Annotated in this window: 202 protein-coding genes, 3 tRNA genes, 2 pseudogenes and 2 riboswitches (1 of these 209 cut by a window edge); of the genes and pseudogenes, 113 read left to right on the plus strand and 94 right to left on the minus strand. The window is 60.9% G+C overall.

What is annotated here, in order from left to right:
- From K3175_RS05355 to K3175_RS05365, 3 genes are all read left to right on the plus strand, one after another.
- Positions 1-184 (plus strand): hypothetical protein (locus K3175_RS05355; RefSeq protein ID WP_221542375.1); only part of this gene is annotated, 184 nt, incomplete at its 5' end.
- A gap of 73 nt (positions 185-257) precedes the next feature.
- A complete protein-coding gene (locus K3175_RS05360) occupies positions 258-1142 on the plus strand; it encodes an AraC family transcriptional regulator (RefSeq protein ID WP_221542376.1) in 885 nt (294 codons plus the stop codon).
- A gap of 48 nt (positions 1143-1190) precedes the next feature.
- Positions 1191-1655, plus strand: coding sequence for a DUF6265 family protein (locus tag K3175_RS05365; RefSeq protein ID WP_221542377.1), 465 nt, complete (start codon positions 1191-1193; stop codon positions 1653-1655).
- Here the strand turns inward: K3175_RS05365 and K3175_RS05370 are convergent.
- The 5 genes from K3175_RS05370 to hspQ all read right to left on the minus strand — a co-directional run bounded on the left by K3175_RS05370 (position 1637) and on the right by hspQ (position 8453).
- A complete protein-coding gene (locus tag K3175_RS05370) occupies positions 1637-2506 on the minus strand; it encodes a DUF5694 domain-containing protein (protein ID WP_221542378.1) in 870 nt (289 codons plus the stop codon). The two genes, K3175_RS05365 and K3175_RS05370, sit on opposite strands and share 19 nt — an antisense overlap.
- Positions 2507-2611: 105 nt before the next feature.
- Positions 2612-4561 (minus strand): acetate--CoA ligase, encoded by a 1950-nt coding sequence (gene acs / locus K3175_RS05375; RefSeq protein ID WP_221542379.1) that lies wholly within the window; start codon positions 4559-4561, stop codon positions 2612-2614.
- 67 nt (positions 4562-4628) lie between these two features.
- On the minus strand, positions 4629-7145 hold the full coding sequence (gene ligD / locus K3175_RS05380; RefSeq protein ID WP_221542380.1) for a DNA ligase D: 2517 nt from the start codon (positions 7143-7145) through the stop codon (positions 4629-4631).
- A 4-nt stretch (positions 7146-7149) separates the two neighbouring features.
- Positions 7150-7977 (minus strand): non-homologous end joining protein Ku, encoded by an 828-nt coding sequence (gene ku, locus K3175_RS05385; protein WP_221542381.1) that lies wholly within the window; start codon positions 7975-7977, stop codon positions 7150-7152.
- Between the two features lie 95 nt (positions 7978-8072).
- Positions 8073-8453, minus strand: coding sequence for a heat shock protein HspQ (gene hspQ / locus K3175_RS05390; protein ID WP_221542382.1), 381 nt, complete (start codon positions 8451-8453; stop codon positions 8073-8075).
- A 162-nt stretch (positions 8454-8615) separates the two neighbouring features.
- Between hspQ and K3175_RS05395 the strand changes: the two genes are divergently transcribed.
- Positions 8616-8705 (plus strand) — tRNA-Ser (locus K3175_RS05395).
- 197 nt (positions 8706-8902) lie between these two features.
- On the opposite strand, the gene K3175_RS05400 is transcribed toward K3175_RS05395, so the two are convergent.
- The 5 genes from K3175_RS05400 to K3175_RS05420 all read right to left on the minus strand — a co-directional run bounded on the left by K3175_RS05400 (position 8903) and on the right by K3175_RS05420 (position 17286).
- Positions 8903-9904, minus strand: a complete 1002-nt coding sequence (locus K3175_RS05400; protein WP_221542383.1) for a DUF2891 domain-containing protein — start codon at positions 9902-9904, stop codon at positions 8903-8905.
- Positions 9895-10845 (minus strand): DUF979 domain-containing protein, encoded by a 951-nt coding sequence (locus tag K3175_RS05405; RefSeq protein WP_221542384.1) that lies wholly within the window; start codon positions 10843-10845, stop codon positions 9895-9897. The genes K3175_RS05400 and K3175_RS05405 overlap by 10 nt, the downstream gene beginning before the upstream one ends.
- Positions 10842-11513 (minus strand): DUF969 domain-containing protein, encoded by a 672-nt coding sequence (locus K3175_RS05410; protein ID WP_221542385.1) that lies wholly within the window; start codon positions 11511-11513, stop codon positions 10842-10844. Before K3175_RS05410 ends, K3175_RS05405 begins: the two co-directional genes overlap by 4 nt.
- Before the next feature lie 2 nt (positions 11514-11515).
- On the minus strand, positions 11516-15073 hold the full coding sequence (locus K3175_RS05415) for a hydantoinase B/oxoprolinase family protein (RefSeq protein WP_221542386.1): 3558 nt from the start codon (positions 15071-15073) through the stop codon (positions 11516-11518).
- Positions 15074-15240: 167 nt separating this feature from the next.
- Positions 15241-17286 (minus strand): glycoside hydrolase family 3 C-terminal domain-containing protein, encoded by a 2046-nt coding sequence (locus tag K3175_RS05420; RefSeq protein WP_221542387.1) that lies wholly within the window; start codon positions 17284-17286, stop codon positions 15241-15243.
- A gap of 200 nt (positions 17287-17486) precedes the next feature.
- Between K3175_RS05420 and K3175_RS05425 the strand changes: the two genes are divergently transcribed.
- The 10 genes and pseudogenes from K3175_RS05425 (at position 17487) to K3175_RS05470 (ending at position 29750) form a co-directional block, all read left to right on the plus strand.
- A complete protein-coding gene (locus K3175_RS05425; RefSeq protein WP_221542388.1) occupies positions 17487-18458 on the plus strand; it encodes an ArsR/SmtB family transcription factor in 972 nt (323 codons plus the stop codon).
- Positions 18455-19384, plus strand: a complete 930-nt coding sequence (metF, locus tag K3175_RS05430) for a methylenetetrahydrofolate reductase (RefSeq protein ID WP_221542389.1) — start codon at positions 18455-18457, stop codon at positions 19382-19384. The genes K3175_RS05425 and metF overlap by 4 nt, the downstream gene beginning before the upstream one ends.
- Positions 19381-20430 carry a homocysteine S-methyltransferase family protein gene (locus K3175_RS05435; RefSeq protein ID WP_247710747.1) on the plus strand — a complete coding sequence of 350 codons (1050 nt, stop codon included), beginning with the start codon at positions 19381-19383 and terminating at the stop codon, positions 20428-20430. The genes metF and K3175_RS05435 overlap by 4 nt, the downstream gene beginning before the upstream one ends.
- Positions 20397-23147 (plus strand): annotated as a pseudogene (gene metH, locus K3175_RS05440) (methionine synthase); the annotation flags it as partial. The gene K3175_RS05435 and the pseudogene metH, both read left to right, overlap by 34 nt.
- Positions 23148-23224: 77 nt before the next feature.
- Entirely contained in the window at positions 23225-24064 is an 840-nt protein-coding gene (locus K3175_RS05445) for a sulfite exporter TauE/SafE family protein (protein ID WP_221542390.1), read from the plus strand.
- Positions 24065-24136: 72 nt separating this feature from the next.
- Positions 24137-24234: riboswitch (glycine riboswitch) on the plus strand.
- A riboswitch (glycine riboswitch) is annotated at positions 24235-24336 on the plus strand.
- A 52-nt stretch (positions 24337-24388) separates the two neighbouring features.
- On the plus strand, positions 24389-25561 hold the full coding sequence (gcvT, locus tag K3175_RS05450; RefSeq protein ID WP_247710749.1) for a glycine cleavage system aminomethyltransferase GcvT: 1173 nt from the start codon (positions 24389-24391) through the stop codon (positions 25559-25561).
- A gap of 5 nt (positions 25562-25566) precedes the next feature.
- A complete protein-coding gene (gcvH, locus tag K3175_RS05455) occupies positions 25567-25938 on the plus strand; it encodes a glycine cleavage system protein GcvH (protein WP_221542392.1) in 372 nt (123 codons plus the stop codon).
- 35 nt (positions 25939-25973) lie between these two features.
- Positions 25974-27341 carry an aminomethyl-transferring glycine dehydrogenase subunit GcvPA gene (gene gcvPA / locus K3175_RS05460; protein WP_221542393.1) on the plus strand — a complete coding sequence of 456 codons (1368 nt, stop codon included), beginning with the start codon at positions 25974-25976 and terminating at the stop codon, positions 27339-27341.
- Positions 27342-27397: 56 nt separating this feature from the next.
- Positions 27398-29008 (plus strand): aminomethyl-transferring glycine dehydrogenase subunit GcvPB, encoded by a 1611-nt coding sequence (gene gcvPB, locus K3175_RS05465; protein ID WP_425594831.1) that lies wholly within the window; start codon positions 27398-27400, stop codon positions 29006-29008.
- A 16-nt stretch (positions 29009-29024) separates the two neighbouring features.
- A complete protein-coding gene (locus K3175_RS05470) occupies positions 29025-29750 on the plus strand; it encodes an Nmad3 family putative nucleotide modification protein (protein ID WP_221542395.1) in 726 nt (241 codons plus the stop codon).
- Here the strand turns inward: K3175_RS05470 and mmsB are convergent.
- The 11 genes from mmsB to K3175_RS05525 all read right to left on the minus strand — a co-directional run bounded on the left by mmsB (position 29737) and on the right by K3175_RS05525 (position 39383).
- Positions 29737-30603: a 3-hydroxyisobutyrate dehydrogenase gene (gene mmsB, locus K3175_RS05475; RefSeq protein WP_221542396.1), complete on the minus strand. Its 867-nt coding sequence runs from the start codon at positions 30601-30603 to the stop codon at positions 29737-29739. The two genes, K3175_RS05470 and mmsB, sit on opposite strands and share 14 nt — an antisense overlap.
- Positions 30604-30736: 133 nt before the next feature.
- Positions 30737-31522, minus strand: a complete 786-nt coding sequence (locus tag K3175_RS05480) for an enoyl-CoA hydratase-related protein (RefSeq protein ID WP_221542397.1) — start codon at positions 31520-31522, stop codon at positions 30737-30739.
- Between the two features lie 115 nt (positions 31523-31637).
- Positions 31638-32687 carry an enoyl-CoA hydratase/isomerase family protein gene (locus K3175_RS05485; protein ID WP_221542398.1) on the minus strand — a complete coding sequence of 350 codons (1050 nt, stop codon included), beginning with the start codon at positions 32685-32687 and terminating at the stop codon, positions 31638-31640.
- A complete protein-coding gene (locus K3175_RS05490) occupies positions 32684-33073 on the minus strand; it encodes a VOC family protein (RefSeq protein ID WP_425594828.1) in 390 nt (129 codons plus the stop codon). Before K3175_RS05490 ends, K3175_RS05485 begins: the two co-directional genes overlap by 4 nt.
- The gene (locus K3175_RS05495; RefSeq protein ID WP_221542399.1) at positions 33070-34215 is read right to left on the minus strand and encodes an acyl-CoA dehydrogenase family protein; all 1146 of its coding nucleotides are present in this window, start codon (positions 34213-34215) and stop codon (positions 33070-33072) included. The genes K3175_RS05490 and K3175_RS05495 overlap by 4 nt, the downstream gene beginning before the upstream one ends.
- Before the next feature lie 48 nt (positions 34216-34263).
- Positions 34264-34653, minus strand: coding sequence for a RidA family protein (locus K3175_RS05500; RefSeq protein WP_221542400.1), 390 nt, complete (start codon positions 34651-34653; stop codon positions 34264-34266).
- Positions 34650-34943 carry an I78 family peptidase inhibitor gene (locus tag K3175_RS05505; protein ID WP_221542401.1) on the minus strand — a complete coding sequence of 98 codons (294 nt, stop codon included), beginning with the start codon at positions 34941-34943 and terminating at the stop codon, positions 34650-34652. The genes K3175_RS05500 and K3175_RS05505 overlap by 4 nt, the downstream gene beginning before the upstream one ends.
- A gap of 10 nt (positions 34944-34953) precedes the next feature.
- Positions 34954-35439, minus strand: a complete 486-nt coding sequence (locus tag K3175_RS05510) for a hypothetical protein (protein ID WP_221542402.1) — start codon at positions 35437-35439, stop codon at positions 34954-34956.
- Positions 35440-35467: 28 nt separating this feature from the next.
- Entirely contained in the window at positions 35468-36961 is a 1494-nt protein-coding gene (locus K3175_RS05515; RefSeq protein WP_221542403.1) for a CoA-acylating methylmalonate-semialdehyde dehydrogenase, read from the minus strand.
- A gap of 100 nt (positions 36962-37061) precedes the next feature.
- Positions 37062-38276 (minus strand): DUF819 family protein, encoded by a 1215-nt coding sequence (locus K3175_RS05520; protein ID WP_221542404.1) that lies wholly within the window; start codon positions 38274-38276, stop codon positions 37062-37064.
- A 33-nt stretch (positions 38277-38309) separates the two neighbouring features.
- Entirely contained in the window at positions 38310-39383 is a 1074-nt protein-coding gene (locus K3175_RS05525; protein ID WP_221542405.1) for a PLP-dependent cysteine synthase family protein, read from the minus strand.
- A gap of 117 nt (positions 39384-39500) precedes the next feature.
- Between K3175_RS05525 and K3175_RS05530 the strand changes: the two genes are divergently transcribed.
- A tRNA-Gly gene (locus tag K3175_RS05530) sits at positions 39501-39574 on the plus strand.
- A gap of 258 nt (positions 39575-39832) precedes the next feature.
- On the opposite strand, the gene K3175_RS05535 is transcribed toward K3175_RS05530, so the two are convergent.
- The 4 genes from K3175_RS05535 to K3175_RS05550 all read right to left on the minus strand — a co-directional run bounded on the left by K3175_RS05535 (position 39833) and on the right by K3175_RS05550 (position 46696).
- Entirely contained in the window at positions 39833-41269 is a 1437-nt protein-coding gene (locus K3175_RS05535) for an efflux transporter outer membrane subunit (protein ID WP_221542406.1), read from the minus strand.
- 11 nt (positions 41270-41280) lie between these two features.
- A complete protein-coding gene (locus tag K3175_RS05540; protein WP_221542407.1) occupies positions 41281-44469 on the minus strand; it encodes an efflux RND transporter permease subunit in 3189 nt (1062 codons plus the stop codon).
- A 70-nt stretch (positions 44470-44539) separates the two neighbouring features.
- A complete protein-coding gene (locus K3175_RS05545) occupies positions 44540-45871 on the minus strand; it encodes an efflux RND transporter periplasmic adaptor subunit (RefSeq protein WP_221542408.1) in 1332 nt (443 codons plus the stop codon).
- 225 nt (positions 45872-46096) lie between these two features.
- The gene (locus K3175_RS05550) at positions 46097-46696 is read right to left on the minus strand and encodes a TetR/AcrR family transcriptional regulator (protein WP_221542409.1); all 600 of its coding nucleotides are present in this window, start codon (positions 46694-46696) and stop codon (positions 46097-46099) included.
- A gap of 576 nt (positions 46697-47272) precedes the next feature.
- Here K3175_RS05550 and K3175_RS05555 point away from each other — a divergent pair.
- Together K3175_RS05555 and K3175_RS05560 are read left to right on the plus strand one after the other, a co-directional pair.
- Positions 47273-50500 carry a TonB-dependent receptor gene (locus K3175_RS05555; protein WP_221542410.1) on the plus strand — a complete coding sequence of 1076 codons (3228 nt, stop codon included), beginning with the start codon at positions 47273-47275 and terminating at the stop codon, positions 50498-50500.
- Between the two features lie 58 nt (positions 50501-50558).
- Positions 50559-52010 carry a sulfotransferase family protein gene (locus K3175_RS05560; RefSeq protein WP_221542411.1) on the plus strand — a complete coding sequence of 484 codons (1452 nt, stop codon included), beginning with the start codon at positions 50559-50561 and terminating at the stop codon, positions 52008-52010.
- 163 nt (positions 52011-52173) lie between these two features.
- On the opposite strand, the gene K3175_RS05565 is transcribed toward K3175_RS05560, so the two are convergent.
- The 4 genes from K3175_RS05565 to K3175_RS05580 are packed head-to-tail and all read right to left on the minus strand — an operon-like array spanning position 52174 to position 56687.
- Positions 52174-53076 (minus strand): alpha-L-glutamate ligase-like protein, encoded by a 903-nt coding sequence (locus K3175_RS05565; protein ID WP_221542412.1) that lies wholly within the window; start codon positions 53074-53076, stop codon positions 52174-52176.
- The gene (locus K3175_RS05570) at positions 53073-54605 is read right to left on the minus strand and encodes a UUP1 family membrane protein (RefSeq protein ID WP_221542413.1); all 1533 of its coding nucleotides are present in this window, start codon (positions 54603-54605) and stop codon (positions 53073-53075) included. Before K3175_RS05570 ends, K3175_RS05565 begins: the two co-directional genes overlap by 4 nt.
- Positions 54606-54636: 31 nt before the next feature.
- On the minus strand, positions 54637-55239 hold the full coding sequence (locus K3175_RS05575; protein ID WP_221542414.1) for an ATP-dependent zinc protease family protein: 603 nt from the start codon (positions 55237-55239) through the stop codon (positions 54637-54639).
- Positions 55240-55286: 47 nt separating this feature from the next.
- A complete protein-coding gene (locus K3175_RS05580; RefSeq protein ID WP_221542415.1) occupies positions 55287-56687 on the minus strand; it encodes a hypothetical protein in 1401 nt (466 codons plus the stop codon).
- Positions 56688-56994: 307 nt separating this feature from the next.
- Here K3175_RS05580 and K3175_RS14155 point away from each other — a divergent pair.
- Positions 56995-57539, plus strand: a pseudogene (locus K3175_RS14155) (tyrosine-type recombinase/integrase); the annotation flags it as partial.
- 145 nt (positions 57540-57684) lie between these two features.
- On the opposite strand, the gene K3175_RS05585 reads toward K3175_RS14155, so the two are convergent.
- On the minus strand, positions 57685-58233 hold the full coding sequence (locus tag K3175_RS05585; protein WP_221542416.1) for a 2'-5' RNA ligase family protein: 549 nt from the start codon (positions 58231-58233) through the stop codon (positions 57685-57687).
- A 360-nt stretch (positions 58234-58593) separates the two neighbouring features.
- Entirely contained in the window at positions 58594-60474 is a 1881-nt protein-coding gene (locus K3175_RS05590) for an acyltransferase family protein (protein ID WP_221542417.1), read from the minus strand.
- 674 nt (positions 60475-61148) lie between these two features.
- Here K3175_RS05590 and K3175_RS05595 point away from each other — a divergent pair.
- The 9 genes from K3175_RS05595 to K3175_RS05635 all read left to right on the plus strand — a co-directional run bounded on the left by K3175_RS05595 (position 61149) and on the right by K3175_RS05635 (position 73078).
- Positions 61149-61778 carry a TetR family transcriptional regulator gene (locus K3175_RS05595; RefSeq protein ID WP_221542418.1) on the plus strand — a complete coding sequence of 210 codons (630 nt, stop codon included), beginning with the start codon at positions 61149-61151 and terminating at the stop codon, positions 61776-61778.
- Complete coding sequence (locus K3175_RS05600; RefSeq protein ID WP_221542419.1) at positions 61775-63460, plus strand: MFS transporter; 1686 nt, start codon at positions 61775-61777, stop codon at positions 63458-63460. Before K3175_RS05595 ends, K3175_RS05600 begins: the two co-directional genes overlap by 4 nt.
- Positions 63457-64572, plus strand: coding sequence for an HlyD family secretion protein (locus K3175_RS05605; protein ID WP_221542420.1), 1116 nt, complete (start codon positions 63457-63459; stop codon positions 64570-64572). The genes K3175_RS05600 and K3175_RS05605 overlap by 4 nt, the downstream gene beginning before the upstream one ends.
- Positions 64572-65942 carry an efflux transporter outer membrane subunit gene (locus K3175_RS05610; RefSeq protein WP_345719324.1) on the plus strand — a complete coding sequence of 457 codons (1371 nt, stop codon included), beginning with the start codon at positions 64572-64574 and terminating at the stop codon, positions 65940-65942. The genes K3175_RS05605 and K3175_RS05610 overlap by 1 nt, the downstream gene beginning before the upstream one ends.
- A 203-nt stretch (positions 65943-66145) precedes the next feature.
- Positions 66146-67042: a hypothetical protein gene (locus tag K3175_RS05615; protein ID WP_221542421.1), complete on the plus strand. Its 897-nt coding sequence runs from the start codon at positions 66146-66148 to the stop codon at positions 67040-67042.
- Positions 67027-69057, plus strand: a complete 2031-nt coding sequence (locus K3175_RS05620; RefSeq protein WP_221542422.1) for a hypothetical protein — start codon at positions 67027-67029, stop codon at positions 69055-69057. Before K3175_RS05615 ends, K3175_RS05620 begins: the two co-directional genes overlap by 16 nt.
- Positions 69054-70238 carry a TniB family NTP-binding protein gene (locus tag K3175_RS05625; protein WP_221542423.1) on the plus strand — a complete coding sequence of 395 codons (1185 nt, stop codon included), beginning with the start codon at positions 69054-69056 and terminating at the stop codon, positions 70236-70238. Before K3175_RS05620 ends, K3175_RS05625 begins: the two co-directional genes overlap by 4 nt.
- Before the next feature lie 422 nt (positions 70239-70660).
- The gene (locus tag K3175_RS05630; protein WP_247710750.1) at positions 70661-72136 is read left to right on the plus strand and encodes a hypothetical protein; all 1476 of its coding nucleotides are present in this window, start codon (positions 70661-70663) and stop codon (positions 72134-72136) included.
- 618 nt (positions 72137-72754) lie between these two features.
- Entirely contained in the window at positions 72755-73078 is a 324-nt protein-coding gene (locus K3175_RS05635; RefSeq protein WP_221542425.1) for a hypothetical protein, read from the plus strand.
- A 13-nt stretch (positions 73079-73091) separates the two neighbouring features.
- On the opposite strand, the gene K3175_RS05640 is transcribed toward K3175_RS05635, so the two are convergent.
- Positions 73092-73391, minus strand: a complete 300-nt coding sequence (locus K3175_RS05640) for a hypothetical protein (RefSeq protein ID WP_221542426.1) — start codon at positions 73389-73391, stop codon at positions 73092-73094.
- Between the two features lie 20 nt (positions 73392-73411).
- Between K3175_RS05640 and K3175_RS05645 the strand changes: the two genes are divergently transcribed.
- The 3 genes from K3175_RS05645 to K3175_RS05655 all read left to right on the plus strand — a co-directional run bounded on the left by K3175_RS05645 (position 73412) and on the right by K3175_RS05655 (position 74442).
- Positions 73412-73810, plus strand: a complete 399-nt coding sequence (locus tag K3175_RS05645) for a DUF2384 domain-containing protein (protein ID WP_221542427.1) — start codon at positions 73412-73414, stop codon at positions 73808-73810.
- A gap of 108 nt (positions 73811-73918) precedes the next feature.
- The gene (locus K3175_RS05650; RefSeq protein ID WP_221542428.1) at positions 73919-74131 is read left to right on the plus strand and encodes a hypothetical protein; all 213 of its coding nucleotides are present in this window, start codon (positions 73919-73921) and stop codon (positions 74129-74131) included.
- A 68-nt stretch (positions 74132-74199) separates the two neighbouring features.
- Complete coding sequence (locus tag K3175_RS05655; protein ID WP_221542429.1) at positions 74200-74442, plus strand: helix-turn-helix transcriptional regulator; 243 nt, start codon at positions 74200-74202, stop codon at positions 74440-74442.
- Positions 74443-74797: 355 nt separating this feature from the next.
- Here the strand turns inward: K3175_RS05655 and K3175_RS05660 are convergent, their stop codons facing one another.
- Entirely contained in the window at positions 74798-75556 is a 759-nt protein-coding gene (locus K3175_RS05660; RefSeq protein ID WP_221542430.1) for a TorF family putative porin, read from the minus strand.
- A gap of 237 nt (positions 75557-75793) precedes the next feature.
- Between K3175_RS05660 and kdpF the strand changes: the two genes are divergently transcribed.
- From kdpF to K3175_RS05690, 6 genes are read left to right on the plus strand one after another with little or no spacing between them, the layout of a single operon-like run.
- Complete coding sequence (gene kdpF, locus K3175_RS05665; RefSeq protein WP_197635597.1) at positions 75794-75883, plus strand: K(+)-transporting ATPase subunit F; 90 nt, start codon at positions 75794-75796, stop codon at positions 75881-75883.
- Entirely contained in the window at positions 75883-77907 is a 2025-nt protein-coding gene (gene kdpB / locus K3175_RS05670) for a potassium-transporting ATPase subunit KdpB (protein WP_221542431.1), read from the plus strand. The genes kdpF and kdpB overlap by 1 nt, the downstream gene beginning before the upstream one ends.
- A 20-nt stretch (positions 77908-77927) precedes the next feature.
- The gene (gene kdpA / locus K3175_RS05675) at positions 77928-79586 is read left to right on the plus strand and encodes a potassium-transporting ATPase subunit KdpA (protein WP_221542432.1); all 1659 of its coding nucleotides are present in this window, start codon (positions 77928-77930) and stop codon (positions 79584-79586) included.
- 27 nt (positions 79587-79613) lie between these two features.
- Positions 79614-80168, plus strand: a complete 555-nt coding sequence (gene kdpC / locus K3175_RS05680) for a potassium-transporting ATPase subunit KdpC (RefSeq protein ID WP_221542433.1) — start codon at positions 79614-79616, stop codon at positions 80166-80168.
- A 12-nt stretch (positions 80169-80180) separates the two neighbouring features.
- Positions 80181-82826 carry a sensor histidine kinase gene (locus tag K3175_RS05685; protein ID WP_221542434.1) on the plus strand — a complete coding sequence of 882 codons (2646 nt, stop codon included), beginning with the start codon at positions 80181-80183 and terminating at the stop codon, positions 82824-82826.
- On the plus strand, positions 82819-83517 hold the full coding sequence (locus K3175_RS05690; protein WP_221542435.1) for a response regulator: 699 nt from the start codon (positions 82819-82821) through the stop codon (positions 83515-83517). The genes K3175_RS05685 and K3175_RS05690 overlap by 8 nt, the downstream gene beginning before the upstream one ends.
- 394 nt (positions 83518-83911) lie before the next feature.
- On the opposite strand, the gene K3175_RS05695 is transcribed toward K3175_RS05690, so the two are convergent.
- From K3175_RS05695 to K3175_RS05710, 4 genes are all read right to left on the minus strand, one after another.
- Positions 83912-84703, minus strand: coding sequence for a sulfite exporter TauE/SafE family protein (locus tag K3175_RS05695; RefSeq protein WP_221542436.1), 792 nt, complete (start codon positions 84701-84703; stop codon positions 83912-83914).
- A 27-nt stretch (positions 84704-84730) separates the two neighbouring features.
- A complete protein-coding gene (locus K3175_RS05700; protein WP_221542437.1) occupies positions 84731-87202 on the minus strand; it encodes a TonB-dependent receptor in 2472 nt (823 codons plus the stop codon).
- A 75-nt stretch (positions 87203-87277) separates the two neighbouring features.
- Positions 87278-87445, minus strand: a complete 168-nt coding sequence (locus K3175_RS05705; RefSeq protein ID WP_247710751.1) for a YezD family protein — start codon at positions 87443-87445, stop codon at positions 87278-87280.
- A 114-nt stretch (positions 87446-87559) separates the two neighbouring features.
- On the minus strand, positions 87560-88000 hold the full coding sequence (locus K3175_RS05710) for an RrF2 family transcriptional regulator (RefSeq protein WP_221542439.1): 441 nt from the start codon (positions 87998-88000) through the stop codon (positions 87560-87562).
- A gap of 607 nt (positions 88001-88607) precedes the next feature.
- Between K3175_RS05710 and K3175_RS14275 the strand changes: the two genes are divergently transcribed.
- From K3175_RS14275 to K3175_RS05720, 4 genes are all read left to right on the plus strand, one after another.
- On the plus strand, positions 88608-88742 hold the full coding sequence (locus K3175_RS14275; RefSeq protein WP_282098251.1) for a hypothetical protein: 135 nt from the start codon (positions 88608-88610) through the stop codon (positions 88740-88742).
- A gap of 47 nt (positions 88743-88789) precedes the next feature.
- The gene (locus K3175_RS14330) at positions 88790-89698 is read left to right on the plus strand and encodes a hypothetical protein (RefSeq protein ID WP_345719325.1); all 909 of its coding nucleotides are present in this window, start codon (positions 88790-88792) and stop codon (positions 89696-89698) included.
- Positions 89699-90077: 379 nt separating this feature from the next.
- On the plus strand, positions 90078-90575 hold the full coding sequence (locus tag K3175_RS14335; protein WP_345719347.1) for a site-2 protease family protein: 498 nt from the start codon (positions 90078-90080) through the stop codon (positions 90573-90575).
- Positions 90576-90634: 59 nt separating this feature from the next.
- Positions 90635-91516: a hypothetical protein gene (locus tag K3175_RS05720; RefSeq protein WP_221542441.1), complete on the plus strand. Its 882-nt coding sequence runs from the start codon at positions 90635-90637 to the stop codon at positions 91514-91516.
- A gap of 934 nt (positions 91517-92450) precedes the next feature.
- On the opposite strand, the gene K3175_RS14340 is transcribed toward K3175_RS05720, so the two are convergent.
- The 6 genes from K3175_RS14340 to K3175_RS05750 form a co-directional block, all read right to left on the minus strand.
- Positions 92451-94868 carry a S9 family peptidase gene (locus tag K3175_RS14340; protein WP_221542442.1) on the minus strand — a complete coding sequence of 806 codons (2418 nt, stop codon included), beginning with the start codon at positions 94866-94868 and terminating at the stop codon, positions 92451-92453.
- Between the two features lie 79 nt (positions 94869-94947).
- Positions 94948-97080 carry a peptidase domain-containing ABC transporter gene (locus tag K3175_RS05730; protein ID WP_221542443.1) on the minus strand — a complete coding sequence of 711 codons (2133 nt, stop codon included), beginning with the start codon at positions 97078-97080 and terminating at the stop codon, positions 94948-94950.
- 1 nt (position 97081) lies between these two features.
- Positions 97082-98305 (minus strand): HlyD family secretion protein, encoded by a 1224-nt coding sequence (locus K3175_RS05735; RefSeq protein WP_221542444.1) that lies wholly within the window; start codon positions 98303-98305, stop codon positions 97082-97084.
- 226 nt (positions 98306-98531) lie between these two features.
- Positions 98532-99983, minus strand: a complete 1452-nt coding sequence (locus K3175_RS05740) for a hypothetical protein (protein WP_221542445.1) — start codon at positions 99981-99983, stop codon at positions 98532-98534.
- A 128-nt stretch (positions 99984-100111) separates the two neighbouring features.
- The gene (locus K3175_RS05745; protein ID WP_221542446.1) at positions 100112-100294 is read right to left on the minus strand and encodes a hypothetical protein; all 183 of its coding nucleotides are present in this window, start codon (positions 100292-100294) and stop codon (positions 100112-100114) included.
- Positions 100295-101376: 1082 nt separating this feature from the next.
- Complete coding sequence (locus tag K3175_RS05750) at positions 101377-102195, minus strand: LysR family transcriptional regulator (RefSeq protein WP_221542447.1); 819 nt, start codon at positions 102193-102195, stop codon at positions 101377-101379.
- 136 nt (positions 102196-102331) lie between these two features.
- On the opposite strand from K3175_RS05750, the gene K3175_RS05755 reads away from it, so the two are divergent.
- Genes K3175_RS05755 through K3175_RS05765 form a run of 3 tightly spaced genes read left to right on the plus strand, consistent with a single transcriptional unit; the run spans position 102332 to position 105515 of the window.
- Positions 102332-103513 (plus strand): MFS transporter, encoded by a 1182-nt coding sequence (locus K3175_RS05755; RefSeq protein WP_221542448.1) that lies wholly within the window; start codon positions 102332-102334, stop codon positions 103511-103513.
- On the plus strand, positions 103510-104742 hold the full coding sequence (locus tag K3175_RS05760) for a GDSL-type esterase/lipase family protein (protein ID WP_221542449.1): 1233 nt from the start codon (positions 103510-103512) through the stop codon (positions 104740-104742). The genes K3175_RS05755 and K3175_RS05760 overlap by 4 nt, the downstream gene beginning before the upstream one ends.
- Complete coding sequence (locus tag K3175_RS05765) at positions 104739-105515, plus strand: SDR family NAD(P)-dependent oxidoreductase (protein WP_221542450.1); 777 nt, start codon at positions 104739-104741, stop codon at positions 105513-105515. Before K3175_RS05760 ends, K3175_RS05765 begins: the two co-directional genes overlap by 4 nt.
- Positions 105516-105527: 12 nt before the next feature.
- Here K3175_RS05765 and K3175_RS05770 read toward each other — a convergent pair whose 3' ends face one another.
- Both K3175_RS05770 and K3175_RS05775 read right to left on the minus strand, forming a co-directional pair.
- The gene (locus K3175_RS05770; RefSeq protein ID WP_221542451.1) at positions 105528-106682 is read right to left on the minus strand and encodes an alpha/beta hydrolase; all 1155 of its coding nucleotides are present in this window, start codon (positions 106680-106682) and stop codon (positions 105528-105530) included.
- The gene (locus K3175_RS05775; RefSeq protein ID WP_221542452.1) at positions 106679-107659 is read right to left on the minus strand and encodes an aldo/keto reductase; all 981 of its coding nucleotides are present in this window, start codon (positions 107657-107659) and stop codon (positions 106679-106681) included. The genes K3175_RS05770 and K3175_RS05775 overlap by 4 nt, the downstream gene beginning before the upstream one ends.
- A gap of 97 nt (positions 107660-107756) precedes the next feature.
- Here K3175_RS05775 and K3175_RS05780 point away from each other — a divergent pair, with 97 nt between their 5' ends.
- From K3175_RS05780 to K3175_RS05800, 5 genes are all read left to right on the plus strand, one after another.
- Entirely contained in the window at positions 107757-108602 is an 846-nt protein-coding gene (locus tag K3175_RS05780; RefSeq protein ID WP_247710752.1) for a LysR family transcriptional regulator, read from the plus strand.
- 160 nt (positions 108603-108762) lie between these two features.
- On the plus strand, positions 108763-109395 hold the full coding sequence (locus K3175_RS05785) for a tyrosine-type recombinase/integrase (protein ID WP_221542454.1): 633 nt from the start codon (positions 108763-108765) through the stop codon (positions 109393-109395).
- Positions 109396-109641: 246 nt separating this feature from the next.
- On the plus strand, positions 109642-110868 hold the full coding sequence (locus K3175_RS05790) for an aspartyl protease family protein (RefSeq protein ID WP_221542455.1): 1227 nt from the start codon (positions 109642-109644) through the stop codon (positions 110866-110868).
- Between the two features lie 436 nt (positions 110869-111304).
- Positions 111305-114442, plus strand: a complete 3138-nt coding sequence (locus K3175_RS05795) for a PAS domain S-box protein (protein WP_221542456.1) — start codon at positions 111305-111307, stop codon at positions 114440-114442.
- Positions 114443-114766: 324 nt separating this feature from the next.
- Complete coding sequence (locus K3175_RS05800) at positions 114767-115546, plus strand: alpha/beta fold hydrolase (protein WP_221542457.1); 780 nt, start codon at positions 114767-114769, stop codon at positions 115544-115546.
- A 504-nt stretch (positions 115547-116050) separates the two neighbouring features.
- Here the strand turns inward: K3175_RS05800 and K3175_RS05805 are convergent.
- Positions 116051-116710, minus strand: a complete 660-nt coding sequence (locus tag K3175_RS05805) for a TetR/AcrR family transcriptional regulator (RefSeq protein ID WP_247710753.1) — start codon at positions 116708-116710, stop codon at positions 116051-116053.
- 79 nt (positions 116711-116789) lie between these two features.
- Between K3175_RS05805 and K3175_RS05810 the strand changes: the two genes are divergently transcribed.
- The 3 genes from K3175_RS05810 to K3175_RS05820 all read left to right on the plus strand — a co-directional run bounded on the left by K3175_RS05810 (position 116790) and on the right by K3175_RS05820 (position 119423).
- The gene (locus K3175_RS05810) at positions 116790-117530 is read left to right on the plus strand and encodes an SDR family NAD(P)-dependent oxidoreductase (RefSeq protein ID WP_247710754.1); all 741 of its coding nucleotides are present in this window, start codon (positions 116790-116792) and stop codon (positions 117528-117530) included.
- A 90-nt stretch (positions 117531-117620) separates the two neighbouring features.
- On the plus strand, positions 117621-118184 hold the full coding sequence (locus tag K3175_RS05815; RefSeq protein ID WP_221542458.1) for a nuclear transport factor 2 family protein: 564 nt from the start codon (positions 117621-117623) through the stop codon (positions 118182-118184).
- Between the two features lie 102 nt (positions 118185-118286).
- Positions 118287-119423 carry a Gfo/Idh/MocA family protein gene (locus tag K3175_RS05820; RefSeq protein ID WP_221542459.1) on the plus strand — a complete coding sequence of 379 codons (1137 nt, stop codon included), beginning with the start codon at positions 118287-118289 and terminating at the stop codon, positions 119421-119423.
- Positions 119424-120034: 611 nt separating this feature from the next.
- Here K3175_RS05820 and K3175_RS05825 read toward each other — a convergent pair.
- Genes K3175_RS05825 through K3175_RS05840 form a run of 4 tightly spaced genes read right to left on the minus strand, consistent with a single transcriptional unit; the run spans position 120035 to position 122922 of the window.
- Complete coding sequence (locus tag K3175_RS05825; protein WP_221542460.1) at positions 120035-120478, minus strand: GFA family protein; 444 nt, start codon at positions 120476-120478, stop codon at positions 120035-120037.
- Positions 120479-120519: 41 nt separating this feature from the next.
- Positions 120520-121257: an SDR family oxidoreductase gene (locus tag K3175_RS05830; protein ID WP_221542461.1), complete on the minus strand. Its 738-nt coding sequence runs from the start codon at positions 121255-121257 to the stop codon at positions 120520-120522.
- 35 nt (positions 121258-121292) lie between these two features.
- The gene (locus tag K3175_RS05835; RefSeq protein ID WP_221542462.1) at positions 121293-122042 is read right to left on the minus strand and encodes an SDR family NAD(P)-dependent oxidoreductase; all 750 of its coding nucleotides are present in this window, start codon (positions 122040-122042) and stop codon (positions 121293-121295) included.
- Positions 122035-122922, minus strand: a complete 888-nt coding sequence (locus K3175_RS05840; protein ID WP_221542463.1) for an SDR family oxidoreductase — start codon at positions 122920-122922, stop codon at positions 122035-122037. Before K3175_RS05840 ends, K3175_RS05835 begins: the two co-directional genes overlap by 8 nt.
- A gap of 107 nt (positions 122923-123029) precedes the next feature.
- Here K3175_RS05840 and K3175_RS05845 point away from each other — a divergent pair, with 107 nt between their 5' ends.
- Positions 123030-123971: a LysR family transcriptional regulator gene (locus K3175_RS05845; RefSeq protein ID WP_221542464.1), complete on the plus strand. Its 942-nt coding sequence runs from the start codon at positions 123030-123032 to the stop codon at positions 123969-123971.
- Positions 123972-124234: 263 nt separating this feature from the next.
- Here the strand turns inward: K3175_RS05845 and K3175_RS05850 are convergent, their stop codons facing one another.
- The 5 genes from K3175_RS05850 to K3175_RS05870 all read right to left on the minus strand — a co-directional run bounded on the left by K3175_RS05850 (position 124235) and on the right by K3175_RS05870 (position 129693).
- Positions 124235-125572, minus strand: coding sequence for a helicase-related protein (locus K3175_RS05850; protein ID WP_345719348.1), 1338 nt, complete (start codon positions 125570-125572; stop codon positions 124235-124237).
- Complete coding sequence (locus K3175_RS05855) at positions 125490-127532, minus strand: DEAD/DEAH box helicase (RefSeq protein WP_221542466.1); 2043 nt, start codon at positions 127530-127532, stop codon at positions 125490-125492. Before K3175_RS05855 ends, K3175_RS05850 begins: the two co-directional genes overlap by 83 nt.
- Positions 127525-128322, minus strand: a complete 798-nt coding sequence (locus K3175_RS05860) for a hypothetical protein (protein ID WP_221542467.1) — start codon at positions 128320-128322, stop codon at positions 127525-127527. The genes K3175_RS05855 and K3175_RS05860 overlap by 8 nt, the downstream gene beginning before the upstream one ends.
- A gap of 131 nt (positions 128323-128453) precedes the next feature.
- Positions 128454-129398, minus strand: a complete 945-nt coding sequence (locus tag K3175_RS05865) for a hypothetical protein (RefSeq protein WP_221542468.1) — start codon at positions 129396-129398, stop codon at positions 128454-128456.
- Between the two features lie 49 nt (positions 129399-129447).
- Complete coding sequence (locus tag K3175_RS05870) at positions 129448-129693, minus strand: hypothetical protein (RefSeq protein ID WP_221542469.1); 246 nt, start codon at positions 129691-129693, stop codon at positions 129448-129450.
- Between the two features lie 341 nt (positions 129694-130034).
- Between K3175_RS05870 and K3175_RS05875 the strand changes: the two genes are divergently transcribed.
- The 3 genes from K3175_RS05875 to K3175_RS05885 are packed head-to-tail and all read left to right on the plus strand — an operon-like array spanning position 130035 to position 132760.
- Positions 130035-131213 carry a hypothetical protein gene (locus K3175_RS05875; RefSeq protein ID WP_221542470.1) on the plus strand — a complete coding sequence of 393 codons (1179 nt, stop codon included), beginning with the start codon at positions 130035-130037 and terminating at the stop codon, positions 131211-131213.
- Positions 131214-131239: 26 nt separating this feature from the next.
- Complete coding sequence (locus K3175_RS05880; RefSeq protein WP_221542471.1) at positions 131240-132496, plus strand: S8 family peptidase; 1257 nt, start codon at positions 131240-131242, stop codon at positions 132494-132496.
- A 45-nt stretch (positions 132497-132541) separates the two neighbouring features.
- Entirely contained in the window at positions 132542-132760 is a 219-nt protein-coding gene (locus K3175_RS05885; RefSeq protein WP_221542472.1) for a hypothetical protein, read from the plus strand.
- Positions 132761-133367: 607 nt separating this feature from the next.
- On the opposite strand, the gene gyrB is transcribed toward K3175_RS05885, so the two are convergent.
- Positions 133368-135917 (minus strand): DNA topoisomerase (ATP-hydrolyzing) subunit B, encoded by a 2550-nt coding sequence (gyrB, locus tag K3175_RS05890; protein ID WP_221543127.1) that lies wholly within the window; start codon positions 135915-135917, stop codon positions 133368-133370.
- A gap of 129 nt (positions 135918-136046) precedes the next feature.
- On the opposite strand from gyrB, the gene K3175_RS05895 reads away from it, so the two are divergent.
- A complete protein-coding gene (locus K3175_RS05895) occupies positions 136047-137432 on the plus strand; it encodes an L-serine ammonia-lyase (protein WP_221542473.1) in 1386 nt (461 codons plus the stop codon).
- Entirely contained in the window at positions 137426-138127 is a 702-nt protein-coding gene (locus K3175_RS05900) for a ZIP family metal transporter (RefSeq protein ID WP_221542474.1), read from the plus strand. The genes K3175_RS05895 and K3175_RS05900 overlap by 7 nt, the downstream gene beginning before the upstream one ends.
- Here the strand turns inward: K3175_RS05900 and K3175_RS05905 are convergent.
- The gene (locus tag K3175_RS05905; RefSeq protein ID WP_221542475.1) at positions 138124-139017 is read right to left on the minus strand and encodes a hypothetical protein; all 894 of its coding nucleotides are present in this window, start codon (positions 139015-139017) and stop codon (positions 138124-138126) included. The two genes, K3175_RS05900 and K3175_RS05905, sit on opposite strands and share 4 nt — an antisense overlap.
- A gap of 906 nt (positions 139018-139923) precedes the next feature.
- Between K3175_RS05905 and guaA the strand changes: the two genes are divergently transcribed.
- From guaA to K3175_RS05935, 6 genes are all read left to right on the plus strand, one after another.
- Complete coding sequence (guaA, locus tag K3175_RS05910; protein WP_221542476.1) at positions 139924-141498, plus strand: glutamine-hydrolyzing GMP synthase; 1575 nt, start codon at positions 139924-139926, stop codon at positions 141496-141498.
- An 83-nt stretch (positions 141499-141581) separates the two neighbouring features.
- The gene (locus tag K3175_RS05915; protein WP_221542477.1) at positions 141582-142589 is read left to right on the plus strand and encodes a zinc-dependent alcohol dehydrogenase family protein; all 1008 of its coding nucleotides are present in this window, start codon (positions 141582-141584) and stop codon (positions 142587-142589) included.
- 12 nt (positions 142590-142601) lie between these two features.
- Positions 142602-143312 carry an endonuclease III domain-containing protein gene (locus K3175_RS05920; RefSeq protein ID WP_345719326.1) on the plus strand — a complete coding sequence of 237 codons (711 nt, stop codon included), beginning with the start codon at positions 142602-142604 and terminating at the stop codon, positions 143310-143312.
- A 22-nt stretch (positions 143313-143334) separates the two neighbouring features.
- Positions 143335-143598, plus strand: coding sequence for a YrhK family protein (locus tag K3175_RS05925; RefSeq protein ID WP_247710755.1), 264 nt, complete (start codon positions 143335-143337; stop codon positions 143596-143598).
- Positions 143599-143700: 102 nt separating this feature from the next.
- Positions 143701-144852: an alkene reductase gene (locus tag K3175_RS05930; protein WP_221542478.1), complete on the plus strand. Its 1152-nt coding sequence runs from the start codon at positions 143701-143703 to the stop codon at positions 144850-144852.
- Positions 144853-144855: 3 nt separating this feature from the next.
- The gene (locus K3175_RS05935; protein ID WP_221542479.1) at positions 144856-145503 is read left to right on the plus strand and encodes an endonuclease III domain-containing protein; all 648 of its coding nucleotides are present in this window, start codon (positions 144856-144858) and stop codon (positions 145501-145503) included.
- Positions 145504-145563: 60 nt separating this feature from the next.
- Here K3175_RS05935 and K3175_RS05940 read toward each other — a convergent pair whose 3' ends face one another.
- The 3 genes from K3175_RS05940 to K3175_RS05950 form a co-directional block, all read right to left on the minus strand.
- Positions 145564-145977 carry a hypothetical protein gene (locus K3175_RS05940; protein WP_247710756.1) on the minus strand — a complete coding sequence of 138 codons (414 nt, stop codon included), beginning with the start codon at positions 145975-145977 and terminating at the stop codon, positions 145564-145566.
- An 83-nt stretch (positions 145978-146060) separates the two neighbouring features.
- On the minus strand, positions 146061-147488 hold the full coding sequence (tldD, locus tag K3175_RS05945) for a metalloprotease TldD (protein WP_221542480.1): 1428 nt from the start codon (positions 147486-147488) through the stop codon (positions 146061-146063).
- A gap of 112 nt (positions 147489-147600) precedes the next feature.
- Positions 147601-147861: a zinc-finger domain-containing protein gene (locus tag K3175_RS05950; RefSeq protein ID WP_221542481.1), complete on the minus strand. Its 261-nt coding sequence runs from the start codon at positions 147859-147861 to the stop codon at positions 147601-147603.
- A gap of 53 nt (positions 147862-147914) precedes the next feature.
- Between K3175_RS05950 and K3175_RS05955 the strand changes: the two genes are divergently transcribed.
- Positions 147915-148853 carry an ABC transporter ATP-binding protein gene (locus tag K3175_RS05955; RefSeq protein WP_221542482.1) on the plus strand — a complete coding sequence of 313 codons (939 nt, stop codon included), beginning with the start codon at positions 147915-147917 and terminating at the stop codon, positions 148851-148853.
- A 19-nt stretch (positions 148854-148872) separates the two neighbouring features.
- Here K3175_RS05955 and K3175_RS05960 read toward each other — a convergent pair whose 3' ends face one another.
- Positions 148873-149061 carry a hypothetical protein gene (locus K3175_RS05960; protein WP_221542483.1) on the minus strand — a complete coding sequence of 63 codons (189 nt, stop codon included), beginning with the start codon at positions 149059-149061 and terminating at the stop codon, positions 148873-148875.
- Between the two features lie 142 nt (positions 149062-149203).
- Here K3175_RS05960 and nadB point away from each other — a divergent pair, with 142 nt between their 5' ends.
- The 4 genes from nadB (at position 149204) to K3175_RS05980 (ending at position 155286) form a co-directional block, all read left to right on the plus strand.
- Positions 149204-150787, plus strand: coding sequence for an L-aspartate oxidase (gene nadB, locus K3175_RS05965; RefSeq protein WP_221542484.1), 1584 nt, complete (start codon positions 149204-149206; stop codon positions 150785-150787).
- A 69-nt stretch (positions 150788-150856) separates the two neighbouring features.
- A complete protein-coding gene (locus K3175_RS05970; protein ID WP_221542485.1) occupies positions 150857-151693 on the plus strand; it encodes a GGDEF domain-containing protein in 837 nt (278 codons plus the stop codon).
- A 109-nt stretch (positions 151694-151802) separates the two neighbouring features.
- Positions 151803-152696 (plus strand): alpha/beta fold hydrolase, encoded by an 894-nt coding sequence (locus K3175_RS05975; RefSeq protein WP_221542486.1) that lies wholly within the window; start codon positions 151803-151805, stop codon positions 152694-152696.
- Positions 152697-153243: 547 nt separating this feature from the next.
- Positions 153244-155286 carry a ribonucleoside-diphosphate reductase subunit alpha gene (locus K3175_RS05980; protein ID WP_221542487.1) on the plus strand — a complete coding sequence of 681 codons (2043 nt, stop codon included), beginning with the start codon at positions 153244-153246 and terminating at the stop codon, positions 155284-155286.
- 123 nt (positions 155287-155409) lie between these two features.
- Here the strand turns inward: K3175_RS05980 and K3175_RS05985 are convergent, their stop codons facing one another.
- Positions 155410-155721 carry a P-II family nitrogen regulator gene (locus tag K3175_RS05985; RefSeq protein ID WP_221542488.1) on the minus strand — a complete coding sequence of 104 codons (312 nt, stop codon included), beginning with the start codon at positions 155719-155721 and terminating at the stop codon, positions 155410-155412.
- On the minus strand, positions 155718-156680 hold the full coding sequence (locus tag K3175_RS05990) for a sodium-dependent bicarbonate transport family permease (protein WP_221542489.1): 963 nt from the start codon (positions 156678-156680) through the stop codon (positions 155718-155720). Before K3175_RS05990 ends, K3175_RS05985 begins: the two co-directional genes overlap by 4 nt.
- A 149-nt stretch (positions 156681-156829) precedes the next feature.
- On the opposite strand from K3175_RS05990, the gene K3175_RS05995 reads away from it, so the two are divergent.
- Positions 156830-157726, plus strand: a complete 897-nt coding sequence (locus K3175_RS05995) for a hydrogen peroxide-inducible genes activator (protein WP_221542490.1) — start codon at positions 156830-156832, stop codon at positions 157724-157726.
- Between the two features lie 90 nt (positions 157727-157816).
- Here the strand turns inward: K3175_RS05995 and K3175_RS06000 are convergent, their stop codons facing one another.
- Positions 157817-158056, minus strand: coding sequence for a DUF2171 domain-containing protein (locus K3175_RS06000; RefSeq protein ID WP_221542491.1), 240 nt, complete (start codon positions 158054-158056; stop codon positions 157817-157819).
- Between the two features lie 242 nt (positions 158057-158298).
- Entirely contained in the window at positions 158299-158748 is a 450-nt protein-coding gene (locus tag K3175_RS06005) for a hypothetical protein (RefSeq protein WP_221542492.1), read from the minus strand.
- A 203-nt stretch (positions 158749-158951) separates the two neighbouring features.
- On the opposite strand from K3175_RS06005, the gene K3175_RS06010 reads away from it, so the two are divergent.
- From K3175_RS06010 to K3175_RS06070, 13 genes are all read left to right on the plus strand, one after another.
- On the plus strand, positions 158952-160010 hold the full coding sequence (locus K3175_RS06010; RefSeq protein WP_221542493.1) for a ribonucleotide-diphosphate reductase subunit beta: 1059 nt from the start codon (positions 158952-158954) through the stop codon (positions 160008-160010).
- A 62-nt stretch (positions 160011-160072) separates the two neighbouring features.
- A complete protein-coding gene (locus tag K3175_RS06015) occupies positions 160073-161026 on the plus strand; it encodes a DNA cytosine methyltransferase (RefSeq protein ID WP_221542494.1) in 954 nt (317 codons plus the stop codon).
- Positions 161023-161883: an NgoMIV family type II restriction endonuclease gene (locus tag K3175_RS06020; RefSeq protein ID WP_221542495.1), complete on the plus strand. Its 861-nt coding sequence runs from the start codon at positions 161023-161025 to the stop codon at positions 161881-161883. The genes K3175_RS06015 and K3175_RS06020 overlap by 4 nt, the downstream gene beginning before the upstream one ends.
- 60 nt (positions 161884-161943) lie before the next feature.
- Entirely contained in the window at positions 161944-162384 is a 441-nt protein-coding gene (locus K3175_RS06025; RefSeq protein WP_221542496.1) for a hypothetical protein, read from the plus strand.
- A gap of 127 nt (positions 162385-162511) precedes the next feature.
- Positions 162512-163093, plus strand: a complete 582-nt coding sequence (locus tag K3175_RS06030; RefSeq protein ID WP_221542497.1) for a DUF4440 domain-containing protein — start codon at positions 162512-162514, stop codon at positions 163091-163093.
- Positions 163094-163337: 244 nt separating this feature from the next.
- Entirely contained in the window at positions 163338-163880 is a 543-nt protein-coding gene (locus tag K3175_RS06035; protein WP_221542498.1) for a hypothetical protein, read from the plus strand.
- 10 nt (positions 163881-163890) lie between these two features.
- Positions 163891-164184, plus strand: coding sequence for a PRC-barrel domain-containing protein (locus K3175_RS06040; RefSeq protein WP_221542499.1), 294 nt, complete (start codon positions 163891-163893; stop codon positions 164182-164184).
- 211 nt (positions 164185-164395) lie between these two features.
- Positions 164396-164539, plus strand: a complete 144-nt coding sequence (locus K3175_RS06045; RefSeq protein ID WP_221542500.1) for a hypothetical protein — start codon at positions 164396-164398, stop codon at positions 164537-164539.
- Positions 164540-164743: 204 nt separating this feature from the next.
- Complete coding sequence (argB, locus tag K3175_RS06050; RefSeq protein WP_221542501.1) at positions 164744-165634, plus strand: acetylglutamate kinase; 891 nt, start codon at positions 164744-164746, stop codon at positions 165632-165634.
- A gap of 77 nt (positions 165635-165711) precedes the next feature.
- Complete coding sequence (locus K3175_RS06055; protein ID WP_224812551.1) at positions 165712-165996, plus strand: YggT family protein; 285 nt, start codon at positions 165712-165714, stop codon at positions 165994-165996.
- Positions 165993-166886, plus strand: a complete 894-nt coding sequence (folD, locus tag K3175_RS06060; RefSeq protein ID WP_221542502.1) for a bifunctional methylenetetrahydrofolate dehydrogenase/methenyltetrahydrofolate cyclohydrolase FolD — start codon at positions 165993-165995, stop codon at positions 166884-166886. The genes K3175_RS06055 and folD overlap by 4 nt, the downstream gene beginning before the upstream one ends.
- Positions 166883-167548 carry a hypothetical protein gene (locus K3175_RS06065; protein ID WP_221542503.1) on the plus strand — a complete coding sequence of 222 codons (666 nt, stop codon included), beginning with the start codon at positions 166883-166885 and terminating at the stop codon, positions 167546-167548. The genes folD and K3175_RS06065 overlap by 4 nt, the downstream gene beginning before the upstream one ends.
- Complete coding sequence (locus tag K3175_RS06070; protein WP_221542504.1) at positions 167548-168174, plus strand: MarC family protein; 627 nt, start codon at positions 167548-167550, stop codon at positions 168172-168174. Before K3175_RS06065 ends, K3175_RS06070 begins: the two co-directional genes overlap by 1 nt.
- A 24-nt stretch (positions 168175-168198) precedes the next feature.
- On the opposite strand, the gene K3175_RS06075 is transcribed toward K3175_RS06070, so the two are convergent.
- Both K3175_RS06075 and K3175_RS06080 read right to left on the minus strand, forming a co-directional pair.
- Entirely contained in the window at positions 168199-168816 is a 618-nt protein-coding gene (locus K3175_RS06075; RefSeq protein WP_221542505.1) for an LON peptidase substrate-binding domain-containing protein, read from the minus strand.
- Entirely contained in the window at positions 168813-169739 is a 927-nt protein-coding gene (locus tag K3175_RS06080) for a tetratricopeptide repeat protein (protein WP_221542506.1), read from the minus strand. The genes K3175_RS06075 and K3175_RS06080 overlap by 4 nt, the downstream gene beginning before the upstream one ends.
- Positions 169740-169936: 197 nt before the next feature.
- On the opposite strand from K3175_RS06080, the gene K3175_RS06085 reads away from it, so the two are divergent.
- Together K3175_RS06085 and K3175_RS06090 are read left to right on the plus strand one after the other, a co-directional pair.
- Positions 169937-170011 (plus strand) — tRNA-Gly (locus K3175_RS06085).
- 81 nt (positions 170012-170092) lie between these two features.
- Complete coding sequence (locus K3175_RS06090; RefSeq protein WP_247710757.1) at positions 170093-172312, plus strand: TonB-dependent receptor; 2220 nt, start codon at positions 170093-170095, stop codon at positions 172310-172312.
- Positions 172313-172353: 41 nt separating this feature from the next.
- Here K3175_RS06090 and K3175_RS06095 read toward each other — a convergent pair whose 3' ends face one another.
- The 7 genes from K3175_RS06095 to K3175_RS06125 all read right to left on the minus strand — a co-directional run bounded on the left by K3175_RS06095 (position 172354) and on the right by K3175_RS06125 (position 178744).
- Positions 172354-173529, minus strand: a complete 1176-nt coding sequence (locus K3175_RS06095) for a saccharopine dehydrogenase family protein (protein ID WP_221542507.1) — start codon at positions 173527-173529, stop codon at positions 172354-172356.
- Positions 173530-173609: 80 nt separating this feature from the next.
- Positions 173610-174164: a dCTP deaminase gene (gene dcd / locus K3175_RS06100; protein WP_221542508.1), complete on the minus strand. Its 555-nt coding sequence runs from the start codon at positions 174162-174164 to the stop codon at positions 173610-173612.
- 79 nt (positions 174165-174243) lie between these two features.
- A complete protein-coding gene (locus tag K3175_RS06105; RefSeq protein ID WP_221542509.1) occupies positions 174244-174852 on the minus strand; it encodes a lysophospholipid acyltransferase family protein in 609 nt (202 codons plus the stop codon).
- A gap of 60 nt (positions 174853-174912) precedes the next feature.
- Positions 174913-175581 carry a hypothetical protein gene (locus tag K3175_RS06110; RefSeq protein WP_221542510.1) on the minus strand — a complete coding sequence of 223 codons (669 nt, stop codon included), beginning with the start codon at positions 175579-175581 and terminating at the stop codon, positions 174913-174915.
- Between the two features lie 73 nt (positions 175582-175654).
- Positions 175655-177265, minus strand: coding sequence for a carboxyl transferase domain-containing protein (locus K3175_RS06115; protein ID WP_221542511.1), 1611 nt, complete (start codon positions 177263-177265; stop codon positions 175655-175657).
- A 10-nt stretch (positions 177266-177275) separates the two neighbouring features.
- The gene (locus K3175_RS06120; RefSeq protein WP_221542512.1) at positions 177276-177581 is read right to left on the minus strand and encodes an alkylphosphonate utilization protein; all 306 of its coding nucleotides are present in this window, start codon (positions 177579-177581) and stop codon (positions 177276-177278) included.
- On the minus strand, positions 177578-178744 hold the full coding sequence (locus K3175_RS06125) for an isovaleryl-CoA dehydrogenase (protein WP_221542513.1): 1167 nt from the start codon (positions 178742-178744) through the stop codon (positions 177578-177580). Before K3175_RS06125 ends, K3175_RS06120 begins: the two co-directional genes overlap by 4 nt.
- Positions 178745-178895: 151 nt before the next feature.
- Here K3175_RS06125 and K3175_RS06130 point away from each other — a divergent pair, with 151 nt between their 5' ends.
- The 4 genes from K3175_RS06130 to K3175_RS06145 all read left to right on the plus strand — a co-directional run bounded on the left by K3175_RS06130 (position 178896) and on the right by K3175_RS06145 (position 183280).
- Positions 178896-180425: a PAS domain-containing protein gene (locus tag K3175_RS06130; protein ID WP_345719327.1), complete on the plus strand. Its 1530-nt coding sequence runs from the start codon at positions 178896-178898 to the stop codon at positions 180423-180425.
- Positions 180426-180489: 64 nt separating this feature from the next.
- The gene (locus K3175_RS06135) at positions 180490-180984 is read left to right on the plus strand and encodes a hypothetical protein (RefSeq protein WP_221542514.1); all 495 of its coding nucleotides are present in this window, start codon (positions 180490-180492) and stop codon (positions 180982-180984) included.
- Positions 180981-181748, plus strand: coding sequence for an ATP-binding cassette domain-containing protein (locus K3175_RS06140; protein WP_221542515.1), 768 nt, complete (start codon positions 180981-180983; stop codon positions 181746-181748). The genes K3175_RS06135 and K3175_RS06140 overlap by 4 nt, the downstream gene beginning before the upstream one ends.
- On the plus strand, positions 181745-183280 hold the full coding sequence (locus K3175_RS06145) for an ABC transporter permease/substrate-binding protein (RefSeq protein ID WP_221542516.1): 1536 nt from the start codon (positions 181745-181747) through the stop codon (positions 183278-183280). The genes K3175_RS06140 and K3175_RS06145 overlap by 4 nt, the downstream gene beginning before the upstream one ends.
- Positions 183281-183293: 13 nt before the next feature.
- On the opposite strand, the gene K3175_RS06150 is transcribed toward K3175_RS06145, so the two are convergent.
- The 3 genes from K3175_RS06150 to lgt are packed head-to-tail and all read right to left on the minus strand — an operon-like array spanning position 183294 to position 185693.
- Positions 183294-183704, minus strand: a complete 411-nt coding sequence (locus K3175_RS06150) for a DUF2147 domain-containing protein (protein ID WP_221542517.1) — start codon at positions 183702-183704, stop codon at positions 183294-183296.
- A 55-nt stretch (positions 183705-183759) separates the two neighbouring features.
- Positions 183760-184815 carry a class I SAM-dependent methyltransferase gene (locus K3175_RS06155; protein ID WP_221542518.1) on the minus strand — a complete coding sequence of 352 codons (1056 nt, stop codon included), beginning with the start codon at positions 184813-184815 and terminating at the stop codon, positions 183760-183762.
- Positions 184812-185693 (minus strand): prolipoprotein diacylglyceryl transferase, encoded by an 882-nt coding sequence (lgt, locus tag K3175_RS06160; RefSeq protein ID WP_221542519.1) that lies wholly within the window; start codon positions 185691-185693, stop codon positions 184812-184814. Before lgt ends, K3175_RS06155 begins: the two co-directional genes overlap by 4 nt.
- A gap of 175 nt (positions 185694-185868) precedes the next feature.
- Here lgt and K3175_RS06165 point away from each other — a divergent pair, with 175 nt between their 5' ends.
- The 3 genes from K3175_RS06165 (at position 185869) to K3175_RS06175 (ending at position 193157) form a co-directional block, all read left to right on the plus strand.
- Entirely contained in the window at positions 185869-187563 is a 1695-nt protein-coding gene (locus K3175_RS06165) for a class I adenylate-forming enzyme family protein (protein ID WP_221542520.1), read from the plus strand.
- Positions 187560-190319 carry a [protein-PII] uridylyltransferase gene (locus K3175_RS06170; protein ID WP_221542521.1) on the plus strand — a complete coding sequence of 920 codons (2760 nt, stop codon included), beginning with the start codon at positions 187560-187562 and terminating at the stop codon, positions 190317-190319. The genes K3175_RS06165 and K3175_RS06170 overlap by 4 nt, the downstream gene beginning before the upstream one ends.
- An 84-nt stretch (positions 190320-190403) precedes the next feature.
- On the plus strand, positions 190404-193157 hold the full coding sequence (locus K3175_RS06175) for a TonB-dependent receptor (RefSeq protein ID WP_221542522.1): 2754 nt from the start codon (positions 190404-190406) through the stop codon (positions 193155-193157).
- A gap of 79 nt (positions 193158-193236) precedes the next feature.
- Here K3175_RS06175 and K3175_RS06180 read toward each other — a convergent pair whose 3' ends face one another.
- Positions 193237-193899: a YggS family pyridoxal phosphate-dependent enzyme gene (locus K3175_RS06180; RefSeq protein ID WP_221542523.1), complete on the minus strand. Its 663-nt coding sequence runs from the start codon at positions 193897-193899 to the stop codon at positions 193237-193239.
- Between K3175_RS06180 and K3175_RS06185 the strand changes: the two genes are divergently transcribed.
- The 5 genes from K3175_RS06185 (at position 193898) to K3175_RS06205 (ending at position 201455) form a co-directional block, all read left to right on the plus strand.
- Positions 193898-194461 (plus strand): thiamine phosphate synthase, encoded by a 564-nt coding sequence (locus tag K3175_RS06185; protein ID WP_221542524.1) that lies wholly within the window; start codon positions 193898-193900, stop codon positions 194459-194461. The two genes, K3175_RS06180 and K3175_RS06185, sit on opposite strands and share 2 nt — an antisense overlap.
- Positions 194462-194516: 55 nt before the next feature.
- Complete coding sequence (locus tag K3175_RS06190; protein ID WP_221542525.1) at positions 194517-196862, plus strand: FtsK/SpoIIIE family DNA translocase; 2346 nt, start codon at positions 194517-194519, stop codon at positions 196860-196862.
- Positions 196863-196871: 9 nt separating this feature from the next.
- Positions 196872-198422, plus strand: coding sequence for a DUF389 domain-containing protein (locus K3175_RS06195; protein ID WP_221542526.1), 1551 nt, complete (start codon positions 196872-196874; stop codon positions 198420-198422).
- Between the two features lie 78 nt (positions 198423-198500).
- Positions 198501-199619 carry an alanine dehydrogenase gene (gene ald / locus K3175_RS06200; protein ID WP_221542527.1) on the plus strand — a complete coding sequence of 373 codons (1119 nt, stop codon included), beginning with the start codon at positions 198501-198503 and terminating at the stop codon, positions 199617-199619.
- Between the two features lie 144 nt (positions 199620-199763).
- The gene (locus tag K3175_RS06205; RefSeq protein WP_221542528.1) at positions 199764-201455 is read left to right on the plus strand and encodes a sensor domain-containing diguanylate cyclase; all 1692 of its coding nucleotides are present in this window, start codon (positions 199764-199766) and stop codon (positions 201453-201455) included.
- A gap of 19 nt (positions 201456-201474) precedes the next feature.
- Here the strand turns inward: K3175_RS06205 and K3175_RS06210 are convergent, their stop codons facing one another.
- Complete coding sequence (locus K3175_RS06210) at positions 201475-201867, minus strand: acyl-CoA thioesterase (protein WP_221542529.1); 393 nt, start codon at positions 201865-201867, stop codon at positions 201475-201477.
- A complete protein-coding gene (locus K3175_RS06215; RefSeq protein WP_425594832.1) occupies positions 201864-203966 on the minus strand; it encodes a S9 family peptidase in 2103 nt (700 codons plus the stop codon). The genes K3175_RS06210 and K3175_RS06215 overlap by 4 nt, the downstream gene beginning before the upstream one ends.
- A 203-nt stretch (positions 203967-204169) precedes the next feature.
- On the opposite strand from K3175_RS06215, the gene K3175_RS06220 reads away from it, so the two are divergent.
- The 4 genes from K3175_RS06220 (at position 204170) to K3175_RS06235 (ending at position 209152) form a co-directional block, all read left to right on the plus strand.
- Positions 204170-205975, plus strand: a complete 1806-nt coding sequence (locus K3175_RS06220; RefSeq protein ID WP_221542530.1) for an aminopeptidase P family protein — start codon at positions 204170-204172, stop codon at positions 205973-205975.
- A 265-nt stretch (positions 205976-206240) separates the two neighbouring features.
- On the plus strand, positions 206241-206912 hold the full coding sequence (locus K3175_RS06225) for an EF-hand domain-containing protein (RefSeq protein ID WP_221542531.1): 672 nt from the start codon (positions 206241-206243) through the stop codon (positions 206910-206912).
- A gap of 51 nt (positions 206913-206963) precedes the next feature.
- Complete coding sequence (locus K3175_RS06230) at positions 206964-207698, plus strand: response regulator (RefSeq protein ID WP_221542532.1); 735 nt, start codon at positions 206964-206966, stop codon at positions 207696-207698.
- A complete protein-coding gene (locus K3175_RS06235) occupies positions 207695-209152 on the plus strand; it encodes a sensor histidine kinase (RefSeq protein WP_221542533.1) in 1458 nt (485 codons plus the stop codon). Before K3175_RS06230 ends, K3175_RS06235 begins: the two co-directional genes overlap by 4 nt.
- Here the strand turns inward: K3175_RS06235 and K3175_RS06240 are convergent.
- The gene (locus K3175_RS06240; protein WP_221542534.1) at positions 209149-210675 is read right to left on the minus strand and encodes a helicase HerA-like domain-containing protein; all 1527 of its coding nucleotides are present in this window, start codon (positions 210673-210675) and stop codon (positions 209149-209151) included. The two genes, K3175_RS06235 and K3175_RS06240, sit on opposite strands and share 4 nt — an antisense overlap.
- A 110-nt stretch (positions 210676-210785) precedes the next feature.
- On the opposite strand from K3175_RS06240, the gene pabB reads away from it, so the two are divergent.
- From pabB to ribA, 7 genes are all read left to right on the plus strand, one after another.
- Entirely contained in the window at positions 210786-212597 is a 1812-nt protein-coding gene (gene pabB, locus K3175_RS06245) for an aminodeoxychorismate synthase component I (protein ID WP_221542535.1), read from the plus strand.
- On the plus strand, positions 212594-213250 hold the full coding sequence (locus tag K3175_RS06250; protein WP_221542536.1) for an RluA family pseudouridine synthase: 657 nt from the start codon (positions 212594-212596) through the stop codon (positions 213248-213250). Before pabB ends, K3175_RS06250 begins: the two co-directional genes overlap by 4 nt.
- A complete protein-coding gene (gene arfB / locus K3175_RS06255) occupies positions 213243-213647 on the plus strand; it encodes an alternative ribosome rescue aminoacyl-tRNA hydrolase ArfB (protein WP_221542537.1) in 405 nt (134 codons plus the stop codon). Before K3175_RS06250 ends, arfB begins: the two co-directional genes overlap by 8 nt.
- Before the next feature lie 145 nt (positions 213648-213792).
- Positions 213793-213960: a 50S ribosomal protein L33 gene (rpmG, locus tag K3175_RS06260; protein ID WP_006832561.1), complete on the plus strand. Its 168-nt coding sequence runs from the start codon at positions 213793-213795 to the stop codon at positions 213958-213960.
- An 88-nt stretch (positions 213961-214048) separates the two neighbouring features.
- Positions 214049-214711, plus strand: a complete 663-nt coding sequence (locus K3175_RS06265) for a LolA family protein (RefSeq protein WP_221542538.1) — start codon at positions 214049-214051, stop codon at positions 214709-214711.
- 263 nt (positions 214712-214974) lie between these two features.
- Positions 214975-215766 carry an exodeoxyribonuclease III gene (gene xth / locus K3175_RS06270; protein ID WP_221542539.1) on the plus strand — a complete coding sequence of 264 codons (792 nt, stop codon included), beginning with the start codon at positions 214975-214977 and terminating at the stop codon, positions 215764-215766.
- Positions 215767-215801: 35 nt separating this feature from the next.
- The gene (gene ribA / locus K3175_RS06275) at positions 215802-216824 is read left to right on the plus strand and encodes a GTP cyclohydrolase II (protein WP_345719328.1); all 1023 of its coding nucleotides are present in this window, start codon (positions 215802-215804) and stop codon (positions 216822-216824) included.
- On the opposite strand, the gene asd is transcribed toward ribA, so the two are convergent.
- The 7 genes from asd to recQ form a co-directional block, all read right to left on the minus strand.
- Positions 216816-217661 (minus strand): archaetidylserine decarboxylase, encoded by an 846-nt coding sequence (gene asd, locus K3175_RS06280; protein ID WP_221542540.1) that lies wholly within the window; start codon positions 217659-217661, stop codon positions 216816-216818. The genes ribA and asd overlap by 9 nt on opposite strands.
- A gap of 27 nt (positions 217662-217688) precedes the next feature.
- Positions 217689-217952, minus strand: a complete 264-nt coding sequence (locus K3175_RS06285) for a DksA/TraR family C4-type zinc finger protein (RefSeq protein ID WP_221542541.1) — start codon at positions 217950-217952, stop codon at positions 217689-217691.
- A gap of 75 nt (positions 217953-218027) precedes the next feature.
- The gene (locus K3175_RS06290) at positions 218028-218276 is read right to left on the minus strand and encodes a hypothetical protein (RefSeq protein WP_221542542.1); all 249 of its coding nucleotides are present in this window, start codon (positions 218274-218276) and stop codon (positions 218028-218030) included.
- The gene (locus K3175_RS06295; protein ID WP_221542543.1) at positions 218269-218472 is read right to left on the minus strand and encodes a type II toxin-antitoxin system antitoxin; all 204 of its coding nucleotides are present in this window, start codon (positions 218470-218472) and stop codon (positions 218269-218271) included. Before K3175_RS06295 ends, K3175_RS06290 begins: the two co-directional genes overlap by 8 nt.
- A 19-nt stretch (positions 218473-218491) precedes the next feature.
- Positions 218492-219403: an SPFH domain-containing protein gene (locus K3175_RS06300; protein ID WP_224812512.1), complete on the minus strand. Its 912-nt coding sequence runs from the start codon at positions 219401-219403 to the stop codon at positions 218492-218494.
- Between the two features lie 74 nt (positions 219404-219477).
- The gene (locus tag K3175_RS06305) at positions 219478-220188 is read right to left on the minus strand and encodes a CPBP family intramembrane glutamic endopeptidase (protein WP_221542544.1); all 711 of its coding nucleotides are present in this window, start codon (positions 220186-220188) and stop codon (positions 219478-219480) included.
- A gap of 94 nt (positions 220189-220282) precedes the next feature.
- Positions 220283-222070, minus strand: a complete 1788-nt coding sequence (gene recQ / locus K3175_RS06310) for a DNA helicase RecQ (RefSeq protein WP_221543137.1) — start codon at positions 222068-222070, stop codon at positions 220283-220285.
- A 116-nt stretch (positions 222071-222186) separates the two neighbouring features.
- Here recQ and K3175_RS06315 point away from each other — a divergent pair, with 116 nt between their 5' ends.
- The 5 genes from K3175_RS06315 to K3175_RS06335 all read left to right on the plus strand — a co-directional run bounded on the left by K3175_RS06315 (position 222187) and on the right by K3175_RS06335 (position 226613).
- Positions 222187-222486, plus strand: coding sequence for a hypothetical protein (locus K3175_RS06315; RefSeq protein WP_221542545.1), 300 nt, complete (start codon positions 222187-222189; stop codon positions 222484-222486).
- A gap of 95 nt (positions 222487-222581) precedes the next feature.
- Positions 222582-222788 (plus strand): hypothetical protein, encoded by a 207-nt coding sequence (locus K3175_RS06320; RefSeq protein WP_221542546.1) that lies wholly within the window; start codon positions 222582-222584, stop codon positions 222786-222788.
- On the plus strand, positions 222785-223969 hold the full coding sequence (locus tag K3175_RS06325; RefSeq protein WP_247710758.1) for an acyl-CoA dehydrogenase family protein: 1185 nt from the start codon (positions 222785-222787) through the stop codon (positions 223967-223969). The genes K3175_RS06320 and K3175_RS06325 overlap by 4 nt, the downstream gene beginning before the upstream one ends.
- A 3-nt stretch (positions 223970-223972) precedes the next feature.
- Positions 223973-225199, plus strand: coding sequence for a CoA transferase (locus K3175_RS06330; protein WP_221542547.1), 1227 nt, complete (start codon positions 223973-223975; stop codon positions 225197-225199).
- 175 nt (positions 225200-225374) lie between these two features.
- A complete protein-coding gene (locus K3175_RS06335) occupies positions 225375-226613 on the plus strand; it encodes an acetyl-CoA C-acetyltransferase (RefSeq protein WP_221542548.1) in 1239 nt (412 codons plus the stop codon).
- Here K3175_RS06335 and ppk2 read toward each other — a convergent pair.
- Positions 226610-227389 (minus strand): polyphosphate kinase 2, encoded by a 780-nt coding sequence (gene ppk2, locus K3175_RS06340; RefSeq protein ID WP_221543139.1) that lies wholly within the window; start codon positions 227387-227389, stop codon positions 226610-226612. The genes K3175_RS06335 and ppk2 overlap by 4 nt on opposite strands.
- 43 nt (positions 227390-227432) lie before the next feature.
- Between ppk2 and phhA the strand changes: the two genes are divergently transcribed.
- Positions 227433-228374, plus strand: coding sequence for a phenylalanine 4-monooxygenase (phhA, locus tag K3175_RS06345; RefSeq protein ID WP_247710759.1), 942 nt, complete (start codon positions 227433-227435; stop codon positions 228372-228374).
- Positions 228375-228452: 78 nt separating this feature from the next.
- Here phhA and K3175_RS06350 read toward each other — a convergent pair whose 3' ends face one another.
- The 5 genes from K3175_RS06350 to K3175_RS06370 form a co-directional block, all read right to left on the minus strand.
- Entirely contained in the window at positions 228453-228698 is a 246-nt protein-coding gene (locus tag K3175_RS06350; protein ID WP_221542549.1) for a hypothetical protein, read from the minus strand.
- Positions 228699-228857: 159 nt separating this feature from the next.
- Entirely contained in the window at positions 228858-229133 is a 276-nt protein-coding gene (locus K3175_RS06355) for a hypothetical protein (RefSeq protein WP_221542550.1), read from the minus strand.
- A gap of 69 nt (positions 229134-229202) precedes the next feature.
- Positions 229203-229457: a GlsB/YeaQ/YmgE family stress response membrane protein gene (locus K3175_RS06360; RefSeq protein ID WP_221542551.1), complete on the minus strand. Its 255-nt coding sequence runs from the start codon at positions 229455-229457 to the stop codon at positions 229203-229205.
- Between the two features lie 94 nt (positions 229458-229551).
- Positions 229552-230346 carry an undecaprenyl-diphosphate phosphatase gene (locus tag K3175_RS06365; protein ID WP_221542552.1) on the minus strand — a complete coding sequence of 265 codons (795 nt, stop codon included), beginning with the start codon at positions 230344-230346 and terminating at the stop codon, positions 229552-229554.
- Positions 230347-230426: 80 nt separating this feature from the next.
- Positions 230427-230686, minus strand: the end of a protein-coding gene (locus K3175_RS06370; RefSeq protein WP_221542553.1) for a M13 family metallopeptidase. 1885 nt of this gene lie beyond the right edge of the window; 260 of the gene's 2145 nt are visible here — the last part of the coding sequence; its start codon lies off the right edge, out of view; its stop codon occupies positions 230427-230429.

Below are 230686 nucleotides of genomic sequence, written 5' to 3' on the forward strand. Positions count from 1 at the left end.
TCCGGTAGCTCGTCAGGCTCATAACCTGAAGGTCGTTGGTTCAAATCCAACCCCCGCAACCAAACATTACACCAAAACTACAGCACTGCTCGGTGGCTCATACGCCGCAAATGGCATTCAGCCAGCGGTGTGTGCCACGGCGAAAGTGCCGCTGGTCTTCTATGCCCACGTCCCTGCAAAATGACTAATTCAGCAAGATCGGGAACGACAACCCAAGGTGCGATGCGGTATCAAAGCTTCCCATAGGAGGCCTTGGTATGCGGCATAATCAAAGAATGCTTTACGCTGAGCGGATCGAGCGGGCGGTTGAGCACATAGAACACAGCGTCACCCGGGGCGATGCGCCTACGTTGGAAGAGCTGGCTAACGTGGCGGCGATGTCGCCTTACCATTTTCATCGGATCTACCGGATCATGACCGGCGAGGCGGTCGGTGAAACTGTCCGGCGCATTCGCCTCGCACGCTCCGTTTCGGCCCTCGCCGAACGGCGGCCCGTTGGCGACGCAGCAGAGAATAGCGGTTACGCCACATCCCAGGCTTTCGCTCGAGCATTCAAGGCAGCGTCCGGCAGTTCAGCGTCGGAAGTCAGAGATCAGCCAGCACTTCTCGATGCTATCTTGAGTGACTTGCGAAAGCCACGGCGCGGGGCCGGTGGGGCTTCCAGCGCGCTCGACATCGAGGTCATTTCTCTCGAGCCCTTTCGCGTGCTAGCGATACGCAACGTTGGCGATTACGCGGAACTGAACGCAGGATACGAGCGGCTGTTCGGCCTCGTCCTTGAGCAAGTCGAAGAGTGCGAGCTGCAAGGCATCTATGGCATTCCCCTTGATGACCCGCGCTTTACGCCCGCTTCGGAATGCCGGTTCGATTGCGCGCTGGCTACCGGCGAGGCCGGTCGATCTGCCGGTGACCTGGACGACCGACAAATCGCTGGAGGGGATTACGTTCGTCTGCGGCGCGTGGGGAACTACGACGAACTTCATGAGGCTATCGATTTGGCATATGCGTACGCGGTGGATGTGCTTGACCGCGCGGTCGCAAATCAGCCGCTTGTCCTACACTATCTCGATGATCCCGAGGAGATCGAGGATGAGCAGCAGTTGCGCGCCGATATTCTCCTCCCTCTCGCGACGGGAGCCTGACCGTTGATAGCCAACTTATTCGCCCCTGTGCTGATTTCGTCAGTCGCAATGCCGGCTGCTGACGATCCCGAAATACATCAGGTCCTCCAGCAAACAGCCTCCCGTGCGGAGCTTGCCGATCTGCAATGGCTCGAAGGGGCATGGGAAGGGGAGGGAATCAACGGAGCCCTCGCAACCGAAGTCTACTCTGCGCCGGCAGACGGGCAAATGGTTGGCCATTTTCGCCAACTTGATACTGCCGGGTCCGCACTGTTTTACGAACTCATCACCATCTCTCAGGTCGGCGATACAATTGAGTACCGGCTGAAGCATTTCGACGCAGATCTCACGGGCTGGGAAACGCAGAAGCAGGTGCGCCGCTTCCCTCTTCTTTCCAAAAACAAAGACAGCTGGAATTTCGATGGCTTGATCATCAAGCGCGAGGCGGAGGACCGTATGAGCATTACTGTTCGCGTGAGACAGGATGACGGATCGAACGACAGCCTGCTATTCCGTTACCGCCGATTGCGCTGAGCGGCCTCGCTTTCGAGGTTGCGTGCGAGTTCCAGATAAGGGACCGGATCCACATAGCGGTGTCCTTCGATCGTGGTGGCGAAATGGCGCAGCCAAGGCGTGTGTCCTGCGCCATAAACCACAAGGATCCGATCTCCTGGTTTGGCGTTCCGCATCAGTTTTGCGTAAATCGCCACATTTCTGGCGTACCATCTCGCATTCAGATGAGCTCCAGCGAGTTCTTCGCCCGTGATTATGGGCAACATGGCATCGTAATAAGCCTGACCGCCGGCGAAATCGGTGGCGTTGATCTCCAGCAAGAGGTCGGCGATCGAACGGGTGCTTTGGCTTTCGCCGAAGCGTGCAACCGCACCCCCGACTTCCTCGTTCAATTCGTCCAGAATTGCCGTTTGGCCCGATTTCGCAGCTGCCGAGCGCACTTTGTCGATCGGGAAGTAATCTTCCTCTCCGGCAGCCGATTGCACATCGATCCCTAAAACATGCTCCAGCCCGAGCCTGTCTGCTATGCGGTAACCTATCTGCACGATTTCATTCGGATCTTGTTGCAGCATCTCGGAAGAGAATCGTTCGTATTCGGCGACGCGATAATCCGGCTCCGGTGCCAAAGTCTCGACCATGATCTGCGTCGGCGCGAAAGCCGCCAGAGCACGCGCTACGGTGTCCAGCTCTGCTTGTCTGGTGGGGGTGAGGACGGAATCTACCTCGACATTGTGCTCGTCCAAGCCGGGATTGGAGAAGTGATAGACACCCAGGACCATGACCTGAATGTCGTCGTTGTCAGTCTGCGCATGCACGCTGCCGGAAGACAAGCCAAATAGAGAGAGTGCCACCGAATAAAAGATACGCTTCATACAGGCTCCATTCGGTGAAGAATATTATGCTGTCTCCAAGAATATAATTCTGCGGACACTAATCAAGCGTCATCGCTCGTCGTCCTTCAAATAGCTATGCGTGTTTCACCCCTTCCGGCGGCCCGCGATCAGCGCTTCGACTACGGTCGGATCGGCCAGCGTAGAAGTATCGCCTAGCGAACCGTAATCGTTTTCGGCGATCTTGCGCAAAATGCGGCGCATGATCTTCCCGCTGCGTGTCTTGGGCAAGCTGGGGGTGAAATGAAGATGGTCGGGCGTGGCGATTGGTCCGATCTCCTTTCGCACCAGCTGGCGAAGGTCGTCGCTCAGTTCTTCGGACGGCTCTTCCCCTGCAACCAGCGTCACATAGCAGTAGATGCCCTGACCCTTGATATCATGAGGAAAGCCCACGACCGCCGCCTCGCTGACCAGCGGATGCAGCACGAGTGCGCTTTCGACCTCGGCCGTGCCCATGCGATGGCCTGCAACATTGATCACATCGTCCACACGGCCCGTGATCCAGTAATAGCCATCCTCATCGCGGCGACAGCCGTCACCGGTGAAATATTTGCCCGGATAGGTGCTGAAATAAGTCTGGATGAAGCGATCATGATCGCCGTAAACGGTGCGAGCCTGGCCGGGCCAGCTGTGCGTTATGCACAGATTGCCCTGTGCTGCTCCATCGAGGACCTTGCCATCATTGTCGACCAGCTGGGGGCGCACGCCGAAGAATGGCTTGCCCGCGCTCCCCGGCTTCATGTCATGGGCTCCGGGCAAGGTTGTTATCATGATCCCGCCTGTTTCGGTCTGCCACCACGTATCGACGATCGGCGCCTCGCTGCCGCCGACATGGTCATGGTACCAGCGCCATGCTTCGGGATTTATAGGTTCTCCGACGGTGCCGAGGATCCGCAGCGATGACAGGTCGTGTTTCGCGACATATTCGGCCCCCTCGCGCATGAGGGCACGAATAGCCGTGGGGGCGGTGTAGAAGATGTTGACCTTGTGCTTTGCGCACACCGCCCAGAAGCGATCATTGTCGGGATAATTTGGCACGCCTTCGAACATCAACGCGCTCGCACCGTTCAGGAGCGGCCCGTAAACGATATAGCTATGACCCGTAATCCATCCGATATCGGCCGTGCACCAATAGATTTCGCCCGGACGATAATCGAAGACATAGCGAAAGGTGGTTTCGGTCCAGACGGCGTACCCGCCAGTCGTGTGCACCACACCTTTGGGGCTTCCGGTCGATCCTGACGTGTAGAGAATGAACAGCGGATCTTCCGCGGCCATGGGCTCGCAGGGACAGGTGGCTTCGACGTCGGCTGACAATTCGTGATACCAGTAATCCCGTCCTTCGGTCATCGAAACACTCGTCCCGGTGTGACGCACCACCAGCACGGCCTTGGCCGGTGATTTGGTAAGTGCTTCGTCTACATTTGCCTTGAGCGGCACGTTTTTCGAGCCGCGGAGTCCTTCATCAGCGGTCACGACGTAATCGCTTCGGCAATCCTCGATCCGCCCCGCAATGGCATCAGGAGAGAAGCCGCCGAAGATGACGGAGTGAACCGCCCCGATGCGCGCACAGGCCAGCATGGCGAAGGCGCCTTCCGGGACCATGGGCATGTAAATCGTCACCCGGTCGCCCTTTTCGACGCCCATCTTTTTCAGCGCGTTGGCCATGCGGATCACTTCTTCCTGAAGCTCTGCATAGGTAATGTGGCGGCCTTCGCCTTCGGGATCGTCGGGCTCGAAGATCAGCGCAAGCCGGTCCCCATGGCCAGCTGCAACGTGGCGATCGACAGCATTGTGGCAGATGTTTAGCTTGCCATCCTCGAACCATTTGATGTCGACCGGATCATAGCTCCAGCCAGCGATCTTCGTTGGCTTTCGCAGCCATTCCAGGCGTTCTGCCTGCTCGGCCCAGAACTCGTCACTGTGTTCGATACTGCGGGTGTACAGGCGCTCGTAATCGTCTGCATTGCAGGAGGTCTCGGCAGAGGCGGTTTGCGGCCGGCGCACCCAGCTGTTGGTGGTTGCGGTATCGCTCATTTATCTCTCTCCTCCACGATAGCTGGTCGTTGTAGCGCCTCGATCTCGGCGGCAAAAGCCGCTCAATTCAAAGGTCCGGCAGATCCTGATCGGCAAGGCCCCAGCCCTTGAGCGATTTCGACTGTGCGCGGTCCAAGAGTTTCTGGGCTTCGTCGATTGAGAAGGGATGGGCAGTCTGCATGTGCTCAAGCTCGTTCCACCCCAGCGGCACGGCGACCGGTGCGCCGGACCGCGCGCGGGCGGAATAGGGCACAACGGCGGTCGAACCGCGCTGGTTGCGCATCCAGTCGATGAAGATCTTTCCCTTACGCTTGGCCTTGCTCATGGTGGCGGTAAATCTGTCGGGCTCCGCAAGGCTTAGAGCCTCGGCGAAGCGCCGTGAAAAATCCTTGTGCTGCGGCCAGCTGTGGCCCCGGTTCAGCGGGACGATGACGTGGACGCCCTTGCCGCCGGAGAGCATGGCGAAACTGGTGAGGCCGAGGTCTGCCAGACGGCCGCGAATATGCTGCGCGGCGCTTTTCACGGCGGCAAAGTCCAGCCCTTCGTCGGGGTCGAGATCGAAGATCATCCGGTCGGGTTTTTCGACGGCATCCGAGCGCGAGGCCCAGCCGTGAAATTCGATCGTGCCCATCTGTACGCATTGGAGGATGCCGCGGGTGTCATCGACAAAGAGATAATCCTCGTGTCCGCCGTCCTTCTCCTCGATCGCGACCGAATGCACCGCATCGCCCAGCCCGCCGCTGTCATGCTTCTGGAAAAAGCACTTTTTCGCGCGGCCTTGCGGGCAGCGCACGAGGCTGATGGGACGATTGGCGACGAAAGGCAGCATGACCGGGGCAATCGCGGCGTAATAGTCGGCCAGTTCCCCTTTGGTCTGTCCGCTTTCCGGGAAGACCACGCGATCGCGGCTCGAGATTGCGACATCGCCGGCACCCCGTGCGATAGGCTCCGATGCCTCGGGCGTGACTGAAGCCGCCTTCTTGTCGTCACGCAGGCCGAGGAAGCTGCCGTGGCGCACGTTTCCATCCGCCGTGAATTCCGAAAACGCGATTTCCGCGACCAGCTTGGGCGTCACCCAGGTCACACCCCGCGCGCTTGCCCTGTCTGTTTCGACCGGAGGCGTCTTGCGTTCGAGCCGGCGTAATTTCTTCGCCAGCTCATCGAGATCGTCGCTGGAAAAGCCGGTGCCCACATTGCCCTTGTAAATAAGCTCGTCGCCCTCGTGCTGCGCCAGCAGGAGCGATGCGAAGGGTCGTCCCCGGGCCGAGGATTCCTTCCAGCCCACGATGACGAACTCCTGCCGCCGCGTGCATTTGACCTTCACCCATGATTTGCTCCGGCGGGACGAATATCGGCCGTCCACTGTCTTCGAAATGATCCCTTCCTGACCGGCATCGCACATGGCGCGATAGAGCTTCTCGCCGGCGCCAAGGATATGTTCCGCGACATGGATCGGGGGCTCCGCCGCCTCCAGCAGCGCCTCCAGTCGCTCCTTGCGTTCGATATTGGGAAGGGCGGCGAGGTCTTCGCCCTCCAGTTCGAGGAGATCGAAAGCGTGCAGAGCCAGTCTGTCGCCGTCCCCTTGCGATCCCTTCCCGCGCTTGAGCACCTTCTGGAGCGTCGAGAAATCGGGATTGCCCTTCGCATCGCTAGCCACGATTTCGCCGTCGATCAGACAAGGCGGCAGGTCTAGCGCTGCGATCGCGTCGACCAATGGGCCGAACTTGTCGGTCCAGTCCTTCCCGTTGCGCGTGTAGATGGCCACGGAATCGCCTTTGGCGGCGACAAGCGCGCGATAGCCATCAAACTTTATCTCATGCATCCAGCCATTGCCTGCAGGCACGTCGTCGACGAGCGTGGCGAGCTGGGGCTTGCGGTATTTGGGACGCCGCGCACTGCCTTTGGCGCCGGTCCTGGCTTTAGATGTGCGCGGCTTCCCAGATTTTTCCATCTGCGCGAGAAACGACTTTTCCTTCTTTACCGCCGCGGGACCTTCGCCATCCCTATCCGCCGCGATCTCGGCCATTGATCGGCCGGTTGAAACGCTTGTCAGCTGGCGTTGAACCAGCGCATCGCCTTCTCCTGCGTAGTCGTCCTGCAATTTGCGCAAGAGCCAGTTCTCGCGTTTTTCTTTCGGCTTCGGCTTCAATCGGATCAGCAACCATTCGCCTTTCATTCGCTCGCCTTCGAGCACGAAATGGAGATGGCCTTTATCGAGGTCGCTGGCGCTCTTGCCCTCGATCGGCGACCACGTGCCCCGGTCCCACAGCATCACCGTGCCGCCGCCATATTCCTGCTTCGGAATGACGCCTTCGAAATCCGCATAGGACAAGGGATGATCTTCGGTGCGCACCGCCAGGCGTTTGATATCCGGATCGGGCGAGGGGCCCTTGGTTACCGCCCAGCTTTTCAGTATCCCGTCCACCTCCAGCCTGAGATCCCAATGGAGCCTGGTGGCGTCGTGCTTCTGGACGATGAACAGATTGCCGCCCGAACTGCTCTGCTTTTTGCCCGCCGGTTCGGGCGTCTGCGCAAAATCGCGCTTGGTGTTGTAAACGGCGAGGGGGTCGGTGCGCGCCGCCACCGGGTCAGGCCGACTTCTTACGCTTGGGCGCCTTTTTGGGCTTGTCCTCGCCAACCGATTTCTTGAGCGCAGCCATCAGGTCGATCACATTACCCCCGCCGCTTTCCGGCTCGTCGACATCCTCGACGATGGTCTTCTTGCTCTTCGACTTCGCTTTCTTGTCGATCAGTTTCTTGAGCGCATCGGCATAGCGATCCTCGAACTCGCCTGCATCGAACGGCGCAGTCTTCTGCTCGATCAGCGTATTGGCGAGATCCAGCAGTTCCTTTTTGGGTTTGGTTTCCTCGATATCATCGAAAAAGGACTGTCCGGCGCGAACCTCATCGGCATAACGGAGCGTCTCGAGCAGAAGGCCCTTTCCGCAAGGCTTGATCGCGACAAGCTTTTCACTCCCCCGGACCGACAATTGCCCTAGCGCGACCTTTTTCGCCTTGCGCAGGGCTTCGCGCAGCACGACGAAAGCCTCTTCCGCCAGCTCATCCTGCGGAGCGACGTAATAGGGCTTTTCAAAATAGAGGGGATCGATCTCGCAGGCATCCACGAACTGGACCAGTTCCAGCGTCCGCTTGCTTTCTATTTTGACCGCTTCGATCTCTTCGTCTTCGAGAAGGACATAATTGCCCTTCGAGACTTCGTAACCGCGAATGATGTCGTCGCGATCGACCGGGCCAACACCCTCGACCACTTTTTCATAGGAAATGCGTTTGCCGCTCGGCTCGTGGATCTGGTTGAACCGGATTTTCGCCCCGGACTTGGTTGCGGAGTATATTTCGACCGGAATCGAAACCAGCGCCAGCCTGATCTGTCCCTGCCAATATGCGCGTGCCGCCATGAACCATCCCTTCGGATAGGTAGCGTTCCGGCGCGCAATTGGTTTCCTGCAGCGTCCCGGGATCGCCTTATGTGGAGAGCGCCAGTTGGTAGAGCTTAATGGGTGAGCCGGTTGCGCATCCGGTATCGGCCATTTTCGAATTGCTCGAAATATTGGTGCACATCCGGGTGCGAAACGGGGCCGGCCAGCGAATCGCCAATCAGGTTCTGCTGGCTGACATAGGCGACGTAATCGCTCTCGTCGCTTTCCGCGAGCAGGTGGTAGAAGGGCTGATCGCGGTCGGGCCGGATCTCTTCCGGGATGGCCTGATACCATTCCTCGCTATTGGCGAAGACCGGATCGATATCGAAGATTACGCCGCGAAAATCGAACGCCTTGTGACGGACGACGTCACCGATCGCGAAGCGTGTGCGTAGACGGCTCGGCGCGTCCAGAGTGCGGCCTGCCTGTGCGGAGAAAAACGAAGATCTTTCCATGAGTTTGCAGAATATGGTCCCGGACGCGCTCAAGACAAGGCCTTGGCCGGGCTCGTCCCCCGAATTCGTAAGACAAAGGGCTTGGCAAGGCGATGGGACGGGGTTAAGGGGCGCGCTCGCTTCGACCCGGGTCGCATGACCCCGAAAGCGCACCCGATTTGCGGAGAGGTGGCAGAGTGGTCGAATGCGCCGCACTCGAAATGCGGTATACGGGCAACCGTATCGAGGGTTCGAATCCCTCCCTCTCCGCCATCAATCCTCTGAAATCACGCGCATTTAACCTATGGCATCGACCGCCCTCCAGCGCTGCGCATGCTTGGTAAGACGGCGTCTGAACCATGCCGCTGCTGCTCCCGATGTCGCAAATGACGGTGGCAGCCCAAGACGTGCCCAGCCAATCGCCGGTATGCTTTTGGCGCAAGCCTTCTCGGGGTAACTCGTTGCAGTTTTCAATCGTCGGGCGATTTGCGGGCGATGAGTGCGAGCAGCGCGAAGCTGGCAAGCCAGTGTTCTCCGGCGTAGTCGCCCGCTATGTGTTCGCTCCCACTGGCCAGGTGCAGATTGCCGCGTTGCATGACCTGCTCTCTCACGGGGTGCGGGCCCAGCGCTTCCGCTATGGAGTAGAGGCACCATGACCGGCTGAGGTTGAGCCCGTCGAGATGGGCGATTTTGCCGTCGCTGCGATCGCTGACGGTGACGGGCCAACATTCATTCCCGAGCCAGCCATTGTTTATCACGAGCGCCTCAAGCCAAGGTGCGAACTGGCTGTTCGGCATAACCCGGCTCATCAGAAGTGCAGCGCTCAGAACAGGCGACAGGAATTCATCGCCACCAGGCTCCCAGCCTGCGTAGTCCTTTTTCGCAGCAAAGGCGGCGAGCGACCATTCGTCGATTGTCGCCAGCAATTTGGGATCGTGCGTCTCGGCCCACTGGCGGGCAAGGACCAGTGCGAAGGCCGTATTGAAATGCGTGCCGACAGTGATCGGATAGGTAAGGATCCGCAGATAATCGCCCAGACGCTCGGCAAAAGCGCGGGCGAGCGGTTCCAGCCTCCTGGCCCAGTCGGCATCTTCATGCCGCTCCGCTTCCTCGTGGAGATAGAGCAGCCAGGCCCAGCCATAGGGCCGCTCGAACCCACGGGACTCCGGCCTTTCCAGATAAGCGAGCTCGGCGGAGAGCTTGGCTTCGGTAAACGTCGCATCTGCAAGCGCCGCTATATCGCGTGCTTCCGGGGTGTTGGGATAAAGCCGCTTCACCGTCAGCAGCGTCCACCACCCATGGACGCAGCTATGCCAATCGAAGCTGCCGACGAATACCGGATGCAGTTTGCGGGGAGGGAGCACATCTGCATCGCTCCCCATCACATGATCGAGCTTGTGCGGATATTCCTTCCCGACATGTCCAAGCGCGATTTTGGCGAAGGTCCGGGCGGTATCTTCGGTCAGTTCCATAGCAAGAAGCCCGCGATGTAGATGATGGCGATATTGCAGATGAGGAGCGGGACAGCCGTCCCGACCTGCTGACGGATCACGGCGTTCTGGTCTTTCAGTTCCAGCAGTGCGGCTGGGACAATATTGAAATTGGCGGCCATGGGGGTCAGCAAAGTACCGCAGAAACCGGCCAACATTCCCACCGCGCCGATTACAGCGGGATTGCCATCATAGGTCTCGATCAACAGTGGGATTCCGATCGCCGCCGCCATCACGGGAAAGGCCGCGAAGGCGTTGCCCATGATTATGGTGAAAAGCGCCATGCCCAACGCGAAGACTATGACGGTTAGAAGCACGTTTCCTTCCGGAATGACCTGGCCCGCCACACCGCCGATAATCTCGCCCACGCCAGCGAGGGCGAATACCGCGCCCAGCGCCGCAAGCATTTGCGGGAGTATAGCCGCCCAACCAATGGAATCGAGCAGGCGGCGTCCTTCCTCGGCAGGCGCCAGCAGCGGCGGCCGCAGCCACAGGATGGCAACGATCAGCGCCACGATCACGCCGACCCCGAAGAGGATCAGCGTTTCTCGCCGTGGTTCGAAAAGGCCCGTCTCGCTCAGAGGGGTGTAATTGTAGAGCAGCGTGCCCGCCACGGCCGTTAGCGGGACGATCAGCGCGGGTATGAAGAGTCTGTTGCCAAGCCGTCCGGCATATTCGGAGCGCTGCTCAACATTTGTTGTTTCAGGATCGCTCCGCCTGAGCCCTCCGACACCTGCAATTCCGACCAAGGCAAGGACAAGCACTCCATTGGCGAAATCGCTGAGATGGCTGCCGAAGAAGAAGCTGGCCGACAAGAGGCCCCAGAAAGCCGCATTGCCGTACTTCAGGTCGCGCAGGCTGAGTAGCGACCAGATCGCGAAGAATGCTCCTGCCAGAATGTAGAGCCATTCATAGGTGATCATGCCCGGCCCTTTCCAAGCTTGCGATCGAGTGAGCGAATACGCCACGAATGAATGATGAAAGCGCAAATCGCGGTCGGGATCGCCCAGACGGACAACTGCAGCGGAGTCAGCGGATAACCATAGCTCTCGAAGACCCCCTGGATCAGCAGGATCGAGGCGATGGCGAAGAATATGTCCTCGCCGAAGAACAGGCCGACATTGTCTGTGGCGGCGGACATCGCAAGCACCTTCTCGCGGTGTTCATCGGCCAGCGTGCCGTGCGACTTTTCCGCCGCAGCTTCGGCCATCGGGGCAACAAGCGGGCGCACGGCCTGCGGGTGCCCGCCGATATCCTTCATCCCCAGGGCCGCCGTCAATTGGCGGAACAGGAGGTAGATGGTCAGTAGCTTGCCCATGGTCGCCCCGCGTACGCTTTCGATCACGCCGCGCGCACGTTGCTGCAGCCCGTAGCGCTCGAGCAGGCCGATCACCGGCAGGATGATCCAGGTGACGGAGATGTAGCGATTGTCATTGAAGGCCTGTCCCAGCGCCTCGATCACTGCGACGAGGTCGAGCCCCGCCAGGAGTCCGGTCGCCAGGGCGGCGGCTACCACGACCAGCAGCGGGTTGAACCGCAGCGCGAAGCCAATGACGACCAGCGCGATGCCCAGCAGGGGCCAGTAGTTCATTCCTATTCCTCTCCGAAACCGCCGCCGCCGGGCGTCAGGATCACGAACGTGTCGCCCGGCTCCATGTCCCGGTGGCCGGTGGCGCCGAGGTCCTCCCGGCTGCCGTCTTTGCGTTCGACCCAGTTCGTGCCCGGCTGCGCATCGCCGCCGCCGCTGATCCCGCGCGGCGGAATTTCGCGGCGGTTCGCCAGCATGTTGGCGCGCATCGGCTCGAGGAAGGTCAGGCGCCGCTCCACCCCGTCACCACCTCTATGGCGTCCTGAGCCGCCCGAACCGCGTCTGATCGCGAATGCCTCCAGCCGCACGGGCAGGCGGGTTTCGAGTATCTCCGGATCCGTGAGGCGGCTGTTGGTCATGTGCGTCTGGACCGCGCTGGTCCCGTCGTTGTCCGGGCCCGCGCCTGACCCGCCGCAGATCGTTTCGTAATACTGGTGATCTTCATTGCCGAAGGTGAAGTTGTTCATCGTCCCCTGACTGGGCGCGAGGCGACCGGTCGCAGCGAACAGCGTGTCGGTGACGACCTGACTGGTCTCGACATTGCCGGCAACCACGGCCGCCCCCGGAAGGGGATTAAGCATGGACCCTTCGGGCACGACCAGCTCGACAGGGCGCAGGCACCCGTCGTTCATCGGGATCTGGTCGTCGATCAGGGTGCGCAGAACATAAAGAGCGGCGGCGCGGGTGATCGAGCGCGGCGCGTTGAAATTGTCGCCAAGCTGATCGCTCGTGCCGGTGAAATCGAACACCGCGGACCGGGATTCGGGGTCGACCCGGATGGCGACCTTCACAATCGCGCCATTGTCCATTTCATAGGCAAAGGATCCATCGTCCAGCCGGTCGAGCAGGCGGCGTACGCTTTCCTCTGCATTGGCCAGGACATGGGACATATAGGCCGCCACAACCTCCGGCCCCTGATCCCGTGCAGCGCCCTGCAAAAGTTCGGCGCCCCGGGTGCAGGCCGCCAGCTGGGCGCGAAGGTCCGAGAGATTGCGCGCCGGATTGCGCGCCGGATATCTGGCATCCGCCAGCGCGGCCAGCACGGCATCTTCGCGGAAGGTCCCTTCATCCACCATCAGGAGGTTGTCGATCATGACGCCCTCTTCCTCGATGGTCCTGCTTTCGGGCGGCATGGAGCCGGGGGCTATCCCGCCGATATCGGCATGATGGCCCCGCGCGGCGACGAAGGCCTGCGGCTCTGCGCTGCTCTCGTCATGGAATACTGGCACGATCACGGTGATGTCGGGCAGGTGGGTGCCACCGCGATAGGGATCGTTGAGCACATAGGCGTCGCCGCGCCTGAAACCGCGCCCGTCGCGCGCCTGCCCGCGCTGTTCGATCACGCGGGCGATGCTGTCCCCCATGCTTCCCAGATGCACGGGAATGTGGGGCGCATTGGCGATCAGGCTGCCCTCGGCATCGAAGAGCGCACAGGAAAAGTCGAGCCGTTCCTTGATGTTGACCGAAGTGGCGGTGGACTGGAGCACCACGCCCATCTCCTCCGCGATCGCCATGAACAGATTGTTGAAGATTTCCAGCCTTACCGGATCGACTTCGGTGCCTACGGCCCTGTCCCGTTCCAGCGCCTCCGCCCGGGTTAGCACCAGTGTGCCTTCTGCGGCGAGGCGCGCGGTCCAACCTTGCTCGACCACTGTGGTGGAGCCCGGATCGACGATCAGCGCTGGGCCAGGCACTTCCTGCTCTTGTGTCATGCTCGCACGCGTCATGGTGACCCAGCTGCCGGTCGCATCGCCGGCAGTGGGAACGGGCGTCGCCGTTGCTTCCGCAAGGCCGCCGGAGACACCGCTTGCTTCCACGCTGAGCGCTTCCAGCATGATCGGTGCATCGGCATCGGAATGGCCGAAGCGCTGCCGGTGTAGCAGGCGAAAGGCCGCGTCCATTTCGGCCCCATCGGCAATATCGATGGTCAGCATGGAATCGCTGCCCTGGAACCGAAGTCGGGCACGGCTGACAAGATTGATGGCGTCGCTACCGATCCCTTGCGCGGTCAGCGCTTCCTTCGCTTCCGCTTCCAGCGCGGCGAGCGCGTCGCTGAAATCATCGGTCAGCGGTTTGACAAGGCTGACTTCCCGGATTGCCTTTATCGGGGCAAGACCGATCCCGAATGCCGACAGGATGCCTGCCAGGGGATGGACCAGCACGGTCTCGATGCCCAGCTCATCGGCCACCTTGCCTGCATGCTGGCCGCCCGCTCCGCCAAAACAGGCGAGCGCATAGGTCGTCACGTCGTGCCCGCGGGCGACGCTGATCTTGCGGATTGCATTGGCCATGTTGTCGACCGCGATGGCGAGGAAGCCTTCGGCGATATCTTCAAGCGGCTTGGGCTCGGGGAGGGCAGCCGCGACTTCCTCCAGCCGTGCGCGGGCAGCAACGGGGTCCAGCGGCTCGTCTCCGTCAGGCCCGAAAACGGCAGGAAAGAATGCAGGATCGATGCGCCCGAGAAAGAGGTTGCAGTCGGTCACTGTCAGCGGCCCGCCCTTGCGGTAGCAGGCCGGTCCGGGATCGGCACCGGCGCTTTCCGGTCCGACGCGGAAGCGCGCGCCGTCGAAGCTGCAGATCGAACCGCCGCCCGCCGCCACCGTGTGGATCTGCATCATCGGTGCCGCCACGCGAACGCCGGCCACCACGCTCTCGCCGGTAAGTTCGTATTCCCCGGCATAATGGGCGACGTCGGTGCTGGTCCCGCCCATATCGAAACCGATCAGTTTGGAATGGCCGAGCGGCTGGGCCGCAGCGACCATCCCGACCACACCTCCTGCAGGGCCGGACAGGATGGCGTCCTTGCCGCGGAACGCACCCACTTCGGCAAGCCCGCCGTTCGACTGCATGAAGCGCAGCCGGTCCGCATCGGGCAGGGCGGCACGCAGATTGTCGGTGTAGCGATCGAGGACCGGTGAAAGATAGGCATCGACGACCGTCGTGTCCCCTCGCGGTATGAGTTTGATGAGCGGCGCAACCTCGTGGCTGACGCTGATCTGGGAAAAACCGGCTTCGCGCGCCAGACCGGCGAGCCTTTCCTCGTGCTCGCGATGTTTCCAGCCGTGCATCAGAACTATGGCGAGTGCGTCGTAGCCCGTTTCTCGCAGCTTTTGGAAGTCGGCGCGCGCGGCGCTCTCGTCGAGCGGCACGAGCACGTCGCCGTCGACCCCGATCCGTTCGGTGATTTCGACTACTGCCGACGGCAATTGCTCGGGCAGCACGATGTGGCGGGCGAAGATGTCCGGCCGCGCCTGGCTGCCGATCCTCAACGCATCGCCAAACCCTCTGGTGATCGCAAGAGCCAGCCGTTCTCCCTTGCGTTCGAGCAGCGCGTTCGTGGCCACCGTCGTGCCGATACGCAGTTCGGCGATGGGGCCTTCGCCATGCTCGGCCATCAGGCGCCGCACAGCCTCGCTTGCTGCGTCGGTGTAGTGGCCGGGATTTTCACTGAGAAGCTTGTCGGTAACAAGCCGGCCATCGGGCGTGGTGGCCACGACATCCGTAAATGTTCCCCCGCGATCGATAGCGAATTTCCATGCGGGTGCCTGACCGGTGCGTTTCATCGCTTGGACATTGCACGCAGGCAAAAGGAATTCAAATGCTTCGCGCCGTGGTCTCGGATGACGTGCAAATGGCACGCGGCGGAGCAAACGGATAATGCAATAGGGCCGGTCCTGCCGAATGGCAGCCTTTCAGGCTAGCGAACGCTCGCTCACAGCAGGACTGGCGGTCAAAGCAGGCTTGAGCTGCGGGACTGGCTTGCAATTGCCTGCGCAACTTCGTCCGAAAGCTGGACCAGCCTCGTCTTCCCGTTGAGGCTGTCGAAGCCCACGAATATTTCCCGCTGCCCCGGCATGACAGACAGTTTCCCGGACAATGCGCAATCGCCCAGTGCATTGGCTTCGATTACAATGTCCACTGTTGCACGGCCCTTGGGCGACAGCAGGACCCTCGTGAAGCCAGACAGGCGCCTCGGGCTTTCCCTCTCCATTTCTGACGGGGTCCGCACATAGAGTTGAACCAATTGCTCAGCCTCAGTTTCGCTGCGGTTTGAAACCTCCACGCTCACCGCGATACGCGCCCCGGAAATCTGAACCTTCACATCCTGCAAATCGAATTGCGCATAGGAAAGGCCATGGCCGAACGGCAGCCCACCTTGCGTTTCGGTAGCCGGAAGGGGGATTGGCAACCGTCCGACTGGAAAGGCTTCTCCAGTCAGCAGTTCGGCAATCGCGTGGCCGCTCATCGTGCCGAGCTGCCCGGCGTGCAATACGCACGGCAATGGGCTTCCATCGACGAGGGGATCGATCGGAACCGGGCAGATCGTCACCAGCACGAGCCGCGGATTTACAGTCAGCAGGTGCCTCAGCAATGCCTCGCTCGCTTCGCCCAGCGTTTGCTCGCCCGCGAGCGACGGTACGAAAATGACCGTCGATGCGCGGCGGGCGGCATCGCAAGCCATCGATATCGCCATGGTATCTGCCGCGATAAGGGCGTCGGGCCGTTCTTCGGAACCGCGCAGCGCCAGACCCGACACGAAGCGATGCGGCACGCCAAGCCGTTCGAAACCGTCGATCACGCTCGTCGCTATGCCCTCTCCGGCGACGGGGATTTTGCGATCTTGTGCCGCGCTTCCCACCACAAGGATGCCGCCCGGTTCCATGTCGAGCGGGAGCAGCCCAGCGCTGTTACGCAGGAGTATGGGGCAGCGTTTCGCGCATTCCAGGGCGGTCTCGCAATTGAGTGTCGGCGTCGCGCTGCTTCCACTGGTGCTGCTCGGCCGCGGTGCATGGATTACGCTGAGCAGTCCGAGCCTGAATTTCGCCCGCAGCAACCGGCGGGCTGCTTCATCGAGTCCCCGTTGCGGGAGATTGTTACTTTCGATCGCAGCGTACAGCATATCGAAACTGATGGTGTTCCAGCGAGCGGCGCTGTTGCCATGGGAGATAGTCCGGCTGAGAGCGTCTCCCAGCGGGAGGATCAGGCCATCATAGGCGCCAGGCCTCCGAAGAAATTCCACCAGGGGAGCGTAGTCGTCTCGCGCGAGCGTGTCCTCGCCATCGAAGGCTAAAGCGCCTACGCGCGCTTTTGAAAAGATTGCCGTGACGAGCCGCATCAGATCCTTGGCATCGCCGTCCGAGCCCAGCGACTGCCGGGACAGTTCGAGGCAGGCAAGGAGAGATGCGTCCCCCCTCCGATCGGGCGATTGAAGCCCGGCGATGCGGGCGATGGCGATTTCGGCAGCCAGGTACACATCCGAACCGCTGCTCGATCCAGGCTCCTCGTGCCCGGTTGCAAGTTCGATCGTGGGGCCGAGCGACCAATTGATCCCATAGCTCCTGGCTTCGGATGCCTTCACCTTCTCCGCATTCTCGATCGCTTTCAGATCCCAGCTCGCAGCCATGGTGAGGGGCGCGGGAAAGTCCGTATCGAGCCCGTGGTCGGTGCTTCCCGGAAAAAAGAGCGGAATGCCGAGGCGGCTTTCGTTCTGAGCCAGATCCTGGAGACGGCTCGCAGTGTCGAAATCCGAGATTCCGGTCACGGTGCCGACGCGGCCCTTGGTTATCTCGTATTCGAGTGCCTGGATCGCCGAGCGGTCATCGGCGGGCGGCATGGGCTGGACGACCAGCTGCCCCGCTTTCTCTCTCGGGGTCATCAAAGCGAGCAGGTCGGCGACCACGCGTTCGCATTCGACTTCAGTGCTTCGCCACGTCACGCTCGACTCTCCCGGGGCCGGTTCGAACCTGTCGGTGGATGCGAGCGTCGGGTGCCTCATGCCCCCCAAACCCGATCCTACCTCGTTTCATTCTTGTTTTTTTGATGTCCTGCACGCATCGGCGCCCGATCGGACGCACCATGCGGCCGGAAAAATGAAAATCAAGTAAGCAAATTCTTTTTTAGAGTGACCTAATCCCCGGAGGCCGATTTAAATCGACCGATTTACAGATATAAAAATATCTTTATATGTGCGCTGCGATGCGTACCGAAACGATCTTTCGTGCTCTGGCCGACCCCACGCGTTTGCGAATAATGCGCCTGCTTGGTTCGATGGAGCTTGCGGTTGGCGAAGTCGCGCAGGTGCTGGGGCAAAGTCAGCCTCGCGCCTCGCGTCATGTCGGTATCCTGTGCGATGCCGGCCTGGCAGAGCGCCGCCGTGAAGGGAGCTGGATATTCCTGCGCGCCGCCAGCGATTCGCGCGGCGATCCGGCGATCCGGTCGGAGATAGCGCGATTGCTCGCGCTGCTGGAAAGTACCGACACCGCCTTTGGCGAGCAATGCGAGGCGGATCGCCAGAAGCTTGCCGCCATTCGCGATGCCCGCCAGGCCGAGGCGCAGGAGTATTTCGCCGAGCACGCGCATGATTGGGACGAGGTCCGCCGCCTTCATTCGTCGGACGAGCAGATCGAACAGGCGCTGGCAAAGGCGCTGAAAGACATTTCGCTCGGACGGGTTCTCGATATCGGAACCGGAACCGGGCGAATGGCGGAATTGTTCGCCGAAAAGGCGGACCACATCGTGGCGCTGGACAAGAGCCTCGCGATGCTTCGGGTGGCCCGCGCCAAGCTGCAGCATCTGCCGACCGAGCGCGTGGAGCTGGTCCAGGGCGACTTCACCAGCCTGCCTTTCGCGGCGGCGCGGTTCGATACGGTCCTCTTCCACCAGGTCCTCCATTTTGCGGACAGCCCAGCGGCCGCGCTCGCCGAAGCCGCGCGCGTGACCCGCAGCGGCGGCCGCATCGCCATCGTCGATTTCGCCGCCCATCAGCGCGAGGAGCTGCGCGAAAAATACGCCCACGCTAGGCTCGGCTTCGCCGACGCCCATATGAATGACCTTCTTGAAGAATCGGACTTCGAACCCCGTCCTCCCGTCTCGCTCGATGATGGGGAGATCGGGATCAAGATTTGGGTCGCCGAGCGTCGGCCGCACGCTGAAAGGATGACGGGATGAGCCCCACACTGGATCAGATGCGCGAGGCACAGCGCGCGCTTGAAACCCCGCTTTTCTCCGGCTTGGCCGGAGACATCGAGGTCAGCTTCGAGTTCTTCCCTCCCAAGACTGAAAAGATGGGCGAGACGCTTTGGCAGAGCGTCAAGACGCTCGAGCCGCTCGATCCACGTTTCATCTCGGTAACCTATGGCGCAGGCGGATCCACGCGGGAACGCACTCACGAAGCGGTCCGCCGTATCGTAAGCGAAACGAAGGTCCCGGCGGCGGCACATCTTACCTGCGTAAGGGCAACGCGCGACGAAGTGGATCAGGTGGCCCGCGAGTATTGGGATGAGGGTGTGCGCCACATCGTCGCACTGCGCGGCGACGCGCCTGATGGCGCGGAGGGCTATTCACCCCATCCGAATGGCTACGAGAACGCCGCCGATCTCATCGCTGGCCTCAAGCGCATCGCCGATTTCGAAATCTCGGTGGCTGCCTATCCTGAGGTTCATCCCGACTCGACAGATCGCCAGGCAGATCTCGACAATCTCAAGCGCAAGTTCGACGCCGGAGCGACCCGCGCCATCACTCAGTTCTTCTTCGAACCGGAATGCTTCTTCGATTTTAGGGACAAGGCGGCCTCGGCAGGGATCGAGGGCGAAATCGTACCGGGGATCATGCCGGTCCTGAGCTTTGCCGCCGTGCAGCGCATGAGCGGATTGTGCGGGACAGCAATTCCCGAATGGATGGAAGGCCTCTTCGACGGCCTCGACGATCGGCCCGAAGCGCGCCAACTGGTTAGCGCAACTATCGCCGCGGAGATGTGCCGGCGGCTTTATGCTGGCGGAGTGCGGCAATTCCACTTCTACACGCTGAACCGCGCCGAGCTGAGCTACGCCATCTGCCATATGCTCGGTGTGCGCCCGCAAGGGGAAAAGGCATGACGTCGGTTCGCGAAGTCTTCCTTCAGGAGTCCTCCAAGCGCATCCTGATCGTAGACGGTGCATTCGGCACTGAAATCCAGAACTGGAAGCTGTCCGAAGAAGACTACGCCGGGTCCCTCGGTCTCGCGAAGGATCAGAAAGGCAATAACGACATTTTGGCTTTGACCAAGCCGGAAGTGCCTGAGTCCATCCACCGCGCTTATTTCGCTGCAGGAGCGGATATTGCCGAGACGAATACTTTCTCGGCGAACCGCATCAGTCAGGCGGACTATGCCGCTGAACATCTTGTCCGCGAGATCAATATCGAGAGCGCCGGCCTTGCGCGTCGGATTGCGGACGAATTTGTCGCGAAAGACGGCCGGCCAAGGTTCGTCGCCGGGGCGATTGGTCCCACGAACAAAACACTGTCACTTTCGCCCGACGTCAACGACCCTGGATTCCGTGAGGTTGATTGGGATGAATTGGTGGATGTCTACCGCGAGCAGGCCGAGGCGCTGGTCGAGGGTGGGGCCGACTTCATTCTGATCGAAACCATTTTCGATACGCTGAATGCCAAGGCTGGCATCATGGCAGTCCGGCAGGTGGAGCGTGACCTTGGTCGCGAAGTGCCAATCATGCTGTCGATGACGCTGACCGATCTATCGGGGCGCAACCTTTCCGGCCACACTGTCGAGGCGTTCTGGCATGCCGTCCGCCACGCGCGGCCGCTTACAGTAGGTCTGAATTGTTCTTTCGGCGCGACGCAGCTGCGCCCCCACGTGCGCACGCTGAGCGCGATCGCTGATTGCCCGATCATGGTCTATCCCAATGCCGGCCTTCCCAACGAACTCGGCGAATACGACGAAATGCCGCGGGAAACCGCCGCCTTCGTGCATGAATGGGCCGATCAAGGCCAAGTGAATGTACTGGGCGGGTGTTGCGGCTCGACGCCGGCTCATATTGCGGCAATTGTGGATGCTGTTGCAAAACTTCCGCCACGGCAAATTCCGTCGCCTCCCATCGTAACCCGTCTCGCCGGTCTCGAGCCGTTCGAGATGGCCGTCTGATTTGCTGGAACGACTTCGTGTCTGATGTTTCTTCTTCCCGCTTCGTCAACATTGGCGAACGCACCAATGTCACCGGATCTGCGCGCTTCAAGAAGCTGATCATGGCGGGAGACTATCCTGCTGCGGTCGAAGTAGCGCGACAACAGGTCGAAAACGGCGCTCAGGTGGTCGACGTCAACATGGACGAAGGCCTGCTGGAGGCGGTCGAAGCGATGACGACCTTTCTCAAGCTGATTGCCGCAGAGCCAGATATCGCCCGTGTCCCGATCATGATTGACAGCTCGAAATGGGAAGTCATCGAAGCGGGCTTGAAATGCGTCAGCGGCAAGCCGATCGTCAATTCCATCAGCATGAAGGAAGGGGAGCAGCAATTCCTCCACCACGCGCGCAAATGCGTGGATTACGGCGCTGCGGCGGTCGTCATGGCTTTCGACGAGAAGGGGCAGGCCGATACCAAGGAACGTAAGGTCGAAATCTGCAAGCGGGCTTATGATCTGCTGGTGGCCGATGGCTTCCCTCCCGAGGACATCATTTTCGATCCCAATATCTTCGCGGTAGCGACCGGAATAGAAGAGCATGATCGCTATGGCCTGGATTTTATCGAGGCGGTCGCCGAATTGCGCGAGCTGTGCCCGCACGCGCATTATTCGGGGGGGCTGTCGAACCTGTCGTTCAGTTTCCGTGGCAACGAGCCCGTGCGCCGGGCGATGCATTCCGTCTTCCTATATCACGCGATTCCGGTCGGGCTCGACATGGCTATCGTCAACGCCGGCCAGTTGGACGTTTATGACCAGATTGATCCCGAGCTTCGCGAGGCCTGCGAGGATGTGATCCTCAACCGGCCCGCCCGCACCGAAGGCCAAAGCCCAACCGAGCGTCTGATCGCCTTGGCGGAAACCTATCGCGGCACTGATGTCCGGGCCGAAAAGGAAGCCGCTGAATGGCGCGGCTGGGATGTGATCAAACGTCTCGAACATGCGTTGGTGAAGGGTATCGATGCGCATATCGTCGATGATACCGAAGAGGCGCGGCAAACCATTTTCGAGCGAGGCGGCCGTCCGATCGAGGTTATCGAGGGCCCGCTGATGGACGGGATGAATGTGGTTGGCGACTTGTTCGGGTCAGGGAAGATGTTCCTGCCGCAGGTGGTGAAATCCGCTCGCGTCATGAAAAAGGCCGTCGCGCATCTCATCCCCTTCATCGAAGCCGAAAAGGAAGAGGGGGCGAAAGCCAAGGGCAAGATCATCATGGCGACCGTCAAGGGCGACGTGCACGATATCGGCAAGAACATCGTTGGCGTCGTGCTTCAGTGCAACGGTTACGAGGTGATCGATCTTGGGGTCATGGTTCCGTGGTCGACCATTCTTGAAGCGGCGAATGAGAATGATGCCGACATGATCGGACTTTCGGGACTGATCACGCCTTCTCTGGATGAGATGGTGACTGTGGCCGAGGAGATGAGCCGCGCCCAGATGACCATGCCGCTCCTGATCGGCGGCGCGACGACAAGCAAGGTTCATACCGCCTTGCGCATCGATCCCGCTTATGGTGGCCCGGTAATCCATGTCCTAGACGCCAGTCGGGCTGTTGGCGTGGCGAGCAAGCTGCTCTCCGATACTCAGCGCGATAGCTATGTCGACGAAGTCGCCAACGATTACGAAAACGTGCGCGAGAAACGGGCGGGCCGAGGCCAGAGCAAGCTGCTTCCGTTGGGGGACGCGCGCGCCAATGGCGCGAAAATCGATTTCAGTGAAAAGCCTGCCGATCCGGCTAAGCCGGGGCTGCACGTCTTTGATGACTGGTCACTAGCCGAATTGCGGGAATATATCGATTGGACGCCCTTTTTCCGCGCTTGGGAATTGCATGGGAATTTCCCGGCAATCCTTGACGACGAAATAGTCGGCGAAAGCGCACGCAGCCTCTGGGAGGATGCCCAGGCTATGCTGGACCAGATTATCGACAAGAAATGGCTCACCGCCCGGGGCGTTGCCGGCCTGTGGCCGTGCTACCGCGACGGTGACGATATTTTGGTCCACCATCGTCACGTCCAGGATCGCGTCAGCAAGGATGGCGGGCATTTCCCCGACGCGCCGATACCCGATCTCGACCGGACCAACGAGGAAAGCACTCGGTTGCCGATGTTGAGGCAGCAGGTTCACAAAAGCCGGGATCGGGCCAATTTCTGTCTGACGGATTTCATCGATCCATCGGGCGACTGGATCGGCGGATTCGCGGTAGGAATTCATGGTATCGATGAACCTTCGGCGCGCTTCAAAGCCGCCAATGACGACTATTCGGACATCATGCTGAAAGCTTTGGCAGACCGCTTCGCCGAAGCCTTTGCCGAACGGTTGCATCAGCACGTCCGGATGGATCTGTGGGGTTACGCGCCGGACGAACAATTCACCAACGAAGCGCTCATCAAGGAAGAGTATCGGGGTATCCGTCCGGCCCCCGGATATCCCGCATGTCCGGACCACAGCCTCAAACCTCTCTTGTTCGAGATGCTCAATGCTGAGGAACACACGGGTCTGGTTCTGACCGAGAGCTTCGCCATGCTGCCTACCGCGGCGGTAAGCGGCTTTTATTTCGCTCATCCGGACAGTTCATATTTCGGGGTGGCGACTGTCGGGCGAGATCAGCTTGAAGACTATGCGCTCCGCCGCGGTGTCGATATGGCGACAGCCGAACGATGGCTGCGCCCGAACCTCGATTGAACGCTTGGCCGGCAGGGCGCTTAGTCCTGGTTGGCGGGAGCGTCCTTCTCCTCGCCTATGCTGCGCTGTGGTTGAGCGTGAGCTACAATTCCGAGCTTCTGTCCACGCTCTGGTTTCTGCCCGGCATCGGGGTGATCGGGGCAGTCATTGCCAATACCTCGGGTACCGGGGGTGGGGTTGTCTTCGTTCCCGTTTTCAACGCGCTCCGGGAGCTCGGCGAGCTTGATCTGCAGCCGCTGCAGATTGTCGGCATCTCGATGTGCATACAGAGTTTCGGCATGACCATGGGAGCCCTGCGATGGACCGACCGGCTGTATCATCAGCCGCTCCCGGATGAACTGCATGCCACGGTCAGGCCCCGCGATTTCTTTGCTGTATGCCTGGCAGTAATGGCGCTTTCGCTCCCGGCCATGCTCGTTACTCAACGATGGGCCCAGCTCGACCAGCATGCTGTTCTTACCGCCTACAAGCTCTTCTCGATCCTTCTCGGCTTGGCTCTCATCGCCTCGACCTGGACCTTCAATTTCAAACGCGGCGAAAAAGACCGGCTTGAGCGAGCTGATCTTGCAGTAGTCCTCTTGCTCGCCATTCCGGGGGGAATCCTTACTGCGCTGTTCTCGGTCGGTATCGGCGAACTCGTCGCTCATTACCTTTTCATCCGCCATTATCCCGTGCTCCTGTGCACGGGCGCGGCATGCGTGATCTCTGCCGTCAGCGTCATCGCCGGATCGCTGTGGCACGTTCAGGCCGGATCGGTTCCATGGGAAGTGGTGTTGCTCGCAGTACCCGGGGCCATACTCGGAGGTTTCCTCGCTCGCCCAATCGCCCTGTGGCTGGGCGCCCGCCGACTGAAAACACTGGATGGCGGCTGGATCGTCGCCTCGGCGCTCTATTTGCTGTGGTCGAACGCGAATTGAGCCAATTGGCCAATTGACCGGGCGTACAGTATCGCGCAGGGCGTAACTGTCGGCTGCAGGAGCGATTCTGAGCAGGCACGCACGGGAGAGTCCTTGCGGGTTTGCGCCCGTACGGCGCCGAAGGAGCAACCGCCCCGGAAACTCTCAGGCACACGGACCGTGCGCTGCCATCGACACTCTGGAAAGCGCCGCCACTTCTGTGTCGGCCACCGAAGGGGTAAGCGCACCCGATCGTGCGCCAGTCTCTCAGGTTTCCCGACAGAGGGGGCATGGGTTGGTTTGGCGGACCGGATGGTGCGCTCCCATGCTTGCGAAGGACGGGATTTGAGCGACGAAAACGAAATCATCGACGAGATGCAGACGCTGCCGCTGGATAGCTGGCATCGGCGCAAGGGCGCGCGCATGGTGCCCTTTGCAGGCTATGAGATGCCGATACAGTATGAAGGCATCGTGGTAGAGCACAACTGGACGAGGGACCAGGCGGGCCTGTTCGATGTGAGTCACATGGGCCAGTTGATGGTGACTGGCGAAAAAGCGGCAGAGGAGCTGGAGAAGTTGCTCCCCGGCGCCATCGCCTCACTCAAGCCCGGACGGACGCGCTACTCGCTGCTGATGGCTGAAAACGGCGGTATTCTGGATGATCTGATGGTCACCAATGCGACCCCGTGGATCGAGGGGGATGAAGAGGAGGGCACCGAAGGTCATTGGGGCCAGGTTGCCTATTATCTCGTCGTCAACGGGGCAATGAAGTGGGACGACATCGCGCACCTTCGTGAACATCTCGACGACGATGTTACTCTGACCCACATGGACGATCGCGCCTTGCTTGCGCTTCAGGGACCGAACGCTGCAACCGCACTCAACCGCGTCATGCGCAATGTCATCGACGACATGGTTTTCATGGACTCCGTCGTTCACGATTTCGGTGAATGGCCGCTGCGGATTACGCGATCTGGCTATACCGGTGAGGATGGCTTCGAAATTTCGGTGCCCGCAGAATTTGCGGAAAGCCTTGCCGATCGGCTCTGCGCCGAAATCGAAGTCCGTCCGATCGGACTCGGTGCGCGTGACAGCCTGCGCCTGGAAGCCGGTCTACCCCTCTACGGGCACGATATTACGGAAGACACCGACCCGGTTGCCGCCGATCTTGGGTTCGCATTGACCAAGAAGCGCCGCGAGGAAGGTGGCTGGATGGGCCACGAAGCGGTCGCCAAGGTTCTTGCCAATGGCCCTGCGCAAAAGCGCGTGGGCCTGCAAATCGAAGGCCGGATGCCAGCGCGTGAAGGTGCGTTGGTCTATCTCGGCGATAAGCAAGTTGGCCGTGTTACGAGCGGAGGGTTTTCGCCTACACTCGAACGACCGATCGCCATGGCTTACATCGATATCGCACTCGCCGAAGAGGGAGCCGACCTCGAGGTGGAAGTGCGCAAGAAGAGATTGCCCGCGAAGGTCGCGAAGATGCCCTTCGTTCCCCACCGCTATCACAGAGGAAAGTGAGAGAGATGGCCCGCTATTTTACTGACGAACATGAATGGATTGACCTCGAAGGCGAAACCGCGACGGTCGGTATTACCGATTTCGCGCAAGGCCAACTCGGCGATATCGTATTTGTCGAGTTGCCTGATGTCGGTGCCGTGGTCGAAAAGGGCAAGGACGCTGCTGTTGTCGAAAGCGTCAAGGCGGCGAGCGATGTCTACGCGCCGCTCTCGGGTGAAGTGGTCGAAGTGAACGAGGCTCTGGAAGACGATCCGGCTTTGGTGAATTCCTCCCCCGAGGATGACGGCTGGTTCTTCAAGATGACCGTTTCGGACAAGGCCGAACTTGAAGGTCTAATGGACGACAAGGCTTACAAGAGCTTTTGCGACGGACTTTAATTCCCATCCCGCTTTCGGGACATAAGAGGTAATCGATGCGCTACCTGCCGCTGAATGACGCCGACCGCTCGGCGATGCTTGATAAAATCGGTGCGCCCGATGTGGATGCGCTGTTTGTCGATGTGCCAGAAGAGGCGCGGCTTTCCGGCCCCATCGACGGGCTGCCGATGCACGCCTCCGAAATGGCGGTAGAGAAGCATATGCGCCGTCTGTCTAAGAAGAATCTCGCAGCGGCAGACGCTGCCTTCTTCCTCGGCGCGGGAGCTTATCGCCATCATGTCCCGGCGAGCGTCGACCACATCATTCAGCGCGGCGAATTTCTGACCGCATACACGCCGTATCAGCCCGAAATCGCGCAGGGCACGCTGCAGATGCTGTTCGAGTTTCAGAGCCAAGTAGCGCGGCTTTACGGTTGCGCCGTGGCCAATGCGAGCATGTATGACGGTTCGACTGCGTGCTGGGAAGCCGTCGCCATGGCGAGCCGCGTGGCGCGAGGCAAGAAGCGCAAGGTGGTCCTTTCCGGCGCATTGCATCCACATTACGCCGAAGTCGTCAGGACCATGGCGAAATTCACCGAGGATGAGATTGCCGGTGCTCCGCCGAGCCTGACGGCAAAGCCCGATGACGACGGTCTGATTGCCCGGATCGACGAGAGTACCAGTTGCGTCGTGGTGCAATATCCCGACATTTTCGGTCGCCTGCCGGACCTGGAAAAGATCGCCGAGGCTGCGCATGACAAGGGCGCCTTGTTGATCGCGGTAAACACGGAGCCGGTCGCTTTGGGAGCAATCAAATCGCCCGGTGAACTCGGTGCCGACATCGTCGTGGGCGAGGGGCAGTCGATCGGCGTAGGTTTGCAGTTTGGCGGGCCATATCTGGGGCTGTTCGCCGTCCGCGACCCCAAGCACGTCCGCATGATGCCGGGCCGGCTATGCGGGGAGACCGTAGATGCGGAGGGCAAGCGCGGCTTCGTCCTGACGCTGTCGACCCGCGAGCAGCATATCCGCCGCGAAAAGGCGACGAGCAACATCTGCACCAATTCGGGGCTCTGCGCGCTGGCCTTCAGCGTTCATATGACCTTGCTGGGTGAAAAAGGCCTGCGCAGCCTCGCCACGGAGAACCACCGCCTCGCCTGCATCGCTGCTGAACGGCTCGGCAAAGTTTCCGGTGCCAAGGTGCTCAACGAGAGCTTTTTCAACGAATTTACCCTGCTGATAGAAGGCGACGCGCGCAAGATCGTGCGCGATCTGACCAGCCAGGATGTCCTCGCCGGAGTGGCGCTGGGCCGCCTGTTTCCGGGCAATGACGCGCTGGGCAAGGGCTTGCTCGTCGCGGTCACCGAAACCACCACCGAGGAGGACATCGAGACGCTGGCTTCCGCACTTGAGGAGGTGCTGGCATGAGCACGCCTAATGCATCGGGCTGGAAGCCCGGCACACCGGTCGAAGGCCACAACGCAATGAGCGGTCCCGACACCGCCACCGGCAATCGCGCGCTGCTGCTCGAAGAGCCATTGCTGTTCGAGATTGGATCGACCGAAACCACCGGCGTGGATTTCGAGTTTGCTGCCAAGCTGGATCTCGCCGGCGTCGAGCAGCCATCGCCGCCAAAGTCCGCTCCGGCGAGCCGCCTTGGCGGGTTCGAGCGGACTGACGCTATTGGCCTGCCCGGTCTGACCGAGCCTGAAACGGTCAGGCATTATACGCGTCTGAGCCGTCAGAACTATGCGATCGACCTCGGTCTCTTTCCGCTCGGATCGTGCACGATGAAGCATAATCCGCGGCTGAACGAGAAGGTTGCACGCATGCCGGGCTTTGCCGACGTTCACCCGCTACAGCCGGTCGACACGGTCCGCGGTGCGCTGGAAGTCGCCAACGAATTGGCGCATTGGCTGATAAAGCTGACCGGCATGCATAGCGTCGCCATGAGCCCCAAGGCAGGCGCGCACGGTGAGCTATGCGGTATCCTGTGCATCCGCGCCGCGCTTGAAGCTCGCGGCGATGCGCGCAAGGTGATCCTTGTGCCCGAAAGCGCGCATGGCACCAATCCCGCCACCGCCGCCTTTGCCGGATACGAGATCGAGGACATTCCTGCCAATGCGGATGGCCGGGTGGACCTCGATGCGCTTAAGGGCCGTCTCGGTCCCGATGTTGCCGGTGTGATGATCACCAACCCTTCTACACTCGGCCTGTTCGAGCGCGACCTAAAGGCTATTTCCGATGCGGTCCATGATGCGGGCGGCTTCGTTTATTGCGACGGCGCGAACTTCAACGCCATCGTCGGCAAGGTCCGTCCGGGCGATCTCGGTGTCGATGCGATGCACATCAACCTCCACAAGACTTTCTCCACCCCGCATGGCGGCGGCGGCCCCGGATCGGGGCCGGTGGTGTTGTCCGAAGCGCTCGCACCTTTCATGCCGCTACCTTATACGGCGCGAACTGAGGACGGTGTCGTGCATCTCGTCGAGGAAGAAGACGCCGAGGCCTTCGCTCAAGAGCATTTCGGCCGTCAGCTTGCCCATTTCGGGCGCATGACCGCGTTCCACGGCCAGATGGGCATGTTCACCCGCGCGCTCGCCTACATCCTCAGTCATGGGGCTGACGGGCTGAAGCAGGTGGCGGAAGATGCGGTGCTCAATGCAAACTATGTGCTGCGCAGCCTGGAAGACGTTCTCGACGCGCCTTTCGGTCACAGCGGGCCGTGCATGCATGAGGCATTGTTCAGCGACAAGGGTTTCGCCGAGGGCGTTTCAACGCTCGATCTCGCCAAGGCGTTGATCGACGAAGGCTACCACCCGATGACCATGTATTTCCCGCTGGTGGTGCACGGCGCAATGCTCATCGAGCCGACCGAGACCGAAAGCAAGGCCGCGCTGGACCAGTTCATAATGGCGCTGCGCAGCGTGGCGGAACGGGCAAAGACAGGCGATGAAAGCCTGAAGACAGCGCCGTATTATGCGCCGCGTCGCCGGCTCGACGAAACTTTGGCGGCAAGAAAGCCGGTACTAGCTTGGGAAGAGCCGAACCCGCCTGCAGGCACACCGACGCTGAGCGAGCAGGGCGGGCGGTAATGCCTGTCCTGCGGCGATGAAGATCGTTTTCAGCCGCAAGGGGTTCGATAGCGCATCGGGCGGCGGGCCTTCGCCGATCGTGGCCGGGCGGCCATTGAGTCTGCCGATCCCGGCCAGTGGGGCATCGCGCACCCGGTATGGCGATATAGGGCTGGGAAAACATGCGGAGAAAGCCAGCAAGGGAAAGCTGTGCGCAGATGACCTTTGCCACTACGATCCGATGTTCCGTGAAGATGGCACCTGCCTATTCGGACAAGTCGGCGCGGCGCAGACCCATTTGCGGAATCAGGGCGTCGGGCTCGGAGATGTTTTCCTCTTCTTCGGCTTGTTTCGAGAAGAAGATACGGAAGAGCCGCATCATCGCATTTTTGGCTGGCTGGAAGTCGGTGAGGTAATCGATCTTTCGCTCGGTGTGCCGGACTGGCTCGTCGAGGCGGGACATCCGCATGCGCTGAAAATGCATGGACCGAACGACTGCGTCTATACAGGCTCCGGTGGTACCGCTCTCCGGGCCGCAGATGCGCTTCGTCTCACCGTGCCGGGCGGTCCGCCATCGCTCTGGCACCGCCCTCAATGGTTGAAGCGAGGCGGGCTTTCCTACCACGACCGCGCAGATCGCTGGCTGCGCGGCGGCAGGCTGAAGAGCGTCGCGCGGGGACAGGAATTCGTCGCCGATATCGGCCGGCGAAAAGCCCCGCGCGAATGGCTCGCGCGGGTCCTGGACGAACTTAAAGCGTCTTGATCACCGAGGAGAAGTCGAGTCCGCCGTTTTCCTCGGCAAGCTTCTCGTAGATCTCGGCGGCTTTCGCACCCAATACTGTGGTCGCGCCGACATCTTCCGACGCATCCATAGCGAGGCGCAGGTCCTTGAGCATCAGCGCCGTGGCAAAGCCGCCTTTGTAGTCATTATCCGCCGGGCTTTCGGCACCCACACCGGGCATCGGCGTGTAGGCATTTAATGACCAGCAATAACCAGAAGACTGACTCGAAATCTCGTAGAACTTCTGCGGATCAAGCCCGAGTTTCTCGGCCATCTTCATCGCTTCTGCCGTGCCGATCATCGAAATGGCGAGCAGCATGTTGTTGCAGATCTTTGCCGTCTGGCCCGCTCCTGCATCGCCTGCGTGAATAACGGCCTTGCCCATTGATTGTAGCACCTCTTCGGCGCGCGCGAACGCTTTCTCGGTTCCGCCTACCATGAAGGTGAGCGTGCCACCATTGGCTGCCGCGATGCCGCCCGAAACAGGTGCATCGACCATGTCGTATCCGGCAGCTTCGGCGCGGGCAGTGACTTCCTTGGCAGTGGCGACATCGATGGTTGAGCAGTCGAGTAACACTGCGCCATTAGGAGCCTTGCCGATCACGCTGCCTTCGTAGACCGCCCTCACGATCTCACCGTTGGGGAGCATGGTCACCACCCCGTCGACACCTTGCACAGCCTCGCCTGCATCGGTGAACGGCGCGCAGCCATTGTCCTTTGCTGCGGCAAGCGCTTCTTCCGACAAGTCAAAGGCATTCACCTCGTGTCCCGCTTTCACGAGGTTAGCGGCCATTCCGCCGCCCATATTGCCGAGGCCGATGAAGGCGATTCTCATAATTTATCCTCTCTCAATTATCGTGGCGAGCGGCGAAGCTCGGAAGCAATTCAATCCTGATGATTCATCAAGCGTGGCGACTAGCCTGCTTCCCTGTCAGGCTCCTCGCAGAGGCGAGAAGCCCAAATGGCGATTACCGCCCCTTCCACTTGCCTTCACGTTTTTCAACGAAGGCAGCCATACCTTCCTTCTTGTCCTCGCTCGCTGCGAGAATCTGGAAGATGCGCCGCTCGATGATGAGCCCTTGGTCGAGGCTGGTCTCGAAGGCGGCGTTGACCATTTCCTTGTTCGCGATGGCGGCCATCGGCGGCATGCTGGCAATCTGCTTAGCGGTCTTCATCGCCTCCTCCAGCAGGCTGTCATGTTGAACGACACGAGCGACAAGATTGCTGCGCTCCGCTTCCTCGGCATCCATCATTCGGCCAGTGAGGCACATTTGCATCGCCTTGGACTTGCCGATCGCCTTGGTCAGGCGCTGTGATCCACCCATCCCCGGAGCGACGCCAAGCTTGATTTCGGGCTGGCCGAATTTCGCGTTCTCCGACGCGATGATGAAGTCTGCCATCATGGCAAGCTCGCAGCCGCCGCCCAGCGCGAAGCCGTTGACCGCAGCGATCCATGGCTTGCGGGTCTTCTTCACGATTTCGCTGGTCCAGGGGCTGAAGAAATCGTCGAGATAGAAGTCGGCCGAAGCCTTTTCGCTCATTTCCTTGATGTCTGCGCCAGCGGCAAAGGCTTTGTCGCCGGATCCGGTGAGAACGGCGCAAAGCTGGCTCTCGTCGGCTTGATAGGCGGCGAAAGCGTCAATCAGTTCTTCGAGTACTTGGCTGTTGAGCGCATTCAGTGCCTTGGGCCGATCGAGCGTGATCAGTGTGACCGCGTCGCGGGTTTCGACGGTGATGGTTTCGTATTCGGCCATTCGGCTCCCTTTCAAGTCGTCACCCTGAACTCGTTTCAGGGTCCATGTTTTGATCCAGACCGTCCTCTCATCGGGCGAGATGGCTGCCGAACCAAGTTCAGCATGACGGTGCGGATTATCCCAGCGGCTGCCATTCCTCGCCTGCGGGCAGCGGCGCGAAGATGCTGTCGATCAGCTCATCGCTCACGCCTTCTGGCGTTGCCGGGGCCCATTTGGGATCGTTCGTCTTATCTACGATCACCGCGCGTACGCCCTCGGCGAAATCGGGGCGGGTCAGCACACGGCTGGCGATGCGATATTCCATCGCCATGTTGTCGGCGAAGCTGTCCAGATGTGCGCTGTCCGCCAACTGGCGGAGCGCGACCTTGCATGTCTGCGGGCTCTTGCTGCGCAGCGTGGCGAGTTCCTTCGCTGCCCAGTCACTGTCGTCCGCTTCAAGACTTGCAAGGATGTCCTCGAACCGGTCGGACGCGAAGTGCTTGTTTATCCGGTCACAGTTCGCCTCAATTCGGGCCTCGGGCGGAGTTACCGAGAGTTCCGACAGGATGCCGCCGATGCGCGCGGGGTTGTCGATGATCCGAGCCTTGGCCTCTTCCAGCTTTTCCGCCGGGAGATAATGCGTCGACAGGCCTGCAAACTGGCATTCAGCCCCGTCCAACCGTGCGCCGGTCAGTGCCAGGAACTGGCCCAGCCGTCCGCCGAGGCGGGAGAGATGCCATCCGCCGCCGACATCCGGGAAAAGGCCAATGCCGGTTTCAGGCATGGCGAAGCGCGTGTGTTCGGTCGCGACGCGGTATTTGCACGGCAGGGCAATGCCGACGCCGCCGCCCATCGTGATGCCGTCCATGAAGGCAACGATCGGCTTGCCATAGGAGAACATCTGGTGGTTCAGCTGATACTCGTCGTAGAAAAATTCGCGTCCGCTTCGGCCGTCATCGTTCAGCGCGGAGTGGCGCAGCAGATTGATATCGCCCCCGGCGCAGAAGCCGCGGCCTTCGGCGTGATCGAGGATCACCGCTTCGATCCCGTCGTCGTCGGCCCATTCGCGCAGCGCCTTGCTCATTGCGCGGCACATGTCGAGCGTCAGCGCGTGCAGCGCCTTGGGGCGGTTCAATGAGATGTGGCCGATGCGACCATGTGTGTGGATATGGACCTCGTCGGTCATGCTGCTTTCCTATGTTCTATGAGATCCCAACGATTGCCCCAGGGATCGGTAAAGACCGCCACCGTGCCATAGAGCTCTTCGCGTGGGCCATCGCTGAATTGCACGCCACATGCGGCGATGCGGGCATGATCGGCGGCGAAATCGTCGCTGGACAGAAACCAGCCGACGCGGCCGCCGGCCTGGTTGCCCATGGCAGCGCGTTGGCGTTCGTCCGTGGCGCGTGCGAGCAACAGCCTGCCGCCACTTGCGCCAGCCACCACGACCCAGCGCTTGCCCGCGCCCAGATCGCTGTCTTCCAGCAGGGTGAAGCCCAGCGCGTCGCGGAAGAAGGCGATGCCCTCATCGTAATCGGGGACGAGGAAGGTGGTCATGGCAAGGCCGCTCACTGGCGCAGCAAATCCCGGCCCACGATCATACGCATGACCTGATTGGTGCCTTCCAGGATCGAATGCACGCGCAGGTCGCGCCAGAAGCGTTCGATCGGATATTCCTTGAGATAGCCGTAGCCGCCGAACAGCTGCAGCGCGTCGTTGACGATCTTGCTGCCATTGTCGGTCGCGAGCCGCTTGGCCATGGCCGAGAAGCGCGACTTGTCGGGCGCATTTTCGGTCACCTTGGCGGCGGCGAGATAGAGCAGGGCCCGCGCCGCCTCCAGATCGGTCGCCATGTCGGCGAGCATGAACTGGGTGTTCTGGAAATCGGCGATCGGCGTGTCGAACTGCTTGCGGTCCTTGGTATAGGCCACCGCTTCGTCTAGGCAGCGCTGCGCCCCGCCCAGCGAACAGGCGCCGATGTTCAACCGCCCGCCGTCGAGCCCCATCATGGCGAAGCGGAAACCTTCACCTTCGTCGCCCACGCGGTTGGCCACGGGCACGCGGGCGTCCTCGAAGATCACCTGCGCGGTCGGGCTGGCGTTCCAGCCGAGCTTCTTCTCCGGCTTGCCGAAAGATACGCCGGGCGTGTCCTTGTCGATCACCAGGCAGGTGATGCCCTTTGTCTTGTGCTCGCCAGTGCGGACCATGGTGACATAGATGTCGTTGACGCCGCCGCCGGAGATGAACTGCTTGGTGCCATTCAGCACGTAATGGTCGCCATCCAGCACGGCATTGGTCTTCAATCCCGCCGCGTCCGAGCCGCTGCCCGGTTCGGTGAGGCAGTAGCTGGCCAGCTTTTTCATGCTGACGAGATCGGGCAGGTAGCGCTCCTTGACCTCTTCGCCGCCGAAGCTGTCGATCATCCAGCTGGCCATGTTGTGGATTGAGATGAAGGCGCTGGTGGTAGGGCAGCCATAGGCCATGGCTTCCATGATGAGAGCCGCTTCCAGCCGGCCCAAGCCGATGCCGCCGCTCTCCTCCGAGACATAGATCGCACCGAATCCGAGTTCGGCAGTGCGCTTGATCACATCGCGCGGGAAGTGCGATGTTTCGTCCCATTCGCCCGCATGAGGTGTGATATTGTCGGCGGTAAAGCGCTGGGCCATTTCCTGGATGGCGAGCTGCTCTTCGGTAAGCTGAAATTGTCCTGTCATGGGCAGCGCTCTAGCCCGCCCATCGGGGCAAGGGAAGGGGGCGGCAGGCTAGGCGGAAACGATTGCTTCGGCCTCGATTTCGACTTTCCACTCCTTGCGGCAAAGCCACGCGCAACCGACCATCGTTGCGGCTGGCGGCTTCGCTCCGAAAAATCGGGAATGTACCGCGCCGACCACTTCTTGATCACTGAAGTCGGTCAGAAACATGCGCGTTCGCACGACATCGCCGGCGCTGCCGCCAAGCTGTTCGATCGCGCGCAGGATCAAGGTGAAACAACGATCCGCCTGCGCGGCAGCGTCGCCTGGCGTGGTGCTGCCGTCGTCCTCTACCGGACCCGTGCCTGCAACCACGATCCGGTCGCCCACGCGCACTGCGCGGGCGAAACCGAACTTTGCTTCATAGGGCGAGCCTGTGAAAGCCCGCCCCCGATTACTCATCCGCATTTTACTTCGGTGATGATCATGGCGGCGTCATACCGCACATTCACGCGGTCTTCGCGATAATCCATCGTCCACATCGTGCCCGGTGCGCCCCAGCGAAGCGTCTTCGCACCGCTTTCGGCGAGGATTTTCGCACCGATGTCAGCGTCGGCCTTCTGACCGACATATGTCTGGAGAGCGTCTGCCTCACAAATGCCGCCCCCGGCAGAAGGCGATGTCATATCACCACCGGTGGTTGCGCAAGCAGCAAGGGGAAGGGCGGCAAGGGATAGAACATACGCTTTCATCAGTGTCTCCTCAGACGGGGCATTTGGTATAAGTCAGCGGGTCGGACATTGCATCCTCACCGTATTCTTCGCGTATTAGTCGGGTGCTGCTTTCATTTAGGTGAAGATTGATCTCCCGCTGCCAATTCTGACCTTCGCCCGCGAAGTCGAAGATGGCACGGATATTATCATCGCCTTTTTCTTTTATTTCGGCAATCGCGGCCTGCGATTCATAGAAACGCAGCTTTGTGGCCGAAATTTCGAGCGCTCCCTTGGCGTCGCCGTCTTCGTCGGTGCAATCGCCCGGGGCCAGACCCCACCTGCCATGAAGTGCGCGGGGGATAGTCTCCTGCTCGGTTTCGGGGAGCGGTTCTGCACCATCGCCAATCCCTCCGTCGGGCTCGACCGGAATCATTGTCTCATCGTCCTGCGAGGTGGTCTCATCAGCGGCGGTGCAGCCTGCGAGTGCCAGCAGGGCGACGGGCAGGGCGGAGCATAGCGGCAGGTTTTTCATCATACTGCCCCCAATGCTCCGCCCGGCCGATCTATCCCATGGTGGGGATGACGAAGGCGTTCGACCCGTCGCCGCCGCCATCGGGCCAGCGCTGGGTGACCTTCTTGGCCTTGGTCCAGAACTTCAGGCCTTCCATGCCGTATTGATCGATGTCACCGAAGCCGGAACGCTTCCATCCGCCAAAGCTGTGATAGCTGACTGGAACCGGGATCGGCACGTTGATACCGACCATGCCGACATTCACGCGGCTGGCGAATTCGCGCGCGGCGTGGCCGTTCCGGGTGAAGATGGCGACGCCATTGCCATACTGGTGTTCGCTCGGCAGGCGCACGGCTTCTTCGAAATCCTTCGCGCGCACGATCTGGAGAACCGGGCCGAAGATTTCTTCCTTGTAGCTTTCCATATCAGGCGTGACGCGGTCGAGCAGGGTCGGACCGACAAAGAAGCCGTTCTCATGCCCCTGGAGGGTGAAGCCGCGGCCGTCGATGACCACTTCGGCGCCTTCCTTCTCGGCCGTGTCGATCCATTGTTCGACACGCGCCTTGTGCTCGGGCGTGACCACCGGGCCGTAATGCGCTTCGGCATCGGTCGAAACGCCTACGCGCAGCGCATTGATCGCAGGGATCAGCTTCTCGCGCAGCCGTTCTGCGGTGTCCTCGCCCACCGGTACCACTACCGGCAGCGCCATGCAGCGCTCACCGGCCGAGCCGAAGGCGGCCCCAGCCAGGTCTCCGACCACCTGATCGAGATCGGCATCGGGCATGACGATGCCGTGGTTCTTCGCTCCGCCGAAGGCCTGAACGCGCTTCGCATTGGCCGTGCCGCGGGAATAGATATACTGCGCGATATCGGACGAGCCGACGAAGCTGATCGCTGGGATGTCGGGGTGGTCGAGGATGGCATCGACCATTTCCTTGTCGCCGTGGACGACCTGCAAAAGCCCTTCGGGTGCACCCGCTTCCAGGAACAGTTCGGCCAGTCGCACCGGCACGCTCGGATCGCGCTCGCTCGGCTTCAGAATAAAGGCGTTGCCTGCAGCGATTGCCATGCCGAACATCCACATCGGGATCATCGCGGGGAAGTTGAACGGGGTAATACCAGCCCCGATGCCGAGCGGCTGGCGCATCGAATAGACATCGATGCCGGGGCCTGCACCCTGCGTGTACTCACCCTTCAGAGCCTGCGGGATGCCGCAGGCATATTCGATCACTTCCAGCCCGCGCTGCACGTCGCCATGCGCATCTTCCACGACCTTGCCGTGTTCGCTGGCGAGCAGTTCGGCCAGTTCCTGCTTATGCGCTTCGACCAGTTCCTTGAACTTGAACATTACGCGGGCGCGGCGCTGCGGATTGGTGGCGGCCCATTCAGGCTGCACCTTCTTGGCTGCTGTCACAGCCTGATCAAGCAGTGCCGCACCTCCCAAAGGAACTTCGGCCTGGACCTCGCCGGTAGACGGGTTCCAGATCTTGTGCTTGCGGTTGGCGGCCGGACTGTCTCCGGCAATGAAATGGTCGACCTGACGCATGGAAAAATCCTCTCTTTTCTTGCCAACGGCCTTGGCAAGCGAGAGGTCCTAAATCAACCGGTTTCAGATGAAACCTCAGCTGGACGGGATAGTGAGAGAGCTAACCCACACCAGCCATAAGCTGCGCGCACAGTATGGCACCATAGGTGCCCAGCGCATAACCGAGCACAGCCAGCAACACGCCCACAGGGGCCAGCGCGGGGTGGAATGCCGCCGCCACAACCGGCGCGGAGGCTGCGCCCCCCACATTGGCCTTACTGCCGACGGCCACGAAAAAGAACGGGGCCTTGATGATCTTGGCCACGACCAGAAGCAGCAGGATGTGAAACAGCATCCAGATGGCCCCGATCGCCATGAATGCAGGGGCGTCCATGATCTTGGTGACATCCATTCGCGTGCCGATGATGGCGACCAGCAGGAAGATGAACAGTACGCCGAATTTGCTCGCGCCGACCCCTTCTAGTTCGCGGGCGCGGGTAAAGCTGGCAAGCAGGCCGGCGGTCGTGGCGATGACGACGACCCAGAAGAATTCGCTTGCCAGGGTTGCATCCTCGCCCTGAAGCTCGGCGAAGAAATTGCCGATCCACCCGCCAAGCAGATGCGAAAGGCCCACGACGGCGAAAGCGACGCCGAACAGCAGAACGTAATCATTGGCCTTGGCCACGCGTTCGATACTGTCGGAGTAGTTCGCCATGCTGTCGCGCAGCTTCTCGATGGATGAAGCATCAGCGCCGAGCCAGCGGTCCACGCGTTCGGTTGCACCTGCGCCATAGAGCAGGAAGATCATCCAGATTTCCGCCACGATGATGTCTACGGCCAGCAGGGCGGAGAAGTTCTCCAGCGGATAGCCATAGACTTCGAGCATTGCCGTCTGGTTAGCCCCGCCGCCAATCCAGCTGCCCGCGAGTGTCGCCAGACCCCTCCAGGCTGCGGTGTCGCCTGCGCCGATGACGCTCGGGTCGAATTGCGCCACGATCCACAGCGCTAGAGGCCCACCGATAATGATGCCGACAGTGGCGGTCAGGAACATGATGATGGCCTTGCTGCCAAGGCCGATGATCCCCTTGATGTCGATGCTGAGCGTCATCAGAAACAGCGCGGCGGGCAGGAAATAATCCTTGGCGATCGGCCAGAGCTGGCTGTCCGAAGTATCGATCAAGCCGGACGTCACGAAGAGCGAGGGAACCAGATAGCAAACCAGTATGATCGGAACGAAGACGTAGAACCGCTTCCAGCCGGGCCTGTCCCGCGTGGCGAACACGAAGGCGAGCAGGGCTGCCAAGAGGCCTAGAATGATGCGATCATCGCTGATCATGGGCGGATTGTCCTCTCCAGTATCGAGACAGGCCTAGCCGGCCGCGAAGGTCCCTGTCTCGAAGAAATGCGCTATCTTCTTCTGCTGCGGTACGATGTCGAGGCCGTTATCCGCAAGCCAGGCATTGTCGAAAATCGTGTCGGCGTAGCGGCTGCCATCGTCACACAGGATCGAGACGATCGATCCTGCCATGCCCCGTTCCGCCATGTCGGCTGCGATCTTGGCGCATGCCCACACATTCGTCCCGGTCGAGCCGCCGCATCTGCGCCCTAGCCTTTTGCTGACCTCATGGGCAGCAGCGATGGAGCAGACGTCCGGGACCACTTCCATCCGGTCGACCACATCGGGCAGGAAACTTGGCTCGACCCGTTGCCGGCCGATGCCCTCGATACAGCCGGACGAATGCTCGATACGATCGACCGACCGATCGGACCAATGGCGGTGGAAGACCGATCCTTCGGGGTCGGCGACGCACAAACGTGTGTCGTGCCGGTGGTAGCGGGCGTAGCGGCCGATGGTTGCCGACGTGCCGCCCGTACCGGCGCCGCAGACAATCCAGCGCGGAACGGCGTGAGGTTCCTGGGCCATCTGCGCGAAAATGGATTCGGCGATATTGTTGTTGCTGCGCCAGTCCGTGGCGCGCTCGGCATAGGTGAACTGGTCGATGTAGTGACCGTCCAATTTATCGGCGAGCGAATGTGCGGCCTCATAGATTTCCGAGGGACGGTCGACAAAGTGGCACTCGCCGCCCTGGAAGGTAATCGCGTCGATCTTGGCCTTGGCGGTCGAGCGCGGCACTACCGCAATGAAGCGCAGGCCCAGCATGCGGGCGAAATAGGCCTCCGAGACAGCTGTCGATCCGCTCGACGCTTCCACGATGGCCGTGTTCTTGCCGATCCAGCCATTGCACAGGCTGTAGAGGAACAACGAGCGGGCCAGCCGGTGCTTCAGGCTTCCGGTCGGGTGGCTGGACTCGTCTTTCAGATAGATCGCGATATCGGGCAGGGCCGGAACGGGTAGGGGAATGAGGTGGGTATCCGCCGAGCGGTTGAAATCCGCCTCGATCCTTCCGATCGCCCAGTTGAGCCATTCGCGTTTGTTTTCCATGCAGGGCCTTCTAGGCAGTCTGGGCGAGTTGGGAACCCGCGGGAAAGTGTTTTCCGCCAAACGCTCCGGATTGTATTGACCCACTCGCCCATCCCATGCCAACCGCAGCCGGGCTTCGCGGGTGTAGCTCAATGGTAGAGCAGCAGCTTCCCAAGCTGACGACGAGGGTTCGATTCCCTTCACCCGCTCCAGCTTTTATGGTTCGCCCTCCACCTTCGGACGTTTCGCACGCACTTTACGAAGGCGCGCATGCTGTAGTTCGGCCTGAAGACATTCATTCAACAAGCGGTTGCACTGCGAGCCGTGCAGCCACAGTAACAGCGCCGTATTAGCTCCCCAATGCTTAGGCGGCTCGCGCAAGAATCGGCCATAGCAAGATCGCAGAGGTGATCAAAAACCCCACGGTTGCAGAGGCGAAAGCGTCGCGGTGGGGGTGCCACCAGGGATCCTTATTCTTCGCCATTTTCGCCTCCGGTACCTTGCTCCCAGCCGCCGCCCAAGGCGCGAAACACGGCGATCTGATCTCGGGAGACGGCGGCGTCCTGCTCGGCGAGTTCGGCGCTCGCTTCAGCCAGCGTGCGCTCCGCGTCCAGCGTGTCGAGGGAATTGACCAGCCCCTCGCGGTTCTGCGCGCGAACGATCCGCGCGGCGCGTTCGGCGGATGCTACGGCCGCCACCAAAATACGCCGCCGTTCCAGCGCACGGGCGTAATTCGACAAGGCTGTCTCCGCCTCCTGGAGCGCCACGAGCACGGTCCCGTCGAAGGCAGCGAGCGATCCGGCGGCATTCGCCTCGGCTGCATCGATCCGGGCGTAAACCGGCTCGCGATTGGGAAACGCCCAATCGATCAGCGGGCCGAGCACGAAGCCCAGCGGCCCTCCGGCAAACAGATCGCCCAGCCTGGTCGCATCCGATCCGATAGACCCCCCGAGCGTGATGCGCGGATAAAGGTCTGCGCGGGCAATCCCGATCCACGCTCCGTCGGCCAGCGCGCGCTGTTCGGCTGCGCGAACATCCGGGCGGCGCGCGAGCATCTGCGTGCCGTCCCCCACCGGCAGCGGCGCGGCGATTTCGAGCGGAACCGTTCGTGCGCCGATATCCGCCGGCAGCTCCGCAGGCGCCCGGCCGGTCAGAGTGGCCAATGCGAACAGGGCAGCGCGGCGCTCTGCCTGGATCGCGGGAATGGTGGCCATACGCTGTTCCACCAGACTTTCGATCCGCGCCACTGCCAGGCCATCGGTATAGCCTGCATCATGCCGCAACCGGGTCAGGCGGAGGCTGTCTTCGAGCAGATCGACTATCGAGCGCGCCACGCGCAACCGGGCTGCCGCGCTGGCGGCATCGGCATAGGCGCGCGTGGTATCCGCCACCACCATCACCCTCACCGCTTCGGCATCGGCGCTGGCGGCGGTAACATCGCCGCGCGCGGCCTCGATACCGCTGCTCACCCGGCCGAACAGGTCGACTTCATAGGCGATATCGGCGCCGATCGAGAACTGACCACCGTCGCGGTCCTGCCCCGGCAGAGTCTGCGCTTCGGGCGCGCGTCCATAGCCAGCCGATGCGTCTAGCCCCACTTGCGGCAGCCGGTCCGCCCGCGCCCCCCGCAGCGCGGCACGGGCACGGTCGATGCGGGCGACGGCCTGCCGGATATCGGTGTTTGCGGCGAGTGCATCGGCCACCAATCCATCCAGAACGGGGTCGTCATACAGACGCCACCAATCCTGCGGGAGGGGCGCTGCGGATACGCTATCTGACTCGGCTGAGAGGAAGGGGCCGGTTTCCACATCGTGGATGGGAAGGGACGCGATGTGGTCCGGCCCCGCCGCGCAGCCCGCCAGGGCCAACGCGGAAACGGCGGGGAAGAGAAATGTGCGAAGATTCATGAGCAAGGCTCCTATTCGGCGGGCTGCATGGCGGGGCGCACATCTGAGCTGCCCCGGGGGCCGCGCAGCGATGCGAGCCGGTCGCCCAGAGCGCGGCAAACGACATAGAAAGTGGGGGTGAAGATCAGGCCGAAGCCGGTCACGCCAAGCATGCCGAAGCACACCGCCGTGCCCAGCGCCTGGCGCAGTTCCGCGCCCGCGCCGGTCGCGATCACCAGCGGGACCGAGCCGAGGATGAAGGCGAAGCTGGTCATCAGGATCGGGCGCAGACGGGTCCGCGCCGCTTCGATCGCGGCATTGATGGGCGACAGGCCGTGCAGCGCCTCGCCCTGCCGGGCGAATTCCACGATCAGGATCGCGTTCTTGGCCGACAGCGCGATCAGCACGACCAGGCCGATCTGGGTGAGGACGTTGTTGTCCATCCCCATCAGGTTCACCCCGATCATCGCCGCAAGCAGGCACATCGGCACGATCAGGATGATCGCCAGCGGCATGATCAGGCTCTCGTACTGCGCCGCCAGAACCAGGAAGACGAGCAGCACCGCGAGGCCGAAGACGTAGATCGCGGTATTGCCGGTGCTGGCCTGCTGGAAGGCGATGCCGGTCCATTCGGTCGAATAGCCCTGCGGCACGGTTTCCGCCGCGACCTTCTCCATCGTCACCAGCGACTGCCCCGTCGAACTTGTCGGCGCGGTGTCGCCGTCGATGGCGACGGCGGGGGCGAGATTGTAGCGGCTGACGCGGTACGGGCCGGTGGTGTCGGTCACGGTCGCAACCGATCCCAGCGGCACCATCGCCCCGTTGCCGGACCGGGCATACAGATTGCCGATATCGCTGACATCGTCGCGATAGCTCGCATCCGCCTGCGCGGTGACGCGATAGGTCCGGCCCAGCAGGTTAAAGTCGTTGATGAAGGCGCTGCCCAGATAAACCGACAGCGTGTCGAAGATGTCGCTCGGCGAAACGCCCAGCATCTGCGCCTTTTCGCGGTCGATATCGGTCTTCACCCGCGGCGTGCCGGTGTCGAAGAAGGTATAGACCCCGGCCAGCCCTTCCTGCTGGTTGGCCTGCGCGATCACCGCGTTTGCCACGTCCTGCATCTGGCGGTAGCCCTGCCCGGAATCATCCTTCAGCATCATGCGGAAGCCCCCGGCGGAGCCGATGCCCTGGATGACGGGCGGCTTTACGATCATCAGGCGCGCTTCGTTGATATCGGCGGTGGCGGCCTGCGCCTTGGCGATCAGCTCGTCGATCGACTGGCCGTTGCCCTCACGATGGTGGAAATCGTCGAGCACCCAGTAAGCGGCGGCGGAGCTGGCGGACTGGGTCTGCGTCGTACCGTCGAAACCGGACAGCATCACCGTGCCCGTGATTCCTTCGATGGGCAGCACGCGTTCGGCGACCTTCTTCATCACCGCATCGGTGCGCGTCGTCGACGACCCCGGGGGCAGCTGGATGACCGAGACGAAATAGCCCTGGTCCTGCTGCGGTACGAAGCCGGTGGGGGTCATAACCAATGCTAACCCGGTCAGGCCGATCAGCACGCCGTAGGCCAGCACCATGCGCCGGGGCATCGCCACCAGCCGCCCGGTCAGCCGCGCATAGCTGTCGCTGAAGCGCTCGAACCCGGCGTTAAACTTGTCGCCTGCCCGCTCGATCGCCTTGCGCCAACGCGGCGCGTCTTCGGGCAGGTGCTCGTGCGGCCGCAGAAGCAGCGCGGACAGCGCGGGCGAAAGCGTGAGCGAGACGAACAGCGAGATGATGGTCGCGGCGGAAATCGTGACCGCGAACTGCTTGTAGAACTCGCCCGACAGGCCGCCCATGAACAGCGTCGGCACGAACACCGCGCACAGCACCAGCACGATCGCGATCAGCGCGCTGCCGACCTCGTCCATCGATCGCCGCGCGGCTTCCAGCGGGCTGTAGCCTGCCTCCAGATTGCGCTCGACATTTTCGACCACCACGATCGCGTCATCGACCACGATCCCGATCGCGAGGACCAGCCCGAACAGCGAGAGGTTGTTGAGCGAATAGCCCAGCATCGCCAGCACCGCGAAGGTGCCGACCAGCGAGATCGGGATGGCGAGCACGGGGATGATTGAGGCGCGCGCCTTCTGCAGGAAGACGATGATCACCAGCACAACCAGCACCACCGCTTCGAGCAGGGTGTGCAGCACCGCGTCGATGCTTTCGGCGATAAATTCGGTCGGGTTGTAGACGATCCGGTATTCGAGGCCCTGCGGGAAATCGGCCGCCAGCTCGTCCATCGTCGCCTTGACGCCTTCCGCCGCGGCGAGCGCGTTGGAGCCGGGCTTCTGGAAAACCGGCAGGATCACCGAATCCGTGTCGTTGAGGTAGGCCGAGGTCGCGTAGTCCGCCGCGCCGATCTCGACCCGCGCCACGTCGCTGACGTGGATCTGGCGGCCCTGGTCGTCGGTGCGGATCACCACCTCGCCGAACTGGTCCGGGCTGGTGAAGCGCCCCTGCGTCTCGACATTGAGCTGGAAGGCGGAATCGGGGCTCGGCTGCTGGCCGAGCGTACCGGCGGCTACCTGCACGTTCTGCGCCCTCAGCGCACGCACGACATCGCTGCCCGTCAGGCCTAGCGCGGCGGCGCGGCCCGGATCGATCCACACGCGCATCGCCAGCTCGCGCTGGCCGAACATCTGGACGTCGCCGACGCCCTCAAGCCGCGCGATCCGGTCCTTGATCCGGGTCTGCGCGTAGTTCGAGATATATTCCCGGTCGAGCGAACCGTCGGGCGAGATCAGGTTGACCACCATCAGGAAGTCGGGCGTGGTTTTGCGGGTGACGATGCCGAGACGCTGGACCTCTTCGGGCAGCCGCGCCTCGGCAATCGCGACGCGGTTCTGGACCAGCACCTGCGCTTCGTCGAGGTCGGTGCCGGGCGCGAAGGTGACGGTGATCGTCATCCGCCCGTCGCCGGTGGATTCGCTCGACTGGTAGAGCATCCCGTCGACGCCGTTTATCTCCTGCTCGATCGGATTGGCGACGGTATCGGCCACCGTTTCGGCCGAGGCGCCTGGATAGACCGCATTCACGGTTACCGTCGGCGGGACGATGTCGGGATACTGGCTGACCGGCAGGAAGAAGTAGGAAATTGCACCGACCAGCGTCACCAGCACGGCGAGAACGCAGGCGAAGATCGGCCGATCGATGAAGAAGCGGGAAATGTTCATGGACGCACTCCGGGCGTGAAATGGGGGCGTTGGAGATGGGGCGGGGCGCGGAACGCGCCGCGTGCGGGGTCTAGCTGGCGAGGCTGGCCGAGGAGGCAGGGGTCGCCATGGGCGCTTCCCTGGCCTTGTCGCCCGCCGGGGCGGAGGCGACGATACGGCCATTCTGCGCAGTGACCTTCTGTCCCGGCATCGCCATCTGCGTACCCTTGATGATCACCCGGTCGTTTGGCTTGAGACCTTTCTCGATCACTCTGAGGCCGCCCACCAGCGGGCCCAGTTCAACCGGGCGGTTCGCCACCGTCCCGTCCTTCTGCACTACCAGGACCAGCTTGCGCGTCTGGTCCGTCACGATGGCCGTGTCGGGAACTAGCAGCGCCTGGTGCGTGCCGCTGGCAGCGAGGCGCATGCGGCCGAATAGTCCGGGCGCAAGAAAGCCCTCGCCGTTGCGAACCACGGCTCGCGCACGGATGGTACCCGACTGGCTGTCGAGGCCATTGTCGGTAAAATCGAGCGTGCCGAGCCAGCGATAATCGGTCTCGTCCTGCAGACGGATTTCGACCGGTGTGCCCTTGTCGAGCCCTTCGCGGCGCGCCTTGAGGAACAGCGCCTCGGAGCCGGTGAATTCGAAATAGACCGGGTCGACCGCATTGATTGTCGTCAAGAGCGTGGCCGCGCTTCCGCCCCCGCCGGATACGAGATTGCCCGCATCGATACGGCGGTCGGAAATCCGCCCTGAAATCGGCGCCCGCACCGTGGTGAAGCCAACATCGAGAGCGCGTGCGGATACTCTTGCCTTGGCGGCGGCGAGGATTGCGGCATCGTTTCTGACCTGGGCCTGGAGGCGGTCGATCTCGGTCCCGGCAATCGCATCATCGGAAATCAGCCGCTGCGCGCGCGCCAGATTATCGCGCGACAGGGCCAGCGCGCTGTCGGCGCGCGCGACTTCGGCTTTCGCTTCGGCGAGCGCAGCGCGGTAAGCGCGAGAATCGATGGTGAAGAGCGGCGCACCCTGCTGAACGAACTGGCCGTCGATAAAGTGAATACGCGTAATCTCGCCGGTAACCTGGGGGCGAACTTCGACGCTGCGACTGGCCTGGAACCGGCCAACGAATTCATCCCACTCGGTGATTTCCTTCTGCAGCGGATGCGCAGCTGTCACCGCTGGCGGACCCGCCGCGGCAGTGGCGACGGGCTCATTTCCCGTTAACCACCACGCCCCGCCCAATCCGGCTACGATGAGGGCGAAGGCGAGCCAGCGCCGCTTGGGCCGTGGCCGCGCAACCGGGCTGTCTGATCGATCCTCATCGTCCTGCTCAGGCTCGTCTAGAATTTCAGAAATGTGCTGAGCGCGGCGCTCTTCGGCGGCTTCATCTGCGCGGCGATCGAACGGTGTGTCGAACATGGAGTATACCTGACCTTATCGAGACGAGCGCTATCGCCTCCAAAAGCAGGGGCTTTCGGAGCAAAACGCTGTGAATTCGGATTAACCGGAGGCTTGCGGCAACCAGCCGCCGCACAGCGAAACATCGCTGTGCGACTATCTGTACCGATAAGTATTTAATCTGGTGTTCAGGTCAAGCGAAATTTATGTACCGCTAGGTATTTTTATTCTCAGATCGAGAAAGTCTCAGCGTGAGGGCCAGGAAAGAAGCGCTGATTCAGTCACTTGCAAAAGTTCGGCGCGACTGGCGCCCGACTGGGCCTGAACCGACATGCCCTGCATTAGAGCCAGTAGGTAACGCGTAATTGCCGTGGCATCGGTGGGGACGATGAACTCGCCGGCATCGATGGCGCGCTGCATCCGGTCGACGATCAACTGTTTCGCCGATTCCGCGCGCGCATTGACGTCGTCGCGGATGGAAGGCTCGATGCTCTGGCAACCGACGGACGCAATAACGCCCATGCAGCCGCGGCATTCGTCGCCCGTGGCCACGTCCACGGAACCGAGCAACAGCGTCTCGGCAACGGCGCGCGCAGTGGGCGCCTCGACCGCTTCTCCGATATAGGCGAGCTTGTCCTTCTCGTAGAGATCGAGCGCCAGGCTGAAGAGGTTTTCCTTGTTACCGAACGCTGCATAGAGGCTCGGACGGGTAATCCCCATGGCTTCGGTCAGATCGCTCAGCGATGTGCCTTCGTAGCCCTTCTGCCAGAACAGACGCAGCGCCTGGCCAAGCGCCTCGTCAGTATCAAATTCGCGCGGGCGACCTCGTGTTGCAACCTTTTCCATACCTTAAGGTATAGATCTTCGGCGAGAAAGATTCAACGCTTCGGTTGGTTGCTGAGGATGTGTGCCGGGGGGGGGCAGGCTGACGGCGGCCGTTATCGAAGCTTTTCGCGATTTCGTGGTCTGGTGAGCACATCACTTCCTTGACGCTCGTCAATCCATGACTTCTTCAGCAAGGCTTCCTCGATTTGGTAACGCCCGCTATTTTATGGGTAAGGATGACTTTAATAGTATCTAAAAGGTTTCAGCGGTTGGCCAAACAAAGTTTCGGATGAGTGAGACGAGCAACCCTTTTTGCCCTAAAGACACTCTAACATATCAGAGGTAGGCAAAATATCTCCGCTCTCACTATATTTTCAATGTTAACAACATAATTATAATAGAGAGAAATAAAAAATTCGATAAGTTGTATTGAGGTCACATAATTTCTTATTTTTCCAATAAGTGTCTAATTAATGTAAACAACGCTAGCGGTCTCTTGAAAGAATGTTAGCCCTGATCATGTCTGGGATTTTGGAAGTCGACCAAGCGGCGACTATTCGTTTTCTCGGAAAAAAGATATGATTAGGGGACATAACCATGACTAAGAAATTGCGTAAGACTCTTCTTAGTGCGAGCAGCGCATTGAGAGCTTTTTCTGTAGTTGGTGCAATTACGGTGGCTGGGGTGACGGCGGCACCTGTATGTGCGCAGGACTTTACCAATGTGACAGCAACCGGACGTGTCACCGATGCTGGGGGCAATCCGGTGTCTGGCGCTACAGTCTCCATTACTTCTGACGATCAGGGTTTCAACCGAACGGCAACGACAGACTCTGACGGTTCGTATCGCGTGCCAAACCTGCCTCAAGGCGAATACACGTTCGAGGTTTCCGCGCCTGCATTCGCGACCTATTCGGAAAACGGCATCGCCCTTCGGCAATCAGCGGGGGGTAACAGCTTCCGACTGGTGGCAGAAGATGCGGTGGCGAGCGGCGCGGGTGATGCCATCGTCGTTACCGGACAGCGCGTTCGCGTCTCGGATTTCGATCGCGCAACGGTTGGTGCCGTGGTGAATGTCGCCGATGTTGCCGGCCGCGTTCCTATCGCCCGGGACCTCACCTCCGTCATCCTGCTTGCGCCTGGCACGACACAGGGCGATACAGCGTTTGGAAATCTGCCCGCCCTTTCTGGTTCTTCTGTTTCTGAAAATACCTATTTTCTCAACGGCTTGAACGTCACGGATTTTCGGCAGGGCCTAGGCGCTGTTGAAGTACCCTTCGTATTCTACGACACCGTAGAGGTTAAGAATGGCGGCGTCCCGGCTGAGTTCGGTCGCTTCACGGGTGGCTTCGTCAACGCCATTTCAAAGTCCGGTTCGAACGATTTTCATGGCGGCGTCCTAGTAAACTATCAGCCGAGTTGGGGATTCGAGAAAAGGCCCAACACGCTCATCGACTACAACACTTCAGATTTCGACGAGACAGTTGAGGTTGTCGCAAATCTCTCCGGGCCAATCTGGAAGGACAGACTTTTCTTCTATGGGTTTTACCAGCACAATTACCATCGGTTCGATGATTTGGAGCTGACCGTCCAGCCTAACACCGTTCTCTTGCCGGCAACCGACACGCGCCCAGCCGACATCGATCCAACGACAGGACAGCCCGTTACGTCGGCGACGACCGTGGCTCCGTACAGCACGGGCTTTCGTTTCCTCCAGCAGACCGAGCGGGATCCTTATTTCGGCGGCAAACTGGATTTCATCCCGTTCGATGGCCATCGTTTGGAATTCACATATTTCGATTCCGGCCAGACCAACAATCAGCGGACCTATGCTGTAGTGGACGCCGATGGTGGCGCCTACGATAGTCGCGTTGATGATCGACCTTTTCAGGGTGGCGCAACGGCAACGACGGTCTCCTTGACGGGCGGTGAGAATTATATCGGGCGTTACACCGGCCAGTTCACCGACTGGTTGACGCTATCAGCGGCCTATGGCCGGTCAGAGCGGCGTGATACGGTGACATCTTCCAATCCGGATTACCCGTTCATTTCAGACACCGCGGGTCTCGGCATTACGGGAAATCCGACGAACCTGATTGAAGAAAACGACGACACGCGTAAGTTCTATCGTGCCGACGCGGATATCTACGTTAATCTGCTCGGCTCCCACCACTTCAAATTCGGATATGATCGCGAGGAACTGACTTCAAACCAGCTAACCTCCTATACCGGTGACCGTGCCATCACTTATGTCAACTCCGGCAGTACAGGCGACACGAACGTGCCGACGCCCGACACGCTTTACTTTTTTTCGCGCACCTTCAGGAATGGCGGTACTTTCGATTCTGTCAATGAAGCAGCCTATATCCAGGATAGCTGGTCGCTCTTCGAAGATCGGGTCACCTTGAACCTGGGTCTTCGCTGGGACAAATTCACCAACGACAATGTGGCTGGCGAGACTTACTTCGATTCCGGCGATCAGTTTGCTCCCAGAATAGCCTTTACTGCCGATCCTTTCGGCGACGGATTGACCAAATTTTATGGCTCGTTTGGACGTTACTATCTGCCGATACCGAGCAATACGAATATTCGTCTGGCTGGCGCCGAATTCGACTACGATCAATATTTCCTAGTCGATGGTATCAATCCCGACGGCACGCCAATCCCGGGCGCACCGGTTCTAACGGTTCAGAATGGAGTCGCCTGTCCCAACGATCCCAGCGCCATTTCGCCGGGTACGGTCAATTGCAACATCCGAAGCGATGGCACTCCCACCCCCACAGTTGCTACGGTAGCGCAAAACCTGACTCCGCAGTCGGTCGACGAGTATGTTCTCGGCCTGGAGCGGAACATCGGGAACGGCATGACGGTCGGCATCTTCGGTATTCACCGCAGTCTGAACGAGTCACTTGAAGACGCAGCGATCGACGCGGCCGTCATCGCCTATTGCGAAGACGAGGGCATTTCAGGTTGCAGCGATATCTGGTCCTCATTCCATCAGTACGTTTTGATCAATCCCGGCGCCGACCAGACAATCACCTTGTCGGATCCTTTGCCGGGCGAAACCGAATTGCGCACGGTGGACTTTACTGCAGCTCAGCTAGGCTATCCGCAGGCTCGGCGCACTTACTGGGCCGGCACGGTGACTTTCGACCGAGAATTCGACGGTCTGTGGAGCGCCAACGCATCCTACACTTATTCTGAACTGAAGGGTAACGTCGAAGGGGGTATCCGCTCCGATAACGGGCAAACGGATTCTGGTTTGACGACCGCCTTCGACCAGCCCGGACTTACCGATGGGACGTATGGTTTCCTTCCAGGACATGCCAAACACCAATTCAAATTCTTCGGATCATATCAGCCCTTCGATTTCCTGACCCTGGGGGCTCAGTTCCAGGCGATCAGCCCACGTAAATTCGGATGTATCGGACGCGTTCCGGCTAACCGTGACCCCTTTGCAGGCGCTTACGGAGCAGCCGGTTTCTACTGCAACGTCGACGAGCAGGGCAATGTCATCACGGATCCGAATTATTCAGATTTCGTGAACGACGGCACGGACACCTCTCTGTCGATCACCCCGCGAGGAAGCCAGCTGAAAAGTGATTGGAATATCTTCACCAACCTCTCGGCAATATTCCGCCTTCCGACGGATGCGTTCGAATCATCGTTGCGTGTAGATGTCTTCAATGTATTCAATCAGAAGGCTGTTACCGACATTCGCGAACTTGGTACGCAGGGAAGTGGTCGTCCTCGCGGAGATTATGGCACGCCGCTGAACTATCAGCAGCCCCGATATGTCCGCTTCCAATTCTCTGTCGATTTTTAGGGCACTGGGTAACTGAGTAGAAGGCTCGCGCCCTCGCGCGGGCCTTCTTTTCTATTCTATGCAAAAACTTTATGGTTCCGCGGTGGCGAGTAATCCGAAGAACACATTGGCTGATCTGCGTGAAGCCATCGAGCAACGCGACCGTGCCGCTATCAACAGCGCAACCGCTCGGCTTGTCGCGGACGCAGCGCCATTGGGTGAACGGTGGGTCCCTGTCATCAAATTGCTTTCGCGCAATGGCGAGTGGAGCTTAGCGGATGCAGCATCGCGCTTGCGAATTAATCAGGGTGGAGACTTTCGCGCCAAGTTCGATCACGCAGCACTCGCCGCAAATTTTGGCCGGGTTGCCGAAGCAATTCGGATGGCTGACGATCTTCCTGATGATTGTCCAAGTGTAGCAGAGGTCGAGTATCTACGCGGCACGCTAGCCATGACAAGCGGTGATTTCGGCAAGGCGCATAAGCATTTCATGGCGGTGCTTGAAGCTGCTCCAATGTCTGGCCAGACTATGCTGGCGCTTTCTTCTCTTCCTGAAGACCGGATCGGTCAAACGATCAAAGCACGTGAAGCGTCCATGGCGAATGCTCCAGCTTCCGAGCGATCCGCGTATTTCTTCGCGCTCGGAAACATCCTCCACAAAGAAGGCAACTTCGAGAAAGCCTATAAGGCGTTCTGCGCGGCCAATCGATTAGCGCAAGGCAGCGCTCCCTACGACCAAGTCGTGGATCGGGAAAGTGCTTCTCGATCAATGAATGGTTGGAGTGATCGTCCAATTTTCAATGGGGAGAGGGCGGGGGGCGCAAGCACGATATTTGTCACTGGCTTGCCACGGAGTGGCACGACTTTGGTCGAACAGATCCTGTGCGCAAATCGTCTTGTATCCGGCGCAGGAGAGGTTTCGCTGCTCAGATTGCTCGCGCAGGACATCGGCGGGTCAGATGCCGCTTCCTACGCGAGATTCGCAGAACATCGCGATGCAGGCAGCTTGGCTGCACTTTACCGGCATCTCGTTGAGCAGCGCGGGCTTCAATCGGATCGGAAGATAATTGACAAAAGTCTCGACAGTTCTCGCTTCATGGGCATCCTCCTGTCATCCCTTCCGGAAGCCAAAGTTGTCTGGATCCGCAGGAACGCGCGAAGCTGCGCTTGGTCCAACTTCAGAACCAACATCGTTACAGGCGCCGATTGGTCGCATTCTCCCACTGATATTGCACATCATTTCAAGATCGAAGATGCTCTCTTCGATTTCTGGATTGAGAAAGCTCCCCAGCGGATCCACCCCTTGCCATACGAGGCTCTCGTTGCTGAGCCGCGGCAAGCGCTTCTCGACCTTTGTGCGTTTCTTGGCCTTGAGTTTTCAGAAGCGATGTTACGGCCTGAGAACGTTCGCAGAGCGGTCACGACTGCCAGCGTCGCCCAGGTGCGCCAGCCTATTAAGTCATCTTCGCTCGGCCAAGATCAGGCGTACAAAGCATTTTCGGAAATTTTCTCGAAAGAATATCTTACGTGACAATATTTATGGCGGGTTTGACTTTAGGAGCGTCGCACTGCCGTCAGCTGGCGTTTCCCACCTGACGGGCTGGTGTGCCGAGACATTGATAGGTGTGCTCAGCTTTCCCCTCCCGCTACAACCGGAAGTAAGGTGAGAGGCGTTAGATGGGACCATTTGGGATCTACGCGTCGAACAGGCTTGGATCGATTTTGTTCAAAGCGTTGATAATCCCCTGCTGATTCGCCATTTGCACGCTGAGCCCCGGGCGGGCGTTGAGCTCCAGCAGCAGCGGGCCCTTGCGCGCATCGATGACGATGTCGACGCCCAGATAGCCCAGCGGTACCGCATCGTAGCATCGCGCCGCCATCTGGAGCATATCGTCCCAACCAGGGATCTGGATTCCGGCAAGCTCTTCAAACGTGTCGGGATGGCGCGTCACCGTGCGGTTTTTGTGCACCGCGGTCGTCGTCACGCCGGTCTCGATATCGACACCGATCCCCACGCCGCCCTTGTGCAGGTTGGCCTTGCCGTCGCTCTGCGTGGTCGGCAGCCGAACCATCGCCATGAACGGAACGCCCTTGTAGACGATGATGCGGATGTCCGGCACGCCGGATGCCGATACGTGGTCGAACACATCGGCGAAGATCACGCGCTCCTCGATCAGGGCACGGTCGGCAATCGCGTTCTTGCTGTACATGCCGCTGACGACATTGCGGATGAAGTAGAGCAGCTTGGCCGTGCTCATCGGCTTGCCGCTGGCCTTGCGCCAGCCGCCTTCGGGTGTTCGGCCGTTGATGACGAGGATGCCGTTGCCCTGCGCACCGCGCGCGGGTTTCACTACGAAATCCTCCCGATCCCCGATAATCTCCTCGATTCTGCGCGCATCGGAGGTGGTCTCGATCACCCCCAGCATTTCCGGAGTAGGCACGTCTACGCTGGCCGCCGCCGTCTTGGTCAGGATCTTCGAGTCCACGATCGGCAGCAGCCGCCGTTCGTTAAGCGGGTACACATAGTTGCAATTGCGCGCGTTAATCCCGACCAGCCCATCGGCGCTGAACTTTCGCAACCGATCGAGGCCGATCATGCCTGTTTCTCCGCCGTGCCGAAGTCGCGGAAGCGATGGAATTCGGTCAGGCGATAACCGGTATAGCGACCCAGCATCAGCAGGATCGCCAGCAGGATGAGCATCGTTTCGGGGAAGACGAAGAAGAGGTGCTTGAGCACGTCGATCTGCATCACGAACCAGGCGAGCAGCGCGACGAACAGGCTGCCGACGCCCTCCTGCAACGCCTCTGCCGGTCCGTTTTCCTCCCACGTGACCGACATGCGTTCGATCGTCATCGTCATGATGACCACCGGGAACAGCGAGATCGATAGGCCAAGGCCCAGCGACCAGCGGTCCGCGACGACCGAGAAGATTGCCAGTAGCGCGATCACGATCACCAGCATCGCAGCGAGGCGTGGGACGAGCATGAGGTCAAGCTGGGCCAGGTACAGCCGCGCTAGCAGGCCCAGCGCGACCAGGCTTACGAAAAACAGCATGCCGTAGACCGGGCCCGAAATGAGGAACACGAGCGCGATCAGAACCGGCATGAACGTGCCCAGTGTGGGGATGCCAATCATCTGGCGGCAGACGACCAGCACGATCACCCCGACCGGAATCATCACCAGCAGCTGGAAGACGAGCTGGGAATTGATCGTCATGTTGAAGAAGGAAAAAGCCGAGAAGAAGCTCGATCCGCGCGGCGCATCGCGCAAGGTGTCCACGCTGCCGACGGTCTGCTCGGCCACCGCGATGCGGATGCCGGCGTCACGCGCGTTGGTCGCCTGGTAAAGCGCATCGTCACCGCGCCACCAGACCAGCATGTTCCGTTCGATATCGCTGCTCAGCCGGTCGGCGTCGTAGGTAGTCCAGCGATCTCCGTCCCATACCTCCAGCCAAGCGGTGGGTGCCGCGCGCTCCAGCGTTTCGGTCAGCAGCAGGCCATGGGCGGTGCGCGCGGGAATACCGGAGAGGTTTAGGATACGGGCGGCGGCGCGCACCCGGCGGCCGACCGTGTTAGCCTCGCCCACTAGTGCGCGAGCCTGCGCATCGGGCGCTTCGCGCAGGCGATAGAGCAGAGCGAGCACGCGGTCCTCCTGCGGGCCGTCACCACTGCGCATCTCGCGGGCCAGCCCCTCGGCTGCCATTTCCCTCAGGCCTGGCAAGGGTGTGGACAACCCTTCCTGCGATGGCGGGGCGGCACTCGCCGGGGCGTCGGGCAGGCGCGGGCGACGCTCGTACAGGCCACGGTAGATCACCGTCGCGCGTTGGCCCGGTTCGCTGAGCGTCCAGATCGCCTGCCGGTTGCCGTTCAGCCGCTGCTGGAAGAGGACGGGGACGCCATTGGAAACCAGTTCTTCGGAGACCAGCCCATAGCGTTCGTCGGTGGTCGGGGCGAACATTGCCAGGCGTCCAATTTCGTCCCCGTTCTGCATTTCCAGCTGTACTTCGAGGCGCCACAGGGACGTTTCCTCGTCCGGCAGCAGAGGATAGTCGAGGCCCAGCCAGCGGAACAGGAACAGCCCGATTCCCATGGCGAGCAGGGCGATCACGATCACACGAAAATGCATGATGAGCCCCCCCGGCTTCCTGCGTTATCGATCACGCCTCGCGGTCGCACCGCGGCTCTGCCGAAAAGGCCTGCTTCACGTTGATCAGCAAGTTACCTTTCTCGAGCGCCTGCCGACCGACCAAAAAGCGATAGTTTAGCCCCGTGCGGTCGGCGAGGGTCACGCGTACCGTCTGCACGATTCCCGCAATGCACAGCGGCATCTCGACGACGGGCCGTTCCTGCCCCTCACTGCTCGCGCTCTTGATCCGGACCGTGTCGACCACCGGCCGCTCGAAGCTGAGGGCTTCGCCGCCGTTAGATTTCGTGTCGAAGCGCACCCATTCGTCGCCGTCGCGTTCGAAGCGTTCGATATTCTGCGCGTCGATCGAGGAACTCAGGGCGCCGGTGTCGATCTTCGCCTTCAGCTGCGGGCCGTTCGGGCCAAGGCGGACGTTCTCGACCCGTCCGACCACAGTCAAATAGCTCGATGGCTTCACGATGGCCCCGTCGCCATCGATATCCAGGGGCTCGCCGCTTTCCTCGGCCTCGCCCTCGGTCTCGTGTCCGATCTGCGATCCGTCGCCACATGCTACGAGACCGGCCGCCAGCAAAGGAAGCATCAGAAGCGAAAATTGCAATTGAGACATGCTCATAGGGCCGCCTTTGCGTATGATGTCGCAAGTCGAGGTATGGATTGCCTTCATGGCAGCACGGTGACGCGCGGCACGTCGTCGAGCTCGTCTGCCTGGGTTGCGAGGGCCTGCATGAAGGCGATGACTGCCAGCACTTCGCTCGACTGGTCCTGCGGGTCGTCCAGGCGATTGAGGACATGCCAGTCGCGACCGCGATAGGGCACCGCGTCGAAAGCCTCGCCTTCGCGCAGGTGGAAGACCGTGCGCGCCCCGCAGTCGGACGCGGTCTGCTGTGTCCAGCACCGCGCCGCATCGCCACGATAGGCGGTGTCGGGACGGGTCGCCCGGCGGTCCGCGACGCCACGCAGGGCCAGATCGGGACGCGAGAGGCCGGCAACGAAGTCCATCACTTCGATCGGGGAGCGCATGCTGATCGCGAAGGCACCGAAATTCTCCAACCGGCCCAGCTCCTGCTCCCCCACGCCATCGTCCTCGCCGCTTTCCGACTGTGCGATGAGGCCATCGAGTAGGTCGGTCAGCGACACTTCGTCTCCGACCACGCGCTCTGTCTCGTCGATCGCTTCGAGCAGGCGGCGGCCCTCCTCGATCTGTTCCGGGATGCTTTCCAGCAGGCGGCGCTTCTGCGGGCGGCTCAGCTTCTTGAGGTCGCGCCCGCCTAGGTTCGCGCGACCTAGCTGCGACACGACCCACGAGCGGCAGGTGAGGTCAATCACTCGGGCGCTCTGCTGTTCGTTAAGCCGCGCTATGTCCAGCACCGGCGGGCGGCGGAAGCACAGGCGAAAGCCGCCGGGTTCACCGATCACGTCGAAGCCGCCCGTCTGGCGGTCGGGCACGATCGAGAGGCGTGAGGAAGCGATGCCCTGTTCCTCAATCAGTTCGAGCACATCGTCCTGCTCCATGTCTTCGAACAGGGTGTTGTCGCCCAGCAGCGGCTCGGTACCCAAGCCAAGCGCGGCAAGCAGGCGGATACGCCGCCGCACGGCCGAGGGGCCTGCCAGATCGGGATCATTGACCAGCGGCTGCGTGCCCCAGCCGATTTCGCCGATCATGAGCGTCAGCAGCAGCTCCCGGTCGTAGCGGCGCGAAAGGAGTCGTTCGAAAACGCCCAGGTCCATCGGCCGAGACATAACGCGGGTGAAATTCGCGCTGTTGAGAGTGGAGAGCGTGTAACGCGGAGCACTGTCCTCGATGTTCAGGCCAGGTAGGAACGCCAGATCATCGGCGTCGAACGATACGGGCACTTCGCCCGCCAGCAGCAGGTCACCGCGGCTGCGACTATCGATATTCGAAAGGGATGCGAAAAATGCCGGCTCTCCTGCGGCCGCGCGCAGGATATTGAGAAGGATGAAACGCTTCTCCGTACTCGCGACGTCTTGGTTCAGCGAAACCGCGTCTCCTGCGATCCGCGTGGGTCCGGTGACACATGCGCCGAGGCTCAACACTGCCATCAAGGCGCCCAAGACGCGCAACATATACTCACCCCCGATTGTTTCGGTGCCGTTTGTAGACAGCGGCCAACTTAATATAACAGCTTAGTCGAATGACGGTTTAAGTATAACCTCACCCCCGATTGTTTCGGCTCCGTTTATAGGCAGCGTCCAACGTAATACAATATTTTATTCGAATGATGCTTTCAGTTGCAGTGCCTCTGATGACGGTCTGTCCGGATGGGATTCCTAGTGTTTACTCTTCGACCGATGGTGGCCGCAGAGAAATACAGTAGGGCAGTCGCGTTTTGATACAAATACGCGGCATCGTACGGCTTGGAACGCTGGCAAAAATGTTGGAACGAAGCGTCCGCTAACGCAGAAGCGAATTTAGGCGATCCGCTTCCATCTTGATCGCGCAGGGCGGTTGAAGGACAAACTCCTTTCAACCTAACTGGCGACAGCAAGCTGCGTGGATGCGATCCGCCTAAGATCGGTGACGTCGTTGCGGGCGCCGACATCCGCAACCGAGCAACCGTCATCCAGCAAAAGACAAATCGACCGGTGCAATTCGAACTCACCGCCGATGTTCGAGCCACTAAGCTAGCTTGGATTGACAAACGAGGCGGCTCGACGAGCGATTATCTTTTCCCGAGCCGTGTCGATCCCATGGGTAACGGAAATCAGACTGCTCAACGCAGAACACGGGACACATTCGTTGCGCCGGACGAAGGCGGCCATGATCTACCGGGCAACCGGCAATATCCGAGCTATCCAGATCTTGCTGGGGCACACAAAATAGACAACACGCGGCGCCACCCCGGCGTCGACGTTGAAGACGCGTTGCTCTTAGCGGAATCAACTGAAATCTAGCCGGTGAAGCGGTCGCTCGGCATCTCTGATCGACCGATATGGGGTGGTTCTGCGAGTGTCTGGTGTTGGGTTGGGATAGGCGAAAAGCGGCAATAATTTGCGGGACGCCTTTCCCAAAAAGAATCGATAATTGAGGAAAGGTTGTTCATTTGCGGACTAAGCCGCTCTGATCGGCACCATTCGCTAATGCCCGCTCTGCCAGTATCGTGATTGGTGGGGATGCCACTCCGTCCACCACGTCGAAGGTCAGCGTGAACGGCTTGAATTTGGATGCCAACAGGCGACGCGCATCACGATGACGATTATCGGCCACTCTCAGGGCGATTGAGCAATGAGGCGTCCAATGTCCCGGACGGTATGGTAGCTTGCATCGTGACGGATCGATGAAAGCGTGTGTGCAGGCGTGCAGCTCGAGCAACGCTTGCGTCGGCCTAGGTGCCGCCCAAAGGATCAGGAAGCCGGGATCGAACGATCCGAGCTTATCGAACGTGAGCGATAGGCTGGGAGTCTTTGCGAGCGCGTCCACAGCGGTTGTGATCTCGCCGGCATCCACATCATACTTTGCTAGGGTAATATGCGGTGCATAGGCGAGGGCACGGATGGTAGGCTGCACTTCCAAGGAGGCCGCCTGATCGACCAGCGCCCAAAAAGGGGCCGCATAACCACTGGCCCGTATGTTGATCCCAAAAGGCATGGAACGATCTGAAACCTACTCTGATGCCGTCCACAACGTCACGGTCCAGACGCTTTTCGGATTGAACCTAAAGCGGGACGAACGGTTGGCGATCGCGCCGACAGCGATCCGAGCTGCTCTTCTCCCGAAATGGCCTCTGAAGACAGAGAAACGAGAAAGATTGCGCCTAATTAACGGCAGGTTTTGGGGCGCCGTGCCGATCTGTTGAACGACCGCAATGGGTTCGCTTGCGGACTGGTAGGTTTGTGGCAGAGAGCTTCAGGAAAACGGTCCTTCAGGTGCTGCTTTTTAGGAGGGAAGGCCATCGGCTGTAGTGGCCTCAGGCGAACGGTGACGCTTCTCCCGCTTCGTCTCGCCCACTTACAGCCGATCGGCGAGATAATCACCAAACAGCGCTCGGCTGACACTGCGGGTCAAGTGGCCGCCGTCGCGATAGATCGACTGCCCCTCGAAGGTTTCGGCGCACTCCTCCCCCGAACACAGGGCGTCCTCCAGATCGATATACATCGCGCCCCGCTCCCGCGCGGCGAAGGCCTCGATCTTGCGGACGGCAGTGCGATCAGGCGTCAGGATCGGCGCCGGCAAGCCGAATGCTTGCGCCCGAGCGAGATCGAGGGGCAGATCGCTTCCCCGGCTCAGCTTGGGCAGACCGTACAGAACCACGACCGATTTGCTGGCCGAGCGGAACAGCGCGACAGTGCGCGCCAACAGGTCGAGGCTGCCATCGACCTCAAAGTCCCTCGAGACGAGATAGACCGTCTTGATCGCCGGATCCTGCGCTACTCGACGCAGGCCTTTCATGTTGCGATCAAGGCAGTTGCGAGCATCGATCCGTGATCCGTCGGCGATGCTGTATCCAGCCAGCGGCTTGCACGAATTCTGGTGGAAGGATGCCCCCGCGATCCCCTTCGCTTCCAGCGCTGCGTCGAAGGCGGGGGCCAAGGCCGCGGCGTAGGAATCGCCGATCACCACTGCGCTAGGCGCCTCTCCATCCGCACCCAGCCGGCAGTCGGGATCTCCCAGTAGGCAGCGATCGGGAATGTCCGGCCCGTCCGCCGCCGCCGCTGCCAGCCGGTTTACCGTTGCGGGAAAGCGCTGGGGCAATCCGGCGAAGACCAAAGCGACCGCGGCCGTTGCCAGCAACGCGGCGGTCCCGCCCGCGCTCACCCGGCATAGCGCGAGGAAGGAGAAGCTTTTCCGGCGGGTCGGTACTTCAATCAAGTAATAGCTGGCAAAAGCCAGCGCGACCGGGATGGCGATCGCTGGGACGATCGCGATCAATCCTTCTGCATCGGGCCAAAGATAGTTCTGAAAGACGATGACGGGCCAGTGCCAGAGATACAGGGAATAGGAGATTAGGCCGAGCATCAGCACGGGCGGCTGCGCCAGGACGCGCGAGATCCATGGGATCGCGTCCCTTCCTGACAAAATGACCAGCGCAGTGCCCAGGCAGGGCACGAAGGCGACCCAGCCTGGGAACGCCATGCCTTCGTCGATGGCGAACAGCGACCAGGTGATCGCGCCGAAGCCGATTACGGCCAGTGCCACAGCGGGCAACCGGTCGAGCATCCGTGGACGCTCGATTACCAGAACCGCAGTCAGCGTGCCGAACAGCAGCTCCCACACCCGGGTTGGCAAAAGGTAAAACGACGCGCCCGGCCGCAGGGGGCTTTGCCAGACAGACAGGCTGAACGAGAGCACGAAGGCCAGCAGCAGGCACAAATATAGGGCCTTCTTCCACCGCGCCAAGAAGAGGATCAGCACGGGGATGAAGAGGTAAAACTGTTCCTCGATCGAAAGGGACCATGTGTGTAGCAGCGGAATGCTGGAATCCTGCGCGGCGAAATACCCCGATTCCTGCCAGAAATAGATGTTCGAAAAGAAACCGAGCGAGGACAGCAGGCTGATCGCGAAGCTTTCCAGACTGGCGGGAAATAGCAGCAGGAACGCGAATATCGCCGTGACGAACAGAACCGTCAGCAGAACGGGCGCGATGCGGCGCAATCTGCGGCGGTAGAAATCCCGTATGTCCACTCGGCCTGTCGCCGCCGCCTCTTCGATAAGGTGCTTCGAAATAAGGTAACCCGATACGACAAAGAATATGTCCACGCCAACAAAGCCGCCGGCCACCACTTCGACACCCGCATGAAACAGCACCACAGATATGACCGCGATGGCGCGAAGGACGTCGATATCGGGACGATAGCGGTGGTTCTCTCTTATATGAGACGGTGCTTGCATGTATGTTGAACTTTGTCCCGAGATATAGATGGGTGTCGGCGGCCTTGCCGGGCAGCGGATCGCGACGCTTTAAGGCTCAATCGCAGTGCGCGCAGATAGCTGCAGACGGCAGTGAATAAAAGTGGCATGGTTCGAATTGTCATCGGTAGAAACGAACGGCCGCTTTCGGGCATCCACCGGATTAGCCGGAATGACCGACATTGGATGCGTAGCAAACTGACAAGATTTGGGCCGACGGCAGACTGTCCGCTTTTAGCAACCGAACCCGCTCGTGCGGACGTTCGACTGCGGTGCTCAGCTTTGGTCGTTGAAGACCGACATCTCGGCGCTCCGGGGACGGGTCAGTTGCGAGCGCTATCTTTTTCGACCTCGGCGGTTTGCGATATTCTGATCATTCTGCCGAGTGGTCAGCGTTCCGGGCCTCGCGCCGGTCGCCTAGCTCCTTGAGTATCGCTCCATGCCGTTGCGTATCAGTCGATAACGCAGGCAAGTCAGGGCGGCCAGCGTAAGGATAGCGGCGCCGGGGCCGTAAATAGCGCCGATCCACGCTACGATATGCGGCGACAAAATTACGGCTCGCCCCACGGCGTAAACGAGCGTCCAACCACCATTATTCAACGACTATTGAATATAAAATTACGATCGCTTATGTTGCATCGCACAAGGAACGGTACATGAATGAACGGCGCGGGCGTGGACGCCCCAACAATACGGATACGGATACCGGCAGCGCGATCGCTCGCGCGGCGACGGATCGGTTCGCCGCGCAGGGTTTCGACGCGACCTCCATGCGCGAGATTGCGGCGGATGCGGGGGTCGACGTGGCGCTCATCTCGTATCATTTCGGGGGCAAGCAAGGGTTGTGGAAGGCGATCGTCGCGCAGGCGGGGCGCGAACTGCGCGCGGCGCTGGAGGCGGTGCTGGCCGATGCCGAAGAGATGGATGCGCAGGCCCGGCTCGACCGGTCGGCGCGGGCCTTCCTCGCCCATCTTCTCCAGCGCCCCGAAGTCCCCCGGCTGCTGCTGCGCGATATCACGTTCGACAGCGACCGGTCGCAATGGCTGCTCGAGACGCTGTCGCTCCCTCTGCACCGCCACTTCAACGAGCTGGCGCAAGCAGCCGCACAGGACCGTGCCGATCCGCCCGCCTATCTCCAGTTCCGCGTGGCCAATTTCATTTACTGCGCCGCCAGCTCTGTCGTGCGGCGTGAGCGTCTCGGCAAGCTTGTCGACGGGATTGCCGGCGATGCGGAGTTTGCCGCCGCGCTCGAGGCCACGCTGGTCGAAGGGGCGCTGGCGCTATGAGCGAGCACCCTCACTTCGTCGACACCGTGGGCGGCTATCGCTTCAAGCCCCACGAGATGCCGATCCTCCCGGGTTCTCCCGCAAATCCCGATCATCCGCACGCGCGCCGCGCGATCTATTTTGCGATCGGGATCTTCATGGGGCTGCTCGGCGGCTCGCAGAACGGCTTCCTGCTTGCCAATGCGCCCGCGCTGCAGGCCGAATTCGCGCTCACCCCGGTCGAGGCGGGATGGCTGACCGTGGCCTTCTACTCGACCTATGCGACGATGAGCATGCTGCTGTTCCGCGTCCGGCAGGAATTCGGCATCCAGCCCTTCGTGCGTTGGGCCATGCTGAGCCTGGTCGCTGCCAATTTCGTGCAGATGGTCGGCCCCGGTTACTATCCGGAACTGGCCGCGCGGGCGGTCGCGGGTGTGACGGCGGCGGGGCTGTCGGCACTCGCCATCTATTACCTGATGCAGGGCCTGCCGTCCGCCGTCCGCGTGGCAGGGCTGGTGATATCACTCGGCCTGTCGCAGATTGCCTTCCCGCTTACGCGCGCGCTGTCGCCGGCGCTGATGGTCGACGGGAACATCACCCATGTGTTCCAGTTCCAGTTTGCGCTGTCGCTGGTCGGGCTCGCGCTGGTTTATGCGCTGCGCCTGCCGCCGGGTATCCGCAAGCCGACCTTCGAGAAGCTCGACATCCCGAGTATCGCGCTGTTCGTGATCGGGGTGGGCGCGCTGTGCACCTTCCTGATCCAGGGGCGCATCCAGTGGTGGGATACGCCGTGGCTCGGCTATGCGCTGGTGGTCGCGATCCTTGGGCTGGGCGGATGTTTCCTGATCGAAGCCCATCGGCAAAGCCCCATGCTCGATCTCAGCTGGCTGTCGAGCCGGTCGATCCTGGCGCTGGCGCTGATCGGGGCAACCGTGCGCGTCCTCGTTTCCGAACAGGGCTTCGGCGCGAGCGGACTGTTCTCGGCCCTCGGTTACGGCAGCCAGCAGCTGACGAGCTATTTCTGGATCCTGACCGGCGCGACGATGGCCGGAGTGGCGCTATCGGTGGTGCGGCTCGACCCGCGCGATCTCACGCGTCCGGTGCTGTTCGCGATACTGGTGATCGGCGTCGCCGCCTTTGCCGATACGCGCAGCGGCGTGCTCACCCGCCCGCAGGACATGTATTGGACGCAGGCCGCAATCGCCTTCGCCGCCGTCTTCGCGATGGGGCCGATCATGATGGAAGGCATGCTGCGCGCGCTGGCCGCGGGGCCAAGCTATGTCATCAGCTTCATCGCCGTATTCTCGCTGTCGCAATCGGTCGGCGGCCTTGCTGGGATCGGGCTGCTGTCCGCCTTCCACACGGTGCGCCTGAAAGCGCATCTCATCGATGCAGGCAGCACTTTGACGATGGCCAACCAGCAGCTCGCGCAGACGGTCGGCAATGCCGCGCGCAGGGTCGCATCGCTCCAGGGCGATCCCGCGCTGCAACAGCAGACCGCGATGGCGAATGTCTCGCGAGAGATCAGCCGCGAAGCCGCGGTGCTGGCCTTCAACGACGTGTTTTTCCTCATCGCCACGCTGTCGGCGGTGACCTTTGCCGCGCTGTTCGTGCCGTGGCTGATCAACAAGATTCGCGGGCGCAATCCGCTCGCCAAGGAACTGGCCTTCATGGAGGCCATGCGCGCAAGGACGAAACAATGACGCAAGCAACCCCGGCGCAGGCCGATCTCGAAACGGACGCCGAAACCACGGCCGCCCCCGAACGCACGACGGGCTGGTCGCCCGACCCCTCGCGCCGCCGCATCGCGGTTGCCGTGCTGCTGCTGCTGGTCGGCGTGCTCGCCGCGCTCTACGCCTGGGGCCTGCCGCCTTTCGCAGGCGGCGACCAGACCACCGATAATGCCTATGTCCGCGGCCGCACCACGGTGGTGAGCCCGCAGGTCGGCGGCTATCTGGTCGAGGTACCCGTGGTGGATTTCCAGCGGGTCGAGAAGGGCGATCTGCTGGCGCGGATCGACGATGCTCCGTTCCGCGAGAAGGTCCGGCAGGGCGCGGCCAATTCGGCGGCGCAGCGCGCCACGCTAGCCAACAGCGCGCAGAGCCAGCGTTCGGCGCAGGCGCAGCTCAAATTGCAGGATGCCGCGGTCGCTTCCGCGCGCGCCGGGCTGCAGAAGGCGCAGGCCGACATGAATCGCATCGCCGAACTGGTCGATGAAGGCTCGGTCTCGCTGCGCGAGCGCGACCAGGCGCGCGCGGCCTTGCAACAGGCGCAGGCCGGCGTGCAGCAGGCGCAGGCGCAGCGGGCCATTGCGGCGGAGAACCTGCGTTCGGTCAGCGTCGGCCGCGGCGCGCTCGAAGCGCAGGTCGCCGGGGCCGAGGCGTCAAGCGGACTGGCCGAGTTCGAACTTGCGCGCACCGAGATCCGTGCCCCGCGCGCGGGGCGGCTCAGTGAAGTGGCCGCGCGCGTCGGCCAGCTGGTCAACGCCGGCACGCAGCTCATGTTCATTGTGCCTGACGATCTGTGGGTGGTCGCCAATTTCAAGGAAACGCAGACCGCCGATATGGCGGTCGGCCAGCGGGCCACGCTAGAGGTGGATGCCCTCGGCGGAGTGGAGCTGACGGGCCGCGTCCAGAGCATCGCGCCTGCCGCCAGCAGCGAGTTCAGCTTGGTGAAGCCCGATACGGGTGCGGGCAATTTCGTGAAAGTGCCGCAGCGCATCGCGGTGCGCATCGTGCTCGACAAGGGGCAGGCCGCCGCAAAGCGCCTTGGCCCCGGCATGTCGGTGGTCGCCACCGTTCATACGGAGGACTGATGGTGATGCGCCGTTCTCTCGCTCTTATCGCCAGCTCCGCTTTCGCCCTGAGCGCCTGTGCGCCCACGTTGCAGGACGCCCCTCCCGAAGCGGCTGTGTCCGCCCCGGCGCAGTGGCGCACTCGGCTCGATGTCACCGCCCCGGTCGAACGCGACTGGTGGAATGCCTTCGGCGATCCGCAGCTCTCGCGCCTCGTCGAACAGGCGCAGCGCAACAATGCCGACGTGCAGATCGCGGCTGCCCGCGTGGAGGAAGCGCGCGCGACCGAGCTGGGCTCGCGCGGATACCTGCTCCCGACCCTCGGCGCGGGCGCGGAAGGTGCCTACCGCCGCGAAGTCTCGCCCTTCGGACAGCCGCGCACCGTCGAGGTCGCCCAGCCCACGTTCCGCGCCTCCTACGAGCTCGACCTGTTCGGCAAGAACGCCGCGCGCGTGGATGCCGCCGAGGCAGGCGTCGCGGCGAGCGCGGCGGCGCAGGAGGCAGCGCGCCTTTCGGTCACCGCTGCGACCGCCAGCGGCTACATCACCCTGCTGGCGCTCGATCGGCGGCTCGCCATTCTGGAAGAAACGCTACAGGCGCGGCAGGAGGCGGTGAAGTTCGCCCGCGACCGGGCTGAAGTGGGCTATACCTCGCAGCTGCCGCTGCGCCAGGCGGAGGCCGAATATCAGGCCGCCGTGCAACTGGTCCCGCAGCTGAAGAGTCAGATCGCGCGGCAGGAGAACGCGCTGTCAGTGCTGACCGGTGAGGTGCCGGGCGCCATCCTGCGTGGCGGGACTCTGGCGGACCTGCGTCAGCCTGCCGCCCCCGCGACTCTCCCTTCGGAACTGCTGCGCCGCCGCCCCGATGTCGCCGCCGCGGAGTACCGCATCGCTGCAGCCGACGCGAAGATGCGCGTCGCCCGCGCAGATTTCATGCCCTCGATCGACCTCGGGGCATCGGCCGGACTGGCATTGTCCGACCTGCTTGCAGACCCGATCGGCGTCTGGTCGCTGGGCGGCAGCATTCTCGCGCCGATCTTCCAGGGCGGGAAGCTTCAGGCGCAGCTCGATGGCGCCACGGCGCAGCGGGATCAGGCGGCATGGGCCTATCGCTCGGCCGTGCTCGACGCGTTCCGGGAAGTGGAGGACCGCAAGGCGGTGCTGGCCAATCTGAAGGCTCAGGAGGCCGCGCTGGTGGCCCAGCGGGAGGCGGTGGCCGATGCGCTGCGCCACGCGCGCAACCGTTATCGCGCCGGCTACACGCCCTATATCGAACAGGTCGACGCCCAGCGCGCCCTGCTGGGCGTGGAGCTGTCGCTGGTGCAGGCGAAAGCCGACGAACTGACGGCGCTGGTCGGCCTTTACCAGGCGGTAGGCGGAGCCCCGAAGTAACGAGGCCCGGCCCGAGGCCTGGCTGAAATTGTCGCATTTAGGGGGGCGCAGAAGTGGTCCGTTCTCCAATAATTTTGAATCCATACGGATAGGCTTACCAATCCCTTTTTGAATCCCCGCTCTTACAAATTTGAATCACTTTCACGTTTTCAGTTCGCTCCGAGGGAAGCATGTCGTAATATACCCATTGCCGACTCGGAGTGGTGTCCTATGACGTCATTATTCGAACAGTGGTAAGACACGACGCGCCCGCCGAGGATTCGCGGGGCGAAGCCTCACCAGATTTGCGGAAATATCTCGCCAATCTGCTGCAATTCGAGCCGGTTGTTGTCAGGCCGAGCATCATTCAGCGATCGACCATTCGACGCTGGCACCCGTCCGGAAAACCCAATATTTCGGCTCTCAATCTCAAAGATCGGCATCCACACTTCGAAACTGGAGAGGACCTGACGCCGGTACGCAAAGTGCCGCGGCTCGCGCAATCGCCAAAAATGGGTTGGAGAGGCTATTTCCAAAGCCACAAAATGGACCGATCGATGCAATTTTACAATCTATCGGAACTCTGGGCTTTGCAAGCGTGTGAAGCGGATCCCGTCGTCGCAGATTTTGTTGAGCATCCTATTTGCCTGTTGGTTGATCACGGAGGAAGACACAGGAGGGTTCGTCTTTCGACCTTCGTCACCCGAAAGTCCGAATGTTGGTTTCTCCTAGGGATGCGAGAGCAAACAGCCTCAAAGGAGCCACGAACCGAATTCTTAGAGAAGATCGGGCAAACATTGTCGACCCACGGATTTGGTTTTGAGGTCCTGACCGAATTGCATCGGCGTGAAGAGCCTTTGGCTAAAACGGTGTTCGACATTCTACGTGGTCGCGGAACCAAGCCTCTAGACCAAGCGCGTGTTGATTTCGCGGTGGCATTAGCGAATGCGGGTGCCACTGTCGGTGATATCGAAGATCGATCCGATCTAGATCGCAATGACATTTGTCGCCTGATTTTAAATCGGCAACTTTTCGTAAACATCAGAAAGCCTCTGGACCATAAGACCCTAATCTCACCTACTCCCTTCGCCGACCCCATTCCGCCATGGAGCGCCAGGTGAGGCGGTTCGCTTTCGAAGTGGGCACCTATGTCCAGATAGAGGAGCGAATACTCCTTATTACATTAGTGAATCCAAGTCATACCGCCCTTACTTTGCTCGATCAACATGATCGCTCAGTAGTTGAGTATTCCCAGGAGGAACTGGAGGCTCTATTTGAGGAGGGCACGCTCCGTTTTGTTTCTTTTGTGGGTGAGAGCCTCGACGTTCGCATTCGACCCCGCAGTTCGGAGCCGCTTTCGACTATGCCCGATAAAGAGAGGGTACGTGTCGAGCTTCGACTTTCAGTTATAAAAGCCGTCGATTCTTTGGGCCTTGGAACCCATTCCGAGCGAATAATTGTTACCGATCCAGCTACCGGAGAGAAGGTCTTCACATCGAGGATCCAGAACGCAATCAACGAGGCCTGTTACGCGGCCGGTCAAAAGCCCGTCACAGTTCAAACCTATTACAATTGGCGAAAACTTCTATCGGAAAACGAGGACGTTAGCGCACTCGCTGGCAATTTTGGCAATCGTGGTCGCAAGCCTTATCTCGATCCCGTCGTCGAAATAAAAGTTCAGCAGGCCTTAGCGACTGCAGTTGAAGTCTCTAGGGCGCAAACGCACCTTGGAGCACGGGGCCGGATTACTCCCAAGAAAATCATCAATTCTCTTCGGCAAGAGTTGCCCGAAGAGAAGTTGCCATCACCTAGCTACATTCATCAGAAGATCCAGCAGCTACCGGCATACGACCGAGCAGTGGCTCAGAAAGGAGCGCGCGCCGCCGACAATCAGTTCCGCATGGCGTCGCGCGCCGAAAAGCCCACGGCGTGCCTGGACTCGGTCGAATATGACGAGACCCGCCTGAAGCTTGTTCTGGTTGACGAAGAGTTCGGTATCCCGCTGGGGAGTCCGTATCTAAGCTGGTACGTTGATCGGTACTCAGATGCGCCCCCTGGATTTTACGTCGGCTATGAGCCGATGAGCGATGTATCGACGATGGCAGCACTCCGGCATGCCTGCCTCCCTAAAGGGTACATGCGGAAGCACTACCCCGACATTCGAGGATCAATGTGCGCTGGTATTCCCCGTTCTATCACGCTGGACAATGGCCTCTCGCAGCATGGGGACACTATCCAGTCTGCCGCAAAGGATCTCAGCATCGATATTCGCTACGCCCCGCCATATCGCGCGTGGTTCAAAGGTGCAGTCGAGGGGATGCACGAGACCCTGAATCGTTTGCTTCTGGAGGATCAAGCTGGCTACGTATTGAGGCCACAAGATCAACCAAGTGAGTACGATCCGACGACTCAAGCCTGCTTGGGAGTGAGACAATTCGTCCGGATACTGCATCATTGGATAGCCGATAGGTACATGCAGACGCCTACTGGCGTTTTCCGTCGCAGCCCGGCTGAAAAGTGGGCGGAGGGGATATCCAGCATTCCGCCCACGTTCCTGCCATCGGTAGAAGAAGCAGATCTCGTGTTTGGAATATTGCGGGAAGGAACCTTGGATCACAGGGGAGTTCGCTACGAAAATCTATTTTACCTCAGTGACGAGATGGTGGAGTACCGGCGACTTCATGGCGTCTCCATATCGGTCGATGTCAAAGTAGGTCCTCATATGGGGCGAATATATTGGCGCGGACCTGACGGGGCCTGGCGTTCCGCAGACGCGGATCTCTACGAGTATGCGTGGGGGCGGACGCTTCATAACCACAAATTGGTACGAAATAGAGCCCTCGAAGTGTTTCGTAGTGATAAGTTGGAGGCGCTTCTAGAATCCGATCGCCAACTCAAAGAGATCGCGCGCGCTGCCCTCCCAATGCAGCTTGGGTTGAAACGTCAAAAGCGGATCGCGCGGGCGTTCGGGATTGGTACCGAAACTCTTCTTTCTAATCACCAGACTGACGGAAAGCTTGAGTGCAGAAATCAGTCGCCTGCGCACTTTTCTGAAACTGCTGCGGAAGACGATGGATGCTTGCCGAGGCAGAAATTGAGGCTGACAACTTTCGATACAGAAAGGCGCGGAGAATGACGGAAGTTCAGAAGCCAAATCGAACGGCCAGACCGTTGCACAAATCCTGCGGCTCTTCAGATGCGAAGGCACTTTTTGACGGCGTTAATGACCTTATTGTACGGCACCCTCGCCTAATCGAAGCAAAGCGTTATGCCGACATGATGGTGAATCTCGGGCCTTATGCCGACGAAGCCCCCTGCTCGGAGATTTGTGGCCCGTCTGGAATAGGTAAATCTACACTCTGGGAGTGGCTTAGGGACGAGGGCACGTCGAAAGAAGAGTGGTGCGATTATAAAGTGCCGAAGCGACCTTCAGGGCAGATCAAGCGTAAGCCGTACCTTACAATAAAGCTGCAGCAGCAGCCCACAATTAGCAAGATATGCGACGAGTTTCTACAGGAGCTCGGAGATCCATTCTGGTGGCAGGGTAGCGCGACCGAAAAGACCATACGTGTCGATATCTTGCTGCACGCAGCGCAGGTTCACGCGGTTTTCATCGATGAATTTCAATACGTAGTAGATCGTTCCGGAGTAGTGGTTTCGGAGGCGATTGTCGATTGGCTGCGCGATCGGCACATGCCTGCTTCTCGTACGAGAATGAATCTGCCCAATGCACGGTCGATCGCTATTTGTTTGCTTGGGCTTGGGCGTCTAAGTGCGATCTTCTCCGACGATCCGCAGCGACTTAGGCGATGGGACGCTGGTTGGCGCATGGAGCCATACGCAAATCATGGATCTGATCTCGAGGATTTTGCGAGCATCATCGCGTCTTTTCTAAACTCCGTTCAATTGCCGATCGACGATGCAATCGATCCCACGGATCCGTCCGTTGTAAAGCGGTTTCATTATGCCTCGTGGGGTATTCCTGGCTACGTTAAGAAGCTCTTCTCCGGCACAATGCTGTTGGCCGGCCTGCACCCGCGGCGCCATACTCGCCTCGACATGGGGTTGCTGCGTTCGGCATTTGCTCATGTCACGCGCATGGAAGAATTCGAAGTGCCAACATTCGGCGTTGTCAGAGACGGTGTTACCGCACAATCGCTCATGCAGAACCCATTCGACGATGGTTTCAATCAAACTTTACCGTCCCCACGTCTCATGGATGATCGGCAAGCATTGCCATCACCTGAAAGTCGTCGAAAGTTGGCAACCACGCGCCGCCGCAGAGCCGCTGAGGTTGATCGCTCGTTTGCGAAATGACGAATTTTGCGATCAAATGCGCGCCAATCTTCGGAGAAGGGCCCGAGGGGTTCGTCATTCGTGTTTTCGAGACAAACGGATTTTATGGCCTCGGTCAGCTACGTAATTTTTGCGGGACGCACTCGATCTTGCAGGCGGCAAAGTCACTTGGCTGGATTTTCCAAAGGCCTCCGAGCGGGCTCTCGTGCTACCAAGATATGCCGCAGAATGAAACCTGGTGGCGTAAGAATCTACGGCGCTTGCAAGGATTGGACAAATCGCTGAGGCGAAAAGACGGATACCGATATTGTCCCGCTTGTTTGTGCAGCCAGGAGATAAGATTAGAGATTTGGAATGCCGAAGGTTTCTGGGCCTGTCCTACGCATCAGTGCTATCTCAGAAATTCTTGCCACGTTTGCGGAGCCCTTGAAAGGGGCGCTCGCGTGGCCTTGGCATCTTGTTATGCCTGCGGCGCAAAACATGCAGATGCTCCTTGCACAACTGCCGACGAATCCACGTTGGCAATCGCGCGCCTCATGGAAACGGGCGATGGGGAAGTTTTTCCGCCAGTTCTGTCGGATATCGGTGGTCTTACCATGGATGCAATCCGCTTGTTTGGAGCACCTAATCGGCCTGGCGTAGACTTACGTCGCGACGTACTCTCTAATGAATTTGAATTGTCCGAGAAGACCATTGCGCAATGGTCTGACCGATCCGCATCGGTTTTATGCAATTGGCCTGACGGATTTCATGGGTGGATTGAAGAGCGGGTCGATCCGGACAAGTCAAAAGTTGGCCCACAGCGCTTCGGTGGCTGGCTATCTCGAGTAAGAAACGAGTTGGGTCGCGTCCCTGCGGTACGCAAGGCCGTTTATGATTACATGTGGAGCAGGTGGGACCGAATACCGCTAGCTGGAGAAGGTAGTTATTTCTCTGGCGAAACTCCCCCAGATCACATCCTCATTCCTCGGCATGCCGCTAACCTTATCGGGGTTGCTGAGGGAAAGATCAAACTACTCATTGAAGAAGGAAAGTTGGAGGGGCGATCCGAGGTTCGCGGAAAAAATACATATTGCTACGTGAGCCGGACATCGGTGGAGAACTACATCACCCAGGAGCAGCAATTCTCTTCTGCCGACGATATTCAAGAACGCTTGGGGACCCGTAAAACGCTCTCCAGAGAACTGGTCGCCGCAGGGCTGCTCGAAATGTCTCCCGCGCGCAAGGCGTCCAGATATTTCACTGCGAGCGTCGATACTCTATTATCGCGACTGGATGACGTGAGCATCGCTAATGACGGGGTTTTGGACCTCGTCAGACTTTCTGATATTTCGACTGCAAGGCGGGTCAAGCTTGCGTCGTTGTGCCCCCACATTTTGGCGGGTGAGATCAGTTGTTTTCGGGTCAATGGGGTCGGTCTTGCCGGCTTCGCAATTCCGCTCGAGGCGATGCTGGGATACTATTACGAGGACGGGGTGATCTATTGCTCATCAGGCCGCGTTGCCGAGATCACTGGATTGCATAAGGGATCGATAGCGGGATGCGCGGAGGCAGGCTTGTTAGAGAGACATTTCTCGCCTCATTACAAATTCCGAAAGCTTTTCCATCTCGACTCTGCGACAACTTTTCACGACCGCTACATCGGGTCACGCGAACTCATGCGCAGGACCAATTTGAACTACCACGACGTCACGTCGAAGCTAATCAACTGCGGAATACATCCCGCGATAGAACACGACGTTTCCCGACATATCAGTACCTATTGGTGCCGTAAGAGCGTGGCCGATGCATTGTCTGCGAACCTCGCGGTCAACAAAAGGACCCCCTCGCCTGCGAGCAAAGGAAAAGTCCTGAAGCAGTATCTTAAGCGCGAAAAACGCCAGTTGTACGACATCATACCTGCCAAGCTAAGCGCATAGACTAGCGTGCGCAATTCGGACGCTACAGTCCGGGAATCCATTATTGCGGCGAAGACTACCGGAACCTTAGGTTGATGTGGGGAAGGTTGACACATGCAATCCCGCCGGAACAAAACAAATACGTCGATAATGTCCAGTAGGCACGATAATGGTCCTTATCGTGATATCTCTGACATCGGGTAATTAGCGCAAATTTGAGCGCGTTCCAAATGAGGTCGAGGTCGCGGCTCGATAGGGGGGTAGATCGATCGATTTGTAGGCCATTTTTGGCAAAATTTGACGGACGCCCTCACGCATTATCGTTTAGATGCAATTGTTTGACCAAATGTCACGAAATGGGACGAGAACGAGCGATCTTCGTCCATTTTTGCGCATATCAGGAAGATTCTGGAAGGCTCTTGCATCGCTCCAAATGTTCTGCGACGCATTGGAAATCGCTGGTGAGTCCCAGCGGTGGGGCCTGCTAACCCCTGACGCTGTCGGCCGGTCGCTTTTCAAGCGGCCGGGTGGCCGTCGCGTATGTCCAAGGCTCGCCTAAAGGCGACGGACCTGGCGCGACAGCCCAGGCTTAGCAGCACCCGGCTCCGCCGGTCCGCCCCAAACATTTGGAGGACTGGCATGCATTTTGGTTTCAATGGCCGTTTCCCGGTTACCGAACTCGACAACACCGCTCATGCGGTGTCTCTCTTGCTGCAAGATGAGAAGCTCGACGAAATCAGTGACCTCACTATCTCCTTTCTCGGTTGGAGAAAGGGCGAGCGCACGCAAATTGTCGACCAAAAAGGGTTTATTCAACTCTATAAATTGCAGTGGAACGATGTGATCGAGCACTTCGGCACGGGTCGTCTTAAGCTTAATCTCCCTACAGGATGGGTAATCAGAGATCGACCTCAGGACTTGGAGTGGAGTCCTCTGGCCGTCATGGCGGGCCGCGACGATTGAAGCCTCTCCGAACCTACAGCCTGATCAGCGAACCATTGTCGATCCAAGAGTAGGCCAAGACCTTCCCGAACGACCAAGTCCATCTTCCATCGAGGAGAGATCCATCAAGTAATGTCCCAATCTGGCGACGCTTCTTGACGTTGGTGACCGCGCCGAAGCCATTTCTCATCTTCGGGAGGGTGTTCCGCTTTTGGGAGCTGTTGACGACCGCTCCGACCGCGCTGCTTTGGAAGCTGCAACGCGCCTTTTCGCAGGCGATCTTTTGAGGACCGTCTTCTTTATGAATAAGATCCATCCGTGGCTCGATGGCCAAACACCTCTCGAACGCGCTTGATGAGCAAGCCCTCGATCGGTTCCGAAAGTGCGAACCGCGATAGCGTTTGTCTCCAGGTTTTCGGCAATATCGCAGCGCATTGGGACATGACCGTTTCAGAGCAATGCTTGCTACTCGGAGTCGACGACGAAGAAGTTCTGCAGGATTGGATGGAGCGTGCGCGAGCCGGCGAAGATGTTTCGCTACCTGAAGACGTTTTGGAAGGCATTGGCTGTGTCCTCTCGATCTACGCCTCGCTGGTAATCCTACTCAACCATGAGCGATCGAAAGGCTGGGTGCGAGCGCCCAATCGAGCTCCGTTATTTCAAGGCAAGTGCGCAATGTCCCTGATGGCGAGCGGAAATCGCAAGGCCTTGGAAGATGTCGCTCGGTACTTGCTGAGCGAACGCTACAGATGAGCGAGCCCTATGCCCGCTTGCCGCCTATCACCATCGGCACGTGGCGTGAGCGCGCGCGATTCACCCACCATTGCGAAAGCAGCATCAGGACAACGGTACGATCCCGTCTTGCATGATTGGATCATTCTACCGCTGGCTGCCTACCCAGGCACGTATCTTCTAATCGGGATCGTGACCAACGATCGCAATAACCGATTTGTCGATGGAAGGTGCATCCACACATCCGCAATCGTCACTCCGCTCGAGGCGATCGTCGAAGGTTCGGTCGCCGAAACCCTCAACACCCGGTACCTGCTCGGAGAAGAACGCGAACGCAACTGAATGAGCGCCAGACAGCGCGCGGTGAAACGGTTCAAGGGTCGCGGATCTAGATAGAAGGGTTTTTGTTCGTGGCGGTAGAATTGCACGAGAGCTTTGCAATCCATCCCGGGCCGTGGCTGCGCGATCAGGTGATCAAACCCTATGGTATGACGGTCACGGGTGCTGCCGATCACCTTCAGGTGACTCGGTCAGCCCTAAGCAAAGTGATAAAGGGCAATGCTCGCCTCACGCCTTTGATGGCAATGCACTTCGAGAAGGTATTGAAATATCGGCAGCGAAGTTGCTTCGAATGCAGTCGTGGCACGATCTAACGCGGGCGAAGCTAAAGGCATCGTCACTCAACATCAGCCGGGTCCCACCTCCAGCCAAATAGCACAAGGTTCGGAGGCCGCTGCCAGCTGTTTAGGGCCAGTTGATCAGACCCCGCAATTTGGCACCAGCGTGTCTCAAGACGTCCGCTCTGCGCCCCAATTCCAGACGTTCGAGCGCCGCAAGGCAAACCCCGGAAGCGGCCGTTCTTGCAACTCAACGATTAGGACAGGTCCGTCGCCGATGCCGAATTTGATCTGCCTTTAAAGTGCCGTGGCTCTCGAGAGATGACCGCGCTGCACAGGATAGGACGATCCGCTCTTCGCAGATCGCCGTCCTGCACAGTGCGGCTTGAGTTCAGAAGGCGGCCGTCAGCGAGACAACTAAGGCGGCGTCGACAATGTCCGGTGTCGCGCCAGCTGCAAGCGCGCTGAAATCGGAGATGTCAGTGTCGATATAGGCGACGCGCGCGGTGAGGGTGTTCCAGCTTGCGCTCGCGCCCAGCGACCAGTCGGTATAGCCCCCTCCGGGGGTGAGCGCGGTCTCGCCTTCCGATCGTCCGACATGCGCGTCCAACGCAAACGGAGTGCCCTCGATCGGCAGCGCGGCATCGGCGGAGACATAGAAATTGTCGTTGCCCCCGATCACATCCTGCGCGGGTGCGTACGCAACGCCGAGCGTAAAAGCGGCGGGACCTGCCGCCAGAGCGAGCTTGGCATAGGGCTCGAAGAACTCGAATTCCCCGCCCGTCGAGCCCGGATAGGCATAATAGATCACCCCGCCATCGAGCGTGACATCGTCGGCAACCTCGGTTTTGTAGCCGGCGTAAAGATCTAGCTCGACATTGGAGCCGCCGAGCTCGCCGAATCCGTCGACGCTCGAAGCCCAGGTGCCGGCATAAAGGCCGCTCTCGTGGGTGACGCTGACCCATCCTTGCACCGCCACTTTCTCGTCCGACAGGTCGATCCCGCGAAACCGGTAGGAGGATACCAGCGCCGTTCCGCCCGAGACAGTGACAGCATCGGCCTCGGTCTGGACCGTTTTCTCCTGCACATCCTGAGCGAAAGCGGGCGTAGCGAGCGAGGCCGCAAGGGCGGCGAGGCAGATCAAGCGCATCGGGGAATCTGTCCTTGATGAAAGGGCGGCGACCATCGCCGCACCGTGCACATGGTCTCTCCTCATTTCGCCCGTTAAATTGCCATGCGGATCGCCGGGGTGGCCCGTGAAATCCGCATGAAAGCCTAACGAAGCTGGCGTATTTTCACGCTCTTTTAATTCCACCGCACGCGATAGCCCCGCGAATTTTCATGCGCGCGAGGTCCAGAGCGGCTCCCGAATAAGGAGCTGTTTCGCATGACATTCGATCTTATCCTTGTGGGGCTCGTGGCGCTCGGGCTGCTGGCCTACCTCACTGCAGTCCTCCTGCGGCCAGAGCGCTTCTGATGGAGCGCGCAACCTCTGGCCAAACCGGGCTGTTCCAGCGCGAGCTGGTTGTCCCCGCGATGCGCGACTCCTTCGCCAAGCTCGACCCGCGCACGCTGGTGCGCAATCCGGTCATGTTCGTCACCGCGATCGTCGCCACAACTGCGACGGTGATCCTACTGCGAGGAATTGCCACCGGGGCCGAAGATATCGGCTTCCAAGCCCAGCTGGTCTTCTGGCTGTGGCTGACCGTGCTGTTCGGCAACTTCGCCGAAGCGCTCGCCGAAGGGCGCGGGAAGGCGCAGGCCAAAGCGCTGCGCGACACGAAAGAGAGCCTCGTCGCGCTCAGGATCGGCAAGACCGGCGATACCGAGAAGATCCCCGCGACCCAGCTGCGCTATGGCGACATCGTGCTGGTCTGCGAAGGACAGCAGATCCCCGCCGACGGCGAAGTGGTGGCCGGGGTGGCGTCCGTGAACGAAGCGGCGATCACCGGCGAAAGCGCGCCCGTGATCCGCGAGGCTGGCGGCGACCGCTCGGCGGTGACCGCGGGCACAACCGTGATCTCGGACGAAATCCGAGTGAAAGTGACCGCCGAACCGGGTAGCGGCTTCCTCGACCGGATGATCGCGCTGGTCGAAGGCGCTAGCCGGCAGAAGACGCCAAACGAGATCGCGCTGACGATCCTGCTGACGGGGCTGACGCTGATCTTCCTCGTCGCGGTGGGCACGCTGCCTGCTTTCGCCAGCTATGCCGGGGGAGCGATCGCGGTGCCGGTGCTTATCGCCCTGTTCGTGGCGCTGATCCCGACTACGATCTCCGCGCTGCTGTCCGCGATCGGGATCGCTGGAATGGACCGCCTGATCCGCTTCAACGTGCTCGCGAAGTCGGGCCGTGCCGTCGAGGCGGCGGGCGATGTCGGCACACTGTTGCTCGACAAGACAGGGACAATCACGATCGGCGACCGGCAGGCGAGCGAGTTCGTGACCCTGCCCGGTGTCGCCGAGACCGACCTGCTCGAGGCTGCGCGTCTTTCCAGCCTCGCCGACACGACACCCGAGGGTCGCTCGATCGTTGCGCTGGCGGGGGGCGAGGAAGCGCTGCCAAGCGATGCGGAACCGGTCGCCTTCACCGCGCAGACCCGCGTGAGCGGGGTCGACTTGCCTGGCCGCATCATCCGCAAGGGCGCGGTCGATGCGGTTCTCAAGCTGAGTGACTATCCCGAAGACACCGTGCTGGCGCTGAAGAAGATCACCGATCGGATCGCGCAGGCCGGTGGCACGCCGCTCGCCGTGGTCGAGAACGGCCGCTTGCTTGGTGCGATCCATCTGAAAGACATCATCAAGACCGGCATTCGCGAGCGGTTCGTCGAACTGCGCCGGATGGGCATCCGAACGGTGATGATCACCGGCGACAACCCGCTAACCGCCGCGGCCATCGCTGCCGAGGCTGGCGTCGATGATTTCCTCGCCGAGGCGACGCCCGAAGACAAGCTCGCCTACATCCGCAAGGAGCAGGCCGAGGGAAAGCTGGTCGCCATGTGCGGGGACGGAACCAACGATGCCCCCGCGCTCGCGCAGTCCGATGTCGGCGTGGCGATGAACACCGGCACGCAGGCCGCGCGCGAGGCGGGGAACATGGTCGATCTCGACAGCGACCCGACCAAGCTGATCGAGGTGGTCGGCATCGGCAAGCAGCTGCTGATGACGCGCGGCAGCCTCACCACCTTCTCGATCGCCAACGATGTGGCGAAGTATTTCGCGATCCTCCCGGCGATCTTCGTGGTGCTCTACCCCGCGCTGGGCACGCTCAACGTGATGGGGCTCGCCAGCCCGCAGAGTGCGATCCTTTCGGCGATCATCTTCAACGCGATCATCATCCCGTTGCTGGTGCCGCTGGCGCTCAAAGGCGTCGCGTATCGCCCGATGCCTGCCGCCAGCCAGCTGCTGCGCAATCTCGGCATCTACGGCGTGGGCGGCGTCATCGCCCCCTTCGTCGGCATCAAGCTCATCGATCTCGCCGTCGCCGGCCTCGGCCTCGCGTAGGCCCGCGAAAGGACACTCCCATGCTTTCCGCAATTCTCACCACCATCCTGATCGTCGGCGGCACCGCGCTGCTGGCATGGCCACTCGGCATATACATGGCCGGGCTTTTTTCCGGCCGCTTCGCAAGCGCTGACGGGCTTTTCGCCCGCACGGTCGGCGGCGCGCCAGAACAGGACTGGAAGCAGTATTCGATCGCTCTTTTCGCCTTCAACATCGTGATGTTCGGCTTCGTCTTCGCGCTGCTGGCGACACAGCACATGCTGCCGTTCAACCCGGATGGTCAGGGCGCGGCAAGCCTGGACCTCGTGTTCAACACCACGGCCAGCTTCACCACAAACACCAACTTGCAGCACTATTCTGCCGAGAGCACCTGGAGCTATCTGGCCCAGATCGGCGGGCTGATGTGGCTGCAGTTCGTGTCTGCGGCGACCGGTATCGCCGCTCTCGCTGCGCTGGCGCGGGGCATCGGGGGCAAGCCTACCATGGGCAACTTCTTCGTCGACGTGCAGCGCGCTTCATTCTGCGTGTTGCTGCCGCTGGCGATGATCGTCGCGGCGGTGATCGCGTTGAACGGCGTACCGATGACGCTGCAGGGCGCAGCGCAGGTCACCACACTGGAAGGCGTGGCGCAGACCATCGCGCGCGGGCCTGCTGCCGCCTTCGTCGCGATCAAGCAGCTGGGCACCAACGGGGGCGGCTTCTTCGGCCCCAACTCCACGCATCCGCTGGAAAACCCGACCTTCTGGTCGAACGCGTTCGAGATGGTCGCGATCATCCTGATCCCGATGGCCTGCGTGTGGATGTTCGGGCGGATCATCGGCCGGCCCAAACATGCGATGGTCGTGTTCGGCGTGATGGCGGCGCTTCTGCTGATCAAGCTCGTGGCGTCGGTCGGCTTCGAGACCGCTCCGACCCAAGCCTTCATGGACCTGCCGGTGACGCAAGACGTCGGCAATCTCGAAGGCAAGGAACTGCGGCTCGGTGCCACTACCGGCCCTCTATGGGCGGTGCTAACCACATCGACCAGCAATGGTTCGGTCGGTGCGATGCACGACAGCCTCAACCCCCTGACCGGGCTCGTCCCGATGGCAGGCATGTGGCTCAATGAGACCTTCGGCGGCGTCGGCGTCGGCATGATCAACATGTTCCTCTACATCGTCGTCGCGGTGTTCGTCGCGGGCATGATGGTGGGCCGCACGCCGGAATATCTCGGCCATCGGATCGAGGGGCGCGAAATGCGGCTCGCGGTGCTGGCGCTAATCAGCCACCCGGTGCTGATCCTCGGCGGCACGGCGCTGTTCGCGGCGACCGCCTGGGGGCAGGACACGCTCAACAACGCCGGTGCGCACGGCTTCTCCGAGATCCTCTACGAATTCAGCTCGGCAGCCGCCAATAACGGTTCCGGGTTCGAAGGGCTGGGCGACAACACCGTGCCATGGAACATCGCCACGGGCCTCGTGATGCTGATCGGCCGCTACCTGCCGATCATTGTCCCGCTCGCCATCGTCGGTTCGCTGATGGCCAAGCGCCGCAGTGCGGAAAGCGCGGGCACGCTGAGCGTGGAGAGCAGCACTTTCGGCGTGATGCTGTTCATCACCATTTTGATCTTCGGCGCGCTGACCTTCTTCCCCGCGGCCGCCCTCGGCCCCATCGCCGAACACCTCACGTCAATGCGCTGACGGCAGCCCAGACAAGGAACCGATACGATGAACTATGTCCTCCCTTCGCTCCGCCTGTGGCTGGCGACGATACTCATCTGCGTGGTTGGCTATACCGGACTGATGCTCGTCTTCGCTCAGACCATGGCCCCCTACCAAGCTAATGGCTCGATCATTGAAGTGGACGGCCAGGCCGTGGGCAGCGAACTGGTTGCGCAGGACTTTAGCAGCCCGCGCTATTTCTGGCCGCGACCCTCGGCCGCCAGTTACGACGGCATGGGCGCGGCAGGGAGCAACTTGTCGCCCACCAGCGCGGACCTCGCCGCGCGTGCCGCAGAGACGGTCGCCCGCTACGGCGCAACTGCCGGGAACCCAGTTCCGGCGGACTTGGTAGCCGCATCGGGCGGCGGGCTCGACCCGCACATCTCGCTCGACGGGGCACTATACCAAGCAGACCGGGTCGCAGCTGCGCGAGGGCTCGATCCAGCCTGGGTGCGCGATCTGATCGAGCAGCAGGCCGCCGCGCCGGGTGCGATCTTCGCGCCCGAGCGTATCGTGAACGTGCTGCAACTCAATCTGGCGCTCGACCGCCTAGAAGAATAGACGAGGCGAACAATGGCCGACCAGCAGCCCAACAACGATGCCGAACGGTTCCTTCGGTTGGTCCGCGCCGAGGAACGCGGTCGCCTGACGGTCTACCTCGGCGCGGCACCCGGCGTCGGCAAGACCTACCGCATGCTGCAAGACGCGGCACGGCGGCAGGCCGAGGGCGTCGACGTGGTCGTGGGAGTCGCCGAAACACATGGCCGCAGTGACACCGCGCTCCTGCTTGAGCCGCTGGAAGTAATGCCTCGCCGATATTACGACCATGAAGGCCACCGGCTGGAAGAATTCGATATCGATGCGGCGCTGTCACGGCGACCGGAGCTCATCCTGGTCGACGAACTGGCGCACACCAACGCCCCTGGCTGTCGCCATCCCAAACGCTGGCAAGACATCGCCGAACTGCTTGTTTCGGGCATCGACGTCGCAACCACCATCAATATCCAGCATCTGGAAAGCCTCAACGATATCGTGGCCGGGATCACCCACGTCCGCGTGCGCGAGACGGTGCCCGACAATATCCTCGAACACGCCGAGATCATCGCCGTCGATCTGCCGCCCGAGGCGCTGATCGAACGGCTGGTAGCGGGCAAGATCTACCTGCCAGAGACCGCCGGACGCGCGCTGTCCAACTTCTTTACCCCCACCAAGCTCGCCGCCTTGCGCGAGCTCGCGCTGCGCTACGCCGCGAGCAATGTCGATCGGCGGTTGAGCAATCAGCTCGAACTGAGCGGCGAAGGCGGCGGTTTTGTCTGCGGCGACCGGCTGACGGTGGCGGTTAGCCCTGGCAAGGGCGGTGCGCAGGTTGTGCGCGAGGCCAAACGTTTGGCCGACATGCTGCACGCCCCGTGGACCGCGGTGGTGATCGAAAGTGGCAGCGCGCGCGCGGTTTACGGTGCGCAACGAGAGCAATTGGCGGACAATCTCGCGCTCGCATCGTCGCTCGGCGCCTCGCTGATGACGGTCGCGGCGACCGATGTAGGCCAAGCGCTGGTCGATCAGGCGCGCGAATTGCGGGCGAGCCAGATCGTGATCGGCAAGAGCCGCCGCAGCCGCTGGTTCGAGTGGCGCCACGGCTCGATCGCGCACGAAGTGATCCGCAAAGCCAAAGACGTTTCGGTCCACGTCGTCCCCGTCGAAGAAGCGGACGAGAAGCCGGCGCGGCCCAAAGATCCTTACTCGCAGCGCAACAACATCTTCGCCTTTGGGTTGGTTGCCTTCACCATCCTCGGGCTGCATTTTGCCCAGCCGCTCATTTCGCGCAGCGCAATCGACTTGGTCCTGCTGCTGCCGGTGATAATCAGCGCAACCTTTCTCGGCATGCGACCGGGAATCTGGGCGTCGATATGGGCGGCGCTGGGCTACAATTTCTTCTTCACCCAGCCACTCTATACGCTCGACATCTACAGTACGGCAGACGTCGTGACCTTTATCGTCCTGTTCGCGGTGGCAGTGATCATCGGCGGGCTGGCTGGCAAGGTGCGCCGTCAGGCCGAAACCAGCGCGGGGGTTGCCCGGCTCAACGCCTCGCTGGCGCGCTTCGCAGGGCTGATGGGCGGGCTCTCCGACCGGGACGACACTGCGCGCGTCGCGTGCAGCGAGATCGGCGGCCTGCTCGATGTGGAGGCGATCATCGTTTCGATCGAGGATGACGGGCTGGTAGTGCGCGGCAACGAACACTATCGCCAACTCGACGTGGTCGATGAGGCTGCGGCGAAGTGGGCGCTCGAAAACGGCGTGCCAGCGGGCCGCGACACAGGCACACTGAACGCAGCCGACTGGCAATTCCACCCGCTCAAGACCGCGCTGGGGATGATGGGCGTGCTGGGGATCGCACGGCCGTCGCAGCAGCGCGTAATCCGCCCCGACGATGCCACGCTGCTCGCCTCGCTGGTCGACCAGACCGCGCTTGCGCACGAGCGGCTAGTGCTCGAAGCGCGAGCGCGCGAGGTCGACGCTCTGCAACAGCGAGATCAGCTTCGCGGAGCCCTGCTCGGCAGTATCGCCCATGATCTGCGCACGCCGTTAACGTCGGTGATCGCCGCAACAGACGCGATCCCGTCAGAAGGCTCATTTGCCAGCGAGGTGCTGATCGCACGTGAGGAATCGCGCCGGTTGCAGCGCTTCCTGAACGATCTGCTCGAAGCCTCGAGAATCGAGCATGGCGAGATCCAGCCCAACATGGAGAGCGTAGACATGACCGATGTGATCGCCGCGGTCCTGCGCGATCTGCGGCAGGCCGGCCCCGATACGAGGGTCGAGACCGCCATCGATGCCGATTGCCCCTTGATCCATACCGACGCTCTGCTGCTCCGCCATGTACTGATCAACCTGATCGACAATGCGCTCAAATTCTCGCCGCGGTCGAGCAAGATTTTGGTTGAGTTCGATTGCAGGGACGATGACTTGGCGTTGCGAGTGCTCGACCGGGGCCCTGGCCTGCCGCCGGACTCTGCTGCGCTGTTCGACCGGTTCGAGCGGCTCGAAGGAACCGATCGCGTTGGCGGCTCGGGCCTCGGCCTATGGATTGCGAAAAACTTCGTCGAGGCGGTGGGTGGTTCGATTGCGGCGGAAAATCGCGAAGGCGGCGGCGCAATGTTCGCGATCGCGCTGCCCCTGGCTAGGGGCGTGTCCGAGGAGACCGCCGACCATGCGTAGCGACGTACTGATCATCGACGACGAGCCCGCGATCCGGCGTTTGCTCGTCGGCGCGCTCGACCGCATCGGGATAAGCCATGCCGAGGCGACGAACGCAAGCGAGGCACTACGGCTCGCAAAGCTTCAGCCGTCACCAATTGTGGCGCTGCTCGACCTTGGCCTGCCCGACCGCGACGGGCTCGAGATCGTCCCGCAGCTTGCCGCGCTAGGCATCGCGGTAATTGTCCTGACCGCGCGCGAAGCGACCGAAGAAAAGGTCGCCGCACTCGATCTGGGAGCGGACGATTTCGTGACCAAGCCTTTCGACAGCGAAGAGCTGCTCGCCCGTGTCCGTTCCGCGCTGCGGCGCAGGGCGGGGCCGCTCGCTGACACCGCTTTGCGCGAATTCGCCGATGGCACAATCGACCGCGAGACGCATGCCGTCACTCTACGTGGCGAGAAAGTCGAACTGACGCCCCGCGAGTTCAATCTGTTATGGGCGTTAGCCGACCGCCCGGGACGCGTAGTCACGCATGAGAGCCTGCTGGAGACGGTCTGGGGGCCGGCGCACCGGCAGCATTTGGACTATCTGCGGGTTGCAATCCGCTCCATTCGCCGGAAGATCGAGCAAGATCCTAGCAATCCACGGCTGATCGTGAACGAACCAGGCGTGGGCTATCGTGTAGCTGTAAACCAAGGGCTGAGAGTCTGATTTGATCTAATTGCAAGAAAGAACCGACTGCCTGCTAACGGCCCCGCAATCGACCGGCAGCTCTTCGTCCTCGCCAGCTACCCCCCCGTTATATGCGGTCCAAACCAAGCTATACGGCTTCATTAGCGCGAAGTCCGGTAGCGTAATGCTGAGCCCACCATGCAACTCGCCGAATCTGCCTCATGCGATCCGTCCGACCCGGACGCAAAGCCCATGCGATCCCGGACCGGGCAGCACTTGCGTTACCGCGAGCAAGCAATTGAGCCCCTCGCGCGAACTCAAACGCTCGGTCCCGATCATCGCCAAAAATCTTCGCAAGCAGCGCGGGGAGGACGATAGCTGGAGGTACCTTATCGACTACATCCATGATCTAGGGACCGGCTGCGAATAGGTGTCAGACAAGCGCCTGGACGATCGAATAGAGGCTGGTCGTCAGAAGCACCAGGGCCACGGCACCCAGCAGCAGGCGCGGGGGGATGCGCTTGACCAGCACCGCTCCCAGCGGTGCGGCAATGACCCCGCCCACGATCAGCCCGACGGTTGCCAGCGTGAATGCCGCCACCCCAAGCGAGGTGATGAAAGCGATAGAGACTGACAGGGCGAGCAGGAACTCTGCCGTGTTCACCGTCCCGACGACGCGCCGCGGCTCGCCGCCTTGGATCAGCAGGTTGGAAGTGACCACCGGGCCCCAGCCTCCGCCCCCCGCTGCGTCTAGAAACCCGCCGACGAGTGCAAGCGGCCGCGTGGTCTTGGGGTCTTCGAAGCGGGACTTGGACATGCGGATTGCGCGGTACAGCAGCAGGCAACCGATGATTGCGAGATAGGCCATTACGAATGGCCGCGCGACCGACGCGTCGATATTCGACAGGAGGTACGCGCCGATCACGCCGCCGAGGACGCCGAAAGGTACAAGCCGCTTGAACAGACCCCAGTCAACATTCCTCTGGATTATGTGGCTGGCACCTGACGCGCCGGTTGTGAACACCTCGACCAGGTGAACGCTGGCCGATGCAGCGGCAGGTGGCACCCCGATGCTCATCAGCAGGGTTTGCGAAATGACGCCGAACGCCATGCCGAGCGCACCGTCGATCAACTGCGCGGCGAAGCCGATTAGGATAAACGGCAGGATATCGTAGAAGGATATATAGCCGATATCGAGGATCGGCAGCGAGGAGGTGTCTAACATGATAAGTTGCTCCACGTGCGCCTGTGATTAGAAGCGGAAGCCGGTGGTCAGGCCGAAGGTACGGGGATCGCCAGGATTGCCGACAATCAAGCCGGTGTTCCCGCTGGGAATTTGCAGCTGTTCGAAATACTTTTGGTCGAACGCGTTGCGCACCCAGGCGAACAGGTTGAGCCCGCTGTCGCTGCGGAAGCCGAGGCGGAAATTGCTCAGTAAGTATCCGTTGACCTGTGTGTAGCTCGATGGCGAGGGGTTGGACGAAAAGTCGGAGCGATAGGAGCCGTCGTAGCCGAAGTAGAGCCGGCCGCCGGCACCGAGCAACGTGACCGGATGGTTGTATTCGGCCCCATATGAAAACGCCCATTCGGAAATGCCTGGGAGACGCTGGCCGGATATGTCGCAGTTCGCAGGGCTGATCCCATTCGGCGTGCCGGGTGGGCTCGGGACCTGGCCCGGGGCAGCGGTGGTTCCGCCGGAGAGTTCGGGCGGGCACGGCGCATCGGTGAAGCGGCGATAGGTCGCGTCGGCATATGCGCCGTTGACATAGGCGTTGAACCGCTCGCTCGGTCGGAACGACAGATCGAGCTCGACACCTTGGCTGCGCACCTTTTCTGCGTTGGCAAGATAGCCGCGCAGCACGCCCAGCTGCCCATTGGTCAACAGTGCCTGGTAGTCCGAAATATCGGTCCGAAATGCTGCGATATTGGCTGTCAGGCGGCGGCCGAGAAACTGTGCCTTAACACCCACTTCGAAGTGATCGACGGCTTCGGGCGCGACGCTCGCCGCAGCGAGGATCGGATTGCCGTGCGAGTCGGAGGGCAAACCATTCAGGTTGATCCCGCCCGACTTGAAGCTCTTGGCGTAGGTCGCATAGGCAAGCACGTCGCCCGTCAGATCGTAGCTGGCGGTAAAATCGTAGCTCAGGTTCCAGTCGCTGAAGGTCGTCTCGAAACTCTGCGGAGCAAGCACCCCGCGCTGCGCGACGATCCGCGGATCGGTGCTGGCGAAAGTGATCAGTTGGCCGTCGCTGTTTGTCACGATCGACTGGTAGAACCCGTCCTTGCGATCATAGTTGAGGCGAATGCCTGGTTGCACGGTCAGTCGGTCCGTCACATGCCAGCTCAACTGGCCGAACAGCGCCGCGCTAAGATTATCGAGCCGGATGTCGTTCGTCGCGGTGAGGCCGTCGAGCACGTTCGGATCGTTGCTCAGCGGATTGCTCGGACTGATCAGCCAGCGGCTCGCCGCGGGTCCCTGTGCTTGCGAGCCCTCTGTGCGAATTTCCTGATAAAAGCCGAATGCGCCGAGCACTAAATCGACCGCACCGAGGTCCGCGCTGTAGCGCAGCTCCTGCGTGTACTGGTCCTGCCTTGAGGGGTTCTGCGAAAGCGTGGTGATCGGCAAACCGATGAAGTCGCGATCATTGGCGGGGAGCCAGTCCCAATATCGCCATGCTGTGATCGAGGTCAGCGTGCCCGGTCCAACTTGCCATTTCGCCTTAAGCGCCGCGCCGCCTAGTTCGTTCACCGCGCTGAGCGGCGCATCAAGATCGGCAATCCGGTCGAACGGAGCGGTGCTCGGCACCTGGTAGACCTGGGCTGCGGCAAGCGCCGCAAACTGGCGATCGAGTGGTCGCTGGGTCCTACCGGTGCCGACAAACACCGTGCCGCAGCACTCTGGGTTCTGGCGGCTCCAGTCGAGCGCCAGCGTGACATCCAGCGCGTCGCTCGCCTTCCACAACAACTGTCCGCGCACGCCGAAATTGTTCTGTTGGTTGATGTCGTCGCCGGTCGCGAAATTGACCAGAGTACCCTCGCGATCGCTGTATGACAGCGCGACCCGACCCGCGAGAGTGTCCCCCAGCGGGCCGGACAGCGCAGCCTTAACCTGCCGGAAGGCGAGATTGCCGACCGACGCTTCGAGGCTGCCTTCGGGTGTGAAGCTGGGCTGGCGGGTCCCAATATTGATGGCCCCGGCAGTGGTGTTCTTGCCATACAGCGTGCCCTGCGGCCCGCGCAGCACCTCGATCTGCGCCACATCGAGGAAGTCGAACGTCGCCGATGCGACGCGCGAATAGTAGACATCGTCGACATAGATGCCGACGCCCTGTTCGATCCCGTCATTAGTGAGGCCGAAAGGAACCCCGATGCCCCGGATGTTCACCGCCGAGTTGCGTGGGTTGGAACTGTAGAATTGCAACGTCGGGGTCAGCTGCTGCAGCCGGCCCACATTGAAACTGCCGGTCGCGTCGATGTGCTCGCCACCGACGACCGAGACGGCAATCGGCACGTCTTGCGACCGTTCCTGCCGCCGCCGTGCGGTGACCACGATTTCGCCTCTATCGACCGCCCCAGTCCCGACCGAGGACTGCGCTCTCGCTTCGTCTCGATCGGATTCAGCGGCCTCAGGTTCGGTGGGGTCAGCCACTTGCGCAAAGGCAGAGGTGAAGGGGATTGCGCACGACAGCAGCGCCGCGATGCGGATGAGCGTTCTCGGATGCATGGTCTCGCTTTCAGTAAATCGAGCCGCATCCGGTGGTCCGGTCTGCTTCTACAGGTTGGGTTGATCTGGGGGTGCTCAGGTGAAGCGGCGCTTCTCCGTAATGTCGAGCTGGATAAGCTTGCCCTCGTGGACGGTCAGCTGGATCATGCCGAAGCGCAACTGCCCGAGTGCCTGCACAACCTGCGCAAGCGGATCGGACAGCTGGGGCACAAGTTCCGTAACTTTCTCATTCAATCCAGCCATTCGCATGTCCCCATGTTGTCGAATCACCTTGATCTGAACAATGAAATAATCTCAACCAATTCAGTTGACAATAATCATGCGGCGAAACGTTCTGCGTCAGTGCATAGGTGGAGGTCACGTGGATGCGTCGTCGAAATGAGGAACCGGCGCGATAGGGTCGGACAAGCGGATCGCGTCAAGCAGACCTGCGGTCTGATCGCGGACCTGAAGCATCAACGCGCGCAGGCGGCATTCGTTCTCGGAGAGGCAGTTTGTACACTTTTCGTGCGCATTGCGGCTGGCGCAGGGGACTAGCGCAACCGATCCTCGCATCAGCCGAACGAGATCACCGTATGTGATCTCCTCCGGTGCTGCGGCAAGCCAGTAGCCGCCATCCCTGCCACGTTGGGATTCCACCAGGTCCGAACGCCCGAGTTCCGAAAGAATGGTGGTCAAGAACTTTGCCGGGATCTTCTGCGCCTCGGCGATCTCGCCCAATTGAACTGGTCCATCTCCGTAGTGATCGGCCAGATGCTGCATTGCGCGAATGGCATAGCGGGTTTTCTGGGAGAGCATTGTAATGCCTTAACCCAAATCCGGTCGGTGCGCGAGGACGTCCTCAAAACGGCCGCTATATCATGAAATCTCATCGACAGCGGACTATCCGCTCCCGGCCCCGGTTTTGCCGTTTGATCTCCTATCCACAGGCGTTCGGGTGTCTGGTATAGCCATTCCGATCCATAGGGGCCAATGGCGGAACCGCACGATCGTGCTGGCCAAAAAGCTCGACTATATACGCCCGTTCGCTGACAGCGGGGTAAGCGGCATTGCAGGGCAGCCAAGCGTAAAGATGATACGCTTATCTCACGCCTTTTTTTCGATCGAGGGAAACTAAGTTATCCCGATTGCGGGGCGTGCACCCAACTCTTTGCCTTGTAACCAAGGGTTTGGAGGCGGCGGACCGTTACGTCCGACGCTGTGTGCTCGTGATGATGGTAGATAAACTGGCAAAGTGCCCTGCATCCTTCACCCTTATTAATTGCAGTATTAATACCTATATTACAGTAGAGTAAAATTTGCGGAGAATTATTCAAATATAGACTTGCTTTTGTCAAAGATCGGTGGAAAGTTTCAATCTCGATGCGGCCGAGTCGAATTTTATTATCTAAGGGAGCATATTTGAATGAAAAATATTAGTCATGAATTCGAAGTCGAAGACATCCAACTTGAGGAAGTTGAGGTCCGCGAGTTAGAGCTGCGCGAAGAAGCTGGCATTGACTTGTTCCCGGGTGACGGCGTCATTTGCCGTACGACCTGAAATCTCGTGAAGGTTTGGTTTGACGCCAAACCTTCACTTAAATTTTCATGATCTATAAGTACCAAGAGGCGCGAGCGGCCCTAAATTTGCTGGGCTTGGGCTTTGCAGAGCACCGGGCAGGCGAACTGGCTAAACGCTGGTCACAATTTCAGAAGTCGATGTCTCCGGCCAGGATTTCCGGATTGGTGAATATGTTCCAATACGATGAGGATTTCATCTCGTCGCTGTCTGGTGGCGGACTATTTATTTCCTGTCACTACGGTTTTTACCCAGGACTCTATCTCACCCTTGCCGAAGCAAGTGCATCCAAAACAGTGTTAGCCGTGATCGGGGAGCAGCCCGATGAGCAAGTCGAAGTTCTGCAAGCTCTGGCGAACCAGCATGGCCTAACCATCGACTTCATCAAGAGCGGGCCGAGCATGATCCGAGAGGCTAGAGCTGCCATTTCCGGACAAATTCCCGTGGTTCTTCTTATAGACGTTCCATGGACAAAGAGCGGACGTGGACCTGATGGAGAGGTGCAAACAGAAGCTGGCTTGTTCCTCTACAACGCGTCATTGCTGCGGCTAGTAGATCTTATCGATCCAGATGCCCGCTGGATCGACAACAGATCGATCGACGGGAAGTTCATTCCCTCACTCGTACCTTCCACCTCGATTCGATCCGGGTTGCAGCGCCTGGGGCGTTACTTACGCGAAGCTCCGCAATTCTACGAGCGCCTCGACCGAATGCATAGGTTCTTGATTCCTCCCAAAGCGTCGGGAGCCGCTGTCTTTTTCGAAGTTCATCATGATTTGTGCGTGATGCACAATGAAAGTGAAAAAATCTGGATTTTACAAAAAAACGCTTCTTTACAAGGATCGGGTGTCACCAAGTCGCGCCCAACGCTACGACAGATCAATCAGCTTTTCAAAAAAAATCTCCATCGTGAAGTTGATGTCGCACTATCGCTGTAATTTTGACGACGTTGCCCTAGGCACGGATTTTGCGGTATTTGCGAGAGGTTATCGGCGGTTCCTGATCGCAAATTTAGGAGCCGCTGACATTGCTTTTCTAGCGAAGTATCGTTCATCCGTTGAAACCCTAGTCTTAACGGATGAACTACGACGCGCAATGATAGCGAAGGGCTTGCTTGTTCCAGCCAATATCGCAAGTGAAGCCGTTACTGTGAGAGCATACTTGTCATCTGGCAAAGTGGTCTTTTTCGCACGCTATTTGACTGGCTTCGCTCGCCCGTCAGTTCTCGTTTTGCTGATCATCATTGGTCTTATTTGCGCTGTTGCAATCTTTCTGTCTGAATTGAGTTCTCATCAACCACTCACGCGGCTGAGTGGCATGGCGGCCTTCGCAGCGGTTGGTGGCTTCTATGTCTCGCTGTTTTTTCACGAACTGGGCCATGCGGCTGCATGCCTCTTGCGTACTGGTACCGTCGGAGGAATACGACTGGGAATGATCGGGATCCTGCCGTCAATGGCGACTGATGTTACCAGTTCCGCTCTGGTCAGTCCCAAAGAGCGATTTTGGATTTCCGCAGCGGGACCAATTTTCCATGGCGTTGTATTCGTGCCGCTGCTTGTTTTGCTAATTTTCGCCCCTGCCACGGGCCACTTGGTCATGGTTTTGACAATCTCTAACACGCTCGCAATCGCACTTTCGGTTATACCCTCGCGCGGAAACGACGGTTTCTGGATGTTGAAAAACATTGCCGGTTACGACCTACGGGACAACAGCAGTTCAGCACGCCTAACATATACAGTGCTGAAATCCTTGAGGGTTTTAATTATAGGTATCGCACTATGCATCTTATACTTTGGTTCAGGCCCACTGATGTGACGAAAAGTCGCTTTCTGCTTCCGTGCATTGCGCTGTTTGGCCTAACCGGCTGTGCTAGCGTGCACGAAGCGGTGCGGAATTGGGATTCTGGCGAGATTACAGTCGATGTTGCCCAATTCCGTGCACCGCTAGCAGAACTGCAGATCAACGGGGAGCCAGTGGAACTCGAGGTTGATCCAGGGTTCGGGTCTGTTCGTATGCTCAACAGTAGCAAGGTTCGCGACCTCAAACTGCAGCCTTCGGGAATAGCCGGAGGCTACCGGATCGGACCGATTACCTTGACTTCAAGGTCTTCTGCTGTTGCTATTTCAAGCGAAAATTATTCTGGCCCGGCGCGCGTCCACTGGTTTCCAAAAACACAGGTTTCCGAAGAGGCTGACGGCCTGATCTCGCCGGTCATCATGCCGTATGCCAGAGTGAGATTCTCGCTCCGTCCATTTGATGCCCAGGATGAAGTGGCTACCCTGCCTTTGCGCGGTCCAGGCACTTACGGGGTATCGGGCGGCTTCGGGATAATCGACCTGGCAGGCAAAGAGGTGCAGGTGGCTTTTGACTTGCATGCAATAGACACATTCGTGTCTGCCGATCTTGGTACCCTCTTATTGAAAACCCATGGCGGCCGGTTTTCGGGCATCAGTGAGGATCGCCTCATCCGTTATGGCGTTTCGAGACCGGTACTGCAACTTGATTTGAACCGCCCATTTGATTTTGCCGGCATCAGATTCGATAGTGTCCTTGTCGAGGTTGAACGGCGCGGAGAGGCAGCACTGGAAAATGCTGATCCGCAAACTATCATCGTGACGGCCAGACGCGACCCTTCCGACATCGAATTGCGATTGCTTGTCGGACGTGACGCTATCAAACGCTGCGCCTACTTCCAATATGATAATGCCGGAGGCGTGGTATCGCTGGCTTGCTCCCCGTCCGAAGGTACTGGCTGAACTTGTTAACTTTGTGCTCCTGTGACTCTTGAAGCGGGGCAACGGGGTCGATAGCCTAATGGATTTACCGGGCGACCCCAATTTCAAACCTTCGATCTACTATAGCTTGGGGCCCTCATGTCCGCATCGGAGCAGCAAATCTCTTATGAATGGGTCTGCTTATCATATTAGATTACGGGAAGATGATAAATTCAATCACCTCGCCGGCTATGATGCCTCCTTCGCTTCGTGGCCCATCCCTACGAGATGATGTCGAGGCAGAAATTCGTATTTAGGAACGGCACCCCAATCCTGATTTTGCGGTGGTGTTCCGGCAGGTCGAACTCTGCGCGCCATAGACCTTTTGGCTGACCGAGCCTTAAATTGCTGAGCGATATAGTCGTTGCTGTAGCGGCGATGCGCCAATGCCCATCCATTTTCGACAATGGTAGCATTCAGATCGCGGCCGCTGGCGTTTTAGATCGCGAGAAGCCGCCCATGATAGTCAACTTTAGTTCCTGCAAATTAGACAGTCTGCTCAGTCAAACTCTCCAGTTGACTCCGCGCTCCCAGTGCTGCCCGTCAAGGGTGCAACGATGATTCAGCTCCGACGCGTCGATTCCCCACAAGCGAATCCTTGCCTCTCCGATCGCGAGCGTATCGCCATCACTGGTGTGGGCCGTCCCGATAAAGCCTTGCGCCACAGCGGGCACAGCAACAACGAAGAATTAGAGCAAAATCATAATTCGCATGGCCCCTTGTCTCTTGAGATAAGTCGATGTTGTCTCGCTTTGCTACAGATCAAGCAAGCGCGTGCCTCTTGGGGGCGGACTCCTAGGCGAGGGCTTCTGGTGAGAGCTGCGGGGCGAAATATTGAGCGGACCGAGACGTCCAAGAAGATATTCTGGCACAACCGGATGCTTCGTCCATCAGTCATTCTACCCCGTCACCCAGCTTATCTAGCGGTCGTTGCGCGTGAATTGCCCGTGGTCACCTGTGTCGAATTCACTCTGCGCGCCCGGGCGCTGCGCGATCGACTGGCGGCTAACGAGATGTCGTTTCTGAAACTCCGCGCATCAGCGAACGAGTTCAAATATGTATCGAACCATGAGATAATCTCATCGAAAAGATTTCGAACATTGGCAGGCGAGTTCGAAATGGAATGGCCTTCGCCCTCATAGGTCACAAGGCGTGCGGTCTTTCCTTGACGATACATTTCAGTAAAGAATTGTTGTGCCTGCTGAACTCCTGCCCGGATATCCATAGAGCCGTGTGCTAACAGCAGCGGCGTATCGATCTCCTTGACATGGCTGATGGGTGAATTCTGAAAATACAGCTCGGGATCTTCAAAAGGGGGCGTTCCGAATCGAATGGCTCTTTCTACCAGGATGGCATTCGCAGACTTATCTTTGGCAAGGTCGCCCCACCCCGACCAAGCGCTGTCGAACCCCGCATGAAGAGCCGTCCAGTCGGTCACGCCACTGATTGAAACACCGGCTTTGAACCGATCGGTTTGAGCCAAGAGTGCGTCAACCGCAAAACCGCCAAAGCTTTGGCCGAAGACACCAACGCGGTGATCATCGGCGATGCCCAGTGCCACTAAGGCATCGATCGCTGGGAGGACGCCGATAGTCATTTGCGGGAACGGTCCTCCTTCACGAGCCAGCGGCATTGATGGGACAAGGATCGCATATCCCTTGGCAGCGAAGAGCTGTAAATTGTAAATCCCCGGAAGATATGGGTCGTTCCAGTAGCCTTCTGCCGAGCGTATGATCGTTCCTGGATACACCCACACAAGGAGCGGATACCGCTTGCCAGCTTCATAACCGGGTGGAAGTATCATAAGGCCCTTCAACGACTGTCCGGCCTCTCCATGATATTCGAAGATACGGCTTTCGCCCCAACTAACGTTTGCAAGGTGCTTATTCAATACAAGTAGGGTCTGATTATTTTCTGGTGTCGACCCAGAGCTGCGAAGATAAAGTCCGGTACGAGTTTTCTCCTGCCAGACGTAATGATCCAAATTATTGTCGAGTATCTCGCCTCGCTGCGGAACATTCGCATTCTTTTCTTCGAAAACAAAGTCTGATCGGCTAGCCTCTCCGTCGTAGTCCTGCCACCACTGAGCCTCGGACTCGGGCTGGTCTGCGGCAGACCCACGTACAAAAACGGCACCGGCTTTCCCCCATCGAAGCAGTGGCCTCCGGAAGAACCCTACTTCACCTGCTCCAGAGGTAACACCAGCCGCAATTGCGTCGACGGTGAGGTCATCTATACTAAGCTTAAAAAAGCCAACTCGAGTAGAAGCAGGGTCCGGGCGGGCCCGGAAAGCGATCGTGTTGCCTCCCGGAGACCACTCAAGCAAATCGATTGGATACCGAGCTGCAGAGGGCAGTTTAAGCCATTCGACTTTGGTTTCCGTTCTGAGTCCGACCAAAGCAAAACTCTTTTCTACGATGGCATCTGGAACGTTCAGTGCATCGTGGCCTAGCAAATGCGGAGGTATGACTCCAATCGGTGTTAGGATGGCCAGTAGGCTTCCGTCTGGTGAAATGCTTGCGTCTAAATTTCCGGAGAAAGGAAAATTCGGAATTCGCGCTAAGGCTTTCTCTGTCCCCCGGCGAGTGTCTATGATTCTAAGAACGACAGCGTGCTCTTTCAGCGCATCTGTATTCTGATTGGTCGCCCGGGTATCGGAAACGACTGAAGTCGGCTCGACACCCTCTCTAAGGGTTTGTTTCACTACTTGGGCGTGTTCCGCACTCAGACCGTATTGCGTGAAAAGAGCTGAATTACGGTCATCGGGCATCTGTAGTGCCATGATCCGAGCATCATCCAGCCAAACAAACGGTGCGTTTTCCTCGAATTTACGGCATTCATTGGAAGCGTCACCATGGCTGTTAGACTTCGTGAGGTTCACTGCATTTAAAGAGGCCCCAAAGCGTGTCTGAACCAACATTGGGTGTTCTGAGAGCCTTCGCAGCTTTCCGCTTTCCGTTGAATAAAGGTAAAGCCGCACCGAATTACCACCTCTGGGCTCACCTCCGGTGGGCATCGTCGAAAGCATGGCTAGGTGTTTCCCATCGGGACTCCACTTTGGACACCAAAACCCTGCGGCTGCTTCCTCTCCACGGGTGAGATTACGCTTTTCCCCAGTAGAGCGGGATATAATCCAAATATCGCTGCGCGATGGATCGACCTCATAAGAGGTCCGACCAAATATCTCATTGGCAGATACGGGCCTTTGAACGACCACAGCCACGTCATTTCCGTCAGGGGAGATCGCGGCAGTATCTATCGAGGTGGTCTCAAATACATCGTCAATAGTAACTGGCGAGGCTATTAGGGATGATATGGGAGAAGCTATTGTCACGATAAAAAGGGCGAGAAAGGCGACGCGTGAATGGCGCACAATACTTCTCCTTGGTCAGAAAAGACACTGTTCCGAAAGCTCACCATTCGTTGCATCTGGCAGCCTTGTCGTAAACTGATGGCTCTTTTTGTGTAGCTGATATTTCGGTTAAACTCCCGCCTTTCATCTCAAATACCCGGTCGGCCGTTCTGATGGTCTCCTCGCGATGGGCAATAATGATTCTCGTAATGCCTAGGTCGGCAACAGCGCGTCCAACTCGGCGCTCGCTTGCGACGTCGAGATGAGACGTGCTTTCGTCAAGAATAAGGATCCGGGGCTTTTGATAGAGCGCCCTTGCCAAGAGAATGCGCTGCTTCTGCCCCCCTGAGAGTGCAGCGCCCATATCACCGACAAGAGTATCATAACCCATGGGCATACTGCGGATGTCTGCGTCAATATCTGCGATTTGAGCCGAGCGGACTACCTCGCTTTCTTCAGCAGCTGCATCGAACAGAGAAATATTATCAAAGATCGATCCTGCGAAGAGGCAATCATCCTGCAAAACCGCCGCGACGCCGGAATGATAGGCTTCGTAACCGAATATGGAGAGCGGGAGGTCATCGACGAGAAGTTCCCCCTCCTCTGGGTCAAGAAGGCCTAGCAATATCTGAGCCAAGGTCGATTTGCCCTCGCCGGAACGACCGGTAATGGCGACTGACTCGCCCGGCTCAACTCTCATCGAAGCGGATTTGACGACATGTTTATCGAAGTTCGAATAGCGATACCATATATCGCGTAGTTCGAGCCCCCCACGAATTTCTCTAGCCGCTCTTGGACTTTCGTTGAACCTAACGTCCTCCGGGCTCAACGCAATATCCGCAATACGGTCGAGATGCATGCCGAGTAGGCGGAACTGCCAAACTTTCTCAATCAAGGACACCGAGGAAGACGAGAAGTGAACCTTATACGCATATAGCGCAAAGGCCGCCCCTAGGGAAAGCGAGCCGGAGATTACGAGAGAGAATGAAACCCACAGGAAAACGACGTTCTCCAAATTAGTGATAAGTGTTTTGCCAACCATCTGGACGTTTGAAATTCGTTTGGCGTTAGTTTCTGCGTTGATTGAATCTACGAGTCTCGTCCGCCATCTGAGTTCTCTATTCCGGCCTTTGTTGGACAACCTTATAGAGCGTATTCCTTTTAGCGTTTCGATCAGAAAAGACTGTTCTTTACTCGATGCGATGATTGATAATTGTTGCGCGGCTTGATCTCGATCGAACAAGAGTCCCTTAATCGCGAAGTAAATGATGAAACCTGTGGCGGGAATCATCGCAAGATATGGCGAATAAAAGAACATCACGATCAAGGTGATTAATGCGAACGTGCCATCGAGCGCTGCCATCACCGTGTCTTCGGTTAAAGCGCTTTTGATAGGCTTGAGCGATTGAAACCTAGCAAGTACGTCGCCGACGTGGCGATTGTTGAACCAAGCTATTGGAAGTCGAAAAAGTCTGCGTGCTAAGTTACTTGAAAGCCCATATGAGAGATTCGCTCCGCTAGAAAGCAGAACAGTGGCCCGCAGCCAGTATACAAGCGCATGAACGGCCGCGATCAACCCGAATCCAACCGCCAAAGCGGTCAGCGTTTGGTGACTGTGTTCGGCCACCGCTCGATCTATGGCAATTTGCGAAAAGAACGGTAGGATCAGCAGCAAAGCTTGGGCTACCAACGATAAAAGTAAGACCTGCCCCAAAGATTTTGATAGACCTGCGGAAGAACTCCAGAGCTGTTTCAGTTTCGGCCGATGTCGATATTCGCCACCTTGAAAATCAACCGAGGGAGCGAGTTCAAGCGCCACGCCTGTGAAGCGGCGAGACACTTCTTCGATCTTAAGCCATCCCGAGGAGCCTGCTGGATCGAGAATCCAAGCTTTCGAGCCTTTGACCCGCTCTAACACGACGAAATGGTTCATGTTCCAGTGAAGGATGGCAGGAAGCTGGAGAGCTCCTAGGTCCTCAAGCTCAATCCGAAGGGGCCGCACAATAAAATTTAATTGTTCGGCACAATTCATGATTGAAGAGAGCGAAGCCCCCCGCGTCGGTGCCGTGAAACGACGCCGCAGAGAACCCAAATCGACATCCAATCCGTGAAAGCGCGCGACCATTGCAAGTGCAGCTAATCCGCACTCTGCAATTTCTGTCTGCGTTTCCAGGCGAATATGTGACTCGAACAATCTAAGAACTCTGAAACCAACCGCGAGGGTTCAGAAGGCGGTCTAAAAAGGAGGGAGGCTCTATCGCAATGTGCCCGGTGACCCCCATACCCTCCATCAGCTCGACGCCGACTAATCCGGGCGGACGTTCGGTGTGATTAAAGCTCACGTGCGCCACATAAGTTGGGCGCATTGGTGTATCGCTTTCAGAATCGGGCACTGCCGATAAATAAGTAATAGTGCCTTTCAATAACCCATATTTTTGGGCTGGGAACGCCACGAATTCAATGTGGCATGCCTGGCCCACATCTGTGAGACTGGCGAGGCGCTCGTCGAGTTTCAATTCTGCTGAAAGCGCATTTTCTGAAGCACCGAGAATCATTAGGGTCTCGTTGGCGCGAACATGGTCACCAACCTTTAGATCTAGGTTGCTTACGCGACCCGAGTTGGGTGCCTTAAGCACATATCCACGTGCCAAGTCGTTATCTATTTTAGCTCGACCAAGTTCGGCTTGCCGTGCGAGCAGATCGCTTTTCTGACTAAGTAGCTCCATCTCGAGAGCTCTTAGTTCGGCCTCGAATTGCGCAATCCGAGCCGAAGCAGCAGCTTCTTCCCCTTCGATAGTCGCTGCCTCCTCTTTCCTTTGCAAAAGCCTCTCTTCTCGACGAAGGAGATCCTGCTGACTGACGAAACCGCGCTCAGCAATCTTTTGAGCGTTAGTGAAGTCCTCTCGCGCCGTAGCTAAGAGGCGAGCGACTGTTTCGGCACGCTGCGTGTGCGATAATCTTTCGGCTTCAACCTCCGCTATTTGAGCGTGCATCGCGTCGATCCGCGCTCGATACAGACCGGTTACTGCTTGGCGCCGCATGAGAATAACCGCCGCTTCTTCTGCTAAGAGCCCTTCCGCAGCTTTTCCCAAGTCCGCCCCGGAGGCATCGAAATCGTTATTGGTGACTACTGCCAATTCTCGTCCCTTCGACACCAAATCCCCACTGCCAACGAGGACCTCAGTGAGTGTCCCATCGCGAGGGGCGACGACCGATACGACGCCGCCCCCTTGTCGCAGGATGCCGACTGCAGAACCGGACTCGGAATAAGTGGCGACCCCGAGAATGACGATCACCGCAGCCAGCGCGAGAATAATTGTAACGACAATCATCAGCCAGCCGACGCGCCCATCAACGATGACGCTGCCGTGAAGCCTGTCGGCCCGGCGGCGTTGTAACTCTTCGCGGAAGAAGCTCATGTGATTCTTCCGATGCGGGATGACTTATAGCGCGGCGCCGCTAGGGCTCGCAGCAGATCTTGCTTCAGCGCCGGTTCCTGTTTTTGCCTATGGTCGGATGCTGAACCATTGGAAGGAGATTTGCCGGGCAGAGCGGACTTGACATCTTTGGGGTGCCGGATCGGATTCTGATGACTATGTTCCTCAGCCGGTCTTTTCGACTTGATACGCATGGCAGGCTAAGTTCTCACGCTAGATATCGCCTAAGGACCGCATTAAGCTTGGCGGCATTCCAAATTCTCCCAATAAGAGGATAAGAAAAGCCCAAATGATAAGCCGACCGGCATTCGTCGAACAACGAACTGAGATTCATCATCTCAAAGTCAGAGACGGGTCCATCACCGAGCAATTCCTCGACATCCACGAAGGCCATCTCGTGTCGCATTAACGCCCCATAGTGCTCCGGAAGCCGTGGAAATACAAAGGCGTCGCTCAATCCAAGTTTGATAAGGCTCGTCCGCATAAGAAACCTGTCGTGCCTAAATTCTCGTGGCAGGGCGCGACAGAAGTCGATGACAGTTGGCGAACAGAGCGGATTAATTGCCCAAATTCCGCGACGCATGAACATGTCCGCACGTGCGCACCCTGCGACAACGGACGAGGTGCAAACGGTCCCAGGCACTTCCCATTCCTGACTGGTGTAAGTATTCTCCATCATCAATTCATCGCCACCGATCCCAGCGATTAGGAGATCGAATTGCGCGTTACCGAGTGCATCAATGGCTTTGACACATGCTGGGCGATGATTGTCATCGAACGCCGAAATGGAAGATTCATCCATTCGAAGTCCTGCGAAGGGCGGAAAGGCGTTGGCATTAGCCTCAGAGTCTTTAAGGCCTACCAGTTCGATGAGCTCACGGCGCCGTAGCGCCTGTTGATCTCCAGCGATCCCGACCTGCAATAATCCGTAGGAGTAAACTTCCGGAAGTGAGGTAGCGGCGACGATTGCCAAAAGGCTAGAGTCCAAACCGCCACTGACTTCGACCAAAGACTTTTTCGATTTGGTCCTGAAACGGCTTAACTGTTGGGATAACAAATCGGTGAACGCCTTAGATATATTAGCGTTGTGCAGGACTGGCGTAGACCCCAAGATATCTCGCTCAGGCGCTGATTTGAAAGTAAGACCGCTCGAATTAAAGTGAACTTCCTCGCCGGGCCAGAAGTTAAACGTAGATTCGATGACTTGGTCCCGAATCCGCGTTGCGCCATGATCGATGAAAATCTTGCAAGCCGTTAAATTCGGTCGTGGATCTATAAGGGCTGCAACAGCTTGCTCATAGCGCCACGTTATAACCAGCCGGTCCTCTTGGATTGCAACATAGATAGGCGAGGTTCCGGTATAGGTGCGTGCTGCGATAACCTCCGCCCCTCCAGGGTCGCGGCGAACACAGATGGCAATCCCTTCATAATCGACGAATGAGCGATAAGCGTCCATCCTCGCCGTCGCTCCCTGTGTCGCTGCAAAAGGATCTCGGCCTTCACCAATCCAATAAAAATCCCCCTCATCAGAGCCAGAGTTTTCAACGTGCAAATGGGGAGACTCGAAAGCATTAAGGGAGCGTTCGTAAAACCCGATAATGTTTTTGCACCCCTCCACGTTTCTGGAGATTTCGTTTAGTCCAATACAGAGATCGAGCATAAATATTTGATTTCGTATAAATAAGACTTGCCCCACCCAACCAGACCCAAGTGGCAAGATAGGAAGAAAAAGCCTTCGTCAATAACTAAAATGAGGCCGAAGCAAATCAAGCTTCGACCCCAAAATATTCAGCTCGCCATTTGATCGGCTGCGATTACGTTTGAACTCATACTGTTCCACTCGCGAGATTGATTATCCACACCGCCGAGGTTCTTGTATCCACCTCCGACTTGCACCAGCTCCTCGCCTTTCAAGACGCGGGGTGAGCGCGAAAACACGCTATTAAATTTATGCTGAGAAGCTTTATTCATCCTCAAGTTCCTTTAGTTACAGAACCCATAGCATTTCAGTAATTGAAATCTATATGGGCACATCAGTGCTAATGATTCTTAAGTCAAAGTAAACTAGGTAAATTACACTAGGATTGAGGAAAATTTTAATATTTGACCTAATGGGTTGATCGCTCGGTAGTTGGGAAAGAGTAAGCCCGCATTATATCCAACGAGGGTTTCCATCAGCGAGAAATAATTCCCTTGATCAATTTTAGCCTGAAGCGCAGCACAGTTGATAAAGCAGAGCTAGGAAATTCTTTGCGCACCGTCAGCTTTGCTTGGCGTCGGTCACCCGAAGCAGAGCGAGCATGATCTCCAAAATGTTCTGAGCTCAAACCACTGAGCTAAGCAGAATTCCAAATAAATTTTTGAGTGAGTGGGCCGAGAAATTCGCAATCATCTATCCAACATCTTCTCGAAAATAACTCTAATCTCGCAATTTTTTGTCCCTCGTTCTTTCTACAGTAGAATTACGCCCGGCAGAGGAGCGAATGTGTGCGGTAAACACGGGACCTGCTTCCCACTCCCGTTTCTCGGCGTCGACGTAGGATATCGCATAGCGATGCTTTCATTACGAATTGTCGTATCAATGGGATACGAGAATGATAATTCCAGGCTGTCCAAGTATGGGCTCTTGAGCGGGACCGGCCTGCTTTCCTTCGCCACCTCCGTGGTGGAGCGATACTACGGCCAAGTTGGCGGTTTGGAATAATGAGTCAAAGAAGTTCACGCTAATAAAACCCGCAACGAAGACGTTAAGATGCGATCATTCAGCGCTGAATTGGTGAAGACTGCCAACACGGCCGAGATCCAGTCCAGGCAGGCTTTGATTGTTCAGAAAATTGCAGAACTTAAGCCGATACTGGAAGACGCATTCAGTTTCGTGAGTAAAATCGAAATCGCCCGGCATGAGCTTCACGATGATTTTGGTCGACTGCGGGAATACGTAGCCAAATTTGGGTCGGATTGGGACAGAGTAGCAAGATAGCAGAGTCAGCTATCCGCACTTTCACTGCCAGAAACGGACAGTCCGCAAGCGGCCCAATTGCGGGCGCGAGATATCACCCAACTCTTCCGTGACGGGCAAGGAAATCGATAACGATCTCGACACGTCTGGGAAGGTTTGCTGCCCGGCCGGTATAGACGATGTGAAATGGTTCGGTGAAGGTTAGCGCCGGGTCTAGCACGGAGAGATGGCCGCTATTTAGCATATCGTCTATGGAGAAACGCGGGACAAACCCTTGGGCCGACCCTGCCCGGACCGCCGCGATAATCGTCGCGCCATCATCTGCGAGAAAGGGAGGCGGGTCCCTGTGCCACTTCGTGTCGGCACGGGCGTAGGAGAGACCGAAAAAGGGCAGACTGGCGTCGCTGCCCGCGTTCACCAGCTCCACCTCACCCAGCGATCGGGTGAATAGACTGGAATCGGGTAGTGAACCGGCCCTGATCGCAAGATCCATACCTGCTTCGGCCAGCGGCGAAACACGGTCGGACAGGCAAAGTTCGATGCTTATCGCTGGATGTTCTGCATGGAACCGATCCAAGAAGGGCGCGAGAATATAGCTCGCATAAACCGCGCTGGTCGCAATCCGGACCAGTCCCTCGGGCCGATCCTTTGCCATATCGCGTTCCAGGGCGGATAATTCGGCCACGATCGTCCGCCCGCGCCCGGCGAAGGCCTCGCCCGCCTCGGTTGGCGTTACATGGCGGGTGCTGCGATGGAAAAGCATGACGCCGAGCCGTTTTTCAAGGCGTGCAATCGCTTTACTGACGGCGGATGCAGTGCGGCCAGTGCTGCGGGCGGCTTCGGAAAAGCTGCCGCTATCGATCACGGCGATCACCAGTTCGAGCTCAGCAAGGCGATTGTTGGGTGCGATCATCGATGAATTCAATTCACAGCAGCTGGTCGAAACCATAGCCTAATATCATAAGCCCGTGCGGACTATCCAACGGTTCCTCCACACGCCGGGACCGCCGATGACCGATTGCACACACCCTTCCCTCCCATCGACCGCGATGACCGACCATGCCCACCCCTCCCCTGCCAACCGGCGTGGCCTGATCGCGCTGGCGGCGGGATCGTTCGGGATCGGGCTGACCGAATTCGTCATCATGGGCCTGCTGCCGCAGGTCGCGCGAAGCCTCGACGTCGGGATCGCGAGCGCAGGCCTGCTGGTGGCGGGTTACGCCCTGGGGGTCGTCTTCGGCGGCCCGGTGCTGACGCTGCTGACCGCCAGAGCGTCGCGCAAGATGGTGCTGCTGATGCTGATGGGTGTCTTCATGATCGGCAATCTCGCCTGTGCGCTCGCCCCGACATATACGGCCCTGATGCTGGCGCGGATCGTAACCGGGTTCGCGCATGGCACCTTCTTCGGCGTCGGCGCGATAGTGGCGCAGCAGCTGGTCCCGCCGGAGCGAAAAGGCTCGGCCATTGCGCTGATGTTCACCGGGCTGACGCTGGCTAACGTGCTCGGCGTGCCGTTCGGCACATGGATCGGACAGGCCTGGGGCTGGCGTGCGACCTTTCTGGTCATCTGCGTGCTCGGGATTTTCGCCCTCTCAGCGATCGCGCTGTGGGTGCCGCGGCTGCCGGTCGAACGCGCGCCGCGCAAGGCTCGCACCGAACTAGCGGCCATGCTGAGAAGGAGACCGCTGCTGGGCTTTGCGATGACGGTGCTGGGCTTTGCCGGCGTCTTTCTGTTGTTCACCTATATCGCGCCGGTGCTGACCCGTATGAGCGGGTTTGCGGACAGTGCAGTGGCGCTGCTGCTGCTGCTGTTCGGCGTTGGGCTGGTTAGCGGCAATCTGGCTGGCGGATGGCTGGCCGACCGGAACCTGCGCCGCGCGGTCCTCGGCACGCTGCTGGCGCTGGCGGCGACGCTGATCCTATCGCGCTGGGCCTTCGGCTCCATGCCCGGAGCGGCGCTGGCGATCGCGATGTTCGGCGCGGTGGCGTTCGGCACCGTCGCTCCGCTGCAGGCGTGGACGATCCGGCAGGCGCGCGGCGCGGACGAGGCGCTCGCCTCCACCTTCAACATCTCCGCCTTCAATCTGGGCAACGCCATCGGCGCATGGATCGGCGGCCTCGTGCTGAGCGCCGGATGGGGCCTGCCCGCCCTCTTCTTCGTCGCCGCAGTCCCGCCGGGACTGGCTGCGGCCATCGCTTTCCTCACCATCGAACCGGAGACCACGCCATGACAGCTCGCAGGCCGCTTGCCGCGACACTTCCTCTCGCCCTTACCGCGATGATCCCCCAAGTATGTCATGCCCAGACCGCTGACCCGCGTGCCGATCAATGGGTTCCGCTGTGGACGGCCAGCCCGCAGCGTGTGTGGGACGACGAGAATTCCTTCTTCGAAACGGGGCTTCCTGCGCAGATCGAGGGGGTGGCGGTCGACCAGCCGCTCACGCTCGCGCTGCCGAGCGACCGTGTCCGGATCGAGTTCTCCAACCGCTACGGGGCAAGTCCGCTCGAGCTGGCGGACGGGACGGTGCGCTGCCTCGATGCAGGCGAGGGGAAAACCATCGCACCGCTCACCTTCGCGCAGTCGGCGCGCGTAAGCGCACCGGCCGGCGCGACCGCGCTCAGCGACCCGGTTGCCATGAATGGCTGCCGCAGGATCGCCGTGCGGATTCGCTTTGCCGGAGAAAACGGCGGCGACTTCCACTGGGACGCGCGCGAGACGAGCCGCTTCGTGACCGCCGATGGGGCAGAGGGCACGATGACCGCCCGGCTCGCCCTGTCGGCCGTCTATGGCGATGTTGACGCGCGCGAAGTCGTGGTGGCGCTGGGCGATTCGATTACCGATGGCAACGGCGCGCAGGTGGATGCGATGGCCCGCTGGCCGGACTATCTGGCGCAGGATCTTGCCCCGCAGAACATCGTGGTGGTGAACGCCGGGATCTCGGGCAATCGCCTGCTCTCGCCGGGCATGGGGGAGCCGGCGCTGGAACGCATCGCGAGCGAGGTCTTCGCGCTGCCGAGGGCGGACACGGTGGTGGTCCTGATCGGGACCAACGACATCGCCTGGCCCGGCACGCCCTTCCGACCCGACGAGCCTATGGTCACGCTCGAGGCGTTGCAGGACGGGGTGCGCAGCTTGATCGCGCAGGCGGAGCTTCACGGCACCCGGATGATCCTCTCCACCATCGCGCCCTTCGGCGATGCGCTGCCCGGCACACCGATGGAGGGCAATTACTGGACGCCCGAAAAGGACGCGCTGCGCCGCGCGTTCAACGACTGGCTGCGCGCCCATCAGGGATCGGCCACGCTGTTCGATCTCGATCGCCTGCTCGCCCACCCGGCCGATCCGGTCCGGCTTCTCCCCGCCTACGACAGCGGCGACCGGCTGCATCCGGGCGCGCAGGGCAACCGTGCGATCGCCGATGCGTTGGTGACACTCATCCAGTCAGGAGACAGACATTGAAACTCGACCTTTCGGGCCGTTCGGCCCTCGTGACCGGTTCCACCGCCGGGATCGGCTTCGCAGCCGCCAAGGCGCTGGCCGAATGCGGCGCGCGCGTATTCGTCAACGGGCGCGATGAAGGCCGCACCACCGAGGCGGCCGGGCGAATAGCGGCGGGCGCGCAGCCCGTGGCCGGCGATGTCGGCACGGCACAAGGGTGCAAGGCGATCCACGCCGCCACCGGCCCGGTCGACATCCTCGTCAACAATGCCGGGATCTTCGAGCCGGCCGACTTCTTCGATACCGACGACGAGACATGGGATCGCCACTGGCAGGTCAATGTGATGAGCGCGGTGCGCCTGTCGCGCGCCTATGCCCCGGCGATGGTCGACAAGGGCTGGGGCCGGATCGTGATGCTGGGCTCCGAAAGCGCGTTCAACATCCCGGCCGAGATGATCCATTACGGCGTGAGCAAGACTGCCGACGTCGCCTTCGCGCGCGGCCTTGCGAAACGGCTGGCGGGGACCGGGGTGACGGTCAACTCGGTCCTGCCCGGCCCGACGCTGTCCGAAGGGCTGGAAGAGATGCTCGCCGATAAAGCCGCGCAGAGCGACAAGCCGCTGGAGGAGGTCGCCGCCGACTTCGTGATGGAGAACCGCCCGACCTCGATCATCCAGCGTGCGGCAAGCGTGGAGGAGGTGGCCAGTATGATCGCCTATGTCGCGTCGCCGCTGTCCAGCGCCACCACCGGCGCGTCGCTGCGCGTCGATGGCGGCGTGGTGGACAGCATCTAGCGGCGCACGAGCTCAGCCGGCGAGGATGGCCTGCGCCAGTTCTGCGGGATGCGTCAGCGCGACCATGTGCGGGGCGTCGGGAATGACGGTGATATCGGCGCCAAGCCGTCGCATCAGTTCGGGCGGGGTCGATCGGTCGACCTCGCCCGCGATGATCGACACGGGCGGTTCGAGCGCGTCGAGCCTCTCTTCCAGCGCAAGCGTCGCCAGCACCCGCCAGGCCGCCGCCCATTCCTCTGGCGAGGCCGCGCGCACGCAGTTTCGTGCATAGCGGGTCGGCCAGTCGTTGCGGGCGAGATCGCCGGGCCGGAACCAGCGCGTCAGGCTCGGGATGATCTGCGCTTCCAGCCCGTCGTTCTCTGCCGCCTGCGCGCGCTCTTCGAAGGCGGGAAACGACCATGCCGTCGCCGCGATCACGGTCAGGCCGCCGGCCAGATCGGGCCGCTGCAAGCCCAGTTCGAGCGCGATCGATCCGCCCAGCGACAGGCCGGTGACATGCGCCCGACCGATACCCAGCCGTTCGAGCAGGTCCGCGACGTCTGCCGCGTAATGCGCCAGATCGGCGACATGCGGTGCGCCTGCCGCTGCGCCGAAGCCGCGCAGGTCGATCGCGATGACGCGGTAGCGCGCGGTGAGATGGGGAATGACGCGCGACCACATGCGCCAGTCCAGCCCCAGCGCATGCAGCAGGACCATCGGCGGTTTCTCACCGCCGCTGTCGAACAGCGCGGTCGTGTGATCGCGCAGCGCGAAGGGGCGCGCGGTGAGCAGTATTTCCCCGCGTTCGGCGGCAACCTCTTCGACGATCCGTGCCATCGTGAGTGCGCGCGGATAGCCAGCATAGACCGAAACATGCTCCGCGCTGGCCATGATCTCGCCGGGCGACAGGCCGCAATCGAGGGCGAAGCCGATATGCGTGCGCAGCTGCGCCTCGCACCCGCCCAGCGCGCCGAGCATGGCGATCGTCTCCAGCTCGCGCTCGGCCACGCCCAGCGCGGCATCGGCGATGACCGACCCGAACGCATGGGTGACCAAGTTGTCCGCCAGGCGCCGGGAGCGGGCGGCGGTGGCGGACAGGATGCCGTCCATCGCGCCGCCGGTGACCCGCCGCATCGCCAGCGCGCCGATCTTTGCCGACTGGTCGGGAAGGTCTGCGAACACACTCATGCGTTCACCCCCTTCATCCCTTCGGCGGTGTAGCGTTCACCGACGAAGGTGCCCGGGGCATAGGCGCTATCGAGCCGGTCGATATCGTCGGCGGACAGGGTGAGGCTGGCTGCGGCGATGTTCTGTTCGAGATAGGCCAGCCGCTTGGTGCCGGGAATCGCGAACACGCCCTTGGCCAGCACCCATGCCAGCGCAACCTGCGCCGGGGTCGCCTCGCGCCGGTCGGCAATGGCCGAGAGGGTTGCGAGGCGGGCCCTGTTGGCCTCCAGCGCGTCCTCGCCGAAGCGCGGCGCCTGCCGGCGGAAATCGTTTTCGGCGAGCGTTTCGCGGTCGATCGCGCCGGAGAGCAGTCCCCGGCCGAGCGGACTATAGGCGACGAAGGCCACCCCCAGCTCGCGGCAGGTGGGCAGGACCCCAGCCTCCATGTCGCGGGTGGTGAGCGAATATTCGCTCTGCACAGCGGCCACCGGATGGACCGCGTGGGCGCGCCGCAGGGTCTGGGCGGAAACCTCGCTCAGGCCGATGCGCGCGATCTTGCCTGCTGCGACCAGATCGGCGAGCACACCCATCGTCTCCTCGATGTCGCGACCGGCTTCGGCGCGGTGGATGTAATAGAGGTCGATCCGGTCGATTCCGAGGCGCCTCAGCGACGCATCGCAGGCCTGCCGGATGTAGTCCGGGCTGATGTCGATCGTCCGCGCATATTCGCCCGGCTGCTTGCGGATGCCGAACTTGGTCGCGACGAAGGCCTCTGCGCGCCCCTGCTTGAAGAAGCGCGCGAGCAGCTCTTCATTATGGCCATTGCCGTACATGTCGGCGGTATCGAAGATGCGGACGCCCAACTCGTAGGCGCGGTCGAGCACCGCCAGCGACTGCGCGTCGTCGGTCTCGCCGTAGAATTCGGACATGCCCATGCAGCCCAGGCCAAGCTGGGGGAGCTGCGGGCCGTCAGTGCCGAGGGGAAGCGGGGGGATCATGATGAAGGCTCCTGTGTGGGTCTGTGCGCCATTCTAGGCCTTTGGCAGCGCCGCGAAATTGCATGCTTTTGCACTCCACCTGTGCAAAAACGATCAGATGAACTGGGATGATCTGCGCATTCTCGCCGCGCTGGAACGCGAGGGATCGCTGGCAGCCACCGCGCGGCGACTGGGCGTAAACCATGCGACCGTCTCACGCCGCATTGCCGCTCTGGAGGACGATCTGGGGCAGCAGCTGATCCGCCGCCTCGCGCGCTCGACGCCGCTGACCGAGAAGGGGCGGGAAATCGCGGCCATCGCGCAGGAGATGGAACACAGCGCGCTGAAGGTCGCGCGCGCAGGCCATGCCGCGCAGGGCACGCTGACGGGAACGGTGCGCCTGACCGCCCCGCCCGTCCTCGTGAGCCAGATCATCATTTCCGCCATGGGCACGCTGCGCTCCGCCCATCCAGACTTGCGGATCGTCCTCTCCGCCAATTCCCATATTGCCTCGCTCGATCGCGGGCAGGCGGACCTGGCCGTGCGGATGGTCGAACCGCAGGGGCAGCAGAACATCGTGCGCCGGATCGGGCAGGTCGATTTCGCCCTCTATGCAAGCGCGCGGATCGCGAAGCAGCCGCCGGCGGAATGGCGCTTCATCGCCTTCGACGAAACCCTCGCCCATGTCGCCCAGCAGCGCTGGCTGGAGGAATATGCGGGCGACCGCCCGCTCGACCTGCTGACCGGCGATTTCCACTCGCAGTTCGCGGCCGCGCGCGCCGGGCTGGGGGTGGCGCTGCTGCCCTGCATCATGGGCGATGCCTGCCCGGAAATTGTGCGCGTAGCGCCGGAGCAGCCTGAAGACAGGCCGGTATGGTTGGTCATTCACGCAGACCTCCGCGACGCCCCCGCCGTTCGGGCCGTCACCAATTTCCTGGTCAATGTCTTCGAGAAGCGCCGCTGAGGACCCCAGACTTATTGCGACAGCAAAGTCCTGTTCGCTGGCGGGAAAACGTCAGCTTGCTCGCGATTCCAAATCAAAAGTGGACAGTCCGCTGTCGGCCCACAAGTCGCGACCTCTTTTGCGTTTCTCCCACGGCCAATCAGGGCCGAGGAGAAATGCAATGGGACACTCACGCTATGATGGAGTTACGCGGCACCGTCCGGCTTGGAATGCCGGCAAGAATGTTGGAACGAAGCGTCCGCTAACGCAGAAGCAGATTTGGGCTATCCGCTTTCATCTCGATCGGGAAGGACGATTGAGGGATAAAACCCTGTTCGATCTTGCCATCGATAGCAAGCTGCGCGGATGCGATCTGGTGAAGATCAAGATCGGTGATGTGGTCGCGGGCACCGACATTCGCAATCGCGCAACCGTCATCCAGCAGAAGACTAATCGGCCTGTGCAATTCGAGATCACGGCCGATGTGCGAGCCACATTACTAGCGTGGTTGGAACGCCGGGGCGGCTCTACAAGCGACTATCTATTCCCCAGCCGCGTTGATCACGCTGGCCACATGAGCACGCGACAGTATGCGCGTCTGGTCGATGAATGGGTAACGGCGATTGGACTGCGCAAAGCGGAATACGGGACACACTCTCTTCGACGGACGAAGGCGGCCATGATCTACCGCGCAACCGGCAACATCCGAGCTATCCAAATACTGCTCGGCCATACGAAGATCGAAAACACTGTGCGCTATTTAGGCGTCGATGTTGAAGACGCTTTACTCTTGGCAGAGCGAACTGAAATCTAGCCAAAGAAGCGGTCGTTCGGCAGGCCTGATCGACCGCTTCCAGGTTGTCTGACATCTGCGCTGATCGTCAGCGATTGGGTGGGGCGCGGACAGTCTTGTTTCGGGTCTGGAGAGCTGACGTTCGATGAGTTCTGTCAACTTTTAGGTCTGTCGGCTCATCGCAAAACTAGCCGCTCATTTGGATCAGGTCCGGTTCACTCATGGGGCAGTAACGTAATAAAGCCAGAGTTATCGAGAGGAGATCTGATGATGCATCGTCCTGCGATTATAGCCGCTGGTATAGCGGCCCTAGCGAGCGCCACCGCTGTACAAGCGCAAATGGCACCAGAAGCTGTCGCTGCGTTGCAAGAGCCGGTAGCGGTCGAGCGGAAGAACAATGTCGAGACGATTCCACTCGTTCCGCATATGGGCAAATTTGCGATCCAAGCGGCGTTGAACGGACACGCGCGCAGCTTCGTCTTTGACACGGGTTCTCCCACCCTGATTTCGAGAGACTTTGCCGACGAGTTGAACCTTACCGTCATCGGATCGAACACAGGACGGGACGCGAACGGGCGAGCGGTCACGACCGAGATTGCGGTTGTCGAGCAACTGACCATTGGCGGATTGACCTTTTCGAACGTGCCGGTGCTGATTGCGGATTTCAATCTGTCCGATCCGGATGGATGTTTCTTTGATGGCGGGGTGATCGGCTCCGAGATATTTCCGGGAAGTGTCTGGCATATCGACGGCGAGGCGCAGACCATGCAGATCGCTGGCAATATCGAAGATATTTCCGGGCTAGAGTACACGACAGCGGTCGCCGTTACGCAACTTCACCTCGGCTCCTATCCTTATGCTCCCGTTTTCGACTACGCCTTCGGCGCATTCGAGGATCGCGCGCTTTTCGACACCGGCAATTCCGATACGCTCGTTCTTTTCGACCAGGTGATTCAGGATCGGCGCATTCAGCGGTCGATAGTATCCGACAGCCTACATAAAGGTCGCGGGTCACACGGCGTTTCCGCCGGAGGCATGGGCTCTGCGAATGATCTGCTCAGGTTCGAAGTGGAGAATCTGAAAGTCGGTTCGCTGCTTCCTCCCCTCTCCGCAACGACCCGCAATGCGCCACCGTCCCTGATCGGTCTGGGCATATTGGACCGCTACAATGTCACCTTGGATTATCCGGGCGAGCGCCTCCTGTTAAGCGAACGCGCTGCTCCGGCAATCCGCGCCGAGCACCCCGGATATGCGATTATGGTGGTGGAAGGGGCGGCAAGGGTCGTTCAGCTTTTCGAAGGTTCATCTGCGCAACGCGCAGGGTTAGAGCTCGGAGACGAAGTCATTGCGATAGATGGCCATTCGCTTCTTGGGCGAGAGGAGCCTTGCAACGTTGTGCAGTGGCTGGTGGAAGAGCATCCGACTTCTTCTGCCGAAAAAGTGACCGTAGTTCGGAATGGCCAGTCGGTAGTACTTAGCCTTGGACATGAATGATCGCAGGGGCATGATCGAAGATTGAACGTATTCAGGTAGATTTCGTCGAATAAAGAACGACCGCAATCGGGTCGTTATCTGCCGGTCATGGTCTTCACGCAGTTCTTCGGGGAGAGAAGCATAGCGGGCCTGGGCCTGCATATAGCCAGCGAATAGCTAATCTGCACGATGGCTATATGGAAATACATGATCATGAAGAACCCGGCCGCTGCATTAAAGTACGCATCCCCGCGCGCTGACCCTGTTCGCGGAATTTTATCGATTGCTCGTCAGGCCGCCGGGGGTCGACCGGCGCATTAAAAAATATTCTTCTCGTCGTTCGGCAACCCTGTCACAGACGCACCTTATTCCGAGCTAAAATCCCCCATACAATATTTAGGTTTTGTTAATTATAGGCTAGAAGCGTTAGATCAGAAGATCGGTAGGGGTCGCCACCATGCAGTCCGAAAAAAATTTGCGTGCTCGTAGATTAATCGGCAATCTGGGTCTGGTCGTTCTGCTTGCATTAGCTTTCGGTATTTTTGCCTGGATCGGTATCAGCCTCACACGCGAGAGTGGCCGCGTAGCTGCACTCTGGATCCCTAATGCTATCGTCGTGGCTGCTATCCTGCGTGCAGACAGGCGTACTTCCATCCAATTTCTGCTTGCCGCATTCATCGCGAATTGTGCTGCTAATCTCGCTGCAGGTGACGGCGTTGCGCTGGCTCTTGGTCTTAGCTTCACCAATACTGCCGAAATTTTGATGGTCCTTGTGGCCCTTCACCTTTTACATCCCGAGCCGTACGATATGAGCAGGCTTTACGACCTGTCACGGCTCGTTCTGGCCAGCATCCTTGCACCCGCACTTTCCGCCTGCATCGCAGCGGTGATATTGGCCTCGCCAGGCACAGTCTTCTCACCGCAGGTCTGGTTTTCTTGGGCGGCTGCCGACGGGCTCGGATTGCTGATCGTCACGCCGGTTGTGCTTATTGGGATCGATGCCTGGCGCCTCCGCCGCAGGCCTAGCCTTGGCGAGATGAGAGAGTGGGCAATATCCATCCTGATCGCCCTGGCCGTAAGCATCGCCATATTTGCACAGACGCAATACCCTTTCCTTTTCCTCGTCTGCCCAATTCTCATCGTGGCTGCCTTTCGCACGGGCATCACTGGCACGGCTGTGGCGGTGATGATTGTTTCAATCGTCGCATGGGTCGCCACCATGCTCCAGTCGGGCCCAATTATGCTCGTCCGGGGCGATTTGCCGACGAAACTGGTCGTTTTGCAACTGTTTCTCGCCAGCAGCTTTCTCATGGCCCTGCCGGTGGCCGCGGCATTGGCCGGCCTTGCCGAAACACGCAGGGAGCTGCGCGCAAGCAGAGATTCGGCCCGGTCTATCCTGGAGAATATGAGAGAGGTCATCTTTCGGACTGATGCACAGGGCCGCTGGGTTTTCCTGAACCCGGCGTGGGAGGACCTGACGGGCTATACCGTCGAAGAAAGCCTGGGTTGGCGCACCACGAAATTGCTGGAACCAGAATTTCTGGAAGAAGCCCAAGTTATTTACCCGAAACTGGCCTCCGGGGAGATGTGCGAATGCCAGCTCGAACAAAAGTTTACGGATGCCGACGGCACCAGCCATTCGATCTTGGTGAATGTCCGGCGGCTGACCGATGAAAATGGAAATTTTATCGGTACAGCGGGAAATCTGCGCGACATAACCCTTCGTAAGGGTGCAGAAGAACGTTTGCGGGAGAGCGAGGAAAGATTCCGGCTGCTGGCCGAGGCCGCGCCAGTGGGCATTTTCCAGACGGGCCCGGATAACCAGCTGTCTTATGTTAACTCTGCCTGGACCCACATGTCCGGGCTTACCCTCGAACGGGCGCAGAACGATGGCTGGACCAGCGCGATGACGCCTGAGGACGCAGAGCGGATATCTGCGGGATGGGCAAAAGCAGCCGAATTGTCGACCGATTACCGTAGCGAGTTCCGGTGGCAACACGAAGCTGGCGGCGAAACATGGGTCGATGTGCTGGTTCAGCCCATTAGGCGAAAAGATGGGGAGGTGATGGGCCACATCGGAGTGTCGATCGACATAACCGAACGCAAGCAGATGGAACTCGATCTTATCGAGGCGCGCCGCCGGGCCGAAGAAGCAGCCGAGGCCAAGTCTTCTTTCCTTGCGAATATGAGCCATGAATTACGCACACCCATGAACGGAGTTCTGGGCTTCACCGATTTGCTCCTTTCTGACCGGCTGACCGAAAGGCAGCGCAGGCACACGCAATTAATCGCCGATTCCGGGCAAGCGATGATGCGTCTGCTCAACGACATTCTCGATATTTCCAAGATCGATGCGGGCCAGATGCAAATCTCGGCCGAGCCGCTGGAGATACGCCACAAACTGCGCGGTTGTAAAAATCTGATGAACCCGCTGGCCGCACAAAAGGGCGTGGATCTCACGCTCGATATAGCCGCCGCGGTACCGCAATTCATTGTCGGGGATTCGCTCAGGCTGCGGCAGATCGTCCTGAACCTTTTGGGTAACGCCGTTAAATTCACCCATGAAGGGAGCATCTCTCTTTCGGCCGACATCGCGTCCGCAGGGCCCACCAAATCTTTGCGGATAGAAGTCGCAGACACGGGTATCGGCATTCCTGCTGACCGTCTCGACGCGGTATTCCAGAGCTTCTCTCAGGCAGAAACCACGACGGCGCGTAAATATGGTGGAAGCGGACTGGGCCTTACGATCAGCCACAACCTGGCAAAACTTATGGGTGGCTCGATCACCGTAGAGAGCAAAGAAGGAGAAGGGACGACCTTCACCGTGGTGCTACCACTTGTCGAAGCTAAGGCTCCGATGCTCAACCAGCTTGGTGACGAAGCGGTCAGCGCCATTCCGGCAAACATGAGCGCGCGTGTCCTTGTCGCCGAGGACAACGATATCAACCAGGAGCTCATCAAGGCGATGGCGCAGCGCATCGGCTTGGATGTCGATATAGCGGTCAACGGTCAGGAAGCGATCGACTTGGTCAAAGCCGCTCGGGCGGACGGCACACCCTACGATATGGTTCTTATGGACGTTCAGATGCCCATTGTTGATGGGCTGGAGGCAACTCGAAGATTACGAGCGGAAAAAATAGATGCGGACGAATTGCCGATCATCGCCCTGACAGCCAATGCCTACGCCGAAGATATCGAAGCGTGCCTCGCGGCGGGAATGCAAGCGCATCTTACGAAGCCGCTCAAGCTCAAGGGTTTGAGGGATATTGTAGAGCAATGGGGCCAAGGCAGGAAAACCCTGCCCGCCGCTGATGTCGGCATGCCGCTGCCTAGCACTTTGCAGGAGAAATACGCTGAGCGAAAGCGGGAAACCTTCGCGAAGATAGAGGCCAATTTAGGGTTGAACCGGATCGGCCAGAACGAACTCGATGAGCTAAAGGACCTGTTGCACAAGCTCGCCGGCACTGCCGGCCTTTTCGGTGATGATCGCCTTGGCGTACTTGCCTCGCAACTTGAACATGCGCTGCTTGCTGAACCAGCGCGGAGCGGGGACCTTCTGAAAGAAAGCCTTCCGCGCCTGAGAAAAGCGAGCTGAGCCAGAATTTGTGCCAGTCCGGGAAGGCCAGTGCCGAACGCCCGGATTCAGTCGCTTGATTGCGCCGCTATGCGGTGAATATTGACCTGATCATTTCGACGTCAGAACCACATTCCAATGGCTGCGGCGTTTACTCGGATCCGTACGGACGAGCAATGCGATTGCGACTGGCCTTACTTGAGCAGGCGATGGCTTATTTCAGGTTTCACGTCACAAACGAATGACGTCCGCATTGGGGCGGATGCGGACCGTCCGCTCTTGGCTTCACCTTCGGCAATGTAGACATCCACGGGCCTATAAGTCGGTGCGAGGCGTTACCATTACATGACCATGCATTACACGCGCACGGGGCGCGGAAAACCCCTTCTCCTTGTCCACGGATTGGGGGCAACCTCCGGCTCGTGGGACACGATCGCGCCTGCGCTTTCTCAAGTCCGGCAGGTTATTGCCATAGACCTGCCAGGCCATGGGCAGACACCTGAAGAGGCCGACAGCGGCACGTTCGACGGTCTCGCGCGCAGTCTGAACCAGTGGCTTGGCGCAGAGAATCTCACAGGTATTGATATGGTTGGCAGCTCGCTGGGAGCTCGCCTGGTGCTGGAGATGGCGCGGCGCGGCCAAGCGGGCGCAGTTGTCGCACTGGATCCGGGCGGCTTCTGGCAAGGATGGGAGCGCACCTTCTTCAAGACGACCATAACGCCATCGGTTGCCCTGGTTCGCGCGCTACGACCGGCGCTTTCTGCCATCACCGGAAATGTCGCCGGCCGGACCGCGCTTTTGGCCCAGCTCTCTGCAAGGCCGTGGGCGCTCGACCCGGCATTCGTCGCGCGCGAATTGAAGTCGTTGGCTGACACGCGCACCGTCAATTCGCTTGTGAAGGATCTCGCCAACGGCGCGATGCAGGAGGGTCCTGCAAAAACGGCTGCGCCAATTGTCATCGGCTGGGGACGAAAGGATCGGCTGTGTCTACCGCAGCAGGCGGATCGCGCGATCAAGGCTTTCCCTGAAGCGACGCTGCACTGGTTCGAGCGTAGCGGACACTTCCCGATGTGGGATCGGCCAGAGGAGACCGTTCGCGTGATACTGGATGCAACGAGCATCTAGGAACCGAAATAATACCGCAACTGGGTGATTAGCAAAACGAAGGCCTATGCAGGGACTGGCGCCATTGTAAGGTCCTTTGTGGGGCCGATAGCGGTCTGTCCGGTACTGGTGATTTGGCGCTACATAGCCGACATTCGGTTGGCGACCCATAAGCCCACATTCCCCTCCGGATGTCAGCTGTGCGCTCCGTGGCCGCCGTTCATCGTCACGCTGGCGTTTCTTGTTCGCAATGCGATGCGCGGATCGATCGCCGATTGTTCATTAGGAATACTACGGTGCTTTGACTGATCTGGAGCGTTTCTAGCGAATCAGCGTTAGAAGGTCGGCTCGCAATTCAGCGCTCGCTTTATCGATGATCGCATCAGTCCCGACCTTACCGCTCACCGCAATCACGCTGTCGGCCCAGCGGCGGATTGCGTCCACGTAAAAGGCCTAGCGGGTGTCGCCGCACCGCACTGCGGCCTGGATCGGTTCCTCCATCTCTTCATGCCCACGATCTTTGACTCAGTCCTTTTCGCTGGCGAGTTCGATCATGCCCTCCCACCCCGCGATGGCCAGTTCGGCGACTGCCTGTAATTCCGCTCTGTCCGCTCCGTCACGCGCCCGGATCGCCATGCCGCTCTGTATGGTCTGCAGGTAGCGCGCGAGCTTTCCGACATTGACCGAGGCAGGAAGTTCACCCTCGGCAACGGCACGTTCAAGGCGCTCGGTGAGCACGTCATACGCGCTTGTGCGAGCGGTGCGCATGAGTTCGCGCAGCTCGTCATGGCCGTCGCCTCCGACCGTACCGAGATTGACCATGCATCCACGAGGAAGGTCGCTGTCCGCCCCCGTGATCGCGGCCGCCGTGTCCACCAGATAGCAGAGCATCGCTTCGCGGACGGTCGCAGCTTCGCGAAACCGACCCAGTGTCAGGTGCTCGTAGCTTCTGGTGTAGTAGCCAAGCGCCTCTTCATAGAGAGCGTCCTTCGATCCGAAGGCGGCATAAAGACTCTTTACCCCGATTCCCAGCGCATCGGTCAGATCCGCGATCGAGGTCCCTTCATAGCCCCTTGCCCAGAACAGCTTCATCGCTGTCCCGAGCGCCGCCTCGCGATCGAAAGTGCGTGGTCGGCCGCGCTTGCGAGGCGCTGGTGTATCGGAGTGCTCGAAATCTTTTTTCATCGATCACTGCATAAACATCTTGACCGCGGATTGCAACGACGCCAGTTAATGCAGCGAACGCTGTAAAAAGGAACTTGCAATGATTGATCTATCCGGAAAGCGCGCTCTGGTGACCGGGGCATCCCGAGGAATCGGGGCCGCCATCGCGGTCGCGCTCGCGGAGAACGGTGCCGATGTGGCCATCACGTTTCAGAACTCGCCGGACCGAGCGGAAGATGTGGTGTCGAAGATCGAGAGTCTGGGGCGCAAGGCATTCGCCATCCAGGCGGACAACGGCGATCCCGTCGCTGCCGAGCGGTCGGTCGATGAGGCAGTGGCCGCGCTCGGCGGACTCGACATCCTTGTCAACAATGCCGGCATCGCGCGATACAACATGATCGCCGATTTCGAGTACGAGGACATCGACGCGATGTTCGCGGTCAATGTACGCGGCCCGATCCTCACGACCAAGGCTGCCATTCCCCATCTGCCCGCAGGGGGGCGTGTCATCAACATCGGCTCTGCCGGTGCCGATCGCATCGTCGGCACCCCCGGTACAGTCTACTACATGACCAAGTCCGCGCTCCAGTCCTTCACCCGCGGACTGGCACAGGAACTCGGTCCCCAGAACATCACGTCCAACCTCGTGCAGCCGGGCTCGACCAACACCGACATGAATCCGGCTGACGGGGAAAGCAGTGACTATCAGCGCAGCCTGATGCCGCTCGGCCGATACGGCGAGCCGGGCGATGTCGCTGCGGCAGTCGCCTTCCTGGCCAGTCCGGCCGCCAAGCACATAACCGGATCGATCGTCACCGTCGATGGCGGTCTGCTGGCCTGATCTTCGGCGCCGAAGCAGCCTGGCGATCGACTGAATACGCAGGTCGTCGGCCGCATTGCGAAGATGACATTGAACCTTGGAGTCAACGAAATGAACAAGATGAAAAGGATAGATGGAAAGCCCTTCTCCTTCCTCGGGAGAAGCCTTCTGATCGGTGCCGCATTCGCGGGTCTCATGTGTACGACCGCGGCATGCGCGCACGCCGCCACCGCCACGACGGAAAATCCCGTCACCCGATCCGCAGCGAACTCGCAAGAGCCGATCGCAGTGGTGAATCAGCTCTTCGAAGCGCTTCAAGCGGGAGAGAAACCCAAGGAACTCGCGAAGTTCTTCGACGAGAGCATCGATTGGAACATCGAGGGCGACACGGCCAATGTCCCGTGGATCGGTCGGCGTACGGGGCGTGCCGGGATCGAGGACTTCTACACGCTCATGTTCGCGAACCTGAAACTCGAGCGCTTCGAGGTGACGGACACGTTCACCAAGGGCGACAAGGTCCTCATGCTGGGCTCGCTCGATTCCCGCTACCTCGGGAACGGCGAGCTGATCACGACCGATTTCGCCTACGAGATCGTCGTCCGCGACGGGCTGATTGTGAAATATCACATGCTGGAGGATTCGTTCGGCATTTCAGAGGTCGTGCGCCGGAAATAGCATTTCGGCTCACATCTCAAATGGCTGACGGCTGTCGTTTCCGCCCGCGCTAGCGGACGAGACAGCCGTAAGTCCCACGAAATCAGGTTCCAGGACTTCGGCATGACTTATTCGCAAGCAACTCCCCGAGCGATAGGGGTCGGCATCGTCGGTGCCAGCGCAGAGCGTGGATGGGCCAAGGCTGCACACGTTCCCGCCCTCCGGACGTTGGAAGCGTTTCAGATCCGCGCCGTCAGTACGACGCGTATGGAAAGTGCGACCGCCACCGCGCAACAGCTAGGCATCGACCTTGCCTTCGATACGCATCTAGCGCTTGTGGAGAGGTCCGAGGTCGACCTCGTAGGGGTTGCCGTGAAGGTACCGGAACATCATCGCATCGTCTCCGACGCGCTATCTGCGGGAAAGATGGTCTACTGCGAATGGCCGCTCGCCCGGAATCTGGCGGAAGCCGAGAAACTGACTGCGCTCGCTCGCGAACGGGGTGCGAGAACGCTGATCGGCCTGCAGGGCGCCTTGCACCCGCCGATCCAGTTCCTCTCCGATATCGTCCGCCAAGGTCTGATCGGCAGGCCGATAAGCACCAGCATCCGGGCGCATCCGACCGAGGAGATGTGGACTGGCCGGTTCGATGCGCCGTTCGCGTTTATGGCGCGCGCCGAGCACGGGGCGACGTTTCTCAGCATCGCGCTCGGGCATGCACTCGAACCGCTTGCACGCGTTCTCGGTACCTTCGAGAGTCTGTCTGCCATCGCTGCAAATCAGCGCGGTGACGGCGTCCGCCTTTCCGACGGCGAGACGCTTGCGAAAGACGTGCCGGACGAGATCATCGTCGCCGGTCTGCTCGAAAACGGGATCGTTGCCTCCATGCACTACAGCGCCGGGCAGCCCGCCGGCCCTGCCATGGTATGGGAAATACAAGGTACCGAAGGCAGCCTCCGCATCGAGACGGCAACCGGCTATCTCCATTTCGGCGACCTCGTGATCACGGTTTGCCGGGGCCGCGACCCCATGCGCCGCTTGGCGGTGCCTCCCGCCTACTTCGCCCCTGATCGACATCTCGGTCCGGGCGCGGCGGGTGTCGCTCGGCTTTACGCGCAATTCGCCCGCGACATCGCTGACGGGTCGTCGGTAGCGCCCGACTTCTCTGTCGCGCTGGAGCGTCACCGGGTGCTCAATGCGATTACGCGATCCGCCAAGACCGGGCGTCGGCAGCACGTGTCACCCTCCGAAGCTCTCTGAGCATCCGAGATCAGGCCCTATACAGTCAATCGGCGTGCACGTGCTAGATTGGCGACGAGTTCTGGCTTGGTATGCTCGTTGAGAGCACTCATGCAGGCTGACCGGGCGCGCTCCGCCAAGCTTCGCTAAGAGGCGAAGTGTCGACTGTCTCGAAACCGATGTGATGAAGCAGGTCCACAACCAGGGCCACCGCCTTAGGATAATTGCTCGAAACAGGCACCGCTATGCGATCGGGGGCACCTGCGGGGCGCGCGCGCCGCCATGCGGGGAGTTTGGATGTGGCTGAAGGCTTGGACGACTTTGGATGAGGGCAGTAGCTCCTGCCGCAATTCATAGATCGTCTTTTCGCCTGAATCGACGCGTGGATAATTACGGTCACGCCAGACCATATAGTTGTTAGTATCGATAACGATTCCAGCGAGTTGCGGGGTGGGCATGTCGTTCGTGAGTTGAGAGGGACCGCAACCACGACGAAGTCTCCGAAGGCTGCATCGGCGGCCGTTGCGGCGCGAGCGGGCGGCCCGAACCCTCTATTGGGAGGTCTACGCCGCCGTCACCGCATTTTTAAAGCATTACCGTGCATCGGCGCGATGCACGGTAACTGCGAGGGATCATTCTCCGGCGATTGCCTCGGCGAAGGCTTCGGGAGAGGGCGTCTCCTCGAAGATCGGCGTATTCTCGTCGAGCGTGATCCAAGGCTGTGCGCGGCTCATCCAGATATGCGCCGCAGGCGTGACCTCGTTGCTTCTGTCGAGGGTGCCTACCTTCAGAACCGCCATCCCAGGTATGGCGCTGTTCGTGTTGGCGATCCGGGTGAGGCAGGCAGCGCAACCGATATGCTCGGATGGCATTGCTTCGGCGTCGGCCGGCAATCGCAACCGGACCGCCTCACCGCTGATCTTGAGCGTATCTTCCGGAACCATGGCATGAAGCAGGAATCCGCTCCCGCTCCAGGTCTGGCAGTCGAGACAGTGGCAAGCGTAGGTCAGGGGCAGCTCTTCGCTATCCAGTTCGTATCGCACTGCACCGCATCGGCAGCCTCCGGCAAATGTCATGACCTATCCTTCTTGATATTCTGTGAGGGTGGAGGGCGGAGTTAAACGAGACGCGCGCCGCCGTCGACATGAAGTGTCTCGCCGGTCATCCACCCGTGCGACATCAGGAAGGTGATGGCGGAAGCGACGTCGTCGGCAGTACCGATCCGTCCAAGCGGCAGGCTGCCTGCGAGCGCGGCGACATAGTCGTCCTTCGCCGGTCCCAGAGCTCTGTCCAGCAGAGGCGTGTCCGTCGGCCCCGGTGCGACCGCGTTGAAGCGTCGGGGCGCCAGCTCCAGCGCCATCGCGCGGGCAAGCGATTCCAAGGCAGCGCACGCAGCGGCCATGATCGCAGTGCCGTGTGCATTGGGCCGGTCGGCGAGCGCGCCTGACGTCAAGGTGATCGACGCATCGGGTGCCAAGCGATCTCCAAGGGCCCGCAGCACATGGATGGCCGCCCACAGCCGCTGATCGAACACGCCGCGAAGCGCGTCGATATCGGTCTCCAGCACGCCGCCCATGACGAAGCTGCCTGCGAGCATCACCAGATGGTCGACCTTCTCGACATCGGCCAACGCTTTGATCATTGCCTCGGGCTGGCCGACGTCGGCGGCGCGCCACCCGGCAAATCCGTGGTCGCTGGCCACCTGTCTGGCTCGCGCCTCATCGGAACCAAGAATGGTCACCTGTGCGCCTTCAGCCTGTGCCTGAAGCGCTACGCTCAGACCGATGCCCGAGGTGCCTCCGATGACCAGCACGGATCGGCCGGTCAGGGTCTGGATATTGGAATGCAGGGTCATTGTCGTTCTCCGGCTGCTCTCGCAGCAATCTGGGCTCAGTTGACCGGCCCGAGCCCGTAGCCGCCATCGGCGACGAATTCGGATCCGGTGGAAAATCCTGCTTCGTCAGATGCGACGAACAGGACATAGCGGGCGATCTCGGCCGCCGAGGCCATGCGCGGGATAGCGAAGTCGACCACGGGCACGAGCTCCTCACCCGAGCCGGGATCGTAGGCGAGAGGGGTGTCGATGATCCCGGGGTGCACGGCGTTCACCCGGATATTGTAGCGGGCGAGCTCATGGGCGGCGGTCAGCGTCACGCTGCGCAGACCCCACTTGCTTGCTCCATACGCTGCCATACCCGGCGTTACATGGAGACCAGCGATCGACGACACGTTGACGATCGATCCGCCGCCCGCGCGCCGCATGGAGGGTGCTACCGCCCGGATGCCGAGAAGCGGCCCGGTAAGGTTGGCATCCAGCACCTTGCGCCATTCTTGCAACGGTACGGCCTCGACACCACCGATCGCGATGTGCGCGGCGTTGTTGATGAGCACCGATACCGGGCCGAGCTGGTTCTCGGTCGCAGCCAAAGCATTCGCCCATGATGTTTCGTCCTCCACCTCCAATGGAACGAACAAGGCTCGGCGGCCGATCTTCTCTGCAAGCGCTCGACCTTCGGCTTCCCGTCGGGCGGCAATGGCAACACGCGCCCCTTCGGCGGCGAAGGCGTCAGCCAACGCGCGTCCCAAGCCTCCGGTCGCGCCGGTCACCAGCACGACTTGGTCCTGAAACCGGCTACGCATCGACCATCTCCTGCGTCCGCGACGAGCCGACGAGGGTCGACGACCCCTCAACGTCGAAATCGGTCGAGAGAGCGACCGCACGCTGTGCATCCAATTCGGCAATCCGGCCGGTGAGGGTCTCACGGATCATCGCATAGGCGTCGCTCCCCAAAGCCAAGCGGCGCGGGGCAGGGCGGCAATAGACCGAATCGATCATCGCCTGTGCCATTTTGCGCGGGTCGCCGGGGGTGGGAAACGCGCCTGAGGTCGCGGCACGGCGAAGCTCGCCTACCGGAGTGGCGTCGTAGACCGGCAAGGGCTTGCCCGCTGCCATGCTGCTCCCACCGAAGTTGGTTCGGGCACTGCCGGGTTCCACGATTGTGAATTCAATGCCGAAGGGCCCCACGTCCTGGGCGGTGGCCTCGATGAAGCCTTCGATGCCCCACTTGGTCGCGTGGTAGAGGCTCAGGCCAGGGAACGCCATCTGGCCACCCATCGACGAGAGCTGCAGGACACGGCCTCCGCCCTGTTCGCGCAAGTACGGCAGCGCGGCGCGAACGACGTTGATGGAGCCGATCAAGTTGGTATCGACCTGATGGCGGATCTGCGCGTCGGTGAGCTCCTCAGCCGCGCCAGCAAGACCGTAACCTGCATTGTTGACCACCACATCAATGCGGCCAAGCGCATAAAACGCAGCTCCAACGACTTGGCTGATCGCGTCGGCATCCGTCACATCGAGCGTAGCGACCCATAACTGCGAGCCGTACTTTCTCTTGAGCTCGTCCATGGCCGCGAGGTCGCGGACCGTCGCAGCGACGCGATCGCCGCGATCCAGCAGTTCTTCTGTAAGCGCCCGTCCGAATCCGGATGAGGTGCCTGTTATCAACCATGACCTGGCCATTGCTTATCTCCTTCAAGTTGGATGTCGGGCTGACTTCCGACATCCACGTTTTCAGCGAAGAAGAGGCACGCTTGTAGCGCTCGATTGCGCATGATAGTGTTGACTACATGTCCAAGCAGATGTTGCCTAAGAGTATATCTCAGCTTCTGTCATTCGTACGTATCGTCGATGCCGGCTCTTTTTCGGAAGCGGCCCGACGTACAAACACGACAACCTCGGCGATGTCGAAAGCCGTCAGCCGACTAGAAGCCGCGCACGGACTGAAACTCCTCAACCGTTCGACCCACTCGCTGTCGCTCACCCCAGAAGGCGATCGAATGTTCGAAGTCGGGAAACGATTGCAGCTCGAGGTGGAAGAAGCAGAAGCTGCGTTTGCCGACGTCGGTCATCGGGGGATTGCTGGTCAAGTGCGGATCAGCGCGGCAGGCGCGCTCTTTCGGCGCTGTCTCATGCCCAGCCTTTCCGACTTCCTCGAAGGGCATCCCGATATCGTATTGGAAGTGGAAGAGGCAGATGACTTCTCTAACATCGCACAGCGCGGCATCGATCTTGCGATCGGAACAGGCAGCGTCGCTGGACTACCTGGCCATTTCGTTCGCAAGGTAGGCACTTTTCCATGGGTCGCGTGCGCTTCTCCACGATACATAGAAAAGCATGGGGCACCCGCCACGCCGCAGGATCTTGCGCGACACGCCCTGGTAGGATTTCGCAGTCCGGCTTCGAGGCAGCTCGAAAGCTGGCATTTTCAGGATCCAGAGACCGGTGGGATCGTCCGCCACGCCCCCCGTCCGAGACACATCTTCGACGATCCCGACACAACATGGGGAATGATAACAGAAGGTCTGGGCGTCGGCTTTGGACCTGCCTTCATGGGTAGTGCCGAGTGGCGAGACGGGACTGTCGTAGAGGTGCTGAGCGAATGGCGGGCAGAGGAGGCTCCTATATACGTCGTTCGTCTAGACAAGCGGCACACGCCACAGCGGGTGACCATCGTCCAAGAATTTGTCATTAACAGGATTCGAATGTGGATAGACGGTTTTCGAGAATAGATGACGGTTGGATAATTAAATGCTTTTAGAAGTATAATTATGAAGTAGTTGAAAACACATTTTTTTCTATCAATTCGTATTTAAGACCGATATCCATCGGCGTTTGCCGGCCACTCGCAAATTACAGGTTGGTTATGGTATACCGGACACCCGAAAGCCTGTGAATAAGGCGATCAAACGGCAAAACCGGGGCCGTTTGCTGACTGTCAGCTATTGGCTAGACTTAAACAGATTCTGACGTGCGCACACACCTATCTGTACGCTCAAACTTCTCCACCTAGATCATCTATGCTTGTAAAGCTGAAGACGATTTCAGCATGCCGGATCCGATCGAGAGTGTTATCGAATCCCTCGTCGGAAGTGCCCGGCTGAATATGCTGGCGGATGGCATCATAATGTTTGCGGGCGGCAACGCGCGAAACAGAGCGTGTTAAGTGGAGGCGTACAGCCAGACTTTCAGGGCTGTCGCAGCCTTCGCGGACAATACCGCTCAGCATCGCCAAAACCGAAGGGACGGGTGTCTCGCCTTCCGCCGCGCGCAGCCGGGCCGCAAGCAGGCGTCCGGGAATGCCTGCTAGAAAGGCGAGGTCGGGCACGAGCCGCAACGCGAAATGGCGGGCATTCTTGCACTGCTTGAGATTGGTCGTGCGCCCGAGAAGTACTTTCTCGATTTCGCACAGCGGCACCCCGGACATCCATATCGGCCATAGCTTGCGTAACCAGAACAACGCATGCTTTCCGCGTGCCTCATCATCGGCCAGGCTCTTGTATGGCGTACCGAACATCTCTTCCAAGCTTTCCGGCCGAACTAGACTGAGCAACTGACTTGGATGAGCGTCGAGCCAGTCGAGCAGCGCCGTTACGACCTCCAAAGCTGTCCCTGAAAAGGCACCAGCATCGAGCCGCTCAACGATCTGCTGCAGCAAAGCGACGGAGAGCCCGGTTGCGCCAGCGACCTGCTCGATCCAGCGATCGGGTTCTGGGAGATCGAGATCGGCTCGCGCGGCGAGTGCCGACGCAACCCTGGTGCTCAGCCAATCGGCGTCGCTGGCGACAATCGCACGATAAGCGCTGAAGCTCCTGTTCAGTAACGCTGCTGCCGGATCGGGTTCCGCGCCTACGACCGCCAACGGCAGCTTGCTCAGGAGATAGGAAGACGCGGCAGTTTGAGTGATCCCGTCGTGAATGCTGTCGAGGACCGCTCTTAGCGGATCTTCGATGACAAGGCATTGGTCGGCCTGCTCGAAGATCGCCTGAAGGTCCATCCAATGGCCGTTGATCTGGTTGTTCTGATCGTCGAAATCGATGACCTTGCTCGGCACAAGAAGGACGAAACCTTGCGCACCTTCACCGGCGCGTCCCGCTCGCCCCGCAGCGTTCAGCAATTCGTGCGCCTCAAGCTTCTGCATCTTATCGGCCTGAGGGTCGAAACGGCTATCACCAGAGATAATGACGACTTCACTGGGCAGATTCATGCCTTGGGCAAGCGTCGAGGTTGCGAATAGCGTTTTGATCCCGTCAGGACGGCGAAACAGGCTTTCGTGCAGCTCGCGCTCCTCGCGCAGCAGCAGCGCATGATGGCTGGCGGTCCCCGTCCGCAGCGAGTTTCATGTAACAATAGCTGGCTCCGCCCATTTCTTCCTCGGCGAGGGTTCGCCATTTCTGCTCGTCCTCGTTGAGTGCAATCTTGGTGGCGCCTAAGCGCGCGGGGTACCTTTTGACGCAGCTCTCGCAAAAGACTGTGGTCTGCACAAACACCAATGTCTTCATGCCAGCGCTGGCCGCGGCGGCCGCGATTGCGCCGCTGGTCTCGTTACCATTGGGAGTTAGATACCAGTTGCCTCCCCTAGACCGGCCGCTCGACAGCAGCTTGCCATCGGCGAGCAATTGAAGCAGCGCATAGTCACTGCGGTCGGTGGTCGACCAAGTCTGAAGCAGACTGAACAGACCGAAGGGCTGCGCGAGCAGCGCATTCTTCACCCCGACAGGCGGCTTGTCGTGATCCGGATAGTCAATGCGCGCTTGAGCAAGGACATCTTTGAGTGCAGTGATTTGCTCAGCTGGGTAGACGACGCACCCACGTACCTGTCGTGTCGGTTTCCAGCTTAGGTCGAGCGTGAGGCATTGGCGCCCGGTCAGGAAGGCGACCCATCCAGCGATCTCCTGCGTATTTTTCATCATGGCCGAGAGGAGCAGCAGATCAGCCGAAGGCGCGACACGGGTCAGATTGAGGATCGAGAGCATCGCATCGAGGCCGCGTCGGCTGCGGTCGTCCTCTCGCGGGTGAAGCAGATGACACTCGTCGAAGACGATAAGGCCCAGATCGGTGAACGCGTCCGTATCGACCGATAATAACATGAGGCAACGCTCGGGTGTCATGACCGTGACTTCGCCTAGCACGACGACATCGCCGATACCGACATCCTCGTCTACATCGGCGAGAATGCTGTAGTCTTGGAAGGTGTTCTTGAGCGCACGCTGCGTCTGCCCGACCAGCGCATGAGTGGGTGCGAGGAAGATGACCCGCTCGCCGCGAAGCAGCGCAGTTGCGATCTTGAGCTCGGCAAGCGTCGACTTGCCGCCTCCGGTCGGAAAGCTGATCGCAGAGGAGACGCCTTGCTCAAGATAACCCTTTTCGATCGCTTCGCGGTGATTGCGCCAGAGATAAGGGCGCTGACGGGCCATGCGGCGAAGCGTTTGCCACCAGCCGTTTTCGTCAACTCCGCCTGGAGTAGGGATGCGGCTGAGCGCCGTGCCGAGTAGATCGCCCTCTAGCCCAAGCAGCAGATTGGCGAGGTGCAATGGACCTGGATAGAGGCTTAGTAGCGTCTCCTCCTCCACGCCGACACCATCGATGGGTTCGCTTGCCAAGGCCCGCACTTGCGCGAAAAGCTCGCTCGCAGGGACGACACCGCCAGCCTCGGGCAGGAGATCGACGCGCAGACGCAACTGCCGCGCGAGGTTGGTTACCCCGCGCAGAAGCAGCAATCGAAGCGCATCGAGCGCCCGCAAGGCAAGATCGTCGCCGTCGGTATCGATTTCCGGCTCATCGTTAGCGACGAGCTCGCCGAGCCGCCCTTGCGCTAAGCTTCGGATCGCAAGGAGTAGTGCTCGCTCAATCGGGCCCGCATCACCTGCAGGCACGATCCGCTTGGCGGCTTCGGAGGCATCTGCATGAGCTTCCGCCAACAGAAACAACAAGGTTGCGCAGACATCAGAACTTACCGCTGCCATGTCCACATGGCTGGTCGCTTGTGCCTTCCGTAGCGCCAGTGCGATCGCCTGATGCGCCGAGGCTGCGACGAAGGCAGCTGAAGCGCGGTTTTCGCGATCGGGCAGCAAGGCAGCATAGGCTTCGTGCGCAGCGGCGATACGGCGCAGCTCAGTCACGGTTGCGACTAGGGCTTCGTCTTCGGCGTCCGCCGGCGCGCCGCGCAGCCGAATGCGCGCTGAGACAATATCAGCAAAGGCTTCGGTTAGCAGCTTGGGGAGATTATCGAGGTCGAGCCCTTCGAGCGGCGGCGCCGCGCGGATCAACGCCGCGGTGGTCGGATCAAACATTGGCGATCGCTTTTATTTTGATGATCACGCGGGCAGAGAAGTCGGCCATCCAGTTGCGCAGTGCAGGGAGATAGATGGTGTCGGCGCGACGGCGCGCGGCTGTTCCCGGCGCGCTTTCATCAAATCCCTTGAACAGCTTGGCACGCGCCGAAACATCATTGTGCGTGTCGCCGATCGTGATGCTAACGCGATAGCGACGGGCATCATGCCAGAGCGTGTTCGCGATTGCGGAATCGAGGTCGAATTCAGGGTCGGCGGCAGCGCGCGCGTCTAGCATGCCGCTAACCTCCTGGCTTAGCTCGTTCAGCCGCTCGCCCTTTTCCAGGGCGACGATGCCCGGCCAGACATCGTCACGGATCGTGCCACGTGCGTTGTCGGTAGCCTTGTCCTCAAAGACGACAACCGCGGTAATCGCGGTACCGGCGTCGTTTAGTTCCATTTGCATGCCGTCAAACCCTTTATCGGCCTTGCGGATGTGCGGCATGCGCGTGAGCGAGGCCGACGGTTGCTGATGGGCCGCGATCCATGAGATTGCTTGGAACAGCCAACCGTCACGGTGCCAGGGATCGGCTCCCTCTGAGAGCGTCAGTTGTTTGATGGCAGCATTGGCCTGCTCGGCATTGGCGGCCGGTCCGGGTATGCCGGAGCCGTTCAAGATTTTCGCGACATGACGATATTGGCCCAACACGATGCGGGCGACGCGCTCTGCGAGCACATCCTCATCATCAACCGTCCATGCCCAGCCGTGGCAAAGTTCGCCATGGTCAATTGGGACAAGTGTCAGGGGCATAGGCGAGATCGCAACAATCGAAGAATCTTCAGCATTTCAGGTGAGCCTGTGCTCACGCGAATACTTTAGTAATGCAGTACCGAAACAAAAAGCGCAATTTTCTTTCGCGCTAAGTGAGCAATGAAAAATGACTACTTCGTTGTAGGTTTGCCTCTACCGGCCGCGACGTGGTGTCTGCTTTCCGTCGAACCGACCGCCGCAAGCTCGATATCCTCCGCTGGCAAGGCGAACTCGGACGCGTGCGCAAGATCCTCAAGCGGATAGCGAACCTCCAGTGTCCGCGCATCAATTTGAGGAAGCTGAATTTTCTCGAAGTCGAATACCTCGCGTCCGTTCAGAAACAACTTTCCTGTCGCGCGGTCAGGCCAGTGAACGCCAAACTCTACAGTTCGGAAAAAGGGATAGACCTTCAACATTTGCGGCGCACCACCAATCACTCCGCTATGAGCGCCTCGCCGATCGGAAAACTCACGGTCTCCCAGCATACTCGCGAGAGCGCTGAAAGGCTCCATGTCGAGCCGCGTCGCGTTCGCGAAATTGATATGGCGCCCGAGCTCCTCGAAGTAGTGGTGTGCGATATCACCGATCATTCCGAATTGCTTTGCCCCCTTATGTAGGCTGGCGCTTTTAGGTTTCGGAAAGGGGGAGTTGGCCGCGACGTATTGCTTCGGGCCGTTGTCAAAAACGATCTTGTTAATGATCGGTCGACCCAGACGCCACGAGAAGCACCCTATGAGAAACGTGGTCTCAAGCAGTTCGCGTTCCAAATCGACGGCATCGACATAGGATTCGAGGAATCTATTCGCCAGTCCGGCAAACCGGCGCGGAAGCTCCGAGCCATCCAATGCGCGATCAACATTTTTCTTGTAGTTTTTCACATACGAAATGAACTGATTGATGATCGGATAGGCGATCAGCGTGCTTCCGCAGAATCCGATGCCGCCGTCCTCGCGCGGCAGCGGAAATACTTTTTGGCAGACGTCGATGTTGCCACCGCCTGTGAGGCGACTATCGGAGCAAAATATGATCTCCGAATAGCTCGCGAGACGTCGTTCCCAAGCAAGCGTTATCGTCATTTGCTTCTCAATATCCCACGACGGCTATCTCGGCATATATCATCTGCGGTCACCAGCCATCCAAGATGGTAACGGACATCGCTCCGCCGCCTCCTACTTTGGTGCACGCTGTGGCACCGGCCGTCCTGGCACGTTCAATTGCCCAACTTTCCCCTGCAAGACTTCGCGGTACTAGCATTGATGCTTTGCTTGAGCCGCCCATTCGGTGCTGGGTGTAGAAGATGAGCTCAACGACTTTTTCGTCGTCGGTATCTCGCACCTCAGGATCGTCTGTAAATTCAACTTGTTCGGTCATACAGAACCTCCGTTCTCCTCGAATCTACCGAAGCATTCCGAATGATCAATGCACGAAACCATGGGCTTCACGCGACGGCCGCAGCGACTGACGCCAAGCGAACGGCAGCTTTCACGATTTCAAAGCCCCAGGCCGGACGTCCGATGTTGGGGCGCGAAGCTGCCTTCGGCAATGAGGGGAAAGGGTTGCGCGCGATGACTATTCTGTAAACGTCCCGCTAGGCGAAAATTGTAGGTACGAGAAAACACTTGAGCTTGTCGAACTACAAGCGCGTCAATTTGCCAATAAGCTTTCATCAGTATAGACAACTTCGCTTATTTAAAAGTTCATGGGGGAATAAAATGCGTATTGTATTGCGGATAATTATCGCATTTCTAGCGGCCTTCTCAAGTGCAGTCGCAGCCCAAGACGAGCCCGCCTCCAGCGTAGATGAAGCAATCCTTGAAGCCCAACAGTCCAAGGCCCGGTCCGAGGCGTCCAAAGCGCGTTACGACGCGCTGAAGGCAGAAATCGAGGCAAAGGCCGCGCTGGCCGAAGCCCGCTTCGGCTTTCTCCCTTCCTCGGGAGCTGAAGGTAAGGTCACGCTTGGCGAAGGTGCCGGGTCGAGCGAGGTGGCCATGCTGACTGCTCTAGCGCTCGATGAAGCGGCTAGGCGTATCGTCTTGGCAGCAGAGCCACCGAAAGGCACGCTCCTGATCGCTGGCGGCGAAAATTTTGACTTCGATTCTCTCACAACTTTCCGCGCCGAGACCGAAGGCGTCGAGACCGTAATGAAGGTTGCGCTGATGGAGGCCGAACTCGCTGGCTGCACCGAACCGGAGACGGGCCCAGAACTCGCGGTCGGGACCGTGGGCGCTGCGGTGTCCGCGCTGGCCGGCATGCTGCGAACCGATACCGAGCTACGTGGGGTTAAGACCGACCTTGCTAGTCAAATTCTTGTGCGCGCCGTCGCTGGGAAACAGCCCGGCTTAGTCATACCATCATACCGTCTTGTGCCTTCCCCGGCGGCCAACAATCCGGTTGTTTGCACCCTAGATCGGCTTGAAAAGGCGCAGACAAGGGCAAACGCCAAGCTTCATACGACGCCTCCTCCGAGCGGCGATGAAAAGACGCTGCTAGAAGCGGCGATCAAACGCTATGAGGCATTCATTGATGGCTGGACCAAGCCGGCTTCCGATGGTTCGGTGCGCCTGGCGGAGGCGATCGAGCAGGCCGAACTCGTGTCAGAAGGGACGCAAGTCCTCAGGGTCTATCTAGACAACCAAGGCGGAAGCCTGCTGACCCGGCGCAATTTGTGGACCGCACTCGGCGCGAAAGCTGTCGCGGTCTCGGGAGGAGTGGTGGCAAGCTTCACGCTTTACGATCCATACAAGGGAAAGGTCACGACGAGTGGGATGTTTGTTTGCGGGACGACGCTGACCGATTTCCGCAAGGTGCAAACACTCGAGGGTATAGGAGCAAGGTGCCTTCCAGAAACTGTTGAGCGGAGGCGCGAACCAGAGACATCGAACCAGAACTGAAACCTGATCGGGCGAGGAGAAAGCGCTTGGAAACCGAATTAGATGAGAACCCAGACCTGCTCGAAGAGCGGCGCGGCGAGGCCAAGAGATACAAAGTTCGGTTCTCTTCTCGAGAAGCGTTGGAAGCCTCGATGGCTATAGAGACGGTTGGTGCTTCGGTCGTTGTTGCCCTGCCCGAACGCAAGGTGCTGAGCGTTGAAGTGCCCGAGGGACATGCGCCGCTCATGGGCGAGACCTTCTCGCTTTTTATGCGGGAGTTTGATGCCGAGATAGTCGAGGATTTCCGGTACGATCTGGAAGACCTTGATTTCTTCGGCCCCATGTCTTTCGTACCGGAAGATTCCGCCGATCCCTCGCTCGATGACGTGATCGACCTGATCGGGGCGAGGAAGGCGTGGGACCAGTCCCGCGGCGGTGATGTCGTAATCGCGATTATCGACACCGGGATTGCGGGTTCGCGTCTCGAGTTCCCCACCTCCAAACGGCATCCACGCTCTTGGGCCGCCGAAGGCGAGGACCCATGGACCGACTATCTTGGGCACGGGAGCATGTGCGCTGCAATCGCGGCCGGCACGACGGCCGAAGGCGGGGTATTTGACGGGGTAGCCCCTGATGCCAAGATCTTTTCTGGACGGACGCACTTCTACGATACCGAGCTCGCCGCGATATACGACCGGCTGGCCGAGCTGGCGCGCGCCGGAGAGCGGGTGATTGCGAGCAATAGCTTTGGCCTTAAGACAGGTTCGCCACCACCCCCGCCTATGAATAGCGACTTTATTCCGGCATTGGACGACGCAATTGCGGCGGGCGTAACGGTGTGCTTCAGCGCGGGCAACTATCACGAACTCGTTGGCGGAACTCCCACGGGCCATTCTCCCACCTCGATTTGGCTGCACAAATGTCGCGATGATGTTCTTACCGTGGGAGCTGCAAAGCTTGACGGTTCAATGTGGTCATATTCGAGTCGCGGACCTGGACAGCACCATGGCCAACCGGGAATGGCCCCCAAACCAGATCTGGTAGGAATTACACCGCCCAACGGCCGCATCGTTTATGGAAACGCCGTGCGTGCCTTGCGCGATGGATGGGGTACGAGCGGCTGCTGTCCGCAAGTGGCAGGACTTGCCGCCCTCCTTATCTCGATGCGCCCGGAACTGGCTATTCCCGCGCAGAGAAATACCCTATTTGAATTGATCCGCGATACCAGCGTTACGCTCGGACACCACCGCTCATCGCAAGGGTCCGGTCGTCCTGATTGCGAGACAGCCGTCAATCGGGTATGAAAACAGCACTAGATGTCCCTATATGACTGTCCGAGGAGACCCCATATGCGGTACAAGGTCAAGGCACCGTCACTCGAGTGCTTCCGCTCCGCGGAGCGTATCGTGCGTGCCGATACTCAGGTCTTCGTGGCGCTGGCAAGTCGTAGGACCCTATCGACCGGAGACATTTCGGAACAAGCCCGTGCCAAGCTGGAAGCAATGGGCGTCGTCATCCTTCCCGAGGGGCGCTATTCCCTCGAACGCAGCACTACCGCTTTTGGATAAGCTCGTGGCTCTTCGGCTCGAAGCGGCCCGCGGTTATATTTCGAGGCGATACTGAAAACGGCCTCGCCATCGGATCGCATGGCTTAGGCTTATCATACGCCTCTTAATGTCCTTACATTCCCCTAGGCTCAGGACGGACGTGAGCGCACAGCCTCCATCAGCGCGCCTTTCATTACGATCTCGACGGTCGCGGCTCGCCTATAGAGATCTTGGACGAGATTTGCTGGATGTCCAAGTCATCGCGCGACGGTTGCTATACCAGGTTGTAGGCGGCGACTCGGCAGATAGTCAGGGCCCTACGACACAAGCAAACGGTTGGAACCACATTTTAGAGAGTGGCTGTTTTCGGGTAGATTTGGATTGGTCTCGAACGACCGGAAATGGGGCGCGAAGCTGCCGTTAGACTTTCGTCAACTCAGTCGCTGATGCTCATACAGCTGAAACGGTTTCTACCGCCTGCAGTGTTTATGGGTCCAAAATATGCGTAATTGCTTCCAAATTCACTCTATTAGGTTCCACTAAGAGGAGGGGAATGAAAAAGACGAGATTCAAAATATTTAGCGAACGATTCAATTTATAAAGAGGACGGACCAAGAAGCGCGGCCCCCTAAATATCCAGGTTCGCCACGTTCAGCGCGTTTGCCTGGATGAATTCGCGGCGGGGTTCGACCACGTCGCCCATCAGGCGGGTGAAGATTTCGTCCGTGATGTCGGCGTCTTCCACCTTCACTTGCAGCAGGGCGCGGTTTTCGGGGTCGAGCGTGGTTTCCCAGAGTTGCTCGGCATCCATTTCGCCCAGGCCCTTGAAGCGGCTGACCTTGAGGCCCTTGCGGCCTGCGGCCATCACCGCGTCGACCAGCTGGCTCGGGAGGATCAGCGTGTCGTCGCCCGCGGCGGGCGCGGTGTTCGCATTGTCCCCAGCGTCCTCACCGTCATCGACATCGTCGCTGTCGACCTGGTCTTCGGCGTCTTCCTCGGTGCCGCGCACGAGGCGCACGGGCGAGGTGTAGACCTCGGCGTTTTCCTGCGCCACGCGGTGCAGCTTGCGCGCTTCGGCGCTGTCGACGAACTTGCCCTCGATCTCGTGCACGTCGGTCACCCCGCGCCACACGCGGTGGAAGCGGACATGGCCGTCCTCGCCGATTTCGGCGGACCATTTCGCATCGGGATCGTTCATCTGCAGATGGCTCGCCGCCTTGGCGAGCGCGGCCGAACGGTCGGCGCTGTCGGGATCGAGCGCGCCCGCCACGGCCATCGCCTCGACGATGTCGGCCTTGTACTTGCGCGGTACGAAATTCATGTGGTTGCGCACGCGCAGCGCATGCTGGACCAGCGCTTCGAGATCGCCCGAGGCACGCGGCCCGCCCGCGGTTTCGAGATAGCGGCCCTGCAGGCCCGCATCGATCAGATAGCGATCGAAGGCGGGCTGGTCCTTCAGGTAAACCTCGGACTTGCCGCGCGTCACCTTATAGAGCGGCGGCTGCGCGATATAGAGATGCCCGGCCTTGACGATTTCCGGCATCTGGCGGTGGAAGAAGGTCAAGAGCAGCGTGCGGATATGCGCCCCGTCGACGTCGGCGTCGGTCATGATCACGACCTTGTGATACCTGAGCTTGTCGAGGTTGAATTCATCGCGCAGGCCGGTGCCCATCGCCTGGATCAGCGTGCCGACTTCCTTGGACGAGATGATCCGGTCGAAGCGCGCGCGCTCCACGTTCAGGATCTTGCCCTTGAGCGGAAGGATCGCCTGATACTGGCTGTCGCGCCCGTTCTTGGCCGATCCGCCTGCCGAATCACCCTCGACCAGGAAGAGTTCGGCCTTGGTCGCATCGCGTTCGCGGCAGTCGGACAGTTTGCCCGGCAGGCTGGCGACGCTCATCGCGCCCTTGCGGCTCATCTCGCGGGCGCGGCGCGCGGCTTCGCGGGCGGCGGCGGCGTCGATCACCTTCTGGATGATCTGCTTGGCGTCGTTGGGATTTTCTTCCAGCCATTCGCCCATCTTTTCGCCCATAAGCGATTCCAGCGGCTGGCGCACTTCGGAAGAAACCAGCTTGTCCTTGGTCTGCGATCCGAACTTGGGATCGGGCAGCTTCACTGAAACGATGGCGGTCAGGCCTTCGCGCATGTCCTCGCCCGACAGCGAAACCTTTTCCTTCTTCATCAGCCCCGACGAAGTGGCGTAATTGTTGAGCGTGCGCGTCAGCGCCGCGCGGAAGGCGGCCAGATGGGTGCCGCCGTCACGCTGCGGGATGTTGTTGGTGAAGCACAGCACGTTCTCGTAATAGGAATCGTTCCATTCCAGCGCGACATCGATGCCGATGCCTTCCTTCTCCGCGCTGACCGAGATCGGTTCATTGACCAGCGGCTGCTTGTTGCGGTCCAGATATTTGACGAAGGCCGCAATGCCGCCTTCGTAGAACAGATCATGCTCCAACGGTTCCTCGTGGCGCTTGTCACGCAGCAGGATGTGCACGCCCGAATTGAGGAAAGCGAGCTCGCGGTAGCGGTGCTCCAGCTTGTCGAAATCGAACTCGGTCACGTTCTTGAAGGTGTCTTCCGACGCCTTGAAGGTGACGCGCGTGCCCTTCTTCAGCCCGTCCTCGTCGCCGTTGGAGGCAACCGGCGGGGCATCGCCCACGACGCGTAAGGATTCCACTGCATCGCCATGCTCGAAGCGCATCCAGTGTTCCTTGCCGTCGCGCCAGATGGTGAGTTCGAGCCATTCGGACAGCGCGTTGACGACCGAGACGCCCACGCCGTGCAGGCCGCCCGATACCTTATAGGCATTGTCGTCGCTGGTGTTCTCGAACTTGCCGCCCGCATGCAGCTGCGTCATGATGACCTCGGCCGCCGAGACGCCTTCTTCCTTGTGCATGTCCACCGGAATGCCGCGGCCATTGTCTTCCACGCTTACCGAACCATCGGCATTGAGTTCGATCAGGACGAGGTCGCAGTGCCCGGCCAGCGCTTCGTCGATGGCATTGTCCGAAACCTCGAACACCATGTGGTGGAGGCCCGATCCGTCATCGGTATCGCCGATATACATGCCGGGGCGCTTGCGGACCGCGTCGAGGCCCTTGAGGACCTTGATGGAATCGGAATCGTAGGCGTTCTTTTTAGGGGCGGTTTCGCCGCTCTCGGGAATGTTCTCGTCCATGACCATCATATAGGCGCGAGGGGGCAAAAAACCAAAGATTTCGGCCCTGTTTTACCCACAGGTCAAAGCAGGGCCGGTTTCAGGTGATACCGGTTGATTTCACACGCTTTGGGGCGCATCTCCGCGCCCATGCTTTCGGTGCTGGATATCTTTCGCATAGGGATCGGTCCCTCCTCCTCGCATACGGTCGGGCCCATGCGCATCGCGCGGACTTTCGTGCGGGCGCTGGACAAGGCCGGCAAGCTTGACCGTGCCGCGCGCGTGGCGGTGGAACTGCAGGGCTCGCTCGCGCTGACCGGCGTGGGGCACGGCACGGTGGATGCCACCATGCTGGGGCTGATGGGCTTCGCGCCCGATCGCACCCATCCCGACGAGGCGGCCGAGGCGCTGGCGGCCCTGCGCGAGAGCAAGCGGCTGGCGCTGGGCGGCAAGCGCGACATCGCTTTCGATCCATCTACCGCGATCGATCTGGCCGGGCACATCATTCCCGATCTGCATCCCAACGGCATGCGGCTGGCCGCTTATGACGAGGCGGGCGAGAAGCTTTCGGCGCGCACCTATTATTCCACCGGCGGCGGTTTCGTGGCTTCCGAAACGCAATTGAAGCGCAAGCCCAAGGGCGACCGGATCAACACCGGCACCAGCGTGCCGCATGATTTCGGCTCGGCCGCCGAACTGCTGGCCGCCTGCAAGGAGACCGGGCTGACCATCGCCGATCTGGTGCTGGAAAACGAAGACGCCTTCCGCCCGCGCGACAAGACGATGGAGGGCATCGACCGCGTGGCGCAGGCTATGGACCAGTGCATCGAACGCGGGCTGACGCAGCGCGGCATCCTGCCCGGCGGGCTGAAGGTGGAACGCCGCGCGCCCGATCTATGGGACAAGCTGTCCGCCAATCCGCAATCGAACGAGCGCGAACAATTGTTCGACTGGCTCAATTGCTATGCCATGGCCGTGAACGAGGAAAACGCCGCCGGGGGCCGCGTGGTCACCGCGCCCACCAATGGCGCGGCGGGAATCATCCCGGCGGTCATCCGCTTCTACTGCGTGACGGCGGGCGAAGAACCCTGCCGCGACAGCCGCCGCAAATTCCTGCTGACGGCAGGCGCGATCGGCCTCCTTTATAAACAGCGCGCCAGCATCTCCGGCGCGGAGATGGGCTGCCAGGGCGAAGTGGGCGTGGCCTGTTCGATGGCGGCGGGCGGTTTGGCGGCACTCTGGGGCGCGTCACCCGTGCAGATCGCCAGCGCGGCGGAAATCGGGATGGAACACAATCTCGGCCTCACCTGCGATCCGGTGGGCGGGCTGGTGCAGGTGCCGTGCATCGAACGCAATGCCATCGGCGCGGTAAAGGCCGTCAATGCCGCGCGGCTCGCGCTGCACCGCACGGGCGCGGAAACGCTGGTCAGCCTCGATCAGGTGATCGAGACCATGCGCCAGACCGGGCTCGACATGAGCAACAAGTACAAGGAAACGAGCCAGGGCGGGCTCGCGGTGAATGTCATCGAATGCTGATGCTGCTCGCCGTGGTGCTGGTGGTCTCGGGCGCGCTGGTCGTGGGGGCCGCCTGGGGCATTTACGGCAAGCTGCCTGAAAAGCTCGAAGGCTTCCTCGTCGCGCTGGCGGGCGGGGCCTTGCTGCTGTCGGTCACCAGCGAGCTGATCCAGCCCTCGATCGACAAGAGCAGCGTGTTTCACGCCATGCTCGGCGTGGCGGCGGGGGCGATAACCTTCGCGGTCGCCGACTATCTTATCGACGAGAAATGGGGGTCCGATTCGGGCGGCGGATTGCTGGCGGCGATCACGCTTGACGGGATTCCGGAAAACCTCGCGCTGGGCGTGGCGCTGATCGGCGCGGGCGGGCTGGAAGTGGCCGCGCTGGCGGGATCGATCCTGTTGTCGAACCTGCCCGAAGCGGCTGGCGGCGCGAAGGAAATGGCCGGGGGGCGGCATTCCCGCGCCAAGGTTCTGTGGCTGTGGATCGGCACGGCGGCGATCCTGTCGCTGGCCGCGGTTGCGGGCAATCTGCTGCTGACCGGCGCGGGCGAGGGCACGCTCGCCATCATCCGCTGCGTGGCGGCAGGCGCGGTGATAGCCAGCCTGGCGACCGAGGTCTTCCCCAAGGCCTATAAGGCCGAGGCGCATTGGGCAGGCGTCGCCACCGCGCTGGGCGCGATCTTGGCCTTCACCCTGTCGAGTTTTTCGGCCTAGTCGAGCTTGCAGGACAGGCGGATGACTTCCGCCTTGCGGTCGAAGCTGAGCGAGGAACAGCGTTTCAGGCTGGCCGTGCCGATCGACAGCCGGGGCTCCGTTTTCGTCTTGCCGCCCGCCACGATGATCTCATTGGGATCGCTGGCCTCGTCGGGGATCGCGGCGGTCGAGCCGGTGTCCTGCGAGCGTACGACCACATTCGTCACCGGTAGCTCGCCGAGGGTGAAACCGTTCTGGAACACGAGGCTGCGCACGGGCCGCTCGATGCCGAATTCGATATGCAGGTCGCGGGCCTCCCCTTCCATCCGCGCACCGTAAGCCTGGGCGAGCATCGCGCCAGCGGCGGCATTGGCCATGGTTTCCTCGCGCTCGAAGGTGAAGAAGGTCGGGATGGTATCCTCCCCGATCGGCAGACGGGTGTAGAAGCCGCCGCGTTTGTGTTCGACCATCGGCAGGGTCACTTCGCGCTCGCCTTCCTGCACATCGCGCAGACGATAGGTGATGACCGGGTCGGGCAGCGATACCGGCCCCAAAATGCCGTCGCCGCGATAGCGCCAGGCTTCGGTGTCGAAGAAGAAGGCCCGGCGCTTCTGGGGCTTGCCTTCGCCGAGATCGATCCTGACCAGATTGCTCTGGGCGCGTAATTTGGTGGTCCCGATCATGCGAACGCCGGCCACCATGCTGCCTTCGAGGCCCAGCCGCTCGGCAAATGCCGCGGAGAGCACGGGATTGCCTGGGGCATCGGGTGTCACTTCGAACGCGGCTTCCTGCCCGTCGACCGTGAAGGTCATCACCGGGTCATCGGCATCGATGATGCGTTCCTGCGCCTGCGCTGTACCGGTCCACAGCAGCATGGCGGCACCCATCAGGCCAAGCCTCGATTGCGTCATTCGATTACCCCCTTGTTCAGGCGGGGTTATGGCTGGCGGCCTGTCGGCTGGATGAACGGGGTTGCCGCCGTCGCCCAGGGGGCGATCGCACGGGAATCTGGAATACTGACGGGGGGCGGGGCGCTTCCGGGCCGGTTCGGCACCGGGCAGGGGGGTGACCGGCTTAATTCCCGCCGATCAAGAGGGTGTTCGGGGCCTGTTTCGGAACACTTGAGGGGGATGCGCAGCAAAATGCGCCTCGCGCCATAGTTGCACGCAATCGAACACATGCCGCGCGGCCTTTTCGAGAAACTGCTGGTGGGCAGACTTCGCGAACCGGCGGCGCGGCATGGGTCGGAGGACGGGGCGGGCCCGTCCGAAACAATGCTGTAATCAGACGAACGCGGGCGAGAGAACGATGCTCGAGAACCCGGTCGCAAGGATGAGAAAGGCCAGGCGGCCAACTGCTGCGGTCATGATCTTTTCCTTCTTTTCTTGCGCATGCGGCGAGGCAGGTGGCCATGCGACTGCCACCCCCATTTACGGATGTACGGCAGGAGTTCGAGACGCGGCGCGGACACTTGGGGAGGGGGAGAGGAGGTGTCGGCGGCCGCGTCTCTACTCGCTGCCATATCGCCTCCGGGGGAGCGACGCCTGCACTAGGAGGAATGCAGTGTCATTCGACTGGGCCGCCGGCCCGGAGGAAGGCGACGACAGGCTCTTGGGAAGCGCTGCCGCCATCTCTTTGCCGGACGAGAAATTGCTTGGAGAGAGGTTCTCGCCCCGGCTGTGAGGCTTGTAATAATATTGCCGTTGTGTGAACTAAAGTGAGAAAAGGTCAGGAAGTGTTGCGTTTTGCGCAAGTTAATGCCGCCGCCCGCCAGCCCCAGTCTGGACAGCGCCCAAAACCCCCCGTAACCGCTCCCCATGGACGCATCCCACCACCCCGATTCCATCCTCATCGTCGACTTCGGCAGCCAGGTCACCCAGCTCATCGCGCGCCGTGTGCGCGAGGCCGGGGTGTACTCGGAAATCGCCCCTTTCTCTCAGGCGGAAGAGGCCTTCAAGCGGCTGAAACCCAAGGGTATTATCCTGTCGGGATCGCCTGCCGGGGTGCCTGACGAAGGCAGTCCGCGCGCCCCGGAACTGCTGTTCGAGGCGGGCCCGCCGATCCTCGGCATCTGCTACGGCCAACAGGTGATGACGCACCAGCTCGGCGGCGAAGTGCGCCCCGGGCATGAAACGGGTGAAGGCGGCGAATTCGGCCGCGCTTTCCTCACCGTCACCAAATCCTGCGCCCTGTTCGCCGGCCTGTGGCAGGAGGGCGAGCGCCACCAGGTCTGGATGAGCCATGGCGACAAGGTAACGCGCTTCGCCGAAGGCTTTGAAATCGTGGCAGTATCCGACGGTGCGCCCTTCGCGGTGATCGCCGATGAAAGCCGCAAGTTCTACGGTACCCAGTTCCACCCCGAAGTGGTCCACACGCCCGACGGCGCCAAGCTGATCGCCAATTTCGCGCACAAGGTCTGCGGGCTGGCCGGCGACTGGACCATGGCCGAATACCGCGCGACCAAGATCGCCGAGATCCGCGAACAGGTGGGTGACGGCAAGGTCATCTGCGGCCTGTCCGGCGGGGTCGATAGCTCGGTCGCCGCGATCCTGATCCACGAGGCGATCGGTGAACAACTGACCTGCGTTTTCGTCGACCATGGCCTGCTGCGCATGAACGAGCGCGAACAGGTCGAGACCATGTTCCGCGACCATTACAACATTCCGCTGGTGGTGGTGGATGCCGAAGAGCGCTTCATGGCGGGCCTCGCGGGCCAGACCGACCCTGAAAAGAAGCGCAAGTTCATCGGCGCGGAATTCATCAATGTGTTCGAGGAAGAGGCGAATAAGCTCGGCGGGGCAGATTTCCTCGCGCAGGGCACGCTCTATCCCGATGTGATCGAATCGGTCTCCTTCACCGGCGGCCCGAGCGTCACGATCAAGAGTCATCACAATGTCGGCGGCCTGCCCGAACGCATGAACATGCAGCTGGTGGAGCCCTTGCGCGAACTGTTCAAGGACGAAGTGCGCGAGCTGGGCCGCGAACTGGGCCTGCCCGACATCTTCGTTGGCCGTCACCCGTTCCCCGGACCCGGCCTCGCCATCCGTATCCCCGGCGAAGTCACCAAGGACCGCTGCGACATCCTGCGCAAGGCCGACGCGATCTATCTCGAAGAGATCCGCAATGCGGGCCTCTATGATGCGATCTGGCAGGCATTCGCCGTGCTGCTGCCGGTCAAGACCGTCGGCGTCATGGGTGATTACCGCACCTATGACAGCGTATGCGGATTGCGCGCGGTGACAAGCACCGATGGTATGACGGCGGATGTCTATCCTTTCGACGGCGCGTTCCTGAGCAATGTCGCGACCCGCATCGTCAACGAGGTGCAGGGCATCAACCGCGTGGTCTACGACTATACGTCGAAGCCGCCCGGCACCATCGAGTGGGAGTAATTCCGGCTTCCGCCATAAAGGCATGAACCAAGCTTGCAGTGGCCCGTTGCGAAGGAAAACCCCATTCCAACGGAGCAACTGATATGAAAGCCGTCCGCGTCCGCACCCCCGCCAGCCTCGATAGCCTGGAGGTGGCCGATATCGCCGAACCCGGCACCCCGGCCGCCGGCGAAATCACGGTCAAGCTGCACGCCTCTTCGCTGAACTTCCACGATTATGCCGTGGTCGCCGGCATGATCCCGACCGATGACAAGCGCATTCCTCTTTCCGACGGGGCCGGTGAAGTCGTCGCTGTCGGAGAAGGCGTGGAGGAGTTCGCCGTCGGCGACCGGGTGATCTCGACCTTCTTTCCCCGCTGGGAACGAGGCGCGCCGCCGATCGGCAGTTTCGAAACCACCCCCGGTGACGGCATCGACGGATTCGCCCGCGAAATGGTGACCAAGAGCACCAATGCGTTTACCCATGCGCCGCAATCGCTCGATTTCGTGGAAGCTGCGACCCTGCCCTGCGCCGGACTTACCGCGTGGCGTGCCCTGATGGAGGATGGTAAGCTCGTCCCCGGCCAGACCGTGCTGTTCCAGGGCACTGGCGGCGTTTCGCTGTTCGCGCTGCTGTTCGCCAAGGCGGCGGGGGCGAAGGTCATCGCCACGTCGAGCTCGGATGAAAAGCTCGAGACGGTCCGCGATCTGGGCGCCGACCACACGATCAATTACAAGTCGTGCGAGAATTGGGGCGATGCCGCCTTCGACTGGACCGATGGCAAGGGTGTCGATCACGTCATCGAGGTCGGCGGGCCCGGCACGGTCAACCAGTCGATCGCCGCTATCCGTCCCGGCGGCCATATCCATCTGATCGGAGTGCTCACCGGGCAATCCGGCGAAGTCGAAACGGCAGCGCTGATGCGCAAGATGGGCCGCTTGCAGGGGCTTACGGTCGGCAGCCGGGTGATGCAGCAGCGCATGATTGCGGCGATCGATGCCAATGGACTGAAACCCCAGATCAGCGATCGCTTCCCGCTGGAAAAGCTCGCCGATGCCTTCCGCCACGAGGAAAGCGGCAAGCACCTGGGCAAGATCGCCATCGAAATCTGAAGCGCCTCGCACGTGAACCTGCTCGATCTCGGTCCCGATCCGCGAACCGAAACGCTGCGCCGCCTACAGGCGCTGCTGGTTCAGCGGTTCGGGCGGATCGAGCGGGCAGCGGCACAGTGGCGCAGGCCGGAATGGGTGCTGGTGCAGGGCGTGATCGGCGCGCGCACCAAATCCGAAGTGTCGAATGCGGCGACCGACCGGCTGCTGAAGCGATATGGCTCGTTCGAGGCCGTCGCGCAGGCACCGCTGGAGGAATTGCAGGCGGAACTTGCCACACAGACCTATCCCAATGTCGCGGCAGAGCGGCTGAAGGCCAGCCTTACCGCGCTGATCGAGCGCCGGGGCGCGGTGGATCTGGCGCATCTAGCGAAAATGGATGCGCTCGCTGCGATGCAGTGGCTCGAGCAGCTACCTGGGATCGGGCGAAAGATCGCCGCCGGGGTAATGAATGCGTCCACGCTGGATCGGCGCGCGATCGTTCTCGACAGCCATCATACGCGCATTCTGCAACGCATGGGGCTGGTTCCACCCAAGGCGACCACCGACAAGGCCTTTGCCGCGATCATGCCCGCCATGCCCGATGAATGGACCGGGGCCGATTTCGACGAGCATCATCTGCTGATGAAGAAGCTGGGCCAGACATGGTGCCGCCCCGCCGCGCCCCAGTGCGCAGCATGCACGGCGCAATCGCTTTGCAAGACCGGCCTCGCACGCACCGGATAAGTACGGGCCGGATAAGTACGGGTTGAAACATGGGAGAAGACCCATTCGCACATTTCTCACGACGCTGCTTCACGATTTCGGCTGGATCCACCGCGGTATCGGCCTGATCGGGAATCTGACCTTCCTCCTTGGCAGCATACTGTTCCTGCCGAGCTTCAGCTCGCTGCAAACTGCCGGAGTGTGGCTGTTCATCGGCGGGAGCGCGCTGATGTTCGTCGGCGCACTGGGCGAATTCCTAATCAGCTTGCCAGGTATAAGACAGTGGGAGGAGAACCGCGCGGACTAACGGCGCACGAGCCGCAGCACAGGTGCGACCGGAGGCAGGCCCGCTGCGGAACGCGGCTGCTTGCTCATCCGTTGGCCAGCTAAACATCCTTTTGGAGATATCATGTCGATCAAAACCGAAAATGCCGATCTGAAGCCGCTGTTCGAACCTGTTTCTATCGGCGCCTTCGAAGCGAAGAACCGGATTTTTATGGCGCCGCTGACGCGCAGCCGTTCCGAGGCGAAGACGAATGAGCAGACCGGGCTCCACGCACTTTACTATGTCCAACGCGCCGGCGCCGGTCTGATTGTCGGCGAAGCCACGCAGATCAGCAAGCAGGGTCAGGGCTATGCCTGGACGCCCGGCATTTTCACTGAAAGCCAAGTGGAAAGCTGGAAAGTCGTGACCGATGCCGTGCACGAGGCAGGGGGAAGGATATTCTGCCAACTCTGGCATGTGGGGGCGATCAGCCATCCCGTGTTCCAGCCTGACGGGGGCCAGCCCGTTTCCGCTTCCGCCTGGACGCCCGATGGCGAGGCCTTCGTAGGGGACCGGCATGAAGACGGCCCGCAAGTGCCGTTCCAGGAGTCTCGCGCCCTTCGCACCGACGAGATCCCCGGCCTGATCGAGGATTATCGCCACGCCGCCAAATGCGCGGCGGATGCGGGGTTCGACGGGGTGGAGGTGCACTGCGCCAACAATTACCTAATCGATCAGTTCATCCGGTCTGCGACCAATGACCGCGACGACGATTACGGCGGCAGTCTCGACAATCGCCTGCGCCTGATGCGCGAAGTGGTGGATGCCGTCTGCGACGTCCTGCCGGCCGATCGCGTCGGCGTCCGCCTTTCGCCACAGGGCGGCCCGGGCGGGACGGAAGACGCCCAGCCGGAGGAAACCTATCCCGCCGCCGCCAAGGCACTTGCGGGCCGCGGCCTGGCCTATCTGCATGTGATTCGGCCCAATTCACATACGGGCGAGGGCAAGGACGAAAGCGGTGACAAGATCCTTCACCGGATGCGCGAGGCTTTCGACGGACCCTTCGTCGCGAATGGCAATTTCCAACCCGAAGAGGCGGCGCGGTGGATCGCCGATGGTCACGCCGATGCGGTGACCTTCGGCCGGCTCTTCCTCGCCAACCCCGACCTGCCGGAGCGCATCGCGCAGGATGGCCCCTATAACGAGCCCGACGAGGAAACCTTCTATGGCGGCGGTGCCGAAGGCTATACCGACTATCCCTCGCTCGAGCAGGTGGACGATGCACTTCCGGCCTGAGCCTTGCTGACCCTGCCGCAAGTCGAGGAAGTCTACCGCATCCTCGCGCAGGAAATGCCGGGCCGGACACCCGGGGCAAAGGGGCCGAAAGGTCAGCCCGATGCCTTCCGCTCGTGCATTTCCTGCATGCTTTCGGCCCAGTCGCTCGACCGGAATACGGCCAAGGCAAGCGCGGCATTGTTCGCGCTTGCCACCACGCCGCAAGAGATGCTGGAACTGGACGATCGCGCCATTGCGGCAGCGATAAAGCCGTGCGGTCTCTACAATAACAAGACCCGCTCGATCCGCCGCTTCTGCGAGACCTTGCTGGCCGAACATGGCGGTGTGGTGCCCGAAACCCGCCAAGGGTTGATGAGCCTGCCGGGAATCGGCCGAAAATGCGCCGACATCGTTCTCAGCTTCACTTTCGGGAAGGACGTGATTGCTGTCGATACGCATGTACACCGCGTCTGCAATCGCACCGGACTCACCCGGGCCAAAACGGCCGACAAGACGGCAGCGCAGCTTGAAGAGCGTTCACCGCAATGGGCGCTGCATGATGGGCATTTCTGGCTGATCCAGTTCGGCAAGCGCGTCTGCACCGCCCGCACGCCAAAGTGCGAGACCTGCCCGATCAGCGGCCTGTGCGAGTGGTACTCCGGTCAGGCTTGAGGCCTAGGGACCGCAGGCGCTTTGCCTGAAGCCCTTGGCGCCCGACTTAATTGATTTCGCTCAGCCCTCGTCCGCTTTGCGATAGGGCACGAAGTCGTCGAGGAAGATCACTCCGGAAAAGAAGTTCCCCGTGCGGCTGTAGGTCGTGATCTGATCGGTCCGGCAAAGCGATGTCGCGTCGAACTTCTTGATCACAAGATAATCGCCATCGTCGATCGAATCCGGGCTGCGGGTATAATTCACCCAGACCGTGTCCCCATCTTTGTAGACCAGGGCGGTGTCGTCGATTTGCGTGAGCGATTTGGAACCGAAGGTGCGGATGCAACGCTCCGGCTCGCCTGCTACGCGGCCTTCGAGCATTTTTGCCAGCTTCGCTTCGCCCCGGGTCTGGGCGGGCGCTTCAGCGGTTTGCGCAGCGACAGGGCCGGCCAGCGCGCCGATGGCTGCGGCGGAAAGGACAAGACGTTTCAACATGATCGTTTCTCCAAATAGCCCAACCTCGATCTCTTACATCCCAACGCCTGAACCGGCGATGAGTTGCCTTCTTGCTGCGACGGTCAGCCAGTACCGCCAACGGTGATGCCGTCGATCAGAAGCGTCGGCTGACCCACGCCCGCAGGCACGCTCTGGCCGCCCTTGCCGCAGATGCCGATGCCTTCGTCCAGCGTCATGTCATTGCCGATGCCCTTGACGCGTGTCAGCACGCTGGGCCCATCGCCGATCAGGGTCGCGCCCTTGATCGGGGCGACGATCTTGCCTTTCTCGACCTTATAAGCCTCGGTACATGCGAAGACGAATTTGCCGCTGGTGATGTCGACCTGGCCGCCGCCGAAGCTGGTGGCATAAATGCCGTCGTCCACGCGGCTCAGCAGTTCGGCCGGATCGTCGTTCCCGCTCTGCATGAAAGTGTTGGTCATGCGCGGCATAGGTGCGTGCTGATAGCTTTCGCGGCGGCCGTTGCCCGTGGCTTCGACACCCATCAGGCGGGCGTTGAGGCGGTCCTGCATGTAGCCTTTGAGGATGCCGTCCTCGATCAGCACGGTTTCGCGGGTGGGGGTGCCTTCATCGTCGATGCTCAGCGAACCACGCCGTTCGGCCATGCTGCCATCGTCGACTACCGTCACGCCGGGGGCGGCCACGCGCTCCCCGATCCGGCCCGAAAAGGCGCTGGTGCCCTTGCGGTTGAAATCGCCTTCCAGCCCGTGCCCGACAGCTTCATGCAGCAAAACGCCCGGCCATCCCGGGCCGAGCAGAACCGTCTGTTCACCCGCCGGAGCAGCCACGCTGTCGAGATTGACCAGCGCCTGGCGCACCGCTTCGTCGATCCCGCGCATCCACGCCCCTTCGTCGAATAGGCGGTCGTAAAGATAGCGGCCGCCAAGACCATAGAAACCCGTTTCGCGCCGTCCGTTCTGTTCCGCGACGACCTGGATGTTGAGCCGGACCAGCGGCCGGATGTCGCGCGCGATATGGCCATCGGGCCGCACGATCTCGATCACGCCCCAGTTTGCCAGCAGGCTGGCGGAGACCTGCGCCACGCGCGGGTCCTTCGCTCTTGCAACAGCGTCGATCTTTTCGAGCAGGGCGACCTTTTCCTCGAACGGCACGAGATCGAGCGGGCACAGGTCGGTATAGAGATGGCGGTTGGTGCGCTCGGGCGGAGCGGCGAGAGGCTGACTTGTCGCATCGAGCAGCTTGAGCGTTTCGCCGGCGCGGGTGATCGCCGCCGCGCTCACCTCGTTCGCATGGGCAAAGCCCGTGGTCTCGCCAGAAACACCGCGCAGGCCAAAGCCCGAATCGCGTGAATAGTCGGCGGTTTTCAGCCGTCCATCGTCGAAGCCAAAGGCTTCCGAAGCAATGAATTGCAGGTAGAGCTCGCCATCGTCGCACGGTGCCAGCAGCTTGGCGGTCAGTGCCTGGGCCTCGTCGGGCGAAAGCTTGTTGCCGTAAACGAGAGCGAGCGGATCGGTGAGCGGTTGGGTCATGCAAGGGAGATAGGCACGAACATGCGCCCCGTCACCCTTTCATGTCATGCTATTTCCATTGGAAAGGCGCGCGATACCGGCGCCTCTGCGACCCCCCGATCGCTCTGGCTTATCAGGGGTGCCCCGGATCCGCGCCTTCGGAAATATCTTTAAGCAGCGACTGATCGACGCCGTCGGCGGGGCCGCCTTCGAGCACGAAGCGCCGGTCGCAATAGCCGCAATCGACATAGCCATGTTCGTCGATCTCCAGATAGATCTTCGGATGGCCAAGCGCGGAAGGCTTGTAATTCTTGCCGCTGCGGATGTCGGTCGCGCCGTCGCACCATACGCGGCGGGTGGTGACCTTGGACACTTCGGGTGGGGGCAGACTCATGGCAGTGCCGATAATGGGTTTTTTCGAACCGCTCAAGCGCCTAGGGCATGGGCATGACCACACCTCCTGCAATTCGCATCGACAATCTCGTCAAACGTTACGCGCCCAGCGGCCCGGGAGACGAGGGCAAGCTGGCGCTCAAGGGCGTGAGCTTCGATGTGCCGCAAGGCGGTGTGTTCGGCCTGCTGGGCCCCAATGGCGCAGGCAAGTCCACCATCATAAATATCCTCGCTGGCCTTGTGCGAAAGACCAGTGGCAGTGCCGAAATCTGGGGTTTCGACACCGACGACAATCCGCGCAATGCCAAGCGTTCGATCGGCATCGTCCCGCAGGAAATCGTCTTCGATCCCTTCTTCACGCCCTTCGAGGTGCTGGAGAACCAGGGCGGCTTCTACGGCATTCCCAAGGCGGACCGGCGCAGCGAGGATCTGCTTGCAGCAGTGCATCTGTCGGACAAGCGCGATGCCTATGCGCGCACGCTGTCGGGCGGGATGAAACGCCGTCTACTGATCGCCAAGGCCATGGTCCATTCACCGCCGATCCTGGTGCTCGACGAGCCAACCGCGGGTGTGGACGTGGAACTGCGCCGCCAGCTGTGGGAATTGGTGCAGGAACTGAATGCGGAGGGCGTGACCGTGGTTCTCACCACCCATTACCTCGAAGAAGCCGAGCAATTGTGCGACCGGATCGCGATCATCAACCACGGCGAACTGATCGCCAACAAGCCGACGCGCGAACTGGTGGGGATGGCGCGCGAAAAGATCGTGTCCGTCAGCGTCGACAAGGATCTCGGCGGCCCGGTCATGGAAGAAGCTTTCCTCAAGGCGGAAGTGGTCGGCGAACGCCGGCTCGACATCACCTATGACCGCGACAAGACCAGCGCCGGTCAGGTCCTCGCGCTGGTCCAGTCACATGGGTACGCCATCGAGGATGTGACCACCCGCGAAGCCGATCTGGAAGATGTGTTCGTGCAGCTGACGGGCGCGGGCTGACCCGCGCCACCTTTATCTTTCAGCCGAAATAGCGGCGGCCCAGCCCGGCGTCCTTCACCTGAAGCACGTCCCAGACATTCGGCTCGATCTCCTCCATCGGGGTTTTGCAGCAGACGCATTTGCCTACGTGCATGCCCCCGGCCTTGCGCTTGTTTGCGACATCGACCGAATGGCGCCCGAAGGCGCAGGCGAGCAGACCCACTTTCATAATTTTCGACCCTCCAAGATCCCGTAGGCCCCCACGATTCCCTGTCGAATCGCGGCATAGCGTTCTGCAGCCCCATTTTAACCATATTTCGGCGAATCGTTCTGTGCTTGCCGCGGTGCGAAGTCGTCGCCATGACAGCCCGATGACCGAAGCATACGACGTCCTTGTCATCGGATCCGGCGCGGCCGGCCTGACTGCCGCACTCGAACTGGCACAGACCAAGAAAGTGCTGGTGCTGGCCAAGGGCAAGCTCGACAGCGGATCCACCGCCTGGGCGCAGGGCGGCATCGCGGCCGTGCTCGATACCGGGGATACTTTCGAAAACCACATTCGCGATACGATGGTCGCGGGCGCTGGCCTGAACGATCTCGAAACGGTGGAATTCGTCATCGAACGCGCGCCTGCCGCGATCGACCGGCTGTGCGAACTGGGCGTTCCGTTCAACCGCGAGGAAGGCGATCTTCATCTCACGCGCGAGGGCGGACATTCGCATCGCCGCATTGTCCATGTGAACGATGCGACCGGCTGGGCCGTCCAGGCCGCGCTGCTCAAGGCGGCGGAGGAAAATCCGAATATCACCCTGCTGCCGCACCAGAGCTGTGTCGATCTCATCACCGGCCGCAACCAGCAGGACTATTCGGGATCCGGCCGCGTGTGGGGCGCCTATGCGCTGGACGAGAAGAGCGGAAAGGTCGTGGCGCATGTCGCGCGGGCCACCGTGCTGGCCGCTGGCGGGGCGGGGCGCGTCTATCTTTTCTCCACTGCGCCGCGCGGCGCGACGGGCGACGGCATCGCCATGGCCTGGCGCGCTGGCGCTCGCGTCTCCAATATGGAGATGATGCAGTTCCACCCCACCTGCCTCTATAATCTGGAGGTGAAGAACTTCCTCATTACCGAGGCCGTGCGCGGGGAAGGCGGCCATTTGCTCAACCCGGTTACGGGCGAGCGGTACATGGAAAAATATGATCCGGAACGCATGGAACTGGCGCCGCGCGATATCGTGGCCCGCGCCAATGACGACCAGATCAAGCGCTACGGCCTCGACTACGTCCATCTCGACATCAGTCATCAGCCGCCCGAATTCGTGAAGGAACATTTCCCCACGATCCACGAGAAGCTGCTTGGCCTCGGCATCGACATGACCACGGGGCCGATCCCGGTCGTGCCCGCGCAGCATTATACCTGCGGCGGGGTCAAGATCGGCCTCGACGCCAAGACCGATCTGCCCGGGCTCTGGGCGGCGGGCGAATGCACCGAGAGCGGTCTGCATGGCGCGAACCGGCTGGCGTCGAACAGTCTTCTCGAATGCTTCGTGTTTGGAGAAGCTGCGGCCAAGGGCATCCTCGAATGCTGGGACAGGCTGGACGAACCGCCCGCCATCCTGCCGTGGGACGAAAGCCGCGTGACCGATTCCGACGAGGAAGTGGTGATCAAGCAGAACTGGACCGAAATCCGCCGTTTCATGTGGAATTACGTCGGCATCGTGCGGACCACCAAGCGGCTGGAGCGCGCCGCCCACCGTATCCGCATGCTGCGCGACGAGGTGGAGGATTATTACGGCCACTTCCGCGTGACGACCGACCTCATCGAACTGCGCAATCTGCTCGAATGTGCCGATCTCATCGTGACCAGCGCGTTGAAGCGGCGCGAGAGCCGTGGGTTGCAGTTCATTCTGGATTATCCCGAGACCGATCCCGTCGCGCACGATACGGTGCTGATTCCCTAAAGAGAGGCAGCCGCTGCAAGATGGCGGCGTTTCTTTCCCGGGGCCGGAAAGCACCCTAAGGGGCAGCGGATGCGATTCTACAAGGCGACCTCCTTTCTGTTTCCCCGCAGCTATGCGGCGCGGATGTTCACATTGTGCTTCGGAGCGGTGCATGTGCCGATTGTTGCCTTCCTGATCTTCGCGGCCATTCGCGGGGACTGGCAATGGAGCATCTTTTTCGTTCTGCTGGTAGCGACAGTGATGGGAAGCGCCATGGGAATTGTGGGGATATGGGGACTGCTGGCGCCCGTGGGCGAAGCGACCCGCTCGCTGCGGGCCCTGCGCGACGGCGATCTCGACCGGCCGGTTCCCGTCGGCGGGAGCGATATGGCGGGCGAACTGCTCGAATCCGTGGCCCACGCTGTGCGCTCCACCCGGGAAAGGCTGACCGATCTGGAGGGCCTAGCGACGACCGACAGCCTGACGGGTCTCGCCAACCGCCGGGGTTTTCTTGAAGCCCTCGAAAGGCGGGGAGACGTGGAAGGCGCGCTCGCCATTCTCGATGGCGACAATTTCAAACGGATCAATGATGCGCACGGTCATCTGCAGGGCGACCGGGTCCTGCGCGCGATGGCGCAGCGCCTCGCCACCAGCATGTCAGGCGGCGAAGTCGTCGCCCGCTGGGGCGGAGACGAATTCGTGGTCTTCTTTCCGGACTGCACGATGGAGGAGGCCGCTTACCGCCTCGACCGGCTTCGTTATTCGATGCGGTGGCGGCCGCTGGCTGAAGTCGACGGCCAGCGGGTCTCCTTTTCCTTTGGCCTGACCCCGATCGATGCAGCCGATGCCGGGCAATTCGATGCAGCCATCAAGCGGGCCGATGAAGCTCTCTATCGCGAAAAGCGGGGGCGGGCCGAAACTGCCTGACGCTGCGGTCGGCAGCCTCAGAGAGTTTGCATAGTCCCGCATCCTGACGCACACCTTTGCGGCATATGCGGCGTGGCCCTTTCTGCCACCAGCCCCGAGGGAGAACGACGTGCCAAAGGCAACAGCAAACGGGATCGAGATATATTACGAAGAACAGGGCGATCCGTCGGCCCCGGCGATGCTGCTCATCATGGGCTTCGGAGCGCAGCTGACCCTGTGGCCGGATGAGCTGGTCGACGAACTTGCCGGCAAGGGCTTCCGCGTCATCCGCTACGATAATCGCGACATCGGCCTCAGCCACAAGTTCGACGGGGTGAAGGCGCCGGGCCTCGTCAAGATGACGGTGATGGGAAAGCTCGGGCTCATGCCCAAGGTCCCTTACACGCTGGCGGATATGGCGGCCGATGCCGTGGGTCTGCTCGATGCGCTCGGCATCGCCAAGGCGCATATCGTCGGCGCGAGCATGGGCGGGATGATCGCGCAGCATGTCGCGGCCAAATATCCCGATCGCTGCCTCAGCTTCACGCAGGTTTTCTCGACCACCGGCAATCCGCGGCTTCCCGCGGCGAAGAAGGAGGCGCTGCAGGCGCTGGTCACGCGCCCCAAGAGCGATGAGGAAGAGGCGCTGGTCGAACATGGCATCATGCTGGCGCGTACCATCGGTTCGCCGGGCTATCCTTCGGCGGAAGAGCGCCTGCGCGACCGTACCCTGACCAGCGTACGCCGCAATTACTATCCCGAAGGGCCGACCCGGCACCTTTCCGCCATTGTAGCCGACGGGGACCGCAGCGCGATGCTGCGCGAGATCACCGTGCCGACGCTGGTACTGCATGGCGAGGACGACCCGCTCGTTCCCTGCGAGGGCGGGCGCGATACGGCGGCCTGTATTCCCGGTGCGAGACTCAAGACCATTCCGGGCTGGGGTCACGACCTCCCCCTGGAGCTGGTGGACGAACTCGCGGGCCAAATCGCCGCGCATGCCAAGGGAGCGAGCGCCGCCTGACGCCTGCCTGGCGCGGCGTATCCCCGGGCTGAATATAGCGCTCGGACACGCAAGCCGCAGCGTCAGCGGGCGCTATCGGAGAACGATCGCCGATTCCAAAATTGCGCCCCGAGATTCGATTGAGTCGCAAGCCGACAGTATAATTTTTGCCCGCAAAATTTTTTACACGACTGCATTTTTGGGCTTGCGAAACCGCTCAGTCCAGCTTGGTCCACGCGTCGCTGCCCGGCCTCATGGCGCTGGCTCAGCATCGATGCGGCAAATCGAGCTTAAAATTCACTTACCCCCCTTGCGCCGGACTCGCGTCTGATTCACTATTTAGTGGTCGGTTGCCCGGGGGTACCCACTAGACCTAGGTTTGAGCGCGTTTCTCCCCATATGGAGAGTTCGGCAGTTCGCCTTCGGTCTGTGGAGAAAAAGGGGAGAAGTTTTCGCCCCGTCCCATGGCTCCCGGTGCTAGGCAGGACGGCAGTTCGCCGACTCGAACACATAGTGAACGGCGGGCCTTGCCCCGACCGCTCAACGAACAGATGGAACGGTGGGCACAATGGATTTCAAAGGCGGAGACGAAGCGGCGATGGGACTCGATCTGGACACGCATGACACAGCTGAGGACAGCACGCCCGCAAAGACCGAATCCGCCAAAACCGATAAGGCAATGAACATGGCGAAGCAGGATCAGGGCAGCGAAGAACTCGTCGCCGACAAGGCCGGACAGGCAATGGCGGGTGCCATGGCCGAAGTCGCCAAGGCTGCGGTCAAGGAAGACAGCAAGAAGGTGCTCGACCGCCGGTTCGACGTGAAAACGGACAGCAGCCGCGACGATCTGCTGACCGAATTCGGCAAGGAAACGCTGGAAGATCGTTATCTGCTGCCGGGTGAAAGCTATCAGGATCTGTTCGCCCGCGTCGCCGATGCGTTCGCCGACGATGCCGATCATGCCCAGCGCCTGTATGATTATATCTCCAAGCTGTGGTTCATGCCCGCAACGCCCGTGCTGTCGAACGGCGGCACCCAGCGCGGCCTGCCGATCTCCTGCTACCTCAACTCGGTGAGCGACAGCCTCGACGGGATCGTCAACACGTGGAACGAGAACGTGTGGCTTGCCTCCAAGGGCGGCGGCATCGGCACCTATTGGGGCAATGTACGCGGCATCGGCGAGCCGGTCGGCCTCAACGGCAAGACCAGCGGCATCATTCCCTTCGTCCGCGTGATGGACAGCCTGACGCTGGCGATCAGCCAGGGCTCGCTGCGCCGCGGTTCGGCCGCCTGCTACATCGACATCACCCACCCGGAAATCGAGGAGTTCCTCGAAATCCGCAAGCCGTCGGGCGATTTCAACCGCAAGGCGCTGAACCTGCACCACGGCGTGCTGCTGACCGATGCCTTCATGGAAGCGGTCCGCAATGGCGAGGAATTCGACCTTCTCTCCCCGCGTGACGGTTCGGTCCGCAAGACCGTGGATGCCCGCGGCCTGTTCCAGAAGCTGGTGGAAACCCGCCTTGCCACGGGCGAGCCCTACATCGTCTTCTCCGATACGGTGAACCGCATGATGCCCAAGCATCACCGTGATCTGGGTCTGAAGGTATCCACCTCGAACCTGTGCGCCGAAATCACCCTGCCGACCGGCATCGACCATCTCGGCAACGATCGCACCGCCGTGTGCTGCCTGTCCTCGCTCAACATCGAGAAGTGGGACGAATGGAATGCGGACAAGCAGTTCATCGAGGACGTCATGCGCTTCCTCGACAACGTGCTGCAGAATTACATCGACCGCGCGCCCGAAGAAATGGCCCGTGCGAAGTATTCCGCATCACGTGAACGCAGCGTCGGCCTCGGCGTGATGGGCTTTCACTCCTTCCTCCAGCAGAAGGGCATCGGCTTCGAAAGCCCGATGGCCAAGGTCTGGAACCTGAAGATGTTCAAGCACATCCAGTCCAAGGCTTCCGAAGCATCGATGGTGCTGGCGCAGGAACGCGGCGCCTGCCCCGATGCCGAAGAGATGGGCGCGATGGAACGCTTCAGCTGCAAGATGGCGATCGCGCCGACCGCGTCGATTTCGATCATCTGCGGCGGCACCAGCGCCTGCATCGAACCGATCCCGGCCAATATCTATACCCACAAGACGCTCTCGGGCAGCTTCGTGGTGAAGAACCCCTATCTGGAAAAGCTGCTCGACAAGAAGAGCAAGAATTCGACCGCGATCTGGAATTCGATCCTCGAAAAGGCGGGCAGCGTCCAGCATCTCGACTTCCTGACGCCGGAAGAAAAGGCCACTTTCAAGACCAGCTTCGAAATCGACCAGCGCTGGCTGCTCGAATTCGCTGGCGACCGTGCGCCCTATATCGATCAGGCGCAGTCGCTGAACCTGTTCATCCCGGCCGATGTCGACAAATGGGACCTGATGATGCTGCACTTCCAGGCGTGGGAAAAGGGCATCAAGTCGCTCTATTATCTCCGCTCGAAGAGCGTGCAGCGCGCCGGTTTCGCCGGCGGCGTGGAAGCGGACAACACCGCCGATGCCGCGAAATACGAACTGGCCGCGGGCGGTGAGCAGACAGATTACGAGGAATGCCTCGCCTGTCAGTAATCCGGCTTGCAAAAATGTAATCGCATAGCGCAAACCAAATCGCCGCCCCGCTGATCTTCAGCATCAATGGGGCGGCGATTGTCGTTTACTTTCCTGCCCGACCGACTCTGATAGCGTTTTTTCCTAGAAGCGATCCGGCCGGACGACGTTCACCGTAGAGCGCAGCACCACCAGACCGTGGCTCTCGAGCAGCGGTACCAGCGCTTCCTGGAATGCGTCGGCGCGTTCGCTGTTGGCGATCGTCAGGAAAATGTACTTCGCCGTCGCGCCGCTGATGAGATCTTCCGACCATTTGCCATGGCGTCCCTGTCCGCTTTCGGTGCGGATCAGTGTGTGGCCCGTAATGCCGGCAGCCTGCGCCAGCAGGGCAAGCTGCGGGGCCAGTGGCGCGTCGACGAGTACCTCTATCCGTTCGCGGGGTGTGGTTTCGATCATAGGAGCGCTCCTGCAAATTCGGCGATCCCGCGCAGCAGCGGGATCCCGAACACGATATTGAAAGGAAAGGTCACGCCAAGCGACATGGCAAGGTATAGCCCCGCGTCTGCCTGGGGAAGGGACATGCGCATCGCCGCCGGGACCGCGATATAGGAGGCGCTGGCGGCAAGAATGCCCAGTGCCGCTGCGGAGGGCGCATCGAGACCGATCAGTGTTCCGGTAAGAACGCCAAGCGTACCGTTCACTACCGGAAAGAGGATGCCCAGCGCGGCGAGCCGCAAAGTCAGGGCGCGCGTTTCCAGGATCCGGCGCATGGCGATCAGCCCCATGTCCAGCAAGAACAGGCACAGCACGCCGGTGAAGCCGGCCCGGAACAGCGGTGAAATCGGTTCGAACCCATCCTCGCCAATGACCATGCCGATGGCGAAACTGCCCAGCAGCAGGACGACAGAGCCGTTGAACAGGACTTCCCGCAGCAGTTCGCGCGAGATCAGTTTCCCGCTTTCGCGCCGGGCGATCAAGAGACCCGAGAGGATGGCCGGGGTCTCCATCATGGCGAGTACAGCGACCATGAAACCCGCGATTGCGAAGCCGCTGGAGCCATAGATCTGGCTGGCAGTGACGAAGGTCACGACGCTGACCGAACCGTAATGGGCCGCAACGGCACCGGTATTGATCCGGTCGAGACCACCGAAGCGGCTGAGCGCGGGGGCGACAAGAAAGGGGATCGCCGCGCTGAGCGCGAGCCCCGCAGCCAGTGCACCGAGCAAGTCGGTACCGATGCCTGCCTTGGCGACTTCCACCCCTCCCTTGAGACCGATCGCCGCCATCAGATACAGCGACATGCCCTTGGCGAGCGTTTCGGGAACCGAGAGATCGGACCGCGCGGCAGCGGCCAGGCCTCCGAGGATGAAGAACAGGACGGGGGCGGAAAGCAGCGTCGCGGTAAGTTGATCCATCCGGCGTAATCCTTGCGCATGTCAGAGAGGCGTCGAGCCCGGTAAAATCACGGGCTGCCGCTGTGCGTCGCGCATGTGGAGCAGCAGATAGGTATAGGCTAATCGAATTCTGGATGACTTCGTGATAAGCTGCGCTTATTGGATGGTGAATGATCACCCTGCAGCAGCTGCGCATGTACGATGCCCTGGCCCGCACCGGATCGATGCGAAAGGCTGCCGACATGCTGGCGCTTTCCCAGCCCGCGCTCTCGCAACAATTGCAGACTCTGGAGGCGAGGCTCGGCATGAAGCTCTTCGAACGGATCCCGACCGGCATGCAGCCAACGCCGGGAGGCGAAACGCTGCTGGAAGAGGTGCGCGTGATCCTCGCGGCGGTGCGCAGCTTCGAGGACCGCGCCGCGCGTATTGCCGAAAAACCTGTAGGGGCCATCCGCTTCGGGACCACCCCCACCATCGGACCTTATCTCCTGCCCGGAGTCGTGCGCCGTCTGCACGCGGCCTTTCCGGACGTGCGGCTCTACATCCGCGAAGGCATCCCCCGCGAACAGCACGCCGAACTGCTGGCGGGCGAACTCGACATGGTGCTCTCGCCCCTGCCGATCGCCGGGGCGGCTCTGGAGGTCGAGCCCCTGTTTCGCGAACCGCTGCGCATCGTCGCTGCACCCGACGATCCGATCGCCGCAGCTCCAGAGATGGCCGCGCTCGCGGGCCGGACTTTCCTGACGCTCGATCATCGCCACCATTTCCATGCGCAGCTTTCGGCGCTGTGCGAGCGACTGGGCGCGACCATCCTCGGCGATTACATGGGTACGAGCCTCGATGCCCTGCAGCAGATGGCGGGGACCGGCGTGGGGCTGGCGCTCTTGCCGGAAATCTATGTCCGCTCGAAGACGGCCGCGCTCGATGCGGTGCGCCTCGTCGATCCGGTGGGATGGGACGAATTCCGGTCGGTCGGCGCGGCGTGGCGGCGCGGCGCGGCATATGCCGACCTTTTCGCCTCGATCGCCGACATCATCCGCGCCGAAGCCAACCAGCGACTGGCTTGACAGGCGCTTCCGGCGAACCCCACGCAAGCGAAAGCCCCGCCCTCCGGTTTGGAGAGCGGGGCTTTTCGTTATTCGGCTGCGATATGTCGCTTAGGACATGGTCGCCTTGTTGCCGAGACCTTCGGGGAGGCGCGTGCCTTCCTTCAGATAGATGCGGTTGTCGTCGATCTTGTCGACACTATCCAGCTTGATAAAATGGTGCATGTCGTCGCCGCTGTCCGACTTGGTCAGCTTGATCGCGTCATCCTGCGTATCGTCGACCGTGCCAACGTGCTGGCCCTTCGAATCGACGATTTCCATGTGTTCCTTGATGCGTAGCTTCTCAAACATAAATTTCTCTTTTCTTTAAAGTGCTTATACCTAACCAACGGGCGGGACGGCGATCGGGTCCACGGCTCGCCGCCACGGGGGAACGCCCTGTTGCGTCCGCGCTCGATCGCGCCGTTTCGCATCCGGAGCGCGCACGGAAAAGCGCCCCGCCTTTGAGGGACGGGGCGCCGGGGTAATGCGAGACAGGCCCGCAAAAGGGGAAAACCGGACTTGTCCGCTAGCCCCCCAAACTCGTGAAAACCTCAGTCCTTGCCGAGCGGGCGATTGGCGTCTGCTTCGGCGCGCTCGTCGGGCCGCGAGGAGGTTTCGCCGGGCTTCACCTTGCCCTTGTCCGCTTCTTTGCCGGCTTCGGCGCCCTTGGCGGCTTCCTTCTCCATGTGGCCTTCCTCGTCGCGCGCATTGCCGTACCCGGGCTGCGCCTGTTCTGCCTGGGCGTTGATATTGCCCGCCTGGTTGACTTCGTACTGGTCGTATTCGGGCCGCGCACCGCCCACCTGCGCATCGAGCGCCTGCTGCTGGTCGCCGGGCTGTGCGCCCTGACCCTGCTGCTGCTCTTGCTGCTGGTCGGTGCCGTCGTCCTGGTCCTGCTGGCGCGTTTCGCTTTCGCGCGGGCCGGTGCGCTTGATGCCGCCGGGCTCATGCCCGTCATTGAGCGTCACGTCGCGGCTGTCGTCGGGTTCGTACTGTCCCATGAGAAACTCTCCTTTGCCCAATTAACCATTGGCCACGCCAATGCGTTCCGCCATTCGTCGCGCGCACGGGGCGCTTTCCGCCCGATTCCGGCGCCGCAAAAACTTACCCCGCTCTTATCCCCACCGAATCATCCCCTCTTGCCTTCGAATCCGAGGCATGATTCCCTATATGAGTCGTTCACACGCAGATCCGGAGACACAAGATGTCGTTGCTCGAAGCCCGCAAGACCTACAAGCCGTTCGAATACCCCTGGGCCTACGAGTTCTGGAAGCGCCAGCAGCAGATTCACTGGATGCCGGAAGAAGTGCCTCTCGGCGAAGACTGCCGCGACTGGGCGCAGAAGCTGTCCGAGCACGAGCGCAATCTGCTCACCCAGATCTTCCGCTTCTTCACCCAGGCCGATGTCGAGGTGCAGGACTGCTATCACGACAAATACGGCCGCGTGTTCAAGCCTACCGAGATCAAGATGATGCTCACCGCCTTTTCCAACATGGAAACGGTGCACATCGCGGCCTACAGCCATCTGCTCGACACGATCGGCATGCCCGAAAGTGAATACAGCGCCTTCCTCGATTACGAGGAAATGGCCGACAAGCACAATTACATGCAGCAGTTCGGCGTCGACAACGATGAGGACATCGCCCGCACGCTGGCCATGTTCGGCGCCTTCACCGAAGGCATGCAGCTGTTCGCCAGCTTCGCCATGCTGATGAACTTCCCTCGCTTCAACAAGATGAAGGGCATGGGCCAGATCGTCAGCTGGTCGGTGCGCGATGAAAGCCTGCACTGCGAAGGCATCATCCGCATGTTCCACGAATTCGTGCGCGAGCGGGACTGCCTGACCAAAGCGGTCAAGGAAGACATCATCGACATCTGCCAGAAGACGGTGCGGCTGGAAGACAATTTCATCGATCTCGCCTTCGAAATGGGCCCCGTGCACGGCATGACGCCCAAGGATATCAAGAAATATATCCGCTACATCGCCGACTGGCGCCTGGGCCAGCTCAACCTCGATCCGATCTACATGATCGACGATCACCCGCTGCCCTGGCTCGCCCCGCTGCTGAACGGCGTGGAGCATGCCAACTTCTTCGAACAGCGCGCGACCGAATATTCCAAGGGCGCGACCAAGGGCGACTGGAACACGGTGTGGTCGAGCTTCGACAAGCGCCAGAAAGCCAGAGCCGCGAACGAGGAAGTCGCGACCGACGATGGCCCGGGTCTCTTTGGCGACGGTGAAGAGGTTGTCGCTGCGGAGTGAGGCAGCTTAGCTTGACGGGAACAGATTAAGAACATAGCGGTACGCGAAAGAGGGAGTATCGCATGCAATCCATAGAGTTTTGTGCTGGGGCCGGCGGTCAGGCGCTCGGGCTTGAGCAGGCGGGCTTCCGGCATGCTGCCCTCGTCGAGATCGAATCCGATTTCGCTAAGACGTTGAAACTTAATCGTCCTGCGTGGGATGTACGTGCGACCGATATGGCCGAGTTCGATGGCACCTCGTTTAAGGGCGTCGAACTTCTGACCGCGGGGTTGCCGTGCCCCCCCTTTTCGGTTGCTGGAAAGCAATTAGGTGAGAAGGACGAGCGCAATCTGTTTCCTGCGGCTTTGCGATTAATCGACGAGATTAAGCCCAAAGCCGTCATGATCGAAAACGTGCGTGGATTCCTTTCCGCTGTGTTCGAGGATTATCGGGCTCATCTGAAAAAAGAGCTGTCGAAGCTTGGTTATCATACCGATTGGCGGTTGTTGAACGCGTCCGATTTCGGTGTCCCGCAACTTCGCCCGCGGGTGGTTATCGTGGCGCTGAGGAAGGATTTGGTCGACGCCTTTGATTGGCCGGAGGTCGAACCACATAATCCGCCAACAGTTGGTGAATGTCTGAGAGATCTTATGGGTGCAGGCGGTTGGCGCGGCCTTGACCGCTGGGTTTCGCAAGCTGATGAAATAGCGCCGACTCTCGTGGGCGGATCAAAGAAGCATGGAGGCCCTGATCTTGGGCCAACAAGGGCACGGCGGGCTTGGGCGTCACTGGGAGTTGAGGGCAAGAGTCTAGCTAATGAAGCGCCTGCAGCGGATTTTGTGGGTATGCCGCGGCTGACGCTGCGCATGACGGCTAGATTACAGGGCTTCCCTGACAGTTGGGAATTTCACGGAACGAAGACCACTAAATACCGGCAGATAGGCAATGCTTTTCCGCCCCCGGTTGCTCGCGCGGTTGCAAAAAATTTAGCCATAGCTTTACGTACGAACCGTGCATTCTCGTTGGCCGCAGCATGATGAGCCTGAAACAAGCGCGCGACTCTTATCATCAAAGGCTTACCGAAGAGATTCTACATTTCGTGCATACCCAAAAGCACGACTGGAACGCTAGAAATGCCGATGCTTCGAATACGGCTAGCAAAGAAATCGCCAACAGTTTGGCAGTCGCCCTTGGGGCCTCGCAAGGCACCAAAATTCCAGGCCAAACTGTAGGCACGAAATTTGAAGAGATCACGGCGGATTTCTTACGTTTTTGCTTTAGCGCCCTTAGCCATTTACAGCCAGGTGTGTGGAAGACGGAACGAGAAACTTCGCGCTCGCCCTTGGTTATAGCTAGATTTTCTCAATACTCACACCTCAAAGAGGTTTATGAGGCTTCGAAAGACAATCCTGAGTTGGCGGCCGTATTAGGCAGAGATTACAGCGTCGCATCCGATGTACTCGTCTATCGGGAAAGACTGGATGATCAGATAATCAACTCTAAGACTGAATTCGTTTCGAAAAAGTCAGGTCGCGATCATTTGAGGGCAGCAACGGCAGGGGCCCCCTATCTCCATGCGTCTATTTCATGTAAATGGACCATAAGAAGCGACCGGGCTCAGAATACCCGTACAGAAGCTTTAGACCTCATAAGAAAACGGAAGGGTCGTGTGCCACACATTGTGGCCGTGACAGCTGAGCCTTTACCTTCTCGGCTAAGCTCACTGTGCTTGGGTACTGGAGACTTGGATTGCGTCTATCACTTCGCACTTCCGGAACTGGTAAAAGCAGTAGGCAATATCGGTCAAAGTGAAGCTACTGAACTGCTCGAGCTGATGATCGAAAGTGAGCGCATAAAAGACATCGCTGACCTGCCGTTGGATTTATTACTTTAATCGATCTCCCACAACTCAAACCGTTTTCCTACACGGATAAAATTTGCTCCATCCTGCTGGATGAAGCATTATCCTCATCCGCGCGGCCCTCTCTATCGGCGCAAGCGCTCCATTCCCGCCTTTCATCCCGTTCCCGTCTGCCCGCGCGCCGATGGGTGGACGCCGCAGCGGCAGGTCGATTTCATCGGCCATCTCGCTGAAACGGGCAGCGTGCTCGCTGCGGCGCGGGCGGTGTCGATGGGGCGCGAGAGTGCCTATCGCCTGCGCCGGCGGCACGGCGCGGCGGGCTTTGCCGCGGCCTGGGATGCGGCGCTGGGAAAGCCACACGATCCTGTGGATTTGGCATCGGGAAAGGCCACAGGGCTGCTGGCATCCTATCGCTGCGAACACGGGCGGCTGAAGGTGGTCATGTATAACGGCCGCTATGCCGCGCACCGGCGGATTCCCGACAATGACGCGCTGCTGCAATGGGAAAAGCAGACCGCCCGGGGGCTGCTGTAAGCAGGGGCCGGGCAGGGTGAAAGTCACACTGGTACGCCCGGCTACTGCGTCAACCTGCGCAGCGTGTGGACTTTACGTTGCTCGCATGTGTATTATTTGAGCAATACACATAAGGGAGTAGACCGACATGATCGCCGCCACCGGGCTTGCCGCCCTCCTGCTCGCGCAGGCAATTCCATCCGCAGACGCTACTTCGGGCGCACCTTCCTCCGCCAGCGCCGCTGCACCGCCGATGCCGACGGGCGCGGAGATGACCGCGCGGATCGAGGCGAATGACGCCGCCCTGTTCTGGAATTTCTTCGAAGCCTGCGATCCCGCCGCCGCCGCGCCCCTGCTGCATGAGGATTTCCGCATGCTCCACGATCTCGCCGGAGTGGCCGCCGCCAGCGCGGAGGAATTTCTCGCCGGGGAACATGAGCAATGCGACCGGCGCAAACCCGGCGGCGAGGACGAGGGCTATCGCAACCGCCGCCTGCTGGTGCCCGGCAGCCGCACGATCAAGCAGCTGGGCGATTGGGGCGCGCTGGAAGAAGCGCACCATACCTTCCTCGAATGGCGGGGCGAGGAAAAAGGCTGGGTGCAGACCGGCGGCGGCCGGTACATCCACATCTGGCAATGGATGCCGCAGGAAGCGCGCTTCCGCCTGCTCGAAAGCCTCAGCCTCGATCACGGCGCCGCCCCGCAATATCCGCCCGAAGGTGCGCAGTGACAGCCTTGGACGCGATGGGAAGCAAGTGGCCCGCCCCCCCCTCGATACACTGAATGATAGAGTATTACATGGCCTCGAACGCAACAAAGGTTAAGTGAAAGAAGTAAAATATGACCCGGATTCTTAAGAAACGTACGAATCCGATTTAATTTGGAACGTTTCTCTTCATGGAAGGCTGTTGGCTTAGGGGCACGCGACTTGACGGGCTGTTGGGTAGTTGTGTCCCCAATGAGGAGGATACCCTATGGCTGAAATTCCCGTAGAGAAGAAATCATCTTTATCATGGCTCTGGTGGCTGTTGCTCCTGGCCGGTGTGATCGCGTTGATCTGGTGGCTCATCGAAGGCACCAATGGCGATGACGAGCTCGTCGCCGATGAAACGGTGATCGAGGAACCCTATGTCGACGATACGGCCGTGACCGATCCTGCCGGGGACACTGGCGTGGATGGCGAAGTGACTGCTCTCACAGGACTTGCGGGTCTTGCCTCGCTCGGTGACATGATCGGACGCGATGTCCGCCTGAGCGATGTGGCCGTGAACGAAGTGGTGGGCGATGAAGGCTTCACCGTCGGTGAAGGCGACAATGAAACGCTCGTCATGTTCGACGAATATCCCACGCCCAACACGCCCATGGAAGGCCAGGTCGACGTGAACCCCGGTTCGCGGGTGACCATCGAAGGCGAAGTGCGCGCATTCCCCGGCGATCTGCCCGAAAGCGTGACGCGTGAAGTGGATACAAGCGCCACCGCCATGATCTTCGCCAGCCGTGTCGACACGGTCGAATAAGGAATTCCCCATGCATCATGAAGACAGATTTGCCGATCTCGATAGGCTGTCCAAATGGCAGCTCGTAAACGATGACCAAGACATTCGCGGCTGGCCCGTGCGCTCCGTCACCGGAGAGGAGCTGGGCCGCGTGGAAGACATGCTGGTCGACAAGGACCGCGAGGAAGTGATCGCCTTGCGAATGGAAGACGGCACGCTGGTCGCCGCCGAATATCTCGACATCCGGGGGGATCACGCGATCTACGACAGGCCGGAGACGCCTTCGCCCACCGCCTATACCTACACCAGGGTACGGCGTCTGTAAGCGACTGGCCCGTTACATGCTGAAGGGGCGGCGGTTTTCGCTGCCCCTTTTCACATTCAGTTTCCTATAACGGGTTGGTTTTCTGCGGCCTTCGGGCGACTGGCGCAATTCCAGCCCCTACTGGCGCAAGGACTGAAACCATCGCTCTTCCCTTCGCTTGATTATTTGTGGCCGGTATCTTCCGCGCCACGATTTTCCGAAGGAAAACACCATGGACAACAAGGACCAGAAGTCCGGCCAGCCCCAGCAGGGCGGCAAGGACGCAAACCGCGACAAGCAGCCCCAACAGCAGGGCGGTGCCGGTAAGCAGAACGATGGCGCCAAGTCCGACAAGAAACCCGAACAGAACAAGTAGGGTTTCACCTTAGCGCCTCTCACAAGGCACAAAACGGCGGCCGCCCCGAAACGGGTGGCCGCTGATTTGTTGTGGGGCTTTGTTGTTGGGGAGGCTTGCGCGAAAGGCTGGTGGCGCAGGGCGGCGATCATGCTCTTCCGCCCCGGCGATCCAGCGGCTAATGGGGCGCACGAACCCACAGGATAGCCGATGGAAAGAGTGCCCATGAATCTCACCGATGCCAGCGCCAAGGCGCAGACGCTGATCGAAGCGCTGCCCTATTTCCAGCGCTATGCCGGGCGCAGTTTCGTGGTGAAATACGGCGGCAATGCGATGGGCGATGAAGACGCCGCGCGCGAATTCGCCGAGGATGTGGTGCTGCTTAAAGCGGTCGGCATCAACCCGGTGGTGGTCCATGGCGGCGGCCCGCAGATCGGCGCCATGCTGAAGAAGCTCGGCGTAGAAACCCGCTTCGTCGACGGGCTGCGCGTGACCGACAAGGCTACGGCAGACGTCGCCGAAATGGTCCTTTCGGGCGCGATCAACAAATCCATCGTCGGCTCGATCGCCCGCGCCGGGGGCAAGGCCATGGGCATCTCGGGCAAGGACGGCGGGCTGGTGACGGCGCGCAAGGTCGAACGCACGACCAAGGACCCGGAAAGCAATATCGAAAAAGCGCTCGATCTCGGCTTCGTCGGCGAACCCAGCGCGGTCGATACCACCATCATCGAAACCGCCACGGCGGCGGGCATGATCCCGGTGGTCGCCCCCATCGGCACGGGCGAGGACGGGCATACCTACAACATCAATGCCGATACCATGGCGGGCGCGCTGGCGGCGGCGCTGGGGGCGGCGCGGCTGCTGTTGCTGACCGATGTCGACGGTGTGCTGGACAAACAGGGCAAGCTGCTCACCGATCTCACCCCGGCGGACATCGCCGAACTGCGCACTGACGGCACGATCAGCGGCGGCATGATCCCCAAGCTGGAAACCTGCGTCAGCGCGGTGGAGGCGGGCTGCGAGGCGGCCGTCGTGCTCGACGGGCGGGTGCCGCATGCGATGCTGCTGGAATTCTTCACCGCCCGCGGTGCCGGCACGCTGATAAGCGCGGCTTAGGGGTGGCGGCGCGCGCGCACCTCTTGTAGGGGCACAGGCCAAAGGTACTGCCACTCAAGACTACGGGATCGACCCAAGTGCTGATTACCCTCTACCAGATCATCGAGATGATCACGAACATCTTCGTGATGCTGATCATCATCCAGTTCGTCATCGGCCTGCTGTTCGCCTTCAACGTGGTGGGCCGCAACGAATTCCTGATGGGCTTTTACGACGCCATCAACCGCCTGCTGGAACCGGTCCTCAGGCCGATCCGCAACCGGATGCCCAATACCGGCTCGATCGATTTCTCGCCGCTGGTGGTGATCATATTGCTGCAGATCATCCTGATCGTCCTGCGCAACATCATCATGTCCGTATGACCGCGGAACGGATCGACGGGAAAGCCTTCGCCGCCAACCTGCGCGAGCGGGTGGGGGACCAGGCCGCGAAGTTCTCTGCCGCTACGGGCCGCAAGGCGGGCCTCGCCGTGGTGCTGGTGGGGGAAGACCCCGCCAGTCAGGTGTATGTCGGCAGCAAGCACAAGGCCACCGTGGCCGCCGGCATGGAAAGCTTCGAACACCGCCTGCCGGCCGGCACCAGCGAAGCCGAATTGCTGGCACTGGTCGAACAGCTGAATGCTGACGATGCGGTGGACGGCATCCTCGTCCAGCTGCCGCTGCCCTATCATCTCGACGATCAGGCCGTGATCGCCGCGATCAGCCCGGATAAGGATGTGGACGGGTTCCATGTCACCAATGCTGGCCGCCTCGCCGTGGGGCAGAGCGGCTTCGTGCCCTGTACGCCGCTTGGCTGCATGATGCTACTGACCGACCGGCTGGGCGACCTGTCCGGTTTCGACGCCGTTGTGATCGGCCGCTCGAACATCGTCGGCAAGCCGATGGCGCAACTGCTGCTCGATGCTAATGCCACCGTCACCATCGCGCATAGCCGCACCAAAGACCTGCCCGCCGTGGTCAAACGCGCCGACATCGTAGTCGCCGCCGTGGGCCGCGCGGAGATGGTCAAGGCAGACTGGCTGAAGGATGGCGCAACCGTGATCGACGTCGGCATCAACCGCCTCCCACCCGCCGAAGGCGCGGAAAAGGGACGCCTGGTGGGCGATGTGGATTATGCCGGGGCCGAAGCGGTCGCTGGAGCAATCACGCCGGTACCGGGCGGTGTCGGGCCGATGACGATCGCCGTGCTTTTGCGGAACACGCTGGTCGCGGCCTACCGTAATGCCGGATTACAGGTGCCGGATAGCCTGTGAGCTGGCGTCTCGCCTTCGCGGCCATCGCAGCCCTGTCTCTCTCCGCCTGTGCAGGCGGTCCGCAGGAGCGCTACGGCCGCTTCATCCAGCCCGTCGCCAATCCGGGCAAGGTCGTGGCGACGGAACTCGCCTTCGCCCGCGCCGCGCAAGACGATGGCCAGTGGACCGCTTTCGCGGATTACGCGGCGGATGATGCGACGATGTTCGTGCCCGAAGCGGTGAATGCGCAGCAATGGCTGAAAGGCCGCGCCGATCCTGCATCCGCAGTCGCCTGGCAGCCGCATCAGATCTGGTCGAGCTGCGACGGCAGCCTCGCGGTGTCGCAGGGCGCGGCGCAGTGGCCCGACGGCAGGAACGGTGAATTCCTCACCGTCTGGCGGCGGCAGCGTGACGGTTCCTATCTCTGGGAAGCCGATATCGGGCAGGATTTGGACGCACCGTTAACAGCGCCCGATTTCGTGTCGACCAAGGTGGCGAACTGTGCCGAACCCGTGCCCGCAGGCCAGCGCATGGCCAGCAGCGAACGCCCGGCGGCAAAAGGCCAGTCTGACGATGGCTCGCTCCAATATCTGATCCACACGATGGACGGCGGAAGCACCGTCACTCTGTTGCTGTGGAATGGCGAATTCGAAGTAACCGGACCAAAGGTGTTCACAGACTGATGCTTGCCCAGCTCTTCGTTTCCGCTTTCATCACTCTGTTCGTGGTGATCGATCCGCCCGGATGCGCGCCCATTTATGCGGGTCTTACCAAGGGCGCGTCGACGGCTGAGCGGCGCAATATGGCTATCCGCGCAGTGTTGATCGCGGCCGTCATCCTTCTGATTTTCGCGCTCTTCGGCGAACAATTGTTGGGCGCGCTCCACATCGACCTCGACAGCTTCCGCATCGCAGGCGGGTTGATGCTGTTCTGGATTGCGTTCGAAATGGTCTTCGAAAAGCGCACTCAGCGCCGCGAGGAGCGGGCCGAGAAGGTTGCAGCCACGCCTGAGGTCGAGGATGTCTCGATTTTCCCGATGGCCATTCCGATGCTCGCCGGTCCCGGCGCGATCGCGGCCATCATGCTGCTCATGAACGAGGCGAGCGATCTGGCCCAGACCTTCACCGTGCTGGGCGCCTTGGCTGGCGTGCTGATCATCACAATGCTCGCCCTTATGGCTGCGGGTCCGATCATGCGTCTGTTCGGAGACAAGGTGGAAGCGGCAATTACCCGCGTGCTGGGCGTCCTGCTCGCTGCGCTGGCTGCCCAATATGTGATCGACGGCCTTCGCGGATCGTTCAATCTCTGACCAACTGACAAGCCCTGGCGCGGATCACTGAAGAGTAACGATCTCGTCACCGTCATCGCGCAGGGCGAAGAACTGCATCAGCTGAACCATCAGCTCGCAGCGTTCAGATAGAGTGTTCGCCTCGAGCAGGGCCTGCTTTGCGGCGCTGTCAAAAGGAGCGATCTGCGCGACCCCGTTGATCAGCGTCTCATCGTCGAGCCGTTCGACCGAATCCCAGTCGACCGAATAGCCCTGCATCGCCGCAAAGCGCTTGGCCTCGAACTCGAAGCCGGCGCGTTCGACACTGGCCAGAACCTCGTTCTGCGGATCCTCTATGAGCTCGGCTTCTACCTGCCGGAAGGCCGTGCTGACTTCCAGTTCGCGCAGGACGCGGAAGCGCGCTTCGCCGTCGAGCACGATGTTATAGCGCCCATCTTCCAGCGCCTCGACATCGTCTATCCGGCCAAGGCAGCCGATCTCGTAAAGCGGGGAGCCGTCGGAGCTGCGCTGCGGCTGCACCATGCCGATCAGGCGATCCTTGGCGAGCGCGCTGCCCACCAGATCGCGATATCGCTGCTCGAAAATATGCAGCGGCAGCTGCAAGCCCGGAAACAGGATTGCTCCAGGCAGCGGGAAGATGGAAAGGCGCTTTGTTTCGCTCATCCGAAGAGCAGCTTCGAGAGGCGGCGGCGCGTCGCCACGACCCAAGGGTCTTCGAGCCCCACCGCGTTGAAGATATCGAGCAGCTTGGTGCGCGCAGCACCCTCGTTCCATTCGCGGTCAGCCTCGACCATCGAAAGCAATTCGTCGGCCGCCGCATCGCGTTGTCCGGCGGCGAAGGCCGCCTCGGCGTAGGCGAGCCGGGCATCCATATTGGCAGGATCGGCGGCAGCCTTCTCGCGCAGCGCGGCAAGTTCGCCATCATCTACCTTATTGCCTGCCAGTTCCAGGGCTGCCTTGGCGTTGTCGATCAGGCTGTCATTGGCGAGCGCCGGATTGGTCTCGATCGCGGCAAGGACGGATTTCGCTTCTTCTACCTGTCCCGCTTGCGTTAATGCCCTGATGAGCCCTGCATGCGCGGCGGCATTGTCGGGCGCCATCTCGGTTACTTGCGCGAAAATGCCGGCAGCCCGAGCAGCATCGCCTTCGGCCAGCACCTGCTCGCCCATGGCGACGAACTGCTCTACCTGCTCTGCGGCCTGGGCCTGCGCACCAGCGGCATCATCGCCGCCTTCAACCGGAAGCTGGGACAGGATCTGGTCGAGGGTCTGCTTGAGCTGCGATTCGCTGCGTGCATTCGTAAGGTCGGCTACTGGCTGACCCTGGAACATGGCGTAGACCGTCGGGATCGACTGGACCTGAAATTGGGCCGCGATGAATTTGTCCTGATCTACATCGACCTTGACCAGCACCACGCCTTTGTCGGCATATTCGCCCGCGACCTTTTCCAGCATCGGGGTGAGCGCCTTGCACGGGCCACACCATTCAGCAAAGAAATCGAGGATGACGAGTTTCGCCATCGACGGTTCGACGACGTCTTTCTTGAACTTCTCGACTGCTTTCTGCTCGTCGATGCTCAAACCCATGCTCGCCACGTAAAACCGCCTTTCGCTATATAAACTGTCACCCGCCCATGTGGGCTTTCCCGAGCGAATGTGAAGGGCAGAAGCCCCTCGCGCAAGCGGAGCGAAAAAAAGCGCATTTTTTTGCTTGCGGGACTCGAGAGCCGTTGCTAGTTGCGCGCCTCCCCACCGGGCCACACGGTTCGGTAGAGCGCCAGTGAGCGGGCGTAGCTCAGGGGTAGAGCACAACCTTGCCAAGGTTGGGGTCGGGCGTTCGAATCGCCTCGCCCGCTCCATTTCCCAGACTGTGAAGACGTAAAGGCTGCCGAAGGCGGCCTTTTGTCGTTTGTCGCACAAATATGTAATTCGTCGCGAGAATGGTTGCGTTCGCATGGATCGCGGCTATGGGGCGCGTTATGTTGTATCACACCGTAACGCTCCGCCGCGCTCTGGGCGCATCCCTGTCACTTTTTGCCCTCAGCTACGCCGCGCCCTCCATGGCGCAGCAGGCCAGCGTGCCGGACGACAGCCCCACTGCCGAGGACGACTTGCACAACCGCCGGATCGGTCCCGACGGCACTATTATCGTGAGCGCCGAAGGGCTGCGCCAATTCGACCTTCTGGCCGGAACTGACGTGATCTCGGGCGAAGAGCTCGATTCCAATATGGATGGCCAGATCGGCGAAGTGCTCGCCCATATCCCCGGTGTGACTGCCACCGGCTTTTCTCCCGGGGCGTCGCGGCCAATCCTGCGCGGCTTCTCTGGCGAACGCGTGAAAGTTCTGGTCGACGGTATCGGTGCGATCGATGTTTCGAACACTTCGGCCGACCATGCCGTATCGATCGACCCGCTGACTGCTGAAAGCATCGAAGTCCTTCGCGGTCCGGCCGTGTTGCTCTATGGCAGCCAGGCAATCGGCGGCGCGGTGAATGTGATCGACAAGCGCATTCCGCGCCGCGTGCCTGCCGAAGATGTGCATGTCGACGCGATGGTGCGCGCCAATACGGTAGCCGACCTGCGCGAAGGCGGGGCTTCGATCGATCTTCCTGTGGGCGGTGGCTTCGTCGTCCACGCCGATGGCCTCTACCGCAAGACCGACGATCTCGAAGTTCCCGGCTATGTGCTGTCCGACAATCTGCGCGCGGACTTGCTGGCCGATGCCGACGAGGAAGAGGAAGAGGGCGAACTCGAAGAGGCAGAAGAACTGCGTGAAGCGGCCAATGCCCGTGGTCGCCTCTTCAACAGCGGCACCGAAACCTGGGCGGCCAATGGCGGCGTCGCCTTTTTCCGGGGCGGATCCAACCTTGGCATATCCGTCGGCGTCTACGACACATTCTATGGCGTACCCATTCTTCCCGGCGCTCACCATCATCACGAGGAAGGCGAAGAAGGAGCCGAGGAAGAGCATGGTGAAGAGGAAGGCGCGGAAACCGTCAACATCGGCTTGCGCCAGTATCGCGCGGACATGCGCGGAGACATTCTGCTGGGGGATGGCTTCTTCCAGCGTCTGAAGATCCGTGCGGGCTACTCCGACTATACCCACACCGAATTCGAAGGTGATGAAGTCGGCACGGTCTTTGACGTCCAGGGTATCGAGGCACGCGCCGAGATCCTTCAGAACCCCGACAATGTGCTGCGCGGTTCCACCGGCGTGCAGCTTTACCTGCGCGATTTTGCGGCGGAAGGCGCGGAAGCCTACGTTGCGCCCAACCGTACCGAGCAGCTGTCGGTCTTCACGCTGCAGGAATACGGCGACGGTCCGCTCCAGCTTGAAGGTGCGCTGCGCTACGAGACCACCGATGTAGATTCCGTCCCGCTCGGCATCGAGCGCGACTTCGACGGAGTATCGGGAGCGATCGGCCTTGCCTACGAACTCACTCCCGCATTCCGTACGGGTGTGAACGTGTCGCGCGTTTCACGTGCTCCCAGTGCAGAAGAGCTTTTCTCCAACGGTCCGCACGTTGCTACGCAGCAATTCGAGGTCGGCGACGTGGATCTCGAGATGGAAAAGGCTTGGGGTGTCGAACTCTTCGCCCGCGGCACTCTCGGTCCGGTCGATCTTTCGCTGGCGGCGTATCGTTCGTGGTTTGATGATTACATCTACCTTAGCGAAACCGGTGAAGAGGAAGACGAGTTGCCGGTGTTTCAGTATCTGCAACAGGGTGCGACCTACACCGGAATCGAAGGCCAGGTCGCCTGGAACTTCATCGATACGCCCGGCTTCGACATGACCGCCGAACTGCGCGGCGAATATCTCGATGCCGAACTGGATGATGGTTTCAACGTGCCGCGCATCCCGCCGCTTAGCCTTGCGGGTGCGCTCGAAGCGGATACGGGCAACATCACCTTGCGCGGTGAAGTTGAATGGTTCGACGATCAGAACGACGTGGCGCCTTTTGAAACGCCGACCGAAGGTTTCACCTTCGTCAACGCTTCGGCAATCTGGCGTCCGCTGCCCAGCGATCCGGCCCTGTCCGTCATTTTCAAGGCCGAGAACATCTTCGATGAACAGGGGCGTCGCCACTCCAGCTTTACCAAAGACTTCGTTCCGCTGGCGGGCCGCAACTTCAGCGTCGCCGTGCGCATGAGCATCTGACGGAAGATCTGGGGGGAGCGCGCGGCGCTCCCCCTTTATCTTTAATTCTCGACTTCGAAGCGCAAGTGCGCATGTTCCCGCAGCCGGTCCACCAGCGCCTCGCCGAGAAAAGAGCCAGGAGTGCCGACGCCTCCTTCCGCGTCGCTATCGAGTAGGGCCATGGCGGTTTCGCCGAGCATACGGCTGGTCGAGCCATAGCCCGGATCGAACTTACCCTTCACGGCGTAGCGCATGGTCTTTCCATCGGGCCATTCTCCGACAAACACCACATCGTAGAAACCGTTTTCGCGCTCTTCCTTCGTCGGGCCTTCGCCTGGCTTGGGCGGCTTGGAGCCGAAGGGATTTTTGACCATCTGGACCAGCGCATCGGCGGCCGCCTTTCCGGCGTCGCCCGGACTGGTCAGCACCATCTCGTCATAGCGAAAATCGGTGCCGTAAGGATGGCCGCGCAGAAAGTTCGTGCGGTGGACATTCTTCGTGTTGATCGCCGCCATGACAAATGGCGCGGCCCACTTGCCGAGATCCTCTTCATAATGCGGCACCATCCCCGATGGTTGATCCGGCCCTTCGAAACCCGGCGTCAGGGCAAAGGGGTCCCGCAAGACACCAACTACGGCGGGATTCTTGACTGCTGCCTTCATCGTGGCACCGAGGCTGGCGGCGGTACCGCCGGAGAACGTCCCCTTCATCGCCCGCACACGGCCCTTCACGCGTGGAGCGGGCGATCCATGGCGCTCCTTCGCCTCCTTCTGGAGCATCAGCACGCCAAGGTCGAACGGAATGGAATCGAAGCCCGATGAAAAGCAGATACGCGCTCCGCTTTCCTGTGCTGCTGCATGATGCTCAGCGATCTTCTCCGCCATCCAGGCCGGTTCTCCGCAGAGGTCGGCATAGTCCGTACCCGTTTTCACGCAGGCTTCGACCAGTGCATCGCCATATAGCTGGTAGGGTCCGACGGTGCTGATGACGACCTTGGCGCGGCGGCACATGGCTTCGAGGCTGGCAGGGTCTTCGGCATCGGCGACGATCATGGGCGTGACAGGTGAAGCGCCGATCTCTGCGCGCACCGCAGCCAATTTGTCTTCGTTTCGCCCAGCCATAGCCCATTTGGGTCCGCTGTCGGACGCGCCGTATTCGCGCACGAAATGTTCCGCCACAAGGCGTCCGGTATAGCCGGTCGCTCCATAAACGATGATGTCGAATTCGCGAGTTTCCACTATATATCTCCCATTCTTATCGGGAGATGTGGCCTCGCCTCGCGATCAAGTCAAAGACGTTGCGGCATTGCCGCTCGGCGTCACAGGCGGGGGAGGGTCACGCCGCGCTGACCCATATATTTGCCCGCCCTGTCCGCATAGGTGACTTCCGGCCGTTCGTTGCCCTGCAGGAAGAGGAACTGGCAGGCCCCTTCATTGGCGTAAATTCTTGCCGGCAAGGGCGTGGTATTGCTGAATTCCAGGGTCACGTGACCTTCCCAGCCCGGTTCGAGGGGGGTGACGTTCACAATAATCCCGCAGCGGGCGTAGGTGCTCTTGCCGAGGCAGATCACGAGTACGTCCTCCGGGATGCGGAAATATTCGACCGTCCGGGCGAGCGCGAAACTGTTCGGCGGGATCACGCAGACATCGGTCTGCCGGTCCACGAAACTGGTCGCGGCAAAGTCCTTGGGGTCGACCACTGCATTGTCGACATTGGTGAAAATCTTGAATTCGTCGGCCACCCGGGCATCGTAGCCAAAGGATGACAGGCCGAAGCTGATCATCCCGTCGCGCCGCTGGCTCTCGACGAAAGGTTCGATCATGTCGCGCGTGGTGGCCGCTTCGCGGATCCATTTGTCGGAGAGAATCGCCATGGATCAGTGATTGACCTTCGCGCCGCCCAACCGCAAGCGCGAGGCACGAATAATCCCCCTCGAATGCCCGACCATCGGATCAGCGGTGCATTTCGGCGATCGTTTGCGTGCTTTTCTCAAGCACGACAAAGCGATCGCAGTCGGGCCGTTTCTCGCGATAGAAAGCGGCAAGTTTGGCAAGATCAGCCCGATAATCTCCAGTCGGCATCAGCGGTTCTCCCATGCCGCCGGTCATGGCGTCATGATTGACCCAGGCAGGAACAATCGGGACACCGGCGGCCATGGCGATGTGGTAGAAACCGCTTCGCCATTCACCTTGCGACGTGCGCGAGCCTTCGGGTGCGATCACGAGCGCGAGTTCATCCGCATCCTCGAATGCTTTCACCACCTGAGAAACGTAATTTGCACGCTGTGAGCGATCGACCGGCACTCCGCCCATGTCGAGCATAAAGTTGGTTGCCGGCCATTTGAAGAGGCTTTTCTTGCCCATGAAGCTGGGGCGAATGCCCAGATCGTCAGCAACCCCGAGAAAAAAGACGAAGTCCCAGTTCGAGGTATGGGGGGCGCCAAGGATGACGAATTTCGTGACATCCGGGCGCGACCCTTCGATTTGCCAGCCTTTCCACCGGTAAAGCAGGACAAGGATGCGTCGCACGAGGCGGCTGAGAAGGGACGGTTTACGATGCATCGGGAACTCCGAGGGGCCGCTTAGCAGGGCCGCCTCGGATTGCGACTGGCAAGGAGGGAGTTACACCCGATCCCGATCGCGCAGTGCGGGATCACCGGAAGGGCGGACAGGAGCAGTCTCATCGCGGCTATCGACGTCACCGTATTCAACGCTCACATTCTGTTCGCGGTACTCTGTGGTTGACCGTTGGTCAGCATCGGAAACTTCGCTCGTCATTTCGCCATACAGGGCTTCATAGTGATTGATCGCCCTGCGCAATTCCTCGGTGGTTGCGTCGCTTGACCGGTCAGCGATTTCATGACCCGCCAGATAGTGTTTTGCGACATCGCCATGATCCACGGTAAGATCTGCATGACGCTTTTCGAAATCCGCCATCGGATAACCGCGCGTGGACATGATGTCGGTCAGCAGGCGGTCGGCGCGGCTAACAGCCTCGACCGGACTGTCGACGAACAGTGCCTTAGTATCCTTCCATTCGCCGGCGAAGCGATCGCGCTCAGAAGCTGAGAGCGGACGGATTTCCAACTTTTTCACGCGTTCTTCGCGCTCGACAAGGTCGGCTTCAGCGCTTCTGCGGCCGCCTTTCGCCTCGAGCGTGCGATCATATTCTTCGCCATAGCGATCACGCAATTCCCTTGTGCGATTTCGCTGGATGAACAGCCATGCAAGCAAGGCCCCCACCAAGAGGACGATGATAATAATGGCGATTGTGACTTCTTGGCCTTCCATGGAACTCTCCTCAGCCCAGCCCAAACCCATGTTATAAAGCTGGAATGTACGGAACGCCGAGAAAGTTCCTTCGCTACATCCTGAATACGCCGAACTGCGGGCTGTCGGGTATCGGAGCTTCGAGTGTCGCAGCAAAAGCAAGCCCCAGGACGTCACGGGTCTGAGCCGGATCGATCACGCCGTCGTCCCACAGGCGGGCGGTGGCGTAATAAGGATTGCCTTCGTCCTCGTATTTCTGGCGGATCGGGGCCTTGAATTCCTCGGCCTGTTCTTCGGACCAACTGTCAGCGTCGCGGTGCACGGTGGCGAGGACCGACGCGGCCTGCTCGCCGCCCATCACCGAGATGCGAGCATTGGGCCACGTGAACAGGAAGCGCGGGGAATATGCTCGGCCGCACATGCCGTAATTGCCTGCGCCAAAGCTTCCGCCGATGACCACGGTAACCTTGGGTACGGTGGCGGTGGCGACCGCGGTCACCAGTTTCGCACCATGCTTGGCAATGCCTTCGGCCTCGTATTTTCCGCCGACCATGAAGCCGGAGATGTTCTGTAGGAACAGCAGCGGAATACGGCGCTGGCAGGCGAGTTCGATGAAGTGCGCGCCCTTCTGTGCGCTTTCGGAAAACAGCACGCCGTTATTGGCGAGGATTGCCACCGGCATACCCCAGATATGCGCGAAGCCGCAGACAAGCGTGCTCCCGTAATGCTGCTTGAACTCGTGGAATTCGCTCCCGTCGACGAGGCGGGCGATGATTTCGTGCACATCGTAGGGCGCGCGGACATCTTCGGGCACAATGGCGTAGAGATCGCCGGCGTCGAATTTCGGCGCGCGCGGTTCCTTAAGCTCGATACCTTTGGCTGCTGCGTAATTGTCGCCGAGGTGGCTAACGATATCGCGCACGATTGTCAGGGCATGCTCGTCATTCTCGGCCAGATGATCGACCACGCCCGATTTCTTGGCGTGAAGATCGCCGCCGCCAAGGTCCTCGGCGCTGATTTCCTCGCCTGTCGCGGCTTTCACCAGCGGAGGCCCGGCGAGGAAGATCGTGCCTTGGTTGCGCACGATTACGGTCTCGTCGGACATGGCGGGCACATAAGCGCCGCCCGCAGTGCAACTGCCCATCACGCAGGCGATTTGCGGGATACCCAGCGCCGACATATTCGCTTGGTTGAAGAAGATCCGCCCGAAATGGTCGCGGTCGGGGAATACCTCGGCCTGATGCGGCAGATTGGCCCCTCCACTATCAACGAGATAGATGCACGGCAGCCGGTTCTCCTGCGCGATTTCCTGCGCACGCAGATGCTTCTTCACCGTCATCGGGTAATAGGTGCCGCCCTTCACCGTGGCATCGTTGCACACGATCATCACCTGACGGCCCGAGACGCGGCCGATACCCGCGATCAACCCCGCGCCGTTGATTGCATCCTTACCGTACATGCCATTGGCGGCGAGCTGGCCGATCTCAAGGAACGGGCTGCCTGGGTCGAGCAAGCGCTCGACACGCTCGCGCGGCAGGAGCTTGCCCCTTCCGACATGCCGTTCCCGGCTGCCTTGGCTGCCGCCCAGCGCTGCCTCTGCAACAGTCGAGCGCAGGTCGGCCGCGAGTGACTTGTTGTGGTCGAACCGCGCCTTGGCGTCAGGAGCCTTGCGGTCGAGCGTGGAGGTAAGAACGGGTGCGGTCATAATTTTGGACTCAGCGTTTTTTCACGAATTCGGCGCGCAGGACGAGGCCCTTGATACCGGGATGTTTGCAGTCGATTTCCTGAGGGTCACCGGTCAGGCGGATCGATTTGATCAGCGTGCCCTGCTTCAGCGTCTGGCCTGCGCCTTTGACCTCAAGATCCTTGATCAGCGTCACCTGGTCGCCATCGGCGAGCAGATTTCCCACTGCGTCGCGGACCTCTATTGTGTCAGCGGCCGCCTGCTTCGCCGCATGTTCGGAAGCGGGCATCCATTCGCCGCTTTCCTCGTCGTAGACATAGTCTTCGTCAGCACTCATCCTGCGGCCCCGATCAGTTCGCGCCCGATCAGCATCCGGCGGATTTCGTTGGTACCTGCGCCAATGTCGAGCAGCTTGGCATCGCGCATGTAGCGTTCGACCGGCCAGTCGAGCGTATAGCCTGCGCCGCCCAGTGCCTGGACGCTCTCTGCGGCCACGCGGAAAGCATTCTCGGATGCGAGCAGGATTGCGCCCGCCGCATCGAACCGCGTGGTTTTCTCAGCATCGCAGCTCTTAGCCACGGCATAGGTATAGGCACGGGCCGATTGCAGCGCGACATACATATCGGCGACCTTGGCCTGCATGAGCTGGAAGCTGCCGATCGGCTTGCCGAACTGGGTCCGCTCGCGAAGGTAAGGGATGACCGTGTCGAGGCAGGCCTGCATCACGCCAAGCTGTATCCCCGACAGAACGACACGCTCGTAATCAAGGCCGCTCATCAGCACGCCCACGCCGCCGTTTTCGGGGCCCATCACGTTTTCTTCCGGAACGAAGCAGTCATCGAATACCAGTTCTGCAGTGGGCGAGCCACGCATGCCTACCTTCTCGATCTTCTGGCCGATGGAGAAACCGTCGAAATCCTTCTCGATCAGGAAAGTGGTAATGCCGCGGCTTGCCGCTTCCGGTGCGGTCTTGGCATATACGACCAAGGTATCGGCATAGGGCGCATTGGTGATCCAGAACTTGGTGCCGTTGAGGACATAACCTCCATCGACCTTCTCGGCCTTGGATTTCATCGACACGACATCCGATCCGGCGCTCGCCTCGCTCATGGCCAGGCTGCCGACATGTTCGCCGCTGATCAGCTTCGGAAGGTATTTGGCCTTTTGAGCATCGTTGCCCCAGCGAGCGATCTGGTTGACGCAGAGGTTGGAATGCGCGCCATAGCTAAGCCCGACAGACGCACTCGCGCGGCTGACTTCCTCTACCGCGATAACGTGCTCGAGATAGCCCAGGCCCAGCCCGCCGTCAGCTTCCGAAACGGTTATGCCGTGCAAGCCCAGTTCGCCCATTGCTGGCCACAAATCGCGCGGGAACCAATCTTCGCGATCGACCTTTTCGGCGAGAGGGGCAATCTGTTCGTCGGCGAAGCGCGAAACGCTGTCACGGATCATCTCGGCACTCTCGCCAAGCTGGAAATCGAAATCGGGGGTCGCGCGCATAGTCTCTCCTTCATGCCTCGCGAAAATTCGTATGCGAGCAGGCCCGTAGCCGAGCAGGGCGCATCGGGCAAACCCCTTCACTCCTGCTTCGGAGAGGTGAAGGTTAAACTCTTTGTCCCGCGCGGAAATTTCGATTAGGGACCGCTCAACAGTGATTTACAAAGACGAGACAATCCTCTGGCCCGAAGGGCGCGATCCCGATCCTGCTTTTTGCGGCGAGGATGACCGCCTTTCCGTACTCGCGTCGTACGGGACAGAAGCGCTTTCTCAAGACCCCGAATTGCAGCAGATCGCGGATTTCGCGGCTAAGCTGTGCAATGTCCCTTATGCATCAGTCACCGTGGTCGAGCGGACCCGTCAGGTTTTTCTCGCGCAGACCGGGCTGAACCGGGATGGCACGCCGCGGTCCGACAGTTTTTGCGCTCACGCGATGTTGCAGCACGAGCCGCTGGTCATCGAAGACGCGACAAAGGACCCCAAATTCTCTGAAAATGGGTTGGTGACGGGGGTGATGGGCCTGCGGTTCTATGCCGGCTTCCCGCTCATCTCCTCGGAAGGGGCTCCTCTAGGGGCTCTCTGCGTAATCGATACCAAGCCGCGGCCAGGTGGTTTGACGGAGTTTCAGACCGAGGGAATGGCGGTTCTCGCCCGCTCGACGATGCGGCGCATGTCCCAACTGCGGCTTGGTCAATCGGCGATCGCGGCTGTGGAACGGCGCGAGGCCGACTTGCGCGACATGATCGACAGCGTGCCGGGAATAGCGTGGACGAGCGATGGGGAAGGAAACTTCACTTATGTGAACGCGCGCTGGAAAGAGGTAACCGGTCTCGACGCTCCGACGCGCGTCGGGGATTGCCGGGCGGCTCTGCATCCTGAAGATCAGGATCGGGCTCTCGAGCGCTTGCGTACAGCGCTGAGCGGGCAAAACCTGTTCGAAGACGAGTGGCGTATGAGACTGGCTGATGGCGAATATCGCTGGGTGCAGGCGCGTGCGGTCCCTGTCGCCCGTGAAGATCACGAGGTCCGGTGGTTCGGAACCATCATCGATATCGACCGCGCCTATCGTCTTTCGGAAGCGCGCGATCTGCTGGCGAACGAGCTATCGCACCGGATCAAGAATATTTTCGCGGTGGTCTCGGGACTTATCGCGCTTCGATCTCGCGGCATGCCCGAGGTCAAAGAGTTCGCTGACGATCTCAATTCCGCTATTCGGGCTTTGGGCACGGCGCATGACTATGTCCGCCCCGGTGACGGCCGCGGGGCAGACAAGCTACAAGGCTTGCTGACGGATCTGCTTGCTCCTTACGAGGGCGGAAAAGGCGAGCGTGTGCTCATTTCCGGCGACGATGTGGATATCGGCGCGCGGGCCGCGACCCCGCTTGCGCTGATCTTCCACGAGCTGGCGACCAATGCGGCGAAATACGGAGCTTTGTCGATCGAGGATGGCAAAGTCTCGATCGAGATCAAGCTGCCCTGCGGCGACGCCGACGAGGTCTGCGTTTTCTGGCGTGAATCTTCCACGAGCACCCAAAATGGCGACAGCGAATCCAGAGAAGGCTTCGGTTCGCGCATGTTGCGTATGGCGATAGAAGGCCAGCTGCGCGGCAGTTTCTCCCGATCGTTTTCCGAGGAGGGACTGGATGTGCAGATCGCGTTCCCTCTTTCGTCGCTCGGAACTTGAACCCGCTCTCGCCAAGCGGCCGCTGTTTTTCTATGGCGGCATTCCATGCCGAAAGGAGGCCGGTTTGCGCGGCAACTCAGACAATCTGTTCGTGATGGTCGCCATCCTCGCGGGCCTGTCCGCAGCCTCCTGCACTCCCGCGCAGGACGATCCGATGGCAGAGGTTGAGAGTGAGGCGACGCCTGCAGAACCCGACGCCGGTAATGACTCTTCGAACGGGCCGCCGACATTCGCGGACACTGCCTGGCGCAGTGTTTCCGAAGACGGCGCGCGTTACACCACCATGCTCGATCGCGATGGGACCTATCGCGATCTTCGCAATGGCGATCCTTGGCAACAGGGTAGCTGGACCTACGCCGAAGTGGATAATCGCAAGGAGCTGTGCTTCTTGCCCGACGCCGAAAACGGAGTTGAACGGTGTTGGACGCCTGGCCGTATGGAAGATGGCACCTTAATCGCTACCGGTCCCGGGGAGCGCCGGATCGAACTGCAGCGTGTCGATTATCAGTCGCCGAAAGTCGGCGAAGCCGATGAGGCTGAAGAGAGCGAAGAGCAGTGACCGCAGCCCCTCCAGAAGCGCTGGTCTTCGAGGGGATCGTCAAAAATTACGGCTCAACAATTGCAGTCGCGGATGTAACGGTCACTATTATGCGCGGCGAATTTGTCGCGCTTGTCGGTGCCAGTGGATCAGGCAAGTCGACGCTCCTGAAAACGGTAAATCGTCTTGTCGATCCTACGTCGGGCACGGTTCTCTTTGCAGGGGAACACGTAACGGCCAAACCGATGCCCGCCCTTCGCCGGCGCGTCGGCTATGTGTTCCAGTCGATCGGGCTCTTTCCTCACATGACGGTGGCAGAGAACATCGCCATCGGACCGCGGCTGGCTGGCGAAAAGCTTCGACGCGATCGGATCGAGGAACTGCTAGCTCTCGTTGAACTCGATGCCGCGTTAGTCAAAAGAATGCCCGATGCCCTGTCCGGCGGGCAGCGCCAGCGTGTCGGTGTTGCCCGCGCCCTTGCCGCCGGGCCTGAACTGCTGCTGATGGACGAACCTTTTGGTGCGCTCGATCCTGTCACCCGCGATGCGCTGGGTGAGAGGGTGCGGGCTCTTCACGAAGATCTTGGTCTCACGACAGTAATGGTCACCCATGACATGGCCGAAGCCTTGCTGCTGGCAGATCGGGTTCTGGTGATGGACAAGGGGCGGGTCGTGGCAGACGAGACCCCGAAAGCGCTCGTGGCAGGTGAAGGCGGTGAGGTCGCACAGGAACTTGTCGCAGTCCCACGTCATCAGGCCACTCGCTTGGCAGAGCTTGCACGATGAACGACCTCTGGAATGCAATTCTTGGATTGCAGGATCAACTCTCCGCGCACGTTCTTCTGTCGGCCTCCGCGATTGCGCTGGGGATCACGGTGGCCTTGCCGCTGGCCGTATGGGCCAGTCGCTCCGAGCGGGTAGCTCGGATCTCGCTCGCCTTCGCCAGTCTGGTGCAGACTATCCCTGCGCTAGCACTGCTGGCGCTGTTCTTCCCCGTTCTGCTCAGCCTGAGGGCGGTTTTCGGGAACGGCTTGCCGACATTGGGCTTTCTGCCCGCGCTGCTTGCGCTCACCCTCTATGCACTACTCCCGATCCTACGGAACGCCGTGACGGCTCAGGCCAATTTGGACCCCGGTGTGATCGAAGCTGCTGAGGGCGTCGGCATGACACTTCGCCAGCGTCTCCTCCTAGTGGAAGCTCCGCTCGCCGCGCCCTACATCATGGCCGGCATTCGCACCGCCGCCGTGTGGACGATCGGGGCCGCGACGCTCGCCACCACGATCGGGCAGAAGAGCCTCGGCGATCCTATCTTCGCCGGGCTCCAGACGCAGAACTGGGTGTTAGTTCTGGCAGGCTGTTTGGTCAGTGCGGCGCTCGCCATGCTTGCGGATACTCTGCTGGGCATAATCGAGCGCGGCTTCCGCGAGCGGCGCCGGGCCCTGTCTGTCGGGGGGCTGGTGGCCGTCGCGCTTGGCGTGGTGGCAGCGCTTTTCGCGCAATTCGGCGGTAATGAAGACGAGCGTATCGTCATCGGGGCCAAGAGTTTCTCGGAGCAATATGTGCTCGCGCGGCTCATTGGCCAGCGCCTTGAAGCAAGCGGGTTCGAGGTCGAGTATCGCGACGGGCTCGGTTCGGCCATTGCCCATAGCGCGGCGGCGACAGGACGGGTGGATATATACGTCGATTATACCGGCACCATTTGGGCCAACCAGATGAAGCGGGAAGACAACCTTCCCCGCGAGGCGATGTATGATGAAATTGTGCAGTGGGAAGAGGCCAATACCGGCATGCGCGTGCTGGGCCGGCTTGGCTTCGAGAACGCGTACGGGCTGGCTGTCACCCAAGACACCGCACGCTCAAGGTCGCTTAATTCTATCGCAGATCTTGCGCGAGTGGCTCCGCAAATGACGGTTGGCGGCGATCCCGAGTTTTTCGAACGACCCGAATGGATTGCAGTTCGAGATGCCTACGGCCTGCGGTTTGGCGAGCAGCGCAATTTTTCCCCGACCTTCATGTATAACGCCCTGCGATCAGGCGAGGCGGATGTGATCGGCGCCTATACCTCGGACGGGCGGATCGAGGCGGACAAGCTGACGGTCCTGGCCGATCCGGAAGGCGCTTTCCCGAATTACGATGCCGTGCTGTTGCTAAGTCCGGAAGCGGGAAAGAACGAAGCTGTCGTTTCGGCGCTTCAGCCCCTGATCGGCGCGATCGATGTTGGCGCGATGCGCGCGGCGAACTATTCGGTCGACCGCGAGGAGGACAAGCTTTCGTTCAACGAGGCCGCACGCCTTCTGGCACAGCGCGCGGGCCTCTAGGTCCAAGCTTCTATCAGCGGGCCTTGGTCCAGGTCTGCGTCTTGCAGAACGGGCCAATACAGCCTTTCACTTCCAGCGTGTTGGCATTCACGCGGCGGATGGTCGAACGGTAGGTCTTGCCGCTCTTAGGATCGTAGATCTCGCCGCGCCAGTCGTCCCCATCGTCCGTGAAGCCTGTGAGGATCGGCATGCCCAGCAGCTTGCGATCGCGCAGCTTGGGATTCTTGTTCCTGGTGTCCCGCTGGTCGAGCCCTTGCGGCGGCGTGACGACGAACTTGGAAATGCGGCCGCAGACGGTCTTGCCGCAATCGCCGATGGTGACCACGGCGTTACGCTCCTCGGTCAGCCATTTGCCATCGACTGGCTGAGCGGCGAGCAGGGGAGAGGCGGCGACGAGCGCGGCGAATGCGAGTGCTTTCTTCATCTGATGTCCTTGCATGAGTGCATGATGCGGGGTTGTGAGAGGGGATGGATGAACCTTAGCCGAAGCCGGCTCCGCGCGGCGCATTGCGCGGCGTGAGCGCCATAACTTTAAAAAGGTCACCCATGTGGGCGGGGGCGACGAGGCGGTCGTGGGCCTCGGAAATGGCCTTGGCGTGGGCGGGGCTTTTGCTGCTAAGTGACTGAGCGCGCAGGCCAATTCCCATGGCGGTGAGCCAGGACCCTTGGGCGGCGGTGGCGACGGCAAGGCCTTCCCGGGCCGCGACCTTTGCCAGCGTGGCAAAATCGACATGGGCGGTGAGATCCATGTCGCCCGGCGCATCGAACAGGCCGACCTTTTCGTGGCGCCGGATCGCCTGCATGGTCTCCCCGGTACGGGCTTCCAGATAGCCATAATCGATGAACAAGGCCGCGCCGCCCTGAACGTCGATCCGCTGCGCGATCCCGGCCACCGTTGCCGCTGCGCCGGGGCAGGTCTCGATTACCGTGCCGACCGGCTGGCTGCGCTGTTGGGCCGGAACGGCATCGTCCATCGGACTGGGCCCGGCGGCAAAGACGAAACCGTCCCCGTCGAGCGCCACCATCCGTTCGCGCCAGCCCTTATCGGTCATCACGAGTTGCCGGATCGGCAGCGCATCGAGAAATTCGTTGGCGACGATATAGAGCGGGCGGTCTTCGGGCAGAGTGTCGATCGTATCGTGGAACTGCGGCGCCCCGAGCGCGGCCGCCTGCGCGCCGCGCAGCGCGTCGGAGCCTTCGACCAGATGCACCGGCGGGTTGAGGCCCGTACTCGCCATGGCGCGCAGCGCGTCGCGGGCCAGCGTCCCCCGCCCGGGGCCGAGTTCGACATAGGCGGCATCGGGCCTACCGGAACGGCTCCACAGATCGGCCAGCCACAGCCCCACCATTTCGCCGAACATCTGGCTGATTTCGGGCGCAGTGGTGAAATCCCCCTGCGCCCCCAGCGGATCGCGGCTGGTATAATACCGCGCGTTGCTTTCGCCCATGTAACGCGACACGGGCATCGGGCCGTGCCGCTCGATCAGCCGGCGAAAGGTGGCCGCCAGATCGGTCGGCTGGATGCCGCCCGTCATGCAGTCCGGGGCTGGGAAGCCGGTTTTCCTGCGCTGCTCACCGGAGACCTGACCAGCGCATAGATCAGCACCGCGATACCCACCGCGATCATCGGCAGCGACAGCCACTGGCCGCGCGACAGCCCGGTTTCGGTCACGACATAGGCAAGATACGCATCCGGTTCGCGGAAGAATTCGTTGACGAAGCGGCCGACGCCCATGCCGATGGTGAAGATCGCCACCAGCAGGCCGGGGCGATAGCGGGCGCGGGTTTTCCAGAACAGCGCGAGCAGGAGAATGCCGAGCAGCAGCCCTTCGAGCCCCGCCTGGTACAGCTGGCTGGGATGCCGCGCGACATCGCCGCCGCCGGGGAACACCATCGCCCAGGGAACATCGCCTTCCACCGGACGGCCATACAGTTCGCCATTGATGAAATTGGCGATGCGGCCGAGCATGTAGCCGATGGGGACGTTGACCGCGACATAGTCGCACACGCGGAGCCAGTTCAGCCCGCCGCGCCAGGCGACCCAGCTGATCGCTACCAGCACGCCTATCACGCCGCCATGGAAGCTCATCCCGCCGTTCCACAGCTGGAACAGTTCGACGCCGCCGAACAGTTCGGGCTGATAGAAGGCAGCATAGCCGAGCCGTCCGCCAAGGATCACGCCCAAAGTGCCGTAGAAGAACAGATCGTCTGCATGACGCTGCGCCAGCGGGGCGCCGGGCGCCTTGATCATCTTCGACAGATGCCAATAGGCGAACAGGATGCCGAACAGATACGCCAGCGAATAGTAACGGAGCTGGAAACTGCCGATTTCGAACAGATAGGGCCGAAGTCCAAGCTCCGCCCACTGGATCGGTTCGTGTGCAGCCGCAGTCGCGGCCAGTAGTGACAGCAAGGTTTTATCCCCTTAGAGAATATCGCGAAGGCCGACACGCGCGACCCGTTTCGGATGCGGCTTTTGGCATAGCAGGCCTTTTGGGGAAAGCCTGTCTCGCATCTCTTTTCGTCCCATGGCGGCGAATAGCGTATGCATATGTCCGGGCAGACAATGGAGAGGAAATACCACGACAATGCCGACTGAACTCGACAAGGATATCCAGCGTTTCACCAGCGCCGTGACCGCGCCCGGACAAATGTTCGAAACCGTCCCCACGATGCGCCGCGGTGTGGAAATGCCCGCCTTCAAGAATGCCCCACCCAGCGTGGCGCATTATTTCGCGCATTTCGCGAATGAGAAAAAGGACGTGCTGTTCCTTGTCGATGGCGATCTGCGGCTGACCTTCGGCCAGGTCTATGGTGCCGCCGCCTGCGTGGCCCACGGCCTGGTGACGAAGCACGGCCTGAAAAAGGGCGACCGCGTGGGCATTGCTGCCCGCAATTCGGCCAATTGGATCATCGCCTATATGGGCACGCTGATGGCGGGCGGCTGTGCCACCCTGCTCAATGGCTGGTGGACGGGCGAGGAACTCGCCTACGGCATCAATCTGTGCGACTGTTCGCTGGTGCTGGCCGATCCGCAGCGCGCCAAACGCATGGAAGGCGAGAACATTTCCGCCAAGGTGGTGGTCTTCGATCACGGCGTTCCCGCCGAAGGGCTGGAGCCGATCTGGGCCGAAGGCGATACGGCGATGAAGATGCTCGGCGAACTGGGGCCGGACGATCTGGCCACGATCCTTTATACCTCGGGTTCGACCGGCAATCCCAAGGGCGCCTATTCCGATCATCTCGGCGTGGTGTCGGGCACGATGAATTATGTCGCGCAGACGGTGATGATCCTCCAGATCCTGACCGAGCGGGGCGAGGCGCCGACGGTCCAGCCCAGCGCGCTGGTCGCAGTGCCTTTGTTCCATGTCACCGGCGAAATCCCGCTGCTGCTGCAAAGCTTCGCGCTGGGCCGCAAGCTGGTGCTGATGCCGAAATGGGATCCGCGTCAGGCGCTGTGCCTGCTGGAAGAGGAACAGATCACCTATTTCGTGGGCGTTCCGCTGATGAGCTACGAAATGGCCACCCATCCCGAGCGCGAGAGTTTCGACCTGTCGAGCTGCAAGAGCTTTGCCGCCGGCGGCGCGCCGCGCCCGCCCGAGCATGTGACCAAGATCAAGCAGGCATTTCCCGATGGTTTCCCGCTGCTGGGATATGGTCTCACCGAAACCAATGCGGTGGGCTGCGGCAATCTGAACGAGAATTACATGGCCAAGCCCGGTTCCACGGGCATGCCGTCGAAGCCGCTGGTCGACATGGCCATCATGGACGATGACGGAAACAAGCTGGCATCGGGCGAAGTGGGCGAGGTGTGCATCCGCACCGCAGCCAATTTCCTCGGCTACTGGAAGAACGAGGAAGCGACCGAGGCGGCCTATACCAAGGATGCCTATTTCCGCACCGGCGATCTGGGCTATCTCGATGCGGACGACTATCTGTTCATCGTCGACCGCAAGAAGGACATCATCATCCGCGGGGGCGAGAACATTTCCTGCATCGAGGTGGAAGAAGCGATCTATGCGCATCCCGCCGTCGCCGAATGCAGCGTCTTCGGCGTTCCCGACGAACGGCTGGGTGAAATCCCGGCAGCGGTCTATTTCACCCATAAGGGGCAGGATCTGCAGCCCGACGAACTGCAGGATTACCTGCGCGAACATATCGCATCCTTCAAGGTGCCGGCACATGTGTGGCGGGCGAGCGACAATCTGCCGCGCCTCGGCACGCAGAAAGTCGACAAGCGCGCCGTGAAGGCAACCTACGCACCGAGCATCACTGCGGTTTGACTACGCCCGCCATCCCCAACCAGCGCAAGATATTCGACCGGCGCGAGATCGCGTCCCGGATAGAAGCGCTGGCGCAGGAGCATGGCGACAAATCGCGCCAGTCGGTGGTCGACCTGCTCAAGCAGGCGCTGGAAGGCGGACGGCGGGAATTGGAAAGCCGGCTGGAGGCGCAGCCTTCGGCCGGTCATGCCATTGCTGGCGGCTATTCCTTTCTGATCGACCAATTGGTGCGCGTGATCCACGAATATGTGACGCAGCACACCTATCCCGCGCCCAATCGCAGCGCGGGCGAACGGCTCGCGATCATGGCGGTCGGCGGCTATGGGCGCAGCGAGATGGCGCCGCATTCGGATGTCGATATCGCTTTTCTGGTGGGCGAGCGGCGCAATGCCTGGTGCGAACAGGTGGTCGAGGCCATGCTCTATATCCTGTGGGATCTGGGGCTGAAGGTGGGGCATTCCACCCGCACGATCGACGAAGCGATCCGGTTGGCGAAGGAAGATTTGACGATCCGCACCGCCCTGCTGGAGGGTCGCTATGTGTGGGGCGACCGCGACCTGTATGCCGAAGGCGGCCGCCGGTATACCAGCGACGTGGTGCGCGGGAACGAGCGCGCCTTTCTGGCTCAGAAGCTGGACGAACGTAATGCGCGGCACAAGCGGATGGGCGACAGCCGCTATGTCGTCGAACCCAATGTCAAGGACGGCAAGGGCGGTCTGCGCGATCTGCAGACGCTCTACTGGATCGGCAAGTTCATTCACCGGGTGTCGAGCGCGTCGGAACTGGTCGATGTCGGCCTGATGACGCGGAATGAATATCGCAGCTTCCGGAGGGCGGAACGCTTCCTGCTCGCCGTTCGCAGCCATATGCATATCATCACCGGGCGGGCGGAAGACCGCCTGACCTTCGATTTGCAACGCCAGGTCGCGACCCGCATGAATTTTGCAGACCGGCCCGGCCAGCGGGCCGTCGAACGCTTCATGCAGTTCTATTTCCTGCAGGCCAAGCGCGTCGGCAGCCTGACCGGCGTGTTCCTGGCCCATATCGAGGACGATCTGGCCCAGCGTTCGGCGAGGCGGGGCTTCTTTGCCGGGTTCAAGCCCAAGCCGCGCATGGTGAAGGGTTACCGCGTCTTCGGCGGCCGGATCGCCGCGCCGTCCGACGACTGGTTCGCCAAGGATCCGGTGCGGCTGATCGAGCTGTTCCAGCTGGCCGAGGCCGAGCAGCTGGAAATCCATCCCGAAACCATGCGGCAGGCAGGGCGCGACGCCAAGCTGATCGATGCCGCCATTCGCGAAGATGCGCGCGCCAACGCGCTGTTCCTCGATCTGCTGTGCGGGCGCAACGATCCCGAAATGGTGCTGCGCTGGATGAACGAGACCGGCGTCTTCGGGCGCTTCGTCCCGGATTTCGGCAAGGTCAATGCGCAGATGCAGTTCGATATGTACCACCATTATACGGTGGACGAGCACACGATCCGCGCCATCGGCCTGCTCAACCAGATCGAGAAGGGCGAGCTGAAGCAGGATCATCCCCGCGCCACGCGGCTGATTCACAAGGTCAATTCGCGCCGGGTCGCCTATGTGGCGGCGCTGCTGCACGATATCGCCAAGGGCCGCGGGGGCGATCATTCCGAACTCGGCGCCGAAATCGCCGAGGAGCTGTGCCCGCGTTTCGGCCTGTCCGACGGCGAGACCGAGCTGGTGGCCTGGCTGGTGCTCAACCATCTGCTCATGAGCCACACGGCGCAGAAGCGCGATCTGACCGATCCCAAGACGATCGAGGATTATGTCGGCCAGGTGCAGAGCATCGAGCGGCTGCGGCATCTGGCGATCCTGACCGCGGTGGACATCCGCGCGGTGGGGCCGGGCACGTGGAACAGCTGGAAGGGGCAACTGCTCGGCGAACTCTACGATGCCTCGGCCGAGCGGCTGCGGCTCGGCCACATGCGGCACGGGCGCAAGGAAAAGGTCGCCGCGCGCAAGGCCGAGGTCGCCCGGCTGCTGGGCGACAAGGCTGCGCTGGTCGAGGAGCATGGCAACAGTTTCGGCGATGCCTACTGGATCGCCGAACCGGTCGATATCGCCGCGCTCAATCTGGTGCATTACGATGCCGCACGGAAGATGCAGCACGAACTTTCGGTCCACTGCGAATATTATGAAGCGCGCGGGGCCACGCTCGTCACCGTGATCGCGGCCGATCATCCGGGACTGTTCTACCGCATTGCGGGCGGAATCCATCTGGCCGGCGGAAATATCATCGACGCGCGCATCCATACCTCGCGCACCGGCTGGGCGATGGACAATTTCCTCGTGCAGGACCCGCATTGCGCGCCCTTCCGCGAGGAACAGCAGCTCGAACGGCTGAAGAAAAGCATTGCCGATGCGCTGGCCAACCGGATCGACCTGATGCCCAAGCTGGCCCAGCGCCCGCTGCCGCACAGCCGGTCGAAGGCGTTCGATGTGTCACCGCGGGTGCTGTTCGACAACAAGGCATCGAATCGATTCACCGTGATCGAGGTCAATGCGCGCGACCGCCCGGCACTTCTCAACAGGCTGGCGCGGGTTCTTTTCGAGCAGCGGCTGGTGGTCCATTCGGCCCACGTGACCAATTACGGCGAGCGCGCCGCGGATACGTTTTACGTTACGGATCTGACGGGTGACAAGCTCGCCGAGGGGGAGCGGCAGAACCGTCTCGAAGCCCGGCTGGTAGAGGCGGCGGGTGATGCAATGCAGGCACGGTTGGAAGAAGCCTAGCATACGTTTGCAGAAAGAATGTTGCGTCAGTGGCGCAAATCCGGCATCGAATCGGTCGAGAGAATACCAGGAGAGAGGGTTCCCATGAGGACGACTACGCTATCATTGCGCGCGCTGGCGATACTTGGCGCGGGTTTCACATTACTGCCGCAGGCCGCCATGGCCCAGTCGACCGCCGACGACGGCGACATGATCGATAATGCCGATGTCGACAGCACCACGCCGGTGATCGTCGTGACCGCACAGGGACGCGAGCAAAATCTTGCCGATGTCCCCGTCGCGATCTCGGCAGTTTCGGCGGAAACGCTCGAGAATTCCGGCACCAGCGACATTCGCGAACTCAACCAGGTCGCGCCCTCGCTGCTGGTCTCCTCGACCGGCAATGAAGCCAATGGTTCGGCCCGTATCCGCGGCATCGGGACCGTGGGCGACAACCCGGGCCTCGAAAGCTCGGTCGCGGTCTTCGTCGACGGTGTCTACCGCTCGCGTTCGGGTAACGCACTGTCCGAGCTCGGTCCGCTCGACCGGATCGAAATCCTGCGCGGCCCGCAGGGCACGCTGGGCGGCCGTAACTCCTCGGCCGGAATGATCTCGATCTACACGGCCAAGCCCGAATTCGATTTCGGCGGCTATGCCAATTTCACCTATGGCAATTACGATGCGATCCGCGTCGAAGGCGGCGTGACCGCTCCTGTGGGTGATACGGTCGCCGCCCGCGTCGACGGCGTCTTCTTCCGCCGTGACGGTTTCTACAATGACGTGATCAACGACACCGACGTCAACAATCGCGATCGCTATCTCGTCCGCGCCCAGGCGCTGTTCGAGCCCACCGATTCCATCAGCTTCCGCCTCGTCGGCGATTATTCGAAGAAGGACGAGGCGTGCTGCGCGGCGACCTTCGTGCAGCCAAGCTTCGCCCCGCTGGCCCGGCTGAGCGACGATCTGCCGCCGACTTCTGCCGATGCGAAATTCGATTATCCGGGCACGGCGACGCCGGCACTGACCGACCCTGCCAACCCGATTATCCCGATCTTGCTCGGCCTCGGTCAGAACCCGGCAGCGCTCAACCAGTCGACCTTCAACCGCAATATCTACGTCACGCCGGGCCGCAGCTATGCTGGCTCGACCGAGGATTACGGCATTTCGGGCGAGCTGAACTGGGATTTCGGCAACGCCACGCTGACCTCGATCACCGCCTATCGCGAATATGAGAACACCCAGGCGTCCGACACCGATTACACCCAGGTTGATATTCTCTACCGTGCCCCGGGCGACTTCGCCGGTGCGCGTGAGTTCAAGACCTTCACGCAGGAACTGCGTCTCAACGGAACGGTCTTCAACGACCGTCTCGACTGGCTGGTTGGCGGTTATTACGCCAACGAAGACCTGCAGACCCGCGACAATCTTCGCTTCGGCACGCAATATGGCGCGTTTGCGCCTTGCCGCGTCGTCAATGCCGTCAATCCGGCGCTAGCAAATCCGCTGGCAACCGGATGTATCGGCGCAGGCGGCCGTGCTGTGCTTCAGGGTGCCAATGGCGGTGCAGGAGCTTTCGGGCCGGCCACGCCGCTGATCTTCGCAGGCCTCGACCGGCTTTCTCAGATCAACGATCTCGGAAGCACGGGCGACGTCTACAACCAGACGAGCGAGAACTTCGCGCTCTTCACGCACAATATCTTTCACATCACCGATACGCTCGATCTGACCCTTGGCCTTCGTTACACCAACGAGACCAAGGATTTCGACGCATCCTTCGCCAATGACAACGTCATCTGCCCGCAGAACCGCGCACTTCTCAGCAGCTTGCTCGCTGTGCCGAGCCTCGCCGGTCTTGCCGGCGGCATCATCTCGCTGTCCTGCCAGGGCAATTCGACGTCAGAATTGGACGGCGTGACGCTCGAAGACAGCCGTGACGAGGATGAATTCACGGGCACTGCGATCCTCAGCTGGAAGCCGGTGGACGACCTGCTGGTCTACGGATCCTATTCGCGCGGCTACAAGGCAGGCGGTTACAACCTCGACCGTTCGGCGCTTGCGCTGCCGGTGGCACTCAACGTCAACACGATCAATCCTGCTGCGCTGCAGTTCGAGGAAGAAACGGTCGATGCCTATGAAATCGGCCTGAAATACCAGGAGCGCATGTGGGGCGCGAGCCTTTCGCTCTTCCGTCAGGAGTTCAGCAATTTCCAGTTGAACACCTTCAACGGTTCGGTCTTCGTGGTTCAGAACATCAATGGCTGCGATACCGATCTCGGCGGGCTCGATCGTGACAACAGTGGCACCACCGGCGCCTGCGATGCCGACAACATCGCCCCCGGCGTGGTTTCGCAGGGCTTCGAATTCGAAGCGAACCTGCGTCCGGCCAATTCGCTTATCTTCACCGTGGGCCTGACCCGTGCAGATACGGAATTCGCCGACAATCTGGTGGGTAGCGAAGATGGCACCCCGCTGGATCCGGCACTTCGTCTGCTTCCCGGCGATCAGATGTCGAACGCCCCGGCATGGGTCGCGACGAGCTCGCTCACCTGGACACCGGACATCGGCACCAGCGGCATGAAGGGCCTGTTCTACATCAACGCCCGCACGACCAGCGATTACAACACCGGTTCCGACTTGCTCTACGGCAAGGAACAGGACGGCTATACGCTGGTGAACTACCGCGTCGGCATCACCAATATCGCCGATCGTTTCTCGGTCGAAGGCTGGGTGAACAATCTGTTCGACCAGAACTATTCGCAGGTTGCCTTCAATACTCCGTTCGTGGCCGAGCAGCAGACCTACTCTGCTTTCCTTGCGGAACCACGCACTTACGGCGTTACCCTGCGCGCAGAATTCTGAGCGTAGTCCACATGAAACAGAAAAGGGCGCTTTCGGGCGCCCTTTTTTGTGTCTTCAGCGGGAAAGACGCGTGTCGGCCCTAGTCGCGCTCGCCGAAGAGCGCGGTGCCCACGCGCACATGGGTGGCGCCCATCATGATGGCAGTCTCGTAATCGCCGCTCATACCCATGCTCCGGCCGTCGAGGCCGTGGTCGCGAGCCAGCTTGTCGAGGAAAGCGAAAAAGGGCGCAGGCTCGATCTCGGCAGGGGGCAGGCACATCAGCCCCGCTAGCGGGATATCCGCATCGCGTGCCTGCCGTAGCAAGTCCGGCACCTCGCCTACCGGGCAACCGCCCTTCTGCGGCTCATCGCCCACATCGACCTGCACGAAGCAGGGGACCTGTCGGCCGGTCTTGTCGAAGGCCTTGGCCAGCGCTTTCACGAGGCTCGGCCGGTCGAGCGAATGGATAACGTCGAACAGAGCCGCGGCGTCCTCTGCCTTGTTCGATTGAAGCTGGCCGACAAGGTGAAGGCGAACGCCGGGATGTTCTTCGCGCAAAGCGGGCCATTTCTCCTGCGCTTCCTGAACTCGGTTCTCGCCGAAATGGCGCTGCCCTTCGATCAGCAGCGGTTCGATGGCGGCGGCGGAATGGCGCTTGCTAACCGCGACCAGAGTAACTTCGCCAGGATCGCGCCGCGCACGTTTGCAGCTGGCCTGAATGGTGTGAAGGACCGATTGAAGCGGAGTGTCTGCCTTTTCCATGGCACTGCGCTATAGCGATTGCATGACCGTGCGCCAGACCCTGCCCCTGCTTTGGCTCCTTTCCGACCTGCGGAACGATGCCGGATTGGAACGCGCTTTGGCAGATATCCCCCGGGGGTCAGGCTTCGTCTTCCGCCACTATCACCTTTCCGGCGCCCACCGGCGGGGCCGTTTCGACACGCTGGCCGATGTGGCTCGCAGCCATGGCCATACGGTCGTGCTCGCCGGCAATGAGGCCGGGAGCGGGGAGTGGGGTGCGGACGGCTTTTACGGTGCGCAGCGCAGCGACCGCACGGGGCTGTGGCTGGCAACAGCCCATGATGCCGACGAGATCCGCGCGGCGGAAGAAGGGCGCGCGGACGGCGTGTTCCTTTCGCCGGTCTTCCCGACTGCCTCGCACCCCGGCGCGCCCACGCTGGGAGTGGACGCATTCCGCAAATTGGCTACACGGACGTCGGTGCCGGTGATTGCGCTCGGGGGGATGACCCAGGATCGCGCCGCCCAATTGCAGTGGCCGCGCTGGGGCGCCATCGACGGACTCGCTTCGGCGAACGCTGCTTGACGCAGGAGTCCTGCTGGACTCATACTGGGCCTCAAGACGGAAGAAGGGAATTTTCATGGCTTCGCGCGCAAGCGCCAGACCCGATTGGCGTGCGGCATTTCGCCGTTCGCTGCGCCGCGCCACCCACATGGCCGGGGCCGGTGCGCTGTTCGCGCTACTCGTCTTTCTGACCCTGGCGCTGGCAAGTTACAGTCAGACCGATCCCAGCGTATCCACGGCTGCTTCGGGCGAAGAGATTTCCAACTGGATGGGCGCGAGCGGGGCCTGGGCCGCCGAACGTGCGCTCTTCTACTTCGGCCTTCCCGCGTTGCTGCTGCTGCCCATGCTCTGGATTTCCGCCCGCCGGCTGTGGACCGGGGTGGAGGATCCCGAAGAGGAGGAGACGCCTGGCAAATGGTGGCCGACATTCGGCCTGCTGCTGCTTGCCATGCTGTTGCTCGGTTCGGTGGTGTCGCTGCTGCTGGAAGAAAGCCCGGGGCCGTTTCCGGCGGGCGCGGGCGGTCTTGCCGGTCTGCTGGGCGCAGGTGCGATCGAGGCCGTGGCCACGCGCTTCGGCGGAAGTTTTTCGGGCTGGATCATCGCACTCCTGGGCCTTGTCGCGCTGGGCGGCGGACTGGCGCTCGTCACGCGCGTTTTCGCCATCGACTGGGCGCAGTTCTTCACTCTGCCAGAAATCCTCAAGCGGCGCCCGCAGCTGTCGGATATCGATTTGCCGCTGGGCCCGAAAAAGCAGAAGCGCGCCAAACCGCCGGTTGCCGAGGACGGAGACGACCTGCCCGCCGAAGAGAGCGAGACCAGGGCCGCCCGGCGCGTGCCTGAAATCGCCGATCCCGTTGCCGCGCCGGTGCAATCGGGCACTGCCAAGCCCAGACAGCGCGACATGTTCGCCAATTACGAACTGCCCAGCAACGATCTGCTTGCCGATGCGCCCGAACAGAAGGCCGCCAAGCTCGACAAGATTGCGCTCGAACGCAATGCGCGGTTGCTCGAGAATGTGCTCGACGATTTCAACGTGAAAGGCGAGATCACGGCCGTTCGCGCCGGGCCGGTGGTGACGATGTACGAACTGGAGCCTGCGCCGGGCATCAAGGCCAGCCGCGTGGTCGGCCTGGCCGAAGACATCGCCCGCAACATGAGCGCGATCAGCGCGCGCGTGTCGCCCATTCCGGGCAAGACCGTGATCGGTATCGAACTGCCCAATGCCGACCGTCAGATGGTCAGTTATAAGGAACTGGCGACCTCGAGCGCCTTTGTCGACCATAAGGGCAGCCTGCCGATGATCCTGGGCAAGGACATCGCTGGCGAACCGATTATCGCCGATCTGGCCGCCATGCCTCACCTGCTTGTCGCAGGTACGACCGGTTCGGGTAAGTCGGTCGGGCTGAATGCGATTCTCTTGTCGCTGCTCTATCGCTTCACGCCCGACGAGTGCCGCCTGATCCTGATCGATCCCAAGGTGTTGGAGCTCAAGACCTACGACGACATCCCTCATCTTCTCAGCCCCGTGGTGACCGAGCCCGCCAAATCGGTGCGCGCGCTCAAATGGGCGGTCGAGGAGATGGAGAAGCGCTATCGCATGATGTCCTCCGTCAACTCGCGCAACATCGCGGGCTTCAACGACAAGGTGCGGGCGGCGGCGGCCAAGGGCACTCCGCTCGGCCGCCGGGTCCAGACCGGCTTCGATCCGGAGACTGGCGAGGAACTCTACGAGGAAGAGCAGCTCGATTACGAACCGTTGCCGCTGATCGTCCTGATCGTCGACGAACTGGCCGACCTCATGGTGACGGTAGGCAAGGAAATCGAAGTGCTGATCCAGCGCCTTTCGCAGAAGAGCCGCGCGGCGGGCATCCATCTTATCATGGCGACGCAGCGTCCGTCGGTCGACGTCATCACCGGCGTCATCAAGGCCAATCTGCCGACCCGGATCAGCTTCAAGGTGACGAGCCGGATCGACAGCCGCACCATCCTGGGCGAACAGGGCGCCGAGCAATTGCTGGGCAAGGGCGACATGCTCTACAAGCCCAACACGGGCGCGGTAGTGCGCGTGCATGGCCCCTTCGTGGCCGACGACGAGGTCGAACGCGTGGCGGATCACTGGCGCGAGCAGGGCAAGCCCGATTACGTCGATGCCGTGACCGAAGAGCCAGAGGAAGGCGGCTTCAATTTCGAGGACGAATTTACGGCGAGCGACAATCCCGAAGAACGCAAGTACCGCCAGGCCTGCCAGATCGTGATCGAGAACCAGAAGGCGAGCGGAAGCTGGCTCCAGCGCCAGATGGGCGTAGGGTACAACACTGCGGCCAAATGGATCGAACGCATGGAAAGCGAAGGGCTGGTCGGCCCGGCCAACCATGTCGGCCGGCGCGAGATTTTCCGCGACCAGGACGGCAACCCGATTTAAGGGCAAGTGATGGACGCCGTTACCCGCAATCCATCCGCCGACGAAGAGGCAGAACGCGCCGCCCGCTGGGTATTCTCGCCCATCGGCCGGGGCGTGGCACAGGTGCGCCACTATTGGCGAACTAATGTGCGCACCGGTGTCGATCATCAGGAAGTGATCGCCAAGATCGCGCTCGAATGCCCGATGACCGCGCGGTACATGCTGATGACGATGATGTCGGCGGGCATCGCCATCCTCGGCCTGCTGCTTTCGTCGGGGGCCGTGGTCATCGGCGCCATGCTGCTTTCGCCTTTGATGAGCCCGATCCTCGGGGTCGGTTTCGCGCTGGCGACCGGCAAGCAGAAATGGCTGCGCATCAGCGCCAAGACCTTGGCGCTCGGGAGCATCGTCGCGGTTCTGTTCGCCGCGCTGATTGTGCTGGTTTCGCCGCTTCAGACGGTCACTGAAGAAATCGCGTCGCGCACGCGGCCGAACTTGCTAGACTTGCTGGTGGCGCTGTTCTCCTCGATCGCCGGATCCTATGCGATGATCCGCGGCCGCGAAGGCACCATCGTCGGCGTGGCCATTGCAACGGCCTTGATGCCGCCGCTGGCCGTGGTGGGCTTCGGGCTCGCCACACTCAACTGGACCGTGTTCTTCGGCGCGCTCGGCCTATTCGTGACCAACTGCCTGACCATCGCGCTGACCGCCACGATCATGGCGCGCCTCTACGGTTTCCGCACGAGCCTCTCCACGCGGCAGGGCTGGTTCCAGAATGTCGGCATCTTCATGATCTTCGTGGCTCTGGCGATCCCGCTGGGCTTGTCGCTGCGGCAGATTGCGTGGGAGACCAATTCCCAGCGGATCGTGCGCAATGCGATCCAGGCGGAATTCGGTTCGCGCGCCAGGATCAGCGAACAGACGATCGACTGGGACAGTGAACCGCTCAACATCACGGCCACGGTCTTCACCCCCGATTTCGATACGGGCGCGAACGGTGATCTTTCCAAGACACTTCAGCAAGAGCTTGGCCGCGAAGTCAGCGTAAACGTCGAACAGTTGCGCGTCGGTGCCGATCCGGGGGCAGCCGAGCAGGCCGAACTGGCCCGTGCCCGCGCCGCCGAACAGGCTGCCGCGACCGAGCGCCAGATCTCCACGCTGGTCGACCGTATGGCGATGGCCGCCGGCGTCGACCGTTCCGCCGTCCTGCTCGACCGCGATACGCGCATCGTCTCGGCCAATGCCAAACCTCTGCCGGGCCTTGCGCTCGAAGGCTATCGCGATCTCGAAGCGCGCGTGATCGGCGATACGCCCGGATGGCAGGTCAGATTGCGACCCCCTCTACTTGCGCTACCCTCCGTTACGCTGGGCGAGGATGGTCCGGATGATGCCGGGGTCGCGGCGGAAAAGACCGTGCTCTGGGCCGCACGGCGAATCGATCTGCCCTTGATATTGAGCGGGCCTGCACAGCAGACAGAGGCGCTGGCCACGCGCCTGCGCGGAGAGGGAATCGAGATTGCGCAAGTCGATGAGGCTGATGGCGAGCAGATTGCAATCCGCTGGGCCCCTGTTCCGCAATAAGCTTGCGTCCGTGCCTCCTTTGCTTGCTGCCCGATAGCTAGGCCTGTACCTCCCTCCGCAAGAGAAGGAGTTCGCATAATGCGTGTCGGTTGCCCCAAGGAAATCAAGAACCACGAATATCGCGTCGGCCTGACGCCGGAGAGCGCGAAGGAGCTGATTGTCCAGGGCAATGAGGTCTGGATCGAGACTCAGGCCGGCTGCGGCATCGATGCGACCGATGAACAATATATCGAGGCGGGGGCAAAGATCGTCGACACGGCGGACGAGATTTTCGCCGAATGCGAGATGGTGGTGAAGGTCAAGGAACCGCAGGCCGTAGAACGGGCCAAGCTGCGCGAAGGGCAGATCCTCTATACCTACCTTCACCTCGCGCCCGATCCGGAGCAGACGAAGGATCTCGTCGACAGCGGTGTGACGGCGATTGCCTATGAAACCGTGACCGGGGCCAACGGCCAGCTTCCGCTCCTCAAGCCCATGAGCCAAGTGGCCGGGCGCATGAGCGTCCAGGCCGGGGCGAGCGCGCTCGAGAAGGCCCATGGGGGCCGCGGCGTTCTGTTGGGCGGCGTACCGGGCGTGATGCCGGGCAAGGTCGTGGTGATCGGCGGCGGTGTCGTCGGTTTCAACGCGGCGCAGATGGCGGCCGGTCTTGGGGCGGACGTCACCATTCTGGACCGCGATCCCGATGTGCTGGAGAAGGTCGGCACCCATTTCGAATCGCGCGCCAGCACCCGGTTCTCCAACCAGGCTAATCTCTACGATGCGGTTTGCAGCGCCGATCTGGTGATCGGTGCCGTGCTGATACCCGGTGCAGCGGCTCCCAAGCTGGTGACCCGTGAAATGCTCAAGGACATGCAGACCGGCGCGGTGCTGGTCGACGTGGCGATCGATCAGGGCGGCTGTTTCGAAACATCCAAGCCGACGACGCATGCCGACCCCACTTACGTGGTGGATGACATCGTCCATTATTGCGTCGCCAACATGCCCGGTGCCGTAGCGCGAACGAGCACCTATGCCCTGAACAACGTGACCCTGCCGCATGCCCTGCGCATTGCCCGTCTGGGATGGAAGAAGGCGCTCGCTGCGGACCCGTATCTGGCCGAAGGACTGAACGTCCATGCCGGCGAAGTTACCTATGAAGCGGTCGCGCGCGAACTGGGTTATGGCTATCGCCCCGTCGCCGAGGTCCTGACGGCATAAAATCCCGGTTTCATGCGGCAACACAAGTTTAACGTGCCATTAGGAAAATAATGCGTATCGGGGCTCTCAATGGGAAGGGCCCTGATCGCAGTCTTGCGGTCTGCTTCATGGCGGGCTGCGGCAATCACCGTGCTTTGCGCGGCGATGCTGCTCGTCCCGGGTAGGCTTGAGGCAAGCGATGGATTTGCTCCGGGGTCGATCTGCCACATTTCCACCGATACCAGCATGTCCTATCGTCAGGCCGTTCAGACACCCGGCGACTGGAACTGCGATGACGACCTGCTCGATTGGAACGCGGCGCGACATATCATCCGTCACGATCTGTCCGGCTTTACCGGAGCCGGTGCTTATCCCCGCTATGCGGAGTTCGATCGCTTCGAATTCGATCGCCTCACGGTCACTGCCGAGGCGATCGACGGAACGATAGCGTCACGGACCTTCGGATTTGAAGATCTCAAGCTTGGTCCCTCAAGCCTTCGCGCCATGATCGAACTGCCGGATCCTGGTGGCCCCTTGCGGACGATCACCTTCATCCATGAGGGCGGCCAATATCCTGACGTATTTGTCGACGCCGAATTTGCGCGGGAAACCGATACGCCGGCGGTCGCGGGATATTACCATCTGCTGGCAGCGCTGTTCTGCGGGCTCCTGCTTACGCCGGCAATTTTCGATCTCATTTTCTACCGGGCGCTGCGCGAACCCTTCCTGCTTTATCACAGCCTGTTTTGCATGATGGCAGTCATTCAGACCGCTGCCGTCTCGGGCCTGCTCCCGATGGTTACCGCGCTTTCGTATTCGGCAGAACTCTCGATCACATATCTCAGCCTCGATCTCATGATCGCGGCGACCTTCCTTTTCGCTTATCGATTTATCGAGCGAAAGAGTCTTACGCCACGGCACCGCCGCTGGTTGCTGGCCATGGCGGGATTGGCTGTCGCCAATGGTCTGGTGGGAACATTCCTGATCGACCCGCTGGCAGACTATATCGACTACATCTATTTTGGGGTTCTGGTGGCGCTTTTCGGGGCCTATTTCCCGATACTGCTCAGAGCGCGCCGAAACGCAAGCCGGGTGGCCGTACTGCTTGCGCTGGGCATCTTGCCCCTTTTTCTGATCATCCTGGCACAGACGGTCAGCGTCTATGCCTTAGGCGAGAGCGGAGAGTTCGACGAAACATGGCCGCAAAACTTTGCTTTGTTGTTCGAGGTCCTGGCGACGGCTCTTGCGGTCGCGGACCGCTTCCTCATTATCCGGCGTCAGCGCGACCGCGCTCTTCTGACCGCACGCGATCTGGAAGCAATCACCGAGCATGATGAGCTTACCGGGCTGCGCAACCGGCGATCGCTTGAAATTCGCTATCCAGAGCTCGTGAAGGATGGTTTCAATGCGCTTGCGCTGGTCGATCTGGACGATTTCAAGGCCATAAACGACGATTTCGGCCACCCGGTAGGGGACCGCGTCATTCGCAGCGCTGCCTGGGCGCTCAGTCCGGGAGACGACGACGACCTCATCGCTTTCCGGATGGGCGGCGAGGAATTTCTGCTGCTGCTTCGCGGAAAGGATGCGGCAGAAAAAGCCGAGGCGCGGCGCAAGGCAATGACGGCTCGCATCCTGGCGGAAGTGGATGAAGTCGACCGGCCAGTGACGGCGAGCATGGGCTTCGTGGATTTTGGCGATCTCGCCAGCGCCGAAGCGACGGAAAGCTTCGGCAAGCTCTATGTACTGGCCGATCGATTGCTTTACGATGCCAAATGTTCGGGACGCGATGCGGCAGAGATGGAGAAGCTGCGTGCTGAAGACCCTATTCCCCGCTTCTCGCACCAGGCTGCGGAATGACCTGCGGCGCGTAAGGCGGTCAGCGAAAGGGCTCCAGGATTTCAGGACGCACCCGGACCAGGCGGTTGCTCTCGCGATCGAGCATCGCCCAGGTCGTCGCTGCGGAGATGATGACTTTGCCGGCGGCATTGCGGAAATCGACCCTGCGGACCGAAGTCGCGCCCTTGGGCTGGCCCTCGATCCAGGTTTCCGCAGTCACTGTCTCGCCTTCTGCCACATTGCCGCGATAATCGATCTCGTGCCGGGTCACGACCCAGAAGAAGCGCGCGCTGTCCTCGGGGGCGGCGACCTCTTCCCAATTGGTGACCGCGATGTCCTGAATCCAGCGCACCCAGACGGCGTTGTTCACATGACCAAGCTCGTCGATATGTTCGGGAAGGGCGGTGAAGGTCCTCTCGAAACGCTTGCTCATATCGCCTCGCCCATCTGCCACAGGATGAAAGCGTATTCTTCCGCCACTTCATAGATTGACGCGAAGCGGCCCGACTTGCCGCCGTGGCCTGCACCCATATTGGTCTTGAGCAGCAGTTCGTTATCGTCGGTCTTGAATTCGCGCAGCTTGGCAACCCATTTGGCAGGTTCCCAGTAAGTCACGCGCGGATCGTTCAGGCCGGCGGTGACCAGCAGCGGCGGATAATCCTGTGCCGCCACCTGATCGTAGGGCGAATAGGACAGGATATAAGCGAAGGCCTGTTTGCTCTCGATCGGGTTGCCCCATTCGGGCCATTCGCCCGGGGTGAGCGGAAGGTCCTTGTCGAGCATGGTCGAAAGCACGTCCACGAAAGGCACGTGTGCGACCACCGCTCCCCACAGCTCCGGATTGGTGTTGAGCACTACGCCCATCAATTCGCCGCCCGCCGAGCCGCCGCTCGCACTGATGCGGCCTTGCGCCGTGTAGCCTTGGGCAATCAGCCCCTTCGCCACATCAACGAAATCGTTGAAGGTGTTGGTGCGCTCGTTGAGCTTGCCCTGCAGATACCAGATGCGCCCGAGATCGTCGCCGCCGCGAATATGCGCGATTGCGAAGGCATAGCCGCGATCGACGAGGCTGAGGCGCGTGGTCGAGAAATTGGGCGGGTAGGCAAAACCGTAGGCGCCATAGGCATAGAGATGCAGCGGCCCGCCGGCCTCGCGATCCTTGCGGCTGACGATGGATACTGGAACCGGCGTGCCGTCGCGTGCAGCAATCTCGATCCGCTCGACCTGATAGAGGTTTGCATCATAGCCGCTTGGGATTTCCTGCTGCTTGAGCAGTTCCAGCTCAGCGGTATCGACATGGTAGTCATAGACCGAACCGGGCGTGACCATGCTTTCATAGGCAAGCCGCAGCCGGTCGGTTTGATATTCGGGATTGTTCGACAGTCCGGTCGAGAAGCTTGCTTCGGTAAAGGCGATGGGCTTGACCAGATTGGGGTCGGTGTAACTGCGCAGCTGAATCTGGTCGAGCCCGCGCAGACGGCCTTCGGTGACGTAGAAATCCTTGAACAGCTCGAACCCGTCGAGATAGAATTCGTCCGACCCCGCGATCAGCGTGGTCCAATCGCCGGGTGTGTCGAGGCTCGCCGTGGCGAGGCGGAAGTTCACGTGATCGTCATTGGTGTGCACGTAGAGGACGGCCTCGTCATCCTCGGTGCGGAGATCGACATCGTATTCGCGGCCCGTCTTGCGCGGGGCGACAAGGATCTGTTCGCCGGTCGGATCGTCTGCCCGCACCAGCCGCACTTCGCTGGTCTCGTTGTCACCGGTTGAAATGATCAGCCAGTCTTCCTGCGCCGACAGCCCCGCATCGACGCGAAAGCCATCGTTTTCCGTTTCACGGTAGAGTTCGACATCGTCCGCGATCGGTGTGCCGAGCACATGCATCGTCGCATCGTGGACGCGCCACTGGTCATTGGCCAGACCATAGACGATTGCCGTGTCGTTCATGACCCACGCAAGCCCGGTCAGCGTGCCGGGGATTTCGTCCGGCAGAAGCTCGCCGGTCTCCAGATCCTTGATACGGGCGGTAAAGCGTTCCGACCCATTGGTGTCCGCCGAATAAGCGAGATAACGACCGTTCTTGGAAACCGAAAAGGCGCCGAGGCGGAAATATTCGTGCCCTTCCGCCAGTTCGTTCTCATCGAGGATCAACAAGGGCTCTCCGCCCGCCACCGGCTTGCGGTAGTATTTGCGGTATTCCTTGCCTTGCTCGAATTCGGACCAGTACAGCCAGTCGCCATCCTTTTGGGGGACGCTGCTCTCGTCCTCCTTCACCCGCGCTTTCATTTCCTCGTACAGCTCGTCGACCAGCGCCTGCTGCGGGGCCATGCGCGCCTCGAACCACGCATTTTCGGCTTTCAGATGCTCCAGCACCTCCGCATCGTCGATTGTGGGATAACTCTCGTCCTTGAGCCAGTGATAGGGATCAGAAATCGTGATCCCGTGGTGCGAATAGGAATAGTCGCGTTTTTCGGCGGTCGGCGGAGAGGTGGGGGCAGTCACGGATGTCCCTTCGTTGGATTGGGCATAGATTGGTGCGGCCTGGGCCAGCACGGCGACAGATAGGCATGCGACCAGTCGGTTGAAAGTCACGGAACACCCTTCTTGATCGGCACAAAGCTGGAAAGACCGGCGGTAAGCGCCTATTGACGAAGATGTGATTATGCGCGGCCACTGTCGGCCGCAAGTGCTGCTTCGCTTCTGCGCCCGGCAGCCCGATGAAAGGATTATCGCCCATGCTTATGCAGACCCATGAAGCCCGTCTCGACGCGCTGCGCACCGAACTCGACAAGCGCGGCCTCGACGGTTTCGTCATCCCCATTTCCGACGAATATATGAGCGAATACGTCGGCTCCTACGCCCAGCGCCTGCACTGGCTGACCGGCTTCGGAGGCAGCGCCGGCAGCGCGGCGGTCCTGCGGGAAAAGGCCGCCATGTTCACCGACGGCCGCTACACCGTGCAGGTGCGCGAACAAGTCGATGGCAAGCTCTATGACTATGAAGACGTGCCGGCGACCTCGCCTGCCAAATGGATCGCTGCCAATGCGCCCAAGGGGGCGAAGATCGGCTACGATGCCTGGCTTCACGGTGTCGATTGGGCGGAAGACGCGGAAAAGCTGTTCGCCAAGAAAGGCATCGAACTGGTCGCGGTCGATGGCAATCCGATCGATGCTGTCTGGGCCGATCGCCCGCAGCCTTCGCTGGAAGCGGCCGTTCCGCATGACGACAAATTCGCAGGCCGGTCCAGCGCCGACAAGCGCGCCGAAGTGGCCGACTGGCTGAAGAGCGAAGGGTACGATGCGACGGTGATTACCGCGCTCGATTCGGTGGCCTGGCTGCTGAACATGCGCGGGGTGGACGTCGACAATACGCCTGTCGCCTTGTCCTATGTACTGGCGCACGCCGATGGAACGGCGGAACTGTTTATCGCGCCCGAGAAGGTAACCCCGGAACTCACCCAGCATCTCGGTAATGCGGTGCGGGTTCGTGACCGGGCCGATTTCGAGCCGGCCCTGGCTGGCTTGCAGGGCAAGATCGTCGCGGTAGATCCCAAGCATGCTGTGGCCGGTATCTTCCACGCACTGGAACAGGGCGGAGCCAAGGTCGTGCGGGATGCGGATCCTGCCGTTATGCCCAAAGCGATCAAGAACCCGGCGGAACAGCAAGGTCATCGCGATGCGCAGGCGCGCGACGGTGCAGCGGTTGTAAAGTATCTTCGCTGGATCGAAGAGAATGCACCTTCGGGCGACATCGACGAACTGACCGCTGCCGCCAAGCTGCGCGAATTCCGCGGTCTGAGCCCGGATATGAAAGACACCAGCTTCGACACGATCAGTGCCGCTGCCGGCCATGCGGCGCTTCCGCATTACAAGGTCGACGATGATAGCAACATCACAATCCCGCCCTCCAGCATCTATCTGTGCGATTCGGGCGGCCAGTATCCTGACGGCACCACCGACATCACGCGTACCGTCTGGGTCGGTCCCGGCGAACCGAGTGCGGAAATGATCGATCGCAACACGCGTGTGCTGAAAGGTCACATCGAACTCGACCGGGCCCGTTTCCCCGACCAGACCACCGGCGGTGCGCTCGACGTGCTCGCGCGTATGCATCTGTGGGCGGCCGGCGTCGATTACGGTCACGGCACCGGCCATGGTGTCGGCAGTTACCTTGCCGTGCACGAGGGCCCCCAGCGCATCTCCAAGCCCGGCGGCGCCTTCCCCGGCACGGAAACTCCGCTGAGCGAGGGCATGATCCTTTCAAACGAGCCGGGTTATTACAAGGCCGGTGAATTCGGCATCCGGATCGAAAACCTGGTGCTGGTCGTCGATGCAGAAATCGATGGGGCTGAAGGAAAGTATCTGACCTTCGAAACGCTGACCCATGTGCCGCTGGACCGCCGTCTGGTCGACAAATCGATGCTGACCCCGCAGGAAATCGAGTGGTGGAATAGCTACCACGCCAAAACGCGGGAGATCCTCGCGCCGCAGCTCGAGGGCGAAGATCTGGCATGGCTCGAACGCGAGTGCGCGCCCCTCTAGGAGACTGCTCCTGTCATGATGTCCCTTGGCCGCGTCTTGCGGCCAGGGGGCGTTCGCCGCCATGCGGGGTGGCGGACCGGTCGGGCCTTTCGCCAAAATGAACCGCCCTTTCGATGCGCGACATTCCGTTACAATTCATTCGGTCTTCGGGATAATGCTGCGACAATGGCAGCCTAGAAGAGGTTCATGAGCTGCGACGGGGTCGTCGATTTCCTCCCCTCCTCATGACGGGTCCGCGCAGCTCTCCCCTGTTTTGGAGAGTATCATGAAAAAGACCATTTTCGCATTTTCCGCTGCTGCTACGGCCTTGGCCGGAACTGCTGTTCTGGCTCAAGGGCCGCTAAACAAGGCTGCATCTCAAGCCGAGGTCACCCGTAGCGAGGCTGCGGCTCAGACAGCTGCTCGCTTTGATCGCATGGACATCAACAAGGACGGCGTTATCGATGCGGCCGACCGCGCGGCACGTGCCGAGCAGCGCTTTGCCAAGGCAGATGCCAATGGCGACGGCGAATTGTCACAGAGCGAGATGGCGGCGATGCATCAGGCGCGCAAGAGCCGGCGCAGCGAAGCCAATGAAGCACGTGCCGAGCAGCGCCAGGCTCGCATGGCCGAGCGTTTTGCCAAACTCGATGCCGACCAGTCCGGAGGCCTTTCGAAAGCTGAATTGGAAGCGATGCACGAGATGCGCGGCAAACGTGGCGGCGAAGCCCGCGAAGGCCGTCGCGGCGGCAAGCGTGGCCATCACATGCGGGGCGGTATGGCCGACAGCAACGGAGACAAGGCGATCAGCCGGACCGAGTTCACCGCGGCAGCGACTGCCCGTTTTGAAAGCGCCGATGCGAATGGCGACGGAACAGTAACCGCCGCCGAACGCCAGGCGGCCCGGGAGGCGCGCCGCGCCGAATGGCAAGCGAAACGCCAGACGGCGGGCGAATAAGAGGCTTGTCCCGCAAGCCCCACTCAAGATAGGCGCCACCAAGAGGATTTGATGACCGACATCGCGCCTACCACAATCTTGCTCGTCGATGACGAGAGTTCCCTGCGCGAGCCCTTGGCCGAATATCTGATCGGCCAGGGGTTCGCCGTGATCGAAGCGGACAGCGCGGCTGCTGCCCGCAGCCGGATGCAGTCAGAAGCTCCGGACCTCGTTCTTCTCGATATCATGATGCCCGGCGAAGACGGGCTGTCGCTTTGCCGCCATCTGGTCGAGACGCGTAATTTGCCGGTTATTTTACTGACCGCCAAGGGCGAGGCGATGGACCGCATCATCGGGCTGGAAATCGGAGCCGACGACTATGTCGCCAAGCCCTTCGAGCCGCGCGAGCTGGTGGCGCGGATTCGCTCCGTCCTTCGCCGCGCCGACCGGTCTCCCGACGCTCCGGCAGAAGAGCTCGCCTATCGCTTCGAGGGCTGGACCCTCGACCCTCTCAAGCGCCGACTGATCGATCCCGAAGGCACGCTGGTGCCGATCTCGACCGCCGAATTCCGCATGCTGCAGGCATTTTGCGATCGGCCCCGCCGCGTGCTCGATCGCGACCAATTGCTGGATATCGTTCAGGGACGCGAGGCGCATCTGTTCGACCGCGCCGTCGACAATCAGGTCAGCCGTTTGCGCCGCAAGATCGAAGTCGACAGCCGCCACCCGCATTTCATCCAGACCGTGCGTGGCGGCGGGTACCGTTTCGGCGCCGAGGTCGAGCGCGTATCGCTTGGACAATCATGAGGCGATTCCTGCCGAAAAGCCTGCTCGGCCAGGTCACGCTGGCAGTCGCTCTCACCCTGTTTCTGGTTCAGGGCATCAATGGCTTCCTTACGTATCGGATAGAGAAGGATCGCGCCGAAACCGAGCTGGTCAACAGGCTCGGCCTGCGTCTCATCGCGTCGGCCAAACTGCGCGAGGCTGAGCTGCGGGGCCCGCTCATGAGGATTCACACACGTCTCCAGCCAGACAGTGAACGAGCTTCGAACGACAGAGATCGGAACGGCGGCAGGGAATGGGGGCGGCGCGGCGGACGACGTTTTGCCGGGACCGATTTTACCCGCGCCGCTGCTTTCCAAGTTCTGCCGGGCGACCGCGTCCTCCCGGAACTTGAAGACCGCTTGGCCGAGACGCTGCGCGATAACGGGCGCGATTTCAGCGAAATCAAACTGGTCTCGCGCCCGGCCGCCTCGGATCCTGCGGCCCAGCGCTTTCTTCAGCGCTTCGCAAGGCGTCGGAACCTCGACGAAAGCCAGCTTCCGGACTCCGTGGCCGTTGCGGGGATACGGGATGATGAAGGCTGGGACATCGTCCGCGCACCGATCCGCCCCACCGATGACCGACTCGGTCCGGTCCTGCCCCTCGCCCGGGCCGCCGCGCTCACCTTGTTGCTATCGCTGGTCCTGTGGCTGGTTCTGCGCCGCATCACGCTGCCGCTCGCCGATCTGACGCGGCGAACGGAGGAATTTGCACAGGCTCCTGGCAGCAGCGAACCGATGGAGCCGCGCGGGCCGGAGGACCTGCGGCGGCTGATCGGTGCGCATAATACGATGGAGGCACGGATCGGGGCCATGATCGAGGAAAAGGACGTGATGCTTGGGGCGATTGGGCATGATCTCAAGACACCGCTCGCCGCGCTGCGTGTGCGGGTTGAGGGCGTCGAAAACGAAACCGCCCGGGCGCGGATGGTCGATAGCATCGAGGATATTACCCGCACGCTCGACGAAATACTGCTGCTCGCCCGGCTGGGCCGCGCTCAAAGGCCGGCCGAACGGACCGATCTCTACGCCTTGCTGGTTTCGGTGGTCGAGGAATTCGAGGATATGGAACTGCCCGTCTCGCTCACGGAAGGCGAACATGTCGCCGCACCCGTGCATCTGACATGGGCCAAGCGAGCAGTGCGCAATCTCGTGTCGAATGCGCTGCGGTACGGCGGTACGGCGAAAATCACGCTGGAAAAGCGGGGCGGCGAAGCCATCATCAGCGTCGAAGACACCGGCCCGGGCATTCCCGAAGACCGTATCGCGGAAATGATGGAGCCGTTCACTCGCGGCGAGACCAGCCGCAACCGGGCGACGGGCGGCGCAGGGCTCGGCCTTACTATCGCCCGCGCCATTGCCGAGCAGCATGGCGGAAAGCTGGCGCTGGCCAATCGCTCGGGCGGCGGCTTGCGCGCTGAATTGCGCCTGCCGCTCTAGCGCATCAACCCGCCCACGATATTGCGCACGAAAGCGTTGAGGCCGGTGCGGACCGGATCGGCGCTGGACTTCTTGCCCAACACCGTGGCGACCGCCACCGAGGTCAGCGATCCGGCGGCGGCGGTCGCAGCGGCCTTACCGGCCCTCGTCCACATGCTGGTCGTCTTGCGTTCGCGCTTGCCGACTTCGGCGCGGCCCTTCCGCTCCACCTCTGCAGCGGTGGCTGCCGCATCGGCCGTCTTGGCGGCGAGCACCTCCTCCGCGCTTTCCCGGTCCACGGGATCATCGTATTTCCCGTCCAGATCGCTCACCGAATTGACGATCTTCCGCTCCTTCTCCGTCACGGGGCCGAGGCGCGAGTGAGGCGGCTTGATGAGAGTGCGCTGCACCACCGACGGGGCGCCATCCTCGCCGAGTGTCGAAACCAGCGCCTCGCCCACTTTCAGTTCGGTGATTGCCTGCTCGACATCGAGTTCGGGATTGATGCGGAAGGTTTCCGATGCCGCGCGGATCGCACGCTGATCGCGCGGCGTGAAAGCGCGCAGGGCATGCTGGATGCGATTGCCCAGCTGCCCGGCGATCTTTTCCGGAATATCGATAGGGTTTTGCGTGACGAAATAGACGCCGACGCCCTTTGAACGGATCAGGCGCACGACCTGTTCGACCTTGTCCTCCAGCGCGTCGGGTGCATCGTCGAACAGCAGATGGGCTTCGTCGAAAAAGAACACGAGCCTAGGCTTTTCAGGGTCGCCGACTTCCGGAAGGGTTTCGAACAGTTCGGCCAGCAGCCATAGCAGGAAGGTCGCATAGAGCTTGGGGCTGCGCATCAGCCGGTCGGCGGCGAGCACGTTGACGATGCCCCGCCCGTTCTCATCGAGCTTGATGAAATCGTTGATTTCCAGCGCAGGCTCGCCGAAAAACATGTCCGCACCCTGCGCTTCGAAGCTCAGCAGCTGGCGCTGGATCGCGCCCACGCTGGCCTTGGATACGTTGCCATACTGGCCCGACAGGTCTTTCGCGTTGTCGTAAGCGAAAGCCAGCATCGCCTGCAGATCACCCAGATCCAGCAACAGAAGATTGTTCTCGTCCGCATGGCGGAAGACGATATTGAGCACACCTTCCTGCGTATCGTTGAGATCGAGCAGCCGGGCAAGCAGGAGTGGTCCCATCTCGGAAATGGTCGTGCGGATGGGGAAACCTTTTTCGCCGTATAGGTCCCAGAAGACCGCGGCATTATCGGCATAGGCATAATCTCCCATGCCCAGTTCCCTGGCACGGCTTTCCAGCTTGTCGGCGTGTTTGAACTGGGGAGACCCGGTCATCGAAATGCCTGCCAGATCGCCCTTCACATCGGCAACGAACACCGGAACGCCTGCAGCTGAGAAGCTCTCTGCCAGGCCTTGCAGCGTCACGGTCTTGCCGGTGCCGGTCGCTCCCGCAATCAGACCGTGGCGATTGGCTTGTCCCAGCTGCAGATGCTGCGGCTCGCCATTTGCGCCAAGTCCGAGGAAAATCCTGTCCATATTCATTCCAGCCCTTGCCACCCTTCCGTCGGCGACTTGGCGCAGTGGCGGGCGCAAGGTCAAGCTATCGCTCGACTTGCACGCTAAGGAATGTAAAGGCTTTCTGCAGAATGGCGGGCCGACATCCCTTTGTATTGCTGGACGATGCGCGCGATAGCGCCGCCGCCGATGCGTTATTTTATGAAAACCCGCGCGCGCTCTTCGTCGCCAGGCGTCCCGAAGAGGTCGACGGCGTACTTGCCGCTGCCGAAACGGCTCGCAAGGAGGGCGGGGAACTTGCCGGCTACATTGCCTATGAAGCAGGTCTGGCGCTGGAGCCGCGCCTGGCGCATCTTGCCGCTGCAAGAACCGGTGGTACCGGGCCACTGGTCTGGCTCGGCCTGTTCGACGGAGCGGAGCGCATCGCCGCTTCCGACATGCCGCGATGGCTTGCCGGACGCTCGACGGGCCCGGGCAGCGTCGGCCCGCTCGAGCCGCAGCTTTCTCTGGGCGGATATGCTGAAGCTTTCGCGCAGCTTCAGGACGCGATTCGCCGCGGCGACATCTATCAGGCCAATCTGACCTTCCCGCTGGCGGGAGGTTTCACTGGCGATCCGCTGGGGCTTTATGCAGCGCTCCGGCCTGCTGCCCGGGCCGGCTATGGCGGAGTGATATTCGATGGCTCGCACTGGCTGCTCAGCCTCTCGCCCGAACTCTTCGTTTCGCTGAAAGACGGGGAGGCGAAGGCCAAGCCGATGAAGGGGACGCGTCCGCGATCCGCCGATGAGGATCAGGATCGCGCCTTGGCCGACGAACTGGCAGCCTCGGTGAAAGACCGTGCAGAAAATCTCATGATCGTCGATCTCATGCGCAACGATCTTTCGCGTGTGGCGCAGGCCGGCAGTGTGCGCGTCGACGAACCCTTCGCCATAGAAAGCTATCCCACCGTCCATCAGATGGTCAGCGTGGTACGGGCCAGGCTGCGAGAGGATATGGGCGCGATCGATCTCGTACGGGCTCTTTTCCCGTGCGGATCCATCACCGGCGCTCCAAAGATCCGCGCGATGGAACTGATCGATCAGCTAGAGCCTGCCGCGCGCGGGCCCTATTGCGGCGCGATGGGCCGGATCGGCAGCGATGGCGATGCGGCTTTCAATGTCGCCATTCGGACGCTGAGGCTGACCGAGGTCGAAAACGGCCGCGGCAAGGCCGTGCTCGGTGTCGGCGGGGCCATCGTCGCCGATGGCGACATGCGAACCGAATGGCGCGAAGCCTTGCTGAAGGGAGAATTCGCGCGCACTTCCTCACCCGAACATCAGGCGGCGCAGTTCGATCTGATCGAAACCATGCGTTTCACGCCCGAACAGGGTATCGAGATGCTGGAAAAGCATCTTGAACGCATGACGCATGCGGCGAACGATTTGGGATTCCGGTTCGACCGGCACGAAGCGCGCAATCAGCTCCATGCTTCCTGCTTCGTCCTCGACAAGCCGAGCAGGATCCGCCTGCTCTCGTCGCGCAGTGGGGCAGTCGCGCTGCAGGTCGAAGACATGCCTGCCTCGTGGCCCAGTCCTGCTCCGTGCATTGTGCTCCCGCTGCCTGTCGATCCGGGCGATTGGCGCCTGCGCTACAAAACCACTGATCGCGGCTTTTATGAGGACGGGCAGGCTGTTGCGCGGCAGAACGGCGCAAGCGAAGCGTTGTTCGTGCGCGAGGACGGGTTGCTGACCGAAGGCTGCGTGACCAATATCTTTGTCGAACGCGGCGGCATCCTGCTCACACCGCCAGCGTGCCTCGGCCTGCTGCCCGGCGTTTTTCGCCAGTCGCTGCTCGATCAGGGCAAGGCACGCGAAGCCGAACTCACGAGCGCCGATCTCGAGGACGGTTTCTTCCTCGGCAACGCGCTGCGCCAACTGGTGCGCGCCGAATTGAAGACTGCATGACCCCCATCCCGATTATTTTCGAAGACGGCGAAGCGCTCGTCATCGACAAGCCCGCCGGTCTCCCGGTCGATCGCCCGAAGCGCGGCGGTCCGTGTCTCGAAGATCATTTCGAGCAATTGAAACTCGGTTTTCAGCGCGCCCCTTCGCCGGTCCATCGGCTCGATACCGATACCAGCGGATGCCTGCTGCTTGCACGCAACCCCAAGGCGCTCAAGCGATTCGCCAAGGCCTTCGAGGATCGGCTGGTGACCAAGCGCTATCTCGGTATCGTTGCCGGAGTGCCCGATGAGGAAGAGGGCACGATCGAATTGTCGCTTTCCAAGATCAGCAGCGCCGGGAAGGGCTGGCGCATGATCGCTGCGAAGAAGGGCAAACCGTCGGTCACCCATTGGCGCAAGCTGATGGAACATGATGGCAAGGCCTTGCTGGAATTCCGCCCGGAAACCGGCCGCACACATCAGATCCGCATTCATTGCGAAGCGGGGCTTGGTCTGCCGCTGCTCGGCGATCCGGTCTATGGCACCGGGAAGGGCGCGCCGCGCACGATGCTGCATGCCGCTGGCCTGACTGTCCCACGCGAAGGCAAATCGCCCATCGAGGCGGCCGCGCCCCTGCCGCGCGATTTTGCCGCTCTCGGGTTTACGGATGGGTAGAATTGCCGACCGTGCGCTGGAAATAGCGGAGGAGAAATTCATCGCCTCTTCCGGCCCGGGCGGTCAGAATGTGAACAAGGTCGCCACTTCGGTGCAGCTGCGAGTCGATGTCTTCCAGCTCGGCATGCCGCCCGAGGCCTTCGAACGGCTGAAAGAGATTGCGGGCAGCAAATTCACGAAGGCAGGGGAGATCGTCCTCACGGCGAATGAATACCGTACACAGGAGCAAAATCGCGAAGCGGCGCGCGAGCGGCTCGTGGCCATGCTCGGCGAAGCGCTGACGCCGCCGAAAAAGCGCAAGAAAAGCCGTGTCAATCGAGTGGGCAAGGTCAAGCGGCTCAAGGCGAAGAAGGTCCGCGGCGCGGTAAAGGCCAATCGCGGCAAGGTAGATTGGTAAGCCATCGGCGTCCCGGCGCTTGACTTTTTTCCGTGAATCACACAAAGGGCGCGCCGGAACGGCGGTGCTGCTCGCGCCGCCCTTATTTTTTCGGCTTGTCCCGCTCGTCGGGTCGGCCCCTCAGAAAGATCTTTAGGAACACGCCATGGCGAAGCCCGCAACAGTCAAGATCAAGCTCGTCTCGACCGCCGATACGGGCTTCTATTACGTGACGAAGAAGAACCCGCGCAACCACACCGAAAAGTTCGTCTTCAAGAAGTACGACCCGGTGGCGCGCAAGCACGTTGAATTCAAGGAAGCCAAGATCAAGTAATCTTGGCGGGGCGTGCGCTCCGGAAGCTGAACGGCGGGAACGCCTTCAGTTCACTGTCAGTTCAATGCTCCGACCCTATCTCAGGAGCATGAACACCTTGTCTATCTTCAAGAATCGCCCCGTCGCATCGGCCCTCGCTCTGGCGATGGCCGTCGGCGTTCCCGCGTCCTTCTATGCCGCACCGACCCCGGTGGAGGCGGCTGCAGGCGATCTCGACCAGGCGGTCGCGGCGCTGCGCGGCATTTCCACCATGAAGGCGAACTTCGTCCAGACGGACCGCAACGGCCAGGCCGTGTCGGGTGTCATGACGCTCAAGCGCCCCGGCAAGATCCGTTTCGAATACGAAAAGGGCGTGCCGCTCCTCGTCGTGTCGAACGGCAAGTCGATGTATATGATCGACTACGAGGTGAACCAGGTCCAGCGCTGGCCGATCACCAATTCGCCGCTCGGTGCGCTGCTCGATCCCAGCCGTGACGTGAAGAAATACGGCAAGCTGGTCCAGACCAGCCACAGCGATGTCGTCAGCATCGAGGTACGCGATCCCAAGCGTCCGGAATTCGGCGTCATCACGCTCATCTTCGCGCGCGATGCCTCCGCGCCCGGCGGTCTGCGCCTTACGCACTGGGTCGCGCTCGATTCGCAGAATCACCGCACCACCGTGCGCCTCAGCAACAACCGCTACGGCGTGTCGGTTGCCGACAGCGCGTTCACCTTCAAGGATCCGCGCCGCTCGTCTCGTCGTCCAGGCTGAACGGAAGGGCGTCAGGCCGTTCGCCTTTTGCGATTCACTGACGGTTTGCGTTCATTGAGTAGCAATCCGCAGAGGCCTAAAAATGATCTATCGAAGCGGCGGGCGGCAATTTCCCCCCTGTTGATTGCCCCGCTCACTTAACCGCTTCGTCAAAGCGTGACGAACGCTCACAAGGAACCCTCGAGCCAATGCCCCCGGCTCGAGGGTTTTTTGTTGCCCGCTGCGGGTAGACCGTCGAGCCTTGGCACCCTATCTCCCGCGCCATGGTTTCTGTAGCTACCTGGAACATCAATTCCGTTCGCCTGCGCATGCCCATCGTGGAGCGTTTCCTGAAAGAAACGGCACCCGATGTCCTGTGCCTGCAAGAGATCAAGTGCCAGGAGCACCAGTTCCCCTATGAGGCATTCAGGGAACTGGGATACGAGCACATCGCAGTTCACGGCCAGAAGGGGTATCACGGCGTGGCGACGGTGAGCCGTGTGCCGATCCGCGAAGTCTCGCGCCACGACTGGCAGGATAATGGCGAGGCACGCCATGTCGGCGTCGAACTTCCCGACCATGACGGCATGATCGTCGAGAATGTCTATGTCCCGGCGGGCGGCGACGAGCCCGACCGCGAAGTGAATGCGAAATTCGGGCAGAAGCTGGACTTTCTCGAACGCATGACCCGCTGGGCCGATGCCGTCGATCGGCCGACGCTGATCGTGGGCGATTTCAACATCGCCCCGCTCGAAAGCGATGTGTGGAATCACAAGCAGTTGCTGAAAGTCGTCAGCCACACGCCGATCGAGGTCGAAAGCCTCCAGCGCTTCATGGATGCGCACGGCTGGTCCGATATCGGGCGCGAACATATCAAGGCGCCCGAGCGGTATTACAGCTGGTGGAGCTACCGCTCGAAGGACTGGAAAGTGAACGATCGGGGTCGCCGTCTCGATCACATGTGGGCGAGCCCCGAACTGGCGCTGCAGGCGACCGGTCATTCGGTCCATGAATACGCTCGCGACTGGGAAAAACCGTCCGACCACGTCCCGCTGGTGACGGAGTTCGACATCTGAGCGAGCCTTCCCCTTCGCGGCGCGCGGCGCTGGCGGTGGATGCGCTGCGCCACGGCTGGCCGCTCGCGATCGAGGGTGCGCCGCTGCTGCAGCCGGTCGAAACCGCGTTTTCCGACGTCGCGGGCGAGACGATGCTGGTGTCCGCCACACGGGCCGCCACGCTCAAGCTCGCCAATCAGCGCGAGGCTGCGGTGCCTAGCACGCCCGTTCTGCTCCGCGGCGCAGAAGCATTCGACCTGCCAGCTGCGCTTGCCGTCGCGGATCCCGCGCTCGATCTGCAAAATCCGCTGAAAGGTCCGTTCAAGGCGCTCTCCCTCGAATGGGAAGAGCAGGCCCGCGCTGCGCTGGAGCTGGCCCGGATAGCCGGTATCCTGCCCGCCTTCCTTGTCGATCCAAGCGGCGCGAGCGAGGCGGCGAGCCTGCAGCCAAGCGACCTAAGCGAATTCACCGATCCTGCGCGCCTGCGCATTGCCACGCGCGCCAGGCTTCCCGTGGCGGCGGCGGAAGGGGCCCGCATTGTGGCCTTTCGTTCGCCTGACGACACGCGCGAGCATGTCGCGCTTATCATCGGGCAGGAAAATACCGATAAGCCGCCGCTGGTTCGCCTGCATTCCGAATGCCTGACAGGGGATATTCTCGGCAGCCTCAAATGCGATTGCGGTCCGCAATTGAATGCCGCGCTGCATGCCATGGCGCATGAGGCTGAAAAGGGCGGCTGGGGCGTGCTGCTCTATATGCGGCAGGAAGGGCGCGGCATCGGATTGGTGAACAAGCTGCGCGCCTATCGTCTGCAGGATCAGGGGTTCGATACGGTCGATGCCAATACGCGCCTGGGGCTGCCCGATGAAGCGCGCGATTTTCCCACGGCGGCGCGCATGCTGGAATTGCTCGGCATCAGGGCGATCCGGCTGATGACCAACAATCCGGCGAAGGTCGATGCCCTGTCCGCGCAAGGGGTCGAGGTGGCGGAACGCGTGCCACATTCGCTGCCCGACAATCCGCACAATGCCCGTTACCTCGCGACCAAGCGCGACCGGGCGGGGCATCTGTTACCCTAGCCTACGGCCGATCGCCTGACCCATGCGGACGGAGTCGCCTGCCTTCAGACCTGCGCTCCATTCGACTTTGCCAGGCTCGAACAACAGCACCACGGTGGAGCCGAGGATGAAGCGGCCCATTTCGTCGCCAGCAGAGAAGCTGTGCTGACCCGGGGCATAATCCGCACGCACAAGCTCCGGGTTGTGTGTCTCGATCAGACCCGACCAGACCGTCACGATCCCGGCCACGATCATGGCGCCGACCATCACGCTGGCAAATGTCCCATCCGGGCCGTCGAATACGCACGCCAGCCGTTCATTGCGCGCGAACAGGCCGTCGACATTTTCCGCAGTGACCTGATTGACCGAGAAAAGCTCGCCGGGCACGTAAGTCGCGTGGTCCAGCGTACCTGCGGCAGGCATGTGGACGCGGTGATAGTCTCGCGGCGAAAGATAGATGGTGGCGAAATTTCCGCCGTCGAATTTGCGGGCAAGCTGCTCGTCACCGCCCAGCAATTGCGCTGCGGTAAAATGGCGTCCCTTCGCCTGGAAGATGCGTCCTTGCTCGATCCGCCCGATCTGGCTGACCGCTCCATCCGCGGGGCTTAGGATCTGGGTGGAGCCATCGGCCAGCGGACGTGCGCCTGGCTTCAGTTCGCGGGTGAAGAAATCGTTGAAGCTGGCGAATTGTTCGATGCTGCGGGCAGCTTCGCTCATGTCCACATCATAGGCGTCGATGAACCGCCGGATCAGCAGGTTCTTGAGCCACGGCGTCCGGCTGGACGCGATCTTTCCCGCGCCGCGCGAGACAAGGTGATGGGGCAGGGCGTGCTGCAGCCATATGAAAGGTGATGTCATGGCGCTGGCCTTGAACCGGGCCGCGCCTCAGCGCAACTGGCTGTCCTTGCTTCCCCGGCGGTTGAAACCGGACTGTCGGATAGAAGCGTCGCGTCCCGACTGGCAGGCAACGCATGTTCTCACACCGGGCAAGGCTGCGCGGCGTTTCTCCGGAATCGGTTCGCCGCACTCGTCGCAATATTCCGCGCTATCCCCGCGCGGCATGCGTGCGCGGGCGGCGCTGATCGCATCGCTCACCGTATCGTCTATCTGATCCTGTACGGCGCCGTCGCGCGCCCATCCGCCTGCCATTTCACACTCCTTTCCTTACCAACGATAGGAGGGGGGCGGGCGTTCCTGAGCGCGGCTTATCCCTTGCGGTTCAGGTCAGGGGCGCCAGCGCCAGCCGCCGCGGGTCTTGGCGCGGCTCACTGCGATCAAGGCAATCGTCGCGCCTATGAACAAGATCACCGCTGCCATTTCATAGACGTCGTCCTGGCTCTCCCACAGCAGGGCGGCGATCATGGCAGTGCCGATGTAGAGGGCGAGAACCAGCCAGCCTTGCCAGGCGATCGGCCAGCCTGCGCCATAGCCGAATTTTTTCTGCCTGAACCACGCACCATCCTCTTCATCCATCGCTGCTCTCCTTGGGTGGCCGCCCCCGCTTCGGCGCCGCGCTTTGTTCCACATCTATTCCCCGGCGTTTCAGCGCCTCGCGCAGCAGCATCTCGATCTGGGCATTGGCGCTGCGCAGTTCGTCTGCGGCCAGCCGCTCGACCGCGGCATGGACTGCCGGGTCGAGACGCAGGGCAAAGGCTTTTTTCTGAGGCATGAAAGTTACAAACGAATGCTCAGTAGAGCGATCCCGCATTGACCACGGGATGCGCTTCCTTCTCGCCGCACAGCACCACCATCAAATTGGACACCATATTGGCACGGCGTTCATCGTCCATCTCGACGATGCCGTCCTGGCTGAGCTTGGTCAGCGCGTCTTCCACCATGCCGACCGCTCCCAGCACGATCTTGGCGCGGGCCGCGATAATGGCATCGGCCTGCTGGCGCTTGAGCATCGCGCTGGCGATCTCGCTGGCATAGGCAAGATGCGTAAGCCCGGCCTCGTCCACGACCACACCGGCGACTTTCAGCCGGTCGTTGAGTTCTTCCAGCAGCTCCCGATTGACGACATCGGCACTGCCGCGCAGCGTGACTTCTTCGCTTTCGAAATCGTCATAGGGATGGCGCGAGCCCACGGTGCGCAGTCCGGCCTCGATCTGGATGTTCACGAATTCCTTGTAATCGTCGACGTCGAAGCTCGCCTGCGCCGTATCGCGCACACGCCAGACGACATTGCAGGCAATTTCGATCGGATTGCCGCGCAGGTCGTTGATCTTGACCCGCTCGGAATGGATGTTGTGGGCGCGGGCGGAAATCTTCGTCTTGCCCATCCACGGCCAGACCCAGCGCAGGCCCTCCGTCCGTTCGCTGCCGCGATAGGCGCCGAACAGGGTAATGACTGCCGCCTGGTTGGGCTGGATCATGAAGAAGCCGATGGCGAGGATGAGAACGCAGATCGCCGAAACGAACAGCATGGCGACGAAGCCGATCTTCGCCGCTTTCGCGGCTCCGTCTCCCGGGGCCATGCCGGGAATGATGAAGGCCAGCGCAGCGACGACAACCACAAGGATCCCCAGCATGACGTAGCCATTGTAGCTGGTGGCCGCATGCTCGCGGCTCGTCTTCATTCCGGTCAATTCTACTGACATTCCCGATCACTCCTCCGATATAATTATGATATCATATTTATATCGATGCCGGCGAGGGTCAAGCAAAACCGGTATCAGGCCAAGGCGAGCGCTCCCGCGGCAGCGAAGAGATGAACGAGGATATGGCCGAACATCGCCGCTTCCAGCCCGCGGCGCATGAAGAGCCAGCCGAAGGCCAAGCCGAGAGCCGCATTGCCGGCGATCACCGTGGCGACGATCCACGCCGGCAGTGCGGCTACGACTGCATAGAGCGTGGGCAGGTGGCCCAGGCCGAACAGAACGGCCGCGATGAGATTGGCACTCCACAAGGCGGCCGGTCTCGTGATGGGCAGCTTTGCCAGCCCCACCGCCAGCAGCGACATCAGGCCCCAGCGGACCATGATCTCCTCGCCGATTCCGCCATAGAGCACGCGTGTAACCAGCGGCGGTGCCAGCGTCACATCCGCATCCGCGAAAAAAGGCGCCGTGACGAGGCCATAGGCGCCCAGCACCAACGCCCCCGCGATGCCCACGGCGAGGGAGGGAAGCAGAGCGCATCGCAAATGCGCTTTGTATGGCCGCCGGCGGACCAGCCCTGCGATGATGGGCGCTTTCAGATCGACCTTCGGCGCTGCCCACCAGCCCACGACCGCGGCAAGGAGCAGGAGGACGGTCGGCTGGATGATCAGCACGGCCCGCGGCAATTCGAGACCGGCGGGCAGTGCCGTTTCCAGCGGCACCAAAAGCAGCGAGGATGCCGCAATCAAAGCCAGCAAGATGAGGATCAGAAGACCCTGTAACTTCATGCGGCGAGGAGGCATGCAATACTCTCTAAAGAAAAAGGGCCATATCTACGCGATCAAAGCGTGGCCTATTCGTCTCTAGGTGTAAACACTTGTCTTAATGGCGCCCGATCTCATCGACGAAGCGTTTGCCGTAAGCTTCCAATTTCTTCGCTCCGACGCCGCCAATACGTCCCAACTCGCCAAGGCTCGCTGGCCGCACCGCGGCCATTTCGCGCAAGGTGGAATCGTGGAAGATGACATAGGGCGGGACCTGCGCTTCGGCCGCCAGTTCGCGCCGCAATTCGCGCAGCGCCTCGAACAGTGGATCGCCCACCGGATTTGCCTCCGCATTTCCGCCGCGTGTGCGCCGGGTGCGCTTGGGCGGAACCACTATGGCCACATCGCGCTCGCCCTTGAGAATTTCCCGGGCGCTGCCGCCAAGTGCCAGACCGCCGTGCTCGGTCGGCACCAGATCGCCGCGCGCCTGGAGCGCGCGGCCCAGCGGCTGGAGCAGGCGCGCGTCGTCGCCTTCCACGATCCCGAACACGCTCAGCCGGTCGTGCCCGCGCTGGAGGATCCGTTCGTCCTGCGCGCCGGTTAGCACTTTCTGTAGATGGCCCATGCCGAAGCTCTGGCCGGTGCGATAGACCGCGGAGAGCAGCTTGCGGGCCAGCTCGGTGGCATCGGTGACGTCGGGCGCGTCGAGGCAATTGTCGCAATTGCCGCAGGTCTCGGGCGGGTTCTCGCCGAAATGACGCAGCAGCACGGCCCGGCGGCAATGCGGCGTCTCGACCAGCCCGGCCAGCGCATCGAGCCGGCTGCGTTCGGCATTGCGCCGGTCCTCGTCCACCTCGGCCAGCCGCATTCTCGCGGTGGCGAAATCGCCGGCGCCCCAGAACATCGTCGCCGCCGCAGGATCGCCATCGCGCCCGGCGCGGCCCGTTTCCTGATAATAGCCCTCGATCGACTTGGGGACGCCGACATGGGCGACGAAGCGCACGTCCGGCTTGTCGATCCCCATGCCGAAGGCGACGGTGGCCACGATCACCATATCCTCGCTCGCCACGAAGGCGGCCTGGTTCGCGGCGCGGATCTCCGGGGCGAGCCCCGCGTGATAGGGTTTCACGGCGCGGCCCGTGGCATCGCCCAGCTTCTGGGCGAGATCCTCCACCTTGCGGCGGGTCTGCGCATAGACGATGCCGGGGCCCGGCCGATCCGCCATCAGCGCGGCGATCTGGCGCACCGGATTGTCGCGGTGGCGGATCGCATAGCGGATGTTCGGCCGGTCGAAGCCGGCCAGCACCAGCCCGTCATCCGGAATGCCAAGCTGCGCCATCACGTCCGCGCGGGTCTGCCGGTCGGCCGTGGCCGTCAGCGCGAGGCGCGGCACGGCGGGGAAGGCGTCCATGAGCGGGCGCAGCATACGGTAGTCGGGCCTGAAATCATGGCCCCATTCGGACACGCAATGCGCCTCGTCGACGGCGAAGAGCGCCAGCTTCGTGCTGGCCAGAAAATCCCGGAACGCGGGCTGGCTCGCCCGCTCCGGCGCGACATAGAGCAGGTCCAGTTCCCCGGCGCGGAAGGCGTCCTGCGTCTCGCGCCAGTCGGCATCAGCGCTGGTCAGCGTGGCGGCGCGGATGCCGTTGGCCCGGGCGCTGCGCAACTGGTCGTGCATCAGGGCGATCAGCGGGCTGATCACGACGCAGGTGCCCTCCAGCATGACTGCGGGCAGCTGATAGGTCAGCGACTTGCCCGCGCCTGTGGGCATCACCGCCAGGCTGGACAGACCCGCCAGCGTCCGCCCCACCACATCGGCCTGCCGCCCGCGGAAATCATCGAAACCGAACGTCGCGCGCAACGCCTCGCGCGCATGCTTCAAACTGGTGGTATCGCTGGCGACCATCGGTCCCTGTTGCCGCACCGTGCCGCCAGCGCAACCGCTCACAGTGCATTTTCCCCTTGGCGTGAGGGCGGGGGAGCGATTAACCAGCCCCGCGATCCAATTCGAAGGAGATTACCATGAAGTTCCGTATCACTGCCGTCCTCGCCACCAGCCTCGCGCTCGCCGCCTGCGGCAGCAATGACAACGCCTCGACCGAAGCCGAAGCGGAAACCGTCGAAGTGTCGGCCGACGAAGCGATGGCCCCGGTCGAAGAAGAGCCGGTTGCCGATCCGGCTGCCAGCGTCACCGCCAGCGAAAACGACAGTGCCGGCACGGTGACCGAAGCCGAGGCGGCCTCGGTTGAAGCGGCGGGCGACAATGCCGCTGCAACTGCCGAAGCGGCGATGGATGCCATGGGCGAAGACCAGGCCGAGTAAGACCGTTGCTTAGGGTACGGGCGGGCTGCCGCGGCCTGCCCGCGCCTTGCCGTAACGGCTTTGGCGATGGCGCTGCGGGGAGCTAGCATCCAGTCATGAACCGACTCGCAGCCCCGCTCGCCCTGATCGGACTTGCCGCCCTTGCGGCGTGCAATTCCTCGACCGATGGGGCCGATCCCGGGCCCGTGACCGAGCAGGAAGCAGAGGCGCTCGAAGACGCCGCTTCCATGCTCGACGAACAGCGGATGCCTGCGGAAGAATCACAAGAAAACAGCCCCACGACCGACGGAGAGAGCGAATGAGTGCCGGCCCCAATCCCGGAATGGACCAGGATACTTTCGAGCAATTCCACGAACAGCTCGAACGCTACGTGCGCGAACGCCTGATCCCGGCGGAGAAGGACATGATCGAGCATGACAAGGTGCCCGACGATATCCTTTCCGAAATGAAGGACATGGGTCTGTTCGGCCTTACCGTGCCCGAGGATTTCGGCGGTGCGGGGCTCAATATCACGCAATATGCCAAGGTCGTGCAGACCATGGCCTATGCCGCGCCTGCCTTCCGGTCGATTTTCTCGATCAATGTCGGCATGTTCAATTCCGCCATCAAGAACGGCGGCACCGACGCGCAGAAGGCTGAATGGTGGCCGAAGATCGCCGAAGGGGCGATCGCCTGCTTCGGCCTTACCGAACCGGGCAGCGGCAGCGACAGTGCCGCCATGCAGACCATGGCGAAACCCGATCCCGATGGGAACGGCTGGATCCTCAACGGAACCAAGCGGTACATCACTAATGCCCCGCATGCCGATGTCGCGCTGATCATGGCGCGCACGGAAAAGGACGCATTGCCCAAGAACGCGCATGTCAGCGCCTTTATCGTACCGATGGATACGCCCGGTGTGTCGGTCGGCAGTCCGGACAAGAAGATGGGCCAGGCGGGCAGCCACATCGCCGACGTCATGCTCGACGATGTGCATGTCCCGGGCGAGGCGCTGCTGGGCGGCGAACCGGGGCAGGGCTTCCGCTTCGCCATGATGAGCCTGGACAATGGCCGCATCTCGGTCGGCGCGGCCAGCGCGGGCTATGCGCGCCGCGCGCTCGACAGCGCGACCAAATATGCCACCGAGCGGCAGGCCTTCGGGGAATCGATTTCCAACTTCCAGCTGATCCAGCAGATGCTGGCCGAAAGCTGGACCGAGATTTACGCCGCCGAAGCCATGATGGCCGATGTGACGGCGCGCGTGGACCGGGGCGAAGATACGGTGAAGCACGCCGCCGCCTTCAAGGTATTTGCATCAGAAATGTGCGGCCGCGTGGTCGACCGCGTGGTGCAGATCTATGGCGGCGCAGGCTATCTCGCCGAATATGATGCCGAGCGTTTCTTCCGTGATGCGCGCATCTACCGCATTTACGAAGGCACCACCCAGATCCTCCAGCTGCAGATCGCCAAGCGCATGCTGCGTGAATATGCGGCGGGCCTCTGAGGGGTGTATAACCTCCTCGACGATCTCTCGATCATCGAAGCGTCCAGCTTCGTCGCCTCACCCACCGCCGGGCTTTACTGCGCGCAGATGGGCGCGGAGGTCATCCGCGTCGATCACAAGGCGGGCGGGCTCGATTACGATCGCTATATGCTCACCGAGCAGGGCCGCTCGCTGAGCTGGGAAAATCTCAACCGCGCCAAGAAATCGGTCGCGCTCGATTTGCGCAGCGGAGAAGGGCGCGAGCTGCTGGTGGAGCTTTCGGCGAAGACCGGGAATCTCATCACCAATCTGCCTGAAAAGAGCTTTCTCTCGCATGCGGCGGTGGCGGCGAATTGCTCCGATCTCGTCAGTGTGCGCATCATGGGCTGGCATGACGGGCGCCAGGCGATGGATTTCACCGTCAACGCCGCCAGCGGCTATCCGCTGATGTGCGGACCGGAGGAATGGGATCAGGACACCGCGCCGCCGGTCAATCAGGTGCTGCCCGCCTGGGATTTCATCACCGGCGCTTACTGCGCCTTCGCCTTGGTTTCTGCCATACGTCACCGCGACAGGACGGGGCAGGGTAGCGAACTGCGCGTGCCGCTGGGCGATGTCGCCATCGGCACGGTCGCCAACAGCGGGGCGCTGGCCGAAATGCTCTATCGCGGCGGGGACCGCGAACGGCTCGGCAATGCGATCTGGGGCGCATTCGGGCGCGATTTCCGCAGCAAGGACGGCACGCGCTTCATGGTTGCGGCGCTCACCGCCAAGCAGTGGACGGGCCTCGTCAAAGCCTTCGATCTGGAGCAGGATATCGCCGCGCTCGAAGAGACATGCGGCGTGCGTTTCGCCGATGGCGACCGCCCGCGTTTCGAGCATCGCCATGCCCTGTTCGACCTTTTCCAGACCCGCGCGGGGGCGGCGGGCTGGGCACAGCTTTCCGCTGCCATGGGCGCGGAGGGCTGCACGTTCGAACGCTATCGCACGATGCATGAGGCCGCGAACGATCCGGAGCTTGTGGGGGATAATCCCCTCTTTACCCCCAGCGCGGGCAATCCCAGCGGTTTCGAATATCCCGCCACCCGCAGCTTTGCCAACATTCCCGGGCGCGATGCGGGTAATCCGGCCCCGGCTCCCTTCCTCGGCCAGCATACCGAGGAAGTGCTGGCCGAACGGCTCGGCCTGTCGTCGGGCGCCATCGGCGATCTGATCGACCGGGATGTCGCCCGCCTCTCGGATGGGGAATAGGGGCGGCTTGCGAATATGGGCTGTCCTACAGGCCTTGGCCTGTGCGATGACGGCGGGATGGACTTCGCCGCACCCTCTCTTTTCCCCGTCTACAGCGCCGCTTGGCAGCGCCTTCGGTTTTAACCTCAGGACACTGTCAACTGTGTCAACTTCATTCAAGAATGGACCAGCATAGATGAACGAAACCAGCCTTCGCCGAGTCGCCATTTGCAAGCCGCTGCGCACCCCCGTGGGCAAATTCCTGGGCAGTCTCGCCCCGATCGAGGCAGGTGAACTGGGCGCGATCATCATCCGGGCGCTGGTCGAAAGATCGGGCATCGATCCGGCCCGCGTCGACGATGTGGTTTTCAGCCAGGGCTACGGCAGCGGTGAAGCGCCCGCCATCGGCCGCTGGAGCTGGCTTGCCGCAGGCTATCCCATCGAAGTGCCGGGCTTCCAGCTCGACCGCCGCTGCGGTTCGGGCCTGCAGGCCGTCGCCACGGCTGCGATGATGGTCCAGACCGGCGCTGCCGATTGCGTGCTGGCAGGCGGCGTCGAAAGCATGTCCAATGTCGAACATTACACCACCAAGGCGCGCCACGGGGCGCGGCTGGGCGACATGGTGCTGTGGGATCGGCTCACGCGGGGCCGCCTCATGAGCCAGCCGATCGAACGGTTCGGCGTCATCACCGGCATGATCGAGACGGCGGAAAATCTGGCCAAGGATTACGGCATCAGCCGCGAAGCCTCGGACGAGTTGGCCGTCCGCTCGCACCAGAACGCGGCCACGGCCTGGGCAGAATGCAAGTTCGACGAGCAGGTCGTGCCGGTGGAGATTCCCCAGCGCCGCGGCGATCCGGTGATTTTCGCAAAAGACGAAGGCTTCCGCGAGGATGCCGATATGGAGAGCCTGGCCAAACTGCGCGCCATCGATGGCAAGCGCGATCCAGAGGCCATCGTTACGGCGGGCAATGCCAGCCAGCAGAACGATGCGGCCGCCGCCTGCCTCGTGGTTGCGGAAGACAAGGTGGAGGAACTGGGCCTCGAACCCATCCTGTGGTTCCACAGCTGGAGCGCGGCGGGCTGCGATCCTTCGCGCATGGGCATCGGACCGGTCCCCGCAGTGGACCGCCTGTTCGCGCGCAGCGGGCTCGGCTGGGACGATATCGGGCTGATCGAACTCAACGAGGCCTTTGCCCCGCAGGCGCTGGCCGTGATGAAGGGCTGGGGCTTTGCCGAAGACGACAGCCGCCGCGACATCGTGAACGTCAATGGCTCGGGCATCTCGCTCGGCCACCCCATCGGCGCCACTGGCATCCGCATCCTGGCCGATATGGCGCATGAAATGCAGCGCCGCGAAGTACGCTATGGCCTGGAGACCATGTGCATCGGCGGCGGGCAGGGCATGGCCGCCGTCTTCGAACGCGCTGTTTAGCTGTCCGGTACAGTCGGGATCGGCTGGAGGACGCCGTAGCTTTCCTCCAGCGGCGCGTGGCCGAGATCGGGAAAATCGATTGCGGCCGCATCGCACTGTGTGTCGGGCAGCCGGTCCAGCAGGTCGCGCACCAGCGTCAGCCGCCCGCGCTTCTGGTCGTTGAAATCGACCAGCGTCCAGGGCGCATGATCCGTATGCGTCCGCGCGAGCATGTCTTCGCGCGCCCTGGTGTAGGCATCATATTTGGCCCGCGCGGCAAGATCGATGGGCGATAGTTTCCAGCGTTTCAGCGGATCGTCCAGCCGCTCGCGCAGCCGCTCCTCCTGCTTTTCCTGATCCGCGCCCAGCCAGTATTTGAATAGGAGCATACCGTCGTCGACCAGCATCTTTTCGAAGGTGGGTACCTGATCGAGGAAATGGTCGACTTCATCTGGCGTAGCGAAGCCCATCACCTTTTCCACCCCGGCGCGGTTGTACCAGCTGCGGTCGAACAGCACGATCTCCCCGGTGGTCGGCAGGTGGGGGACATAGCGCTGGAAATACCACTGGCCCTGCTCGGCGTCGGTCGGCTTGCCCAGCGCCACGACATGGCATTGGCGCGGGTTCAGCTTTTCGGAAATGAAGCGGATGGCACCGCCCTTTCCCGCCGTGTCGCGTCCCTCGAACAGCACCACGATGCGCTGCCCGGTCACCCGCGCCCAGCGCGCCATGGCCACCAGCTCCTCCTGCATCGGGGCCAGCAGGGCCTCGTACCGCTTGCGTTTCACCTGCGAAATCTCCCCATTTGTAACCGCCGGACAATGCGCTTAAATAGGATGTATGGCTACACTCGCAGAACCAGAGCACGACTTTACCCGTTTGCCGGAAATGCCGGCGGATGTCTTCACCGCGCCGCTGAAGAAGCCCGCCCATGTCGGCGACGACTGGCTCGAGCCCAAGCAGACCGAATACGACAGCGACGACGATGCGATCTGGAACGATCTGTTCAAGCGCCAGATGGAGATGCTGCCCGGCCGCGCCGCGACCGCGTTCATGGAAGGCACCGAAAAGCTCGATCTGGGGCGGGGCGGAGTCCCTGAATTCGGGAAATTGTCGGAAGAACTGGACAAGCTCACCGGGTGGAGTGTGGTGCCCGTCCCCATGCTGATCCCCGATCACGTATTCTTCTGGCATCTCGCCAACCGGCGCTTTCCGGCAGGAAACTTCATCCGCACGCGCGAGACGTTCGATTACATCCAGGAACCCGATGTCTTCCACGATGTCTTCGGGCACGTGCCCATGCTGACCGATCCGGTTTACGCGGATTACATGCAGGAATATGGCAAGGCCGGCTGGAAGGCGATGCGCTACAACCGGCTGAAGGCCTTGGGTTCGCTTTATTGGTACACGGTCGAATTCGGCCTGCTGGAAGAAACGCCGGGCGATATCCGCGCCTATGGCGCTGGCATTCTCTCCGGTCCGACCGAAGTGGTCTATTCGGTCGAGGCGGAAAGCCCGAACCGGATCATGCTGAACGTCGACCGGGTCATGCGCACCGATTACGTGATCAGCGATCTCCAGCCGACCTATTTCGTCATCTCCAGCTTCGAGGATCTCTACCGCCAGACGGTGGAGCGCGATTTCGACAAGCTGTACCGCAACCTAGGTCCCGGCTTCACCTATGCCAATACGGCGGTGATCGACGTGGACAATGTGGTGAACCGCGGTACGCTGGAATACACTTTACGCGGCGGTCGCGGCAGCGGTGCCAAACCTGTCTGACGCCAGCCTATGTGACACATAAAAACGGGCGCCGGATTGCTCCGCCGCCCGTCTTCTTTTCCGTAAGTACGGAGAAGATTACATGGTTTCGTCGACCTGGTCTTCCATGTTTTCTTCCATGGCGTCGGTCTGGTCGTCCATCGCGTCAGCCTGTTCGTCGGTGATTTCACCGCTGGCTTCCATTTCGTTGACCTGAGCGTCGCGGTTATCTTCCATCTGCTCGATGTTGTCTTCGGCCTGGTTTTCAGCAGCGCTGTCACATGCAGCAAGGCCCAGCGACATAGCAGCAGCCGAAACGACGAGAGCGGTCTTGTTGAACTTCATTTTGATTCCCCTTGGTTAATCACGAGCCACATGACGGCGGGTCCGCATGCGACTTTCATGGCCAAAATGTGTCAGACCGCTCTATGGTTCCCGATTTCTTAAAAGAAAGCGGCCCGGGATCGCTCCCGGGCCGCTTCCAGCATACTTCAAACCGTTCGATTACATCGTCGATTCGTCGACGGTGCTGCCGATGGGTTCGTCATTCGTGCCCATGTCGGTATCGCCTTCAGCAGCGTCTTCGACACGGTCGGCCTGCTCTTCCATCACATCGGCTTCAGCGTCGGTGATCTGGCCTGCATCTTCCATAGCGTCAGCTTGGTCTTCCATAGCTTCGGCCTGCTCTTCGGCAGCTTCTTCCTGGGGGCTGTCGCAAGCGGCGAGGCCGAGGCTGAGGACGGCAGCAGAAGCAACGATAGTAGCTTTGGTGAACTTCATGAGATTTCCCTTTACGCGGATGCGCACCCCACGGCCGCTATCCGGCCTTCTGGATAAAAGGAACTTCGCTTAACGCAAGGCCTTCTGACGAAAGAGATTATAGGCTGTTATCAGCACTACAGCGCCGAGCGTTGCCCACAGCAAAGTGATGCCCTGGATCGAACCGAGGAACATGCCTCCCGAAGTGGCGACCCCGACCACGACCGAACCGATGGTGCCTGCAAGTATGTTCCTGACGACGCTGCGACCATCTTCGAGCCGCAAGAATATGGTCGCGAGCCAACCGAGCAATGCTCCGGCAACTATAAGAATAATCAGGCCCATTTCAGTACTCGCAAAAATATTCGGTCGCGCTCAGTGTAATAAATTCCCGCATACGGGAGATGGTTCCTGAAAAGCGCCGGAAATTAAAGATGAATTACAGGAAGAGCAGCAGCGCAGATCCGAGGATGACCCGGTAAATGACGAAGACCAGCATGGAGGCTTTCTTCAGGAAATTCATCAGGAACATCATCGTGGCCAGCGCGGCAAAGAACGTCAGCACGCCCGTCACCAGCGCGTCCTGCTGCATCTGTGCGGTCGCATCCGCGAGGTCGAGTGCGGCCAGCAGGCCCGCACCGGCCACTGCTGGAATGGCCAACAGGAACGAGAACCGCGCCGATTCGACCCTGGTATAACCCAGCGCCCGCGCAGCGGTCATGGTGGAGCCGGAGCGGCTGGTGCCCGGAATGAGGGCCAGCGCCTGTGCACAGCCGACCAGGATCGCGTCTCGGAGCGTCATATCCTCATAAGCCTTGGTCTGCTTGCCGAAGCGATCTGCGAGACCCAGCAGGATGCCGAAGATGATCAAGTTGGTCGCAACCAGATCGGTCGAGCGAAAGCCTTCTAGATAACCGCCCGTCTTGATGAAGAGCCCAACGGCGACGGCCGGGATGGTGCCGATCAGGACAAACCAGAACAGGCGGCGCTGTTCATCGTCCTTGCCCAGCCCGACGCTGGCGAAGCCGCCCCGGGCCAGGCCGAGGACATCCTTCCAGAAATAGAGAATGATCGCGAGCAGCGAACCGACATGCACGGCCACATCGATGAGCGGGCCCTGGTCGGGGAAGTCGGTCAGCTTGGGAATCAGGATCAGATGGCCCGACGATGAGATCGGGAGGAATTCCGTGATGCCCTGGACGATCGCGATGATCAGTTCTTGGAGGAAGGTCATGGGGTCCGTTCCATGAAGAAAGGGCGGAGCAAGTCAAGCGACCTGCTCCGCCCATTTCCTTTTTCACACCGTGTTGCGGCTTACCAGATGCTGATGCGCTCTTCCGGCGGGAGGTAAAGCGCGTCATCCTTGGTCACGTTGAACGCCTTGTACCAAGCGTCCATGTTCCGCACGATGCCGTTCACGCGGAACTCTTCGGGGCTGTGCGGATCGGTGGTGAGGCGCTGACGTGCGGCAGCTTCGCGCTGCTGCGAACGCCAGACCTGCGCCCAGGCCAGGAAGAAGCGCTGATCGCCGGTCAGGCCGTCGATCACCTTGTCTTCCTTGCCGTTCAGCGAGA

The sequence above is a fragment of the Qipengyuania aestuarii genome (assembly GCF_019711535.1).
In the GTDB taxonomy this organism is placed as follows: domain Bacteria; phylum Pseudomonadota; class Alphaproteobacteria; order Sphingomonadales; family Sphingomonadaceae; genus Qipengyuania; species Qipengyuania aestuarii.

What these genes read in the sequence shown, in the direction of transcription:
- K3175_RS05360 (WP_221542376.1), top strand. Translation starts at nt 258, where the DNA reads ATGCGGCATAATCAAAGAATGCTTTACGCTGAGCGGATCGAGCGGGCG.
- K3175_RS05365 (WP_221542377.1), top strand. Translation starts at nt 1,191, where the DNA reads ATGCCGGCTGCTGACGATCCCGAAATACATCAGGTCCTCCAGCAAACA.
- K3175_RS05370 (WP_221542378.1), bottom strand. Translation starts at nt 2,506, where the DNA reads ATGAAGCGTATCTTTTATTCGGTGGCACTCTCTCTATTTGGCTTGTCT.
- acs (WP_221542379.1), bottom strand. Translation starts at nt 4,561, where the DNA reads ATGAGCGATACCGCAACCACCAACAGCTGGGTGCGCCGGCCGCAAACC.
- ku (WP_221542381.1), bottom strand. Translation starts at nt 7,977, where the DNA reads ATGGCGGCACGCGCATATTGGCAGGGACAGATCAGGCTGGCGCTGGTT.
- hspQ (WP_221542382.1), bottom strand. Translation starts at nt 8,453, where the DNA reads ATGGAAAGATCTTCGTTTTTCTCCGCACAGGCAGGCCGCACTCTGGAC.
- K3175_RS05400 (WP_221542383.1), bottom strand. Translation starts at nt 9,904, where the DNA reads ATGGAACTGACCGAAGATACCGCCCGGACCTTCGCCAAAATCGCGCTT.
- K3175_RS05405 (WP_221542384.1), bottom strand. Translation starts at nt 10,845, where the DNA reads ATGATCACCTATGAATGGCTCTACATTCTGGCAGGAGCATTCTTCGCG.
- K3175_RS05410 (WP_221542385.1), bottom strand. Translation starts at nt 11,513, where the DNA reads ATGAACTACTGGCCCCTGCTGGGCATCGCGCTGGTCGTCATTGGCTTC.
- K3175_RS05415 (WP_221542386.1), bottom strand. Translation starts at nt 15,073, where the DNA reads ATGAAACGCACCGGTCAGGCACCCGCATGGAAATTCGCTATCGATCGC.
- K3175_RS05420 (WP_221542387.1), bottom strand. Translation starts at nt 17,286, where the DNA reads ATGAGGCACCCGACGCTCGCATCCACCGACAGGTTCGAACCGGCCCCG.
- K3175_RS05425 (WP_221542388.1), top strand. Translation starts at nt 17,487, where the DNA reads ATGCGTACCGAAACGATCTTTCGTGCTCTGGCCGACCCCACGCGTTTG.
- metF (WP_221542389.1), top strand. Translation starts at nt 18,455, where the DNA reads ATGAGCCCCACACTGGATCAGATGCGCGAGGCACAGCGCGCGCTTGAA.
- K3175_RS05435 (WP_247710747.1), top strand. Translation starts at nt 19,381, where the DNA reads ATGACGTCGGTTCGCGAAGTCTTCCTTCAGGAGTCCTCCAAGCGCATC.
- gcvH (WP_221542392.1), top strand. Translation starts at nt 25,567, where the DNA reads ATGGCCCGCTATTTTACTGACGAACATGAATGGATTGACCTCGAAGGC.
- gcvPA (WP_221542393.1), top strand. Translation starts at nt 25,974, where the DNA reads ATGCGCTACCTGCCGCTGAATGACGCCGACCGCTCGGCGATGCTTGAT.
- gcvPB (WP_425594831.1), top strand. Translation starts at nt 27,398, where the DNA reads ATGAGCGGTCCCGACACCGCCACCGGCAATCGCGCGCTGCTGCTCGAA.
- K3175_RS05470 (WP_221542395.1), top strand. Translation starts at nt 29,025, where the DNA reads ATGAAGATCGTTTTCAGCCGCAAGGGGTTCGATAGCGCATCGGGCGGC.
- mmsB (WP_221542396.1), bottom strand. Translation starts at nt 30,603, where the DNA reads ATGAGAATCGCCTTCATCGGCCTCGGCAATATGGGCGGCGGAATGGCC.
- K3175_RS05480 (WP_221542397.1), bottom strand. Translation starts at nt 31,522, where the DNA reads ATGGCCGAATACGAAACCATCACCGTCGAAACCCGCGACGCGGTCACA.
- K3175_RS05485 (WP_221542398.1), bottom strand. Translation starts at nt 32,687, where the DNA reads ATGACCGACGAGGTCCATATCCACACACATGGTCGCATCGGCCACATC.
- K3175_RS05495 (WP_221542399.1), bottom strand. Translation starts at nt 34,215, where the DNA reads ATGACAGGACAATTTCAGCTTACCGAAGAGCAGCTCGCCATCCAGGAA.
- K3175_RS05500 (WP_221542400.1), bottom strand. Translation starts at nt 34,653, where the DNA reads ATGAGTAATCGGGGGCGGGCTTTCACAGGCTCGCCCTATGAAGCAAAG.
- K3175_RS05505 (WP_221542401.1), bottom strand. Translation starts at nt 34,943, where the DNA reads ATGAAAGCGTATGTTCTATCCCTTGCCGCCCTTCCCCTTGCTGCTTGC.
- K3175_RS05510 (WP_221542402.1), bottom strand. Translation starts at nt 35,439, where the DNA reads ATGATGAAAAACCTGCCGCTATGCTCCGCCCTGCCCGTCGCCCTGCTG.
- K3175_RS05515 (WP_221542403.1), bottom strand. Translation starts at nt 36,961, where the DNA reads ATGCGTCAGGTCGACCATTTCATTGCCGGAGACAGTCCGGCCGCCAAC.
- K3175_RS05520 (WP_221542404.1), bottom strand. Translation starts at nt 38,276, where the DNA reads ATGATCAGCGATGATCGCATCATTCTAGGCCTCTTGGCAGCCCTGCTC.
- K3175_RS05525 (WP_221542405.1), bottom strand. Translation starts at nt 39,383, where the DNA reads ATGGAAAACAAACGCGAATGGCTCAACTGGGCGATCGGAAGGATCGAG.
- K3175_RS05535 (WP_221542406.1), bottom strand. Translation starts at nt 41,269, where the DNA reads ATGAATCTTCGCACATTTCTCTTCCCCGCCGTTTCCGCGTTGGCCCTG.
- K3175_RS05540 (WP_221542407.1), bottom strand. Translation starts at nt 44,469, where the DNA reads ATGAACATTTCCCGCTTCTTCATCGATCGGCCGATCTTCGCCTGCGTT.
- K3175_RS05545 (WP_221542408.1), bottom strand. Translation starts at nt 45,871, where the DNA reads ATGTTCGACACACCGTTCGATCGCCGCGCAGATGAAGCCGCCGAAGAG.
- K3175_RS05550 (WP_221542409.1), bottom strand. Translation starts at nt 46,696, where the DNA reads ATGGAAAAGGTTGCAACACGAGGTCGCCCGCGCGAATTTGATACTGAC.
- K3175_RS05555 (WP_221542410.1), top strand. Translation starts at nt 47,273, where the DNA reads ATGACTAAGAAATTGCGTAAGACTCTTCTTAGTGCGAGCAGCGCATTG.
- K3175_RS05560 (WP_221542411.1), top strand. Translation starts at nt 50,559, where the DNA reads ATGCAAAAACTTTATGGTTCCGCGGTGGCGAGTAATCCGAAGAACACA.
- K3175_RS05565 (WP_221542412.1), bottom strand. Translation starts at nt 53,076, where the DNA reads ATGATCGGCCTCGATCGGTTGCGAAAGTTCAGCGCCGATGGGCTGGTC.
- K3175_RS05570 (WP_221542413.1), bottom strand. Translation starts at nt 54,605, where the DNA reads ATGCATTTTCGTGTGATCGTGATCGCCCTGCTCGCCATGGGAATCGGG.
- K3175_RS05575 (WP_221542414.1), bottom strand. Translation starts at nt 55,239, where the DNA reads ATGAGCATGTCTCAATTGCAATTTTCGCTTCTGATGCTTCCTTTGCTG.
- K3175_RS05580 (WP_221542415.1), bottom strand. Translation starts at nt 56,687, where the DNA reads ATGGCAGTGTTGAGCCTCGGCGCATGTGTCACCGGACCCACGCGGATC.
- K3175_RS05585 (WP_221542416.1), bottom strand. Translation starts at nt 58,233, where the DNA reads ATGCCTTTTGGGATCAACATACGGGCCAGTGGTTATGCGGCCCCTTTT.
- K3175_RS05590 (WP_221542417.1), bottom strand. Translation starts at nt 60,474, where the DNA reads ATGCAAGCACCGTCTCATATAAGAGAGAACCACCGCTATCGTCCCGAT.
- K3175_RS05595 (WP_221542418.1), top strand. Translation starts at nt 61,149, where the DNA reads ATGAATGAACGGCGCGGGCGTGGACGCCCCAACAATACGGATACGGAT.
- K3175_RS05600 (WP_221542419.1), top strand. Translation starts at nt 61,775, where the DNA reads ATGAGCGAGCACCCTCACTTCGTCGACACCGTGGGCGGCTATCGCTTC.
- K3175_RS05605 (WP_221542420.1), top strand. Translation starts at nt 63,457, where the DNA reads ATGACGCAAGCAACCCCGGCGCAGGCCGATCTCGAAACGGACGCCGAA.
- K3175_RS05610 (WP_345719324.1), top strand. Translation starts at nt 64,572, where the DNA reads ATGGTGATGCGCCGTTCTCTCGCTCTTATCGCCAGCTCCGCTTTCGCC.
- K3175_RS05620 (WP_221542422.1), top strand. Translation starts at nt 67,027, where the DNA reads ATGGAGCGCCAGGTGAGGCGGTTCGCTTTCGAAGTGGGCACCTATGTC.
- K3175_RS05625 (WP_221542423.1), top strand. Translation starts at nt 69,054, where the DNA reads ATGACGGAAGTTCAGAAGCCAAATCGAACGGCCAGACCGTTGCACAAA.
- K3175_RS05635 (WP_221542425.1), top strand. Translation starts at nt 72,755, where the DNA reads ATGCATTTTGGTTTCAATGGCCGTTTCCCGGTTACCGAACTCGACAAC.
- K3175_RS05645 (WP_221542427.1), top strand. Translation starts at nt 73,412, where the DNA reads ATGAGCAAGCCCTCGATCGGTTCCGAAAGTGCGAACCGCGATAGCGTT.
- K3175_RS05660 (WP_221542430.1), bottom strand. Translation starts at nt 75,556, where the DNA reads ATGCGCTTGATCTGCCTCGCCGCCCTTGCGGCCTCGCTCGCTACGCCC.
- kdpF (WP_197635597.1), top strand. Translation starts at nt 75,794, where the DNA reads ATGACATTCGATCTTATCCTTGTGGGGCTCGTGGCGCTCGGGCTGCTG.
- kdpB (WP_221542431.1), top strand. Translation starts at nt 75,883, where the DNA reads ATGGAGCGCGCAACCTCTGGCCAAACCGGGCTGTTCCAGCGCGAGCTG.
- kdpA (WP_221542432.1), top strand. Translation starts at nt 77,928, where the DNA reads ATGCTTTCCGCAATTCTCACCACCATCCTGATCGTCGGCGGCACCGCG.
- kdpC (WP_221542433.1), top strand. Translation starts at nt 79,614, where the DNA reads ATGAACTATGTCCTCCCTTCGCTCCGCCTGTGGCTGGCGACGATACTC.
- K3175_RS05685 (WP_221542434.1), top strand. Translation starts at nt 80,181, where the DNA reads ATGGCCGACCAGCAGCCCAACAACGATGCCGAACGGTTCCTTCGGTTG.
- K3175_RS05690 (WP_221542435.1), top strand. Translation starts at nt 82,819, where the DNA reads ATGCGTAGCGACGTACTGATCATCGACGACGAGCCCGCGATCCGGCGT.
- K3175_RS05695 (WP_221542436.1), bottom strand. Translation starts at nt 84,703, where the DNA reads ATGTTAGACACCTCCTCGCTGCCGATCCTCGATATCGGCTATATATCC.
- K3175_RS05700 (WP_221542437.1), bottom strand. Translation starts at nt 87,202, where the DNA reads ATGCATCCGAGAACGCTCATCCGCATCGCGGCGCTGCTGTCGTGCGCA.
- K3175_RS05705 (WP_247710751.1), bottom strand. Translation starts at nt 87,445, where the DNA reads ATGGCTGGATTGAATGAGAAAGTTACGGAACTTGTGCCCCAGCTGTCC.
- K3175_RS05710 (WP_221542439.1), bottom strand. Translation starts at nt 88,000, where the DNA reads ATGCTCTCCCAGAAAACCCGCTATGCCATTCGCGCAATGCAGCATCTG.
- K3175_RS14275 (WP_282098251.1), top strand. Translation starts at nt 88,608, where the DNA reads ATGAAAAATATTAGTCATGAATTCGAAGTCGAAGACATCCAACTTGAG.
- K3175_RS14330 (WP_345719325.1), top strand. Translation starts at nt 88,790, where the DNA reads ATGATCTATAAGTACCAAGAGGCGCGAGCGGCCCTAAATTTGCTGGGC.
- K3175_RS14335 (WP_345719347.1), top strand. Translation starts at nt 90,078, where the DNA reads ATGGCGGCCTTCGCAGCGGTTGGTGGCTTCTATGTCTCGCTGTTTTTT.
- K3175_RS05735 (WP_221542444.1), bottom strand. Translation starts at nt 98,305, where the DNA reads ATGAGCTTCTTCCGCGAAGAGTTACAACGCCGCCGGGCCGACAGGCTT.
- K3175_RS05740 (WP_221542445.1), bottom strand. Translation starts at nt 99,983, where the DNA reads ATGCTCGATCTCTGTATTGGACTAAACGAAATCTCCAGAAACGTGGAG.
- K3175_RS05745 (WP_221542446.1), bottom strand. Translation starts at nt 100,294, where the DNA reads ATGAATAAAGCTTCTCAGCATAAATTTAATAGCGTGTTTTCGCGCTCA.
- K3175_RS05750 (WP_221542447.1), bottom strand. Translation starts at nt 102,195, where the DNA reads ATGATCGCACCCAACAATCGCCTTGCTGAGCTCGAACTGGTGATCGCC.
- K3175_RS05755 (WP_221542448.1), top strand. Translation starts at nt 102,332, where the DNA reads ATGACCGACCATGCCCACCCCTCCCCTGCCAACCGGCGTGGCCTGATC.
- K3175_RS05760 (WP_221542449.1), top strand. Translation starts at nt 103,510, where the DNA reads ATGACAGCTCGCAGGCCGCTTGCCGCGACACTTCCTCTCGCCCTTACC.
- K3175_RS05770 (WP_221542451.1), bottom strand. Translation starts at nt 106,682, where the DNA reads ATGAGTGTGTTCGCAGACCTTCCCGACCAGTCGGCAAAGATCGGCGCG.
- K3175_RS05775 (WP_221542452.1), bottom strand. Translation starts at nt 107,659, where the DNA reads ATGATCCCCCCGCTTCCCCTCGGCACTGACGGCCCGCAGCTCCCCCAG.
- K3175_RS05780 (WP_247710752.1), top strand. Translation starts at nt 107,757, where the DNA reads ATGAACTGGGATGATCTGCGCATTCTCGCCGCGCTGGAACGCGAGGGA.
- K3175_RS05785 (WP_221542454.1), top strand. Translation starts at nt 108,763, where the DNA reads ATGGGACACTCACGCTATGATGGAGTTACGCGGCACCGTCCGGCTTGG.
- K3175_RS05790 (WP_221542455.1), top strand. Translation starts at nt 109,642, where the DNA reads ATGATGCATCGTCCTGCGATTATAGCCGCTGGTATAGCGGCCCTAGCG.
- K3175_RS05795 (WP_221542456.1), top strand. Translation starts at nt 111,305, where the DNA reads ATGCAGTCCGAAAAAAATTTGCGTGCTCGTAGATTAATCGGCAATCTG.
- K3175_RS05800 (WP_221542457.1), top strand. Translation starts at nt 114,767, where the DNA reads ATGACCATGCATTACACGCGCACGGGGCGCGGAAAACCCCTTCTCCTT.
- K3175_RS05805 (WP_247710753.1), bottom strand. Translation starts at nt 116,710, where the DNA reads ATGAAAAAAGATTTCGAGCACTCCGATACACCAGCGCCTCGCAAGCGC.
- K3175_RS05810 (WP_247710754.1), top strand. Translation starts at nt 116,790, where the DNA reads ATGATTGATCTATCCGGAAAGCGCGCTCTGGTGACCGGGGCATCCCGA.
- K3175_RS05815 (WP_221542458.1), top strand. Translation starts at nt 117,621, where the DNA reads ATGAACAAGATGAAAAGGATAGATGGAAAGCCCTTCTCCTTCCTCGGG.
- K3175_RS05820 (WP_221542459.1), top strand. Translation starts at nt 118,287, where the DNA reads ATGACTTATTCGCAAGCAACTCCCCGAGCGATAGGGGTCGGCATCGTC.
- K3175_RS05825 (WP_221542460.1), bottom strand. Translation starts at nt 120,478, where the DNA reads ATGACATTTGCCGGAGGCTGCCGATGCGGTGCAGTGCGATACGAACTG.
- K3175_RS05830 (WP_221542461.1), bottom strand. Translation starts at nt 121,257, where the DNA reads ATGACCCTGCATTCCAATATCCAGACCCTGACCGGCCGATCCGTGCTG.
- K3175_RS05835 (WP_221542462.1), bottom strand. Translation starts at nt 122,042, where the DNA reads ATGCGTAGCCGGTTTCAGGACCAAGTCGTGCTGGTGACCGGCGCGACC.
- K3175_RS05840 (WP_221542463.1), bottom strand. Translation starts at nt 122,922, where the DNA reads ATGGCCAGGTCATGGTTGATAACAGGCACCTCATCCGGATTCGGACGG.
- K3175_RS05845 (WP_221542464.1), top strand. Translation starts at nt 123,030, where the DNA reads ATGTCCAAGCAGATGTTGCCTAAGAGTATATCTCAGCTTCTGTCATTC.
- K3175_RS05855 (WP_221542466.1), bottom strand. Translation starts at nt 127,532, where the DNA reads ATGTTTGATCCGACCACCGCGGCGTTGATCCGCGCGGCGCCGCCGCTC.
- K3175_RS05860 (WP_221542467.1), bottom strand. Translation starts at nt 128,322, where the DNA reads ATGCCCCTGACACTTGTCCCAATTGACCATGGCGAACTTTGCCACGGC.
- K3175_RS05865 (WP_221542468.1), bottom strand. Translation starts at nt 129,398, where the DNA reads ATGACGATAACGCTTGCTTGGGAACGACGTCTCGCGAGCTATTCGGAG.
- K3175_RS05870 (WP_221542469.1), bottom strand. Translation starts at nt 129,693, where the DNA reads ATGACCGAACAAGTTGAATTTACAGACGATCCTGAGGTGCGAGATACC.
- K3175_RS05875 (WP_221542470.1), top strand. Translation starts at nt 130,035, where the DNA reads ATGCGTATTGTATTGCGGATAATTATCGCATTTCTAGCGGCCTTCTCA.
- K3175_RS05885 (WP_221542472.1), top strand. Translation starts at nt 132,542, where the DNA reads ATGCGGTACAAGGTCAAGGCACCGTCACTCGAGTGCTTCCGCTCCGCG.
- gyrB (WP_221543127.1), bottom strand. Translation starts at nt 135,917, where the DNA reads ATGGACGAGAACATTCCCGAGAGCGGCGAAACCGCCCCTAAAAAGAAC.
- K3175_RS05895 (WP_221542473.1), top strand. Translation starts at nt 136,047, where the DNA reads ATGCTTTCGGTGCTGGATATCTTTCGCATAGGGATCGGTCCCTCCTCC.
- K3175_RS05900 (WP_221542474.1), top strand. Translation starts at nt 137,426, where the DNA reads ATGCTGATGCTGCTCGCCGTGGTGCTGGTGGTCTCGGGCGCGCTGGTC.
- K3175_RS05905 (WP_221542475.1), bottom strand. Translation starts at nt 139,017, where the DNA reads ATGACGCAATCGAGGCTTGGCCTGATGGGTGCCGCCATGCTGCTGTGG.
- guaA (WP_221542476.1), top strand. Translation starts at nt 139,924, where the DNA reads ATGGACGCATCCCACCACCCCGATTCCATCCTCATCGTCGACTTCGGC.
- K3175_RS05915 (WP_221542477.1), top strand. Translation starts at nt 141,582, where the DNA reads ATGAAAGCCGTCCGCGTCCGCACCCCCGCCAGCCTCGATAGCCTGGAG.
- K3175_RS05930 (WP_221542478.1), top strand. Translation starts at nt 143,701, where the DNA reads ATGTCGATCAAAACCGAAAATGCCGATCTGAAGCCGCTGTTCGAACCT.
- K3175_RS05940 (WP_247710756.1), bottom strand. Translation starts at nt 145,977, where the DNA reads ATGTTGAAACGTCTTGTCCTTTCCGCCGCAGCCATCGGCGCGCTGGCC.
- tldD (WP_221542480.1), bottom strand. Translation starts at nt 147,488, where the DNA reads ATGACCCAACCGCTCACCGATCCGCTCGCTCTCGTTTACGGCAACAAG.
- K3175_RS05950 (WP_221542481.1), bottom strand. Translation starts at nt 147,861, where the DNA reads ATGAGTCTGCCCCCACCCGAAGTGTCCAAGGTCACCACCCGCCGCGTA.
- K3175_RS05955 (WP_221542482.1), top strand. Translation starts at nt 147,915, where the DNA reads ATGACCACACCTCCTGCAATTCGCATCGACAATCTCGTCAAACGTTAC.
- K3175_RS05960 (WP_221542483.1), bottom strand. Translation starts at nt 149,061, where the DNA reads ATGAAAGTGGGTCTGCTCGCCTGCGCCTTCGGGCGCCATTCGGTCGAT.
- nadB (WP_221542484.1), top strand. Translation starts at nt 149,204, where the DNA reads ATGACCGAAGCATACGACGTCCTTGTCATCGGATCCGGCGCGGCCGGC.
- K3175_RS05970 (WP_221542485.1), top strand. Translation starts at nt 150,857, where the DNA reads ATGCGATTCTACAAGGCGACCTCCTTTCTGTTTCCCCGCAGCTATGCG.
- K3175_RS05980 (WP_221542487.1), top strand. Translation starts at nt 153,244, where the DNA reads ATGGATTTCAAAGGCGGAGACGAAGCGGCGATGGGACTCGATCTGGAC.
- K3175_RS05985 (WP_221542488.1), bottom strand. Translation starts at nt 155,721, where the DNA reads ATGATCGAAACCACACCCCGCGAACGGATAGAGGTACTCGTCGACGCG.
- K3175_RS05990 (WP_221542489.1), bottom strand. Translation starts at nt 156,680, where the DNA reads ATGGATCAACTTACCGCGACGCTGCTTTCCGCCCCCGTCCTGTTCTTC.
- K3175_RS05995 (WP_221542490.1), top strand. Translation starts at nt 156,830, where the DNA reads ATGATCACCCTGCAGCAGCTGCGCATGTACGATGCCCTGGCCCGCACC.
- K3175_RS06000 (WP_221542491.1), bottom strand. Translation starts at nt 158,056, where the DNA reads ATGTTTGAGAAGCTACGCATCAAGGAACACATGGAAATCGTCGATTCG.
- K3175_RS06005 (WP_221542492.1), bottom strand. Translation starts at nt 158,748, where the DNA reads ATGGGACAGTACGAACCCGACGACAGCCGCGACGTGACGCTCAATGAC.
- K3175_RS06010 (WP_221542493.1), top strand. Translation starts at nt 158,952, where the DNA reads ATGTCGTTGCTCGAAGCCCGCAAGACCTACAAGCCGTTCGAATACCCC.
- K3175_RS06015 (WP_221542494.1), top strand. Translation starts at nt 160,073, where the DNA reads ATGCAATCCATAGAGTTTTGTGCTGGGGCCGGCGGTCAGGCGCTCGGG.
- K3175_RS06020 (WP_221542495.1), top strand. Translation starts at nt 161,023, where the DNA reads ATGATGAGCCTGAAACAAGCGCGCGACTCTTATCATCAAAGGCTTACC.
- K3175_RS06025 (WP_221542496.1), top strand. Translation starts at nt 161,944, where the DNA reads ATGAAGCATTATCCTCATCCGCGCGGCCCTCTCTATCGGCGCAAGCGC.
- K3175_RS06030 (WP_221542497.1), top strand. Translation starts at nt 162,512, where the DNA reads ATGATCGCCGCCACCGGGCTTGCCGCCCTCCTGCTCGCGCAGGCAATT.
- K3175_RS06035 (WP_221542498.1), top strand. Translation starts at nt 163,338, where the DNA reads ATGGCTGAAATTCCCGTAGAGAAGAAATCATCTTTATCATGGCTCTGG.
- K3175_RS06040 (WP_221542499.1), top strand. Translation starts at nt 163,891, where the DNA reads ATGCATCATGAAGACAGATTTGCCGATCTCGATAGGCTGTCCAAATGG.
- K3175_RS06045 (WP_221542500.1), top strand. Translation starts at nt 164,396, where the DNA reads ATGGACAACAAGGACCAGAAGTCCGGCCAGCCCCAGCAGGGCGGCAAG.
- argB (WP_221542501.1), top strand. Translation starts at nt 164,744, where the DNA reads ATGAATCTCACCGATGCCAGCGCCAAGGCGCAGACGCTGATCGAAGCG.
- folD (WP_221542502.1), top strand. Translation starts at nt 165,993, where the DNA reads ATGACCGCGGAACGGATCGACGGGAAAGCCTTCGCCGCCAACCTGCGC.
- K3175_RS06070 (WP_221542504.1), top strand. Translation starts at nt 167,548, where the DNA reads ATGCTTGCCCAGCTCTTCGTTTCCGCTTTCATCACTCTGTTCGTGGTG.
- K3175_RS06075 (WP_221542505.1), bottom strand. Translation starts at nt 168,816, where the DNA reads ATGAGCGAAACAAAGCGCCTTTCCATCTTCCCGCTGCCTGGAGCAATC.
- K3175_RS06080 (WP_221542506.1), bottom strand. Translation starts at nt 169,739, where the DNA reads ATGGGTTTGAGCATCGACGAGCAGAAAGCAGTCGAGAAGTTCAAGAAA.
- K3175_RS06090 (WP_247710757.1), top strand. Translation starts at nt 170,093, where the DNA reads ATGGTTGCGTTCGCATGGATCGCGGCTATGGGGCGCGTTATGTTGTAT.
- dcd (WP_221542508.1), bottom strand. Translation starts at nt 174,164, where the DNA reads ATGGCGATTCTCTCCGACAAATGGATCCGCGAAGCGGCCACCACGCGC.
- K3175_RS06105 (WP_221542509.1), bottom strand. Translation starts at nt 174,852, where the DNA reads ATGCATCGTAAACCGTCCCTTCTCAGCCGCCTCGTGCGACGCATCCTT.
- K3175_RS06110 (WP_221542510.1), bottom strand. Translation starts at nt 175,581, where the DNA reads ATGGAAGGCCAAGAAGTCACAATCGCCATTATTATCATCGTCCTCTTG.
- K3175_RS06115 (WP_221542511.1), bottom strand. Translation starts at nt 177,265, where the DNA reads ATGACCGCACCCGTTCTTACCTCCACGCTCGACCGCAAGGCTCCTGAC.
- K3175_RS06120 (WP_221542512.1), bottom strand. Translation starts at nt 177,581, where the DNA reads ATGAGTGCTGACGAAGACTATGTCTACGACGAGGAAAGCGGCGAATGG.
- K3175_RS06125 (WP_221542513.1), bottom strand. Translation starts at nt 178,744, where the DNA reads ATGCGCGCGACCCCCGATTTCGATTTCCAGCTTGGCGAGAGTGCCGAG.
- K3175_RS06145 (WP_221542516.1), top strand. Translation starts at nt 181,745, where the DNA reads ATGAACGACCTCTGGAATGCAATTCTTGGATTGCAGGATCAACTCTCC.
- K3175_RS06150 (WP_221542517.1), bottom strand. Translation starts at nt 183,704, where the DNA reads ATGAAGAAAGCACTCGCATTCGCCGCGCTCGTCGCCGCCTCTCCCCTG.
- K3175_RS06155 (WP_221542518.1), bottom strand. Translation starts at nt 184,815, where the DNA reads ATGACGGGCGGCATCCAGCCGACCGATCTGGCGGCCACCTTTCGCCGG.
- K3175_RS06165 (WP_221542520.1), top strand. Translation starts at nt 185,869, where the DNA reads ATGCCGACTGAACTCGACAAGGATATCCAGCGTTTCACCAGCGCCGTG.
- K3175_RS06175 (WP_221542522.1), top strand. Translation starts at nt 190,404, where the DNA reads ATGAGGACGACTACGCTATCATTGCGCGCGCTGGCGATACTTGGCGCG.
- K3175_RS06185 (WP_221542524.1), top strand. Translation starts at nt 193,898, where the DNA reads ATGGCACTGCGCTATAGCGATTGCATGACCGTGCGCCAGACCCTGCCC.
- K3175_RS06180 (WP_221542523.1), bottom strand. Translation starts at nt 193,899, where the DNA reads ATGGAAAAGGCAGACACTCCGCTTCAATCGGTCCTTCACACCATTCAG.
- K3175_RS06190 (WP_221542525.1), top strand. Translation starts at nt 194,517, where the DNA reads ATGGCTTCGCGCGCAAGCGCCAGACCCGATTGGCGTGCGGCATTTCGC.
- K3175_RS06195 (WP_221542526.1), top strand. Translation starts at nt 196,872, where the DNA reads ATGGACGCCGTTACCCGCAATCCATCCGCCGACGAAGAGGCAGAACGC.
- ald (WP_221542527.1), top strand. Translation starts at nt 198,501, where the DNA reads ATGCGTGTCGGTTGCCCCAAGGAAATCAAGAACCACGAATATCGCGTC.
- K3175_RS06205 (WP_221542528.1), top strand. Translation starts at nt 199,764, where the DNA reads ATGCTGCTCGTCCCGGGTAGGCTTGAGGCAAGCGATGGATTTGCTCCG.
- K3175_RS06210 (WP_221542529.1), bottom strand. Translation starts at nt 201,867, where the DNA reads ATGAGCAAGCGTTTCGAGAGGACCTTCACCGCCCTTCCCGAACATATC.
- K3175_RS06220 (WP_221542530.1), top strand. Translation starts at nt 204,170, where the DNA reads ATGCTTATGCAGACCCATGAAGCCCGTCTCGACGCGCTGCGCACCGAA.
- K3175_RS06225 (WP_221542531.1), top strand. Translation starts at nt 206,241, where the DNA reads ATGAAAAAGACCATTTTCGCATTTTCCGCTGCTGCTACGGCCTTGGCC.
- K3175_RS06230 (WP_221542532.1), top strand. Translation starts at nt 206,964, where the DNA reads ATGACCGACATCGCGCCTACCACAATCTTGCTCGTCGATGACGAGAGT.
- K3175_RS06235 (WP_221542533.1), top strand. Translation starts at nt 207,695, where the DNA reads ATGAGGCGATTCCTGCCGAAAAGCCTGCTCGGCCAGGTCACGCTGGCA.
- K3175_RS06240 (WP_221542534.1), bottom strand. Translation starts at nt 210,675, where the DNA reads ATGGACAGGATTTTCCTCGGACTTGGCGCAAATGGCGAGCCGCAGCAT.
- pabB (WP_221542535.1), top strand. Translation starts at nt 210,786, where the DNA reads ATGGCGGGCCGACATCCCTTTGTATTGCTGGACGATGCGCGCGATAGC.
- K3175_RS06250 (WP_221542536.1), top strand. Translation starts at nt 212,594, where the DNA reads ATGACCCCCATCCCGATTATTTTCGAAGACGGCGAAGCGCTCGTCATC.
- arfB (WP_221542537.1), top strand. Translation starts at nt 213,243, where the DNA reads ATGGGTAGAATTGCCGACCGTGCGCTGGAAATAGCGGAGGAGAAATTC.
- rpmG (WP_006832561.1), top strand. Translation starts at nt 213,793, where the DNA reads ATGGCGAAGCCCGCAACAGTCAAGATCAAGCTCGTCTCGACCGCCGAT.
- K3175_RS06265 (WP_221542538.1), top strand. Translation starts at nt 214,049, where the DNA reads ATGAACACCTTGTCTATCTTCAAGAATCGCCCCGTCGCATCGGCCCTC.
- xth (WP_221542539.1), top strand. Translation starts at nt 214,975, where the DNA reads ATGGTTTCTGTAGCTACCTGGAACATCAATTCCGTTCGCCTGCGCATG.
- asd (WP_221542540.1), bottom strand. Translation starts at nt 217,661, where the DNA reads ATGACATCACCTTTCATATGGCTGCAGCACGCCCTGCCCCATCACCTT.
- K3175_RS06285 (WP_221542541.1), bottom strand. Translation starts at nt 217,952, where the DNA reads ATGGCAGGCGGATGGGCGCGCGACGGCGCCGTACAGGATCAGATAGAC.
- K3175_RS06290 (WP_221542542.1), bottom strand. Translation starts at nt 218,276, where the DNA reads ATGGATGAAGAGGATGGTGCGTGGTTCAGGCAGAAAAAATTCGGCTAT.
- K3175_RS06295 (WP_221542543.1), bottom strand. Translation starts at nt 218,472, where the DNA reads ATGCCTCAGAAAAAAGCCTTTGCCCTGCGTCTCGACCCGGCAGTCCAT.
- K3175_RS06300 (WP_224812512.1), bottom strand. Translation starts at nt 219,403, where the DNA reads ATGTCAGTAGAATTGACCGGAATGAAGACGAGCCGCGAGCATGCGGCC.
- K3175_RS06305 (WP_221542544.1), bottom strand. Translation starts at nt 220,188, where the DNA reads ATGAAGTTACAGGGTCTTCTGATCCTCATCTTGCTGGCTTTGATTGCG.
- recQ (WP_221543137.1), bottom strand. Translation starts at nt 222,070, where the DNA reads ATGGTCGCCAGCGATACCACCAGTTTGAAGCATGCGCGCGAGGCGTTG.
- K3175_RS06315 (WP_221542545.1), top strand. Translation starts at nt 222,187, where the DNA reads ATGAAGTTCCGTATCACTGCCGTCCTCGCCACCAGCCTCGCGCTCGCC.
- K3175_RS06320 (WP_221542546.1), top strand. Translation starts at nt 222,582, where the DNA reads ATGAACCGACTCGCAGCCCCGCTCGCCCTGATCGGACTTGCCGCCCTT.
- K3175_RS06325 (WP_247710758.1), top strand. Translation starts at nt 222,785, where the DNA reads ATGAGTGCCGGCCCCAATCCCGGAATGGACCAGGATACTTTCGAGCAA.
- K3175_RS06335 (WP_221542548.1), top strand. Translation starts at nt 225,375, where the DNA reads ATGAACGAAACCAGCCTTCGCCGAGTCGCCATTTGCAAGCCGCTGCGC.
- phhA (WP_247710759.1), top strand. Translation starts at nt 227,433, where the DNA reads ATGGCTACACTCGCAGAACCAGAGCACGACTTTACCCGTTTGCCGGAA.
- K3175_RS06350 (WP_221542549.1), bottom strand. Translation starts at nt 228,698, where the DNA reads ATGAAGTTCAACAAGACCGCTCTCGTCGTTTCGGCTGCTGCTATGTCG.
- K3175_RS06355 (WP_221542550.1), bottom strand. Translation starts at nt 229,133, where the DNA reads ATGAAGTTCACCAAAGCTACTATCGTTGCTTCTGCTGCCGTCCTCAGC.
- K3175_RS06360 (WP_221542551.1), bottom strand. Translation starts at nt 229,457, where the DNA reads ATGGGCCTGATTATTCTTATAGTTGCCGGAGCATTGCTCGGTTGGCTC.
- K3175_RS06365 (WP_221542552.1), bottom strand. Translation starts at nt 230,346, where the DNA reads ATGACCTTCCTCCAAGAACTGATCATCGCGATCGTCCAGGGCATCACG.